This is a genomic window from Pseudomonas kuykendallii (assembly GCF_900106975.1).
Taxonomy (GTDB): Bacteria; Pseudomonadota; Gammaproteobacteria; order Pseudomonadales; family Pseudomonadaceae; genus Pseudomonas_O; species Pseudomonas_O kuykendallii.
Window position 1 is genome coordinate 57,672 of sequence record NZ_FNNU01000001.1, and the last position, 230,686, is coordinate 288,357.

Genomic DNA, 230,686 nt, shown 5'->3' on the forward strand with positions numbered 1-230,686 from the left:
ATCCCTTGAAGCCGCCTGGAATTGCCCGGCGGCAGACTGTCCAGCTAGCAAAAAGCCCCTGAAAAGGGGCTTCGCTACTACTGGTTGCGGGGGCTGGATTTGAACCAACGACCTTCGGGTTATGAGCCCGACGAGCTACCAAACTGCTCCACCCCGCGACAAAGCTGGGGCGAAAGTATACGGTTATTTACCCTTTCAGGTCAACCGAACCTCCGCTAACAGCAAAGCCCGCTATTGCGGGCTTTGCTGAGTATTGGTACCGAGGAGGGGACTCGAACCCCTACAGCCTATGGCCACTACCACCTCAAGGTAGCGTGTCTACCAATTCCACCACCTCGGCAAAACTTGCCTTCTACTTCTGCTCTGGAGCCTGAGGTACGTCAGCGCCATCGTTGGCCGCTGGCTTTTGCTCTTCGAGCACCGGCACATCACTTGCTGCCGATTCTTTCTTCTGCACTTCCATGACCGCCGGATCAGGCAGGCCGATGTTAGTCAGCGCTTCAGCCTTTTCCTTAGCAAAGTAACCTAAGCCCAAGCTGGTCAAGAAAAAAACGGTGGCCAGTATAGCAGTAACTCGACTCAGAAAGGTAGAGGAACCTTGGCCGCCAAATACAGTTGCGGAAGCACCGGAACCAAAAGAGGCACCCGCATCCGCACCCTTCCCCTGCTGCAGAAGCACCAGAGCGATAACACTCAGAGCCCCCAGCAGGTGAACAACGATTACGACAGTTTGCAGCATTTCATCAGCATCCCGCGGCGCGACAGATCGCACCGAATTCATCCGCATTCAAGGAGGCACCACCAATCAGCCCCCCATCGATATCCGCCATGCCAAACAGCTCGGCGGCATTGGTGGCCTTGACGCTGCCGCCGTAAAGAATCCTCATACCCTGCGCCACTTCTGCGCTCTCGCCCGCCAACTGCGCGCGAATCGCCGCATGGACCGCTTGCGCCTGGGCCGGCGTCGCAGTCAGTCCGGTACCAATGGCCCAGACCGGCTCATAGGCGATCACCGCATTGAAGAAGGCACCGATGCCCAATTCATGGATGATGCTGCCCAATTGCTCGGACACCACTTCGAGCGTCCGCCCCGCCTGACGCTGCTCCAGCGTCTCGCCGACACAGAGGATGGGCACCAACCCATGCGACTGCGCCGCGATGAACTTGCGGCTGAGCAACTCGTCACTCTCGCCGAACAGCTGGCGGCGCTCGGAATGTCCGATCAACACCAGCTTGCAACCTGCATCAGCCAACTGAGCCGCGGAAACCTCTCCCGTCAGCGCACCTTGCCAAGGCTCTTTCGCGCAGTTTTGCGCACCGACCGCTATGGGCGAATCGGCGAGAACCTCGAGCACGCGCTCTACATGGAGAAAAGGCGGCAGTACGGCGACTTCGACCGAATCCGGTATCGCCAGTTGGCGAACACCTTGGGCGAGCGCATCAGCGCTGGCGCGGGTACCGTGCATTTTCCAGTTACCAGCAACCATCGGGCGACGCATGCTCAACCTCGTCGATCAAAGTGGGCGCAGATGTTAACCAAGAGCTTGCGGACTGGCAAGCGAATCAAGCACATACCTCTGTCACGACCTTCGCCAGCTCATCGGCGTAGCCGCGCACCTGGGCTTCATCGTCACCTTCGACCATCACCCGCACCAGCGGCTCGGTGCCCGACTTGCGCAACAGCACGCGGCCGCGCCCCGCCATGCGCTCCTGAACACGCTCGCAGGCGTCCCGGACAGCCGGGTGCTCGACCGGATCCAGGTCGCCGGAAAAACGCACGTTGACCAGAACCTGCGGGCACTTGCGCAGCGCCTGGCGCGCCTCGGCCAGAGTCTGCCCGCGACGCTTGAGCGCCATCAGCACCTGCAGTGCGGCGATGATCGCGTCGCCGGTGGTGGTGTACTGACAGCACACGATGTGCCCGGAGTTCTCGCCACCCAGCTGCCAGCCACGCGACAGCAGCTCGCTCATCACGTACCGGTCACCCACCTTGGCGCGCACGAACGGAATGTCCAGCTCCTTGAATGCAAGTTCGAGCCCCAGGTTGCTCATCAGGGTGCCAACTACACCACCCTGCAACCGACCCTGCTCGTGCAGATCGCGAGCGATCACGTAGAGCAGCTCGTCACCGTCGACGATGGCGCCGGTGTGATCGACCATCAGCACGCGATCGCCGTCGCCATCGAAGGCGATGCCGATGTCCGCGTGCTGCTCGATGACGGTCGCCTGCAACGACTCCACATGGGTCGAACCGCACTGGTCGTTTATGTTCAGGCCATTGGGCTGGGCGGCAAGGACGCTGACCTCGGCACCCAACTCGCGGAACACGTTCGGCGCCACCTTGTAGGTCGCCCCGTGGGCGCAGTCGACGACGATCTTCAGCCCGGCGAAATCGGTACTGGTCGGCACGCTGCTCTTGCAGAACTCGATGTAGCGTCCGGCGGCGTCGTTGATCCGCGAGACCTTGCCCAGCTTGGCGGAATCCACCACCACCATCGGCGTATCAAGCAGTTCCTCGATCATCAGTTCTACCTCGTCGGGCAACTTGGTGCCGTGGCCGGAGAAGAACTTGATGCCGTTGTCGTAGTGCGGATTGTGCGAGGCGCTGATGACGATACCCGCCTCGGCGTGGAAGGTGCGGGTCAGGTAGGCAATGGCAGGCGTCGGCATGGGCCCGAGCAGCAAGACGTCGGCACCGGCCGCGGACAACCCCGCCTCCAGCGCGGACTCGAACATGTACCCGGAGATGCGCGTGTCCTTGCCCACCAGAATCCGGCAGGCGCCCTGGCGACGGAACGCCATTCCAGCGGCCCAGCCGAGCTTGAGCATGAAGTCCGGCGTAATGGGAAATTGCCCGACCAGTCCGCGAATACCGTCGGTGCCGAAATACTTTCTGCTCATAACCGCTCCATCAAATTCATTCCGCCGCTTCCACCGCAGCGATCATTCGAACCACATCGACCGTCTCGGCCACGTCATGCACCCGCAGGATATGCGCGCCCTTGGCCACCGCGAGGGCCGCCAGGGCCAAGCCACCATACAGGCGGTCTTCGACGCCACATCCAAGCGCCTGGCCGATCATGCTCTTGCGCGAGACGCCCACCAGCAGCGGCAGGCCGAACCGCAACAGGGCGTCGAGGTGCTTGAACAGGCTCAAATTATGCGCCAGGTTCTTGGCAAAGCCGAACCCAGGATCGAGGAGCAGCTTTTCGCGGCCGATTCCCGCGGCCTCGCACAGCGCGACGCGCGCCCCCAGATAGTCACAGACCTCTTCGACGACATCCCCATAAGCCGGACGGTCCTGCATGGTCGCCGGCTCGCCACGCATGTGCATCAGGCAGACCGCCAGGCCGCTGTCGGCAGCCGCCTGCAGGGCGCCCTCTCGACTCAGCGAACGCACATCGTTGATCAGGCCCGCACCCTGCTGGGCGCTTTCGCGCATCACCTGGGGGGTGGAGGTATCCACCGAGATGATCACGTCGAGTTCGGCCGCGATCGCCTGGACGACCGGAATGACGCGGTCGAGCTCTTCGTCGACGGATACGACGGCAGCGCCCGGGCGGGTCGACTCGCCACCGACATCGATCAACGTCGCCCCCGCCACAACCATGGCTTCGGCGTGCCGCAACGCATCGTCGAGCGCATTGAAGCGGCCGCCATCGGAAAAGGAATCGGGGGTAACGTTGAGAATGCCCATGACATGCGGGCGGCTTAAATCAAGAACCCGGTTGCCGCAAGGCAACCGGGTCTGGTTTTGCTGAACGATCATGACTGTCTTAGTGTTCGCCGGCCGGACCACCGATCGGGGTTTCCGGGCGATCACCCTCGGGGCGCGTCACGGTCGGACCCGAGGCGCCGCCCGTACCGTCCTGCCAATCACGCGGCTCGCGCGGTATACGACCGGCCATGATGTCGTCGATCTGGTCGGCATCGATGGTTTCGTACTTCATCAGCGCTTCGGCCATGCGGTCGAGCTTGTCGCGGTTCTCCACCAGAAGCTGCTTGGCGGTGCCGTAGCAGCTGTCAATGATGCTACGGATTTCCAGATCGATCAGCTTGGCGGTATCCGCTGACATGCTGGCGTTCTGGCTGCTACCGCCACGACCGAGGTAACCCTCGTTCTCGTCCTCGGCATACATCAGCGGGCCGAGCTTCTCGGACAGGCCCCACTTGGTGACCATGTTCTTCGCCAACTGGGTGGCGCGCATGATGTCGTTCGAGGCACCGGTGGTGACGCCGTCGAAGCCCAGCGTCATCTCTTCGGCGATACGGCCGCCGAACAGCGAGCAGATCTGGCCGATCAGCGCACGCTTGGAAAGGCTGTAGCGGTCTTCCTCGGGGAGGAACATGGTCACGCCCAGAGCGCGGCCACGCGGGATGATCGAGACCTTGTAGACCGGATCATGCTCGGGAACCAGGCGCCCTACGATGGCATGGCCGGCTTCGTGGTAGGCCGTATTGAGCTTTTCCTTGTCCGACATGACCATGGTCTTGCGCTCGGCACCCATCATGATCTTGTCTTTGGCCAGCTCGAATTCCTTCATGTCGACGACACGCTTGCCGGAGCGCGCGGCGAACAGCGACGCCTCGTTGACCAGGTTGGCCAGGTCGGCGCCGGAGAAGCCCGGCGTACCGCGCGCGATGACCGCTGCCTTGACGTTCTCGCCCATCGGCACCTTGCGCATGTGCACGTTGAGGATCTGCTCGCGGCCACGGATGTCCGGCAGGCCGACCACCACCTGGCGGTCGAAACGGCCCGGACGCAACAGCGCGGGGTCGAGCACGTCGGGACGGTTGGTCGCCGCGATCACGATAATGCCGTCGTTCATCTCGAAGCCGTCCATCTCAACCAGCAACTGGTTGAGGGTCTGCTCGCGCTCGTCGTGACCGCCGCCCATGCCGGCGCCACGGTGGCGGCCGACGGCGTCGATCTCGTCGATGAAGATGATGCAGGGCGCGTGTTTCTTCGCCTGGTCGAACATGTCACGAACGCGGGATGCACCCACGCCGACGAACATCTCGACGAAATCGGAACCGGAAATGGTGAAAAACGGCACCTTGGCCTCGCCGGCAACGGCCTTGGCCAGCAGCGTCTTACCGGTACCCGGCGAGCCGACCATCAGCACGCCGCGCGGAATACGCCCGCCCAGGCGCTGGAACTTGCCCGGATCGCGCAGGAACTCGACCAGCTCGCTGACCTCCTCCTTGGCCTCGTCACAACCGGCGACGTCGGCGAAGGTGGTCTTCACCTGGTCTTCAGAAAGCAGGCGCGCCTTGGACTTGCCGAAGCTCATCGGCCCACCCTTGCCGCCGGCGCCGCCCTGCATCTGGCGCATGAAGAACATGAACACCGCGATGATCACCAGGATCGGGAAGCTCGCCACCAGCAGTTGAGTCCAGATGCTCTGCTGCTCGGGCTGCTTGCCCTCGATGACCACGTTGTTGTCGATCAGGTCACCGATCAGACCCCCGTCCTGAATCGCCGGGCGGATGGTCTTGAAGGTGTCGCCGTCGGCACGCTTGCCGGTGATGACGTAGCCATCCACGGTGACGCGCTCGACCTTGCCGTCCTTGACCTGCCCGATGAAGTCCGAGTAGTTCAGCGTCTGCGGCTCGGTGGGGCTGGAGAAGTTGTTCATCACGGTCACCAGGACGGCCGCGATGATCAACCACAGAATCAGATTCTTTGCCATGTCGTTCAATTCTCTAACCCTCTGGAGCAGGCCAATTCGACCTCGTACCCGCATGACGGCTGGTTGGTAACCCGCCTAACTTACTATACAACCCCACCCCGGGCGGGAGGTGTCTGTAACCCTTTATATCGTTGAGACTGCCAGAAAAGCGCTTTAGTGCAATCACTCTCCGCGGAAACCGCGAGCCAGCAGGTACTGCTCACGGGATCGATCGCGGGAGGACAGCGGCTTGCGCATCTGCACCTTGTCGAACTGCTCGCGGACCTGCTTGTGGTAAAGATCGAAACCTTCGCCCTGGAAAATCTTGATCAGGAAATCGCCCCCCGGACGCAATACCCGGCCGGCGAGATCCAGTGCCAGCTCGCACAGATACATCGCGCGAGGCTGATCCGAAGCCCTCACTCCACTCATATTGGGGGCCATGTCGGAAATCACAAGGTCCACCGGGTTTTCGCCAATGGCTTCGAGGATACGGGCGAACACCGCATCGTCGGTGAAGTCGCCCTGAATGAAGGTCACGTCGGGAATGCTGTCCATCTCCAGGATGTCGGAGGCGATCAGCCGGCCACGGTCGCCAATGACCCGGCTGGTGACCTGCGACCAGCCTCCCGGCGCCGCGCCGAGGTCGACGACGGTGATGCCGGGGCGCAGGATGCGGTCCTTCTCCTGGATTTCCAGCAGCTTGTAGCTGGCGCGCGAACGGTAGCCGTCCTTCTGCGCCATCTTCACGTAGGGGTCGTCGAAATGTTCTTTCAGCCAACGAGGGCTAGTCTTGGAACGGGCCACGAGGCACCTCGGGTAACGAATGTGATTGGCTGAGCGCGGCCCGAATCGCTCGGGTAAACTACGCCACTTTTTTGCAAAACGAATCGAACAGGGGTCGGATTATGGCGCTCACTCAAGAGCAGAAGAAGCAATACAAATCTATCGGCCACCACCTGAAACCGGTATTGATCGTCGCCGAGAACGGCCTCAGCGAAGGCGTCGCTGCCGAGCTCGACCGTGCGCTGAACGATCATGAGCTGATCAAGGTGCAGTTCCGCATCACCGAACGCGAAGAGCGTATTGCCCTGATCGAAGCGGTGTGCAAGAGCGGCAGGGCCCAGCTGGTGCAGATGATCGGCAAGATGGCGCTCATCTATCGCAAGAACCCGCAGCCGAACAAGAACCTCTCCAACCTGCACCGCCACCAGGCCTGACACCGCCAGGCGGAGCCTTCAGCTCCGCGACTGGCCCGGCACCGGCTGCAACACCAGCAGCGCACCGCAAAAACCCAACAGCAGGTAGACGAAGCGCGGGGCGAACTCCGCGCCGGGCAGGCCTGCGCGCAGCAGCGGGTAGGTTGCCGAGATCAGCAGGATACCCAGCAGCAGCCGACCGCGCGCTTGTTGCCACAGGCTCGGGAAACCCTCGGCCTGCGCCAGGATCAAGCCCTGCAGCACCACGCAGAACGCCGCGAAGGCTACCAGCAGCGCACGCAATCCGGCGCCGACCTCCTCGACCAGCAAGGGCGCCAGGCCGATTCGCTGCAGCGCGGGCACCACCACGAAGTGCAGCAGCCACAGACCGCCGACCCAGAAGGTCTGCGCCAACCGCCAGGCGGCGGCACCGGCCCGCAGGCGCAGGCGCAGGTCAGATATGGCGAACCTCGACGATCTCGTACTCGACCAGACCGCTGGGCGTCTTCACGCCCACGGCGTCGCCTTCCAGCTTGCCGATCAGCGCGCGGGCGATCGGTGAACTGACCGACAGCTTGCCCTGCTTCACGTCGGCCTCGTCCTCGCCGACGATCTGGTAGGTGACGCTCTCGTCGGTCTCGACATTGGCGATCTCCACGGTGCTGCCGAAGATCACCTTGCCGGTGTGCTCGATGGTCGTCACATCGATCACCACCGAGTTCTGCAGGCGGCCTTCGATGTCGCGGATGCGCGCCTCGACCATGCCCTGCTGCTCGCGGGCGGCGTGGTACTCGGCGTTTTCCTTGAGGTCACCCAGCTCGCGAGCGGTGCCGATGTCCTGGCTCAGCTTCGGGCGGACGACCTTGGTCAGGTGGGCGAGTTCTTCTTCCAGGGCGCGGGCGCCCTGCACGGTCATGGGGTACTTGGTCATGCGTTGATTCCTGCGTGAAGGTCCTGCAGACGGCGCACGGTCTTTTCCGGACCGAATTTGAGCGCTTCACAGATCGCCTGGCCACCGGCGATGGTGGTGGTGATGCAGATCTTGTGCTGCAGAGCGTTACGACGGATGGAGTAGGAGTCGGCGATGGATTGGCGACCCTCGGTGGTGTTGATGATCAGGGTGACTTCGTCGTTCTTGATCATGTCGACCACATGAGGACGGCCCTCGGTCACCTTGTTGACGCGCCGCACCGGCAGGCCGGCAGCCTCGATGATACGCGCCGTGCCGGCGGTGGCGACCACTTCGAAGCCGAGGCCGACCAGGTCGCGGGCAACCTGCTCGACGAACGGTTTGTCGTCGTCGCGCACGCTGATGAAGGCGCAGCCGGCGTTCGGCAGGATTTCGCTGGCGCCCAGCTGGGCCTTGGCGAAGGCCTCGGCGAAGTTGTCGCCGACGCCCATCACCTCCCCGGTGGATTTCATCTCGGGGCCGAGGATCGGGTCGACGCCGGGGAACTTGGCGAAGGGGAACACGGCTTCCTTGACGCTGAAGAACGGCGGGATGATTTCCGTGGTGAAGCCGATCTCCTTGAGCGACTTGCCGGCCATGACCCGCGCGGCGATCTTCGCGAGCGAAGTGCCGATGCACTTGGAGACGAACGGCACGGTGCGCGAGGCGCGTGGGTTCACTTCCAGCACGTAGATGTCTTCGCCCTGGACGGCCATCTGCACGTTCATCAGGCCGATCACGCCCAGCTCCAGCGCCATCTTCTTGACCTGGCTGCGGATCTCGTCCTGGATCGCCATCGGCAGCGAATACGGCGGCAGCGAGCACGCCGAGTCGCCGGAGTGAACGCCGGCCTGCTCGATGTGCTGCATGATCGCGCCGATCACCACGTCTTCGCCGTCGCACACCGCGTCGATGTCGACCTCGATGGCGCAGTTGAGGAAGTGGTCGAGCAGCACCGGGCTGTCGTTGGATACCTGCACCGCCTCACGCATGTAGCGCTTGAGTTCGTCCTCTTCGTAGACGATCTCCATCGCGCGGCCGCCCAGCACGTAGGACGGACGGACCACCAGCGGATAACCGATGCGCTTGGACGCGGCGATCGCCTCGTCTTCGCTGCGCGCGGTGGCGTTCGGCGGCTGGCGCAGGTTCAGGCGCTCGACCATCTGCTGGAAGCGCTCGCGGTCTTCGGCGCGGTCGATGGCGTCCGGGCTGGTGCCGATGATCGGCACGCCGGCTTCTTCCAGCGCGCGGCAGATCTTCAGCGGGGTCTGCCCGCCGTACTGCACGATCACGCCTTTCGGCTGCTCGACGCGGACGATTTCCAGCACGTCCTCCAGGGTCACCGGCTCGAAGTACAGGCGGTCCGAGGTGTCGTAGTCGGTGGAAACGGTTTCCGGGTTGCAGTTGACCATGATGGTCTCGTACCCGTCTTCGCGCATCGCCAGCGCGGCGTGCACGCAGCAGTAGTCGAACTCGATGCCCTGGCCGATACGGTTCGGCCCGCCGCCGATCACCATGATCTTGTCGCGGGTCGACGGATTGGCCTCGCACTCTTCCTCGTAGGTCGAGTAGAGGTAGGCGGTATCGGTGGCGAACTCGGCGGCGCAGGTATCGACGCGCTTGTACACCGGCAGCACCTTCAGCTTGTGACGGTGGCTACGCAGGTTCTTCTCGGTAACACCGAGCAGCTTGGCCAGGCGGGCGTCGGAGAAGCCCTTGCGCTTGAGCCGGCGCATCAGCTCGTAGTCGATGCTGGAAAGGCCGAGGGTCTTGACCTTCTCCTCTTCCTTGACCAGATCCTCGATCTGCACGAGGAACCACGGATCGATCTTGGTCAGGCCGAAGATCTTCTCCATCGAGTAGCCGGCGCGGAAGGCATCGGCGAGGTACCAGACGCGATCGGCGCTGGGCACGGTCAGTTCGCGCTTGAGGATGCTGTCGGCTTCCGGATTGCTCAGGTCGAGTTTCGGATCGAAGCCGGCGGCACCGACCTCGAGGCCGCGCAGCGCCTTGTGCATGGACTCCTGGAAGGTGCGGCCGATGGCCATCACCTCACCGACGGACTTCATCTGGGTGGTCAGGCGGGCGTCGGCCTTGGGGAATTTCTCGAAGGCAAAACGCGGGATCTTGGTGACGACGTAGTCGATGGCCGGCTCGAAGGACGCCGGGGTGCGACCGCCGGTGATGTCGTTCTGCAGTTCGTCGAGGGTGTAACCGACGGCCAGCTTGGCGGCGATCTTGGCGATCGGGAAGCCGGTGGCCTTGGAAGCCAGTGCCGAGGAGCGCGACACGCGCGGGTTCATCTCGATGACGACCATGCGGCCGGTGTCCGGGCAGATGCCGAACTGCACGTTGGAGCCGCCGGTTTCCACGCCGATCTCGCGCAGCACCGCCAGGGAGGCGTTACGCAGGATCTGGTATTCCTTGTCGGTCAGGGTCTGCGCCGGTGCCACGGTGATCGAGTCGCCGGTGTGCACGCCCATCGGGTCGAAGTTCTCGATGGAGCAGACGATGATGCAGTTGTCCTTCTTGTCGCGGACCACCTCCATCTCGTACTCCTTCCAGCCGATCAGCGATTCGTCGATCAACAGTTCGGAAGTCGGCGACAGGTCGAGGCCGCGGGCGCAGATTTCCTCGAACTCCTCGCGGTTGTAGGCGATGCCGCCACCGGTGCCGCCCATGGTGAAGGACGGCCGGATGATGCACGGGAAGCCGACCTTGTCGAGGACGCCGTAGGCTTCTTCCATGTTGTGGGCGATGCCGGAAACCGGGCAGGCCAGGCCGATGTCCTTCATCGCCTTGTCGAAGCGCGAGCGGTCTTCGGCCTTGTCGATGGTGTCGGCGTTGGCACCGATCATCTCGACGCCGAACTTCTCCAGGACGCCGTGCTTTTCCAGGTCGAGCGCGCAGTTCAGCGCGGTCTGCCCGCCCATGGTCGGCAGCAACGCGTCGGGGCGCTCCTTCTCGATGATCTTGGCCACGGTGGCCCACTTGATCGGCTCGATGTAGGTGGCGTCGGCCATCGCCGGGTCGGTCATGATGGTGGCCGGGTTGGAGTTCACCAGGATGACGCGGAAACCCTCTTCCTTAAGCGCCTTGCACGCCTGCGCGCCGGAGTAGTCGAACTCGCAGGCCTGGCCGATGACGATGGGGCCGGCGCCGAGGATCAGGATGCTTTTGATGTCTGTACGCTTGGGCATGGGACTCTCGTGCTCTACAAATCAGGTCAGGGTTGCGCCGGCCAGCTTGATGCCGAAACCGACGAACATGGCGCCCACGCCGGAGGTGGCTCCGGCAGACAGGCGTTGGCGCTGGCGGAACCACTCGGCCAGACGCACACCGCAAAAAATCAGGAAACTCAGGTACAGGAAGCTGATCGCTTCGAGGATGGTTCCCAGCACCAGGAACGACAGACCGGGGTAGGCATAGGCCGGGTCGACGAACTGGATGAAGAAGGAGATGAAAAACAGGATCGCCTTCGGGTTGGACAGGCTGAGGAACAGTGCACGACCGAACGGGTTGTTCACCGGCTCATGGCTCTCCAGCGCCTGCGACGGCACTTCCGGCGCATGCAGCTTGCGCCAGGCGCCGCGCAGCATGCCGATGCCGAGATAGAACAGATAGGCCGCGCCCAGGTACTTGAGCACCACGAACAGCATCGGCACGGTCTTCAGCAACGAAGCGATACCCAGCGCCGAGAGCAGCATCAGGATCGCGTCACCGAGGAACACCGCACTGGCCGCCCTGTAGCCGCGCGCAACGCCATGCTGCGCCGAGGTGGCGAGCACGAACAGCGAGTTCGGCCCCGGCAGCAGGACGACGAACAACGCACCCAGCACGTAGGTCCAGAGGTCGGTGATTCCCAGGCTTGGCAGCATCTCGTCTACCTCAGCGGCGCTCGGCCATGGCCGCGATGAAACGGTCGAACAGCGGCGCCACGTCATGCGGGCCGGGGCTCGCTTCCGGGTGACCCTGGAAGCTGAAGGCGACCTTGTCGGTACGCTCGATGCCCTGCAGGGTGCCGTCGAACAGCGACTTGTGGGTCGCCCGCACGTTGGCCGGCAGGCTCGCCTCGTCCACCGCGAAACCGTGGTTCTGGCTGGTGATCATCACCACGCCGGTCTTCAGATCCTGCACCGGATGGTTGGCGCCGTGGTGGCCGTTGGGCATCTTCACGGTCTTCGCGCCGGAGGCCAGCGCCAGCAGTTGGTGACCCAGGCAAATGCCGAACACCGGGATCTCGGTCTGCAGGACTTCCTGGATGGCCGAGATCGCGTAGTCGCACGGCTCCGGATCGCCCGGCCCGTTGGCCAGGAACACGCCGTCCGGGTTCAGCGCCAGGGCTTCGCTGGCGGGCGTTTGCGCCGGCAGCACGGTGATCCGGCAGCCACGCGCCACCAGCATGCGCAGGATGTTGGTCTTCACCCCGAAATCATAGGCGACCACGTGGTAAGGCAACTCGCCGGCGGGAATCTCGGCATGATCGTCGGTGCCCAGGCTCCACACGCTGGAACGCCACTCGTAACGCTGCTTGACCGACACCTCCTTCGCCAGGTCCATGCCCTTGAGGCCAGGGAAGCTGCGTGCCAGCTCGAGCGCGCGCTCTTCGGTGGCGTCTTCGCCGGCGAGAATGCAGCCGTTCTGTGCGCCTTTCTCACGCAGGATGCGGGTCAGGCGGCGGGTATCGATACCGGCGATCGCCACGGTGCCGTTGGCCTCGAGGTAGTCGGGCAGCGACTGCTTGTTGCGCCAGTTGCTGGCCAGCAGCGGCAGGTCGCGGATCACCAGACCGGCGGCCCAGACCTGACCCGATTCGGCGTCTTGCGGCGTAGTGCCGGTGTTGCCGATGTGCGGATAGGTCAGGGTGACGATCTGCTGGGCGTAGGATGGATCGGTGAGGATTTCCTGATAGCCGGTCATGGCGGTGTTGAACACCACTTCGCCGACGGTTTGCCCGTTGGCGCCAATGGATTCGCCGCGAAAAATGCTGCCGTCGGCAAGGGCCAGAATGGCAGGTTTAGGGGCAGGCATAGTCAGAAGACCTCCGGTAGATCAGGGCTGGAGCAAAACGCAGGTTGTAAAAAAGCGGGATGACGTGTGAAGGTCATCCCGCTTTTTGTTAATAGCCATCTGCGTAACTTTTAGTGGGCACACTAAAGCGGGCAGCTTACAGAAAAAGCCTTTCCCGGTCCAGCCGAAACCCGGGAAGAGCTCCAGGCGAGGGCGAAAAACGCGGCGCCTGGCGGACCAGGGCGTAGACGCCACTCAGGCCAGGCCGAGCACATCCTGCATGTCGTACAGCCCCGCTTCGCGCCCTTCGAGCCACAGCGCCGCACGCACCGCGCCCTTGGCGAAGGTCATCCGGCTGGACGCCTTGTGGGTGATCTCGACGCGCTCACCGTCCGCCGCGAACAGCACGGTATGGTCGCCGACGATGTCGCCCGCGCGCACCGTGGCGAAACCGATGGTCTGCCGGTCGCGTGCGCCGGTCTGCCCTTCACGCCCGTACACCGCCACTTCGCGCAGATCGCGACCAAGCGCCTCTGCGACCACTTCACCCATGCGCAAGGCGGTGCCCGAAGGCGCATCGACCTTGTGCCGGTGGTGCGCCTCGACGATCTCGATGTCCACCTCGTCGCCCAGCACCCGCGCGGCGGTGTCGAGCAGCTTCAGGCAGAGGTTCACGCCGACACTGAAGTTGGCGGCGAACACCAGCGGAACGTCTTTCGCCGCCGCGACCAGTTGCTGCTTCTCTTCCTGGCTCAGCCCGGTGGTGCCGATGACCATGGCCTTGCCGGCACGCCGGCAGATTTCCAGATTCTTCAGCGTCACCGAGGGGTGAGTGAAGTCGATCAGCACGTCGAACTCGTCGACGACCCGGCTCAGGTCGCCGGACAGCGGCACGCCGATGCGACCGATTCCGGCCAGCTCACCGGCGTCGGCGCCGACCAGGGTGCTGTCGGGGCGATCCACCGCCGCGGTCAGCCCGGCGGCGCCCGCGGTCTGCTGCACCGCCTCGATGAGGATCTTGCCCATGCGCCCGGCGGCGCCCATTACTGCAATACGTCGCATACATCAGCTCCAGCTGAGCGCGTCGGCCCGCGGCGTTCACACCACGACCCGACGCGAAGATTTACAGGTCGCCGAAGAAACGCTTCATGCCTTCGAACCAGCCACTGGCCTTGGGCGAGTGCGAGCTGTCGCTCTGCAAGCTGCCGCGGAACTCTTCGAGCAGTTCGCGCTGGCGCTTGCTCAGGTTCACCGGGGTTTCCACCTGCACCTTGCACATCAGGTCGCCGGCACCGCCACCGCGAACCGGCGCCACGCCCTTGCCGCGCAGGCGGAACAGCTTGCCGGTCTGGGTGCTTTCCGGAATCTTCAGCTTCACGCGACCATCCAGGGTCGGCACTTCCAGTTCGCCACCCAACGCGGCGTCGGCGAAGCTGATCGGCACCTCGCAATAGAGGTGCTTGCCGTCACGCTGGAAGATCGGGTGCTCGCGCACGTTGACCACCACGTAGAGGTCGCCCGCGGGACCGCCCATCGCGCCGGCCTCGCCTTCGCCCGACAAACGAATGCGGTCGCCGGTATCCACGCCCGGCGGCACCTTGACCGACAGGGTCTTGTGTTCCTCGACGCGGCCCTGGCCATGACAAGCCTCGCACGGGTCGGGAATGATCTTGCCGGCGCCATGGCAGCGCGGGCAGGTCTGCTGCACGGAGAAGAAGCCCTGCTGCATGCGCACCTGGCCGATACCGCCGCAGGTCGGGCAACCGACTGGCGTCGAGCCCTTCTTCGCGCCGCTGCCTTCGCAGACCTTGCAGTTGACCAGCGTCGGCACGCGGATGGTCACCGTGGTGCCGCGCACCGCTTCTTCCAGGTCCAGCTCGAGGGTGTAGCGCAGGTCGTTGCCCCGCGCCGGGCCACCGCGCGAACCGCCGCGGGCACCGCCGAAGAAGTCGCTGAACACGTCACCGAAAATGTCGGAGAAGCTGGCGTTGTTGCCGAAACCGCCACCACCGCCCATCTGCGGGTCGACCCCGGCATGGCCGTACTGGTCGTAGGCCGCGCGCTTGCTGGCATCGGAAAGCACTTCGTAGGCCTCGCTGGCCTCCTTGAACTTCTCTTCCGCCGCCTTATCGTCCGGGTTGCGGTCGGGGTGGTGCTTCATCGCCAGACGCCGGTAGGCCTTCTTCAACTCGGCTTCGCCGACACCGCGCTCGACACCCAGAATCTCGTAATAATCTCGTTTAGCCATAACCCTCAAATTCCTCCAGCAGCCTGTTCATTGGCGCAACAGACTTGTCGCTCCACCAGATACGCCAACGCGGGAGCAAGCTCCCGCGCGGCGTGTCTGGACGCGCGAGGCTAGAACCCCGCGCCGTGGAGCCGAAGCAAGCGATGCTTACTTGTTGTCCTTGACCTCTTCGAACTCGGCGTCGACCACGTCGTCGCCGCTCTTCGCCTCGGCCCCGTCCTGGGCAGGCTCACCGGCCTGCGGCTGCTCGGCATACATTTTCTGCGCCAGCGGAGCGGAGGCCTGGGACAGTGCGGTCATCTTCGCTTCGATTTCCGCCTTGTCGTCGCCTTTCACCGCCACTTCGAGGTCGCCGATGGCTTTCTCGATGCTGGCTTTCTCGTCGGCGCTGACCTTGTCGCCCGCCTCGACGATCATCTTGCGGGTGGCATGCGCCAGTTGGTCGCCCTGGTTGCGTGCACCGGCCAGCTCTTCGAACTTGCGGTCTTCCTCGGCATTCGCCTCGGCGTCGCGGACCATCTTCTCGATCTCGTCATCGGACAGGCCGGAGTTGGCCTTGATCACGATCGACTGGGTCTTGCCGGTGGCCTTGTCCTTGGCGCCCACGTGCAGGATGCCGTTGGCGTCGATGTCGAAGGTCACCTCGATCTGCGGCACGCCACGCGGAGCCGGCGGAATCTCGGCCAGGTCGAACTTTCCGAGAGACTTGTTCTGCGCGGCCTGCTTGCGCTCGCCCTGCAGCACGTGAATGGTCACGGCGCTCTGGTTGTCGTCGGCAGTCGAGAACACCTGCGACTTCTTGGTCGGGATGGTGGTGTTCTTCTCGATCAGCGGGGTCATCACGCCGCCCATGGTCTCGATACCCAGGGTCAGCGGCGAAACGTCGAGCAGCAGCACGTCCTTGACGTCGCCGGCCAGCACGGCGCCCTGAATGGCGGCGCCCATGGCCACGGCTTCGTCCGGGTTGACGTCCTTGCGGGCTTCCTTGCCGAAGAAATCGGCCACGCGCTTCTGCACCAGCGGCATGCGGGTCTGGCCGCCGACCAGGATCACGTCGTCGATGCTACCCACGTCGATGCCGGCGTCCTTCAGCGCCAGACGGCACGGCTCGATGGTGCGCTCGACCAGGTCCTCGACCAGCGACTCCAGCTTGGCACGGGAGATCTTCACGTTGAGGTGCTTCGGACCGGTCGAATCGGCGGTGATGTACGGCAGGTTGACGTCGGTCTGGGAGCTCGACGACAACTCGATCTTGGCCTTCTCGGCAGCCTCTTTCAGGCGCTGCATGGCCAGCGGATCGCCCTTCAGGTTCATCCCGGTTTCTTTCTTGAACTCGTCGACGAGGTAGTCGATCAGGCGGATGTCGAAATCCTCGCCACCGAGGAAGGTGTCGCCGTTGGTGGCCAGCACTTCGAACTGGTGCTCGCCGTCGACTTCGGCGATCTCGATCACCGACACGTCGAAGGTACCGCCGCCCAGGTCATAGACGATTACGGTGTGGTCGCCCTTGGCCTTGTCCATGCCATAGGCCAGAGCCGCCGCGGTCGGCTCGTTGATGATGCGTTTGACGTCGAGACCGGCGATGCGGCCGGCGTCCTTGGTGGCCTGGCGCTGGCTGTCGTTGAAGTAGGCCGGAACGGTGATCACCGCTTCGGTGACCGGCTCGCCGAGGTAGTCTTCGGCGGTCTTCTTCATTTTCTTCAGCACTTCCGCGGAAATCTGCGGCGGCGCCATCTTCTGGCCCTTCACTTCGACCCAGGCGTCGCCGTTGTCGGCCTTGGCGACCTTGTACGGGACCATCTGGATGTCTTTCTGCACGACGTCTTCTTCGAAGCGACGGCCGATCAGGCGCTTCACCGCGTACAGGGTGTTTTGCGGGTTGGTCACCGCCTGGCGCTTGGCCGACTGGCCAACCAGCGTCTCGCCGTCGTTGGTGTAGGCGATGATCGACGGCGTGGTGCGCGCACCCTCGGCGTTCTCGATGACCTTGACGTTGCCGTTTTCCAGAATTGCGACGCAGGAGTTGGTGGTCCCCAGGTCGATACCGATGATTTTGCCCATGTCTTCTCTCTCCGAAACTTGGTTTTAGCGCGCCCCGCAGCGGGTCGCGGTAGCTCTATTCGCTTGACTAAACAGATGGGGGCCAGCCGGCCGATTTCAAGCCTTCTCGTTGATCGAAGGCGGCGCTTCGCTTGGCGCCTTGCTGACCACCACCATCGCCGGGCGCAGCAGGCGCCCGTTGAGCAGGTAACCCTTCTGGAACACCTTGAGCACGCTGCCCGGCTCGGCATGGGTGCTTTCTTCCATGGCCATCGCCTGGTGGTGTTCGGGGTTGAACGGCGCGCCGTGCGGATCGACCGCCTCCAGCTGATAGCGCTTGAGGGTGTCGTGGAACAGCTTGAGGGTCAGCTCCATGCCTTCACGCACGGCCTTGATCGACTCGTCGTCGGGGCTGGACAGCTCCAGGCCTCGTTCGAGACTGTCGACGACCGGCAGCAGGTCGCTGGCGAATTTTTCCAGCGCGAACTTGTGCGCCTTCTCTACGTCCTGCTCGGCGCGGCGGCGCACGTTCTGCAGATCGGCAGCGACACGCAGGGACTGGTCCTGCGCCGCCGCCAGTTGTTCTTCGAGCGCCTGCACGCGGGCGCCCAGGTCCTCCGAAGACTCTACCGGCGCGTCCGCGCCCGTGTCCGGGGATTGGGGGTCCAGATTATGTTCGTCAGCCATGCATTCCTCCTCTTGATCGGTCGCCGGTCGTGCCGGGCGCTTCTGTCCGCCTATATGGGGCCGCATTCGCCCGCTTCAAGGGCGCCGACCCGGCATCCCGGCCAACAAGCCCCCCAACCGACGGAACGGATTGTCAGGCGCCACACAACCACTGTATAAATACCCAGCCATCACGTCGGGAGTATTCATCATGCTGGTGCACCTGTCCGTTCATAACTACGCCATTGTCGAACACCTCGATCTCGAGCTGGACCGCGGCATGAGCGTGATTACCGGCGAAACCGGCGCCGGCAAGTCGATCATGCTCGACGCCCTCGGCCTGACCCTCGGCGACCGTGCCGACAGCGGCGCCGTCAGGCCGGGCGCCGACAAGGCGGACATCCTCGCCAGCTTCGACCTCGGCGACATCCCCGAGGCGCGCGTCTGGCTCGCCGAGCGCGACCTGGACAACGATGGCCCGTGCATCCTGCGCCGGGTGATCACCGCCGAAGGCCGTTCGCGCGCCTACATCAACGGGGCGCCCTGCCCGCAGGCCGACCTGAAAAGCCTCGGCGAGCTGCTGATCGACATCCACAGCCAGCACGAGCATCAGTCGCTGCTGAAGGCCGACACCCACCGCCGCCTGCTCGACGAATTCGTCGGTGCCAGCGAGCTGGCACGCCAGGTCCAGCTCGCCGCCCAGCGCTGGCGCCAGACCCGCCAGGAGCTCGAGCGCATCTCCAGCAGTGGCGACGAACAGCGCGCCCGCCACCAACTGCTCAGCTATCAGATGGAAGAGCTGGAAAACCTCGCCCTCGGCGAACACGAGCTGGAGGAACTGGAACAGGAACACAAGAGCCTGACCAACGCCGAAAGCCTCCTCGGCGCCTGCCGCCACGTCATCGAACTCTGCGCCGAGAGCGACTCCGGCAACGTGCTCTCCGCCCTCACCGCCAGCCTGCAGCGCCTGGGCAACCGTTCCAGCCAGCCCGGCGCGCTCAACGAGGCCGCCGAACTGCTGTCCAGCGCGCAGATCCAGGTCGAGGAAGCCGTCGGCGAACTGAACCGCTTCCTCGATCATTTCGACGCCGACCCGGCACGCCTGCAGACGCTCGAGGAACGCCTCGACGCCATCTATACCCTGGCCCGCAAGCATCGGGTGCAGCCGGCGGAACTCGCGGCGCTGCAGCAACGCCTGCTCGACGAACTGGAAACCCTCAATGCCGATGACGAAGCCCTGGAGCGGCTGGCTCAGGAGCTGGCCTCCTACGCGCGTCACTACCAGGAGAAAGCCACCGAACTCAGCGGCCTGCGCAACGAAGGCGCGCCACGCCTGGCCAGCGCGGTCGAAGCCGAGATGCAGCGCCTGGGCATGCCCGGCGGACGCTTCGCCATCGAACTGCGCGAGATTGCTGCGACGGACCCGCACCCGACCGGACTGGAGCAGGTCGAGTTCCTGGTCAGCGCGAACCCCGGCCAGCCACTCAAGGGCCTGGCCAAGGTGGCATCCGGCGGCGAACTCTCACGAATCAGCCTGGCGGTGCAGGTCATCACCGCACAGACCTCGAGGGTCCCGACGCTGGTGTTCGACGAAGTGGACGTGGGTATCGGCGGACCGACCGCGGAAGTGGTCGGTCAGCTGCTGCGCCGCCTCGGCGAGCGAGGCCAGGTGCTCACGGTGACCCACCTGCCGCAGGTTGCCGCGCAGGGCCATCAGCATCTCTTCGTGCACAAGGCGCGCGGCAGCGATGAAACCCGCACCGCGGTGGCCAAACTGGATGCGCCGGGCCGCGTGGAAGAGATCGCGCGGATGCTCGGCGGCGTCGACCTCACGGAGGAATCCCTGGCCCACGCGCGGAAAATGGTCGAAACGGCGAACGGCTGAGCATCAGGAACGATGACGCAGACACGAAAAAGGCGACCCTCGGGTCGCCTTTTTCACAACGGATTGATCACTTCTTGTTGGTGCGCACGTAGAGCACCAGATTGTGATCGACCAGCTCGAAACCGTGTTCGAGCACGATTTCCTTCTGCCGCCGCTCGATCTCGGCATCCATGAATTCGATGACTTCCCCGGTATCCACGCAGACCATGTGATCGTGGTGGCCGCTGTCCGCCAGTTCGAACACGGCGTGGCCGCCGTCGAAGTTGTGCCGAGTGACCAGACCGGCCGCCTCGAACTGGGTGAGCACGCGATAGACGGTAGCCAGGCCGACGTCCTCGCCCGCCTCCATCAGTGCTTTGTAGACGTCTTCAGCGCTCATGTGGCGCTGATCGGTCGAGTCCAGCATCTGCAGAATCTTGACCCGCGGAAGGGTTACCTTCAGGCCAACTTTGCGAAGTTCGTTATTTTCAACCATGGTCAGCTTTCTCGTGGCTGCTGCTTCGCAGCACCTTCCAATGCAAGTATGATCGGGGTTTTCGTGGCCCAGCCAAGATAGTGGAAGTAACCCACCGATGCAAAACACCAAGCTCCTGATTACCAGCTTTAGCCTAGTGGGGCTGTTGGCTCTCGCCGGCTGCTCGTTCCCCGGCGTTTACAAGATCGACATCCAGCAGGGCAATGTCGTAACTCAGGACATGATAGACCAGTTGAAGCCTGGAATGACCCGTCGCCAGGTGCGGTTTATCATGGGCAACCCGCTGCTCACCGACACTTTCCACACCAATCGCTGGGATTATCTGTACAGCATCCAGCCTGGCGGACGTCAGCGCCTGCAGGAGCGCGTCAGCCTGACTTTCGACCAGAACGACCTGCTGGTCGGCCTGAACGGCGACTTCATGCCGGGCGTCAGCCGCGACGAAGCGATCCTCGGCACCGACGGCAGCACCCAGCCGCAAGCGCCGAGCCAGCAACCGCAGAAGAGCGAAGAGAAGCCGGCACCCGGCTCGCTGCTCGAGCAGATTCAGCGCGACGTCGACGATGTCAAGTCGGTCCCGGTACCGACGCCCACGCCGCTGGAAACCTCGCCGCAGTAAATCAGGCATGAAAAAGCCCGGCTCGCCGGGCTTTTTCATGCCTGGGATTCGCCCCGCTCGCGTAGACGGGCCTTTTCCGCGCGCTGCTTGCGCACTTCCTTGGGGTCGGCGACCAGCGCCCGGTAGATTTCGACCCGGTCGCCGTCCTCCAACACGCGTCGCTGCGGATCGGCCAGCACCTTGCCGAAGATCCCCAGCGGGCTGCCCTGCAGGTCCAGCCCGGGAAATTCCGCGTCCATGCCACTGGCGACGACCACCGCTCGAGCATCGCTTCCCGGCGGCACCTCGCGCGTCAGCAACACCTGCCGATCCGCCTCCGCGTAGACCACCTCGACGCGAATCATGGGGTCAGCCGTAGAGCTGCTTGGCGCGCTGGCAGAACGCATCGACAAGCGTATTCGCCGCCTGGTTGAACAGCGGGCCGAGCGTTGCCTTGACCAGCGGACCGGCATAATCGAAGGTCAGGTCGAGGCTGATCTTGCAGGCCTTGTCGGTCAGCACCTTGAACTGCCAGACCCCGTGCAGCTGGCTGAACGGACCCTCTTCCAGGTCCATCACGATGGTCTGCCCGGGCGTCAGCGTGTTGCGCGTGATGAACTGCTGACTGAGCCCGGCCTTGGCCACGCTGAGGCTGGCGCGCATGGAGGTGGGGTCGGCATCCAGCACCGCGCTGGCGGAGCACCAGGGCAGGAACTCCGGGTAGCGCGCCACGTCGTTGACCAGGTCGTAGAGCGCCTGGGCCGGGTACGGCAGCAAGGCCGAACGTTGAATATGGGTACTCATTTTCTACCTGTTCAGTTCCACAACTGGGCGGTGAAGACGACCAGAATGCCGAATGGTGCCACATATCGCATGAGGAGGAACGCCAGCGCGAACAGCCGCGGGCTGCGCATCGCCAACTCGTCGCGCACCGCATCGCGCCCCATGATCCAGCCGGCGAAGACCACGAAACACAGCCCACCGAGCGGCAACATGATCCGCGAGGTGAAGAAGTCGATCACGCCGAAGAAGTCCAGCCCGCTCGCCGCGCCCCATTGATAAAGCGAGAAGCCGCCGTTTTCGCGGACGAAGAATTTCGCCTGCTTCCAGATATTGAAGGAGAACACCGTGCCGAGACCGACGAACCAGCAGACGAACGCCAGCACGCTGGTGATCCACAGTCGCGAACGGCGGCTGCGCTCCACCAGGTAGGCGACCATCGGTTCGAGCATGGAGATCGCCGAGGTCCAGGCGGCGATCAGCACCAGGATGAAGAACACCACACCCATCACCTGGCCGAAGCCGACGTTGCCGAATGCCAGCGGCAGGGTGACGAACATCAGCCCCGGCCCTTCGCCCGGGTTCAGCCCGGCGGAAAACACGATGGGGAACAAGGCCACGCCGGCCAGCAGCGAGACGAAGGTATCCATCAGCGCCACGGCGATGACGGTGGCGCCGATGGAGGTGTGCTTCGGCATGTAGGCGCCGTAGATCATGATCGAACCGACCCCCACGCTCAGCGAGAAGAACGCGTGGCCCATGGCGGGCAGCGTTCCCTCGAGCAGCCGCGAGGTATCGAAATTGAACATGAAATGCAGGCCCTGCATGAAATGCCCGGTGGTCATGCTATAGCCGAGCAGGATCAGCAGCAGGACGAACAGCAGCGGCATCATGATTCGCAGGCTTTTCTCGAGCCCGGCGACCACGCCCTTGGCGATCACCCAGGCCGACAACGCCATGAACACCGTGTGCCAGAGGATCATCCGCCAGGGATCGTCCACCAGCGCGCCGAACAGCGCCGCGCCACGCTCGGCGGTGGCGCCCTGGAAGTCGCCGCGCCCGACTCCGAGGATGTAATCCAGCGACCAGCCGCCGACCACGCTGTAGAACGAAAGGATCAGCAGCGCGGTGATCATCCCGGCGAAGGCCGCCCAGGACCAGACGGGCGTATGCCCGGCGGCGACCGCCAGCTCACGCAGCGCGTTCGCCGGACTCTGCCGCGCGCGCCGGCCGATCAGGGTTTCGGCGAGCATCACCGGCAGACCGATCAGCGCGATGCAGGCAAGGAACACCAACACGAAGGCGCCGCCGCCGTAGACGCCGGTCATGTAGGGAAATTTCCAGATGCTGCCCAGACCGACCGCGGAACCGGTAGCCGCGAGGATGAACACCCAGCGACTGGTCCAGCCGCCGTGCACTGAAACCTTGTCCATCGATTGCTGCCCACCCGGTCAAAAAAGAGCGCGCATTGTCCGGGTTTCACCCAACCCCCTCAAGCGCACGTCTGCGGCATAGCCGCGCCGTTGTCGACTCCCTATAATGCCGCCCCTATGGCCAAGCAAAAGAAAACATCTCCGGGTTCCATCGCGCAGAACAAGAAGGCACTGCACGACTTTTTCATCGAGCAACGCTTCGAAGCGGGCCTCGCTCTCGCGGGCTGGGAAGTGAAAAGCCTGCGCGCCGGCAAGGCGCAGTTGGTCGACAGCTACGTGCTGCTCAAGGACGGCGAGGCGTGGCTGATGGGTTGCCACATCACGCCGCTCACCACCGCCAGCACCCACGTCATCGCCGACCCCACCCGCACGCGCAAGCTGCTCCTGCACAAGCGCGAACTGGGCAAGCTGTTCGGCGCCGTGCAGCAGAAGGGCTACGCCTGCGTGGCGCTGTCGCTGCACTGGAAGAAGCACCTGATCAAGTGCGACATCGCCCTGGCGAAGGGCAAGAAGGAGTTCGACAAGCGCCACACCGAGAAGGAGCGCGACGCCGATCGCGAGGTGCAGCGCGCGATGCGCACCAAGGGCAAGGACGAGTAATCGCCGCCCGCCTTCGGACGGCTCCGCGGGTTTCCAGCCCGCGCCGTCCGAACCTCATCTAACCGCTACAAGCCCTGACGACGCTGCGCCCGCGCCACGCGCTGGGCTTCCTGCTGGGCTTCGGCGAGCACTTCCTGAACGTAGTGGATGTGCCGGTTGGAGATATCCCGGGCGTCTTCGGCCCGTCGCTCGATGATCGCGTCGAACAGCTCGCGGTGCTGCTTCATCAGCATGTCGCGGGTCTCGCTGCGGCGTTCGTACATTCCGCCGATGTTGGTCACCACGTTGCGCTTGAGCAGGTCGAACAGCGCGCGGATGGTGTGCAGCAGCATGCCGTTGTGGCTGGCCTCGGCGATCGCCAGGTGGAAGGAGGCGTCGGCCGCGCCCTCTTCGACGCTGACCTGCGGGTTGCGCAGGTAGCACTGCTGCAGCGTGTCGAATGCCGCGCGCAGGCGCTGGTGATCCAGCTCCGTGGCGCGAATGGCCGCGTAGTACGCGCAGGAGCCTTCCAGCGTGTGGCGAAACTCCAGCAGATCGCGCTGCGCTTCGTCGCTGCTTTCCAGCAGGTGCATGAGCGGGTCGCTGAACGCCGAGCCCAGGGTATCGACGACGAAGGTTCCGCCGCCGTGCCGACTCATTAGCAGGCCACGCGCGGTGAGCTTCTGAATCGCTTCGCGCAGCGAGGGCCGTGACACGCCGAAACGTTCCGCCAGGGCTCTTTCGGCGGGCAATCGTTCACCGGCACGCAAGGTGCCTTCGAGGATCATCGTCTCGAGTTGCGCAACGATAGTGTCCGACAAACGACGCTGACGAACCTGACCAAACTCCAATGACACCGTTCTCACCTCGAAATGGTCGCCGCTGTGGCGATCGTCAGGCAGCGGGCGCTACCCGCTGGGAAGACTAGACAGCCCGTTTACAGCCCACAAGAGACGCGGCATCCAGCGGTCTTCGACCAAAGTATGAGCCGCTCAAATTGACACCCACATAGCCCGCTTTTAATCTGGGCGCGTGACGCTGTAAATTGGTATTACCACTTTATCTGCACGCACCGGGACCCGCAACACCCTGCGAACCGGGCAGCTACAACCACAATAAACAGGGGAGTCCCCATGCAGACTTGGCAACAGATCTACACCCCGCTTGGCAGCCTGTGGCTGTCCGCGGCGGTCGCACTGATACCGATCGTGTTCTTCTTCCTCGGCCTCGCGGTATTCCGCATGAAGGGCTACGTCGCCGGGACCATCACCCTGGCCCTCTCCATGCTGATCGCCATCTTCGCCTTCGACATGCCCGTCGAGAAGGCGCTGGCCTCGGCCGGCTACGGCTTCGCCTATGGTCTCTGGCCGATCGCCTGGATCATCGTCGCGGCGGTATTCCTCTACAAACTGACGGTCAAGAGCGGCCAGTTCGAGATCATCCGCAGCTCGGTGCTGTCGATCACCGACGACCAGCGTCTGCAGATGCTGCTGATCGGCTTCTCCTTCGGCGCGTTCCTCGAAGGCGCCGCCGGCTTCGGCGCACCGGTGGCGATCACCGCGGCCCTGCTCGTCGGCCTCGGCTTCAACCCGCTGTATGCCGCCGGCCTGTGCCTGATTGCCAACACCGCGCCAGTGGCGTTCGGCGCGCTGGGTATCCCGATCATCGTCGCAGGCCAGGTCACCGGCATCGACGCGTTCAAGATCGGCGCCATGACCGGTCGCCAACTGCCGCTGCTGTCGCTGATCGTGCCGTTCTGGCTGGTGGCGATGATGGACGGCCTGCGCGGCATCAAGGAAACCTGGCCCGCCGCACTGGTTGCCGGTGCCAGCTTCGCCGTTGCGCAGTTCTTCACCTCCAACTTCATCGGCCCGGAACTGCCGGACATCACCTCCGCGCTGTTCAGCCTGATTTCCCTGACCCTGTTCCTCAAGGTCTGGCAGCCCAAGCGCAGTGGCGCCGCGGCCAAGGAAGCCGAAGTGGTCGGCATCACCGCGGGCGGCGCTGCCGTGGTCGGCGGTTTCGGCGGAGCCCGCTCCACGGTCGCCTCGCCCTACAGCTTCGGCCAGATCCTCAAGGCCTGGTCGCCGTTCCTGATCCTCACCGTGGTCGTCACCATCTGGACGCTGAAGCCGTTCAAGGCGATGTTCGCCGCGGGCGGTGCGCTGTACAGCAGCGTGTTCACCTTCGCCGTGCCCTACCTCGACCAACTGGTGATCAAGGTGGCCCCGATCGTCGCCAACCCGACGCCAATGCCGGCCGTGTTCAAGCTCGACCCGATCTCCGCCACCGGCTCCGCGATCTTCCTCTCCGCGGTCCTGTCGATGTTCATCCTGCGGATCACCCCACGAATTGGTCTGACCACATTCAAGGAGACCCTGGTCGAGCTGAAGTTCCCGATCATGTCGATCGGCATGGTGCTGGCCTTCGCCTTCGTCACCAACTACTCCGGCATGTCCACCACCATGGCGCTGGTTCTCGCCGGCACCGGCGCGGCCTTCCCGTTCTTCTCGCCGTTTCTCGGCTGGCTGGGCGTGTTCCTGACCGGCTCGGACACCTCGTCCAATGCCCTGTTCGGCTCGCTGCAGGCGACCACCGCGCACCAGATCGGCGTGAACGACACGCTGCTGGTGGCCGCCAACAGCAGCGGCGGCGTGACCGGCAAGATGATCTCGCCACAGTCCATCGCCGTAGCCTGCGCTGCGACCGGCCTGGTGGGCAAGGAATCCGACCTGTTCCGCTTCACCCTCAAGCACAGCCTGATCTTCGCCACCTTCGTCGGCATCATCACCGTGCTGCAGGCCTACGTGTTCACCGGCATGCTGGTGCACTGAGGCACTGACCGCGGTTGACTACGCTGTCAGAGCCACGCGGGACGGATGCCAGTCGGCATTCCGTTCCGCAGGCGTTTACAGCCACCTGGAGCGGGACATCCAGGCCCGTCGGCAGCGCCGCGACTCGCCGCGCATCTGCGCCGCAGGTGCACCGACATCCAGTTTCCCTGTCGAGGACGACGCCCACCTGGCGCCCGCCTCGCTTTCCCAAACGGTGTGAACACATGATCATCTCCGCCTCTACCGATTACCGCGCCGCGGCCAAACGCAAGCTGCCGCCCTTCCTGTTCCACTATGTCGACGGCGGCGCCTACGCCGAGTACACCCTGCGCCGCAACGTCGACGACCTGGCCAGCATCGCCCTGCGCCAGCGCGTACTGCGCAACATGTCCGAGCTGAGCCTGGAGACCCAGCTGTTCGGCGAGACCCTGTCGATGCCGGTTGCCCTGGCGCCCGTCGGGCTGACCGGCATGCTCGCCCGCCGCGGCGAAGTGCAGGCCGCACGCGCCGCCGACGCCAAGGGCATTCCCTTCACCCTGTCCACCGTGTCGGTCTGCCCGATCGAGGAAGTCGCGCCGGCGATCAAGCGGCCGATGTGGTTCCAGCTCTACGTGCTGAAAGACCGCGGCTTCATGAAGAACGCCCTCGAGCGCGCCAAGGCCGCCGGCGTGACCACCCTGGTGTTCACCGTCGACATGCCCACTCCCGGCGCACGCTACCGCGACGCCCACTCAGGCATGAGCGGCCCGAACGCCGCCCTGCGCCGCGTGGTACAGGCCATGACCCACCCGCTGTGGGCCTGGGACGTGGGCCTGAACGGCAAGCCGCACGACCTCGGCAACATTTCCACCTACCGCGGCCATCCCACCGGGCTGGAGGACTACATCGGCTGGCTGGCGACCAACTTCGATCCGTCGATCTCCTGGCAGGACCTGCAGTGGATTCGCGATTTCTGGGACGGCCCGATGGTCATCAAAGGCATCCTCGACCCCGAGGACGCCCGCGATGCGGTCAAGTTCGGCGCGGACGGCATCATCGTCTCCAACCATGGCGGCCGTCAGCTCGACGGCGTGCTCTCCAGCGCGCGGGCGATGCCGGCGATCGCCGATGCGGTCAAGGGCGACCTCAAGATCCTCGCCGACTCGGGCATCCGCAATGGCCTCGACGTGGTGCGCATGATCGCCCTGGGCGCCGATACCGTACTGCTCGGGCGTGCCTTCGCCTACGCACTGGCGGTGGACGGCGAAGCCGGCGTGACCAACCTGCTCAACCTGATCGAGAAGGAAATGCGCGTGGCGATGGTGCTCACCGGCGCCAAATCCATCAGCGAAATCAGCGCGGATTCGCTGGTCCGCGAACTGGGCGAATACCAGACCACCCGCCACGTCGACTAAACCGATGAGGCCGCGCGGCGCCCTCGCCGACGCGGCCCGCCACAACCGAACCTGGAGCCTGAATGAACACGTCCGTCGCCCTGCCGGCCGACTTCGTCGCCGCCGTCGAGCAGTTGATCCCGCGTGAGCGGCGTTTCGACGATCCGCTATCGACCCTTGCCTACGGCACGGACGCGAGCTTCTATCGCCTGATTCCGAAGCTGGTAGTGCGCGTCGAGTCGGAGCACGAAGTGGTCGCGCTGTTGCGTCAGGCGCAGGCATCCAAGGTCCCCGTGACCTTTCGCGCGGCCGGCACCAGCCTCTCCGGGCAATCGGTCAGCGACTCGGTACTGATCGTCCTCGGCGATCACTGGAACGCCCGCGAAATACGCGGCGAAGGCACGCAGATCCGCCTGCAGCCGGGCGTGATCGGCGCCCAGGCCAACGCCTGGCTGGCCCCGTTCGGACGCAAGATCGGGCCGGACCCGGCCTCGATCAACGCGGCCAAGATCGGCGGCATCGTCGCCAACAACTCCAGCGGCATGTGCTGCGGTACGGCGCAGAACACCTACCACACGCTGGCCGGCCTGCGCCTGGTGCTGGCCGACGGCACGGTGCTGGACAGCGAAGACCCGGCCAGCGTCGCTGCCTTCGAGCAATCCCATGCAGCGCTGCTCGAACAGCTGGCCGAACTCGGCCGGCAGACCCGCGCCAACACCGGGCTGGCGGCAAAAATCCGTCACAAGTACCGATTGAAGAACACCACCGGGCTGTCGCTCAATGCGCTGGTGGACTACGACCAGCCGCTGGACATCCTCAACCACCTGCTGGTCGGCTCCGAAGGCACGCTGGGGTTCATCAGCGCGGTGACCTACGACACCGTGCCGGAGTACCCGCACAAGGCCACCGCCTTCATCGTCTTCCCCGATGTGGAAACCTGCTGCCGCGCGGTGCCGGTGCTCAAGCAGCAACCGGTTTCCGCGGTGGAACTGCTCGACCGTCGCAGCATGCGTTCGGTGCAGGACAAGCCGGGCATGCCGGCCTTCGTGCAGACACTGTCCGAAGGGGCCTGCGCGCTGCTGATCGAGTCGCGCGCGGCCAGCCACAGCCTGCTTCACGAACAGCTCGGGCAGATCATGGCCTCGCTGGCCCCCTTCCCCACCGAGGCGCGAGTCGACTTCACCGAGGACCCGGTGGAATACGGACGGCTGTGGGCGATCCGCAAGGACACCTTCCCGGCCGTCGGCGCGGTGCGCGAGACCGGTACCACGGTGATCATCGAGGACGTGACCTTCCCGGTCGAACAGCTGGCCGAGGGCGTCAACCGTCTGATCGAACTGCTGGAAAAGCATCACTACGACGAGGCGATCCTGTTCGGCCACGCGCTGGAGGGCAACCTGCACTTCGTCTTCACCCAGAGCTTCGAGACGCCGGAACAGATCCAGCGCTACTCGGCGTTCATGGAAGACGTCGCGCAGCTGGTGGCGGTGGAGTTCGGCGGTTCACTGAAGGCCGAGCACGGTACCGGCCGCAACATGGCGCCCTTCGTCGAACTGGAATGGGGCAACGAGGCCTACCAGCTGATGTGGTCACTCAAACGGCTGCTCGACCCCAACGGCATCCTGAACCCCGGTGTGGTGCTCTCCGAAGACCCGGACATCCACCTGAAGAACCTCAAGCCGCTGCCGGCCGCCGACACCCTGGTCGACAAGTGCATCGAGTGCGGCTTCTGCGAGCCGGTCTGCCCGTCCAACGGGCTGACCCTGACCCCGCGCCAGCGCATCGTCATGTGGCGCGACATCCAGGCCAGGCAGCGCGCGGGCGTCGACACCGCCGAGCTGGAAGCCGACTACGCCTACCGTGGGGTGGACACCTGCGCCGCCACCGGCCTCTGCGCCCAGCGCTGCCCGGTGGGCATCAACACCGGCGAACTGGTGCGCAAGCTGCGCAGCGTGCACGCGCACCACGCCAAGGCCGCCACCTGGACGGCCGAACACTTCCGTACCGCCATGCTTGGCGCCCGCTTCATGCTGCACGTGGCCAATGGCGCGCGGCTGCTGCTCGGCGCGCCGCTGCTGGGCCGGACCTCCGCCGCGCTGAGCAAGGCCAGCAAAGGCCGCGTCCCGCTGTGGACGCCGGCCATGCCGCAGCCGATCCAGAAGCTCAACCTGCCGGAATCGAATGCCGACCAGCGCCCGCGCGTGGTCTATCTGGCGGCTTGCATTTCGCGTGCGATGGGCCCCGCGTCCGGCGACAAGGAACAGCTGCCGCTGCTCGACAAGACCCGCGCGCTGCTGGAGAAGGCCGGCTACCAAGTGGTCTTCCCGAAGAACCTCGACAACCTCTGCTGCGGCCAGCCATTCGCCTCCAAGGGCTACTTCGAGCAGGCCAACCGCAAGCGCCAGGAAACCCTCGACGCATTGCTCGAAGCCAGCCGCGGCGGGCTCGACCCGATCTACTGCGACACCAGCCCCTGCACCCTGCGGCTGGTCCAGGAGCTCGCCGACGAACGCCTCGACGTGCACGACCCGGTGCGCTTCATCCGCACCCACCTGCTCGACCGTCTGGACATCGTCCCGCAGGAAGCGCCGATCGCCGTCCACGTCACCTGCAGTACCCAGCACCTGGGCGAAGGCCCGGCGCTGATCGAAATCGCCAAGCGCTGCGCGAAGACCGTGGTGATTCCCGAAGGCATCCATTGCTGCGGCTTCGCCGGCGACAAGGGCTTCACCACCCCGGAGCTGAACGGCCACTCGCTGCGTTCGCTCAAGGACGCGGTGCAGCACTGCGACGAAGGCATCTCCACCAGTCGCACCTGCGAAATCGGCCTGACCCAACACGGCGGCATCGACTACCACGGCCTGGTGTATCTCGTCGACCGCGTCTCCCGCCCCCGAGCCACACCTCTAACTGTTTGATTGCACAAGTCTTTAGCCCCGTCACGTACGGGGCTTTTTTTCGCCGAAACAAACCTCAGCCAAGCGGCGCGAGAAAAAAATGAACCCCTGGCAATTCGCCGGAGTCCATTTTTGCAAGTCCGGTAATAAAAAGGACTTGTTCGAAACGGCCAGCCAAGGAAGCGAAAAACCTCTATCCAGAGCGCTTCCACGGTGAGTCAAACGGGTAAGCCAAAGGCGCCTGTGCCGAATCTTTGACCGAGGAGAAACACATGAAACGTACCGCGCTTGTTTTTGCTGCCGCACTGATGACATCGCCGGTTTTCGCCGCGAGCGACCTTTGTGATGTGAACCTGCAGAAGATCGACGACGGCATGACCACCGCCCCGACCCTGGGCGAACCGATGAAATCCGAAGTGGCCGAACTGAAGGCGGAAGCCATGAAGGCGCGCGACGCCGGCGACGAGAAAGCCTGCATCGCGGCCAGCGGCAAAGCTCTGCAGATGATGAAGGCCCCTGGTGACGGCGGCGGCAGCGGCAGCGGCCAGTAATCGGACCGTTCTGCTCACGCGGCCAGGAAGCCGGCTACGTGCCGGCTTCCTGGCGTAGCGGTCGACGCCGAAGGCCCGTTGCCGTAGACTACGCCGCTGCAACACCGTTACACCGTTCAGATTTTGGGGCCGATTAGGATTCGACGCCGGTAACAAAACTTGAGGGGCATGCCGAGTTGGTAACAGAACTCGTAAATCCACTGTTGCAAATTCATAGTTGCCAACGACGACAACTACGCTCTAGCCGCCTAAGTGCCGCTAGCTGTCCATAGGGGATGCCTGTAAACCCGAAGATTCTGGACAGTCAGATAGAACAGGATCGCCGCCAAGTTCGCTGTAGACGTAACGGCTAAAACTCATACAGCTCGCTCCAAGCGCCCTGCCACTCGGGCCGCGCGGAGTTAACTCAGTAGAGATGGCTAAGCATGTAGAACCGATAGTGGAGAGCTGGCGGACGGGGGTTCAAATCCCCCCGGCTCCACCAAATAAGCCCCTGATTTTCCTAGAGAAAATCAGGGGCTTTTCTTTGAGTATCGAAAAAGCTCTCGGTGCAGGCTCATGCAGTCGACGGCCCGAGTCATACCGCATCCTACAAGTCGCTGAGCCTGATTCAGATGAGTCCATGCAGCGAGGCAAGAGATGCTTTGGGTGGCCGTCGTGACCACGCATTCAAGAGGTTTGGGATGGGAGGACATCGGTCAGCCTATCCGACGTCCGCCGATCCCGTCAGATGTATCAGTTGACTTCCAGGGAGTAGGTCGGCCCCCAAGCTGACTGACCGGAAACTTTCCGGGCCTGCACCGTGATGGGTCGATAGGTCAATTGCTTGAGCACTCCCGCCATCTTCGGAAATCCGTAGTCTGCAGGATCTTGGGCGTGCAGGACCTGATCGACCTCCCCAAGTATCTTGACCATTCTGACTTGCTCTAACTCGCAGCGCATTTGGCGTTGCTGTGTTTGCTTACAACTCTCGGGGTCGTAGTTAATACTTGGCGGATCGGCAAAGAAACCGTCGATCAGCACCACCTCACCTGCCGCCACATCGAATGCAGCAAACTCCTTGGACAAATGAGCGGTCACCGTCCTGCCCTCGACTTCCCGCTGCGAGATAGTCTGCCGCCAGCCAGCAGCGCCCGTTTGCCGTTTTACGTCGTAAGTCTGCGTATCGACATAAGTGCACTCGCCGCTTACAACGCGAACTTGCGTGCAAACCTTTTGCTCGACCGTTTCCGTTCTATAAGTGGCATCCTCCCACTTCTGCCCACGGTCATACTCCGTGAAACTCTTGGGCTCGAACGTCGCGTATCCCATGGGTGAGGGTCTGCCACCCCGGTCGCCGGGAGTCGCAAAGGCCGGTGTCCTTGGCAAATCATAACCCAGGCTTGAAATCGAATAGCGCCCGGGATTTATCAGGTAGATCTTGTACAGCGTATGACCAAAAACCACCTGAAAATATGAGCCATGTTCCGTGCCTATATCGGTAGTTTTGGTGTCGTAGCCCACCTTGAACGAGGAAGAGGGATCGCGTGTATTCGTCCACTCCGTAACCGCCGAACGCAACTTCAAAAACTCCATCGTCGAGTCATTGTTTTGAAAGTCTACGTTCAAGCTGTCCAGGCTGGCGGTGGGCACCACCAGAATGACCTTTCCTGCTGATTTTGCGTTAGCGAAAAGATCATCTTCGACCTTGCGGCGCTCGGCTGTTTCGGTATCCAGGCCCGAGCCCTGGTCTGCACTGGCTTGCTGGACGGGTTTTATCGGTACACATCCCTGCAACGAGCTGAAACAGGCTGCCATGAAGGCAGCCGGAATCAATCCACACGCTGTACGAAGCATTTCAGCAACGGCCCGCGGCTTTGGTCAACGCATTGCACTGGGTGGAGTTCGTACTGGAATCCTGCACGCTTTCACCGTCGACCGGCCCCGAACACAGAGTGTCAGAATCCACAGCGCCATAGACCGACGTGTAATAGCAGTTATAAATACCTTTGCTGCTCTGCACTTTGAAGTTGACGGAGTCGAGGGTGGTGCTGCGATCCAGAATCTTCAATCGGTCTGGCGAAGTATTTAGAGCCACACCTGCTTTTTCCTGCAATTTGCTATCAGTCGCCATCGACGATGCGATACTTCCACACCCTGCCACCAGCGAAACGATAAAGCCGGCAAGTGCAACTTTCAAGAATCGTTTGTTTGACACGATGCAGACTCCATTATCAAAGTTCAAATAGCTCCTGCGGTCAGCAACCTTGCTGAAAACAGACTTTTCTTCACTGCCAAGCCCTGGATTTCATCAACATTCCCAGCAGCTGATCGAGGCTATTTCATGGAAACTGTAATAGCACTTTTATATCACTGGCGAGAGCAAAACCGTCGCCTTCGCGAGTGTCGCATACGACGTTGGCGGCGGCCAGTGCGCGACCACGGCCGCGGGCCTCTTGCCTGCCTGTAGTAGCGAGCCCCGATTCTGCGCCTCTCTTTTGGCCGGCCAAACATCCGTTCGATGATGTTCCGCTGGCGTACTTTGGACGATCAAGTTACCGAAGAGCGACATCCAGGAATGCCCCGGCCACTTTGCCCGGGAGTGCAGCTGAAGCTTCATGGACACGCCAGCGGAACATCGGTTCGCCACTGGCGCCGACTCTTAAAGTCCAGGCGGGTGAATGAATACGCCTGGCTTGCCGGGCCGAAGTCGGCACGCGCCAAGGATGATCGACGTCTAGCTGGAGTGATCAGCCACGCGTGACTGGAACGCAGGCGTCTACGGATAAATCCATGACGTTCTACGCGAGCTGGGCGAGCACGGCGGTAGATACGAGTTGCTCGGCGGCAGGTCGCGTCATCGATTCCGTCAGTCACTGCGTGGGTAGCGGAATGCGCTGCAGCACGTCGTCGTAGGCCGGCAGGTCCAGGTAGGCCGACACCTCGAAGGCCCTGCCGTCACGCATGTGGAAAATCCACGCGTAGCTGTTGCGATAGGGCCGACCGTCGCGGGCTACGCCGGCACCGTCCCACTGGATGATCACGTGGTCACCATCGGCCCATATCTGCCTGCTCACCGGACGCACCGGCGTGGACAGACGTGCAGCGAAGGGCTGCACCGCCTCGGACACGAAGGCGTCCAGGCCGTGATGAACGCCGGCGCTGGGGCCTGAGCCGTTGATGGTCCACACCACGTCGGGCGTCAGGATGTCGCGAAAGAAGGTATTGCCACCAGCCGCCCAGCGATCGAAGGCCTCGGTGACCGCCTGCCTGTTGCGGGCCTCGACGTCGCTGCTGGCATTGGCCGGTCCCGGTAGCAGAGCACCTAGTAACAGCACGCCGCCCAGGGCCGCGGCACGGGTGTTACGCAACGTTGGAATACGCATGGCTGAAATCCTCTTGTGGTTTTTCTGATCGGCCGCGCGCACGCCGGCCCTCCATAGAGAAGCCTGCCCTTGCGGTACGCCGTGGCCGTAGCAGGATCGTCCCGGTTTATTGCCCGATCCTCCTGTCGAAAAGCGTTGCAACACTTCGCTGGCCGCCGGCGTATCCGGGGAACCGCAGGCATGACCGGTGCAGATCGCCGCGCTTTACCTGCCAGGGCCGTCACTGAGAGGCGGCGATGCGCGAAGATGCCGTCAGGGCACTGAAGGGCCGGAGCTGGAGTCCCCGGTGCGATCGGTACGCGTGGTCCCACGCCTTGCATCGTGGCGATGACCACGCGCAGGCGATCCGCCCCGAGCGCACAGGGGCATCACCGAACCGGCGTCGAGCGCCTGCTCAACGCGTCGGCCTGCCTGCCCAGGTACCAGCCAAGCGCGCCCCAGGCCAGGGCGCAGGTGGCACCGACCAGCGCCACCGGCACCACGCCCTGGCCGAGCATGTCCAGGCCACTCTTCACCCAGCCGCTCAGGGCGTCGCCCGCCCGGTAGACGACCGTATCGATGAACCCCTTGGCCTTGTACTTGCTCTCGGCATCCAGCGGCGCGAAGAGCATCTCCCGGCCCGGTCGGACGAAGGCGTACTCACCGATGCGCCTGACGATCATCAGCGCCGCCAACAGGACGAACGTGGGCGCCAGGGCGAGACCGATAAAGCCCACGCAGACCAACACCGGCACGATCGCCAGCAGCATGCGCACCCCCAGCGTCCGAGCGATGCGCCCGATGATGAACAACTGCGCCAGCAAGGCTCCGGTCTGGACGATCACATCGATGATGCCGAACACCCTGATCTGCGAAGCGCGGTCCGGAAAGCGCTCGGCCACCAGGCGTGCCTGCTCGAAATACAGAAAGGTCGTCACCGTGGCGAGCAGGACGACGAAGACGGCGATGGCGAACAGATAAGGCGACTGCATGACCCGCGTCAGACCGCTGAACGGGTTGCCCGTCACTGGCTTGCGCGGGCTCTCCGTGACGGGCGCACCGGGTCTGCCGGCGCCACCGATTTCCCGCCAGCGCATCAGCGGCACTTTCAGTGCCAGCGCGACGCCCAGCAGCACGGCGGCCAGCAACACCAGCCCGGATTGGCCAACGGCTCCAACAAGCAGCGCGCTCGTCGCCGGCCCGACCAGGCCACCGACGCTCGCGCCCGCCGCAATGAAGGCGAACAGGCGCTTGGCCTGAAGCCCGTCGAACACATCGGCCATCAGGCTCCAGGCCACCGAGACCACGAACAGGTTGTAGACCGAAATCCATACGTAGAACACCCGGGCCAGCCAGACGTTGTCAGCGCTGAGCTGGAACAGTCCGGCGAAGGCCAGCAGGTTCAGACAGAAGAACCCGTAGACCCAATCGACGAAGTGAATACGCGGCACACGGGAGCTGAGCCAGGCGAACGACGGCACCGCCACCAGCATGACCACGAAGGTGACGGTGAATAGCCATTGCAGGTTCTCGATGCCGGCCATGATGCCCATCGACTCGCGAATCGGGCGCAGCATGAAATAGCCGGAGAACAGGCAGAAAAACAGCGCGAACCCCGCCATCGCAGGTTTCAGCTCGTGACGCTCGGCGTCGATGGCGGCGCCGAGGCGCTGTACCAGAGTGGCTGACAGCATGATGACTCTCCTCGCCTGGCGCCTGGCTTAGCGGTAGCTGACACCGGTCAGCTGTTCACTAACCGTCCATAGACGAGTGGCCGCCGCCGCGTCTTTCGCGGCGGCCGGTACGCTGGCCAGCCCCAGAGGACCGCGCTTTTCTCCCTCGCCCGTGGGGCCGTAGTAGGCACCTGGTTGCGCTTCGACGGCGGTGACTGCGTACAGCGTCGGCAGCGCACCCTGAGCGGCGGAGTGATAGCGCTCGCGCTCCTTGGCCCAGTTGCGTCCGAACGCGCTGTCCAGGCCCGGACCGCGCTCGATCAGCTCCGTCACGGCCACGCCAGGGTGAGCGGCGATGCTCCGAATCCCCCAGCCTTGCGCCTCGCTGCGGCGCTGCAGTTCGAGGGCGAACATCAGACCGGCCAGCTTGGACTGGGCATAGGACGCGTAGGGGTCGTAGGACCGCTCGGATTGCAGGTCATCGAAATCGAGGGTGCCGCGCGCGGCAGCGATGCTGGACAGGGTCACGACCCGCGCGTCATCGCTCTTGCGCAGCAGCGGCAGCAGATGGGCGGTCAGGGCGAAGTGGCCCAGATAGTTGGTGGCCAGTTGCAACTCGTAGCCATCGGTCGAGGCGACACGCTGCGGGGGAGCCATGATCGCGGCGTTATTGATCAACCCATCGAGGCGCGGCAGGGTCGCGCTGAGGCGTTCGCCGAGCGCCTGGACCGATGCCAGGTTGGCCAGGTCCACCGCCTCGAAGTGTACCTGGGCGTCGGCTACCTCCTGCTTGATACGGGCAATGGCCTCGTCGCCCCGTTGTGGGGTGCGTGCAGCAATCACTACCCGGGCGCCAGCGGCAGCGAGGGCCTTGGCGTCTTCGTAGCCCATGCCGCTGGTGCCGCCCGTGACGAGGAAAATACGGCCACTCTGCGAGGGCATGTCCGCCAGGCTCCAATCCGGTTTTGGCCGGCTCTGGGCGCTGGCGATGCCGACGTCCAGCAGGCAGCCCAGGACCAGACCGACGGTTGCAAGGCCTCTACGCCACGCGGCGCCGGCGATACGGATGGGATCCATCTGCAGGGTTGCACTTCTCATTGTTCGATCCTCACGTAGGGAATGACCTGACGAACCGCTACAAGGCGGTGCCGTCGACGTGAGGCATTGTTAACCCGTGGATTATCGCCGATAAGCCGCACCGAAATGGACGCTATGTACGCTCAACCGTACAATCCGCTCTTCCTTTTAGGAGAGCCGCCATGCGCCAGCCCAACCTGACCGATGTCGCCCTCTTCGCCGCGGTGGTGGAGGCGGGCGGGTTCCGGGTGGCAGCCCAGAAACGTGGCATGTCGGCCTCCTCCATCAGCGACGGTGTGCGCCGGCTGGAAAGCGATCTGGGCATCAGGCTGCTCAACCGCACGACCCGCAGCGTGGTCCCGACGGAAGTCGGTGCACGCCTGCTGGAGCGGCTACGCCCGGCTCTCGAGCAAATGAGCGCGGCCTTCGGCGACCTTCACGAAGATGCGCAGCGTCCTGTGGGGACCCTGCGCCTTAATGTACCGGTGCCCGTCGCGCGTTTCGTATTGCCCAAGCTGGTCCCTGCGTTTCTCGCACGCTACCCGGGGGTGAGCATCGAAGTGACGATGGATAACACCTTCATCGATGTCATCGCCGCCGGCTACGACGCCGGCGTGCGTTACGAGGAAAGCCTGGCCAAGGACATGATCGCCGTGCCCATCGGCCCGCGTCGCCAGCGCTTCGTAGCCGCCGCAGCGCCCGCCTATCTGGAGCAGAACGGCACGCCGCTGCATCCCCGCGACCTGCTCAATCACCGCCTGATCGGTCACCGCTTCGAGAGCGGCAAGCTGGGTGTATGGGAGTTCGAAAAAGACGCCGCGAGAATCCGCGTCCCGCCCCAGGGACCGTTGATCAGCTCATCCCAGGATCTGGAGGTGGGCGCTGCGCTAGGCGGCGTCGGGATCATCTACACCTTCGAGGAGTACCTGGGGCCGCTGATCGAGCAGGGCACGCTGTTACCGGTACTGGAGGACTGGTGGCAGGCATTCGACGGCCCCTACCTGTACTACAACGACCGCAGGCACGTGCCTTCGCCCCTTCGCGCATTCATAGATTTTCTGAAAACCGAAACCTGGGCGGGCTGAGTCGCCCGCGCCGGGCAGTCGCGGCGTGAACGTTACAGGCCGATGCTGTCGTCGCCCCCGCCCCCACATCCTCCACAGACCGCGCGTCAGTCTCGACGAAGGGCGCGATCCGTCGCGTCCTGCTCCCGGACACCGTACCGACTTGGCGAGCCAAACGCGGACTCCAGCGCCCCCTCAGCGGCAGGATTAGGCAAGACAGCCAGCGGATCGTGCTAACCAGCGACCTTCCCGTGCGTGGATGATGGTCGTAAGGCTATTGGCCGGGCGACGGGGTGCCAGGCCCTGCGCCGTAGCCGCTGCTACTTTTCCAGCATGACCTACCGGCACTCGAATGCCGGAGTCCCAATAACATCATCGTGACCAGCAGGTGAGCCATGGAATTGCGAATTAACCAGAAAACCTATCAGGTCGACGCCGAAGCGGACACGCCGCTGCTGTGGGTCATCCGCGATGACCTGGGGCTGACCGGCACCAAGTACGGCTGCGGCCTGGCGCAATGTGGCGCCTGCTCGGTGCTGGTGGATGGCAATGTGGTGCGCTCCTGCGTTACGCCGGTGGCCGGGGTGGTGGGGCGCGAGGTCACCACCATCGAGGCGATCGAGGCCGACGAAGTGGGCAAGCGCGTGGTCGCCGTCTGGGTCGAGCATCAGGTCGCCCAGTGCGGTTACTGCCAGTCCGGCCAGGTGGTCGCCGCCACCGCCCTGCTGAAGAACAATCCGAAGCCCGATGACGGGCAGATCGCCGCCGCGATGGTGAACCTGTGCCGCTGCGGCACCTACAACGCCATCCAGGCCGCCGTTCACGACCTGGCCGCGAACCTGGCCACGCCCGCTGCGCCTGCCGGGGGGAACGCCTGATGAGCGCCCGTATCGATAGAGAAGCTTCGCCGCTGGGTGAACCCATCAACCTTTCGCGCCGGCGTTTCCTGCTGGCCTCGGGCACGGTGACGGGCGCCCTGGTGCTGGGTTTCGCGCTGCCTTCGGGGTCTGCGCGGATGCAGGCGATGGCCGCCGAAAGCAAGGCGGCCGGCACCCAGGTGGGCGCCTTCCTGGAAATACGCCCGGACAGCACCGTTCGGCTTCTGTGCCCCTTCATCGAAGGCGGACAGGGCACCTACACCGCCATGGCGCAGATCGTCGGCGAGGAGCTGGACGCCGATCCCTCGACCTTCCTGGTCGAGAGCGCGCCGCCCGGCGAAGCCTATGTGGTGATGGAAAATGGCATGCGCATCACCGGCGGCAGCATGTCGGTGCGCATGAGCTACCCGACCATGCGCCGCCTCGGCGCGCTGGCGCGGGCCATGCTTTTGCAGGCCGCCAGCGCGCGGCTGAACGTCCCCGTGGCGGCGTTGACCACCGAGCCCGGCCGCGTGCTGCACCCGGTTTCGGGGCGCTCGCTGACCTACGGCGAGATGGCTGCGGATGCCCTCGACCTGCCCGTGCCGGATGTCGACAGCGTCACCCTGCGCGATCCCTCCCAGTTCCGCTGGATCGGCAAGCCGGTGCGCCGCCTGGACGCCTACGACAAATCCACCGGCAAGGCCCTGTACTCCATCGACATGCAGGTGGACGGCATGCTGCACGCCGCGGTGCAGCACGCGCCACGCCTGGGAATGACGGTGGGCGAGCTGCGCAACGAGGCGCAGGTCAAGGCGATGGAGGGTGTGCATTCGGTCCACCGCCTGCCCGGCGCCGTGGCGGTGGTCGCCGAGCGCTGGTGGCACGCCAAGCGCGCGGTCGAAGCCATCCAGGTGGACTGGCAGGAGGCCGCCGCCGATGCGACCGGGCGGGTGATGCCGGCGGACTTCTCCACCGTGGCCTACCGTGAGCGCCTGGCCAACGAACCCGGTCCGGGACGTGAAGCCGAGAAGGAAGGCGACTTCGCCGGCACCCTGGCCAAGGCGACCACCAGGGTCGAGGCCACCTACCACAACCAGTACCTCAATCACGCGCAACTCGAGCCACCGTCGGCCCTGGCCCGTTTCAATCCGGACGGCACGCTGGATATCTGGCTGCCCAACCAGGCGCAGGACATGTTCCTGGCCGATATCGCCAAATGCGCCGCCATCGACCCCTCCAGGATCAATCTGCATAGCCCGTTGCTGGGCGGTTTCTTCGGCCGGCACTTTCTCTACGAGACCGCCAACCCGTACCCGCAGGCCATCGAGCTGGCCAAGGCGGTCGGCCGGCCGATCAAGCTGATCTGGAGCCGCGAGGAGGAGTTCCTGCGCGACGCGTTGCGACCGATGGCGGTGGTGAAATTCCGCGCCGCGCTGGACGACAAGGGCCTGCCCGTCGCACTGGAGGCGGTCAGCGCCACGGAGGGGCCGACCGAGTCGCTCGCCGGCAAACCGGGCGACCAGCCCGACCCGACGGCGCTCGAAGGGCTGGCTGGCAAGTCCTATGCGATCCCGCACCGGCGCATCGCGCAGAACTATGTCAAAGGCCCGGTGGTGCTCGGCTACTGGCGCTCGGTGGGCAACTCGCTCAACGACTTCTTCTACGAGGCGTTTCTCGATGAACTGGCCGACAAAGGCGGGCAGGACCCGTTCGAGCTGCGCCTGCACCTGCTGCGAGACAACCCGCGCCTGACCCACTTGCTGCAGAGCGTCGTCGAGCTGTCCGGCGGCTGGAAGCGCGGCCCCTTCACCGCCGAGGATGGCTCGCGGCGCGCGCGGGGAGTGGCCATGGCCTCGCCGTTCGGCACGGAAACAGCGGTGGTCGCCGAGGTGTCCATCGAGAACGGGCAGGTGAAGGTGCATGACATCTGGCAGGCCATCGATCCGGGCAGCATCGTCAACCCGGCCATCGTCGAGGCGCAGGTGAATGGCGCGGTGTCGCTGGGCTTGTCCCAGGCGCTGGTGGAGGAAGCGGTGTACGTCGACGGCAAGCCACGCGGACGCAATTTCGATCTGTACCCGATCCTGCCGCCCGCGCGCATGGCACGCGTGCACGTCAAGGTGATCGAAAGCGGCGCCAAGATGGGCGGGATCGGCGAACCGCCGTTGCCGGCCGTGGCGCCCGCGGTGGCCAATGCGGTGGCGCGGCTGACCGGCCAGCGCATTCGCAGCATGCCCTTCTCGAGCTACACCTTCAGCCAACCCGCCTGACGGAAAGACCTGCCCATGAGCACACGGCCCTACACCAAAATCGCCGGCGCAGTCGTCCTGGCCGGCCTGGTTCTGCTGGCGTTGCTGGTCTGGTACGGCACGCGCGTGCCGACCTCGACGCTCGCCGACGAGGGAAGCGACACGCCGGACGCCGCCCTCATCCAGCGCGGCGAGTACGTGGCGCGCGCCAGCGACTGCGTGGCATGCCACAGCCTGCCGGACGCGGCACCCTTCGCCGGCGGGCTGAAAATGGCCACGCCCCTGGGGGCCATCTACGCCACCAACATCACCCCGGACGGGGCGACCGGCATCGGTGGCTACAGCCTGGCCGACTTCGACCGCGCGGTGCGCCACGGCGTGGCCCCGGAGGGTCGCCGTCTGTATCCGGCCATGCCGTATCCGTCGTACTCCAAGCTCAGCGATGACGATGTGCGTGCGCTCTACGCCTTCTTCATGCATGGCGTCTCGCCGGTGGCGCAGGCGAACAAGCCCAGCGAAATCCCCTGGCCGCTGAACATGCGCTGGCCCATCGCCCTGTGGAACCAGCTGTTCACCGAACCCGGCAGCTTCGCCGAACGCCCCGGGCAGAACGCGCAATGGAACCGCGGTGCCTACCTGGTCCAGGGCGCCGGCCACTGCGGCAGCTGCCATACCCCGCGCGGGCTGGCGTTCAACGAGAAGGCCCTGAGCGAATCAGGCGAGCAGTACCTGGCCGGCGCGCTGCTGGATGGCTGGTACGCCCCCAGCCTGCGCAACGACCCCAATACCGGGCTGGGTCGCTGGAGCGAGGCGGATATCGCGCAGTTCCTGAAGACCGGGCGCAACACGCATGCCGTGGTGTTCGGCTCGATGACCGAGGCGTTCAACAACTCCACGCAGTACCTGGGTGACGACGACCTCGCCGCCATCGCCCATTACCTCAAATCCCTGCCGGGCGACCCGCAGCGCGACGGGCCGGCCTGGCAGTACGAAGTCGCGGACGCCTCGGCATTTTCCGGCCCAGGCGGGCACCTGTACCTGACGCAGTGCGCCGCCTGCCACGGCCGGGACGGCAAGGGACAGGTACCCTGGATACCGCCGCTGGCAGGCGCGACCTCGGCGCTGACCACGGCGCCGGATTCGGCCATCAACATCAGCCTCAACGGCTCGCTGCGGGTGGTCAGCGCCGGCGTGCCGGACGCGTATCGAATGCCGGCGTTGCGCGGGCAGCTGTCGGATCAGCAGATCGCCGACGTGCTGTCGTTCGTGCGCACCACCTGGGGCAACCGGGGCGGCAAGGTCGACCCGCAAGCCGTGGCCAAGCTGCGCGCGCACACCGATCCGGCCAGCCCCACGCCGATCGTTCTGCACATGCGCTGAACGACGGGAGGCCCGATGGAAAGTATCGATCTGTTGGTGCTGCGCACCGCCCGCGACTGGCTGCGCGCGGGCGAGCGCGTGGTGCTGGTCACCGTCGCCCGCACCTGGGGTTCCTCGCCGCGGCCGGTGGGCTCGATGATGGCGCTGCGCAACGACGGGCGCGTGGTGGGCAGCGTGTCCGGCGGCTGTATCGAAGACGACCTGATCCAGCGCTACACCACGGCCAACGGCGCGGCGGGGTTGCCGCAGCAGCTCCCCGAGCGGGTTCGCTACGGCGTCAGCGCCGATGAGGCGCATCGTTTCGGCCTGCCATGCGGCGGCACGCTGGAACTGGTGATGGAGTTCATGCCGGCCGTGGAGCCCCTCGAGGACCTGCTCGCCCGGCTGGAGGCGGGCCAGCTGGTGCGTCGCCAGCTGGACCTGGGCACCGGGCAGGTCAGCCTGGAAAACACCGCGACGCCCGAGCAGTTCAGCTTCGATGGCCAAAGCATGAGCAGCACCCTGGGGCCGGGCTATCGCATGCTGCTGATCGGTGCCGGCGCGCTGGCCGAGTACCTGGCCGTAATGGCGCAGTTCAACGGCTTTCAGGTGACCCTCTGCGATCCACGCCCGCAGCACCTCGAGGGCTGGAGCGTGCCTGGCGTGGAGCGTATCCGCGCCATGCCGGACGACGTGGTCCGGGCGTTTGCCGCCGACGTGCGCAGTTGCATCATCGCCCTCACCCACGACCCCAGGCTGGACGACCTGGCGCTGCTGGAGGCTCTGCAAAGGCCGGCGTTCTACATCGGCGCCATCGGCTCGCGGCGCAACAGCCAGGAGCGGCGGCGGCGCCTGATCGAGCACTTCGGCGAGACCGAGCAATCGCTGCGACGCTTGCGCGGGCCGATCGGCCTGTACATCGGCAGCAAGACGCCACCGGAGATCGCCGTTAGCGTGATGGCCGAGGTACTGGCCGCGAAGAATGCCGTGGCACTGCCGGACGAGCTTTCCATCAGCCAGGCAAAGGCCCGCGACGACGTGCAACGCTGCGCCTGACCGGAGGCCTTGCGGCAAGTCCGTCACAGCCGCCCAAGGGAATTTCCCCGGCGTTCGTAGCTGACGCCGACAGTGAAGGCAAAGGGGAGAACAATTTCAGTAACAAAAAAACATCATTGACCAATTATGAACAATGATGCTCAATTTATTCCTCCCAATAAGAGGAATACCCAATGCCCCGGCCGCTCGTTGCGCTTCTATCGGTGGTCGCTGTTTCGATCCTCGGATTTCTGGCCCATGCCTATTGGCCAACGACTCACGCGGCGACGGCTCCCGAGGCCATCCACCGCGGCTCGCTGCTCATCGAGAATGCGACCCTCGTCGACCCGAGGACGGGCTCGAAAACGGCCGGCCAGTGGATCGCGATCCGCGAGGGGCGCATCGAGGACATCGGCCCCGCGTCGATGCGCCAGCGTTATCCGGCCTACCGGCGGGTGAACGCGGGAGGTCAGTTCGCGGTGCCGGGATTCAACAACATGCACTCCCATGCGCTTCAGTCAGAGAACGCTCCGGGCGTGCTCACGCTGATGCTCGCCGAGGGCGTGACCGGCTTTCGGCAGATGGCGGGGACGCCCGAGCTGCTCGCTCAACGGGCGGCGGGGCAGCTTCCCCTCACCGAGAAAGCCCCTGCCCTGCTGGCGATGCCCGCCGAGCCGCTGGTTCCCACCAGCGCCGGAACGGTGGACGAACTCGCCGACGTGTTGCGCCAGCAACGCGACGAGGGCGCGGACTTCATCAAGGTCGGCTGGGTGACCCCGCCGATGTTCTATGCCGCGATAGCGCAAGCCCGTGCGCTGGGCATCCCGATTGCCGGGCATGTGCCGGAAGGTGTCGACCCGTCGCGCGCCGAGCTGGCCGGCTTCCGGTCGATCGAGCACCTGGGCCCCGGCGACGTCATATGGATCGCCTGCTCCACGGAAAAGCCGGCCCTGCTCAGCGAGTCCATCGAGCACCCGACGCGCAGCATGCCGAGCTTCAAGCTTCCCAACTTCGCCGCGCCCATCGTCCAGGCCGCCATCGCGGGCAAGATGAAGCGCTACCTGATCAATCCCATCGTCGCGGACAGCCCGGCGCGGGTGGCACGCCTGCACGAGGCGATGACGAGTTTCGACCGGGCGAAATGCGACACGCTGGCGGAGCAGTTCGCCCGCAACGAGACCTGGATGGTGCCGACCCTGGTCAGGCTGCGCACGCAATACATGCAGGACGACCCGGCGTATCGGGAAGACCCGGCGATTCCCTTCATTCCGCCGGCTTCATACCAGCTATGGCTGGAGGTCCTGGGCGACTTCAACCGGCTGCCAGGCCAAACGAAGCAGATATACAAGGACGCCTATGCCAAGCAGAAGACCCTGACGAAGCTGCTCGCCGATGCCGGAGTGCCGATGATGACGGGAACCGACGGCAGCGGTCAGGCGCCGGGGCTTTCCTTGCAGCAGGAGTTCAAGGAGCTTGCCGCCGCCGGGTTGTCGCCGCTGCAGGTGTTGCAGATGACCACGACGCTCCCGGCACGCTTCATGAAGCGAACCGACAGCATGGGGCTGATCGCCAAAGACATGAACGCCGACCTGGTGCTCCTGGCCGCCGACCCTACCAGCAGCGTGGATAACCTGGACCGCATATCGGGCGTGGTTCGGGCCGGAAACTACTACTCCAGGGACGAGCTGGAGGCTTTCAAGAAGGCTATCGCCGACAACCCGGAGAGAACCCTGCCGGTGACGACGAGCGACGTCCACGCCGCCAACGGCGAGTGACGGCGCAGGCGGGATTCATCGCCCGTAGCGCTCCAACGCTTGCAGCCGGGGATCGCCAGGAGCCACCCGGCGCATCCTGCCGAGGTACGCCTGAGCCTCGGCCCTCTCGCCCTGCTTCGTGTGCAGGTAGATCAGCGCATAGAGCAGGTCGGGGTCGTCCGGGGAAATCTCCAGGCCGTCCCGCAGCACCTTCACCGCCTCATCGTGGCGCTGCAGGCGGGCCAGCAGCAGCCCGTCGTTGTAGCGGATGCGCGAAGAGCCGGGGATCGCGGCCAGGGCCTTATCCATCCAGACCAGCGCTTCGGCTTCCTGGCCGTTTTCCACCAGCAGCAAGGCAAGCATGTAGGCGAGATTGCCCTGGTCGGTGGTCGGCATCTTCCCGAGGTCCACACCTTCGCGCAGCAGTCGCTCGGCCTGGTCCGGATGGCCGAGGCTGTTCGCCAGGGTCACCAGGTTGATCCGGGCCGGGGAAAAGTAAGGGTCCAGCGTCAAGGCGCGGCGGTATTCCTCCATCGCCACGTCGGCGTTGCCCTGACGGGCCAGTAGCTCCGCCAGCTCGAAGCGCCCGCCGGGGAGGTCGGCGTTGCTCCGCAAGCGACGCTCGTAGTCCGCCAGTGCGGCGCTGAACCGGTCGCGCCGGGCTTCGGGTATCCGTTCGATCGGGACGTCCGCCAGCGCGCGCACGGCCTGATCACGCACCGCCAATGCGGGGTCCTCGATCAGTGGCAGCAGCGGCTTCACACGCTCCTGCGCCGGCATGCCGATGAAACCCGAAGCGGCATAGGCCCGAACCAGTGCGCTTTCGTCCCGAACGGCCCTGCTCAGCTCGGGAACGGCGACAGGCCCGAGCGCGGCGAGCCGCTCGACGCCGGTTGCGCGGACGATGGCCGGGTTGCTCTTGTCGTCGATCACCTGAACGAGCGGCCCCAGCGCGCTGCCCTCCCCGCGGCGTGAGGCCTGGAATGCCGCCGCGAATCCGGCGGGCCGAGGGCGCGGGCCAAACCAGCCCTCGATGGCTTCGGCGGCCCAGGCGGGCGACTTGTCCTGATGGCAGCGCGTACAGGCATCGGGGCTGGCCGTGTCGGGGGCGGCATCGGGACGCGGAATCCGTATCGAATGATCGCGGCGCGGATCGACCTGCATATAGGTCGTTTGCGGCATGTGGCAGTTGACGCACTGCGCGCCCGCCGTGCCGGCTAGGTGCCGGTGGTGGGATTCGCTGTCGTAATCCCGGGCCTTGAGCGCCGGGAACCGGTCCAGCGGAGGCTGGGTGTTGTGGCACTGCAGGCAGAGCCCGTTGCCCTGCATCCGCAGCTTGGTGGTGTGGGCATCGTGACAGTCGGTGCAGGCCACGCCGGCGGCGTACATCCGGCTCTGGGTGAAGGAACCGAACTCGTAGACTTCGCCCTTGATCTGCCCATCGGCGTGGTACATGTCTTCGCTCAGGATCGCCGGCAGGCTCTGATCCAGTTGCGGGTGGCCGGGTAGCTGCCCGACGCCCAGCGTCTGCCGCCGGCTGTGGCAGAACGCGCACTGCTCGACCTGCTGCCGGTTGTTCATCGAGCGCAGGTCCACCTGCAGTCCGTTGCCTTCGCCAGCGGCGCGCGGCGCCTCGGAACTGACCTTGCCACGAGCCCAGTCCACATGTGCCTGACCAGGTCCGTGACAGCCCTGGCAACCAACATTCTTCTCCTGCCAGGTGGTGGCGAAGCTGTCGTCCCGGTCATCGTAGCCCTTGAGTAGCCGGGTCGAATGACAGTCGGCGCACATGGCATTCCAGTTCTGGTAGCGACCGGTCCAGTGCAAGGGATCGTCGGGAGCGAAGCGCTGCCCGGGGTAGAGGGAGAACCAGCGCTGTCCGCCCTCCTCTCGCGGGCGGCTGTCCCAGGCGAGGGTCAGCGCCTGCAGGCGGCCGCGGGGAAAGCCCACCAGGTATTGCTGCAACGGGTAGTGACCGAAGGTGTAGCGGATGGGGAAGTCCGCCGGCTGGCCGTCTTCTCCCTCGAGGTTGACGAAGAAGTCCTGGCCCTTGCGAAAAAAGCGGGCCTTGACGCCCGCGTCCTCGAACAGCGTTCCATCGAACCTACCCAGCACGTTGTCCGGCGTCGCATCGCGCATCGCCCAGGCGTGGTCCGAATCCTTCCACGCGTTCGCCTGCGCCGAGTGACAGCCCAGGCAGCTGCCGGCGTCCGCGTAACCTTCACGCGCCGTCGCGAGTGCGGGAGGCTGGCCGGCGCCCTGGGCGATCCCCGCGCAGGCGCAGGCGATCACCAGCAGCATCAAGCCGATGCAGCGCATCCGCGGCAGGCCGCTTATCCAGGCGTCTCGCATTCCCGTCCTCATGTTCCGAACTCGGCTTCGATGGCTGCACCCGGTTTCCCGGGCAACGGGCCGCCCGGGAAGTCCCGGCGCGCAAACGGTAGTCGGGCCGTGCCACCCGCGCTACTACGCAGCGGGATCATCTTCGCCAAAAAAAGGCCGCCCGAAGGCGGCAAAGGCATCCAACCGATAGCGCCGGCGGTTCGCGTTCCTAGCGGATACCGACCTTGCGCAAGGCGGACGGCGTGTACTCCGAAGACGACACCACCGAGCCGAAATCGACCTTCGAACGCTCTTCGTTACGCAGGCCGGAGACGATGTAGCGGCCATTCTGCAGGTCATACAGCGTCGAAACGCTCAGCCAGGGAATCTGTTTGTCGTACATCTGGATCGTAAAACCCTCGCCGACTCGCCACAGCGCGCCCCTATTGTCGTAGAGGTCCGCAATCGAGATCTGCCAGCTGTCCTCGTCGACATAGAACTTGCGCTTGGCGTAGATGTGTCGCTGCCCCTCTTTCAACGTGGCCTCGACGACCCACACGCGATGCAGTTCGTAACGGGTCAGGTCCGAGTTGATATGACCGGGCTTGACGATCTCGCTGTACTTCAACGACGGCAACTGCAGGGTGTACGCGTTGTAAGGAATGTACAGCTCCTGCTTGCCCAGGAGTTTCCAGTCGTAGCGATCCGGCGAGCCGTTGTACATGTCGACGTTGTCCGCCACATTCTGGCCCTCGGAGCCCGGCGACGGGCCGTCGTAGGCCACCTGGGGCGCCCGGCGCACCCGACGCTGACCGGCGGTGTAGATCCACGCCTTGCGCGGCTCCTTCACCTGGTCGAGCGTTTCGTGCACCAGCAGCACGTTGCCGGACAGCCGCGCCGGAGAGGTGATGGTCTGCATGAAGTAGAACAGGATGTTGCCGGGATCGGCCGGGTCGTATTCCTTCACGTGGTCGCGGTAGGTGAACCACTGCGTCAGCGTGATCGGAACGTACTGCCCGTCAGCTTGCGGCGCCGTCTGCATGATCGTTCCGCGAATGCTGCCGCCGCGGTAGCGCCCGATGTGGTTCCAGATCACTTCGAGGCCGTTCTGCGGGATGGGGAACGGAATCGCCGTCGAGAATCCCTTCAGGCCGTTGCCCCCCTCCACCAGGCTGGCGGTGGTGGCGTTCTGCCTGATTTCCCGGCCGACCGAATCCGGAATGCCGGCGGTGCGGTGGGTGGTGTAGACCTTCATCTTGAAGGAGCTCGGGTAGCGCTTGAACATCGCCAGCTGCCCCTCGCTCAGCTTGTCCCGATACTTCTCGACGTTTTCCGCGGTGATGGTGAACAGCGGAGACTCCGCTGCGAACGGATCGGTGAGATGCCCGGAGCCATCCACGCTCCCGGCGTCGGCCTTGAGGCCGCCCGTCCAGGCCGGAATGCTTCCGTCGTGGTTCGCCGGGCGCTCGGCGCCCATCGGGGTGAGGCTGTCCCCCAGCTTCGCGGCCTGCTCCGCGGACACCGCGGCATGCAGATTCAGCGCGACCAGCGCCATGGCCATACCCGAGAGGGTGGTGAAAGAACGTTTCATGGGAAAACCTCAGAAGGTCACGCCAAAGCTAAGGGCGACGAAGTCACGATCGGCGTTCATGTTGTACGTGCCGCCGAAGTAGTTGGTATAGGAGAGGCTGGCGTTGTAGGTGCTCAGGTACGTGGCATCCAGGCCCACGCTGACCGCCTTCGCGCCCTCGCTGAAACCCGGCTCCGGTCCGTAGCCATCGACGTCATGGGACCAGACCAGGCTGGGACGGAACTGGACGCCCGGGACGAGGTTGTCGTACTCCCACCCCGCCCGGACGCGATAGCCCCAGGAGGTCGTCGTGACGAAGCCGGAGTTGTTGCAGTACTCGCCACCGCACAGGCTGTTGTCGGGATAGAGTTCGCCCTGGCCGAACACCGAGGCCCGGCCGTAGCGCAGGCCGCCCCGGCCTTCGAGCCCGCCGACGTGGGTTACCCCGACTTCCCCCACCAGCGTCATCCGGCTCGCGCCCATGACGTTCTCGAACAGGTGCAGCGCGGTGACCTGCGCCTGGGCGACTTCCTTGCGCTGATAACCGTTGCTGCGCCCGCCATCGAGCAGCGGGTACGCACCCGACGAATAGACCGGCGTGAGGGCGGGGTTGCCCACGGCGGCGGTCGTCATGTCCGGGGAATTGATCTGCAGCGGCAGGTTGGGCCGGTAGCTGACTTCTCCCGAAAGGGTCGTGCCGGTCTGCAGCATGGTGCTGAAGCTCAGCCCGTAGAGGCGGATGTCCTCGGGGAAATCGACGTAATACTGGGAAGTCCCCAGACGATACGCCGCCACCAGCTGCTGCCCGGACGCACTCGAGAGAAAGCCGGCGCAACCCGGCGCCGGGATGCCCAGGTTGGAACACAGCTGCGGGGCGAACGCCAGGTTGGTCAGGTTGGGGCTGGAAATGGAACTGACGTAGGCCTGGCGGCTGTGATAGTTGGCGGCGTAGGCGCCGAACTCGGTATCGAGCCTGGCCGAAAACCAGCGGAACGCGACGCCCCACTGACCGTCGTCGCGGGGCTCGTTGTTCGCCGCCCGCTTGATCTCGACACCCTCGCTGGTCAGGTTGACGCCGAAGGGCGCGAGCGCCTGCTGCGCCAGTGCGTTCTGATCGAGCTTGGGCCCGACCGTGGCGCCGCCACAGCCATCCGCGACGAAGTCGTTCTGGGAAAAGAACGTACCGCAGTTCTCCATCACGGACTTTTCCCAACCCAACTGGTAGAACATGTCCACGCTGAGCTCTTCGGTCAGGGTCTGCGACACGTACAGCATGTTGACGGGAATCAGGCCTTCCTTGACCTCGGAACCGGGTTGGCGGAGGGCGGACACATCGATGACGTTCATCGAGTTGATGCCGCCCCGGATGAAGGTGCTTTCGCCCCAGTTGACGACCTGCTTGCCGAGGCGGACGGTGCCGGACAAGTCGTCCATCAACGTGTAGTTGTGGTAGAGGAACGCGTCGAGAAACTGCGCACCCGAAGCCTTGGCCAATGGCTCGCGACCGCTGTCGTCGATGTCCTTGAAGGGACGGCTTTCGTCCTTCAACTCGAAGTCGTACCAGTAGCGTCCCCGCACGAACAGGCCGCTGTCGCGATACTTGAGTTCCAGGTCGTGAATGCCCTTGAACACCTTCGAGAAGGTCTCGCCGGAGTCGAAATTTCGACGTCCGTCATCCCCACTGCTGCCCCACAGGTCCTTGTCGGGAGACTGGACCGACCAGCTTGCGCCCACGGAAAGCGTGGAATCGAACTGGCCTTCGATATCGCCCATCTGGAAGGTCGCCGCGGGCGCATGGCTGGGCACGAAGGCGTACATGCCCAGGACTATCGGTAAGCGAACGGAACATTTTTTGATCATTGTTATTATCTCTTGGCAAGCAAGTGGTCACTACGGGTCAGGCTTCAGGGCATCTCCCCAGGCAACACCTCCATCGAACGCTGGAACTCACTGAACCCATTCGATGGGGAAGGTGAATTTTCCAAGCCGCTCCTCCAGCCGCGGCCGAAAGTCTCCCGCACGGATATGGGCGACGAGCCCCCGGCGGCTGTCCTGCTGCATGTCGATCGACACCCCGGAAATACCGGCCAGCTCGGACTCCTGCTGGATCACCCAGGTGATTTCTCGCTGCTGCAGGGCGGGTTTGAAGATCTTCCCGACCGGGGTTACCGGCAGGGCCTCGAGAATCTCGATGCGCTTGGGCAGCGCGGCGCGCTCGCTGATGGTCCTGGCGGCGAACGCGATGAGTTCCTCGCGAGTGCAGTGCATCCCCGGGTTCAGCTGCACGTAGGCCACCGGCACCTCACCCGCATGGGCGTCCGGGCAGCCCACGGCCGCCGAAAGGGCCACCGCCGGATGAGCCTGCAACGCCTCCTCGATCTGCTTCGGATCGATGTTGTGGCCGCCGCGGATGATCAGTTCCTTCTTCCGCCCGGTCAGCCAGAAGTAACCCTGCGCGTCCTGCCGGCCGAGGTCGCCGGTGTTCAGCCAGGTCTGCCCGCCGATGGCGAGCCAGACGCCCTTGTTGTGCACGGCCTCCAGGTAACCGGCGAACACGTTCGGCCCCTGGATGACGATGACGCCCACTTCGTCGACCTCGGCGTCGCACTGGTACTGACCCTCCTCGTCGAGGATCACCGCGCGCATCCGCTGGTACGGCAGCCGCAAGCCGATGGAGCCCACGCGGCGCTCGCCGTCCGCCGGATTCACCGACGACACGCACGCGGCCTCGGTCAGGCCGTAGCCCTCCAGAATCCGTACGCCGACCAGCGCCTCGAACTCGCGGAACAGCTCCACCGGCATCGGTGCCGCGCCGCACAGGGCGTACTGCAGGCTGGACAGGTCGCGGCCTTCGACCGGCTGCTGGAGAAGCGCCGAATAGACCGTGGGAACGCCGGAGAAGAAGTTGACGCGAAAATGCTCGACCAGCGCCCAGAAGTTGCCGATGACACCCTCGCCCCGGTATCCCTGCGGCGTGCCGATGACGACCCGGTCGCCGTGGGTCCAGGGCATCAGTCCGGTCACCAGCTGGCCGTTCACATGGAACAGCGGCAGGCCGCAGAAGATCACCTGGCCACTGGCCCTGGGCTGCAGGTTGGTGGCCATGGCCCAGGCGTTGAAGACTTCCGAACCGTGGGTCCGCACGGCGATCTTCGGCAGGCCGGTGGTACCTCCCGTACAGAAATAGGACGACGGCTCATCCGCGCGAATCTGCCGGCCGCTCTTCAGGTAATCGCCGGGCTGCTTGCGCATCAGCGTGCGCAGGTCGTGAATCCGCACGCCCGGATGGCGATGTCGCTCACGCAGCGCCATCCAGCGCAGGACCCCTCCGGGAACGACCCCCACGTAGGATTGCATGCCGACCCAGACGACCTGTTCGACACACGGCAGGGCGGGCAGCTGGCTGGAGAGCTTTTGCCAGAGATCCGCTCCGGGCGTCGGGGCCAGCGTCACCACCACCTTCGCATCGGCCGCCCGCAGCAACTCGGCGATCTGAGCCGCTTCAAGCAACGGGTTGATGGCCAGGACGATGCCGGCGGCTTCGCCGCCCCAGATGGTGAAGTGGGTTTCCGGCAAGTTAGGCAACAGAAACGCGACGACATCCCGAGGCCCGATACCCAACTGGTGAAACGCGTTCGCCGCGCGGGTGATGTCGGCGAACAGCTCGGCGTAGGTCCAGTCGTGGGTACGCTGGTAAGCCTTGGCATCGAGGATGAAGCTGAGCGCCGGTGCCGAACCGTTGGCCAGCACGCAACGCTGCAAGGCCGCGTAGGTGCTGGGCGGCAGCTGCCGTTCAGCGAGGGGAGTCCGCTCCAGCGACTCGATATCGGCCAGGGTTCTGACGGCCATCAGACCTCTCCCACCACGACGTTGCGCTGGGTGCCGAGGTCGATCACGCCGTCCGCGCTGCGAATCGTGGCCTGCACCACGTCGCCGTTCTTCAGGTAGAAATCACTGCGCGCCTCCTGGGCCTTGAGGAACGCCTTCCACTTCACCGCCTCGGGCAGCAGCGCGGCGGCCAGGCGTTGCTTGGCGGGCGACGGAATGGCGAGCGCGCAGCCGGAGGGCGTGCCCGTCGCGATCAGGTCGCCCACGCAGAAGTCATGCACGGCGGAGAGTTCACTCAGCGTCTCGGCCGGCCCATGCACCAGATTCGCGGTGCTATCGGACTGCCGCGGGCGATCATTCACCGTCAGGCGCAGCTGCAGTTGCTGGAGGTATCGCATGTCCGTCGCGTCGAGCAGGCACAGGTGCGGGCCGACCGGGCCGAACGTGCGGAAGCTCTTGCCCTTGTAGAACTGCATCTGCGGAATCTGGATATCGCGCGCGGAATAGTCGTTGACGATGACCAGCCCGGCCACGAACTCGTGCAGGTTGTGCGCATCGACCTTCACCGGGCCGGTGATATCGCGGGCGAGGACGAGCCCCAGCTCGATTTCGTAATCGAGGAAGCGAACCTGCCGTGGCTTCACCAGGTCGCTGTCGGCCGCGACGATGCAGCTCGAGGCCTTGGTGAAGATCATGTTGTAGTGCTTGGCATCCGGGTCCATGCCCGACTCGATCATGTGCTGCCGGTAGTTCGCGCCCTGGCAGACGAACTGCTGGTTGCGCGTCACCGGCGACAGCAGCCGTACCTGGCTCATCTCCAGCGCGTCGCCCTCCAGGCGGGCGAGCTGTTCGCGCGAAACCTGGCGGATCAGCTCGCCCGTGGTTTCATAACGCCCGGAAATCGGCACGATGCGCCCCTGGCGCACCACCCCCCAGCGATTCTCGTTCTGATACTCGAAGCGGACTACGTTGACGGACATCGATGTAACTCCTGGCACAGCGAGGCGCCGCGAGCAGGCGGCAGTTTTCGAATGGGGTGTTGCCATGGTCGCGTGCAGCGACAGCGGGCTCAGGCTTCCCAGGACGGCAGCCGCCCTGAGCAGGCCTCGACGGCTGAGAGGACGCATGGGCGCGCTCAGCCGAATAGCCGTTTCAAGGCCATGAGTTTGCGCAGGGTCAGGTCCGGGCTGGAGCGAAGGTTGCGCACCAGCGTCCGGAGATTCCTCAGGTTCATCGCCGGCTTGGTGAAGCTCTTCGGCATCCGCTGGCCCCACTGCGACATCGCCTCGGCACTGACCGCGTGCAACCCCACGGGTTGGTCCGCGGTGAAGAGGTCGCCGTCGCAGTAGTGCTCGTGCTTCTGTCCCCAGGGGTCTTGCCAGTAATCGAAGATCTGGCTGCCGAGGATGTGCCGGCCGATGCCCCAGGCATGCTTCCAGCCGCGCTCGCGCAGGATGCGTTGCCCGACGCCCACCGCATCGGCGTCCACCACTTCGAACGCGCTATGGCTGTACGCCGCCATGAAGCCCTGGGCGAGCGCCAGGGTGTGGTGGTCGGCGGGCTCGTCACCCAGGTCGAGGCGCATGAACGCCACCACCGGATAGCCGTCCTCGAGCACTTGGACATCGCTGGGAATGAAGCCGAAGTGGCGGGTGTACCAGGCGCAGGTGGCCTGGAAGTCAGCGAGTTCGAGCACCACGTGGCCGAGCTTGACCACTTCGGGAGGCGCGATCGGCGGCCGCTGCGTCGCATTGATACGCGGGGATTCGTCCACCAGGTTCAGGGGCAACGCCGGGCGGCGCGCGGCGGGCTCGCAGGGCTGGCGGCCATGGACCGCTTCGACGAGGAATCCGGACGGGTCGGTCAGGCGAACCCGGCGCCCGCCACCCGGCCCTTCCAGCGGCTCGATGGCCGAAGCGCCGGGCAGTCGCGCCAGCGTTTCAAGATCGTCGTACGACGCCAGTTCCAGCGCGAAGCCCAGGAAGCTCGCCTGCGCCGCACGTTCTATCCGGTAGCAGTAAGGCACCGTCCCGGTGCCTCGCAGGTAGAGCCGGTCCGCCTCTCGATGCGCCGTTTGCAAGCCGAAATCGAGCAGGAAGCGCTCGGCGAGATCCAGGTCGGGACGGGCGAAGATCAGGTAGCCCAGGGCCCGCGCCTTCACCGTTGGCGAGGGATGGCGGGCGGGCTGCTGGGTCAGCAGGCGGAGTGAATCGATGTCCTGTTTCATTATTGTTGTTCTCCACAGCTGTTTTCAGGTGACGCCGCTACTCACCCCACGCAAGGCCTCGGCGAGGCGCCGGACCTCACCCTCCTCCGGCTTACACGTCGCACGACATGCCTGCCGATCGACACCCGCAAGGAACTCTCGACGCATCAATTGAACAGTAATGTTCAAATATGGTCAACGAGTATTTTCTTTTTATTGATTTGCAGCATAATTACTCAGGTGAACACTAGTGTTCATTTTTGATGCGACAGTCGTCCGCCAGATAACAACAACCAGGGCCCCGCCGCGGGCTACCCACAACAAGGACCGGCATGAACCTTCCACTCCCTCACCTCCTTCCCGATTCGGTCGATGTCCTCGTCATCGGCAACGGCCCGGTCGGCGCTTCGCTCGTGGCCTTGCTCGGGCGGCACGGCATCAACACACTGGTAGTCGACAAGGTGCATGACGTGCTGCTGCTACCGCGCGCCATCGCCCTGGACAACGAAGCGCTGCGGATCCTGCAGCTCGCAGGCCTCGAGGAAGGCGCCTTCGAGAAAATCGTGATTCCGGAAGTGCGCATGCATTGCCCGATCGTCGGCCAGTTCGGCCGGGCTAACACCCGTGGCAGCCTCGACGGCCACCCCAAGCTGGTGACCTTCTACCAGCCGGATCTGGAGCGCACCTTGCGCGACCAGTGCCGGCACCTCGACAGCGTGACCAGCCTGGGCGGTTTCGAGCTGCTGAATCTGACCCAGGACGCGGAAGGCGTGGACGCCGAACTGCGCGCCGAGGATGGCAGCACCCGGCGCATCAGGGCGCGCTACCTGGTCGGTGCCGACGGCGCCAGCTCGAAGGCCCGCAGCCTGATCGGCCAGGACTTTCGCGGTCGCAGCTACGCCGAGGACTGGCTGATCGTCGATGCCCGCGGCCGGGAGCAGGCGGCGATCGACCATGTCGAATTCCTCTGTGACCATCGCCGGCCGACGCCCCACATGCCCGCGCCAGGGGGCCGGGAACGCTGGGAGTTCATGCTCAAGGGCGGGGAAACGCGCGAGCAGATGGAAGATGCGGAGCACATCGCCAAGCTGCTGGAAAAATGGGTCAAGCCGGATCAACTGGAGATCGAGCGCAAAGCGGTCTATCGCTTCCACGCGCGGTGCTGCGAACGCTTCCAGAACGGGCGGGTGTTCCTGGTCGGCGATGCCGCACACATCACGCCGCCCTTCGTCGGCCAGGGGCTGGTCGCCGGCCTGCGCGACGCGGCCAACCTGGCCTGGAAGCTGGCATGGGTACTCAAGGGGCGCGCCGCGCCGGGCATCCTCGACAGCTACGACCAGGAGCGCCGCCCCCACGCCCGGGAAATGATCGCCCTCGCCAAGCTGATGGGACGCATGGTGATGCCGGGCAACGCGCCCACCGCAATGCTGGTGCACGGCCTGATGCGCCTGACGCACCTGATCCCGCCCCTGCGCCGCCACTTCGAGGAGCTGGACATCAAGCCGAAGAACATCTTCAAGCGCGGGCTGTTCATGCCTGCCGGCCGCGGTCGCCGCCTGCGCCGTGGCGGGCTGTTCCCCCAGGGGCTGGTACGCCAGGAAAGCGGCTCGATCGTCCTCAGCGACGCGGCATTGGGCGACAACCTGGTACTGGTGGGATTGGGTATCGATCCCCGCGCCAGCCTGACAGCGGAGCTTTGCCAACAGTGGGAAAGGCACGGTGGAAGCTACCTTCAGGTCGGCCTGCACGGCCAGAAGCGCCGCGACACGACGCCGTTCGTCGAGGACATCGGCCAGACGCTGCTGACCAGCGCGCCCGCGGGCTCGCTGGCGGTGGTTCGACCGGATCGCATCGTGATGCACGAAGGCGACCCGGCGAAGGCCCGGCAACTGGTGCAGGAAAGCCTGCGCCTGCTCGGGTCCTGAGCCGCCGGTGGATGCCGGGACGCGGTCCCGGCGTCCGCACCGCCGGCATCAGCGGGGTTGGCCCGCCTCAATCAGCGCTGGCGATCCATTTGCGGTAGCGGCTCGACTGCCGGCGGGCCTTCAACTGACTGCCCAGCAGCGCCAACAAGGGCGAGGCACCGGGGTGGGTGGGCCGTCCGCTGGCGAGCAGCACCAGCTGTTTCTTGACGATGGCCTGAATGGCAGCGGACGCGAATGCCTTGTTCTTCCAGGATACGGTGAGTGGCGCCACGTCATGCTCGCCGCCCTGCCGCCAGCGGTTCGGCAGGGCCGGCTCGATGGCCAGCGCGGTGGCCATGCCCACCATCGAGACCTGCCCGGACAGCACCCGCTGCGCCACTTCGCGGCGGCGAATGCCGCCGGTCACCATCAGCGGCATCGTCGCCTTCGCGGCGATCCGCTCGGCGAACTCCAGGAAGTAGGCCTCGCGCGCCAGGGAAGCGCCGTCCCGCGTCCGCCCCTGCATGGCCGGGCTTTCGTAGCTGCCGCCGGACAGCTCGACCAGATCGACGCCCATGCCCTCGAGCATGCCCACCACCTGAACGGCGTCCCCGGTGTCGAAACCACCCTTCTGAAAATCCGCGGAGTTGAGCTTGACCGCTACGCAGAACGACGGCCGGACCTTCGCGCGCACGGCCTCGACGGTGCGCAGCAGGATTCGCGCGCGATTCTCCAGGCTGCCGCCCCAGCGATCCGTGCGGCGATTGGAGAGCGGCGAGAGGAACTGGCTGAACAGGTAGCCGTGGGCGGCGTGAATCTGCACCCCGCTGAACCCGGCCTGCTCGGCCAGTTCGGCGGCGCGCACGTAACGCTGGATCAGCGCGTCGATTTCGCCCTCTTCGAGCGCCCGCGGCCTGGCGAACAGCTTGTCCAGGCCAGGCATGTCGAGCGCCACCTCCGAGGGTGCGACGGCGACTTGCCCCAGCGCCGCCATCAGTTGGCGGCCGGGATGATTGATCTGCATCCAGGCCTGGGCGCCGTTGCTGCGACAGGCGTCGGCCCAGCGGCGAAAGCGATCCAGGTGGCGATCGTCTTCCAGGACGACGCCGCAGGGTCCGGTCAGCGCGCGCCGATCCACCATCACGTTGCCGGTGATGATCAATCCGGCTCCGCCCTCGGCCCAGGTGCGATACAGGCGAATCAGGCGTTCGCTGGGCGCGTGGTCGGCATCGGCGAGGTTCTCTTCCATCGCCGCCTTGGCGATCCGGTTGGCGATCTCCACGCCATTGGGCAGGCGTAGCGGTTCGAAAAGCAGGCTCATGCGGGTCAATCCTTGAGCCGCTGCGCGGCGGCCGAAAGGGGTTTGATGGCGGTGCGCCGCAGCCATTGCAGGGTGTTTTCCGAGGCGTGCACGGGGGCGGCAACGACCGTCTCGTCGGCGCGCGCATAGCGCGAAAACAGCCGCAATGAATTGCCGCGGGCGATGGCCGAGTAGTCGGCCTGCGACCACAACGGGGAAGTCGCCAGCGCCTGGAGTTCGCGCTGCACGGAGGCGTGCGCGAGCATGGGAAGGCCGCTGCCGAACAGCACCTGCGACGGCGCTACGAGTTCCCTGAGCACGGCCATCGACGGAGCGCCCGCGGCGAGCGTGGTGTCGAAATAGAAGCGCTGCAGGTAGGTCATGACGCCCAGCGGAACCTTGTCCTGGAACTCCGGCAGGGCGTTGGCCAGCGAGACCCGCCAAGCGGCGTAGGGCAGGAATCCGCCGCCATTGGCGAGAATCCAGCGGATACGCGGGTAGCGCTCCAGGGTGCCAGCCAGGATCAGGTTGACCGCCGCCCGGGTGATGTCGCAGACGAGTTCGAGCATGACGCCTGGCACCTCCAGCGCCAGCGACTGGCTGCCCGGATGCAGGTTCGCCTGCACGAACACCGTGGCCTGGCGCGCGTCCAGCTCGGCCATCAGTTCATCGAACCGGGGGTCGCCGAGAAAGCGCCCGTCATTGCTGGCGAGCAGCATCACGCCATCCGACTTCAGCGTATCCAGGGCATGTATCGCCTCGGCGCAGGCCTGCTCGGTCGCCGGCAGCGGCAACGCGGCGAAACTTCCGTAGCGCCCGGGGTGACGCTGGCCCAGCTCGGCGACGAATTCGTTCGCGCGGCGGGCCTGTTGCGCGGCCGCCTGCGGTTCTCCGCGCCATACCCCGGGCGCGGGCAACGAGAGGATCGCCGTGGCGATGCCGCACTGATCCATCGCCGCGAGGGAATCCGCTTCCGACCATCGAACCGGGCGCCCGCCCGGGCTTGCGGTAGCCAATGAGTCTTCGAGAAATGCAGGCACCACCTGGTGATGCACATCGACGAGATCACCCGCCCTCTCGCGCTTCGCCGCCACTGGAGTCGCCAACTGAACACTCCTCGCCGCCTCATCGCTGGACGGCCCCCGCCCGCCGAGGGCCAGGCAGGATGCGCCCGCGAGAACCCCGGTTCCGATCACAAAGTTTCGACGCTTCATTCGTTCTTCTCCCCGTCGTCTCAGCGACTTCTCATGCGCTCGACGATGGCGCCAACGGGACCGGACAACGTCCGCTTGATCCGATTCGAGAACGGCTCGTCGACATAGAGAGCCTCCGGCTCCGCCCGCTCGTTTGCCTGGCGGCAGCGGGGAAACAGATCCAGCGCGTTCCCCCGATGGATGCCATAGAGCTCCTGTGCCGACCACAGCGGATTCTCTTCCAGGGTCTGGCATTGCAGGGTGGTGATCGGGGCCGGGGCGAAGGGGAAATCGCTGCCGAACAGGATGCGCGACGGATCGACGAGCGTCTTCAGGGCTGCCATGGAGTAGCGCGACGGCGACAGGGCGGTGTCGAAGTGAAAGCGCCTGACACCCGCCAGTACGTCCTGCGGGCGGCCCTGTAACGCCGCCAGTTGCTCCAGCCGCCAGGCGACGTAGGGCAGAAAACCGCCGCCGTGGGCCAGAATCCAGCGTATCCGCGGGTACTTTTCCAGCGTGCCGGTGAAGATGAGGTTCACCGCCGCGCGCGTGGTGTCGCAGAGGAATTCGACCAGAAACCCGGGTGCCTGCATGTCCAGCGCCTCACTGGTCTTGTGCAGGTTGGGATGGACGAAGACCACCGCGTCGCGCGCGTTCAGCTCGGCCATCAGTTCGTCGAAGCGCGCATCGCCGAGGAACACGCCATCCGAACTGCCGAAGACCACGACCCCATCGGCGCCGAGCGTGTCCAGTGCATGGACCGCCTCGGCGCAGGAGGCCTCGGTGAACGGCAGCGGCAACAGGGCGAAGCTGCCGTAACGGTCCGGGTGGAGCGCGGTGAGTTCGGCCGCGTACTCATTGCAGGCACGCGCCAGCGCAGCGGCCTGGCCGACCCCGCCGCCCAGGTGTGCCCCGGGCGTGGTCAGCGAGGTGATGCCCCACTGGATGCCGTTGACATCCATGACGTCCAGCGACTTCTGCGCGGACCACCGGGGCAGTTGGGCGCCAGCGTGCGCTTCGAGCCCGTAGCGGTAGATGGCCTCGGAATAGACCGGGGGAATGATGTGGTGATGAACGTCGATACGGCCCTGCTGGATTGTCATTGTTATTGTTCCTGACGTAGGCGGTCGTGGGGTTCAGGTCTTCAGGTCGGGTGGAACGAAAGGCGGCGCGAGCCCCGCCGCGGAAGTCGGACGCTCACCGTGCCCGGAGTCGGCGGCGGCGGCGGCGGTTGCGCCACCAGCGAAGGCCCAGAACCAGAATCAGCACCCCGACCAGCAGCAACGCCAGGCGGGGCAGATAGAAGAACACCAGCGAGTTGATCTGGACCTGGCGCTTGTAGTCGTAGCCCTCCGGCACGGGCAGTACGCCGACCCGTTCGGCGTACTGGCGGTACTCGTCCTGCAACCGGGCGTAGAGCTCCGGCAGTTGCTCGCGCACATCCGTCGTCTCGCCCGGGTCGCGGCTCAGGTCGTAGAGGTGCCATTGGTTGTCGCCGGCGGGCGGCAGATTGCGCAGCAACTTGTAGTCGCCCTGGAACACCGCCGAGTTGCCGGCGAGCTCGTAGCCAATCGCCTCGCCCGCGGCGTGGACCGACGCGCTTTCCCCGCGCACCAGAGGCAACAGACTGCCGCCGCGCATGGCCTCGACCTCTCGACCGGCGTAGCTGCCGGCCGGCGGCTTGACGCCCGCGATCTCGAGGAGCGTGGGGGCGATGTCCGCGATATGGACGAAGGCCGGCGTCGTTTGCGGGCGGATATGCAGCCCGGGCCCGCTGATGATCATCGGCACGCGGGTACCGCCCTCGCTCGCCATGAACTTGTGGCCCGCCAGGGGCGCATTGGCGACGCTGGCCCAGTGGGGGCCGATGGCCGTCCAGGTGCCCTTCTCACCCAGGCGCTCGAAGCTCTGGTCGTACGTCCAGTCCAGCCATTTCCGGAACAGCGCACTGGTCGTGGGATCGGTGGCGGAACCACCGTTGTCAGATAGGAAAACGAAAAGGGTGTTGTCGAACTGCCCGGTGCGCTGGAGGTAGTCGACGAGCCGGCCGATTTCCTGATCCATCGCCGTCGCCATGCCGGCATAGACCTCCATCTTGCGCGCCTCATAGGCGCGCTGCCGATCGCTCAGGCTTTCCCAGGACGCGAGGTCCCCGCCGCCGGCCTTGCTGTCTTCCGGCAGCAGCCCCTGCTCGATCACCCGTTGGCGCCGTTCGTTGCGCAGCACCTCCCAGCCCCGGTCGTAACTGCCCTGATAGCGGTCGCGGAACGGCCTGGGCACCTGGACGGGCGTGTGGTTGGCCTGGAACGCCACGTAGGCGAAGAACGGCTTGCCGCTCTGCCGGTTCTGTTGAAGGTAATCGATGGTCTTGTCGACGAAGAAGCGGGACGAATAGAAGTCCTCCGGCAACGCGCTCAGTTCCCGGCCATCCTCGAACCATTCGGCCTGGGATTTCGTTGGCAGATAAGAGCGCATCTCGAAGTTGTCCGAACCGCTGTCGGCCTGGATGACGGAACGGTCGAAGCCGCGGGCCGGCGGCAGGTTCTGCGGCGTGTCGCCCAGGTGCCATTTGCCCGCCACCGAAGTTCGGTAGCCGGCATCGCGCAACAGCTGGGCGATGGTCACCACCCGCTCGCCCAGCACGCCCTGGTAACGGGGGCTCAGCTTCTGTGACAGCGGCGTGGTATCCACCATGTTGCCCACACCCGCGAGGTGGTGATCCACGCCCGTCAGCAAGGTGGCGCGAGTCGGTGCACAGGCGGCCGTCGCGTGAAAGTTGCTGAAGCGCACGCCCTGGGAGGCGAGCGAATCGATGGCCGGCGTTTGGATTTCCGAACCGAACGCGCCGATGTCGGAATACCCCATGTCGTCGGCCACCAGCAGGACGATGTTGGGCGGGCGCGGCGAGGAAGCATCGGCGTGAGCCGCGCCTATCAGGGAAAGGCAGCAGGCGAGCAGGCGCAGCGAGGTGCGGGTGAAGGAGGGCATGTTTTCTGACCGGCAGTCGATTTGCGAACTGCCGAAGTAAACACCAGGCAATAAATGAACACAAGTGTTCATTTATTGCTTTTAATACACTATTCAGCCCAGGGTATGGACAGCATCAGGCGGGAGCAAGCGGCGGCAGTTCGACGGTCGCCAACTGCTTGGCCTCGTCCTTCGAAAGCCCGAGCGCGCGCAAGGCCAGCTCGGCGATGTCGCTACCGGCATCGCGCCAGGTCCGGTGGCCGTCCTGCACCAGGGTGATCGCGGTCAGCACCGAACCGCCGATCATTGCCAGCACCGATACCAACTGTTCCTGGCGGACGTCGTAGCGCTTCTGGCCCAGCCCCGCCACCAGGTCCGCCAGCGGCTGGCCCGCCCACATCCCACGCAGCGACTGCGAGCTCACCGAGTAGCGCACGATGAACTTGCCCCAGCTCGGCTCCTCGTGGGCACGGCGGATGTAGTAGCGAATGCCGTTGGCCAGACGCAGCGCCGGATCGACATCTTCCGGCGAGCTGCGGGCCACGCGCTGATCCATCTCTTCGCTGAGCTGGGAGGCGACATTGCGGAACAGCCCTTCGACGCTGTCCAGGTGCTTGTAGATCGTCCCTCTCGCGACACCCGCCGCTTCGGCCAGCTCACTGATGCTGATCTCGCCCGCGCCCCTCTCGGCGAACAGGCGCATGGCGGCTTCGTGTATACGACGTTGTGCAGCAGTCATAGGTGTTGGCTTCTGTCTGAAATCGAAGCGGAATTGGACATTCATGTTCAGAAAAAATCAAGCCGCGCTTCCCGTGGAACGGCGCCCTTGCCCCATCGGTCAGGCGTACTCGCGCAGGAACATCTTCAGTCCCAGGTCGGTTCCCATGAGCCACAGCACCGTCAACACCAGCAGCAACACCAGCGCCAGGCCGAGGCGCCAGCCCCGTCGCGGGCTGCGGAATGCCATCGCCATGTCCAGCACGCTCATGCACATCAAGGCCAGCAGCGCCGGATTACGCCAGACCGTGAAGACCAGCCCGAGCAGCACGAGCTTGCTCAGGACGTAAAAGCCAGACGCCATCAGGCTCGCCCTGCCACTCCTCCGGCCTTTGAGGGCGACGAGCGATTGCCCGGCCACCAGGACGAACGCGAACAGCACCAGCCCCTTGAACAGGACGATGGCCACGCCAATGCCACCCGGCGGGCTGTAGATGACGCCATGGGCCTGCTCATAGGCCGCCTGGTCTTTCCGCAATGCCTCCAGCCGCTCGGGGTATTGCCCCGCGAGATCGCGGGTTTCGCCCGGATCGGTGCGAAGATCGAACAACTGCCACATCCCCGAGCCAAGCGGCATCGGCGTCAGCACCGCCTTCCAGTCGCCGTCGATGTAGGCGCGCGAACCATGCACTTCGTAGCCCACGTCCTTCAGCGGCTGCATCTCGTCTGGCCGGCCACGCAGCAGCGGCAGCCATGAGCGGCCTTCGGGAGCGGCCAGCGCCAGGTTGCGCTGCGCCGGGTGCTCGATCCCCACCAGCGCCAGTACCGTGGGCACCACATCGCGGATATGGGTGAAGGTCGAGATGATCTGCCCCGTACCAGGCTCACCCACGGGCTTGACGATGGCGGGCGTGCGGATGCCGCCTTCGTAGACGAAGAACTTGAACAGGTTGAACGCCGCGGTGCTGGCCGTTGCCCAGCCGGCGCCCTGGGAGATGAACGACCCTCTCGCGCCCCGGTTCTGCAGTGAATTGTCGAAGGTATCGTGATAGCGCTGCGTGTGGGTCGAGTACACCTTGGCGGGCGCGCCGTTGGCGCCGTTGTCGCTCATGAACAGGACCAGCGTGTTGCCCAGCTCGCCCTGCCGCTCGAGCAGATCCAGCACCCGGCCGATCTGTTCATCCATGAAGTCGATCATCGCGGCATAGACCTCCATGTCCCTGCGGCTGTTGGCCCGCTCGCCGTCGCTGAGGGAATCCCAGCGCGCGATCACGTCGGGCCAGGCCGCCAGCGTCTGCTCCTTGTCGATCAAGCCGAGCGCCTGCAGCTGGCTGAAGCGTTTCTGCCGCAACGCCTCGTAGCCGGCGTCGTACACGCCCCGGTACTTGGCGATGTAGTCGGCCGGGGCCTGCAATGGGTCGTGGGGCGCCGTGTAGGCCAGGTAGGCGAAGAACGGCTTGTCGCTGCCCCGATCCCGCTCCAGCCATTGCACCAGCCAGTTCGTGTAGTCGCGGGTCGAATAGAAGTCGTCCGGCAGCGTGTCGACCACCTTGCCGTCATGCACGTAGAGGGTCGGCTCGGCGGGGTGCAGCGGCCGGGCATCCGCGTAATGGCTGGCGCCGCCAGGCATCAGCGCGAAGGACTCCTGGAAGCCCCGCTGCGAAGGGCCATAGCGTGGCTCGTCGCCCAGGTGCCATTTCCCCGCATGGTAGGTGCGGTAGCCGTGCTGGGCGAGAATCTCGGCGAGTGTCACCACCCGTTCGTTCAGATGCCCTTCGTAGCCGGGCTGCCCGACCTGGTCGCCCGAAATCACTTGGGAACCGATGCCGGAGACATGATTGTCGACGCCGGTCAGAAGCACGGAACGCGCCGGGGCGCAGGTGGGCAGCGTGTGGAAGTTGCTCAGCCGCACACCCGAAGACGCCAGGCGGTCGATGTTGGGCGTATGGATGTCGCTGCCGCCGAAGGCCCCGATGTCCGTGTAGCCCATGTCGTCGGCGACGATGATCAGGACGTTGGGCGGCTTGGCGCCGCCCTCGGCGGCATACGAGACATTGACCAGCGAAGCGAGAGCGGTGCAGAGCACCAGCAGATACGGCGTCACGCGACTTCGGGCGATGAACATCGAAAAGACCTTCTTGGAGTTATTTTTCTCAGCCTTCGGCGCGGCATTCAGCCACACTCGATCAGGCGTCAATCAAACCACAAAACTGAACAATCGTGTTCATTTTTAACGACGGATAGCAAAACCTGGCTGACTGAAGTTCAACCATCCAGGACGCACCAGTCAGCCCGCTGCGCGGTTTTCGCCTCGCAGCAGGCATCCGGCATTCCACTCATTGCCATTCCCAGGCGAGCACCAGGCCCCTCAATGCCCCCCGCAGCCACATCCCGACGGGTGCCGGGCGGGCGGCGGCAGGCGCTCGGTGCGTTCGGAGCGGTGGGTGAGCAGGGTCGGCAGGAAGTTCACCTGGCGCGTGGCCGGCCCCTGACAGTGCACACAGCGCGCCTCGGCGTCGCGGTCGGCCACCGCGCGGCGCTCCTCGAAGAGGCCGCAGCGTTCGCAGCGGTACTCGTAGATCGGCATCGCGGCCTCCCCCTTACCAGTATTTGCCCAGTTCGCCGCGCGGGACGTAGCGACCCTGGCCGGTCTTGCCGACCCACTGGCCGTCGTCGACCAGCAGCTCGCCGCGCAGCAGCACCTTCTTCACCTTGCCGTGCACGTGGTGGCCCTCGAACAGGGTGAAGTCGCAGTCGCTGTGCTGGGTGGCGGCGCTGATGGTGTGCGCCTCGTTGGGGTCGAAGATGACGATGTCGGCGTCGCTGCCGACGGCGATGGTGCCCTTGCGCGGGAACAGCCCGAAGAGCTTGGCCGGCGCGGTGGACATCAGCTCGACGAAGCGATTGAGCGAGATCCGTCCATTGCGCACGCCGCCGTCGTAGACCACGGTCATGCGCGTTTCCACACCCGGCACGCCGTTGGGGATCCTGGAGAAATCGTCGCGGCCCAGCGGCTTCTGGTTGACCTTGCCCAGATGCCCTTCCTTCAGGCAGTACGGGCAGTGGTCGGTGGAGACCAGTTGCAGGTCGTCGGTCTTCAGCGCGGTCCACAGCGCATTCTGCGAATCCTTCGAGCGCAGCGGCGGGCTCATGACGAAGCGTGCGTGTTCGTAGGTGTCCTCGGCGTCGCTCGCGGCATAGGCCGAGTCGTCGAAGAACAGGTAGTGCGGGCAGGTCTCGGCGAACACCGGGATGCCCAGGTCGCGGGCCTCGACGACGTGCTTGAGCGCCTCCTTGGCCGACAGGTGAACGAAATACACCGGCGCCTCGGCCAGTTCGGCGAGCTTGATGCCGCGATGGGTCGCCTCGCCTTCGAGGATCGCCGGACGGGTCAGCGCGTGGTGGCGCGGCGACGTGTGCCCCTGGGCCAGCGCCTCGCGGATCAGCAGGTCGACCACGGTGCCGTTTTCCGCGTGCAGGGCGATCATCCCGCCGTGCTGGCCGACCATGCGCATGGCTTGGAAGATCGCCGCGTCGTCGGACATCACGGTGCCGGGATAGGCCATGAACATCTTGAAGCTCGACACCCCCTCGTGACGGATGGCGTGGCGCATGTCGGCCAGTACCTGCTCGTCGACCTGGGTGACGATGACGTGGAAGCCGTAGTCGATGCTGGCGGTGGAGGCGGCCTTGGACTGCGCGCGCTCGATCGCCTGCAGCGGGCTTGTGCCGGGAATCTGCAGGGCGAAGTCGATGATCGTGGTGGTGCCGCCGTGGGCCGCCGAACGCGTGCCGGATGCGAAGTTGTCGGCGGTCACCGAGGGGCCGAAGGTGTTTTCCATGTGCGTGTGGCAGTCCACGCCACCGGGGAACACCAGCATGCCGGCCGCGTCGATCACCCGCGTGTCGCTGCCGGCCGGCAACTGGCGGCCGATGGCGACGATCTGCTCGCCGTCCACCAGGATGTCGGCCGTGTAGTCGTCGACGGCGGTGACGATGCGGCCACCACGGATAAGGGTCAGAGACATGCTTCACTCCGGTCTGCTTGGGCGTTGTTGGCGAAGGCGCGGGCATGCTCGAGGGCAGCTTGCAGGCGCTGGTACTGGAGGCTGTCGATCAGCGGCACCGGCGGGCGCATGGCCGCGCTGGGGAAGTGCCCGAGCATGTGCAGGCAGGCCTTGAGACGCGCGTTGGCGTGGGTGCCGGGGGCGGTGCCGTAGATCGCCCTGGCCAGCGGATAGACGTGTTCGTGCAGGCGCTGCGCCTCGCCGAGGTCCTTCGCCGCCACCGCGCGGTAGAGCGCGACGACCAGTTCGGGAACCACGGCCGCGAGGCTGACCAGGCTGCCTTCGGTGCCGAGGGCGAAACAGGTGAACAGGTGCTCGTCACCCGAGGCCATCACCGCCACGTGCGGCGCGACCTCCTTCACCAGCCGGCGGTTGGCGTCGTAGGCGGCGGTTTCCCAGCTGCCCTCCTTCACCGCCACCACCTCCGGCAGCGCCACCAGCGCGGCGAGGATCTGCGCGGTGTAGGCCATGCCGCCGGTGCCCACACCGGCCTGGTAGAGCATCAGCGGCAACTGCGCGTTGGCATTGGCGATGCGGTGGTGATTGACCACCGTGGCGAGGTCGGTGGACAGCGTCCAGGAGTACGGCGGGAACAGCAGGATCGAATCGGCGCCAGCCTGTTTGGCATCGTCGGCCTGGGCCTGGGCGTCGTAGCTGTCCTCGGAGTTGACCCCGGCGACGATGATCGAGTCGGCTGGGCAGACCGCGCGGGCGATCTCCACCACGCGGCGTTTGTCCTTGCGCGAGAGGGCGAAATTTTCCCCGGCGTGACCGTTGATCAGCAGCCCGCGGATGCCGTCGACCCGGGCGATCTCGCCCATGTGCCGCGCCAGGCTGTCTTCGTCGAGCAGGCGTCCGTCGTTGTCCATCGGGCACAGCGTGGCCGCGTAGATGCCGTGGAAGGGATGTGGCTGGAGTGGGCTCATGCGCATCGTCTCAGTGGGTCTGTGCGGGGACGCCCGGCGTTGCAAGCAGCCGGGCCGGATCGAAAAGGGGCATTTCCGGCGTCTCGCCGAGGATGCGCTGGGCCAGCAACTTGCCCATGTAGGGGCCGCTGGTGTAGCCGGAATGCACGCAGCCGATGACGTAGGCCTCGTCGAGCCCGGGCAACGCGCCGAGCATCGGCATGGCGTCAGCGGTTTCCGATTCCAGGCCCAGCCAGATGCGCGCCACGCGAGCGTCGGCGAGCGCCGGGATGACGTGCTGGGCCAGGCGCAGGTTGCCGATCAGGTTCGCCGGAATGGTCTCCACGCCGCCGCGCTCGCGGTCGCCGAGGCCCTGCCAGCCGCCACCGATGAGCACGCTGCCGTTGGCGAACTGCTTCATCGAGAGCAGCCCGCTGGCGATGCTCAGCACCGTGCGCATCACCGGCGGCATGCGCTCGGTGACGATCAGCTGGTTGATCAGGGTCTTCACCGGGATGTGTACGTCGAGCAGCGCCAGCAGCGGCTCCAGCCAGACGCCGCCGGCGAGTACCAGGCGCGTGGCGTCGAAGCTCACGGCGCCGTCCAGGCCGTGCACGCGGTAGCCGCCGGCGAGGCGCTCGACGCGCGTCACCGGCGTCTGCTCGACGATGCGCACGCCGGCCGCGCTGAGCGCGGCGTGGTAGGCGCGGCCGGTCAGGTAGGCACTGGCGAAACCGTCGGTGGTGCAGTGCGCGGCTTCGAGCACGGCCGGATTGAGGCCGGGCTCGATGGCGCAGGCGGCGGTCGGATCGAGCAGGTCGATCTGCGCGCCGTATTCGCGGCGGGCCGCGGCGCGGGCGGCGAGAATCTCCCGCTCGTTGTCGGTGAAGGCCAGCGACAGGCCCGGCGCGGCGGTGGCCAGCACGCCCTGGCCGAGCCAGGTTTCGGGGTGCATCCACATGCTCCACGCCTGGATCGCGTAAGGCACCAGCGCGGCGCGGGTCATGTGCAGGGTCAGGGTTCCGGCATTCACCCCGGAGGCGCTGCGGCACAGCGCGTCGCGCTCCACCAGCACCACGCGCATGCCGGCGCGGGCGAGGAACAGCGCGGTGGTGCAGCCCATCACGCCGCCGCCGACCACGCAGACGTCGAAGCCCTGGGAAGTGTTGGAGGAAGTCATCACAGCGGCGCCGCCTTGGGGATCGGAATGTCGGCGTAGACGAACGCGCCGGTCAGCGCGCCGACGGTCATCGGCCGCAACGGCGTGCGCGCGGAGAAGATGCCGACGGCCTCGCGCGGCACGTCCAGCCGGGTCGCCAGCAGTTCGGCGGCGACGTCGCCGCAGGTGCGGCCCTGGCACGGGCCCATGCCGCAGCGCGTCCAGGCCTTGAGCTGGTTGACGTCACGCGCGCCGGCGTCGCAGGCGGCGTCGATTTCGCCACGGGTGACGTCTTCGCAGCGGCAGATGATGGTGTCGGCCGCGATGCCTTGCACATGGCCCTCGCGCAGCGCCATCAGGCGCGCCATCGCATGGCCGAAACGTGCGGCGCGGGCGTGGCGCCGCTGCGCCTGGCCCAGCGCCGGGTCGAGCGACCCGGCCGCCGCGCCCAGCTCGCGTGCACAGGCGAGGCCCGCCAGCGTGCCGTGTTCCGCGGCGGCCGCGGCACCGGCGATGCCGGCGGCGTCGCCGACGACATAGAGACGCTCGCGGGAAGTCCGCCCGCAATCATCGGTGATCGCGACCCAGCCACCGGCCTTGCGCGAATAACGGTGCCGGGCATGCAGCAGGCGGGTGATTTCGGTGGCCGGCGTGAGCCCGTGACCGACCGCCACGCAATCCACCAGCACCTGCTTGCGCTCGCCGGGCAAGGCACGCCCGGCGCGGTCGCAGGGCGCCAGCTCGGCGCGCAGGCGCTCGCCCTCGGGAATGACCCGCACCAGCGTGTGCCGCGCATACAGCGGCGTTCGCGAACGGCGAATCGCCCAGGCCCAGGCCAGGCCCTGGCGCAGGATGTCCGGGCGCGCCAGCATCGCCGGCAGCGCGCGCAGCCAGTCGCCGAAACCGGCCACGTCGACGATCCCGCGCAGTTCGCCACCGGCCTTCAGGGTGCCGGCCGCGACCGCCGCCAGCAGCGGCCCGCAGCCGGCCACCAGGGTGGTCTTGCCGGGCAGGACTTTCTGCGACTTGAGCAGGATGGTGGCGGCGGCCAGGCCGATCACGCCCGGCGTGGTCCAGCCCTCGAACGGCACGACGCGCTCGGTGGTGCCGGAGGCCACCACCAGTGCCCGCGACGTACAGCTCAGCGAACCCTGCGGGCCGACCGCATCGACCTGGAAGTCGGCAGTCACCGCCCACACCTGATGACCGAGGAAGGCGCTCACCCGGCTCTTCGCCAGGGCCTCGCGCAAGGCGTCGCCGGCCTGGCGCTCGGCGCTGTCATCGGTCGTCCCGGCGAACGCCGGCGCTCGGTAGACCTGCCCGCCCGCCGCGCGATTCTCGTCGAACAGGGCGACGCGCAGCCCCGCGGCGGACGCCGCCAGCGCGGCATTGACGCCGGCCGGACCGGCGCCGAGAACGATGAGGTCGTAGTCAGTCATGCAGGCCGACCTCAGCTACGCGGCTCACCGAAAGGCCTTCGCTGACTTCGGTCTGGCAGGCCAGCACGCGGCGGCCGTCGACCATCACCAGGCACTCCTGGCACGAGCCCATCAGGCAGAACATGCCGCGCGGCTGCTGCTCGCGCGGGCTTTCGCGCAGGCCGCGCACGCCTTCGGCGAAGAGTGCCGCGGCGACGCTCTGGCCGGCGCGGGCAGAGTAGCGGCGGCCCTCGAAGTGGAAATCGACGACGACCCCACGGTTTGCATCTTGCATGGCGTATCCCGGTACTGGCGGGCCCTGGAACCGGCCCCGCTTGACAAGTCTTACGCCATGCTATCGTATATGTTCCGTATACGCAAAATACGCGAACGATAGATTCCAGCGAACGAAGCGCCTCTTCCGCCCTGGCCCAGCCGATCCCTCCAAGGAGTTAGCACATGAAGCGACCCCAAGCCCTTAGCCATTTATTGACTGCAGGGCTCATCGCCTGCGCAGTGTTCGGCTCGATGAACGCCAGCGCCCGCTCGCTCGACGAGATCATGCAATCGAAGACGCTCATCGTCGGGGTCAACCCGAACCTGCCGCCGCTGGGCGTTTACGACGAGAAGAACGAGATCTCCGGCTTCGATGTCTCGGTCGCACGCAAGATCGCCGACTCGATGGGCGTGAAACTGGAGCTGGTGCCGATCGGCTCGAACGACCGCGTGCCCTTCATCCTCTCGGACAAGATCGACGCGGTGATGGGCGGCATGACGCGCAACGCCGACCGTCTCAAGGTGGTCGACTTCACCGACCCGGTGAACACCGAAGTGCTGGGCATCCTCACCACCGAGGAAAAACCCTACAAGAGCTGGGAAGAGCTCAACGATCCGGCGGTGCGCCTGGTGCAGGTGCGCGGCACCACGCCGGTCAAGCTGATCCAGGAGAAGATTCCGAAGGCCCAGCTGCTGATCCTCGACAACTACCCGGATGCCGTGCGCGCCATCGCCCAGGGCCGTGCCGACGCGCTGATCGACGTGCTCGACTTCATGCTCAGCTACACCAAGAACTACTCGACCAAATGGCGCGTGGTGGATGCACCGATCGAGGTCGACTACGACTGCATCGGCGTGCAGAAAGGCAACACCGAACTCACCGCGCGGCTGAACAGCGAGATCGCTACGCTGCACAAGTCCGGCTTCATCGCCGAAAGCTGGAAGAAGTGGTTCGGCAGCGCGATGCTGCATGATCCGACCGCCGCGCCCGCTGCCGCCCAGTAGCGCTTCCTGAAACAGACGACGACGCCCGCCATCCGCAGCGGGCGTCGTCTCATCCGTCGAGTAAACCCTTGCGATGACCCTGAATTTCCAACCCCTGCTCGAGCAGTGGCCCTATCTGCTCGGCGGCGCCTGGATCAGCCTGCAGATCGCCGTGCTGGCGTTCGCCTTCGGCATGCTCATCGGCCTGCTCTGCGCGGCCGTGCTGCGCTATGGCCCGCGCTTCGCCCGCAGGATCGTCAGCGCCTACGTGATCTTCGCCACCAACACCCCGCAACTGGTGCAGATCTACTTCCTGTTCTTCGCCCTGCCGGAGGTCGGCGTAACGCTCTCGCCGTTCACCGCGGTGCTGATCGGCGCGACCTTCAACGCCGGCGCCTACCTCTGCGAGATCCAGCGCGCCGGCTTCGACTCGGTTCGCCAGATGGAGATCGAGGCGGCCGAGGTGCTGGGCTTCTCGACGCCGCAGATCATTCGCCACGTGATCCTCCCGCACGTGCTGAAGGTGATGTTCCCGCCCCTGTCCAACCAGTTCATCGTGATGACCCTGGGCACCTCGATGGCCTCGATCTTCGGCGTCGAGGAACTCACCGGGCGCACCTACAACCTGAGCTCGCAGACCTACCTGTCGGTGGAGGCGTTCTCCATCGCCGCGGTGCTCTACATCGCCATCACGCTGATCGCCACGCTGGTCCTGGCGAGCGCCGGGCGCTACCTGTTCCGCGCCAAGATAAAGGCCTTCTGATGTCCGACTTCCACCTGGCCGAGCTGTTTTCCTATTACAACGTCGTGCTGCTGCTCAAGGGGCTCGCGGCGACCTTCCTGCTCTCGGTGATCGGCTGCTTCGCCGGTTTCGTCGCCGGCTTCGTCATCGCCATCCTGCGTATGACCCGGTCGCTGGCCCTCGCACCGCTGCGCGCGGCGGCGTTCACCTACTGTTTCCTGTTCCGGAGGATTCCGTTCCTGGTCACGCTGATGCTGGTGTTCTTCGCCAGCCAGTCGTCGAAGCTCGAGCTGTCGACCTTCTCCGTGGCGCTGGTCAGCGTCTGCCTGATCGCCGCCGCCTACCTCGGCGAGATCATCCGCAGCGGCCTGGAATCGGTGCACAAGAACCAGTGGGAAGCCGCGCAGACGCTCAACTTCAGCTACCTGGAAAGCCTGCGCCACGTGATCGTCCCGCAGGCCTGGCCGATCATCGTGCCGCCGACCTTCAGCTTCTTCGTGATGTTCATCAAGGACACCGCGCTGGCCTCGCAGATCGGCGTGATGGAGCTGACCTCGGCGAGCAAGGTGCTCACCAACAAGGGCTTTTCGGCCGCGCTGGTCTACGGGACGGTACTGGTCCTGTATTTCCTGATCTCTTACCCGCTGTCGCGCTTAGGTAAGCGCCTGGAGAACTCTCTTGCCGCAACTCGAAATCGTCGACCTTAAGGCTTCCTACGGGTCGCAGAAGGTACTCGAACACATCAACCTGTCCGTCGAGAAAGGCGAGATCGTCAGCCTGATCGGGCCTTCCGGCTCGGGCAAGAGCACCCTGCTGCGGGTTCTCATGGGCCTGCTGCCGCCCGAACAGGGCACGGTGCGCCTCGACGGCAAGTCGGTGAACTACGCCAACAAGGCCGAGGTGCGCGAACTGCGCTCGTCCATCGCCATCGTCTTCCAGCAGTACAACCTGTTCCAGAACATGACCGTGCTGGAAAACGTGATGATCACCCCGACCCGCATCAAGGGCTGGCCGAAGGCGCAGGTGGAGGCCGACGCCATCCGCCTGCTGACCCGCGTCGGCCTGGCACACCGCCTCAAGGCCTACCCGGACGAACTCTCCGGCGGCCAGCAGCAGCGCGTCGCCATCGCCCGCGCGCTGGCGCTGAAACCCGAGGTGCTGCTGCTCGACGAGGTCACCGCCGCGCTCGATCCGGAGCTGGTCACCGAGGTGCTCGACACCATTCGCGAACTCGCCTCCGAAGGCATCACGATGTTCATCGTCTCCCATGAAATGAGCTTCGTCCGCGAGGTCTCGTCCAAGGTGGTGTTCATGGCCGATGGCCTGGTCGTGGAAAGCGGCTCACCGCAGCAGATATTCGATAACCCGCAGGAGCCGCGTGCGCGCGACTTCGTCGGCAAGATCCTTCGCCACTGATCCCTCTTTCAGGTAGCCCCGCGTGAATCAGAGTCCCCTCGTCACCCAACTGCGCAACAGCGTCGACCAGCACTTCCAGGCCGAGGTCGAGTTCCTCGCCGACCTGGTGAGACGCCCCTCCGACAACCCCGCCGGCGACTGCGCCGAGCATGCCGAACTCACCGCCCAAGCCCTAGAAGCGCTCGGCTTCGAGGTCGAGCGGCACGCGGTTCCGCAGGCCGAGGTGCACGCCGCCGGCATGCTCAGCGTGACCAATCTGGTGATCCGCCAGCGCTTCGGCGACGGCCCGGTGATCGCCCTCAACGCCCACGGCGACGTGGTCCCGCCCGGCGATGGCTGGAGCTGCGACCCGTATGGCGCGCAGATCCGCGACGGCATGATGTACGGGCGCGGCGCCGCGGTATCCAAGTCGGATTTCGCCACCTACGCCTTCGCCCTGAAGGCGCTGATCGAATCCGGCGCCCCGCTGGCCGGCAGCGTCGAGCTGCACCTGACCTACGACGAGGAAGCCGGCGGCCTGGTCGGCCCGGCGTGGTTGCTGCAGCAGGGCATCGTCAAACCCGATTTCGCCATCTGCGCCGGCTTCACCCACTCGATCACCACCGCTCACAACGGCGCGGTGCACCTGGAAGTGACCGTGCGCGGCAAGTCCGCCCATGCTGCCCGCCCGGACACCGGCCACGACGCCCTGGAAGCGGCGAACAAGGTACTCACGGCGCTCTACGCCTACCGCGATACCCTGAGCCAGACCCGCTCGCAGACCCGCGGTATCGAGCACCCGACGCTGGTGGTCGGCCTGATCGAGGGCGGGATCAACACCAACGTGGTGCCCGACCGGGTCACCCTGCGCCTGGACCGCCGGGTGATTCCCGAGGAAACCCCGCAGGCCGTGCTCGCCGAGGTGAAGGCGCTGATCGCCGCCAGCGTGGCCGGGCTGCCGGGCATCGGCGTCGAGATGAAGGAAATCCTGGTGACCACGCCGCTGTACCAGATCGACGGTGCCGGGCGCCTCGCCGAAGCCCTGCAGCAGGCCTCCGAGCTGACCCTCGGCCACTCGATTCCCACCGAAGGCGTGCCGCTCTATACCGACGCGCGGCTGTACTGCGAGGCGGGCATTCCCACGGTGATCTACGGCGCCGGCCCGCGCACGCTGCTGGACGCCAACGGCCACCGGGCGGACGAGCGGGTCTCGCTGGAAGACCTGCGCATCGCCACCCAGACGCTCGCCATCGCTCTCAGCCAGCTGCTCAAGCCGGCAAGCTGAGTGGCCCTGGGGGCGACACCAAGACAGTTGGAGGACGGCGGGCCGAGGCCCGCCAGCGGAGCGGCTACTAAGCGCCTTCGCTGATGCGGTCGAGGACGAACAGCCGCAGGTTCTGCAGGTGGGTGCGCACGGCGGCGCGGGCGGCGTCGGCGTCGCCGGAAAGGTAGGCCTCGAGGATCGCCAAGTGCTCGGCGCGGTCCTCCTCGATGCGGTTGAACGGGCTGACCAGTTCGAACAGCCGGCTATGGGTACGCACCTGCTCGATCAGCCTGGCCAGCACCGGGTTGCCCGACGCCTGCGCGTACATCGTGTGGACCTGGTCGTCGATCTGCCAGTGCGCCGGCTCCTGCTGGCCCTTGCCGAGGGACTTGAGCTTCTTGATCAGTTGCTCGATGACGCGCTTGTCGATCTTGCCGATGGACAGGCCGATGGCCTCGGTCTCCAGCAGTTCGCGCACCTTCATGGTCTGGAAATATTCCTGCGCGCTGACGAAGCGCACCGAATACGACCGTGCCCCGGCTCGCACCAGCAGGCCTTCCCCTTCCAGCCGCAGCAACGCTTCGCGCAGTGGCGTGCGCGAGATGTTCAGCTCTTCGATGAGGCGGCCTTCGACCACCGGCCCGCCGCTGCGCAGGGCCTTTTCCAGGATCATCCGGCGCAACGTCTGATAGGCCAGTTCACCGAGTTTTTCCGGGGCGTTCGTGGGTACTGAAGTCACGGCATTTCCGCTCTGCGATTTGCCGCAAAGTATATGTTATGTATGCGCTCGGAGGAACGCCGGAGGCGGCCCTGCAACACGCCTGAAACCAGCGACCGCGATACTGGCGGCGGGCGCGGTGCGACGCCGCCGCCCTCAATACCGGCATCGATGCGACATCTGGACGCTGACGCTCGCCCGCCCGTACACTCGCCCTCTGGATCCAACGGGCCGGAACAGACGTCAACACCCATGAACGCACCCGAACGCCCGACGAGCATCCCGGTCAGCCGATCGACACGCTCGATTCCTGCCGAGCTTCGCCCCGCCTTCGACGACTACGTCCGCCAGCACTGCCGTTCGTTCCTCATCGCGATCAACCTGATCGCCGCCGCGGCCTATCTCTCCTACGCAGCCGTCGACGCCGTCATCATCCCGGACGTCGCCCTGCTCTCGCTGCTGATGCGCGTGGTCCTCGTCGCCATCGGCCTGTGCAACATCTACCTGCTGTTCCGCTTCGGCCAGAGCACCCTGCTGATGGACCTGCTGCTGCCGCTGCACACGCTGATCTGCACCGCGGCGTGGTTCGAGTTGCTCAAGCACAGCCAGTCGCCGGACATCCCGACGTTCATCTATGCCTCGATCGCCTTCATCGTGCTGTGCAACATGGGCGCGCGGGTATCCTTCGGCGGCGCGCTGGCCTGTTCGCTGGCGATCAGTGCGGTGATCCTGGCCAGCGTCGTGCAGTTGAGCCCCGACGATTCCCGTGCGGCGCTGGTGTTCCTCCTGGTCTATCTGCCGGTGCTCTGCCTGAGTCTGTTCATCAGTTGGACCAGTACGCGCAACGTGCGCCAGGCGTTTCTCGCCGATGTCGAGGTGCGTCGCCACCAGGCGGAACTGTCCACCCTCAACCAGTGCCTGGAACAACTCGCCGCCACCGACGCCCTCACCTGCGTCGGCAACCGCCGCGCCTTCGACCAGCGCCTGGCGGAAAGCTGGACGATGCTGCAGGCGCACGGCCGGGGCTTCGCCCTGTTGCTGGTCGACATCGACTACTTCAAGGCTTTCAACGACCATTTCGGCCACCAAGCCGGCGATCAGTGCCTGCAGGAAGTCGCGCGCAGCATGGTCGAGACCCTGCGCCACGGGCAGGCGCAGACCTTCCGCTACGGCGGCGAGGAGTTCGCCATCCTGTTGCAGGTGAGCAATGCCGATGAGCTGCGCAGCATCGCCGAACGGCTGGTCGATCAGGTCGCCGAGCTGGACATCCCCCACCCACATCGCCCCGACGCCCAGGAGCGCCTGACCATCAGCGTCGGCGTGGCGCTGTCGCACGACGAGGGCGTGCAGAGCCCCGACGATCTGGTGGCCCGCTGCGACCGCCTGCTCTACCTCGCCAAGCAGCTGGGCCGCAACCAGGTGTGCCCGGCCCAGGCCTGAGCCCTGGGCGGCGCTCCGGCCTTCAACCCAGATCCAGTCGTTTCAGGCGCGAGGCCAGCGTGGTCGGCTTGAGGCCGAGCAGCTCGGCGGCACCGTTCTTGCCGAACAGCCGTCCGCCGGCCGCCTGCAGCGCCGCCTTCAGGTTGTCGCGTTCGAGCTGGCGCAGCTGGGCATCGGTGAGGATGCCGGCCGGTGCCGCCGGGCTTTCCGGCTCGGCCGCCACCACCGCGCGCGCCGCCGCGCCGGTCGGCAGGTCGATGCGCAGGTCGAGGCCTTCGCTGGTGATCAGCGCCCGCTCGATGACGTTCTGCAACTCGCGGATGTTGCCCGGCCAGGCGTAGGCCTGGAGCCGCTCGATGTCGGACTTGCGCAGGCGCCGGCCGGGCATGTTCAGGCGCTGGCCGACCTGCTTGAGGAAGTGCGCGGCCAGTTGCGGAATGTCCATGGGCCGCTCGCGCAATGCCGGCGAATGAATCGGGAACACGTTGAGGCGGAAGTACAGGTCCTCGCGAAAGCGCTTGGCCTCGGCCTCCGCGCGCAGGTCGCGGTTGGTGGCGGCGACGATGCGCACGTCCACGCGCCGCGTGCGCTCCTCGCCGACCCGCTCGAACTGCCCTTCCTGCAACACGCGCAGCAGCTTGCTCTGCAGCTCCAGCGGAATCTCGCCGATCTCGTCGAGGAACAGCGTGCCGCCGTCGGCCAGCTCGAAGCGCCCGACGCGGTCGCGCAGCGCGCCGGTGAAGGCACCGCGCACGTGGCCGAAGAACTCGCTTTCGAACAGCTCGGCCGGAATCGCCGCGCAGTTCACCCGGATCAGCGGGTTCTGCGCGCGGCGGCTGGCCTGGTGGATGGCCCGCGCGATCAGCTCCTTGCCGGTGCCGGACTCGCCGTGGATCAGCACGCTGGCGTCGGTCGGCGCGACCACATCGATCTGCTTGACGATCTTCAGGATCGGCTCGCTCTGGCCGACGATCTCCCGGTAGTTGTGCTCGATGTGGATCTCTTCCTGGAGGTAGGCGTTCTGCTGCTCCAGGCGCTGCTTGAGCTCCTGCAACTCGGTCAGCGCGGTGTGCAGCTGCGCCTCGGTGCTGCGCCGCTCGGTGATGTCGCGGAACACCACCACCGAGCCGACGATGCGCCCGTCGGCGATCACCGGGGTGCTGGTGAATTCCACCGGGAACATGCTGCCGTCGCGGCGCCAGAAGACTTCCTGGCGGCCTTCGTGGATCAGCCCGTCGTGCACCGCCTTGTAGATCGGGCAGTCCTCCACCGGGTAGTGGCTGCCGTCGGCGTGGCTGTGGTGATGGATGCGGTGGATGTTCTTGCCGATCATCTCGCTCGGCTCCCAACCGAGCATCCGCGCTGCCGCCGGGTTGACGAAAGTGGCCAGGCCTTCGCTGTCGATGCTGTAGATGCCGTCGCCCACCGCGCTGAGCAGCAGCTGGTTGTCGCGCTCGGTTTCCTGGAACAGGTTGAGGATGTTGCGCCACTCGATCAGCCCGCCGCGCATGGTCCGCTCGGTCTGCGCCTGGTCGAGGAAATAGCGCTGCGCACTGCGTTCGCGCAGCACCAGGATCAGGTACTGGGTGCCCTTGAGCCTGAGGCAGGTGGCGGACACCTCCACTTCGATGCGTTCGCCGCTCTTGCAGGCGCAGCTCAGCTCGTCGCTCCAGCCCTTGCCCTCCTCGATCACCGCCTGGGTGAAGACGATCAGGTCGGCGAGCTGATGGCCGAACAGCCGGGTCACGGTCAGTTCGAGCATTTCCTGGCGCGGATAGCCGAACAGCTTGCAGGCGGCGATGTTGAGGTCGACGAAGCGGTTGGCCACCGGATCGAACTGGACGATGGCTTCCGGACAATGCTCGAAGACCATGTGCCGCGAGGCGTAGGCCATGTCGGCCCAGCCGGAGAGGTAATCGGGTTCCGCTGCGTTCATCGCTACGAGTCCTCGTGGTCAACGCCTACGAATTCTCGTAGTTATACGAGATTGCGTACCGCAGGGACAGCATCAGAAAGGCCGCAGAAAACCGTATCAGATTGACAAGTTATTGATAAATAAACATTAGTTTTTATTTGAAAAAAGCTGGCACGCGCTTCGCTCTGTTCCGTTGCAGCCGCAGTCATCACTGTCGAGCCCACCCATAACGGAGAAACGGACCATGCCAAGCGTAGACATTGCCCAGTATCAGGACGGCGACTTCCTGGTGAATTACGAAGAAAAGGTCTTCGAGGACGTCAAGGCCGAACCGGGCGAGAAGGCCCTGCTGACCTTCCACACCATCGCCTTCGAAGGCTCCATCGGCCTGGTCAACATGCTCCAGGCCAAGCGCCTGCTGCGCAAGGGCTTCGAGACCAAGGTGCTGCTCTACGGACCGGGCGTGCAGCTCGGCGTGCAGCGCGGCTTCCCGACCCTCGGCGCCGAAGCCTTCCCCGGCCACCTTGCGGTGAACAACCAGATCAAGGCGTTCATGGCCGAGGGCGGCGAGGTCTACGCCTGCCGCTTCGCCCTGCAGGCGCTCTACGGGCAGACCGAGAAGGCGCTGATCGAGGGCATCCGCCCGATCAACCCGCTGGACGTGATGGACCTGCGCCTGCTGATGCGCCGCGAGGGCGCGCTGATCATCGACACCTGGACGGCGTGATCACTATCTCCCCTCTCCCGTTCACGGGAGAGGGATGTTCCAGCGACACCTTCGCTCGCCCCCCTCTCCCGTTCACGGGAGAGGGGCCGGGGGAGAGGGCCAGGGCCGCGCCGGAGCCACAGGCAAAGCCCCTCTCCCTATCCCTCCTCCAAGAATGGAAGAGCGGACTGTCCAGTGTTCGAGCCACTTCATCAGGAGTTCCGCCCATGCCCACCCTCCGCGCCGCCGCCGTGCAGCTTTCGCCGGTGCTCTACAGCCGCGAAGGCACCGTCGACAAGGTCTGCCGGCAGATCGAGGCCCTCGGCCGGGAAGGCGTGCAGTTCGCCGTGTTCCCGGAAACGGTGGTGCCCTACTACCCCTATTTTTCCTTCGTCCAGCCGCCTTTCGCGATGGGCAAGCAGCACCTGAAACTGCTCGACGAATCGGTGCAGGTGCCCTCCGCCGCGACGCTCGCCATCGGCGAGGCCTGCCGCGCGGCCAACATGGTGGTGTCGATCGGCGTCAACGAGCGCGACGGCGGCACGATCTACAACGCACAGCTGCTGTTCGACGCCGACGGCACCCTGATCCAGCACCGCCGCAAGATCACCCCGACCTACCACGAGCGCATGGTCTGGGGACAGGGCGACGGCTCCGGCCTACGCGCGGTGGACAGCGCCGCCGGGCGCATCGGCTCGCTGGCCTGCTGGGAGCACTACAACCCGCTGGCGCGCTACGCGCTGATGGCCGACGGCGAACAGATCCACGCGGCGATGTTCCCCGGTTGCCTGGTCGGCGAGATCTTCGCCGAGCAGATCGAGGTGACCATCCGCCACCACGCGCTGGAGTCCGGCTGCTTCGTGGTCAACGCCACCGCCTGGCTGGAGCCGGAACAGCAGCAACGGATCATGGCCGACACCGGCTGCGAACTGGGGCCGATCTCCGGCGGCTGCTTCACCGCCATCGTCTCGCCGGAAGGCCGCCTGCTCGGCGAACCGCTGCGCAGCGGCGAGGGCGTGGTGATCGCCGACCTCGACCTGGCGCTGATCGACAAGCGCAAGCGGATGATGGATTCGGTCGGCCACTACAGCCGCCCGGAACTGCTCAGCCTGCTGATCGACCGCACCCCCACCGCGCACCTGCACGAACGCCCGGCGGCGCTGCCGGCCCGCGCGCTCGAGGAGTTCGACCATGCCAGCCTCTGACCTGATCGCCAGCGACCTCCTCAGCGAACTGCAATGCCACGGCGTGCGCTGGCTCGACGGCAACGCCGGGCTGTCGCGCAAGGGCGGAGCCGGGCCTTCCGACCACAAGGCGCTGAGCCTCGGCAGCCACACCGCGATGGTGCCGATGCTCAACCAGGCGTCGCTGGATTCACCCTACTCGGCGCGCCCCAGCGGCGAACTGGCGCTGATCTTCCGCGACGGCCTGCAGGTCGGCGAAGTGAAGATCCCCGGCGTGCCGAACTTCTATTCGCGCAGCACCGCCGACGGCATCCCCTACTGGAAGATCGCCACCCTGCACAGCCGCGACGTGCTCGCCACCACGGTGCTGCAGCACTGCATCCGCATGAACGAAGCGGCCAGCGCCTGCCAGTTCTGCGCCATCGGCCAGTCGCTGGCGAACGGCAAGACCATCGCCCGCAAGCGCCCAGCGCAGCTCGCCGAGGTGGCGAAGGCGGCGGTCGAGCTGGACGGCGTCAAGCACATGGTGATGACCACCGGCACGCCGCAGACGCCCGATCGCGGCGCGGCGATCCTCTGCGAGTCGGCGGCCGCGGTCAGCGCCGCGGTGGACCTGCCGATCCAGGCGCAGTGCGAGCCGCCGGACGACGACGCCTGGTTCGTCCGCCTCAAGGACAGCGGCGTGGTATCCCTCGGCATGCACCTGGAAGCGGTCACCGACGCGGTGCGCGCACGGATCATGCCGGGCAAGGCCGAGGTGCCGCTGAGCCGCTACTTCTCGGCCTTCGAGGCGGCGCTCAAGGTGTTCGGCCACGGCCAGGTGAGCACCTACATCCTCGCCGGGCTGGGCGACTCCGAAGACGAGATCGCCGCCATCTCCGAGCGCCTCGCCGCGCTCGGCGTGTACCCCTTCGTGGTGCCCTTCGTGCCCATCGACGGCACGCCGCTGGCGCAGCACCCGAAACCGGACAACGCCATGCTCCAGCGGCTCTACCCGCGCATCGGCGCCAGCCTGCGCCGCCACGGGCTGCACTCCGAGAAGATCAACGCCGGCTGCGCCAAGTGCGGCGCCTGCTCGGCCCTGAAGAAACACGAGTGAGGAGCACGCCGATGAACGCCTTCGCCCTGGTCGACGATCAGTTCGCCCCATTCCGCGCCGACGACCTGCTGGTCAAGCCGGCCAGCGAGGCCTGGGAGCGCCGCGCCTACTTCGCCCTGCGCCGCGCGGTGTTTTCCGAAGAGCAGCAACTGCTCGCCCAGGACCGCGACGCCCACGACTTCCAGGCCATCGCCATCGTCGCCCTGGCGAACAACTGCGCGGTGGCCGACCGGGTGATCGGCGCGGTGCGCATCTACCAGCCCGAGCCGGGCCTCTGGTACGGCGGCCGGCTGTGCGTCGAGCGCGCCTATCGCCGCCACGGGCTGATCGGCACGGCGCTGGTCAACGAGGCGGTGTCGCGCGCCATCGAACTGGGCTGCACGCGCTTCCTCGCCACCGTGCAACAGGCCAACGAGACGTACTTCCACGGCCTCCATTGGCACACCCTGGAACACCTGGAACTACTCGGCCAGCCGCATGCGTTGATGCAGGCGGACCTCGGCCGCTACCCGTTCATGCCGCGCCAGGTGTCGCTGCTGCCGCTGAAGGCGCGCCGCCATGACTAACGCCCTGCGCCTGCCGCTGAGCACACCGCTCGAAGCGCTGCTCGACACCCTGCGCGATACCCCGGCGATGCGTGCCAAGCTGGCCATCCAGCGCCCGGCCCGGCAACTGGATGCCCCGCTCGCGGCGAGCCGCGACGCACTCTACGCCCTGCCCGGCGACGACACCGCGGCGATCCGCGTCGGCGACCGTTACCAGTTGCTGGCCATCGAGGGCATGCTGCCGGCCTTCGTCGAGGCCGCGCCCTGGTTCGCCGGCTGGTCGGCGGTGATGGCCAACGTCAGCGACATCACCGCCATGGGCGGGCGCGCCTGCGCGGTGGTCAACGCCTACTGGCATCACGATGCCGACGCCGCCGGCCAGGTGCTCGCCGGCATCCGCGCCGCCTGCGAGGCCTACGGGCTGATCCTCGCCGGCGGCCACACCAGCCAGGCCGGCGGCAACCCGGCGGCGCTGGCGGTGGCGATCACCGGCATCGCGAAGAAGCTGCTCTCGACCCTCCACGTCGCCCCCGGCCAGGTGCTGGCCATGGCGGTCGACCTCGACGGCCGCTGGCACGCCGACGCGCCCTACTGGAAAGCCTTCGAGAACGTCCCCGGCGAACGCCTGCGCGAGCAGTTGGAAGTCATCCCGCGGCTGGCCGAGGCCGGCCTGCTGCTGGCCGCCAAGGACATCAGCAACGCCGGGCTGCTGGGCACCCTGCTGATGCTGCTGGAACCCACCGGCTGCGGTGCCGAGCTGGACCTCGACGCGCTGCCGCGCCCGGCCGACGGCGACCTGCCGCGCTGGCTGCAGGCGTTCCCCAGCTACGGCTACCTGCTCAGCCTCGATGAAGCCGCGTTCCCGGAAGTGCAGGCCGCCTTCGCCTTCCACGGCCTGACCTGCGCGCGCATCGGCCGGATCGACGCCAGCGCGCGCCTGGTCGTGCGCCAGGACGCCGAGCGCAGCGAATTCTGGAACCTCGCGCAGAGGCCCTTCACCGGCCTGCGCTATCCCACCCACACCCCCGCCCAGGAGCACTGACATGCCCGCCGTCAACTTTCGCGTGCGCTGGCCCGATGGCCAGGAAAGCCCCGGTTACTCACCGTCCACGGTGATCTACGAACACCTGCACAGCGGCGTGCCCTACGCCCGAGAGGATTTCCTGCAACGCCTGGAAACCGCGCTGAACGCAGCGTCCGAGCGGGTCAGGGAGGTGAAGGGCTTCTACTGCAGCTCGGCGATGGACACCCTCGCCTCGCTCAAGTACCAGGCCGACCGTCATGGCGAAGGCGCCGTGCAGGTGCTGGAGATGAGCACCGACAGCGAAGGCCGCGTGCTCGGCGGCTGGGGCTCGTTCCCGACCTAACGTTGCCGGCCCCACGCTCGGGGCGAACAGGACCCTGGGTGGATCGGGGCGCGTAGCCGACGCTCTTTCATCCACCGCCGCGTCGATCGGTGGATCGATGAAGCGCGATCCACCCTACAGAAGCCATTCCGGGCGAAAGCCTCACCGGCACACCCATCGACCGACTCATATTCGGAGAAGTACCATGAAAAGCGCCCCTCAACCCCAGCACCACAGCGTCATCATCGTCGGCGGTGGCCAGGCCGGTCTTTCCGCCAGCTACTACCTGCAGCAGCAGGGCATCGATCACCTGCTGCTGGAGAAGCACAGCCTGACCCACGCCTGGCGCACGCAGCGCTGGGACGCCTTCTGCCTGGTCACGCCGAACTGGCAGTGCGCGCTGCCCGGCTACCCGTACCAGGGCGACGACCCGCACGGTTTCATGAAGCGCGAGGAAATCATCGCCTACCTCGACGGCTTCATCGCCTCGGTGAACGCGCCGGTACGCGAGGGCGTCGCGGTGCAGAAGGTCAGCCCGCGGCCGCAGGGCGGCTACAGCGTGCAGACCTCGACCGGCGAGTTCAGCGCCGACGAGGTGATCATCGCCTCGGGTGGCTACCACACGCCGATCATTCCGCGCCTGGCCGAGCGCCTGCCGCCGAGCATCACCCAGATCCACTCCGAGCAGTATCGCAACCCGGCGCAGTTGCCGGCCGGCAAGGTGCTGGTGGTCGGCTCCGGGCAGTCCGGCGCGCAGATCGCCGAGGACCTGCACCTGGCCGGCCGCGAGGTGTTCCTCGCGGTCGGCGATGCGCCGCGCTGCGCCCGCTTCCACCGCGGCCGCGACGTGGTCGACTGGCTGGCGGAGATGGGCTACTACGACATCGGCGTCGACCGCCATCCGTTGCGCGAGGGTGTGCGCGACAACACCAACCACTACGTCACCGGCCGCGACGGCGGGCGCGACATCGACCTGCGCCGCTTCGCCCTCGAAGGCATGCAGCTGTTCGGCGTGCTGCGCGAGCTGGACGGCGACACCCTGCGTTTCTCCACCGACCTCGCGGCCAAGCTGGACGCGGCGGACGCGGTGTACAACCGGATCAATGCCAGCATCGACCAGTACATCGCCGAGAACGCCATCGACGCGCCGCCCGGCGAGGTCTACCAGCCGCTCTGGCAACCGCCCGTGGAGCGCGAAACACTGAACCTGACGGAAGCCGGCATCAGCTGCATCGTCTGGTGCATCGGCTTCGCCCCGGACTTCGCCTACGTCGACGCCGGCGTGTTCAACGGTCGCGGCCATCCGGTCCACGCGCGTGGCGTCAGCGCCCAGCCGGGGCTGTATTTCCTCGGCCTGCCGTGGCTCTACACCTGGGGTTCGGGACGCTTCTCCGGGGTCGCCCGGGATGCCGAGTACCTGGTGGAGCGCATCGCCGAACGGATCGCGCCGCGCAGCCGCGTGGTCAATGCATAGGGTCTGCTGACGTTTCATTGACGGCCGCGCTAGGCCCTGCGGGTTGCGCGAGAAATGTCCCCCGCTGTCGTTGCAGGACTTGGCAAGGGACATCCATTGCCGGCGTCCTGCGCCTAACCAGGGAACATTTCTCGCGGCAACGCGACTCGCCAATCAAACGTCCACAGACCCTATCTGCCCTGGAGCCGACAATGTCCACACAACGCCCGCCGCTGCCGCCGTTCACCCGCGAGAGCGCCCTCGAGAAGGTGCGCCTCGCCGAGGACGGCTGGAACAGCCGCGACCCCGAACGCGTCTCGCTGGCCTACAGCCTCGACACCCGGTGGCGCAACCGCGCCGAATTCGTCCATGACCGCGCCGGGGCGAAAGCCTTCCTCGAGCGCAAATGGGCGAAGGAGCTGGACTACCGGCTGATCAAGGAGCTCTGGGCCTTCGACGGCAACCGTATCGCCGTGCGCTACGCCTACGAATGGCACGACGACTCCGGCAACTGGTTCCGCTCCTACGGCAACGAGAACTGGGAGTTCGACGCCGACGGGCTGATGACGCGGCGTTTCGCCTGCATCAACGACCTGCCGATCCGCGAGGAGCAGCGCCTGTATCGCTGGCCGCTGGGGCGCCGGCCGGACGAGCATCCCGGCCTGTCCGACCTGGGGCTCTGAGCGCGGGCGCGGCCGCCCACTCCGACAGCGCGCGTCGTTCGCGGTGATACTGCCGCTCTGGCCCTGCAGACCCTGCGGCCTTTCGCCACGGGGCCTGCAGCCACCGCGCCGGATCATCTGATCCGCTTTTTTTAGATTTAGCTGAGTCTGTTACCGGCACAGTTCGCCGCCGATCATGGTCGGGCCTGATAAAAAGCCTGATGGGGCGACACCATGACCGACCGTATTCCCGCCCGGATCATCGACAGCATCGATCCGAGCCAGCCAATCCGCCTCACCCCCGCGCAAGCCGGCGGGCCGATCCACACCCGCAGTTTCACCGGCCTGTTCCGCAACCTGCGCCGCTATGGCGCCGGGGCGCTGTTCCTGCTGTTCTTCGGCACCGCCTGGCTCGACTGGGGCGGCCGCCAGGCCGTGCTCTGGGACCTCTCCGGGCGCAAGTTCTACATCTTCGGCGCGACCTTCTGGCCGCAGGACCTGGTGCTGCTCTCGGCGATCCTGATCATCGCCGCCTTCGGCCTGTTCGCCATCACCGTGTTCGCCGGCCGCGTGTGGTGCGGCTACACCTGCCCGCAAAGCGTCTGGACCTGGGTGTTCATGTGGGCGGAGAAGGTCACCGAGGGTGACCGCGGCCAGCGTCTCAAGCTGGATGCCGCGCCCTGGTCGGCGACCAAGCTGCTGCGGCGTGGCGCCAAGCACGCGCTCTGGCTCGCCATCAGCCTGGCCACCGCGCTGGCGTTCGTCGGCTACTTCACGCCAATCCGCGACCTGGTGCGTGAGCTGTTCAGCCTGCAACTGGACCTGACCACCGCCTTCTGGGTCGCCTGCTTCGCCACCGCCACCTATCTCAATGCCGGCTGGCTGCGCGAACAGGTGTGCCTGCACATGTGCCCCTACTCGCGCTTCCAGAGCGTGATGTTCGACGCCGACACCCTGGTGGTGACCTACGACGCCGCCCGTGGCGAGAATCGCGGCCCGCGGCGCAAGGACGTCGACCCGCGCAGCGCCGGGCTGGGCGACTGCATCGACTGCACCATCTGCGTCCAGGTCTGCCCCACCGGCATCGACATCCGTGACGGCCTGCAGCTCGACTGCTTGAGCTGTGGCGCCTGCATCGACGCCTGCGACTCGGTGATGGACAAGATGGGCTATGCCCGCGGCCTGGTGCGCTACAGCTCGGAACGCGCGATGGCGGGCGGCAAGACCCGCCTGCTGCGGCCGCGCCTGATCGGCTACGCGGCGCTGCTGGTGGCGATGATCGGCGCCTTCGTCTGGGCTCTGCAGGTTCGCCCGCTGGTATCGCTGGACGTGACCAAGGACCGCGGCCTGTACCGCGAGAACAGCCTCGGCCAGATCGAGAACATCTACACCCTGAAGCTGATCAACAAGACCCAGCAGGCGCGCCACTACGTCATCGAACTGGCCGAGGAAGGCGACTTCCACTACAGCGGCCAGCGCGAGGTGCTCCTGCAACCGGGGGAGATCGTCGATCTGCCGGTGAGCGTGGCGCTGACCGCGGACACCGCGAACAGCTCGCAGCCACTGACCTTCGCCGTGCAGGACCTCGACGAACCGACGACCCGGATCAGCGCCGCCAGCACCTTCGTCGCGCCGGTCAATCGCTGACCGGTGGCGACAGCCGCGAGGCCGCCGCTCCGACATCCCCGAAGCACCGACAGGTTGAAGTACAGTGTCCAGCACCAGCCCAGCCGCGATGACCCTGTCCACGATGAAGCGCTACGAGAAGTTCGCCGACGAGATCGCCGAATCGATCCGCAACGGCGTGCTCGCCCCCGGCGAGCGCGTCCCCTCGGTGCGACACGCCAGCCGCACCTACGGGGTCAGCCCGTCCACGGTGTTCCAGGCCTACTACCTGCTGGAGGACCGCGGGCTGATCCAGGCGCGGGCGCGTTCCGGCTACTTCGTCCGCGAGCACGCCAAGCACCCGCTGCACGAGCCTGAATCGCCGGTGGAGCGCGGCCCGCGCCAGGCGCAGACCACCGAGGTGGACGTCAGCGAACTGGTGTTCTCGGTGCTCGGCTCGCTGAAGAACCCGGCCACCGTGCCCTTCGGTTCGGCCTTCCCGAGCCCCTACCTGTTCCCCCTCGCGCGGCTGGCCCGATCGATGGCGCAGAGCGTGCGCGACATGCCCCCGCAAGCGGTGATCGCCGACATGACCGCCGGCAATCCCGACCTGCGCCGGCAGATCGCCCTGCGCTACATGGTCGCCGGCGTGCGCCTGCCAATGGACGAACTGGTGATCACCAACGGCGCGATGGAGGCGCTCAACCTCTGCCTGCAGAGCGTGACCCGTCCCGGCGACCTGGTGGCCATCGAGGCGCCGGCGTTCTACGCCACCCTGCAGGTGCTCGAGCGACTCAAGCTCAAGGCGGTGGAGATTCCCGTGCACCCGCGCGAGGGCATCGACCTGGAAAGCCTCGCCGACAGCCTGCAACGCCTGCCGATCAAGGCCTGCTGGTTCATGAGCAGCCTGCAGAACCCGCTCGGCGCGAGCATGAGCGAGGACAAGAAGCGCGCCCTCTACGAACTGCTGCACGGCCATCAGGTGCCGCTGATCGAGGACGACGTCTACGCCGAGCTGTACTACGGCACGCAGCCGCCAAAACCGGTGAAGAGCTTCGACCGCGACGGCCTGGTGATGCACTGCGGCTCGTTCTCCAAGAGCCTGGCGCCGGGCTACCGGGTCGGCTGGGTGGCGGGTGGGCGCTACGCCGAACAGATCAGCCGGCTCAAGCTGATGACCACCATCTCGCCCTCGGTGCCGGCCCAGGCGGCGATCGCCGACTACCTGCAACACGGCGGCTACGACCGTCACCTGCGCAAGCTGCGCCATGCACTGGAAATGCAGCAGGGCGCGATGCTCGCCTCCGCCGCCCGGCATTTCCCTGCGAGCACGAGGGTGACGCGGCCCACCGGCGGCTACTTCCTGTGGTTTGAGTTTCCCGAGCGGGTCGACTCGCTGCAGCTGTTCCAGCTGGCCCTCGCCCAGGGCATCAGCCTGGCGCCGGGGCCGATCTTTTCCGCCACCCGCCGCTTCGGCAACTGCGCCCGCCTCAACCACGGCCACCCGTGGGACGCCGGCAGCGAACGGGCGATGGAAACCCTCGGGCTGATCCTGGCGACCTTCTGAGTGACGCCAGGGCTTCAGCTTCACCAAACGCCTGGCGCAAACCCGCTCCCGTAGGGTGCGCCGCGCGCACCGAGCCGCAACGCCAGGGCTTCGGCTTCACCGAGGGGAAGGTGCGCATGGCGCACCCTACAGGAGCAGGCCCAGCCAGGCGGAAACCAGCAGCAACAGCCCCATCGCCTGGTTGAAGCGGCGCAGTGCGGTGGACGAGCGCAGCAGCCGCGCGCTGCCGACGCCCAGACAGGCCCAGGCGGCCAGGCAGGGCAGCGAGACGACGAAGAAGATCGCCGCCAGTTGCAGCGTGCGCAGCCCCTGGTCCGGGCCGTGGCCGGCGAACACGCCGAGCACCGCCAGGGCCATCATCCAGGTCTTCGGGTTGACCAGTTGCAGGCTCGCCGCGGCAAACAGGCCGAAGCGCCCCGGCATGGCGCCCGGCGCGCCGAGGTCCGGGGGCGGGCTGCGGAAGATCTTCCAGGCCAGGTAGCTGAGCCAGGCGATGCCCGCCGCGTTCATCGCCAGTTGCACCTGCGGCAGGCGCGCCAGCAGGTCGCCGAACCCGCTGCCCACCAGCAGCACGATGGCCGCCGCGGCGGCGCAGGCGCCGAACACCGCCGGCAGGCTGGCGAGCAGGCCGTGGCGCGCGCCGTTGTTCAACACCAGCAGGTTGGTCGGGCCGGGCGTGATCGAGGCGACCAGTGCAAACAGCACGAAGGGCAAGAAGGACGCGGACATGGGCAGCTCCTGAAGAAGGGCAGCCCAGCATGTCGCGGCTGGATTCAGCGGTCTGGACGATTCGTGCAGCGTGTGCGGTAGTCCGCCGGGGTCAGCGCGTAGGCGCGGCGGAACCAGCGGCCGAGGTGGCTCTGGTCGGCGAAGCCCAGCGTCGCGGCGACCAGCGCCGGCGTCTCGCCCCGCGCCAGCAGGCGGCGCGCGCGGGTCAGGCGCAGCTGGATCAGGTAGGCGTGCGGCGGCAGGCCATAAGCGGCCTTGAAGGCGCGGGTCAGGCGATAGCGGTCGACCCCGGCGATCTGCGCCAGCTGGTCCATGCCCAGGTCCTGCTCCAGGTGCGCGTGCAGGTAATCGCGCGCCCGCTGCGCCGCGCGCGGCAGGCGTGGGTCGCAGGCCGGCATCCGCGTGCGCCAGGTGAGATGGCGGGTCAGGCGCTCCAGCAGCAGGTCCAGCGCCGCCTGGCGGGCAATGCGGATGTCCCGGCCGTGGAGCATGGCGAAGGCGCTGGCGGTGGCGCCGGCCAGCTGCGGGTCCTCGGCGAGAACCTGGGCGAAACTCAGCTGGGCATGTTCCGGCGCCTGCTCGAACAGCCCGCACAACTCGCGCTCCAGCCAGTGCGGGTCGAGGTAGAGCATGCGGTAGGTGAACCCTTCAGCCGTCGGCGCATGGCCGTCATGGATGTCGCCGGGTTCGAGCAGGAACACCTGCCCCGGCGTGCTCGAACGCCGCGCGCCACGGCAATGGAACTGCTGCACGCCCTGCTCGGTGAAACCGACCAGGTAGCTGTCGTGCCAGTGCGGATCGTAGGCATGGCCCTCGAAATGCGCCCGGATGGTCTCGATGCCGGTGTCACCGTCCTGCAGCAGTTCCACCCAATTGTTGTTCATGCCTGCCTCCCGCGTCGCCACTCATTATCGGCAGCGACGCGGTGCCAGGCTATCGCTGCGCGAACCGATGGTCTGGAAGATTTGTGCAGCGTCTCAGCCGAAACGCGTGCTCACCTCGATCAGCATCGGCTCGCCGGCCTCCAGCGCCGCGCGCAACGCATCGCGCAGGCCGGCGGCATCGCTGGCCTTCAGCGCGCGCATGCCATAGCCGGCCGCCAGGGCACAGAAGTCGATGCCCGGCACATCGAGGCCCGGCACCTGTTCGGCGCGCAATTGCCCGGCGAACCAGCGCAGCGCGCCGTAGGTGCCGTTGTTGAGGATCACGAAGATCGCCGGAATCCGGTACTGCACGGCGGTCCACAGTCCGGTGATGGCGTAGTTCGCCGAGCCGTCGCCGATCAGGCCGATCACCTGGCGCTGCGGCAGCGCCAGCTGCGCGCCGATCGCCGCGGCGATGCCGAAGCCTAGCCCGCCCGCGGCGGGGAAGAAGTAGCTGCGCGGGTGGCGCATCGGCAGTCGCTGCCAGAGCGCGGCGGTGGTCGAGGTGGACTCGTTGACGTACACCGCATCGGCCGGCGCCAGCTCGGCGACGATGTCGAAGACCTGCTCCGGCGCCATGCCGCCGGGCGCATCGCCGGTCAACGCCGGCGGCGCGGGCAAGGCCTGCGGGGCGGGCCGCGAACTGGCCGGGAGCAGCGCGAGCAGCGCTTCCAGGCTCAGTTGCGGATCACCGAGGATCGCCTCGCCCATCAGCGGCCGGCTGGCCTCCAGCGGATCGTCGAGGATCGCCACCAGCGCGGCACCGGCCGGCAGGCAGGCGCCGGGATCGAACTGGTGGTAACGGAACACCGGGGCGCCGATCACCAGGATCAGGTCGTGGCCTTCGAGCAGCCGGGCGATGCTGGCCATGCCGGCCGGCAGCAGACCGCGGAAGCCCGGATGGGTGGTGGGGAACGGGCAGCGCGGGATCGACGGCGCAGCCCACACCGGCAGCCGCTGGCGGTCCGCCAGCGCCACCGCGGCGGCGTAGGCGCCGGGCGTATCGACCTCGGCGCCGAGAATCAACACCGGATTGCGCGCGCCATGCAGGCGCTCGGCGAGTTCGGCGATCAGTGCCGCCGGCGGCTGGGCGCGGCCATGCACGCGGCGCTCGACCAGGTGCGCGGCCTGCTCGGCGGCGGGACGGTCCCAGTCGTCGTAGGGAATCGACAGGTACACCGGGCCGGCCGGCGGCAGCGCGGCGAGGTGGATCGCCTGGGAGAAGGCGCGCGGCACGTCGCCGGCGCTGGCCGGCTCGTGGCTCCACTTGACCAGCGGACGCGGCAGCAACGCCGCGTCGACGTTGGTCAACAGCGGCTCGACGCCGATGCTCTCGCGCACCTGCTGGCCGGCGGTGACCACCAGCGGCGAGTGCGCGCTCAGCGCGTTGGTCAGCGCGCCCATGGCGTTGCCGGTGCCGGCGGCCGCGTGCAGGTTGACCAGCGCCGGCTGGCCGCTGGCCTGCGCGTAACCGTCGGCGATGCCGAGCACCACCGCTTCCTGCAGCGCCAGGATGTAGCGGAAGTCCTCTGGAAAATTCTTCAGGAACGGCAGCTCGTTGGAGCCGGGATTGCCGAACACCGTGGTCAGACCGTGGTGACGGAGCAGGTCGTAGGTGGCGGAATGAACGCTGGGCATGGAGCGAAAACCTGGAAAGCGAAAAAAGCAGCCGGGCCGGCCTTGACCGGCACCGGGCGTTGAGAAAAGGCGTGGATCAGGCCGGCTGTGCCGCCGGTTGCTGGCGACGGTTGCGCACCCAGGCGACGATGATCGCGGCCATCAGCACGAAACCCAGGTAACCCATCGCCGGGTAGACGATGCCGACCAGCTTGACGAAGCCGAACAGGCTGCCGGCGAAGGCCAGCGCCACGCTGACCGCCACCGAGGTCTTGAACGGCAGTCCGTAGGCCTCGGCGCGGGCGGCCAGGGCGTAGGTCAGACCGACCGTGGTGCAGTACAGCTTGACCAGCAGCAGCACCAGCATCACGTCGCCGAACCAGGACGACAGCAGGTTGCTGAGGAACAGCGTGGGAATCGCGCTGCCGGCGACCACGTCGATCTTCGCCATCATCACCACGGTCATCACCATGATCAGCGCGCCGATGCCGACGCCACCGAGAATCCCGCCGATGCCGGCCTTGCGCGTGTCGCCGACGCTGCTGCCGATCACCACCAGCACCGCAGCGGTGCCGGCGATGTTGTAGGAGACGTAGAGCAGCGCGCTGAGCAGCCAGTGGCCGGCCGCCTGCGGCTGGGCCAGGGCGATCGGTTCCAGTTCGCCGAACGGCTTGTCCATGCTGGTCAGCGCGTACACCGCGATGATCGCCACGATTACCATCAGCACCGGAGTGATCAGGCTCATCAGGGTGATGACCTTCTTCAGCCCGAGGCACACGGTGACCACCGTCAGCACGCTGAGGATCGCGCCGCCGATGTAGTGGGACACACCGAGCTGCTGCTCGAACGAGGAGCCGGCGCCAGCGAGCATCACCACCACGCTGCCGAACAGGAAGAAGGTCAGCATCACGTCGACCACCTTGCCCAGGTGGCGCCCGCAGATGTACTCGATGGCTTCCTTGTGCGAGCCGGTGCGCAGGCGACTGCCGATCTGGTAGAGGTTCATCACCAGGAAGGCCAGCAGTGCGGTGGCGACCACCCCGCCGAGCAGGCCGGCCCAGCCGAAGCTGGTGAAGAACTGCAGGATTTCCTGGCCGGAGGCGAAGCCGACACCGACCATCAGGCCGATGAAGGCCCCGCCGAGTTTGAGACTGGTGTTCATGTGAGTTCCCCGAAAGCGAAAGTGTTGGAGGCAGCACGGCCCGCCGCGAGAGGCCGCGGGCAGCGTTGCGGGCGGTGGCGGCAGATCAGGCGGCGGGCGTGTCCAGCAGGCCTTCGTCGGCGAGCCGGTCGAGCACGCGGTCGAAGGTCTCGACCAATTGCTCGATGTGGCCCTCGTCGTGCTGGAAGGAGAGGAACACCGATCCCCGTCCGCCGATGTCCACGCCTTCGAGGATCAACGCCATGCGCATGGCGGCGATCATCTTCGGCGAGGGTCTGGCGAACTCGCCGCGGGTGATCCGCGACGGATCGCTCTCATGGGGTGACGCGCCGGGCATCAGGTGGAAGCCGGAAAAACGTCCGTAGGCCAGCCAGTCGAGGCCCTTGCGCGCGAACAGCGCGTTCATCGATTGCCGGGCGTGCTCGCCGAGCGCATTGATGCGCGCGCAAACGTCCCGTTCGACGATTTCGTCGATGGTGGCGATGGCCGCGGCGGCGGTCACCGGGTTGCCGGTGAAGGTGCCCTGGTGCAGCACCTTGTGCGCCGAATCCCGCGCCAGCACCGCCATCACCTCCTCGCGGCCGCCGACCATGCCGCCGGGCAGACCGCCGGCGGCGGCCTTGGCCAGGCAGGTGAGGTCCGGCTTCAGGCCGAGCAGGCCCTGCATGCCGTGGTTGCCGACGCGGAAGCCGGAAATCACCTCGTCGAGGATGAACAGCGCGCCCTGGCGGCGAGCCAGCTCGGCGCCGGCCTGGAGGAACTCGTCGGAAACCGGGGTGACGCCGAAGTGCGAGCCGACCGGCTCGGCGATCATCGCGGCGATGTCGGCGCCGTGCGCTTCGAAGGCGGCGGCGAGGCCGGCGAAGTCGTCCGGGCGGATCAGCAGCGTGTGACTGGCGATCTCCTCCAGCACGCCGGGCGCCGGCTGGCCGTCGAAGTGGCTGTTGTAGCCGGAGGCGGAGAAGTCGTGCCAGCCGTGGTAGTGGGTGGCGATGCGCAGGATCTTGCGGCGCCCGGTGTAGGCCCGCGCCATGCGCAACGCCAGCAGGGTCGCCTCGGTGCCGCTGCCGGCGAAGCGAACCTTCTCGACACCGGGAATCTGCCGGACGATACGTTCGGCCCAACGCACTTCCATCGGGTGGCTGGCGGCGTACTGCACGCCGTGGGACAACGCCTCGGCGATCGCTGCGTTGACCTTGGGGTAGCCATGGCCGAGGACCAGCGAGCCGTGGCCGCCGAAGAAATCCAGGTAGGCGTTACCGTCGACATCGGTCTTGTAGGTGCCCTGGGCGTGGCTGATGTACAGGCCATGCGGTTCGAACACGCGGGTGTCGGCGGTCACGCCGTCCGGCATCACGGCACGGGCGCGCTCCGCCCAGCGGGCGGAACCGACGGTTTTGCGTTTATAGTCATCGAAAATAGACATGCGGACTCCCCAGGCGGACAGCAGGTAAATAAGGTCTAGGGCAGTCGAAACGAAAAGGCGAAGCTTGAATTCCGTGGGGTCTGCGCCCCTTGGTTGATACGAATCTTAGGTAGACCGCGGGCCTCGAACAATGCCCCCAAAAGCGGATTACCGTTGCCATCTGGTCAACGAAAGGAGAACCCCTCGTGGAGCAACAAGGTTTCCAGCGCATCCGCTATCTCGCCGCTGCACTGCGCCACGGCTCGATGCGCGCCGCCGCCGACAGCCTGGACATCGCACCCTCGGTGGTCAGCCGGCAGATCGCCCTGCTGGAGAAGGAGCTGGGCCTGACCCTGCTGGAGAAGAACGGGCGCAAGGGCGTGAGCGGCTCGGAGGCGGCGCAGGTGCTGCTGGAATGCCACGAGGAACAGCAGGCCAGCGTCGACCATGCGCTGACCCGCCTGGACAACCTGCGCACGCGCATGGACGACTCGCTGCGGGTGGTCGCCAGCGAGGGCTTCCTGCCGGCGCTGAGCGGTGCGCTGGGCTCGCTGCTGGCGCGTGCGCAGTCGCCACTGACGCTGGATTTCATGAGCGTGCCGGAGCTGACCCGCGAACTGCTGGAAGAACGCGCGCACTTCGCCCTGGTGTTCGCGCCGATGACCAATCCGGAACTGGAAGTGATCGCCCACGCGCACCAGCCGCTGCACCTGATCGTTCCCGCCGGGCACGAACTGGCGCTGCGCGGCGAGCCGGTGGACTTCCCCACCATCGCCCGCTATCCGCTGGCGCTGACCTCGCCAAGCATCGGCATCCGCCAACTGGTGCGGCGCGTGGAAACCTACGAGAAGGTCAGCCTGCGCCCGGAGCTGACCACCACCTCGCTGGAAATCATCAAGACCTACGTACTCTCCGGATGCGGCATCAGCCTGCTGCCGCGGTTCGCCGTCGCCGAGGAAGTGCGCGCCGGGCAGGTCGTCGCGCTGCCGGTGGCGAACGCCACCTTCCTTTCCTCCGAGGCCTGCATCCTGATGCGCCGCGGCCAGCGCCTGTCCAGGGCCGGGCGCGAAATGCTCGAGCACCTGCGCCGTTCGCTGACGATCTTCGAGGCGAGCTGAGCGAGTACCACTTCAGCCCGGCACCTGCTCGCGGAACACACCCGTCAGCCAGTCGACGAACACCCGCACACGCGGTGACATGTGGCGGTTCTGCGGGTAGAGCAGCGAGACCGGCATCGGCGGCGGAGGGAATTGCGGCAGCACCTCGCACATCAGGCCCTGCTCGAGCTGCGCGGCGAAGCGGTAGCGCGGCGCCTGCACCAGGCCGAGGCCGGCGAGCGCCGAGGCGGCGTAGATCTCCACGCCGAACACGGTCAGCGCGCCCTGGATCTCCACCTCGCGCACCTCGCCGTCGACGCTGAACTCGAACGGGAAGAAGCGTCCGCTGCACTTCGACACGTAGTTCACCGCGCGGTGTTCGGCGAGGTCTTCCAGGCGCTGCGGCGTGCCATAGCGGCTCAGGTACGCCGGGCTGGCGGCGGTGATTTGCGCCAGGTTCGCCACGCGCCGGCCGATCAGCGAGGAATCTCCCAGGGTGCCGGAGCGCAGCACGCAGTCGACCCCCTCCTCGATCAGGTCGACGAAGCGGTCGGCCTCGCTCAGCGACAGCTCGATCTCCGGGTAGCGGGCGAGGAACTCGGGCAGCGCCGGGACCACGAAATGCCGCGCCAGGGTGCCGTTCAGATCGACGCGCAAGCGTCCCTTGGGCGCCACGCTGCGAAAGGCGTGCTCGGCCTCCTCCAGTTGCGCGAGCAGGTGCACGCAACGTTCGTGGTAGGCCTCGCCATCCAGCGTCGGCCGCACCCGCCGCGTGCTGCGCTCCAGCAACCGGGTGCCGAGGCGCGCTTCCAGTTGGTTGATCACGTGGGTCAGCGTGGCGCGGGGCATCTGCAGGTCTTCGGCGGCCAGCGTGAAGCTGTTGCGTTCGAAGACCCTCACGAAGACCTTCATGGCCCTGACCTGATCCATGGAGCAGCCCCTCGATTGTTGGCGATCGTTGAATGGTAACGCCAATTCCCGCGTATTTATCCCCGGCAGTGAGCATGTGAACCTGTGCCTTACGCAAACGGCCCCTCACTTTCTTCGGAGATTGCCCATGAACCGCCAGACCCCATCACCCGTCGCCATCGTCACCGGCGCCTCCCGCGGCATCGGTGCCGAGATCGCCCGGCGCCTTGCCGCCGATGGCTACGCGGTCGCCGTGAACTACGCCAGCAGCGCCAGCGAGGCGGACCTCGTGGTGGCGCAGATCGTCGCCGATGGCGGCCGCGCCGTCGCGGTCAAGGCCGACGTCGCCAGCGCCGGGGACGTGCGCCGGCTGTTCGAAGAAACCGAGGCCAGCCTCGGCCGCGTCGACGTATTGGTGAACAACGCCGGCATCCTCAAGACCGCGCCGCTGGCCGAACACGACGACGAACTCTTCGAGCGGACCTTCGCAATCAACACCCGCGGCACCTTCAATACCCTGCGCGAGGCCGCGGCGCGGATGAACGACGGCAGCCGCATCGTCAACTTCTCGAGCACCGCGCTGGCCCTGAAACTGCCGGGCTACGCCATCTACAACGCCAGCAAGGCCGCTGTGGAAGCCTTCACCGCGGTGTTCGCCAAGGAGCTGCGCGGGCGCAACATCCGCGTCAATGCGGTCGCCCCGGGGCCGGTCGCCACCGAGCTGTTCCTCGACGGCAAGAGCGAGGAACAGATCCGCCAGTTCGCCCGGATGCCGCCGCTGGAGCGCCTCGGCGAGCCGCACGACATCGCCGCCGTGGTGGCCTTCCTCGCAGGCACGCAGTCGGGCTGGATCAATGGGCAAGTCCTGCGCGCCAACGGCGGACTGGCCTGAGTCGCAGCGCTGCGTGTGGGCGGCAGCGCCTCGCCGGGGCGGAACCGCCCTCCCCGGCGGTCAGGCGCCGGTGGCGTTCAGGATCGCCATGTCTTCCCCGTCCAGCGTCAGGCTGACCGCCTTGACCAGGCTGTCCAGCTGGCTGCGCCTGGTCGCGCTGGCGATCGGCGCGGTAACCCCGGGCGTGGCGATGAGCCAGGCCAGGGCGACCTCGGCCGGCGTCGCCCGGTGCTTGTCGGCAACCCCGTCGAGCGCGGAAAGAATGCGCTGGCCGCGAGCGTCGAGGTACTTCTCGATGTCCTCGCCGCGCGGGCTCTTGTCGAGGTCGGCCGTGGAGCGGTACTTGCCGGAGAGGAAGCCGGAGGCGAGGCTGTAATAGGTGATGACGCCAAGGTCTTCCTCGATCGCCAGGTCGCGCAGGGCGCCCTCGTAGCCGCTGCGGTCATAGAGGTTGTACTCCGGCTGCAACGTGGCGTAGCGCGGCAGGCCGCTGGCCGCGCTGACGTCGAGGGCCTGGCGCAACTGGCCGGCGTCGTGGTTGGAAGCGCCGATGGCGCGCACCTTGCCCTGCTCGATGAGGCGCTGGTAGACGCCGAGGGTTTCCTCCAGCGGCACCTCGGGATCGAACAGGTGCGACTGGTACAGGTCGATGGTTTCCACCTGCAGCCGCCGCAGCGAATCCTCCACCGCCCGCTCGATCCAGCGCTTGGAAAGCCCCTTGCGGTCGGCGCCCAGTTCCATGCCCACCTTGGTCAGGATCAGCACCTTGTCGCGCTTGCCCGGATTGGCCTTGAGCCAGTTGCCGATGATGGTTTCCGACTCGCCGCCCTGGTTGCCGTCGGCCCACACCGAGTACATGTCGGCGGTATCGATGGCGTTGAGGCCGGCGTCGACGAAGGCGTCGAGCAGCTCGAAGCTGGTCTTCTCGTCGATGGTCCAGCCGAACACGTTGCCGCCGAACACCAGCGGGGCGATTTCCAGGCTGGAATGGCCGAGAGGACGTTTGTTCATCGTTGGACTCCTTGGAAGAAAGGAAGGAACCGCGCACGGCCGGCGGGTCTCTGAACTAGGTTCGAGCCGAGGATAGCGCAAAGATTCTCTCGCCCGGCCGAAGGACGCCTTCGGCCATCCCGGCACTTTCCACGGCGAGGCGCCGGGCATGTTCTGCCGCCGCGGCTCCGCGCCCAGCCATGAGGAGAAGCAGCATGCACATCGATCTTTCGGGCAAACAGGCGGTGGTCAGTGGGTCCACCGGTGGCATCGGGCTGGCCATCGTCGAGGGCCTGGCTGCCGCCGGCGCCCGCGTGGTGGTCAACGGCCGCCATGCGGACAAGGTGGAACAGGCGATCGCCAGGGTCCGCGAGAAATACCCGCAGGCCGACCTGCTCGGTTTCGTCGGCGACCTCGGCAGCGCGGAGGGCTGCGCGGCCCTGCTGGAGAAGCATCCGCACTGCGACATCCTTGTGAACAACCTGGGCGTCTACGGCCCGCAGGACTTCTTCGAGATTCCCGATGACGAATGGACGCGCTTCTTCGAGACCAACGTGATGTCCGGCGTGCGCCTGGCCCGCAGCTACGTTCCGGGCATGGCCGAGCGCGGCTGGGGCCGGGTGGTGTTCCTGTCCTCGGAATCGGCGCAGAACATCCCGGCGGACATGATCCACTACGGCTTCAGCAAGACCGCGCTGCTGTCGATTTCCCGCGGGCTGGCCAAGCGCATGGCCGGCAGCGGGGTGACGGTGAACGCGGTGCTGCCGGGGCCGACGCTGTCCGAGGGGGTGGGCGAGATGCTCGCCGAGCAGGTCGAGGAGACCGGCAAGTCGCTGGAGGAAGTCGGCGCCGAGTTCGTCCGCACCCAGCGGCCGTCGTCGATCATCCAGCGCCTGGCGACGGTGGAGGAAGTCGCCAACCTGGTCGTCTACACCTGCTCCACCCAGGCCTCGGCCACCAGCGGCGCGGCGCTGCGCGTGGATGGCGGCGTGATCGACGCGCTGGTCTGAGGCGGGTTGCCGATGAACGATCGCCCGCAGCCACCACCGGCGCTGGCCGTGGCTGACGTAGGGTGCGCCGCGCGCACCGATGGGATTACCCTGAACGACACACCCGCCCCGGTGCGCATGGCACGCCTACGAGAACCTTCGCTGACACATTTCAGCCGTGGAAGCGGCTGATTTCGTGGCGCAGCTCGTCGGCCAGGCGGTTCAGTTCCTGCGCGGTTTCCGCCAGGTGGGCGACCACTTCGCGCTGTTCGCTGTTGGCCTGGGCGATGCCCTGCAGGTTGGAGCTCAGCGCCGTGGCGGTGCTGCTCTGCTCTTGGGTGGCGGTGGTGATGGCGGCGAACTGCTCGCCCGCCGCCTCGCTCTGCCCGGCGATCTGCGACAGCGCGGCGCCCACCTTGGCGTTGAGTTCCAGGCCGCCCTGCATCAACTGGCGACCGTGTTCCATGGTGCTGATGGCGCTGCTGGTCTCGCTCTGGATGCTGCCGATCATCCCGGAAATCTGCTCGGTGGCCTCGCGGGTCCGCGCGGCGAGGTTGCGCACCTCGTCGGCGACCACGGCGAAACCGCGGCCGGCCTCGCCGGCGCGCGCGGCCTCGATGGCGGCGTTGAGCGCCAGCAGGTTGGTCTGCTCGGCGATGGAGGTGATCACCCCGACGATGCCGCCGATTTCCTGCGAGCGCTGACCGAGCGTGTCGATCACCGTCGCCGTGCCGTTCAGCGCGCTGGCGATCTGCTCCAGCGACCGCGAGGCCTCGTCCATGCTGCGCAGGCCGATGCGCGTCTGCTGCGCGTTGTCGCTGGCCATGCGCTCCGTCTCGCGCATGTTGTCGGCGATGTTCAGCGAGGTGGCGCTGAATTCCTCCACCGCGCCGGCCATGCTGGCGATCTCGCCGGACTGCTGCTCCATGCCCTCGTAGGCGCCGCTGGACAGCCCGGACAGCGCGTGGGCGCGGCTGCTCACCTGCAGCGAGGCGCTGCGGATGTGCTCGACCATGTCCGCCAGCGCGCTGCCCATGTGGTTGAAGCTGCTCGCCAGTTCGCCGATCTCGTCGTGGCTGCTGACCGTCATCCGCGCGCTGAGATCGCCGCCGCCGAGGGCGCGGGCCTGCCGGACCAGCTCGCCGAGCGGACGCAGTTTGCGCCGCAGCAGGCCGATCACCAGCGCCGCGGCGATCAGCATCGCCAGCAGGCTGCCGAGGGCCAGCTGGCTACCGACGTGCCAGGTCACTTCGCGGATTTCCTTCTTCGGCAGGCTGGCGATGACCTGCCAGGGCCCTTCGCTGAAGGGCGCGGCGACGCCGTAGAAGTCCTCGCGGCCGTCGTTGAAGAACTGCCCGCGGCCCGGCTCGCGGGCCAGCTCGGCGGCGCGCGGTGCCAGCGCGGCGGGATCGTTGGCGCCGGCCGGCGGCACCAGCCATTTGCCCTGCTCGTCGAGCAGCGCCAGCGAGCCGGTCTGGCCGATGCGGAAGCGCACCAGGTTGGCGAACTGCGCGTTCTGCGCGTCGGTGTAGTCGAAGCCGACGAAGAGCACCGCGATGACCTGGCCGCTGGCGTCGCGCACCGGGGTGTACTGGGTCATGTAGAGCCGCTCGAACAGCGACGCGCGGCCGACGTAGCCCTGCCCGGCGAGCAGGCGCTGGTAGGCCGGGTGCGCGTGGTCGAGCACGGTGCCGATGGCGCGGCTGCCGTCCTGCTTGCTCAACGAGGTGGTGACACGGACGAACTCCGCCCCGTCGCGGACGAACACCGTGGCGGCGCCGGCGGTGAGCTGGCGAAACTCGTCGACCAGGTCGAAGTCGTTGTTCAGCACCTGACCGTTCAGATAGAGCGTCGGCGGGGTCAGCGAGCCGACCGCGCCCCGCTCGTCCGCGTGCAGGCTCAGGCCGCTGGCGAAGCGCTTCTCGAACAGGCTGGCGAGGCGCTGCGTGCTCTCGCGCAGGCTGCCGTGGAAGGTCGCCAGTTGATCGGCGAGCAGGCGCGCCTCGCTGGCCAGGTGCTGCTCACGGGTGGCGAAGTTGGCGCTATCCAGCGAACGCAGTGCGAACAGCGTGCTGGCACCGATCATCACCACGAGAATGAGGGCCAATGCCACGGCGAGCTGCCAGGCTATGCGGGACTTGGGTTGCGACATGTGATCTCTCGCTGCGAATGACGGGCGCCGGAGGGTGCCAGGCACCCTGTTATTCGGCGGGCGGCGAGATTACTTGAGTCCACCACTGCGGTATAGCGACGCACAGGAGCCCGGCAAGAAGAGCTCGCAACGCCGGTCCGCCGGGCCACGGCGACAATGGAGGAGCTCGTCCTGCGATCCTCGGCAGAACGCGTCGATCAGCCGATCACCCGAATCGGCGCGTCCGCGGCCCAGGCCTGGATGTCTTCGATCATCTGGCCGTAGAACACCCGGTAGTTGGCCTCGCTGACGTAGCCGACGTGCGGCGTGGCGAGGACGTTGTCGAGGTGGCGGAACGGGTGATCGGCGGGCAGCGGCTCCTGGTCGAAGACATCCAGCGCGGCGCCGGCCAGACGTTTTTCCTGCAGCGCGGCGATCAACGCCGCTTCGTCGACGATCGGCCCGCGGGCGGTGTTCACCAGGTACGCCGTGGGCTTCATCCAGCCCAGCGCCTGCGCGTCGACCAGGCCCCTGCTGCGCGGGCCAAGCACCAGGTGCACGGTGAGCACGTCGGCCTGCTCGAACAGGGTGCGCTTGTCGACGTACTCGACGCCCAGAGCCGCCGCACGTTCGGCGGTGAGGTTCTCGCTCCAGGCGATGACGCGCATGCCGAACGCCTGGCCGTAGCCGACGATGCGCTGGCCGATGGCGCCCAGGCCGAGGATGCCGAGGGTCTTGCCGTACAGGTCGCGGCCCAGCCCGACCTGCCAGCCGCCGTTGCGCAACGAGGCAGCCTCGGCCAGCAGGTTGCGTCCCAGCGCCATGATCAGCGCCCAGGTCAGTTCCGGCGCCGCCTGCTTGTAGCTGTCGGTGCCGCAGACCTGGATGCCGCGGCGCGTGGCGCTGGCAAGGTCGATGGCGGCATTGCGCATCGCCCCGGTGACCAGCAGCCTGAGGCGCGGCAGGCCGGCCAGCAGGGCGTCGTCGAAACGGGTGCGTTCGCGCATCACGCAGATCACCTCGAACGGGGCGAACCGCTCGATCAGCGTGGCGGTATCCGCCGGATAGTCGTGCAGAAAGCTCACCTCGCCGATGCCCTCGAGCACCGACCAGTCCACCACGTCGCGGGCCACGTCCTGCCAGTCGTCGATCACCGCGATGCGCACCTTTGCCGAACTCATTGCTCACCTCTCGCTCAGGGAAAAATTACCGCCCGCTGGCGGCCGTCAGGCTGATCCGGGTGATCTCCGACGGCGCGCCGAAACGCAGCGGCGGCCCCCAGTATCCCGTGCCCCGGCTGATATAGACCTGCAGCGTGCCGAGCCGGTGCAGGCCGGCGACCCACGGCTGCTGCAGCCGAACGAAGTGCATCCACGGCCAGAACTGGCCGCCGTGGGTATGCCCGGAGAGCTGCAGGTCGAAGCCGGCATCCAGCGCCGCCGGCGCCGAGCGCGGCTGGTGCGCCAGCAGCAGGCGGACGACACCCTCGGGCGCGCCCTCCAGCGCGGCGAGCGGATCGCTGCGGTGGCTCGGTTCGTACATGCCCGCCGAATAGTCGGCGATGCCGGCGAGCAGCAGTTCGGCATCGTTCTGGCGGATCAGCACATGCTCGTTGAGCAGCACCGTCAGGCCCAGGCGGCGCAGTTCGGCGATCCAGGCCGGCGCGCCGGCGTAGTACTCGTGATTGCCGGTGACGACGAACGTACCGTGCCGCGCGCGCAGCTCGGCCAGCGGCGCGATGTGTTCGCGCAGCTGCGCCACGCTGCCGTCGACCAGGTCGCCGGTGATGGCGATCAGGTCCGGCTTCAAGCCGTTGGCGCGCTTCACCATCGCCTCGATGTAGCCACGGCGAATGGTCGGGCCGACGTGGATGTCGCTGAGCTGGACGATGGAGAAACCCTCCAGCCCGGCGGGCAGGTTGGGCACCGCGATACTAACTTCGCGCACCGCCGCTGTGCGCCGCGCGTTGAACAGGCCGATCAGCGTGACCAGCGCCACGCCGAGCAGCACCGCCTCGGCGGAGTGCTCGGCGAAGCCCGCCGGGTCGTGGCCGATCAGCACCAGCACCGCCACCACCAGCGCGCGCAGCAGCGAGAACACCGCCAGGCTGGAGAAGATTCCCATCAGCATCAGCCCGGTCCAGCCGAGCCAGCGCCAGCGCAGCCCGGAGGCGCGAAAGCCCAGCGGCAGCAACGCACAGGACGCCGCCAGCAAGCCCCAGGCGAGAAGGCGGCCCGGCAGTTCCAGCGGCAGGTAGGGGATCAGCGAGGCGCCAACCAGCAGGTGCAGCACGAACAGGATGGAGAACATGGTCAGACGCGAACGCAGCATGGGCGCGAATACCTCGACGCAGACGGAATGGGCCATAGAGTCGCACGTCGCGAGCCGCGGCGGCAGCGCAAATCGCCGCCGCGCGCACCCGGTTAGGCGGCAAGCGCCGAAGGATGCCACCATGTGCGCCTCCATCGCCGGCTCGGGCCCGCCATGAAAGTCCATTCCGAAGAACTGCAGCACTTCGTCGCCGTTGTCGAAAGCGGCTCCCTCAGCGCCGCCGCCCAGCTTCTCGGCCTGACGCCCTCGGCCCTCAGCCGCTCGCTGTCGCGCCTCGAGCAGAAGCTCTCCACCACCCTGCTCAACCGCACCACGCGGCGTATGGAGCTGACCGAGGAAGGTCGCTTCTACCTGGAAAACGCCAAGGCCATCCTGCAGCAGATGGAAGCGCTGGAAGAACGCCTGACGCTACGCCGGCAGACGCCCTCGGGCCGCCTGCGCATCGACGCCGCCTCGCCATTCATGCTGCACGCGGTGGTCCCGCACATTGGCGAGTTCCGTCGCCTGTACCCGGACATCCAGCTGGAATTGAGCAGCAACGACCTCAATATCGACCTGATCGAGCAGCGCACCGACGTGGCCATCCGCATCGGCACGCTGAGCGACTCGACCCTGCACGCCCGCCCCCTCGGTGCCGCGCCGCTGAATCTGGTGGCGAGCCCCGACTACCTCGCCCGCCATCCGGCCCCCACCCGCGTCGACGCGCTGCGCGAGCATTCGCTGATCGGCTTCACCCAGCCGGAAAGCCTCAACCTCTGGCCGCTGCTGCACGACGGCGGCAACCAGTGGCCGATCACCCCGGACATCGCCGCCTCCAGCGGCGAAACCGTGCGCCACCTGGCGCTCGCCGGCCAGGGCATCGCCTGCATCGCCAGCTTCATGAGCGACGCCGACATCGCCGCCGGCCGCCTGATCCGCCTGCTCCCCGAGCACATGAGCGACTACCGCCAGCCAATCCACGCGGTGTACTACCGCAACTCGCAACTGGCGCTGCGCATCCAGTGCTTCCTGGATTTCATTCAGGAGCGCCTGCAACCGGCGCGACCCTGACGGTGGAGGATTCGTCGGCCGCGCTGACGCGCCACCGACCTTCTGAAGCGCATCGCCCTCGGCTACGCGGCGAACGCGTCCCTCAGGTAATCGACGAACGCCTTCACCACCAGCGACGACTGCCGGTGCTGCGGGTAGACCGCGTAGACCTTGCTCTGCGGCGGGCCGAAGCGTTGCAGCAGCGGCACCAGCCGGCCGTCGGCGAGGGCTTCGCCGATGATGAAGGTCGGCAGGCAGGCGATGCCCAGGCCGGCGATGGCGGCGTCGCGGATCAGCTCGCCGTTGTTCACCCGCAAACGGCCGCTCAACGGAAAGCCCTGCGCCTTGCCGGCGATCTGGTAACTCCATTCGACGTTCTTGCCGTGCCCGTAGAGCAGGCATTCGTGGTCGCGCAGGTCGGCGGGGGTCTGAGGCGCACCGCGCTCGGCGAGGTAGCCCGGGCTGCAGCAGGTGACGATTTCCAGCGGCGCGATCTGCCGGGCGATCAGCGAGGAGTCCGCCAGTACGCCGATGCGCACGGCCATGTCGTAGCCCTCGCCGAGCAGGTCGACGGCACGGTCGTTCAGGTCCATCTCGATGCTGACTTGCGGGTAGCGGCGCAGGAACTCGGGGATCAGCGTGCTCAGGTGCAGGGTGCCGAAGGACATAGGCGCGCTCAGGCGCAACGAGCCGCGCGGCGCGGCGCTCTGCTGGGCGATGGCCTGCTCGACGTCGTCGACGTCGCTGAGGATGCGCTTGGCCCGCTCGTAATAGGCGTGGCCAAGGGTGGTGACGTCCAGCTTGCGCGTGGAGCGGTTCAGCAGACGCACGCCCAGGCGTTCCTCCAGCGCCGCCACCCGCCGGCTGACAAACTGCTTGGACAGGCCGAGGGCGTCGGCTGCCGCGGTGAAGCTGCGGTTGTCGAGCACGCCGACGAAAATGCGCATGTCTTCGAGCTGGCTCATTGTCCCCTCCAGGTGGACGATTTTGCGCAGTTCAGGTGATTTTTGCGCGGGCGGCAGCACAGTAACCTATCTTCAAGGTGCTGAACACGGCGCCACTCACTCAGGAGCATTCACCATGAACACCTCTTCCCAAGCCGTTTCCTCCCTGGTCGGTCGCGTGCTGCTCAGCGGCCTGTTCCTCTTCAGCGGCTTCGGCAAACTCGCCGCACCCGCCGCGACCAAGAGCTACATCGTCGCCGCCGGCCTGCCGCTGCCCGACCTCGCCTACCTTGGCGCGCTGCTGGTGGAAATCGGCTTCGCCCTGGCCCTGCTGGTCGGCCTGCGCGCCCGCCTGGTGGCCCTGGCGATGGCCGTGTTCAGCGTGGCGACCGCGCTGGTCTTCCACAGCCAACTTGCCGACCAGAACCAGCTGATCCACTTCCTGAAGAACTTCGCCATCGCCGGCGGGTTGTTGCAGGTCGCCGCCTTCGGTGCTGGCGCCTTCAGCCTGGATGCCCGGCTGCAGAAGCGCCCTGCCCTGGCCTGATCCGACGCGCACAAAAAAGCCGGCTGATGCCGGCTTTTTCGCGTGCGTGGTTGCGGATCACTCCGCGCCCGCCGGGATGGGGTCGCGTTTGAGTCGTTCCAAACGCTCCTGTTCCTCGGGCGTGCTGTGCGCCGGGATGCCTTCGGCCGGGTCTTTTTCGTCAAGCTGTTCGTCGTCGTTCATGGTGCCTCCAAAGGTTTCAGGGATGCAGACAGGTCGATCGAGGCGGCAGGCCGGGATTGGGGGCAATCCTGATCAACCCTTGCTGTGCTCCGGTGAGCTGGGGGCTTCGGTGACGCCGCGCGGTCCGGCCACGCCCCAGGCGATCAGGCCCAGCACCGGGAAGACGGCGATCGCCAGCGTCCAGAGAAACTTCGCGCCGGTACTGGAGGGGCTCTTGAACACGCTGACGATGGCCCACAGGTCGAGCGCGATGATCACCACCGCGGCGAGGATGAAGACGAGCATGTTGGCTTCGATCATGGTTAAGGTCCTCGAATGGGTCTCCTGATTGGGGCCGCGCCCCGTCGCCATCGGTTCCGGCGCGGCGCCGAGCGGTCATTTCAGGATCTGCTTGGCGCTCTGCTTGATCATCGCCCAGCGATCCGGATCGCTGCGTAGCGCGCCGAGGAAGTGCCTGGCCTGCTCGAACTCGATGTGTGGCGGCAACGGCGGCACATTGGGATCGGCGACGAACTCGATGAGCACCGGCCGGTCCGCGGCGAAGGCTTCGCGCCAGGCATCGGCGACGGCCTCCGGGGAGTCGACGCGAATGCCCCTGAAACCGAGCATCTCGGCGTAGCGCGCGTAGGGGAAGTCGATCACGTCCTGCGCCGGGGCGAACTTCGGATCGCCGCCAATGGCGCGCTGCTCCCAGGTCACCTGGTTGAGGTCGCCGTTGTTCAGTACCAGCACGATAAAGGTCGGGTTGCTCCAGCGCTTCCAGTACTGCTGCACGGTCACCAGCTCGGCGTTGCCGTTCATCTGCATCGCGCCGTCGCCGACCATGGCGATCACCGGGCGCTGGGGGTGCGCCATCTTCGCCGCGATGGCATAGGGCACGCCGCTGCCCATGCTGGCCAGCTTGCCGGACAGCGAGCCCATCATGTCGCCGCGCAGACGCACGTCACGGGCGTACCAGTTGGTGTGCGAGCCGCTGTCGCCGCAGAGAATGGCGTCGTCCGGCAGCTGCGCGGACATCTCCCAGAACACCCGCTGCGGGTTCAGCGGCTCGGCATCAAGCATCGCCTTGTCCTCCAGCTCCGCCCAGGACTCGGCGACGCTGCGCTCGACGCTCTCTCGCCACGCGCCGTGTGCCTTGGGCTGCAGCAGCGGTAGCAGGCGCGCCAGGGTTTCCGCCGAGTCGCCGAGCAGCGCCTGCTCGATCGGGTAGCGCATGCTGATATTGCGCGCGTGCAGGTCGATCTGCACCGCGCGCGCCTGGCCTTCCCTGGGCAGGAATTCGGCGTAGGGGAAGGTCGAGCCGACGATCAGCAGGGTGTCGCACTCCTTCATCAACTGGTAGCTGGCGCGGGTGCCGAGCAGGCCGATGGAGCCGGTGACCCAGGGCAGGTCGTCGGGCAGCGCCGCCTTGCCCAGCAGCGCCTTGGCGACACCGGCGGACAGCGCCTGGGCGACCGCGATGAGTTCGTCGCGCGCACCCAGCGCACCGGCCCCGGCGAGGATCGCGACCTTCTCCCCGGCATTGAGGATGTCCGCCGCCGCCTGCAGATCGGCGTCGCGCGCATAGGGCCGCGGCTCGATGAAGCCGACGCCGGAGAGCACGTTGGCATGCTTGTGCGGCGGCGACTCCACCGCCGGCATCTGTTGCACGTCGTTGGGAATGATCACCGTGGCGACGGACTTCTCGGCCATCGCCACGCGCAATGCGCGGTCCAGCACATGGCGCAGCTGCGCCGGGGTGACCACGGTCTCGACGTAGGCGGACACGTCCTTGAACAGCGTGTGCAGGTCGGTTTCCTGCTGGTAGTCGCTGCCCAGCGAGGTGGACGCCTGTTGGCCGACGATGGCGAGCACCGGCATGTGATCGAGCTTGGCGTCGTACAGGCCGTTGAGCAGGTGGATGGCGCCGGGGCCGGAGGTGGCGAGGCAGACACCCACCTGGCCGGTGAACTTGGCGTGGGCGCCCGCCATGAAGGCGGACATTTCCTCGTGGCGCACGCGCACGTAGTCGAAGTCCTCGGCATGCCGGCCCATGGCCCCCATGATTCCGTTGATGCCGTCTCCGGGGTAACCGAAGATCCGCTCGATGCCCCATTCGCTCAGGCGTTCCAGCAGGTGATCGCCGACCGTCTTGCTCATGATGCCTCCTCGACAGGATGGAACCGCCGCGCCGGGTAAGGCGCGGACGAAAAAAAGCTCCTGTCAGGAGTGACTGGCGGGGCGCGCCATTAGTTGCAGCGGATGCCGCGAGTGGAAGGCGCCGCTCAGCGGCGGTGGCGCCATGCGGCGGCCAGCCCGCTGAGGCAGATCACCAGGATGCCGAGCATCGCCCCGGAATCCGGGGTGTGGCCGAAGAACAGCATGCCGATCAACCCGGCGAAAACGATCTGCAGGTAGCTGAACGGCGCCAGCATCGCCGGCGCGGCGTGGCGAAACGCCTGGGTCATCAGCAGGTGGCCGCCCATCCCGCAGGCGCCGAGCGCGATCATCAGCAGCGCGTGGCTGAGCTGCGGGGTCTGCCAGAAGAACGGCAGCGCCGCGCTCATCAGCAGGCTGTTGAGCAGGCCGGTGAGGAAGTTGCTGGTGGTCGGGCTGTCGGTTTCCGAGAGGCGCCGGGTGATCAACTGATAGAAGCCGAAGCAGAACGCCGAGCCCAGCGGAAACAGCACCGCGGGCGTGAACAGCGCGCCGCCGGGGCGGATGATGATCAGCACGCCGACGAAGCCGCAGATCACCGCCGCCCATTGCCCGCGGCTGACCTGTTCCTTGAGCAGCGGCACCGACAGCGCGGTGACCAGCAACGGCGCGAGGAAGTTGACCGCCGTCGCCTCGGCCAGCGGCAGGTAGTGCAGCCCGGCGGTGAACAGCAGCGAGCAGCCGATCAGGCACAGCGCACGCGCCGCCTGTAGCCCCGGCCGCTTGGTGCGGATCACCAGCAACCCGCTGCGCGGCACGAACACCGCCAGCATCAGCAGCGTGTGCACCACATAGCGCGCCCAGACCACCATGACGATCGGGTAGAAACCGGCCAGGTATTTGGAAACGGCGTCGTGGCTGGAGAACAGCATCACCGCGAAGCAGATCAGCAGGATGCCGCGAACCGGCTGGTTCATGCCGGGGAAGCGGGTGGTGGAACTCATCGGAAAGACCAGGCGGTTGAAGGCGAAGCGATGGGCGCGAACCTCGCGCAAGAGTGTGACGACACTATAGAGCAGGCCGACACCTGTGTTCCTCCCCTGCCGAGTGAACCGTTGCGGTGCCTTGGTCGCGCCGTCTGCACACTGCGGCGCCCCAAGGCTGCCGCCTCGGCCGCGCGGCCGCCCCAAATTAAAGCAGAACTTGTCCTCCTGGTCAGAAAACTATCCACGCGGCGGTTCGGCCGCCTGCCGGCAGTGCCACACCGGAATGCTGGCTATCCGCCGGTTATCCTTGGAAAATAGGCACTTAAAAAAAGAAAAGACTGTTCCGTAAGGATTCTTTGGCGGACGGGCGGGCATCAGGGACAGCTCTTGGCTTCGTTCTTGCTAAATCGCCTCAAGCCTGACTGAACGGACAGGTTATTAGATCGATAATTTTTGCACCGGGAGCCAACACCGATGAAACGTACCCTTACCTCTCTGATCGTTGCAGGCGGACTTCTCGCCGCAGGCCAAGCCATGGCCGACGGCCCGCTGCTCTGGCAGGGAAACAGCCTCACCTATCTGAACGGCCACGACTACAAGGTCAACCCGGGCATTCAGCAGACGGTGACTTTCGAACACGCCAGCGGTTGGACCTGGGGCGACATGTTCATGTTCGTCGACTGGATCAACTACAACGGTGAGGCGGACAGCGGTCAGGGCAATAGCACCTACTACGGCGAATTCTCGCCGCGTCTCTCCTACAGCAAGCTGAGCGGCAATACCTTCTCCTTCGGCCCGGTCACCGACGTACTGCTGGCCGCCACCTACGAGCGCGGCGAGGACCGTAACCGCAACTACCTGCTCGGCCCAGGCTTCGACCTGGCCATCCCCGGCTTCGACTACTTCCAGCTGAACTTCTACTACCGCAAACCCGACGGCATCACCGGGGTTCCGTCTGGCCAGTGGCAGATCACCCCGGCCTGGTCCTACACCCTGCCGGTCGGCGATTCGGACGTCCTGATCGACGGCTTCATCGACTGGGTAGTGAACTCCAAGGGCTCGGAATCCAAAGGCGATTACGTGTCCAAGAACCTGCACATCAACCCGCAGATCAAGTACGACCTGGGCAAGGCCCTCAACATGGGCGAGAAGAAAGTCTATGTCGGTATCGAATACGACTACTGGAGCAACAAGTACGGTATTCGCGATGGTGGTCCTGTCAGCGAGTTCGTCGGCAAGACCGACCAGAACACCTTCAGCGTGATCGCCAAGGTGAACTTCTAAGCACCAAACGCTTCCACCCGCCCTGCGGGTGGCCGTATCCGGACTGCCCGCGCGATTCGCATCGCGCGGGCAGTTTTCGTTTCAGGGGTTGCTGCGCAGGGCCTCGCGGAACGCCTCCGCCACCATCGGCCGGCCCAGATAGAAGCCTTGCGCCTCCTCGCATTCCACCTGCAACAGAAGGCTCAACTGATCGGCCGTCTCCACGCCCTCGGCCGTCACCGTCAGGGTCAGCGCCTTGCCCAGGCCGACGATCGCCTGAATGATCGCCAGGCTGTCCTCCGAGTCGGAGAGGTCGCTCATGAAGCTGCGGTCGATCTTCAGCCCGTCGAAGGGGAACGCGCGCAGGTAGCTGAGCGACGAATAACCGGTACCGAAGTCGTCCATCGACAGCCGCACGCCCAATGCCTTGAGCTGCAGCATGGTCTGCAGCGCGCCCTCGGCATCGTCGAGCATCACGCTTTCGGTCAGCTCGAGCTCCAGTTGCCCGGGCGGGAAGCCGGTTTCCTCGAGGACTGCGCGGACCCGCTCGACCACCTCGCCGCGCTTGAACTCGATGGGCGACAGGTTGACCGACACGAAGGCCGTGCTCGGCCAGGAGCGCGCCTCCAGGCATGCGGTGCGCAACACCCAGTCGCTGAGCGGAACGATCAGCCCGGTCTCCTCGGCGAGCGGGATGAACACGTCGGGCGCCAGCCGCCCGCGCTGCGGATGCTGCCAGCGCACCAGCGCCTCGGCGCCGGCGATGCGCTGCCCATCCACCCGGTAGCGCGGCTGAAACTCCAGCCGCAGCTCGCCATCGCGCAGCGCGTGGCGCAGGTCCTGCTCCAGCAAGCGGCGCTCGACGACCCGCTCGTTCATGCCGCTGGCATAGAAGCGCCAGGTGTCGCGCCCGGCCTCCTTGGCCTCGTAGAGGGCGATGTCGGCGTAACGCAGCAGCTCCTCGGCCTGGGTGCCGTCGGCGGGCGCCAGCGCGATGCCGATGCTGGCGCCGATGAATACCTCATTGTCGTCGATCATGAAGGGTTGCTGGATGCGCGCGAGCAGCCGCCGGCACAGCCGTTCGACCTCGTACTGGGAAGAGATGCCGGTGACGATCAGGGTGAACTCGTCGCCGCCCAGGCGGGCGACCAGATCGCCCTCGCGCAGGCACTGGCGCAGGCGGGCCGAGACCTCGTTGAGCACGCGGTCGCCGGCAGCGTGGCCGAGCGCATCGTTGACCGGCTTGAAGCGGTCCAGGTCGACGCTGAGCATCACCAGCGGATGATCGCGGGTCGGCGAGGCCTGCAACTTGCCATCGAGGAATTCCTGCATGCGGCGGCGGTTCGGCAGGCCGGTCAGCGCGTCGTGCTGCGACAGATGCTCGATGCGCGCCCGCGCCTGGATCTCCTCGGTGATGTCGGCGGCGGTGCCGCGATAGCCGGCGCTTCCGGAAATCCGCCGCAGCGAGAGGGAACACGCGCGCTCCAGTCCGTCGCCGGCGACGTATTCGCATTGCAGGACGCTGCGGCTGCCCGGACGCGGTGTGTGACCGTCGAGCCAGGCGGAAACCGAACCGGCCGCGCTGGTCAGCAACTCGTCGATCGGGCGCCCGAGCCAGGCTTCGCGGGAATGCCCGCTGACCTCTTCGAAACGCTCGGACAGGTAGGTCAGGCGATGCTCGCCGTCGATTTCCCAGATCCAGTCGGAGGCCGCTTCGGCGACCTGGCGGAAGCGCTCCTCGCTGTCGGCCAGCGCCGCGCGCCCGGCCTGCAGGCTGGCGTAGTTCAGTTCCATCGCCCGCGCCGCGACCAGTGACCTGCGCAATGCAAACACGGTCAGGCCGACGATCATCAGGCCGGCACTGACCAGCAGCGGCAGCACCAGCGAAAGAAGGTAATGGCCCGGCTCGGTAGCCTCCCAGCGCAGGTGCAGCGCGACGTCCTGCACCGGTAGCGCCAGGTTCGGCTGGGCCTGTGCATCGGCGGCGTCCCGGGCCAGGCGCAGCCCGTGGATGCCGTAGTCGTCGCCCAGCGCCTGCAATTCGCCGTCGCTGAGGGTGTCGACGAACAGCAACACCGAGGCCGGCCCCGGCACTTCGGCGACCTCCGGGTCGCCACCGGTGGTCAGGGCCGCCGCGGCGACCAGCGTCGGGCGTCCGTCGAGGCTGAGGTAACGGCTGACGCTTTCGCCGAGCTCGGCGCTTTCGCGCGCGGCCGCCAGCAGGCTGGACAGGTCCTGCTGCAACCACTGGCCGGCGTCCACCGACCGTTGCAGCTTGCCGTCGATCACCGCGTAAGAGGTTCCGCCATGGGCGTCGACGACGAACAGCGCTTCGTAGCCCTGGTCGTCGAACAGCGTCGGGCCGAGGTTCTGCCGGGCGTAGGCCCAGTCCAGATCGAGTTTCGCGTGGAGGTTGCGATAGGCCTCGCCCCAGAAGGCATAGTCCATCACCGATGCCTGTAGGCGCTTGCTGCGATTATCCAGCGCCTTCTTCACATAGAAGAGGCTCTGCTCGTTCGCCGCCCGGTTCTGGCTGCGTGCGATAGTGATCAGGGCAATACTGGCCGCGACGAACAGAGCCAGCAGCAGGGCGGAAATCCAAAGCAGCGATCGTCGCACGCGAAGCGAATTTGCAGTGGAAAAAGCGGACTCGCCTGGCGAGGAAGAAGCGGTCGACATCGGAAAACCCACGGCACTCTATTAATTGGCGCCAGCATCCTGTCATACGATCACCCGGAGGAGAACATTCAATCTCCGAAACCTCCTCCCGGTCGTCTCCCGCCGGTATCAGGCCGCGCAGCGCTGGGCCGCTTCCTGCGCGGCGAAAGTGCCTTCCAGCGTGCGCAATTCCAGCTCGCGCGCACTGCAATTGTCGATGATCACCGAGAACACCTGCGCCTGCGGCGAGCCGAGGTAGCTCATCAGCGCATCGCGCGATGACCACACGGCGTGCACCAGCCAGAGGTCCGCGTCCCCGGCGTCGCGCTGCACCGCGCAGTGCAGGCAACCCGGCGCCGCATGCGCGGGCTGGAGCAGCGTCGAGAGCTGGGCGCCTAGCTCATCCGAGCGTCCGCGCCGGGAACGAATGAGGGCCAACTGGGTAACGGTCTGGTCGAACATGCTGCGGTCCTCCCGATGGGGGCGATGGGGCTTTGTTGTCGATAGGCCGGGCGCGACGCCTGGGCGGCGTCGCTGGAACGAAGGGAGAGGAAGGCCGGCAGCGACTCGATAGCCTATGAACCGAACCGGAGACAGCCTTGATGTGAAGCCTAGGGCCCGGCAAGCGCCAGCGGGTAGTCGATTCCTGCTGGTTTATTGCCTGAAACTGTCGGCGCGCCCGTCTAGCACTCAAAAACCAAGGAGGACATCGGAGCTGTGCCTGGCCACCCATGATTGCCTGATCCTGCTCATTGGTTGTCCGTTTCTGCTGTCCGAGCGGCGTCGGGCAGACGCGCGCGAAGGCGCGGGATAAGCTTGCGAAAAGCCCTTCGGGAGGTCCGAACATGTCGCTGCCCTACTCCTCCAATTCGCCCTTGCCGCTGGAGATCGAAACCCGCCGCACCGAGCTGGCCGACCTGGTGATGCGCCATGTACCCGGCGAAGGCGTGCACACCACCACGATTTCCAAGCTCGACCTGATCCGTGGCGACCAGCCGACCGAGCATTCCACGCCGGCCCTCTATGAACCCTGTCTTTGCCTGATCGCCCAGGGCCGCAAGCAGGCCTGCCTGGGGGAGGAGATCTATTTCTACGACCCGCTGCATTACCTGATCGCGTCCGTTTCCCTGCCGATTTCCGGACGGGTGATCGAGGCGTCGCCCCAGGAGCCCTACCTCTGCGTGCGACTTTCGCTGGACCTGGCGCAGATCACCGAGCTGATCGCCGAAACCGGCATTCCGCAGCCGCCCCGTTCGCAAAGCAGCCGCGGGTTGTTCGTCGAGCGTGTCGACTCGTCGCTGCTGGATGCGATGTCGCGTCTGCTGCGCCTGCTGGAAACACCGGCGGACGCGCCGACGCTGGCGCCGCTGATCATCCGCGAGATCTACTACCGCCTGCTGCGCAGCCCGCAGGGTGCGCGCCTGCAGGAAATCGCCATCGTCGATAGCCAGGCCCACCGCATCGCCCGCGCCATCGAGTGGCTCAACCAGCACTATCACAAGCCGCTGCGCATCGACGACCTGGCACAGGTGGTCAACCTCAGCTCATCGACGCTGCACCACCGTTTCAAATCGGTCACCGCGATGAGCCCGCTGCAGTACCAGAAGCAGCTGCGCCTGCAAGAAGCCCGGCGCCTGATGATCACCGAAGGGCTGGACGCCTCGGCCGCCGGCTACCGCGTGGGCTACGAGAGCGCCTCGCAGTTCAGCCGCGAATACAGCCGCCAGTTCGGCGCCCCGCCGCTGCGCGACCTGGCGCGCCTGCGCACCTCGGCCTGACGAATCGCAGGCGAAAAAAAGCCGCCACGGAAGGCTTCCGTGGCGGCCTTTTCGTTACCGCAGCGAGACGGGCTCAAACCAGCGTGAGGGTGACGTCGATGTTGCCGCGGGTCGCGTTCGAGTACGGGCAGACGATGTGCGCCTTCTGCACCAGTTCCTCGGCCTCCGCACGTTCCAGCCCCGGCAGGGTGATCTTCAACTCGACCTCGATGCCGAAGCCGGTGGGAATCGCACCGATGCCGACCACCCCTTCGATCCAGGTGTCGGGCGACAGCACGTGCTTGTCGCGGGCAGCGACGAACTTCAGCGCCCCCAGGAAGCAGGCCGAGTAGCCGGCAGCGAACAGTTGCTCGGGGTTGGTGCCCTGGCCGCCGGCGCCGCCAAGTTCCTTGGGCGTGGCCAGGCTGACGTCGAGCACGCCATCGGAAGAGACGGCGCGGCCATCACGGCCACCGGTGGCATCGGCATAGGCACGGTAGAGAACGTTTTCGATCGACATGGTGTATTTCCTTTTCAAGAGTGGGGTCAGGTGCAGGCGCCCGTTGGCGGCGCGGTAGATCGGACGGGCGCGAGCAACCGGGGGTACTCCTGCTCTGTAGCGCAAATCAGATCCGTGGATTTAAGTTAGCTCGCATTTATTTTGCGCGCAAGTTATTTGTCGAAAAAAATTATCCAGCCAGAAAAAACCCGCCAGCGGCGGGTCAGAGGGCGTTTCGGAAATTGCTTCGCAAGGTGACCAGTTGATCCTTCAGCGCGAGCAGTTCCTCCACGCTTTGGCCGCTGGCCTCGACGATGCAGAGCGGGAACGCCTCGGCCTGCTTGCGCAGCGCCCAACCGGCTTCCGTGACATGCAGCTCGACCACGCGCTCGTCGCTGCTGCTGCGGGTACGCGTGATCAGTCCGATGCCTTCCAGGCGCTTGAGCAAGGGCGTTACCGAGCCGGGGTCGGTCAGCAGTCGACCGCTGAGATCGCCGACGGTGATTCCATCGCCCTCCCACAGCACCAGCATCGCCAGGTATTGCGGGTAGGTCAGCCCTACCGCCTGCAGCAGCGGCTTGTAGATCTTGGTCATCAACAGCGAGGTGGAATAGAGCGCGAAGCACAGCTGGTTATCCAGCTTCAGTTCCTCGCAGGCATCGGTCCTGGACATGGCGGAGTCCTCCGTTCGATGGCGATAACGTTAACGCGCAAAATGATTCTGCGCCAGTTATTGCGATCAAAGTACACCTATTCGGGAGCCTCTAGTGCAGGCATTCAAACGAAGCGGCGTATCGAAAATACACTCGAAAGTTGCGTCGAAGTTACAACGCGGCGCGAACAATTGTGCATTCTGTTTCATCGTCGAAACATCTAACACGCAACGTGCGCGCCAACAGGTAATCGCAAAAAGCCACCCCTGATTAATTCATGGAAAACCATTCGTCAGTGATCCATGGATATGCGACTGAATGCCGAACTAGTTGGCGAAAGTGGTCTCAGAAAAAGTGCAAGCCGATGGTAATGATTCTTGAATCAGCGTTCTAGCGACGGAGGAAAACCCTTTATGGCTACCCCGCACAGCAACCCCGGAAACTTCGCCAACAACCGTGAGAAGGCCGCCGAAGCGGGCCGCAAGGGAGGCCGCAACAGCGGCGGCAACTTCGCCAACGACCGGGAACGCGCCTCCCGGGCCGGTCGCAAGGGCGGTTCGCACTAGGCGGACGGAATCACCGGAAACCCATCAATCGATGAAGGAGTGCAGCATGGCTCATTCGAATCCTGGCAACTTCGCCAATGACCGCGAAAAAGCGGCAGCCGCCGGACGCAAGGGCGGACAGAACAGTGGCGGCAACTTCGCCAACAACCGTGACCGGGCGTCGGAAGCCGGTCGCAAGGGCGGCTCCAAGTAACTTCGGAGCGTCGCAGCGCTTATCGTCCAACTATTGAATCTAGGCGATAAGCGCATTGCACTAAATCGCATCCACAGATGCAGAAACGGGAAAGTTGCCTGAGCGACTTTCCCGTTTTCATATAGCAAGAATTTTCCGTTAGCCGACGGCACTCAACGGCGGCGCATCCAGATACTGCACCAGCCCCACCCTCGCCCGCCCCTGCAGCGCCTGGCGAACCTGTTCGGCGTCCCGCATATCGAAGCCGCCGGACAGCTCGATCACCTGCACGTGCCGGGTGAGCAGCTCCTGGGCAACCATGACCGCCTCCTCGACGGTGCGCACCGCGCACACGGCGATTTCGAATTGCTCCGATTTCAGGCGCCCCTGATGGGCGAGGAAGTCCATGTCGGGCGTCTTGACGATGAATCCATAGCGTTGTTGCAGCATGCTGTTCCTCCAGGTATTCGCTCAGCTGGCCCGCTCGTGCAGCCGGCCGCGCTGGTGGTCGATGAAGATCGAGGCCAGCGCGCAGGAGGCCAGGCGCGCCTCCAGCGGGTCGGCGCGCGAGGTGATCATGATCGGCACCCGCGCACCGAGCACCAGCCCGGCCGCCGTGGCGCCCATGAAGTACACCATCTGCTTGAAGAGGAAATTGCCGGCCTCGAGGTTCGGCACCAGCAGGATGTCCGCGTTGCCCGCCACTTCGCCGGTGATGCCCTTGATCTGCGCGGCTTCCACCGACACGGCGTTGTCGAACGCCAGCGGTCCCTCGATGTGCGCGCCGCCGAGGGCGCCGATCGCTGCGAGCTTGACCAGTTCGGCGGCGTCGACGCTGGACGGCATGGCGGCGGTGACCTCCTCGGTGCCGGAGAGGATCGCCATGCGCGGCTTGGCGTAGCCCAGCGCGTGCATCAGCTCTATGGCATTGCGCGCGATGTGCAGCTTGTCGATCAGCGTCGGCTGCACGTTGATCACCGCATCGGTGATGCACAGCGCGCGGTCGTTGCCCGGCAGCGTCATGTGGAAGACGTGGCTCAAGCGACTCTGGGTGCGCAGCCCGGCCTCGCGCTTGAGCACCGCGCGCAGCAATACGTCGGTGTGCAGGTGGCCTTTCATCAGCGCATCGGCTTCGCCGCGACTGGCGAGCATCGCGCAGGCCTGCGCGCTTTGCGCGTCGTCGTCGGCCTGCAGCAGACGGATGCCGTGCAGGTCCCAGCCGATACGCTCGGCCAGCGCGCGAAGGGCCGTCTCGTCGCCGACCAGGATCGGCTCGATCAGACCTTCGTCACACGCCTGGCGCGCACTGGCCAGGCTCAATTCGTTGACCGGATTGACCACCGCGGTGACGACCCTGGGCAGGCGCTTGGCGCGCTCGAGCAGGAACGGCGGGCATTCACGGGTAAGGGTGCTGAGCATAGTTGTCCCTCGAGGGCCACCGCCGCAACGGTGGCGCTCGTTTGAAGTGGACCTCGTTCAAGGCAGGCGTCAGGCCCAGCGAGCTAGAGCGAGACAAGGCGGAGACAACCGGGGGCGTCCCGGGTTGTCTCCAAGCGCCGACGCTCAGCAGGCCGAAGCCCCACTCGATCAGCAGTAGTCCTTGTACTTGTCGAGGTAGCGCACCGGCTTGGACAGCGCATCGCGACGGAACGGATCGCCCAGCTCGCGGGTACACATGATCTCGATCACCGTGGTCTTGCCGTCCTTCTGCGCGGCGCAGGCGGCCTTCAGCGCCGGGCCGACGTCCTCCAGCCGGTCGACGGTGACGCCTTCGGCGCCCATCGCCCGGGCGATCTCGGCGAAGCTCTGGTTTTCCAGGTCGCCGGCGACGAAGCGGCGGTTGTAGAAGTCCACCTGGTTCTTCTTCTCCGCGCCCCACTGACGGTTGTGGAAGACGATCGAGGTGACCGGGATGTTCTCCCGCACGCAGGTCATGATTTCCATCATCGACATGCCCCAGGCACCGTCGCCGGCGTAGGAAATGGCGGTGCGGTGCGGTGCGGCGACCTTGGCGCCGATGATGGTCGGCAGCGCGTAGCCGCAGTTGCCGAAGCTCATCGCGGCGAAGAACGAACGCGGCTTCTCGAAGCGCAGGTAGCTGTTGGAGACCGAGTTGATGTTGCCGATGTCGGTGGAGACCATGGCATCGGCCGGCATCGCCTTCTCCAGCTCGCGCAGGACCTGACGCGGGTGCAGGTAGCTGCCCTCCTCGCCTTCCTGCTCCTTGATCATGTCCAGCGAGTATTCGTCCTTCTCGTGGACCCATTCGTCGAGTTCCGCTTCCCAGGCGGATTTCTCCGCGGCGATTTCTTCGGCACGCGCGCCCTTGGTCTGCAGGCAGGCCACGTCCAGCGCCTTGAGGCGTTCGTGCAGGCTGACGGCGGCGGCCTTGGCATCACCGCAGATGCCCACGGAAATCTTCTTCACCAGGCCGAGCATGGTCGGGTCGCAGTCGATCTGAATGATCTTGGCGTTCTTCGGCCAGTAATCCATGCCGTGTTGCGGCAGCGTGCCGAACGGGCCGAGACGGGTGCCCAGCGCGACCACCACGTCGGCGCGGGAAATCAGCTTCATCCCGGCCTTGGAGCCCTGGTAGCCGAGCGGGCCGCACCACAACGGGTGGCTGGCCGGGAACGAGTCGTTGTGCAGGTAGCTGTTCACCACCGGCGCACCGAGGAATTCGGCCAGCGCCTTGCACTCCTCCACCGCGTCGCCCATCACCACGCCGCCGCCGGAGATGATCACCGGGTTCTTCGCCTGCGCCAGCATCGCCGCGGCTTCGGCCAGGCTCTGCTCGCCGCCGGCGCTGCGCTCGATGCGGATCGGCTTGGGAATCTCGACGTTGATGTCGCCGTAGAAGAAGTCGCGCGGGATGTTCAGCTGGGTCGGGCCGTTTTCCAGCATCGCGCGGTCGAAGCAGCGCGCGGTCAGTTCGGCCATCCGCGCCGGGTTGGCGACATGGCCCTGGTACTTGGTGATGGTCTCGAAGAACGGCAGTTGCTGGGCTTCCTGGAAGCCGCCGAGGCCCTGGCTCATCGAGCCGGTTTCCGGGGTGATCACCACCACCGGGCTATGCGCCCAGTAGGCGGCGGCGATGGCGGTGACGAAGTTGGTGATACCCGGCCCGTTCTGCGCGATGCACACGCCATGACGGCCGCTGACCCGCGAATAGCCGTCGGCCATGTGCCCGGCGCCCTGCTCGTGGACCACCGGAATGAAGCGGATACCGGCTGGCGCGAAGATGTCCATCGCGTCCATGAAGGCCGAACCCATGATGCCGAAGATGTCGGTGACGCCATTGGCGACCATCGTTTCGACGAGCGCCTCGCTGGGAGTCATGCGTGCCATGTGCTGTTCCTTATCGGTTGGTTGCGTGCAGCGACTTGCGCGCCGCGGGAAGGGAGAGCGGGGACGACGACGCCATCCGCGCGGGTCGCGCGACGGCCTGGCGGAGGTGATGGGTGTTCACGGAAGTGGATTTCGCCGGCATGTGCGCCTCGCCCCTTGTTGTTCTTGTGGCTGACATCCGTCGCGGCCGCCTCGTGGGCGAGGCCGCGCGAACCTGGACCAAGACTAGGAGCTGCGCGCCCCGCCGCCATAGGGCCAGTTCCCCGCCATCCGTTGCGCCAGCCGCTCTGCCGCGGCCTGCGGCGATGGGACCAGTCGGCAGGAAATCGTCGTACCAGGGCGTCATGGGCACAGCCCCTGGATCAGTTCGGCGAGAATCTCGATGCCCGGCCGGATGCGCTCCACCGGAATCGACGAATAGCCGAGCCGGAAGAAATTCTGCGGCGCGTTCTCGCTGTGGAAATGGATGTCGCCGGGCTCGATCAGCACGCCGCGCTCGGCGGCGAGCTGGCGCAGCACGCGGGCATCCAGGTTGTCCGGCCCCTTAACCCAGTAGCAGGAACCGCCGAAGGCGGGCTGCTGCGACGACTCGGGAAGGAACTCGTCGAGCGCCGCGTGCATCGCCTGCGAGCGCTCCTCGTAGGCCTGCATGAGCGTCATCATCAGCGCGTCGTGGTAGCCGCGCTCGAGGAACAGCGCCACCGAGCGCTGATTGTTCGCCGCCGGGTGCCGCACCATCAGCCGGCGCAGCGCGCGGGCCTCGCGAATCAGCGGTTCCGGGCCGACCAGGTAACCGACGCGCAGCCCCGGCGCGAGGGTCTTCGACAGGCTGCCGGTGTAGATCACCCGCTCGTTGCGGTCGAGGCTCTTGAGCGCCGGCGTCGGGTTGCTGCGGTAGTTGGTCTCGCTTTCGTAGTCGTCCTCGATGATCAGGAAATCGTGCCGGTGCGCCCGTTCCAGCAGTTCGTAGCGCCGCTCCAGCGGCATGGTCACGGTGGTCGGGCACTGGTGGCTGGGCGTCACGTACACGCAATCGCAGGCGGCCAGGCGGTCGTCGATGATCAGCCCGTGCTCGTCCACCGGCAGCGGCAGCACGCGCGAGGGGTTGAGCAGCGCGATGTTGCGCACGTCCATGTATCCGGGGTCCTCGATGCCGAGGCAGCGGTCCTTGTCCAGCAGCAGGCGGGCGAGGATGTACAGCGCCTGCTGCGCGCCGACGGTCACCAGAATCTGCTCGGGCCGCGCCCAGACGCCGCGCCGCGGAAGCAGACGGGTGCGGATCTGCTCCATCAGCAGCGGGTCGTCGTTGTCGAGGCGGTCGCTGGCCCAGTCGCGGATCGCCGGCACGCTGACGGCGTCGCGGCAGCACTCGCGCCAGTTGGCAGTGGGAAACAGCGCCGGGTCGAACTGCCCGTAGATGAACGGGTAGGGAAAGTTCTGCCAGTCGCGCGGCTTGATCTTGTTGCGCTGGGCGGACGGATTGAGCACGAAATGCCGCGACCAGTCCGGCGCATCCTGCGTGCGCGGCGCCGGCTCGACGCGCGGCGCGGCGGGCTTGCGCGAGAGGATCGCCGGGTTGACATAGTAGCCGCTGCGCTCGCGCGCCAGCAGGTAGCCGTCGTCGAGCAGGTGCTCGTAGGTCAGCACCACCGTGTTGCGCGCGATGTTTAGTTGCTTGGCCAGCTTGCGACTGGAAGGCAGCGGTTTTTCCAACGGCATGTTGCCGTTGAGGATCGCCCGGGCGATCTGCTCGCGCAGCTGCTGCTGCAGGCTGGCGGCCTTTTCCGGGGACAAATGGAACAGTTGCAGCATCACAACCTCGCGTTCTAATTGTTGTTGTCGGACCGGCGGATCGACGCGTGCACGTCTCCGCGATGACGCCGCCGCGCTGGCACCAACGAGAGCGAATCGTTGGCCCTGCATGGCGCCGCGAGCGGCCGGGCAAGCTGGTGGCGGACACAACCGACCGGCCAGGCCGCATGATCGAGCTTCATATAAACGGCGAGGCGCACCGCCTGCCCCAGCCCTGCACCCTCGGCGAACTGCTGCAACGGCTCGACCTGCAGCAGCGCCGGGTGGCGGCGGAACTCAATGGCTGGGTGATCCCGCGCAGCCAGCACGGGGCATGCGTACTCGCCGACGGCGATCGCCTGGAACTGGTCCACGCCATCGGCGGCGGCTGACTCCGGTCGCGCCACGCCGCCGCACAAGGAGCTGCCATGAACGTCGCCACATCCCCACCGGACTGCCTGATCGTCCACGGTCACATCTTCACTTCGCGCCTGCTGGTCGGCACCGGGCATTACGCCGACCTGGAGCAGACCCGCGCCGCCATCGAGGCCAGCGGCGCCGAGGTGGTCACCTTCGCGGTGCGCCGCAGCAACCTCGGCCAGGACGCCGCGCAGCCGAACCTGCTCGAGGTGATCCCGCCCGAGCGCTATACCCTGTTGCCGAACACCGCCGGCTGCTACACCGCCGAGGACGCGGTGCGCACCTGCCTGCTCGCCCGCGAGCTGCTGGACGGCCACGACCTGGTCAAGCTGGAAGTGCTCGGCGACCCGAGGACGCTCTACCCGGACATCGGCGAAACCCTCAAGGCTGCCGAAAGGCTGGTTCGTGAGGGGTTCCAGGTGATGGTCTACACCAGCGACGACCCGCTCGCCGCGCGCAAGCTCGAAGACCTCGGCTGCGTCGCGATCATGCCGCTGGGCGCGCCCATCGGCTCCGGGCTGGGAATCCGCAACCCGTACAACATCGGCCTGATCGTGGAGAACGCCCGGGTTCCAGTGATCGTCGACGCCGGCGTCGGCACGCCCTCGGATGCCACCTTCGCCATGGAACTGGGCTGCGCCGGCGTGCTGATGAACACCGCCATCGCCAAGGCCCGCGATCCGCTGCTGATGGCCGCAGCAATGCGCAAGGCGGTGCAGGCCGGGCGCGAGGGTTACCTGGCCGGGCGCATGCCCCGGCGTTCGCTGGGCGACGCCTCGTCGCCACTGGGCGGTCTGTTCTACTGAGATAGTCGCCTCCTCGCTCCACCGGGCTTCACGCCCGGCGGGGCTCGTCGTTGTCCACGCTGATCCACCACACGAAGCAAAGCCAGCGTCTCCTCGCGAAGACGCTGGCCGGGCCGTTTCGAGTGGTTACGGCATGGCGCGCGCCGGGTTCGCGCTACCCGCCGAGGCCTGCTTTTCCTTGCCCTGCTTCTTCGCGTAGCGGCCGATCCACCAGGCCGAGTAGGCACTGATCACACCGACGCCAAGCACGTACCAGCAGGTGGTCCAGGGTTGCCCGCCACTGCTGCGCATCAGTGCGGTGGCGATCATCGGGGTCAGGCCGCTGGCGAAGATGCCGGAGAACTGATAGACGAAGGAGATCCCGGTGTAGCGCACCTTGGCGTCGAACAGTTCGCAGAACATCGCCGCTTCAGGCCCATAGACCGAGGCGTAGAAGATGCCGAACGGGATAACGATGGCCAGCCAGATGGTGAACATGTCGCCGCCGCTGGTGGTCATCATCCAGAACGCCGGGAAGGCCGAGATGCCGGTGATCAGCGAGCCCCACAGGTACACCCGGGTTCGTCCGATGCGGTCGGACAGCGCGCCGAACAGCGGGATGGTGAAGCACATCACCACCGCCGCCACCATCACCCCGATCAGCGCCTGGGCGCGCGGCAGGTTGAGCGTCTGCGTCAGGTAGCTGAGGGAGAACACGCCGAACACGTTGAAGAACACGCCGTCGATGTAGCGCGCGCCCATGCCGGCCAGCACGTTCTTCGGATAGCGCTTGATCATGTCGATGAAGGGAATGCTGGCCTCGGCGTTCTCCTGCTTGACCTTGGCGAACTCCGGCGTCTCCATCACGTTCAGGCGAATCCAGGTGCCGAGGAACACCAGCACCGCGCTGAGCAGGAAGGCCGCACGCCAGCCCCAGTCGAGGAACTGCTGGTCGCTCAGGGCGTAGGAAAGGATGCCGACCACCCCCGAAGCCAGGCACAGCCCGATGGCCAGGCCGACCTGCGGCAGGCTGGCGTAGAAGCCGCGCTTCTTCTCCGGCGCGTACTCGAACGCCATCAGCACCGCGCCGCCCCACTCGCCGCCCAGGCCGATGCCCTGGAACACGCGCAGCAACAGCAGCAGGATCGGCGCCCAGACGCCAATGGTGTCGTAGGTCGGCACCAGGCCGATGAGGAAGGTGGCGATGCCCATGATCATCATGGTCATCACCAGCATGCTCTTGCGCCCGATCTTGTCGCCGAAGTGGCCGAAGATCACCCCGCCCAGCGGCCGGGTGACGAAGCCGACGGCGAAGGTGCCGTAGGCGAGCATGGTCGAGACCAGCGGATCGTCCGAGGGGAAATACAGCTTGTTGAAGACGATGCCGGCGACCACGCCGTAGAGGAAAAAGTCGTACCACTCGATGGTGGCGCCGATGACGCTGGCGGTTACGACCTTGCGTAACGAGTTTTGCGATGACATGGCAGTGCTCCTATTTTTGTTTTGCTAAGCGACAGGCTCCGCTGACGCCCCGCAGGGCGCCGTTGGCAGGTCCGTCACGTGGAGTTCGGTCAGGATGCCTGGGCTTCTAGTTCTGCACGCGTCGAAGTCAATGGGACTCGCTGGCTGAGCGAGGGCTGGTTCGCCTCTTCGAGGATCATCTCCGAGGCCTTTTCCGCGATCATGACAACCGGCACGTTGGTGTTGCCGGAAACCAGGGTCGGCATGATCGAACAGTCCACCACCCGCAGCCCCTGCACACCATGAACACGCAGGCGCTGATCCACCACCGCCAGCGGGTCGTTGCCCATCTTGCAGGTGCCGGACGGATGGAAGATCGAGGCGCCGTATTCACGGCAGAATTCGAGAATCTCGGCGTCGCTCTCGCACGCCGGACCGGGCCGGTACTCGCGGCGGATCAGGCTCTTCAGCGGCTCGGTTTCGGCCAGCTTGCGGGTGTAGCGGACGCCGGCGATGGCGGTCTGCCGGTCCAGTTCGGCGGACAGGTAGTTGGGCTGCATGGACGGCGCGTCCATCGGGTCGGCGGACTTGATCCGCACGTAGCCGCGGCTCTGCGGACGCAACTGGCAGACCGACATGGTGAACCCCGAGAACGGGTGCACGCTGCCTCCGGCGGAGTCCGCGCTGAGTGTGCCGAAGTGGTACTGGATATCCGGCAACCCGTCGGGCGAATGGACATTGGTGAACAGCCCGCCCTGATTGATGCCGATCGCCAGCGGGCCGGTGCGGGTCAGCAACCATTGCATGCCCATGCGCATCTTGCGCACGAGCGAGTTGAGGTCATCGTTGGTGGTGATCGGCTGGGTACACTCGTACATCAGGCGGATCTGCAGGTGATCCTGCAGGTTTTCGCCGACGCCCGGCAGCGCATGCACCAGCGGTATACCGAACTGCTGCAGCAATTCGCGCGGGCCGACGCCCGACAGTTGCAGCAACTGCGGCGACTGCAGCGCGCCGGCGCTGAGAATCACCTCGCGGTTGGCGCGCACGCTCAGCGAGCGTCCACCCTGGCGGTACTGCACGCCCACCGCGCGGGTGCCTTCGAACAGCACCTTCTCGGCGTGCGCGTTGGACTCCACCGTCAGGTTCGGCCGACCCATGGCCGGACGCAAGTAGGCCACCGAGGTGCTGCAACGCAGGCCGTTGCGGGTGGTCAGCTGGTAGTAGCCGACGCCCTCCTGGTCGCCACTGTTGAAATCGTCGACTCGTGGCACGCCGAGCCTGTTGGCGGCCCCGATGAAGGCTTCGGTGAGCGGATGGCGGGCCTTGATGCTGGAGGCCCAGAGCGGGCCCTCGGTGCCACGGGTAGGCCCGGCGCCGAGGTCGTTGTGTTCGGCGCGGCGGAAGTACGGCAGCACCTGGTCCCAGCTCCAGCCCTCGTTGCCGGCGGCGGCCCAGGCGTCGTAGTCGGCCTTCTGTCCGCGGATGTAGATCAGCCCGTTGACCGAGCTGCAGCCGCCGAAGCCGCGACCGCGCGGCCAGTAGATCTTGCGGTCGTGCATGCCCGGGTCGGGGTCGGTGTAGAAACCCCAGTTGTACACGGGGTGGAACATCGTCTTGGCATAACCGATGGGAATGTGGATCCACAGGTAGCGGTCCGGCGGCCCGGCCTCCAGGAGGCAGACGCTGTATCGACCGTTCTCGCTCAACCGGTTCGCCAGTACACAACCGGCGGAACCGGCGCCGACAACGACATAGTCGTAGGCGCGTGACATTCGGGAATCCTCTTGTTTTTATATTTCATAAATCCGAACAACGCTTGAAAATTAAAACATTACGGACCACTTTCATGGAACCAGAAGTCTTTCTCCCATGAGGCCACCGCCGGCAGAATTTCCAAATACCGCAGAAAGCCTTTATAAATCAGTAATGAAGATAAATAAGACCATTTGCCGGCCGGAACAGGTAACCAGAAAATGGAACGAAAAGATTCAAAAAAGAATGTAGAGGCGATGGATAGCGAAGCCCTGGGCAACGGTGACCGCAGCCTGCGCGCCCTGCTCGCGCTCGAGGCCGTGGTCTGCGCCAGCGAGCCGGTGACCCTGGCGCAACTCAGCGACCGCCTGCAGGCGCCCAAGGCGACCCTGCTGCGCATGCTCGCCGCGCTGGAGCGGCACGGTTACCTGATCCGCGAACTGGACGAAAAGACCTACCTGCCCGGACCCCACGCCCGGCAGCTGGGCCTGCATGCGCTGCGCAACCAGGCGGTGCTGCAGCGTCACCGGCTGATCCTCGAGGAACTGGTCGCCGAGCTGGGCGAAACCTGCAACCTGACCGCGCTGGACGGCAACCAGGTGCTCTACATCGACCGCGTGGAAACCCGCGAGCCCCTTCGCCTGCACGTCGAGCCCGGCACCCACGTGCCGCTGCATTGCACCGCCAGCGGCAAGCTGTACCTGGCGAGCATGAGCGCCAGCCAACGCCAGCGGATGCTCGCGCACCTGCCGCTGACTCGGCAGACCGACCGCACCCTCACCGACGCGGCCCTTCTGGAGACCGAGCTGGAACGGATCAAGGCGCGCGGCGTGGGCATCGACAGCGAGGAGTTCGTCCGCGGCATGGCCGCCGTGGCGGTGCCCATTACCGACGCCGCCGGTCACTGCGTCGCGGCACTGGCCTGCCATGCGCCCACCGCGCGCAAGAGCCTCAACGACCTGCTCGACTGCGTGCCGCGCCTGCGCGAGGCCGCCGCGCTGCTGGCCGAATCGATGACCGTTCGCGAGGCCAGCCCGGTGAAGGCCGCCAGTTGATCGCGACAGGCAAACGTGGAAAACCCGCGACAGCACAAAAAACGCACAGTTCCCTGAAAGCCGCGTCCCCAGGCTGGTCGCGGCGTCCTTCCCCGCCTTATTCACAAGACTATCCACAGCTCCTGGGGACAACTCGCCGACGCCTCACCGAGCGCCAAGGTCTTCAATAACTGACTGTTTTCCCTTGGAATTCAACCATCCGGTCAAATTCCGATCAAACCTCCGGAAGCCGCGCAGACAGCCGCCCGCAGCGCTCTGCCACCACGTTATTCACAGCTCGCTCCACAGTTTCCCTGAACAACTCCGGCGGCGCTTTCGATCGCACGAATACAGCGTAGGGGTACGCATGCACCAACCCTCTCACACTCAAGGGCGCTCTCCGCACGCAGTCCGGAAAACCTGCGCCCAATAAAAAGCCCGGGGTGGGTGGCAAGCCAGGCTCGCCACCCACCCCGGGCGCAGAGGTGTCGCTCAGTGACCGCCGAGATAGGCTTCGCGCACTTCCGGGTTAGTCAGCAGTTCCTGCCCGGTGCCGGACATGCGGATCTGCCCGGTGACCATCACGTAGGCGCGGTCGGAGAGGCGCAGCGCGTGGTTGGCGTTCTGCTCCACCAGGAAGATGGTCATGCCGGTTTGCGCCAGTTCGCGCAGGGTCGAGAAGATCTGCTTCACCACGATCGGTGCCAGACCGAGCGACGGCTCGTCGAGCAGCAGCAACTTGGGTCGGCTCATCAGTGCACGGGCGATGGCGAGCATCTGCTGCTCGCCGCCGGACATGGTCATGGCGCGCTGGTTGCGGCGCTCCTTGAGGCGCGGAAACAGCTCGAACATGCGCTGCATGTCCTCGTCGGCGAACTTCGCGCCGATGGGGATGGTGCCCATCAGCAGGTTCTCTTCCACGCTCATGTCGGGGAATACGCGGCGCCCTTCCGGCGACTGCGCGATGCCGTTGGAGGCCACGTAGTGCGCCGACTTCTTGCTGATATCGGTGCCCTGATAGAGGATCTGCCCGCTCTTCGCCCGCGGCTGGCCGAAGATCGACATCAGCAGGGTCGACTTGCCGGCGCCGTTGGCGCCGATCAGGCTGACCGTCTCGCCCTCGTTGATGTGCATGCTCACGCCCTTGAGGGCATGGATCTGCCCGTAGAAGACGTTGACGTCCTTGAACTCCAGCATCGGCGAACTCATGCCACTTCCTCCTCTTCCGCGCCGAGGTAGGCGGCAATCACCTTCGGATCGTTCTTGATGTCGTCAGGCCCGCCCTGGGCGATGACCAGCCCGTGGTCGAGCACCACGATGTGGTCGGAGATGCTCATGACCATGCCCATGTCGTGCTCGATCAGCAGCACGGTGATGCCGTGCTCGTCGCGCAGCAGGCGGATCATCCCGGCCAGCGCCTCGGTTTCCGCGGGGTTGAGGCCGGCGGCCGGTTCGTCCAGGCAGATCAGTTCCGGCGCCGTGCACATCGCCCGGGCGATTTCCAGGCGGCGCTGCTGGCCATAGGAAAGCTCGCCGGCGAGGCGATTGGCGTGCTCCACCAGGTCGACCACTTCCAGCCAGTAGAACGCGGTGTCGAGCAGCGTGCTTTCGGCCTTGCGGTAGCCGGGCGTGTTGAAGATGCCGGCGAACATGTTGCGGTTGGCGAGCATGTGCTGCGCCACCAGCAGGTTTTCCAGGACGGTCATTTCCTTGAACAGGCGAATGTTCTGGAAGGTCCGCGCCAGGCCGGCGCGGTTCACCAGGTGGGTGCCGCCGAACATCTTGTACCAGACCCGCGAACCGAACTGCGCCGGCTTGACGAAGTCGTCCGCCGCGAAGGGCTCGCCGAGCACCTTGATCACGTCGGTCTGCTTGCCCTGGGCGTTGAGCAGGATCTTCCCGCCGGTGGCCGAGTAGAAGCCGGTGAGGCAGTTGAACACGGTGGTCTTGCCGGCGCCGTTGGGGCCGATCAGCGCGGAAATCGAATGCCGCTTGACGGAGAAATTCACGTCGTTCAGCGCCTTGATGCCACCGAAGTGCATCATCAGCGAGTCGACGGAGAGAATGACGTCGCTCATGGCGCCACTCCTTTGCGTGGGGCTATGCCGATGCGGTTGATGCGAATCAGGCCGCGTGGTTTCCAGATCATCATCACCACCATGAGGATGCCGAACAGCAGCACGCGGTAGTCCGCGAAGCTGCGCAGCAACTCGGGGGCGACGGTCAGCACGAAGGCGGCGATCACCACCCCGATGGTCGATCCCATGCCGCCGAGGACGACGATGGCGAGGATCAGCGCCGACTCGAAGAAGGTGAACGAAGCCGGGTTGACGAAGCCCTGGTAGGTGGCGAAGAACACCCCGGCGATACCGGCGGTGGAGGCGCCGAGCATGAACGCCGAGAGCTTCACCAGCACGTGGTTGAGGCCCATCGCGCGGCAGGCGATCTCGTCTTCACGCAGCGCTTCCCAGGCACGCCCGACCGGCATGCGGGTGAGGCGATGCTTGATGTAGAGCACCAGCAGCACGACCAGGAACAGCACGGCGTAGGTGAACAGGAACTTCAGGTTCGGATCGTAGGAGATGCCGAAGAACTCGTGGAACGGCGTGCCGCCATCCTTCGCACGGCGGGCGAACTCGAGACCGAAGAAGGTCGGCGCCGGAGCGCTCATGCCGTTCGGACCGCCGGTCACCGCCAGCCAGTTGTTGAGGATCAGGCGGATGATCTCGCCGAAGCCGAGGGTGACGATCGCCAGGTAGTCGCCGTGCATCCGCAACACCGGGAAGCCGAGCAACATGCCGGCGAACGCGGCGAGGATCGCCGACAGCGGCAGCATGCTCCAGAAACCCAGCCCGAGGTACTCGTAGCCCATCGCCAGGCCATAGGCGCCGATGGCGTAGAAGCCGACGAAGCCCAGGTCGAGCAGGCCGGCCAGGCCGACCACGATGTTCAGGCCGAGGCCGAGCAGCACGTAGATCAGGCCGAGGATGACCACGGTGAGCAGGTACTTGTTGGCGAAGAACGGGAACGCCACCGCCAGCAGCACCAGCACCGGGAGAATCCAGCGCAGCCGCGACTTGTAGTCCGGCGGCAGTACGCCGACACCGCCCGCCGGGCTCTCGAAGCTCTGCAGCACCACGGCGCCGCGCGAGGTCTGCAGGAACAGGCTGAGGGCGAAGCGGCCGACCATGACCACCAGCACCATCCAGCCGACACGGTCGAACTGCAGGTTGAAATCGTAGCCCTGAAGGACCACCCCGACGATCGGACCGAACACGATGAGGGCGATCAGCCCGGCCATCACGCTGTCGATCAGGCTTTTCTTGATATCGATGGAAGAAGTGCTCACGGGCATCACACCTTAGTCACCTGGGGACGACCCAGGAGCCCTTGCGGTCGGAAGATCAGGATCAGTACCAGCAGCGAGAAGCTGAACACGTCCTTGTAGTCGGTGTTGACCATGCCGGAGAACTGCGCCTCGGCCACGCCGAGGATCAGCCCGCCGAGCATCGCACCGGGCAGCGAGCCGATGCCGCCGAGCACCGCGGCGGTGAACGCCTTGATGCCGATGATGAAGCCGGCATAGAAGTCAAAGGTGCCGTAGTTCAGGGTGATCAGCACACCGGCCAGGGCACCCATGGACGCGCCGATGACGAATACGTAGGAGATCACCCGGTCGGTGTTGATGCCGAGGATCTGCGCCATCTTGCGGTCCTGCTGGGTCGCCCGGCACATGCGTCCGAGGCGCGTGCGCTGGATGATGAAGGTCAGCGCCAGCATGCCGGCAATGGCGGCGGCGATGATGAACAGTTTGGTGTAGGTGATCATCACGAACCCTTCGCCGACGTGCAGCCGCAGGCTGCCTTCGAGCATGGTCGGGATGCCTTGCTGACGCGCGCCCTGGCTGAGCTGCACGTAGTTCTGCAGGATCAGCGACATGCCGATCGCCGAGATCAGCGGTGCTAGGCGGGTCGAGTTGCGCAGCGGTTTGTAGGCGATGCGCTCGATGGCGAACCCGTAAACGCCGGTCACCACGATGGTGAAGATGAGGGTCCCGAGAATCACCAGCGGGAAGGAGTGCACGCCGAAGAAGCCGAGTACCGCGATGGCGATGGCGGCGAGGTAGGCAGAGACCATGTACACCTCGCCGTGGGCGAAGTTGATCATGCCGATGATGCCGTAAACCATGGTGTAGCCGATGGCGATCAGACCATAGACCGAGCCGAGGGTCAGGCCGTTGATCATTTGCTGCAGGAAAATACCGTCCATAAATCAACTCTCAAGTCATGACGGGAAGAGGAGTCTTGCGAGGGGCCTGGGAGGTGCATCCGGTTGCCTGGGTAAAGCAGGGCGGCGACTCCCCCTTGAAAAGAAGGGCCGGGCGACCGAAGCCGCGCCGCCCTTCCGAGGCTCGACGCAAATACCCGAAGCCCCCGCGCGGGATCACCGCACGGGGGCTTCGACTGACATCAGAGTTGCTTGTACTTGCCAGCGTCGTCCCACTCGTACATCACGTAGTCGGAGACTTTCAGGTCGCCCTTGGCATCGAATTCCTTCTTGCCCATGACGGTGGAGACCGGGTTGGCTTTCAGCCAGGCCGAAGCCTTGGCGCCTTCGGTGCTCTTGGCGCCGGCGAAGGCGGCGGCGATGGTCTGGATCGAGGCGTAGGAGTACAGGGTGTAGCCTTCCGGCTCATAGCCGTTGGCGCGGAATTTCTCGATGACGGCCTTGCCATCCGGGATCTGACGCGGGTCGGCGCCGAAGGTCATCAGCACGCCCTTGGCGTATTGCGCGCCACCCGCGGTGCCGACGAATTCGTCGGTGACGATGCCGTCGCCGGAAACGAACTTGGCGGTGACGCCCTGCTCGCGCATCTGGCGGACCAGCGGACCGGCTTCGGCGTGCAGACCACCGAAGTAGACGACTTCGGCGCCGGTGGAACGGATCTTGGTGACCAGGGCGTTGAAGTCTTTCTCGCCGCGGGTCAGACCTTCGTAGAGTACTTCCTTAACGCCGCGCTTGTTCAGCTCCATCTTGGTGGCGTCGGCCAGGCCCTGGCCGTAGGTGTCCTTGTCGTGGATGACCGCGACTTTCTTGGCTTTCAGGGTATCGACGATGTAGTCGCCGGCAACCACGCCCTGCTGGTCGTCACGACCGCACATGCGGAATTCGCCGGTCAGGCCGCGCTCGGTGACCTGCGGGTTGGTCGACGCCGGGGTAATCGAAATGATGCCTGCTTCGTCATAGACCTCGGAGGCCGGCATGGTCGAGGAGGAGCAGAAGTGACCGACCACGGCGACGGCCTTGTCGGAGTCGACCAGACGGTTGGCGACCGCTACGGCCTGTTTCGGCTCGCAAGCGTCGTCCGCCTTGACCAGCTTGATCTTCTCGCCGTTGATGCCACCGGCAGCGTTGATGTCGGCGACGGCTTGTTCAGCGCCACGCCACAGCTGCTCGCCGAACGCGGCGTTACCCCCGGTCATCGGACCGGCTACACCAATGACTACGTCTGCGTATGCAAAAGAGGAGAGGCTCATCGCGCTTGCAACAGCGAAAGCCAGAACACCTTTGTTGAAAGACTTGTGAGGCATGGAGTTGCTCCCTGAGGGGTTTGGATTGGCAGCTTGCAAGAGCAAGCCTTGTGCCATCCAGAAGAAACTCCGGCCGAACGGGAAGAAACAGAGGGTCTTGTCAAAAAATCAGAGGATTCGAAAAAAAAATTTAGTGGCCCTCTATTTCAATGCGCCTTTTTCGGGCAGATATGCGACAGGCTGCCCGGAAGGCTATTTTTACTTTCGGTAACGGCCACTTAGCGACGGGGAATCGCCCACCGCTGGTGCACCGAAAATACCCACCCGCACCATCGCTGGTCAGCCCTCCGAACACACTTAGATCACCACGCGCAGGCACTGCCCGGCGTGGTAGAGCGAAAATCCCAGTTCGTACATCCCGCTGCGCAACCGCGGCGCACTGACGGCGGGCGTGGAGCGGAACGGCATCGGCAACGCGGCGGCGTTCCCCGTGCACAGGTAATCGGCGAAGGCCTTGCCGACCACGCTGCCCGTGGTGACGCCACGACCGTTGTAGCCGGCCACCGCGAGCAGCCCCGGCGCCGGCTCGAAGAGGCGCATCAGGTGATCCGGGGTGAAGTCGATGCAACCGGTCCAGGTGTATTCCCAATCGACCGCCGGCAGGTAGGGAAAGTAGTGCTTCTGGATGCGCCGGGCCCAGGCGCGCAGGAACCACGCCGGCTTGCGCGTGCCGTTGCCGAGGCTACCGAGCAACAGGCGACCGTCGGCGTCGCGGCGGATGCTGCTGAGCACCTGGCGGGTGTCCCAGGAGCCCTGGCCGCCCGGCAGGATGCGCGCCGCTTCCTCACCGTGCAGCGGCGTCGAAGCGACCTGGTAGTAGAAGCCGGGAAAGAAATGCCGCTGCACCTCGCTCCATTCGCCTTCGGTGTAGGCGCTAGACGCGATCACGACCTGCTCGGCGAGCACCGCCCCGGCCTCGCTGCGCACCACCCACTGCGCGCCCTGGCGTTCCAGCCGGGCCACTGGAGAATGCTCGAACAGCTCGCCGCCCAGTTGCTGCACCGCATTCGCCAGCCCGACCGTGTAGGCCATCGGATTGAGCGTGCCGGCGCGACGATCAAGCAGCGCGCCGGCGATCCGCTCGGTACCGGTGGCGCGTACGCAGACCTGCCCGGTGAGCAGCTCGACCGGCGCGCCACGGCGCTGCCACTGCTCGCAGCGACTGCGCAGGTTGGCCAGCCCGGCGGCGTTGTGCGCCATGTGTAGGGTGCCCTCGCGGCGCAGCTGGCAATCGATGGCGTAGCGATCGACCAGCGAGAACACCAGCGCGGGCGCCGCGCCCAGCGTCTGGTTCAGTTGCTGGCCGACGGCGAGGCCGAGGCCGGCTTCGATCTCGTCCGGGGCGATCCACATGCCCGCGTTGACCAGCCCGACGTTGCGCCCCGAACCGCCATGACCCACTTCATGGGCCTCGAGGATGCACACCCGCTTGCCGCGCTCGAGCAGGTGCAGCGCCGCCGACAGCCCGGTGATACCGGCGCCGATCACGCACACGTCGGCCTTGTGTTCCCCCGCCAGCGCCGCCGCACGCGGCCGCTTCGGGGTCAGCGCTTCCCACAGACATTCCTGGCGCAGCATGGTCATGTCCGACACTCCTTTCCTTAGGCTCCCCAGCGAGCCGATGCCCGGCAGATCCTGAAACGCCGCCTGTTCAGTCGAAGGTAATGCCCTGCGCCAGCGGCAGTTCGCGCGAGTAGTTCACCGTATTGGTCTGCCGACGCATGTAGGCGCGCCAGGCATCGGAGCCGGACTCGCGGCCGCCGCCGGTTTCCTTCTCGCCGCCGAAGGCGCCGCCGATCTCCGCGCCACTCGGGCCGATGTTGACGTTGGCGATGCCGCAATCGCTGCCGGTCGCGGACATGAACTGCTCCGCCTCGCGCACGTCGTTGGTGAACACGCAGGAGGAGAGCCCCTGCGGCACCGAATTGTTTAGCTGCAGCGCCTGCTCGAAGTCGCTGTAGCCGATGACGTAGAGGATCGGCGCGAAGGTCTCGCCGCGCACCACGTCGCTCTGCTCGGGCATCTCGACGATGGCTGGCGACACGTAGAACGCCTCGGGGAACTGCTCGGCCAGTTGGCGCTCGCCGCCAAACACCTTGCCGCCCTCGCCGCGCGCCTGGCTCAGCGCGCCCTGCATCGCCTCGAAGGCCTGCCGGTCGATCAGCGGACCGACCAGATTGCCCTGCAGCGGATGGCCGATGCGCACCTTGGCGTAGGCTGCCTTCAGCCGGGCGACGATCTCCTCCTTCACCGATTCGTGGGCAATCAGCCGGCGCAGCGTGGTGCAACGCTGCCCGGCGGTGCCCACGGCGCTGAACAGGATCGCCCGCACGGCCAGGTCGAGGTCGGCGCTGGGCGCGAGGATCATCGCGTTGTTGCCGCCCAGCTCGAGGATGCTGCGGGCGAAACGGGCGGCGACCCTGGGCGCCACGTCGCGCCCCATGCGCGTGCTGCCGGTCGCGCTGACCAGCGCCACGCGCGGGTCCTCGACCAGCGCTTCGCCGGCGCTGCGATCGCCGATCAGCACCTGGTTGAGGTACTCGGGCGCGCCGTCGAAACCGGCGACCACCTTGTCGAACAGCGCCTGGCAGGCCAGCGCGGTGAGCGGGGTCTTCTCCGACGGCTTCCAGATCACCGGGTTGCCGCAGACCAGCGCCAGTGCGGCATTCCACGCCCACACCGCGACCGGGAAGTTGAAGGCGCTGATCACCGCGACCACCCCCAGCGGCTGCCAGCTCTCGCGCATGTGATGGCCGGGACGTTCCGAGGCGATGGTCAGGCCATACAGCTGACGCGACAGGCCGACGGCGAAGTCGCAGATGTCGATCATTTCCTGCACTTCGCCCAGCCCTTCCTGGGTGATCTTGCCGGCCTCCCAGGACACCAGTTCGCCGAGGTCGGCCTTGTGCGCCCGCAGCGCCTCGCCAAACTGCCGCACCAGCTCGCCGCGACGCGGCGCCGGCACCGAGCGCCACGCCTGGAACGCCCGCTCGGCGCGCCCGACCGCCTGCTCGACATCGGCGGCGCCCTGCAGCGCGACGCTGCCGATACGGCTGCCGTCGATGGGCGTGTGCACGGCGAGATCGCCCTGCTGGATCAGCTGCGGGGAAAGCCCCAGACGGTCGAACAATGGGCCGAGCATGCGAACTCCTGAAAATCGGTGACGAGGGATGCCTTATTAATAGCGGCTACCAGGCGTGCCAACAAACGAGCATTGTTCCAGTTATCATTCCATTCGCTCATGCAAAGACCCCTCCACCCGAGGCCGCCATGCTCAACAAACGCAACCTGCCCTCGCTCACCGCGCTGCAATGCTTCGAGGCGGCGGCGCGGCACCTGTCCTTCACCCGCGCCGCCGAGGAACTGAGCCTGACGCAGAGCGCGGTGAGCAAGCAGGTCGCCCAGCTCGAGGAGCAGATCCAGCATCTGCTGCTGCGCCGCGTGCGCCGTCGCCTGCAACTGACCCCGGCGGGCTCGCTGTACCTGGACGAGGTACGCAAGATCCTCACCCAGATCGAAATGTCGACCCATTACCTGCGCTCCTACGGCGGCGAGACCGAGGTGCTGCGCGTTTGCGCGCCGCCGACCTTCGCCGCGCGCTGGCTGATTCCGCGACTCAAGGGCTGGCGCCTGGAATACCCGCAGATCCACCTCGACCTGCGCCAGGAGCGCGAGCCGGACGACCTGATCCAGGGCCGCAGCGACCTGGCGTTCTATTTCGGCCAGGGTGCACGGCCGGGCGCCGAATGCGTGCGTCTGTTCGACGAGGAGATGCTGCCGGTATGCGCGCCGAGGCTGCTGCCCGAACAGCCGCTGGAAGACCCGACCCAGCTCGCCGACTTCGTCCTGCTGCAGAACACCGGCCGCCCCGAAGCCTGGCACGACTGGTTCCTCGGCCAGGGCCTGCATACCGAACACAGTTATCACGGGCCGCGCTTCGACAGCTTCTACATGTGCATCCGCGCCGCCCAGGTCGGCTGCGGCGTGGCCCTGCTGCCGCGCTTCCTGGTCGAGGAGGAGCTCGCCGAAGGCAAGCTTGTGGTCGCCTGGGACCACGCGATGAGCAGCCACAACGCCTACTACCTGGCCTACGCGGAGCAGGTGGCCGAAGTGCCGAAGGTGCGCGACTTCGTGCGCTGGATGCTCGCGCGGCTCTGAACTCAGCAGGAAAAAAGGGAATGACCGCCCTCCCGGCGCCCACTCGGACGAAACGCCGGGCATGAAAAAGGCCGCTCGGAAGCGGCCTTCTTTCGATCGATGGACGACTCAGTCGACCAGGGTGACCGTGCCCTTCATCATCGCGACGTGGCCCGGGAACGAGCAGAAGAACGCGTAGTCGGTGCCGGCAGCCAGCTTGGAGACATCGAAGGTCACGGAGTCGCTTTCGCCACCGCCGATCACTTTGGTGTGGGCGATGACGCGGTCGTCGCCTTCCTTGATGTAGTTCTTGTCGAGGCCGGCGGACATGCCGTCGGTGGCGACCGGCTGCTCGTTGGCGGCGGAGGTCAGCACCCAGTTGTGGCCCATCACGTTCTTCGGCAGCTTGCCGACGTGTTTCAGGTTCACCGTGAACTGCTTGCAGCTCTTGCTGATCTGAACGGCCTTGGTGTTGAAGGTCATCTGGTCGGTGGCCTCGATATCGACTTTGCATTCGGCGGCAAAGACCGGGGCGCTGGCGACGGCGAGCAGGGTTGCGATTGCGAGTTTGCGGATCATCTTGCCTCCTGGGCAGTAGGGCATTGGCAGTGAGTCATCCCGTCAAGACTGCCAGAGCAGTGGCTTCTTACACAGCACCTGCGGCGCCGTGTCGCAAAGACGCCGTGCCGCAGCATGACGTCGAGGCCGGCGATGGTCCTGGCTTCGTGGGCCGGGATATCGCTGACACCGCGCACCCGGAATCCGCATGTCGGACTATCGGGTTGATACAGATTCTCAACGAGTGGGGCATACCCTGACCTTATAGGATGAGACCGTCAACGCCACTTTAGGAGAGCAATGATGTATCTCAACGAATTACTGCGCGCGGTACTGGCGGCCTATGCCTGTGGTGCCAGCGGCATCAGCCCCGACACCGAACGACTCGTCTGAAAGCATGGCCGCGCCCGGCGCGGGCCGTTACTCTGTGTGCCTGAATGACCACGGAGTAGATGATGTCGTTGCGTTCCGTTTGCGTGTTCTGCGGTGCCAGCACGGGCCGGGATCCTGTTTACCGCGAGGCCGCCGAGCGCCTCGGCGAAGAGATCGCCCGACGCGGCATGACGCTGGTGTACGGCGGTGGCGCGGTGGGCCTGATGGGTATCGTCGCCGATGCCACGCTCAGGGCCGGCGGCGAAGTCATCGGCATCATTCCGCAAAGCCTGCGTGACGCGGAGATCGGCCATCCCGGCCTCACCCGCCTGGAAGTGGTCGACGGCATGCACGCGCGCAAGGCGCGCATGGCCGAACTCTCCGACGCCTTCATCGCCCTGCCGGGCGGGCTCGGCACCCTGGAGGAACTCTTCGAGGTGTGGACCTGGGGCCAGCTCGGCTATCACGCCAAACCCCTCGGCCTGTTCGAGGTGATGGGGTTCTACGGCAAGCTCGGCGCATTTCTCGATCACCTGATGAACGAAGGCTTCGTCCGTCCGCCGCATCGCGAGATGCTGCAGCTGAGCGACTCCGCCTCCGGCCTGCTCGATCTGCTGGACGCCTGGCGGCCCACCGTGGTGCCCAAGTGGGAAGACCGCGAGCCACGCTGACGGCCTACGCCCATACCTGAACGCCCCCATTCACGGCTCCGAGAACCGCATGTCCGTCTGGAAAAACCGAATCGCGCGCCTGGTCGGCCTGGTCACCGAACTGTTGCGACGCTACCCGCGTGCAATCGCGGTGTTCGGCTTCGTCTCCGGCCTGGCCAGCTTCCTGCTGGTCGACCGACAAGCCAGCCTGGCCAAGCTGATCGCCGTGACCATGCTGGTCAGCTGGCTCTGGCTGGTGCTCGAAAGCACGCTGCGCCGCTGCACCGCGCGCTGGTTCGGCTTCGACCTGCCGCCGCCGCTGCTGCGCTATGCGACGCAGATGATCCACCAGGAGAGCCTGTTCTTCGTCCTGCCGTTCTTCTTCATCACCACGACCTGGAACAGCGGCCAGGCGCTGTTCACCGGCCTGCTCGGCGCCGCGGCGCTGGCCTCGATCACCGACCCGCTGTACTACAAGGGGCTGGCCGCGCGGCGCTGGGTATTCATGTCGTTCCACAGCCTGACGCTGTTCGCCGTGCTGCTCACCGCGCTGCCGATCATCCTTCACCTGAGCACGCCGCAGGCCTACGTCTGGTCGCTCGGGGTGGCCGCGGTGCTGTCGTTCCCGAGCCTGATCGGCAGCCTCAAGCTGGCCGGCTGGCGGCGTTGGCTGATCTCGCTGGCGCTGATGCTGGTGCTCGGCGCGGTGGGCTGGCAAGCGCGGCTGTGGGTGCCGCCGTCGACCCTCTGGCTGGGCGAAGTGGCGGTCACCGAGCAGTTCGACGACCTTTCCCGCAAGCCCGGCGTCAGCGTGGAAAGCATCAGCGCCGCGCAACTCAAGAGCCAGGGTCTCTACGCCTTCACCCGGATCAACGCGCCGCGCGGACTGAAGGAGCGCATCTATCACGTCTGGCAGCACGACGGACAGATCGTCGACCGCATCGCCCTCGACATCCACGGCGGCGGCAAGGAAGGCTACCGCTCGTGGACGCACAAGCAGAACTTCCCCGACGACGTGGTCGGCGACTGGCAGGTGCAGGTCGTCACCGAGGCCGGGCAGATGATCGGCGTGCTGCGCTTCGAGGTCACGCCCTAGGCCCTGCCCGCGCGTTCGATGCGCGGATAAAACCCTCGCAGCGCGGCGAGGTCAAAACTGCCGAGGCGCGAACGGGCGCATGACGGCGGGAGCGGTGCATGGAGTGGTGGCAGATCATCAGCGCGACGGTCGCCGAAGAGTTTTCCGACCTGCCGGACCTTGCCGAAACCACGCGCCTGGTGCTGCGCCTGGGCCTCGCCGCCCTGCTCGGCGGTGCGCTGGGCTATGAGCGCGCCGCCAAGGGCAAGGCCGCCGGCGTGCGCACGCACATGCTGGTGTCGCTCGGCGCCGCGCTGTTCGTGCTCGCCCCGCACATGTCCGGGGCCGAGCAGGATGCCCTGAGTCGGGTCATCCAGGGCATCGCCGCGGGCGTCGGCTTCCTCGGCGCGGGCACCATCATCAAGGGCAACAGCGTCCACGAAGTGCACGGCCTGACCACCGCAGCCGGCATCTGGCTGACCGCCGCCATCGGCATCGCCGTGGGTATGGGCCGCGAAGCCACGGCGGTGCTCAGCACCCTGCTCGCCCTGGTCATCTTCTTCGTCATTCCCAAGGTTTCACCGAACGACTCGGACGACGAGACCCACCCACGAGAACGACTCCCCTGAACCCCGGAGATGCGATGAACCGCCTACCCACCCTGCCGCTCACCCTTGCCCTCTGCGTCGCGCTGGTCGGCTGCGAGAAGGCCACGCTGCCGATCGCCGACAGCTACGGCCCGCAGCCCCGGCTGCCCGAGCCCGCTTCCAGCCTCCTGCCGACGGTGAACATCGCCAAGGCGCGTGGCTGGGCCGAGGGCCAGACGCCGGTCGCCGCCCAGGGCCTGCAGGTGCAGGCGTTCGCCCAGGGCCTGGAGCACCCGCGCACGCTGCTGGTGCTGCCCAACGGCGACATCCTGGTCGCGGAAACCGACGCGCCGCCGAAACCGGACGACGGCAGCGGCGTGAAGGCCTGGCTGACCAAGAAGGCCATGCAGCGCGCCGGCTCTGGGCTGGGCAGCGCCAACCGCATCACCCTGCTGCGCGATGCCGACGGCGACGGCGTCGCCGAAGTCAAAAGCGCCTACATCGAGGGCCTCAATTCGCCGTTCGGCATGGCGCTGGTGGGCAACACCCTGTACGTCGCCAATACCGACGCCGTGCTGAGCTTCCCCTACCGCGAGGGCGCGCTGCGCATCGACGAGCCGGGGAAAAAGATCGTCGACCTGCCGGCCGGCAGCATCAACCACCACTGGACCAAGGACCTGGTCGCCAGCCGCGATGGTTCGCTGCTCTACGTCAGCGTCGGCTCCAACAGCAACGTCGCCGAGAACGGCATCGACGCCGAGCGCGACCGCGCCGGCATCCTCGAGGTCGACCCGGTCCGCGGCACCTCGCGGCTGTTCGCCGCCGGGCTGCGCAACCCGAACGGCCTGGCCTGGCAGCCGGAAAGCGGCGAGCTGTGGGTGGCGGTGAACGAGCGCGACGAGATCGGCAGCGACCTGGTGCCCGACTACATGACCTCGGTGAAGAGCGGCGGTTTCTACGGCTGGCCCTACAGCTACTACGGCCAGCACGTGGACAGCCGTGTCCAGCCCCCGCGCCCCGACCTGGTGGCCAAGGCCATCGTTCCCGACTACGCGCTGGGCGCCCACACCGCCTCGCTGGGCCTGACCTTCTATCAGGGCGACCTGCTCAAGCGCTACAGCGGTGGCGCCTTCGTCGGCCAGCACGGCTCCTGGAACCGCGAGCCACGCAGTGGCTACAAGGTGGTCTACGTGCCCTTCGCCAACGGTCGCCCGGCCGGCCCACCGGAAGACGTGCTGAGCGGATTCCTCAGTGACGACGGCGAAGCCCTCGGCCGCCCGGTGGGCGTGGCGACGGACAAGCGGGGCGCGCTGCTGGTGGCCGACGACGTCGGCGATACGGTGTGGCGGGTGACGCCACAGACGCCGCAGTGAGGCGACGCTCCCGGGCGCTACTCGCGCTCGGGAGCCACGGCCACCTCGCCGGCCGGGGTGACGGTGACCTGCACGTCGGGGTCGTGGCTGCCGCCACCGAGGATCACCCCGCGCAGCGGCGACACGTCGGAGAAGTCGCGCCCCCAGGCCAGGGTGATGTGCTCCAGGCCCGGTTGCACGTTGTTGGTCGGGTCGAAATCCACCCAGCCCTGTCGCGGGCAGTACACCGACACCCAGGCATGCGAGGCATCGGCGCCGATCAGCCGTGGCTGGCCGGGCGGCGGCTGGGTCAGCAGGTAACCGCTGACATAGCGCGCCGCCAGGCCGCGCGAGCGCAGGCAGGCGATCATCAGGTGGGCGAAGTCCTGGCAGACCCCGCGGCGCTTCTCCAGCACCTCAAGCAGCGGCGTCGCCACCTGGGTGGCGGTGGCATCGAAGGTGAACTCGCGGAAGATCTTCTGCATCAGCGCCTGGACGCCCTGCAGCAGCGGGCGGCCCGGGGTGAAACAGTCCTCGGCGTAATCGACGAAGGAATACTTGAGGCGAACCGCCGGCGACTCGAAGCGGAAGCGGCTGGCTTCCAGCACCTCGGCCGACAGCGGCGCGCCGCTGTAGGAGAGCGCGGCGCTGGCGTCCTCCCAGGGCGGCGACTGCAGGGGATCGAGCAGCGGCCGGGCGAGAATCTCCACGTCCAGGCGCGCCTCGACGCGCAGCGCCTCGTGGGGCCGCTCGAAGGCCAGGCGGGTCAGCGGGTTGCCGAAGATGTCCAGCTCGTCGCGGCGCTGCGTCGGCGCCGGCTCGACGTTCAGTTCGCGGACGATGCAGCGCTGCCAGGCGCAGTCGCGCGGCCACAGGTGCGCCAGCTGTTTGGCCAGCGACACCGCGGTGGCGTATTGGTAATGGGTGTCGTGGATGACCTGGTAGCGCGCACTCATGAGGACACCGTCTGCTGGCTGGCGTCGACGTGGGCGAAGAAGCGCAACGCCAGGCGATCCGAAAGCTGTCCGGCGGCCTCGCCGACCGCGCGCAGCAACTGGCTCAGGCCGTTGAGCACGGCGCGCTTGCCGGCCTCACCGAACAGCGCGTTTTCCAGGGTGCCGAGGTCGACCAGGCGCAGTCGGTCGGTGAGCAGCGCCAGGGTCAGCTCGTTCTGGCTGCCGAACTGCTCGCCGAGGTGGTCCAGCGCCTTCTCCAGTTCGAGCAGCTGGAACAGCGCGGCGTGCGGGTTCTGCTCGTCCAGCAGCAGCAGGTCGAGCACCGGGATCAGCTGCGGCGCGGCCTGGTAGCGCGAGCGGTAGGTGATGGTGCTGTTGCCCAGCTCGAGGAGCCACTCCAGCGCCGCCTGGTCCTGCACGGCCTCGCCGTCGAGGAACCCGGCGATGGCTTCGGCGAGGAACTGCAGGCGTTCGATGCGCCGGCCGATCATCAGGAAACGCCAGCCGTCGTCGCGGGTCATGTCGTCGAGGGCGAAGCCGGACAGCGCCGACAGCGACATCAGCAGGCGGTTGAGGAAGTCCAGCAGCTCGCCGAGATCGGCCTCCTCGCGCTCCAGGGTCTGCGCCTCGCGCTGGATTTCCATCAGCGCCAGCCAGTTCTCCCGCGACAGCCGCCCGCGCACCTGTGACGCGGTCCAGTTCAGCCGCTGCAGGTTGGCGCGCAGGCTGTAGATCCAGTCCTCGCCGAGCAGGGCGACGAACAGCCGTTCTTCCAGCGTGCCCTCCTCCTCGTCCGGCAGCACGCCGAGGTCCTCCGCCAGTTGCAGCGCGGTCGCCAGCGCCATGGGCTCGTCGTCGTCACCGACATAGCGCGACAGCACCACGCGCAGCAGGCGGGTCAGGTCGTCGCAGCGCTCGGCGTAACGGCCGAACCAGAACAGGTTCTCGACGATCCGCGAGGGCAGGTGCGGGTCGCGGCGGACCACGTCGTGCACGCCCAGCGGACGCGGGCGTGGCGCCTCGCCCAGCGCGGCGTGGCCGGCCAGCACCCAGGTATCCTTGCTGCCACCGCCGCTCTGCATGGCCACCACCTGGGCGCCGGATTCGGCGGAAACGCGGGTCAGCCCGCCCGGCATCACCCGGTAGCCGTCGGCGCTGGCGACCGCGTAGACGCGCATGCCGATCGCCCGCGACTGCATATGCTCGTCCTGCCAGACCGGCGCCTGCGACAGCTGTGCGACCTCCTGCGCCACGTAGGCGTAGGGCCGCGCGCGGATGCGCCGGGTCAGGTTGGCCAGCCCGGCGGCGTCGAGGTCGTGACCGAACTGCGGGACGAAGCTCTGCGAGGGGAAGGCCGGCATCACCAGCAGGTCGGCGAGTTTCTCCAGCGCCTGCTCCAGCACCGGCGCCTCGCCGCACCACCAAGTGGCGATGGACGGTAGCAGCAGTTCCTCGCCGAACAGCTTCTCCTGGATCTTCGGCAGGAAGCCGAGCAGCCCGGGCGACTCCAGCACACCGCTGCCCAGTGCGTTGGCCACCAGCACGCGGCCCTGGCGCACCGCTTCGAGCAGGCCGGGCACGCCGAGCGCGGAGTCGGTCCGCAGTTCCAGCGGGTCGCAGAAGTCGTCGTCCAGGCGCCGCAACACGGCGTGCACGCGCTGCAGGCCGCCCAGGGTCTTCAGGTACAGGGTGGCGTTGCGCACCGTCAGGTCGCTGCCCTCCACCAGCGGAAAGCCCAGGTGGCGCGCCAGGTAGAGGTGCTCGAAATAGGTTTCGTTGAAACGGCCCGGGGTCAGCAGCACCACCATCGGCGTTTCGTTGTCCTCGCGCGGCGCCTGCTGGACCAGCGTTTCACGCAGGGTACGAAAGTAGCTGCTCAGGTGCTGCACGCGCAGTTCGCGGAACAGGTCCGGGAAGGTGCGCGAGATGATCTGCCGGTTCTCCAGCGCGTAGCCGGCGCCGGAGGGCGTCTGCGTGCGGTCGGCGATCACCCACCAGCGCCCGTCCGGCGCGCGGCGCAGGTCCACGGCATAGCTGTGCAGGTAGGTGCCGCCCGGCGGACGGATGCCCTGGCACGGCCACAGGAAGTTGTTGTGGCCGAACACCAACTCGGTCGGCAGCAGGCCGTCGGCGAGCAGTTGCTGGGGGCCGTAGATGTCGGCGAGCACGCTGTCGAGCAGGCGCGCGCGCTGGGCGACGCCGGCGGCGATGCCCTGCCACTCCTCGGCGCTGATCAGGTTCGGCAGCAGGTCCAGCGCCCAGGGCCGATCGGTGCCCTTGGGGTCGGCATAGACGTTGTAGGTGACGCCGTTCTCGAGAATCTGCCGATCGAGCAGTGCCTGGCGCTGTTCCAGCTGCGCCGGGCTGCTGCGCTCGAGGTGCTGGTAGAGCTTGTCCCAGTGCGGGCGAACCCGGCCGCTCGCATCGAGCATTTCGTGATAGGCCCGCGGGGTGGGCGGGCAATCGGCAAGCAAGTCGGGCATCAGTGGCTCGATAGACAGTTAATCAGGGCCGATCATGGCCGCGCTCGAATCCCGCAGGCTGAACCTGCGCGGCGCGGCTCTGGTTCACACGCGGCGCAGGTCCAGGGTCATCGGCAACTCGTCCGAGACAACCGGGCGCGGCGGCGCCAGCTTGCCTGGGGTGTGGCCGAAGCGGAAGAAACGCGCCAGGCGCCGGCTCTCGGCTTCATTGGAATTGACCGGCAGGGTCTCGTAATTGCGCCCGCCAGGATGGGCGACATGATACTGGCAACCGCCCAGCGAGCGCTGCATCCAGGTATCGAAGAGGTCGAAAACCAGCGGCGCGTGCACCGGGATGTTCGGCTGCAGGCTGTTCGCCGGCTGCCAGGCGCGATAGCGCACGCCGCCGACGAACTCGCCGACCTTGCCGGTGGCGCGCAACGGCACGCTGGCGCCGTTGCAGGTGAGGATGTAGCGGTCCGGCGGCAGGCCGCTGAGCTTGACCTGCATGCGCTCCAGTGACGAATCCACGTAGCGCACCGTGCCGCCCACTGCGCCCTCTTCGCCCAGCACGTGCCAGGGTTCGAGCGCCTGGCGCAGCTCCAGGTCGATGCCCTGCACCACGTAGTCGCCGTAGCGCGGGAAGCGGAACTCGAAGTGCGCGGCGAACCATTCGCTGCGCAGCGGGTAGCCGGCCTGGTTGAGCTCGGCGATCACGTCGGCGAAATCCTGCTCGACGAAATGCGGCAGCAGGAAACGGTCGTGCAGCTCGGTGCCCCAGCGCGCCAGGCGCAGGGGCGCATAGGGTTCGTTCCAGAACCGCGCCACCAGCGCACGCAGCAGCAACTGCTGGGTCAGGCTCATGCGCGCATGCGGCGGCATCTCGAAGGCGCGCAGTTCGAGCAGGCCGAGGCGCCCGGTGGCGCCGTCCGGCGAGTACAGCTTGTCGATGCAGAATTCGGAGCGGTGGGTGTTGCCGGTGACATCCACCAGCAGGTTGCGCAGCAGGCGGTCGACCAGCCACGGCGGGCATTCCGCGCCCGGCTCGGGCATCTGCGCGAAGGCGATTTCCAGCTCGTACAGCGAGTCGTTGCGCGCCTCGTCAACGCGCGGCGCCTGCGACGTCGGGCCGATGAACAGCCCGGAGAACAGGTACGACAGCGACGGGTGGTTGTGCCAGTAGCTGATCAGGCTGCGCAGCAGGTCCGGGCGCCGGAGAAACGGCGAATCCGCCGGGGTCGCGCCGCCGAGGACGAAGTGGTTGCCACCGCCGGTGCCGGTGTGGCGACCGTCGACCATGAATTTCTCGCTGGTCAGGCGCGTCTGCCGTGCCGCTTCGTAGAGGAACTCGGTGCGTTCGGCCAGCTCTTCCCAGTTCGCCGACGGCTGGATGTTCACCTCGATCACGCCCGGATCGGGGGTGACGCGGAAGTTGGTCAGGCGCGGATCGCTGGGCGGCTCGTAGCCTTCCATGAGGATCGGGCAACGCAGCTCGCGGGCGGTGGTCTCGATCGCCGCGACCAGTTCGAGGTAATCCTCGAGACGCTCCAGCGGCGGCATGAACAGGTACAGGCGGCCGTCACGCGGCTCGGCGCACAGCGCGGTGCGGACGATCTGGTGGGCGGACTCGTTGAGCTTCGGCGGCGGCGTCGGGTCCTCGGCCTTGGCGGCTTTCTGCGGGAACAGCGGCGTCTTCACCCGGCCCTGGATTTCCAGGCGCGGCGGCAGCTCGGCGAAGAACTGGTTGGGATCGCGCGGACGCACGAAGGGGTAGTCGGCCTCGCGCACCCAGGGCTGCGAATCCAGCGGCAGGCGATAGCCCATAGCCGAGTCGCCGGGAATCAGCCGGCAGTGTTCGTCGCGCAGGAACCAGGAGCCGGTAATCCACTCCTCGCCTTTCTCGCTGCGCGCCAGCGGCAGGACGTGGCCGACGACTTCGCCGACACCGCGGCAGAACACCTTGCGCAGGCGTTCGCGCTCCTGGGCATCCGCCAGGCGCGAGTCTTCCGGGGTGACGTTGAGCGGCAGCTTGCGCTCGCGCCAGAGGTAGTAGAGCCAATCCTCGAAGGCCGGGAACGCGTGCTCGCCGGACAACCCCAGGTGCCCGGCCAGGGTGGAGAGAAAACGCGCGGCAAGGCGCGCATCGGCGCCGTAGTAGCGGGTTTCATCGGCGTAGAGCGCCGGGTCCTGCCAGATCGGCTCGCCGTCGCGGCGCCAGAAGCAGTTCAGCGACCAGCGCGGCAGTTGCTCGCCCGGATACCACTTGCCCTGGCCGAAGTGCACCAGCGCGTCCGGCGCGTAGTGCTCGCGCAGGCGATGGAACAGTTCGGCCGCCAGCCGGCGCTTGTTCGGGCCGAGCGCGGCGGTGTTCCATTCGGCATCGTCGGGGTAATCGAGAGCGACGAAGGTCGGCTCGCCGCCCATGGTCAGGCGCACGTCGTCGCGCTTGAGGTCGACGTCGATCTTCCGCCCGAGGCGGTCGATGGCCGTCCACTGCTCGTCGCTGTAGGGCTTGGTGACGCGCGGCGCTTCCCAGATGCGCTCGATGCGCATGTCGTGGCTGAACTCGACCTCGGACTTCTCCACCGCGCCGCTGATCGGCGCCGCGGACGATGGCTCGGGGCTGCAGGCCAGCGGGATGTGGCCTTCGCCGGCGAACAGGCCGCTGGTGGCGTCCAGGCCGATCCAGCCGGCGCCCGGCAGGTAGACCTCGCACCAGGCGTGCAGGTCGGTGAAGTCGACATCGGTGCCGCTCGGGCCGTCGAGGGATTTGACGTCGGCGGTGAGCTGGATCAGATAACCCGAGACGAAGCGCGCGGCGAGGCCCAGGTGACGCAACAGCTGCACCAGCAGCCAGGCCGAGTCGCGGCAGGAACCGGCGGCGCTGACCAGGGTTTCCTCGGGCGTCTGCACGCCGGGCTCCATGCGGATCAGGTAGCGGATGTCCTTCGACAGGCGCTGGTTGAGCGCGACGAGGAAGTCCACGCTGGGCGTCGCGGTGCGGTCGATGCCGGCGAGGTAGGCCTCGAACTTCGGCGTCAGCGGCAGTTGCACCAGGTAGGGCGCCAGCTCGCGTTTCTCCTCGCCGGTGTACGCGAAGGGAATCTTCTCGGCGTAGGGCTCGAGGAAGAAATCGAAGGGGTTGAACACCGCCATCTCGGCGACCAGGTCGACCTCGACCTTGAATTCGCGGGTTTTCTCGGGGAACACCAGGCGTGCCAGGTAGTTGCCCTGAGGGTCCTGCTGCCAGTTGATGAAATGGGTTTCCGGCAGGACTTTGAGCGAGTAGGAGAGAATGCGTGTACGGCTGTGGGGCGCCGGGCGCAAACGCACGATCTGGGCGCCGAGCTCGACCAGGCGGTCGTAGCGATAGTGGGTTACGTGGTGCAAAGCGACATGGATCGACACGACGAGCCTCCTGCGGGCCTGGGCGATGACTTGCGACGCGCAAGACCCATGCCAGCCAATCGGGCCCGTGCAGGGAGCGGTCTACGCCCGCCGGCACCATGAGGGAGCACGGGCCGCCGGCGCATGCGCGACACGGTCAAGGATGGGGCATCGACCGCCCTGCGGCAAGCTGACCCGGCGGCGGAGGCGGTTGCTGCAAGGAAAACAGGCCCGGGACGTCTCGGTAAAGCGGGGGATACACCGAGGACCGCTGCTGGAAGGATTCACCAAGAGGTAGATCCCGGAACAAGCGCCACGCGGCGCTCACCGGGACGCAACACCCGTCAGCGCGGTGCCACCGGGCGCGCCGGCTTCTTGCCCTTGCCCCGGGGTGGCGCACCGCTGGCGCGATCCGCCTGACGCCGCGCCTGGGCGGCCGCCTTGGCCTCCTCGCGCTTGTCCCACGGCTTGCTGCCGTCGCTGCCGCGCGGCGGCAGGCCGGTATGCTGGGTGAGGATCTTCTGTTCCTTGGCGACCTTGTGGCTACCGGCCGGCGTCGAGTTCTTGCGCCGCGCACTCTGGTAGCCGTCGGTCGCCGGCTGGTGCAGGGGAATCAACTGATGCTTGCCCGGCCCGATCAGATCGGCGCGGCCCATGCGCGTCAGCGCTTCACGCAGCATCGGCCAGCCCTTCGGGTCGTGATAGCGCAGGAAGGCCTTGTGCAGGCGGCGCTGCTCCTCGCTCTTGACGATGGTGACCCCCTCGCTCTTGTAGGTCACCTTGCGCAGCGGGTTCTTGCCCGAGTGGTACATCGCGGTGGCCGATGCCATCGGCGATGGATAGAACGCCTGCACCTGGTCGGCACGGAAGCCGTTGCCCTTGAGCCACAGGGCCAGGTTCATCATGTCTTCGTCGGTAGTGCCCGGGTGCGCCGCGATGAAGTACGGGATCAGGTACTGCTCCTTGCCCGCCTCCTTGGAGTACTTCTCGAACATGCGCTTGAAGCGGTCGTAGCTGCCGATGCCCGGCTTCATCATCTGATTGAGCGGACCTTCCTCGGTGTGCTCCGGGGCGATCTTCAGGTAGCCACCGACGTGGTGGGTGACCAGCTCCTTGACGTACTCCGGCGACTCGACCGCCAGGTCGTAACGCAGGCCGGAAGCGATGAGGATCTTCTTCACGCCGGGCAACGCGCGGGCGCTGCGGTACAGCTGGATCAGCGAGGAATGGTCGGTGTTCAGGTTCGGGCAGATGCCGGGGAACACGCAGGACGGCTTGCGGCACGCGGATTCGATCTCCGGGCTCTTGCAGGCGATGCGGTACATGTTCGCGGTCGGTCCGCCGAGGTCGGAAATCACCCCGGTGAAGCCCGGCACCTTGTCGCGGATCTCCTCGATCTCGCGAATGATCGACTCCTCGGAACGGTTCTGGATGATCCGGCCTTCGTGCTCGGTGATCGAGCAGAAGGTGCAGCCGCCGAAGCAGCCCCGCATGATGTTCACCGAGAAACGGATCATCTCGTAGGCCGGGATCTTCTCCTTGCCATACGCAGGGTGCGGCACGCGCTGGTAGGGCATGCCGAACACGTAGTCCATTTCCTCGGTGCTCATCGGAATGGGCGGCGGGTTGAACCAGACGTCGACCTCACCATGCTTCTGCACCAGCGCACGGGCGTTGCCCGGGTTGGTTTCCAGATGCAGCACGCGGTTGGCGTGGGCGTAGAGCACGGCGTCGCTGCGCACCTTCTCGAAGGACGGCAGGCGGATCACGGTCTTGTCGCGGGTCAGCTTCGGGCTCGGCAGCAACTGCACGACCTTGGCTTCGTTGGGGTCCTCGAGCCGCCCTGAGCCGGCCGCACCTAAGCCGGCCGCACCTTTCTCCTGCTCGATGGCGCAGGCGGCGGTATCCTGGGTGTTGACGTACGGGTTGATGATCTTGTCGATCTTGCCCGGACGGTCGATGCGCGTGGAATCGATCTCGTACCAGCCGGCGGGCGTGTCGCGGCGGACGAAGGCGGTGCCGCGGATGTCGGTGATGTCCTCGATCTTCTGCCCGAACGACAGGCGCTGGGCGATCTCCACCACCGCGCGCTCGGCGTTGCCGTAGAGCAGGATATCGGCGCAGGCATCGATCAGGATCGAATGACGAACCCGGTCCTGCCAGTAGTCGTAATGCGCGATGCGACGCAGCGAGGCCTCGATACCGCCGAGCACGATCGGTACGTGCTTGTAGGCCTCCTTGCAGCGCTGGCTGTAGACCAGGCTGGCGCGGTCCGGGCGCTTGCCGGCCAGGCCGCCCGGCGTGTAGGCGTCGTCGGAGCGGATTTTCTTGTCGGCGGTGTAGCGGTTGATCATCGAATCCATGTTGCCGGCGGCGACGCCGAAGAACAGGTTCGGCTCGCCGAGCTTCATGAAATCGTCTTTCGACTGCCAGTCCGGCTGCGCGATGATGCCGACGCGGAAGCCTTGCGACTCCAGCAGGCGTCCGATGATGGCCATGCCGAAGGACGGGTGATCGACATAGGCATCGCCGGTGACGATGATGATGTCGCAACTGTCCCAGCCGAGCTGATCCATTTCCTGGCGACTCATCGGCAGGAAGGGCGCGGGGCCGAAACACTCGGCCCAGTACTTGGGATAGTCGAACAACGGCTTGGCGGCTTGCATCGTCAGGGGACCGGCTGAATTTCACGGCCGCGGAATATAGCACAAAAAATGAACAAGTCCGACCGTGCAGCAGGGTCTTTCCCGACCGGGTCTTTCCCGACCGGACGCCTGCCATCGGACGATGGGCTGTGCTTATATTCAGCCGACAGGGACGCACCAGACGTCCAATCCACCAGGGAGCGCTTGGATGCGTGCAATGATCTTCCTCGCCGTACTGTTCGCGCTGGGCGCGGTGCAGGCGGCACCGGTACTGATCAATCAGGATGACAGTGGACGAACGCTCAACGGGCAGATCGAACTGCTCGAAGATGTCGGCGGCCGATTGAGTATCGCCGACCTCGCCGACCCGGCCGTGCAGGCGCGCTTCCAGCCCGCCGACGGCAAGGCCAGCGTCGGCCAGAGCCGCAATCCCTGGTGGATCAAGGTCAGCCTGCAGCGCGGTGCCGATGCCCCGGCGCAGTGGTGGCTGGAGGTCGGCTCGGTGACGCTGCTCGACCTGCGGCTGTACCTGCCGGGCGAGGACGGCGGCTGGCACACGCGCCAGTCCGGCGAACGGGTCAGCTTCGCCGAAGGCCGCGACCATCCCTACCGGCGCATGCTGTTCGCCCTGCCGGCGCTGGGCGAGCAGCCGCTGACGTTCTACCTGCGCAGCTTCGACCCGGCCGGCAACTCCTTCCCCCTGAAAATCTGGCAACTGGGCGACCTCGACCAGTTCGCCGCCCAGGAAAACCTCTACCTCGGGGTGATCTACGGAATCATCCTGGCGCTGCTGCTGTACAACCTGTTCATCTTCCTCAGCCTGCGCGACGCCGCCTATTTCTGGTACGTGACGACCACCGCCGGCGCGCTGCTGATGATCCTCGGCATGAGCGGGCACGGCTTCCAGTACCTCTGGCCGGATTCGCCGGTGCCCTTCTGGCTGGATCGCATCAGCATTCCGGCGCTCTGGGGCTTCGGCGCCTGCCGCTTCACCCAGAACCTGCTGCAGACCCGCCAGCACGTGCGCTGGGCCCATCGTCTGCTGGATCTGTCCTGCGCGCTCTACGTGATCGCCGTGATCCTCGACGGCCTCGGCTGGCGCGGCTTCGGCGCCTGGCTGTTCGTCGTGCTGGCGCTGACCAGCATCCCCGGCGCGCTCTGGTCAGCGCTGGTGCGCGGCCGCCAGGGCTACTTCCCGGCGTACCTCTACCTGTGCGGCTACGGCGTGATCCTCGCCAGCGTCGGCCTGTTGCTACTACGCGCCACCGGCGTGGTGCAGCCCTCGGCGTGGAACGCCTACGTGTTCCCCCTGGCGGTGGCGGCCGAATCGATCCTGTTTTCCTTCGCCCTGGCTTACCGCATCCAGATGCTCAAGCAGGACAAGGCGCTCGCCCTGGAGCAGGCCGACCGCGAGAAGACCGCGCGCCTGGCGCAGATCCAGGCCAGCGCCGCCGAGCTGCAGCGGGCGGTGAAGCAGCGCACCGCGGAACTGGCGGCGAGCAACCAGCGCCTCTCGCAACGCGAGCAGGAACTGGAGCTGGCGGCCTTCCACGATCCGCTCACCGAGCTGCCGAATCGCCGCCATCTGATCGAGCGGGTTGACAACGCCATGGCCAACGCCATCCGTCGCGGCGAAAGCTTCGCCTTGATGCTGATCGACCTCGATCACTTCAAGCCGATCAACGACCGCCACGGCCACGACGCCGGCGACATGATGCTGCGCACCATCGCCGCCCGTCTTCGCGAGAGCGTGCGCGGCCTCGACAGCGTGGCGCGGCTGGGCGGCGACGAATTCGCCGTGCTGATCTGCGGACCGGATGCGGAAAGCCACGCGAAGATGATCGCCGACCGCCTGCTGAAGAAGCTCTCGCAGCCGGTGGCCTACGCCAGCTATCACCTGTGGGTGACGGTGAGCATCGGCGTGGCGTTCTATCCGCGCCACGCCACCCACTTCGCCAGCCTTTACCAGGCGGCCGACTCGGCGCTCTACGAAGTCAAACGCGGTGGCCGCTCGGCGGCGGCCGTCAGTGGCGGCGAGGAGTGGCCGGCCGGCCCGGCGGACGCCGGAGCCTAGGAACGGTAGCGGCGCGGCACGCGGGCGGTGACCTTGGTCAGCAGCTCGTAGCCGACCGTGCCGCAGGCCAGCGCGATCTCGTCCACCGGCAATTGCGCGCCCCACAGTTCGACGGCATCGCCGACGCCGGCCTCCGGCAGGTCCGTCAGGTCGACCATCAGCAGGTCCATGCACACGCGTCCCGCCAGCGGCGCGCGCTGGCCGCGGATGATCGCCGGCGTGCCGGCCGGTGCGTTGCGCGGATAGCCATCGGCGTATCCGCAGCTCACCGTGCCGATGCGCGAGGGCCGCGCAGCCACCCAGCCAGCGCCGTAGCCGACACTTTCACCGGCCGCCACGTCGCGCACCGCGATCAGCTGCGCATTCAGGCTCATCGCTGGCTTGAGCCCCAGCTCGGCGGCGGAAAGCTCGGCGAACGGCGTGGCGCCGTAGAGCATGATCCCGGGGCGAATCCAGTCCATGTGCGCGGCCGGCAGGGTCATCACGGCCGCCGAGTTGGCCAGACTGCGCTGGGCGAAATCCAGGTCGAGCAGCCCGAGGAACTGCTCCAGCTGCGCCTCGGTGAGCGGATGGTTGCGCTCGTCGGAACAGGCGAAGTGGCTCATCAGGTTGAGTTCGGCGACCTGATCGGCCTGGGCCAGGCGCGGATGCCAGGCGCGCAGCGCATCGGCGTCGAAACCCAGGCGGTGCATGCCCGAATCCAGCTTCAGCCAGACGTTGAGCGGCGCCGGCAGGCGACTGGCGAGCAGCGCCTCGGCCTGCTCGACGCCCTGCACCACCACGTCGATGCGCAGCCGTGCGGCAACGGCGTACTCGCCCGCCTCGAAGCAGCCCTCGAGCAACAGGATGCGCGCGCCGTCGTGCATCGCGCGGACCTCGGCGCCTTCCTCCAGGCTGGCCACGGCGAAACCGTCGGCCTCGTCGTGCAGCGCGGTGACCACCTCACGCACGCCGTGTCCGTAGGCATTCGCCTTGACCACCGCGAACACCTGGCGACCGGGCGCGCAGCGCTTGGCGAAGGCGTGGTTGTGGCGAACGGCGGCCAGGTCGATCTGGGCGAACAGCGGACGCATGCTGGATATCCTGGAAGGAAAACGGGAGCGCCATGGTAGCGCCACGGCGCAGGTTTTCATTGATCGGCGGCGATGGCCGCCGCGACGGACGCGAACTTACTCGTCGTCGAACTGGTAGCTGCCCGGCGCGAGGTTCTCGAAGCGCGAGTACTTACCGAGGAAGGCCAGCCGCGTGGTGCCGATCGGACCGTTACGCTGCTTGCCGATGATGATTTCGGCGACGCCCTTGAACTCGGTTTCCGGGTGATACACCTCGTCCCGGTAGACGAACATGATGATGTCGGCATCCTGCTCGATGGCGCCGGATTCACGCAGGTCGGAGTTGATCGGGCGCTTGTTCGGGCGTTGCTCCAGGCCACGGTTGAGCTGCGACAGGGCGACCACCGGGCAGTTGAATTCCTTGGCCAGGGCCTTCAGCGAGCGCGAGATTTCGGATATCTCGTTGACCCGGCTGTCGCCGCTGGAACCGGGAATCTGCATGAGCTGCAGGTAGTCGACCATGATCAGGCCGATCTCGCCATGCTCGCGCGCCAGGCGCCGGCTGCGCGCGCGCATCTCCGACGGGCTGATGCCGGCGGTGTCGTCGATGAACAGCTTGCGGTCGTTGAGCAGGTTGACCGCCGAGGTCAAGCGCGGCCAGTCGTCGTCATCCAGCCGGCCTGCACGCACCTTGGTCTGGTCGATGCGGCCGAGGGAAGCCAGCATACGAATCACGATGGACTCGGAAGGCATCTCCAGGGAGAACACCAGGATCGCCTTGTCGCTGCGCATCAGCGCGTTTTCCACCAGGTTCATCGCGAAGGTGGTCTTGCCCATCGACGGACGGCCGGCAACGATGATCAGGTCGGCCGGCTGCAGGCCGCTGGTCTGTGCATCCAGATCGTTGAAGCCGGTGGACAGGCCGGTGATCGCGTCGCCGTTGTTGAACAGCGAGTCGATGCGATCGATGGCCTTGACCAGGATGTCGTTGATCCCGACCGGCCCGCCGGTCTTCGGCCGCGCCTCGGCGATCTGGAAGATCAGCCGCTCGGCCTCGTCGAGAATCTCCTCGCCCGTGCGTCCCTGGGGGGCGTAGGCGCTGTCGGCGATTTCGGAGCTGATGCCGATCAGCTGACGCAGCGTGGCGCGTTCGCGAATGATCTGCGCGTAGGCCTTGATGTTGGCCACCGACGGCGTGTTCTTCGCCAACTCGCCAAGATAGGCCAGGCCGCCGACCTGGCTGAGCTGGCCTTCCTTGTCCAGCTGCTCGGAAAGGGTCACCACGTCGAACGGCGAGTTGCGCTCCGCCAGCTTGAAGATCGCCCGGAAGATCAGCCGGTGGTCATGCCGGTAGAAGTCGCCATCGGAGACCTGATCGAGCACGCGCTCCCACGCATTGTTGTCTAGCATCAGACCGCCAAGCACGGCCTGTTCGGCCTCGATGGAATGGGGCGGCACCTTGAGTGCGGCGGTTTCCAGGTCGTATTGCTGCGGGATGCTGATGTCGTTCATAGGAGTCGGCGGCGATTCGAGACGAGCGATGGATTTAGCGGCGCGATCGATGATCACGCAAAAATTTCGGACAGGATACGGCGTTAACGCCGCCTGAAAAACAACGGGCACGGCATCGCTTGCGCAATGTCGTGCCCGATTGTCAGCAGACCCGCTGAATGCAGGGCCTGCGGTCGCCCGACTTAGGCGGCCACCACGATCAGTTTGACGGTGGCTTCGACGTCGCTGTGCAGGTGCACGGCCACGTCGTATTCACCGATCTGACGGATGGTGCCGTTCGGCAGACGGACTTCGCTCTTCGCCACTTCGACGCCGGAGGCGGTCAGTGCATCGGCGATGTCGTGGGTACCGATGGAACCGAACAGTTTGCCCTCATCGCCCGCGGTCGCGGTGATGGTGACTTCCAGCTCGGCCAGCTGAGCAGCACGCGTTTCGGCGGAAGCCTTACGGTCGGCAGCAGCTTTTTCCAGCTCGGCGCGGCGCTCTTCGAACGCAGCGACGTTGGCGGCGGTGGCAGCAGTGGCCTTGCCTTGCGGCAGCAGGTAGTTGCGACCGTAACCGGCCTTGACGTTCACCTTGTCGCCCAGGTTGCCCAGGTTGGCGATTTTTTCCAGCAGGATGATTTCCATTTGGGTCTTACCTCTTGAACTTTTAACCTTCACCGTCCGCGGAATCCGGACCGCTCTTGCGCCCCGTGCGTCCGCGAAAATCAAACAAGCTGTCGACGATGGCCAGGACCACCAGCAACGGATAGATCAGCTGCATGAACACCAGCAGCGTTATGTACAGGCCAACCAGCCAGAACCGGCTCAACGCGCCACCGGCCACCAGGCCGTGCATCAGGCCGATGCCGGCGAACGCCAGCGGCACACTGCACAACGGCGTCAGCATGGCCATCTGCGGCCCCAGATTGGGGCCCAGCAGCATGCCGGCGATCAGCATCAGCGTGACCGGCACCGGCAGCCTCAGCGCGCGAAACTCGCTACCGAAACCGCCCGGGTTGTACAGCGCCGCCTGCCAGTAGCGCCCGAGCATCAGGCTGAGCAGGCTGAGGGTCTGCAACAACGCAGCCATCAGTCCGGTCAGCACTGGCGCCAACAGGCTCTCCAGGCGAACTCGCTCGTCTGCCGACATCTGCTGGTAGACGCCATCGAGCACCTGCGGCATGAGCTTCTGCAGCTCACCCGCCATGGCCGCGATCGGCTCGCCGAAAACCGCACCCAGAACCAGGCCGTAGACCAAGCCCAGCGGCACGCTGGCCAGCAACACACGCGTCCATGAAACAGCGCCACGCAGCACCAGTGCCAGCCCCAGCGAACCGAGCAACACCATCAGGGTGCGCGGCTCGCCGAAGTACCACCAGACCAGCGCCGGCAACAGTGCCCAGGCGACGATGCCCACGGCATCGCTCAACCCGCGCCGCAGCAGTACCAGACTGCCCGCGGCCGCACTCAGCCAGAACAACAGCGGCAACGCCGCGGCCCCAACCACCACCAGGGTGGCCTGCATGCGGCCGCGCATGACGAAATCAGCGAATGCGCGCATGCCTACTCATCTATCCCTTGCTTGCGTCGACTGCCCGTCTCAACGGCCGTGGCTGTCGGTGTAGGGCAGCAGGGCCAGGTAGCGAGCGCGTTTGATAGCGGTTGCCAGCTGACGCTGATACTTGGCCTTGGTGCCGGTGATACGGCTAGGAACGATCTTGCCGGTTTCAGAAACGTAGGCTTTCAGGGTGTTGAGATCCTTGAAATCGATCTCTTTAACGCCTTCAGCGGTGAAACGGCAGAATTTACGACGACGGAAGAAACGTGCCATGAAAGTGGCTCCTCAATAGATCCGGTGATTACTCGTCAGCGTTGTCGCTGTCGTCGCCATCGGCGCCGTCAGGGCTTTCAACGCGATCGCGGCGCTCACGGCGCTCGCTGCGGTTCTCTTCGGCCTTGAGCATCTCGGACTGGCCGGTAACGGCTTCGTCGCGACGGATGACCAGGTTACGGATCACGGCATCGTTGTAACGGAAGTTGTCTTCCAGTTCGGACAGGACTTTGCCGCTGCACTCTACGTTGAGCATGATGTAGTGCGCTTTGTGCACGTTGTTGATGGCATAAGCCAGCTGACGACGGCCCCAATCTTCCAGACGATGGATCTTGCCGCCGTCTTCTTCGATGAGCTTGGTATAGCGCTCGACCATGCCGCCGACCTGCTCGCTCTGATCCGGGTGGACCAGGAAGATGATTTCGTAATGACGCATGAATGCTCCTTACGGGTTGTAGCCTGCCGGGAGAACCGGTCAGGCAAGGAGTGAAATTTCTCGTTTTGGCCTTGCCCGGAAGGAGGCGCGCGAACGCCTGCCCACTCGGCAAGGGGCGCCATTCTAGTGAAGGGTGATGGGCCGCGCAAGGCGAACTGGCGAATATTTAACCAGCCTGCCTTGCCTGGTCGACTAGCCCACCAGCGAGGCCAGCAGCTCGCGCACCTGCTGCAGGTCGTAGGGCTTGAGCAGGACCTGCGCCGCCGGCACGCCTTCCTCGCGCGCATCCACCGGATAGCCGGAAGCGATCACCAGCTTGAGCTGCGGATGGTTCGGGGCAACCGCGCGCAGCAGCTCCAGCCCGGACATCCCGCCCAGCCCGATGTCGGTGAGCAACACGTCGAAGCGCTCGCCCTGCAGAACCTGCAGCGCCTCTTCGGCGGACTCGCAGGCACGCACGCGATGGCCCAGTTCCTCGATCACCTCGCCGGTGAGCATGCGCAGGGTGAAATCGTCCTCGACGAAAAGGATGCTCAGGCCGGACACCGGGGCCGCCTCGGCTTGCGGCGCCTCCTCGGCGGGCGCGGCAGGCTGCACCGTCGTCGACTCGTCGTTCAGGCTCGCGTCATCGGCCTTGCCTTCCTCAAGGAAACGCGGCAAATAGATGACCACGGCGGTGCCGCCGTCCTCTTCGCTGGCCAGGGTGATGTGCCCGCCGCTCTGCTTGACGAAACCGTAGGCCATGCTCAGGCCGAGCCCGCTGCCACCGCGCCCGCCCTTGGTGGTGAAGAACGGCTCGAAGGCGCGCTCCAGCACCTCGGGGCTCATGCCGCAGCCTTCGTCGACCACGCTGAGCTGCACGTAGTCGCCACTGAGCACGTCGCCATGGCTGTCCGCATACTGCTGATCGAGCGTGACGTTGCGCACCTGCAGGCGCAGGACGCCGCCGTTGCCCTGCATCGCATCGCGCGCGTTGATCACCAGATTGAGCAGCACCGCCTCGAGATTCCCGACGTCGGCGAACGTCGACCAGAGCCCGTCGTCGATTTCGAGCTGGATGGACGTGCCCTCGCCCAGCGAGCGCTGCAGCAGCTCGTTCATGCGCTGCAACAGGTCGCCCACATCCAGCGTCTTGGGCATCAAGGGTTGGCGACGGGCGAACGCCAACAGTTGCGAGGCCAGGCGCGCGCCCTTCTCCACGCCGGCGACCGCCGATTCGAGGCGGCGCAGGCTGGTGGCGTCGTCCCCAAGCGAGCGGCGCAGCAGTTGCAGGTTGCCGCCGATGACCTGCAGCACGTTATTGAAGTCATGGGCGATACCGCCGGTGAGCTGGCCTATGGCCTCCAGCTTGCGCACCTGCAGCAGTTCCTCTTCGGTCTGCCGGCGCTCGGCTTCGCTCTTCTCCAGCTCGGCGGTACGCGCCGCCACCAGCTCCTCGAGGTGCTGGCGATAGCCGGCCAGCTCGTCCTCGCTACGCTTCTGTTCGCTGACGTCGCTGCCCTGGACGAAAATCCCGGACACCGTGCCGTCCGACTCGGTGATCGGCTGCAGGATGAAGTCGACGTACAACTCGTCCAGCACGCCAGGCTGGCGCTGCAGCTGCACGCGGCTCTTCTTGCCAACGTACGCCTGACCGCTCTGGTAGACGTGATCGAGTAGCTCGAAGAACCCCTGTTCATGCAGCTCGGGAAGCGCCTCGCGCAGCGGTCGACCCATCAGTGCGCGCTCGCCGACCAGCCGCTCGTAGGCCGGATTGGTCAGCTCGAAGACGTGTTGCTCGCCGCGCAGAAAGCAGATGAATCCCGGCGCCTGCTCGAACAGCTGCCGCAATTGGTAGCCCTCGGCCTGCATCGCCCGCGCGCGCGACAGTACGCCTTCTTCGCGCTGTGCCTGCGGCTGGGCACCGGCGGACTCGCGCAACGCGAGCTTCATCGCCTGCAGGTCGGTGACGTCGACGGTGTGCTGCAGAATCATCTGCACGTCGCCGGCGGCGTCGAGGATCGGCGTGTGGGTCGCGCTCCAGAACCTGTCCTCGAAAACCACGCCCTTGGCGCCCTCGCGCGCGATGGCGTAGCGGATCAGCGGCAGGGTATCGAGCGCCTTGCGGCTTAGGACGCGCTGGAACGAAGCCATCAGATCGGCGACGGCGGTGCTGTCCGGCTGCAGTGGGTCGGGCGGGAACGCCTCGTCGATACGCTTTCCCAGCAATTCGGCGCGACTGCGCCCGGTGGTCCGCAGGTAGGCATGGCTGGCATCGAGGATGATCAGCTCGGGGCTCAACAACAGGTAGGCATTGGGCGAAAGCCTGAACAGGCTTTCGAAATCAGGACACTGCATTACTGACCTCCGATAGGCCTCTGGGCTCCCTCACCCACGCTTCGAATGTCGTTCGCAGGGAAAGGTTCGGCGCCTCGGGAGGCTGCCCGCCGGGCACGACGCGACGGGGCAGAACGTTCTTGGGGCTCAGCCCGGGAGTTTGCTGCGGCGCTGGCGTACGGCCTCGAACAGGCAGACGCCGGTCGCCACCGACACATTGAGGCTGCTGACACTGCCGGACATCGGCAGGCGCGCCAGGTAGTCGCAGTGCTCGCGCGTCAGGCGACGCATGCCCTTGCCTTCCGCCCCCATGATCAGCACCGTCGGGCCACTCATGTCGAGCGCATAGATGTCTTGATCCGCCTCGCCGGCAGTACCGACGATCCACAGGCCGCGCTGCTGCAACTTCTCCAGCGTGCGCGCGAGGTTGGTCACCGCCACCAGCGGGATCACCTCGGCGGCGCCGCAGGCCACCTTGCGCACCGTGGCGTTGAGCGTCGCGGACTTGTCCTTGGGCACGATCACCGCCAGCACTCCGGCGGCATCCGCGGTACGCAGACAGGCACCCAGGTTGTGCGGATCGGTGACGCCGTCCAGTACCAGCAACAGCGGCGGGCCTTCGGCGCGCTCGAGCAACTCCTCGAGCATGTTCTCACCCCAGACCTGGCTGGGGCTGACCTCGGCGACGACGCCCTGGTGCACGCCCTCGGCCCACTCGTCCAGTTCGCGACGATCACGGGTCCCGGTGCTTACGCGCGCCTGCCTGGCCAGCTCGACCAGTGTCTGCACGCGCGGGTCCTGGCGCCCCTCGGCCAACCAGAGCTGCTTGACCCGCTTGGGATGGTGGCGCAGCAGGGCCTCTACGGCGTGCACGCCGTAGACTTTTTCCAGCTCGCTCATGACTTGGCCTTACGCTTGCGCGGCGCGTCTCCCGCCGCGGCCTTGGGCGGCCCCTTGCGATGACGCGTGGACTTGCCTGCTGCCTGGCCGCCGGAGCCGGCCGACTTGCCCGACTTGCCACTCTTGGCCTCGGAGAGCAGTGCCTGCTTGAGGGCGCGACTCTTGTTCACGTCTGTGTTGCCAAAGGCGTCGTCGCCCCCGGCCGCGTCGGCGCCCTTCGAGCTGCGTCGCGGCGCGGACGTACCGGAAGCCGAAGACGACTTCGTCGCGTCACCCGACTTGCCGCGTCCACCGCCAGTGGAAGGCTTCTCGCCCGTGCGGTTCTTGCGTCCGATCGGCTTTTCCAGCTGCTTCTCGGCCAGCTCGAAATCGATCTTGCGCTCGTCCAGGTCGACACGCATCACCCGCACCTCGACGCTGTCGCCGAGGCGGAAGCTGCGCCCGGTCTTCTCACCGGCCAGCCGATGGTGCACGGCATCGAAGTGGTAGTAATCGCCGGGCAGCGCGGTCACGTGTACCAGGCCTTCGACGTAGATATCCTTCAGCTCGACGAAGATGCCGAAACCGGTCACCGCGGTGATCACCCCGGCGAAGCTCTCGCCGACGCGATCCTTCATGAACTCGCACTTGAGCCAGTTCACCACGTCGCGGGTCGCCTCGTCGGCGCGCCGCTCGGTCAGCGAGCACTGCTCGCCAAGCTGCTCCAGCGCCGGCTCGTCGTAGGGATAGATGCGTGCCTTCGGCATCACGGCCGCGCCGACGCGCTTGACGTGCGGCGTATCGCGCTTGGAGCGGATCACGCTGCGGATCGCGCGGTGGGTGAGCAGGTCCGGATAGCGACGGATCGGCGAGGTGAAGTGTGTGTAGGCCTCGTAATTCAGGCCGAAGTGTCCGTGGTTGTCGGCGCTGTACACCGCCTGGCTCAACGATCGCAGCATCACGGTCTGGATCAGGTGGAAGTCCGGGCGATCCTGGATCGTCTGCAGCAGCGCCTGGTAATCCTTCGGCGACGGGCCTTCCTTGCCGCGATGCAGGGTCAACCCCAGCTCGCCGAGGAATGCACGAAGCTTCTCCAGGCGCTCCGGCGGCGGGCCGTCGTGCACCCGATAGAGGGCCGGGATCTCGTGCTTCTTGAGGAACTCGGCGGTGGCGACGTTGGCCGCCAGCATGCATTCCTCGATCAGCTTGTGCGCATCGTTACGCTGGGTCGGACGGATTTCGGCGATCTTCCGCCCGGAGCCGAAGATGATCCGCGTCTCCTGGGTTTCGAAATCGATAGCGCCGCGACTGTGACGGGCCTCGAGAAGAACCTGGTAGAGCGAATACAGCTGCTTGAGGTGCGGCAGCACTTCGCTGTACTCGCTGCGCAGGGCCTTGCCCTCGCTGCTCTTGGGCTGCTCGAGCATGGCGCTGACCTTGTTGTAGGTCAGCCGTGCATGGGAGTGGATAACCGCCTCGCAGAACTGGTAGTCGGTCAGCTTGCCGGTCTTGGAGATGGTCATCTCGCACACCAGCGCCAGGCGGTCGACATGCGGATTCAGCGAGCAGAGGCCGTTGGACAGCGCCTCCGGAAGCATCGGCACCACGCGCTCGGGGAAGTACACCGAGTTGCCGCGATTGGTCGCCTCCTCATCCAGCGCCGAGCCGACCTTGACGTAGTGCGACACGTCGGCGATCGCCACGTAGAGCTTCCAGCCACCGGAGAACAGCCGCCAGTTGCTGCCGTTCTTCTCGCAGTACACTGCGTCATCGAAATCGCGTGCGTCCTCGCCGTCGATGGTGACGAAGGGCAGGTGGCGCAGGTCGACGCGCTTCTCCTTGTCCTTCTCCTCCACTTCCGGCTTCAGCCGCGCAGCTTCCTTCTCGACGGCTGCCGGCCACACATGGGGAATGTCGTAGCTGCGCAGCGCCACGTCGATCTCCATGCCCGGCGCCATGTAGTTGCCTACCACTTCGACGATATCGCCCTGCGGCTGGAAGCGCGGCGTCGGCCAGTGGGTGATTTCCACCTCGACGAACTGGCCGATCTTCGCGCCGGAGGTGCGCCCGGGACTGATCAGCACTTCCTGCTGGATCTTCGGGTTATCCGGAATCACGAAGCCGATGCCGCTCTCTTCGTAGTAACGCCCGACGATCCGCTCGTGACCGCGGGAGATCACCTCGACGATCGCACCTTCGCGGCGACCACGCCGATCCAGCCCGGAGACGCGTGCCAGGGCGCGATCGCCGTCGAACACCAGGCGCATCTGCGCCGGACTGAGGAACAGGTCGTCACTGCCATCGTCGGGAACCAGGAAGCCGAAGCCGTCGCGGTGCCCGCTGACGCGGCCGCAGATCAGGTCGAGCTTGTCCACCGGGGCATAGGTCCCCCGGCGCGTATAGATAAGCTGCCCATCGCGCTCCATCGCGCGCAAGCGGCGACGCAGGGCTTCGAGTTGATCGTCGGTGGTCAGCCCGAACTCCTCGACCAGCTGCTCGCGGCTGGCGGGAGCGCCACGCTCGTCGAGGCGCTTGAGGATCAGCTCACGGCTTGGAATGGGGTTTTCGTATTTTTCCGCCTCGCGGGCGGCCTCGGGATCGAGGGATTGCCAGTCGGCCATCAGGGAAAGGTCACCTTGTCTGTTGATTCTGTTGTCTCGGTCATATGCCTATTGAAGCGCGAATTCCACCCGGCGCGCAGCTTTGGGCGGACAATTATTTTTTTCGCCGTCAGGGGTTTACAAGGGAAAACATCGTCCGTATATTTCGCGCCCACAACGTCGCACAGACGTTGTAACACGGAAGCCGATGAGTAATCATCGCATCCAGTGCCCAGGTGGCGGAATTGGTAGACGCACTAGGTTCAGGTCCTAGCGGTGGCAACACCGTGGAAGTTCGAGTCTTCTCCTGGGCACCACTCTTCAGATAAACCGAGCCGCGAGGCTCGGTTTGTCGTTTAAGCGGAAGGCAATATCCGGTCGGTTCGCCGACGAAAGTTGCCAAAAAGCCGGCGAGCGATCGTCGCAATGTGCCCAGGTGGCGGAATTGGTAGACGCACTAGGTTCAGGTCCTAGCGATGGCAACATCGTGGAAGTTCGAGTCTTCTCCTGGGCACCACTCTTCAGACGAACCGAGCCGAATGGCTCGGTTTTTCGTTTGTGCGATAAAAATCCGACACGCGGCGACATGAAAAAGCCGGGCGCGTGGCCCGGATTCTTCCAGCCTGCTGAACGCTACGCCTTGAATTGCCCGAGGCTCGCCTTGAGCTGCGCCGCCAGACCGTCGAGCACCCGGCCGCTTTGTGCGGTCTCCGCCACCGCATCGGCGGACAGGCGTGCTTCGGCGTGGATCACGTCGACCCTGCCGCGAACGGTGTTCGCCCCCTCCGCCTGATGTTTCGCGGCCTGGGCCGCCGCCTCCACGGCGCCGTGCACGCTGGCCACCGCGCGCTGGACTTCTTCCTGCAACCGTTCGCTGTCGCGCAGAGCCTGCAAGCCTTCGCTGGCACGCTCCTGGGCCTGGGAAATCGCCGCGACCGCTTCCTTTGCGCCTTTCTGCAGCGCGCCGATGTGCGCCTGGATATCGCCTGTCGACTGCTGGGTCTTGCTCGCCAGCGCGCGCACCTCGTCGGCGACCACCGCGAAACCGCGTCCGCTCTCCCCGGCGCGGGCCGCCTCGATGGCCGCGTTCAGCGCCAGGAGGTTGGTCTGCTCGGCGATCCCGTGAATCACCGACAGCACCACTTCGATCTGCTCGCTCTGCAGCGCCAGCCGCTGGATCACTTCGGAGCCGTTCTGCACGCGCTCTTCCAGCGCGCCGATGAGCCCGCCGACGCGCTTGGCGATCGCCTCGTTGTCCTCCGTCGCGCGTCGGATATCGCCGACCCGCTGCAAGGCCTCCTGCATGGTGCGGCTCTCAGCCTGGGCTTCGGCGGTCATGCTGGCGAGCGCCTCGAGACTGCCGGCCACCTCGTTCATCTGCCGCCCGGCCGCGGCTTCCGCCGCATGGCTGCGCGAGGCCAACGCCTGGATTTCCGTACCGGTCTGCACAGCCACGTCGCCGGCCTTGCGAATGATCGGCTGCAGCTTGTCGATGAACCGGTTGACCGCATCGGCCATTTCGCCGAGCTCGTCGCGACTGTCCAGCTTCACGCGGCGAGTGAGGTCGCCCTCGCCTGCCGCCAGGTCGTTGAGCGCCGCCACCAGCAGCCGCAACCGGTTGACCACGCGACGACCCAGGACCACGGCAAGCACCAGCAATACACCGAGGCCAACCAGCACCAGCGCGAGGCCGATGCGCCAGCGCAGCTCGCCGGCCGCCTCGTCGACGGTCTTGCGCGTACCCGCACTCATGTTGTCCGCCGCCGCGCGGGCCGACTGCAGGCGAGCCGTCAGCGCCGCGGTGCTGTCGGTGGCGGCACCGGCCAGGCTTTCGCCCACCAGCTGGCCGCCGCTGGCGATCAGCGCAGTGAAGCGCTGATCGAGCGCCTGCAGCTGGGCTTCGATGGACGCCGTGGAGACGCCGAGGCGGACCTTGCCGATCTCCACGCCATTGGGATTGATCGATGCTTCGACCAGGTGCACCGAGGGGTCGTTGGCGGCCGCGTCCAGAACCTTGTCCAGCGCGCGCTCGCCGGTGCCGCGCTCCAGCAGCGCCATGATCAAGGGATTCTGCCGGTTCAGGTAACGCGTCAGGTGCTCACCCTTGGCGTCGTCGTAGACCACGAACAGCACGTTCGGATTGCGCTGCGCGCGGCGAGCGAACTCGGACAGCGCCGGCCCGTCGTTGTCCCACATCGCCTTGGGGGCGACGGCGGCAAGCAACTGGGCGAGATCGTTGGCGGAATCCTTGAGGTTCGCCTCCAGGCTGCCGCGCAGCTGGGCCTGCTCCTGCTTGAGCCGCTCGCTGAGCGACACAGACAGGCGCTGACGGGTTTGCTCGGACAAACCGCTGAGCCCGGAAGAAACCTCCTGCCCCGCTTGCTCCAGTTCGGCGGACAGCTTCTGCGTGTCCTCGCCCAAGCGTGAAGCGAGTTTTTCCGTCAGGGCACTTACCGTGCCCCGAGTCAGGGCAACGGCCACCAGCACCTGCACCAGCAGCGCAATGCCCAAGGCGATGAACGCGGGCCGCAATAGACGGCTTCGCAGCAGAGACAGGATGGCTGACACGACGACACTCCTTAACGACCGTTACCCGTTAACGGCGACTACCAGGATTTGTTTAACCCTTCAGCAATCGGCATGCCGCGAAATGCGACATTTCGTTCACCAACGAAAAGGGCCGCTCCAGGCGGCCCTTCGTACGCTCAACGGACTCAGGAGTACGGGTGACGAAGAACGATGGTTTCGTTGCGATCCGGACCGGTGGAGATGATGTCGATCGGTGCGCCGACCAGCTCCTCGATGCGCTTGATGTAGGCGCGCGCATTGGCCGGAAGCTCGTCGAGACTCTTCGCGCCCACTGTGGATTCGCTCCAGCCAGGCATGTCCTCGTACACCGGCTGCAGGCCGATGTAGCTGTCCGCGTCGGTCGGAGCATCGACCAGCACGTCGCCGTTCTCGTCCTTGTAGCCCACGCAAATGCGGATGGTTTCCAGGCCGTCGAGCACGTCGAGCTTGGTCAGGCAGAGGCCGGAAATGCTGTTGATCTCGATGGCGCGACGCAGGATCACCGCATCGAACCAGCCGCAGCGGCGCGCCCGACCGGTGGTGGAACCGAATTCGTGACCACGCTTGGCTAGAAACGCGCCGGTTTCGTCGAACAGTTCGGTTGGGAACGGCCCGGAGCCAACACGGGTGGTGTAGGCCTTGGTGATGCCGAGGATGTAGTCCAGGTACAGCGGACCGAAACCCGAACCCGTGGCGGTGCCGCCGGCGGTGGTGCTGGAGCTGGTGACGAACGGATAGGTGCCGTGGTCGATGTCGAGCAGCGAACCCTGCGCGCCTTCGAACATGATGTGCGCGTTCTCGCGACGCAGCTCGTGCAGGCGCGCGGCGACGTCGGTAATCATCGGCTTGAGCACGTCGGCGTAGCCCAGCGCCTCGTCCAGGGTCTTCTGGAAATCGACCGCCGGCTCCTTGTAGTAGTGCTGCAGGACGAAGTTGTGGAAGTCCAGCAGCTCGCCGAGCTTGGCGGCGAAACGTTCACGGTGGAACAGGTCGCCGATGCGCAGGCCGCGACGCGCCACCTTGTCTTCATAGGCCGGACCGATGCCACGCCCGGTGGTACCGATCTTGGCATCGCCACGGGCCTTCTCGCGGGCCTGATCCAGCGCCACGTGGTAGGGCAGGATCAGCGTACAGGACGGGCTGATGCGCAGGCGCTCGCGCACCGGCACGCCCTTCTCTTCGAGCTTGATGATCTCGCGCATCAGCGCATCGGGCGCGACGACCACGCCATTGCCGATCAGGCACTGCACGTTCTCGCGCAGGATGCCCGAGGGAATCAGGTGCAGAACGGTTTTCTCACCGTCGATCACCAGGGTATGGCCGGCATTGTGGCCGCCCTGGTAACGCACTACGGCGGCCGCTTCGTCGGTCAGCAGATCGACGATCTTGCCTTTGCCCTCATCACCCCACTGGGTGCCCAGGACGACGACATTCTTACCCATAACAGTTGTCCTCTTTGCGGAAGCTCGGTGCCGGCACGGCCGGCGGGAAAACTCAGGAATTCAGTGCCACGACCTGCCAGCGACCTTCGCGCAGCAGCAGTTGGCGATCGCAGCTCGCCTCCCGCGCCGCGCCATCGGCCTGCCCCGGCAACGCCTGGACGACGCGCTGGCCCTCCTGGCGCAGGCGCCGGATGGCGTGCCACAAGGGCAGGTCATGGCTGTCCGGCGCCCAGATACCGGACAGCGGCTCGCCCAGCCGCATGTTACCGAGGGTGACCAGGCTCTTCAGGTCGGTGGAGAAGCCGGTGGCCGGACGCGCGCGCCCGAAATCGGCGCCGATGTCGTCGTAGCGGCCACCCTGGGCGATCGAATGACCGAGCCCGGGGACGAAGGCGGCGAACACCACGCCGGTGTGATAGTGGTAACCGCGCAGCTCGCCCAGATCGAAATACAGGGGCAGCTCCGGGTAGCGCAGGCTCAGGCTGTCGGCGATGGCGATCAGCTCGTCCAGCGCCAGGTGGACGTCATCCGGCGCCTCGACCAGACAGGCCTGGGCCAGGTCCAGCACCTCACGACCGCCGCACAGATCGACCAGCGAACGCAGCATGCCGGCCAGCGTGGGCGACAGCGTTGCCGTGAGTTCGGCGACCTCGTCGACCGCCTTGCGCTGCAGCGCATCGAACAGGCACTGCTCGGCCTCGCCGGACAGGCCGGCGGCGCTGGCCAGCCCACGGTAGATACCGACGTGGCCGAGGTCCATGTGTACGTCGGGCACCTCGGCCAGCGCCAGGGTGTCGAGCATCAGGCTGATGACTTCCACGTCGCTCGCCGGACTGGCGTCGCCGTATAGCTCGGCGCCGAGCTGGATCGGGCTGCGCGAGGTCGTCAGCGCACGCGGCTTGGCATGCAGCACGCTGCCGGCGTAGCAGAGGCGGCTCGGCCCTTCGCGGCGCAGGCTGTGCGCATCCATCCGCGCGACCTGCGGCGTGATGTCGGCGCGAAAGCCCATCAGCCGACCGGAGAGCGGATCGGTGACCTTGAAGGTACGCAGATCGAGGTCCTGAGCGGCTCCCGTGAGCAGCGAGTCGAGATATTCGATGTGCGGCGTCACCACGAATTCGTAGCCCCAGCACTGGAACAGGTCCAGCACCCGGCGGCGCGCCGTTTCGATGAGCGCCGCTTCCGGCGGCAGTACTTCTTCGATGCCATCTGGCAGCAGCCAGCGGTCTACCGTTGCCATTTCGCCTTTCCCCTTGTTCAACCGGGCGGCAGCCTACAGTGGAGCGAATAAATGGGCGCTCGCCAGCAAAGGCTGGCCGACCCGACGGGATGCGCGATGCGGAAAAGACAGGCATTTACCGCGGCGCATCGGCCTGGCGCGGGACAGAAAAAGACGCTCCGATTCATCGCATGATGGACGATTCGGATCGCCGCTCGACTGACATGTGTCCGCTGCAGACGCAAAAAAGCCGGGAATTTCCCGGCTGACTCATGATAACACGTTTTCCCCGAGGATCATCCGGCGGGCGACTGACGCCCGCCGGAAGGGCTCACGGCTTGGACTTTTCCAGGTAGCGGAAGAAGTCGCTGCTCGGGTCGAGAACCAGCACGTCGCTCTTGTTGGCGAAGCTCTCGCGGTAGGCACGCAGGCTACGGTAGAAGCCGTAGAACTCCTGATCCTGGGCGTAGGCTTCCGAGTAGATCGCCGCGGCCTTGGCATCGCCGTCACCGCGCGTTTCTTCAGCCTCGCGATAGGCTTCGGCCAACAGCACACGCTGCTGGCGGTCGGCGTCGGCACGGATGCCTTCGGCCAGCTCGCGACCCTTGGCGCGGTGCTCGCGCGCTTCCCGCTCACGCTCGGTGCTCATCCGCTCGAACACGCTGCGGTTGACTTCACGCGGCAGATCGATGGCCTTGACGCGCACGTCGAGCACCTCGATACCCAGCTCCTTGCGCGCCATGCGATCCAGCGAAGCGGTGATATCCGCCATCAGCGCATCGCGCTCACCGGACACCACTTCGTGCAGGGTGCGCTTGCCGAACTGGTCACGCAGACCGGACTCCAGCCGGCGCGACAGGCGCTCGTCGGCGATCTGCTTCAATCCGGAAGTCGCGGTGTAGAAACGCTCGGCATCGGCCACACGCCATTTGGCGTAGGCGTCGACCATCACCGCTTTCTTTTCCAGGGTGAGGAAGCGCGAGGTGGACGAGTCCAGGGTCAGCAGGCGTGCATCGAATTTGCGGACCTTGTTCACCAGCGGAATCTTCACGTGCAGGCCGGGTTGCAGGTCGGCCTCGACCACACGGCCGAACTGCAGCAGTACCGCCCTTTCCGTCTGCGAAACGATGTACAGGCTGTTCCAGGCGACGACCACGACGATCACGCCGAAAATCAGGGCGATCAGCGATTTATTGTTCATCAACGAGTCTCCCTCGAACGCAGGTCACGCTGCCCCAGATCGATGCTGGCAGGCGCATCGGCCTGACCGGCATTGGAAGCCGAAGTGCCTGCGGCGGCGGAACCGCTGCGCTGCTTCTCCATCATCTTGTCCAGCGGCAGGTAGAGCAGGTTGTTCTGCCCTTTCTGGCCGGTCACCAGCACCTTGCTGGTGTTGCTGAAGACTTCCTGCATGGTGTCCAGGTACAGACGCTCACGGGTGACCTCGGGCGCCTTGCGGTACTCGGCGACCAGCTTGGTGAAGCGCTGTGCCTCACCCTGGGCGCGCGCCACCACTTCGTCGCGATAACCGTTGGCTTCCTCGAGCAGGCGCTGGGCCTGACCGCGCGCTTCCGGAATCACACCGTTGGCATAGGCCTCGGCCTGGTTCTTCTCGCGCTGTTCGTCTTCGCGGGCGCGGATCACGTCATCGAAGGCTTCCTGAACTTCGCGCGGCGCCGCCGCACTCTGCACGTTGACCTGGGTGACGGTGATGCCGACCTTGTAGGTGTCGAGGAAACGCTGCAGACGCTCGCGAATCTCGCTGGCCATCAGCTCGCGACCCTCGGTGAGCACCTGGTCCATCGCGGTGGAACCGACGACGTGGCGCAGGGCGCTATCGGTGGCGTGCTGCAGGCTGATTTCAGGCTGATCGACGTTGAGTACGAAGTCCTGCAGGTTGGTGATCTTGTACTGCACGGTCAGCGGCACCTCGACGATGTTCTCGTCCTCGGTGAGCATCTGTCCCTGCTTGGAGTACGCCCGCTCGCGGGTCACGTTTTCCTGGAACTTGCGATCGAACGGTGGGAAATAGATGTTCAGGCCCGGCCCGACCGTTTCGTAGTACTTGCCGAAGCGCAGCACCACGGCCTGCTCCTGCTCGTCGACGACGTAAATCGCGCTGTACAGCCAGATCGCCGCGAGAACGGCAACGAACACGGCAATCATGCCGAAGCCCATGCCCTTGCCGGAATCACCGCCGGAAGAGTCGCCCCCCCCGCCACTGCGTTTCTTGCCGCCGAACATGCCATTCAGGCTGTCCTGCAGTTTGCGGAAGGCTTCGTCGAGATCCGGCGGACCTTTGCGGTCGCCGCCCCGGCGCTTGTTGCCCCAGGGGTCTTGATTGTTCGAATTGCCACCCGGCTCATTCCAAGCCATAGCGCTCTCCATCTGATAAAGCAAAGACGCACCGTTGTGCGCCCGCCATGCTAACCAATGCCTGCGAAGAACGGCAAAGCCACCCCTCCAGGGTTTATTGCAAAGTGTGTTGCTCGATGAATTCCACAGGCTGCATGCCGGCGCGACTCACCAGACGGTTCAGTTCGGCACGCGGCAGACGCACGGCCAGAAGGCTTCCGCCCTGCTCGTCGTGCCCTTCACTCTGAACCGCACCCAACTCGAAGAACTGGGCGCGCAAACGCGCCAACTTCTGCGGCAGACACAGGGTGCCGACGAACAGGTCGTCACCCAACAATTCCGCGATAGCTTGTTTTACCAACTCGAGACCGAGGCCATCGCGCGCTGAAACCCAGACGCGCTGGGGCTTCCCTTCGGCATCGCGCTGAATCTGAGGTTCAATCCCCTCGAGAAGGTCGAGCTTGTTGTAAACCTCCAGCATCGGCAACTCGCGCGCGCCGATCTCATCGAGAACGGCGATCACTTGTTCGATCTGCGCATCGCGCTCGGGCTCGTGGGCGTCGATGACGTGCAGCAGGAGGTCGGAGTTGCTCGACTCCTCCAGCGTCGCGCGGAACGCTTCCACCAGCTTGTGCGGCAAATGGCGAATGAAGCCCACCGTATCGGCCAGCACCACCGGCCCCAGGTCATCCAGCTCGAGCCGGCGCAGCGTGGGGTCGAGCGTGGCGAACAGCTGGTCGGCCGCATACACGTCGGAAGTGGTCAGTGCGTTGAACAGCGTGGACTTGCCGGCGTTGGTGTAGCCGACCAGGGAAACGGTGGGGATGTTCGCCCGCGTGCGTCCGCGGCGAGCCTGCTCGCGCTGGCTGCGCACCTTGTCCAGGCGTTGCCTGATCTGGCGAATGCGCACGCGCAGCAGGCGACGGTCGGTCTCGAGCTGGGTTTCACCCGGACCACGCAAACCGATACCGCCTTTCTGTCGTTCGAGGTGAGTCCAGCCGCGAACCAGCCGCGTGCTCATGTGCTCGAGCTGGGCGAGTTCGACCTGCAGCTTCCCTTCGTGGGTTCGTGCACGCTGGGCGAAGATATCGAGGATCAACCCGGTACGATCGAGCACGCGGCACTCGAAGGCGCGCTCGAGGTTGCGTTCCTGACTGGGCGTAAGGGTGTGATTGAAGATCACCAGTTCCACCTGCTCGGCCCTGACACGGTCATGCAGCTCGCTGACCTTGCCACTGCCGATCAGGTACTTGGCCGTGAACTGATGGCGCGGGACGCTGACGAAAGCCACCGTTTCCGCACCCGCAGAACGGGCAAGCTCCTGGAATTCCTGAGGATCCTCACGCGCTTCCGGATCCTGACCATCCAGGTGAACCAGAATGGCCCGCTCACCGCCTCCGGGGCGCTCAAAGAACAAGGCGGCCCCCTATCAGGCGTTGCCCGCTTCGGCCTGCTCCGACTCACTGGCGCTTGGCAACCGAACCGGACGGCTGGGCACGACGGTGGAGATCGCGTGCTTGTAGACCATTTGGCTGACGGTGTTCTTCAGCAGAATGACGAACTGGTCGAAGGATTCGATCTGGCCCTGCAGCTTGATGCCGTTGACCAGGTAGATGGAAACCGGAACGCGTTCCTTCCGTAAGATGTTCAAGTAAGGGTCTTGTAGCGAATGCCCTTTTGACATGTGCCGCACTCCTTTAAGGATCAATAGGTCTTTGGTAATTCTAACAATGGCTGGTGCCATCCCACCCCAAGGATAGTCGGCATTCGCAGGACTCAGGCCAATATGGAGACCGACTCCAGGTATTTCAAGGTTTGCGAAAGATTGTCCGGGGCCAGACTGTCCATCCAGTGTAAATCGGCCCAGCTACGCAACCAGGTGAACTGTCGCTTGGCCAACTGACGCGTCGCGATGATGCCGCGTTCGGTCATCTCATCGCGGGTCAGTTCGCCGTCCAGATGTTCCCATGCCTGGCGATAACCCACCGCTCGTATAGACGGTAACCCGGCATGCAAGTCACTTCGTCGATGCAGAACTTCGACCTCCTCGACAAAACCCTGTTCCAGCATGCCGAGAAAACGTCGGGCAATGCGCTCGTGCAGCACGTGCCGCTGAGCCGGAGCTATCGCCAGATGCGCCACAGTATAAGGCAATTGTGCCGTTCCCGACGCGTCTAGAACGGGATTTTGCGCAGCCTGTCGGCGACGGTGCTCGGTCATGCTCACGCCGCTCGCCAGGTACACCTCCAGCGCGCGCGTCACGCGCTGCGGGTCATTGCGGTGGATGCGCGCCGCCGATACCGGATCGACCTCGGCCAACTGCCGGTGCAGTGCCTCCAGCCCCTCGCTCGCCGCGCGCGCCTCCAGTTCGGCGCGTATCGCGGCATCGGCGGCGGGCATGTCGGCCAAGCCCTCGAGCAACGCCTTGTAATACAGCATGGTGCCGCCGACCAGCAGCGGAATCTTGCCGCGCCCACTGATTTCTGCCATCGCCGCCAGGGCATCTGCGCGGAAATCGGCTGCCGAGTAGGCCTCGGCGGGGTCGCGGATGTCGATCAGGCGATGGGGAAATTCGGCCAGCAGCGCCTTCGAAGGCTTGGCGGTGCCGATGTCCATGCCGCGATAGACTAGCGCGGAATCGACGCTGATCAGCTCGCAAGGCAGCGCGCGGGCGAGTTCCAGCGCCAGGTCGGTCTTGCCGGAGGCGGTCGGCCCCATGAGAAAGATGGCGGGTGGAAAGGAAGGCATGGCGGGCTCGGAAATGATCGCGGCGCCGGGTCAGCGGCCGCGCAGGAACAGCTTGTCGAGGTCGTCCATGCCCATCTGCGTCCAGGTGGGCCGGCCGTGGTTGCACTGCCCGCTGCGCTCGGTGTGCTCCATGTCGCGCAGCAAGCCGTTCATCTCGGGCAGCGTGAGGCGACGATTGGCGCGGATCGCGCCGTGGCAGGCCATGGTGCCGAGCAACTCGTTGAGGTGCGCCTGGATGCGATCGCTGCTGCCGTACTCCAGCAGATCGGCGAGCACGTCTCGCACCAGTTGTGACGACTCGGCCTGCTTGAGCAGCACCGGAATCTGGCGGATCGCCAGGCTTTCCGGGCCGAAACGCTGCAGTTCGAAGCCCAGCCGCTCGAACCAGGCCTCGTGCTCCTCGGCGCAATCGGCCTCGCGCTGGCTCACCGCGATGCTTTCCGGCACCAGCAGCGGCTGGCCGCGCAGACCCTCGCTGGCCATCGCGGTCTTCAGGCGCTCGTAGGTGATCCGCTCATGCGCGGCGTGCATGTCCACCACCACCAGCCCCTGGGCGTTCTCGGCGAGGATGTAGATGCCCTTGAGCTGGGCGATGGCGTAGCCCAGCGGCGGAATGTCGCCCTGGCTTTCCGGCAGCGCCACCGCCGGCACCTCGGCGAGCGGGGCGAAGTATTCGCGATAGGCGCCCTGCGCCTCCGCGGTCGGCAATGACGAATCCCCGCGCGGCGCCTGATAGCCACCGCTGTAGCCGCTTCCCGCCGAAGAACGCCAGGCAGGGTCGGCGGCGCTGCGCTCCAGCACGCTGGCGGCCAGGCTCATCTCGCCCTGCGGGCCGAACTCGCCGGCCTGCGTCCCGCTCGGTGCCGGCATCGCAACGGTTATGGCGCCGGCCAGCTGGTCTTCCGGGCGCACGTCGCCGAGCGCGCGATGCAGCGTGCCGTAGAGAAAATCGTGAACCATGCGGCCGTCGCGAAAGCGCACTTCATGCTTGGTCGGGTGCACGTTGACGTCGACCACCGCCGGGTCGACCTCCAGGAACAGCACGAAGGTCGGATGCCGACCGTTGAACAGCACATCGCGGTACGCCTGGCGCACGGCGTGGGCGACCAGCTTGTCGCGCACCATGCGCCCGTTGACGTAGAAATACTGCAAGTCCGCCTGACTGCGCGAGAACGTCGGCAGGCCGACCCAACCCCACAGGTGCAGGCCGTTGCGCTCGACCTCGATCGGCAGCGCCTGCTTGAGGAACGCCGGCCCGCAGACCGAGGCGACACGGCGCGCGCGGGTGATCTCGTCCGGCGCTTCGTGCAGGGCGAACACGGTCTTGCCGTTGTGCCGCAGGTGAAAGGCGACATCGAAACGCGCCAGCGCCAGGCGCTTGATGACTTCCTGCAGATGGTCGAATTCGGTCTTTTCCGCGCGCAGGAACTTGCGCCGCGCCGGGGTATTGAAGAACAGGTCGCGCACTTCCACCGAGGTGCCCACCGGATGCGCCGCGGGCTGCACCAGAGCCTCCATGTCGCGGCCTTCGGTTTCCACCTGCCACGCCTGCTCGGCATCGGCGGTGCGCGAGGTCATGGTCAGTCGCGCCACCGAGCTGATCGATGCCAGCGCCTCGCCGCGGAAGCCCAGGCTCATGACCCGTTCCAGGTCCTCGAGATCGCGAATCTTGCTGGTGGCGTGCCGCGCCAGAGCCAGCGGCAGGTCGTCGGCCGGGATGCCACCGCCGTCGTCGCGCACCCGCAGCAGCTTGATGCCGCCCTGCTCGACGTCGACGTCGATGCGCCGCGCGCCGGCGTCGAGGCTGTTTTCCAGCAGCTCCTTGATCACCGAAGCCGGTCGTTCGACCACTTCGCCGGCGGCGATCTGGTTCGCCAGCCGCGGGCTGAGCAGCTGGATGCGCTGGGCCTGGCTCATTGCTGCGAGGCCAGCGTCGTTGCGGGAATCTGCAGGGTCTGGCCGACCTTGATGGTGTCGTTCTTCAGGTCGTTGGCATTACGCAGGGCGCTCAGGCCAACCTCGTAGCGCTGGGCGATCAGCGCCAGGCTTTCGCCGGAGCTGACCACGTGCTCGCGCGGGCCAGCCGCGATCTTGCCGGCATCACGCAACCAGGCAACGTAGGTGCCCGGCGGCGGATTCTGCTGGAAGAACTGCCGCACGCCGGAATGGATCGAGCGCGCCAGCGCCTGCTGATGGCTGCGCGACTGCAGCTTGTTGGCTTCGTTGGGGTTGGAGATGAAGCCCGTCTCCACCAGGATCGACGGGATGTCCGGCGACTTCAGCACCATGAAGCCGGCCTGCTCGACACGGCGCTTGTGCAGCGGGGTGATGCGCCCCATGTTGCTCAGCACCTTCTGCCCGACGTTGAGGCTGGAGGACAGCGATGCGGTCATCGACAGGTCCAGCAGCACGCCGGCGAGCATCCGGTCCTTGTCGTCCAGGGCGACGCTGCCGGCGCCGCCGATGAGGTCCGAACGGTTCTCCGTGTCGGCCAGCCAGCGCGCGGTTTCCGAGGTGGCGCCACGGTCGGACAGGGCGAACACCGAGGCGCCGAACGCCGCCGACTTGGGCGCCGCGTCGGCGTGGATGGAAACGAACAGGTCGGCGCCTTTCTTGCGGGCGATCTCGGTGCGTTTGCGCAGCGGGATGAAGTAGTCGCCGGTACGCGTCAGCTCGGCGCGGTAGCCCTTCTCGGCGTTGATCTGGCGCTGCAGCTCCTTGGCGATCTCCAGCACCACGTCCTTCTCGTGAACGCCTTTCGGACCGATGGCGCCGGGGTCGTCGCCGCCGTGGCCGGCGTCGATGGCGATAATGATGTCACGCTTGCCGCCCGGCACCGGCGGCAGCTTGGCGTTCGGCTTGGCCGGCGTGACGGGCGCGACCGGCTCGCTGGCGATGGTGGTCGGCGGCAGCTCGGGCGCGGTGGAGGCGCCTTCGTCGTAGAGGTCGACCACCAGGCGATCGCCGTACTGCTGGTTGGGCGGCAGGGTGAAACTCTTCGGCGTGACCGGCGCCGACAGGTCGATGACCAGGCGCAGGTCGGTGGGCGAGCGTTGCGCGGCGCGCACGCCCTTGATCGGCGTATTGGCCAGGGCCAGCTTGTCCAGCGAGGTGGTCATCTGCGCGCCGCTGATATCGACCACGATGCGATCCGGGGCGCTGAGGGTGAACACGCTGTGCTGCACCGGCCCGCTGAGATCGAAGACCAGGCGGGTGTTGTCCGGCGCGCGCCAGAGACGGACGCTGCGCACATCCGAGGCCGCCAGCACATCGCCAGCCAAGACGATCAGCAGCACTCCGATTCCCGCGAACAGCGCGCGCATGCGCATGGATATCCCCTTTCTGTTGTTCATACGTCCCCAGCCAGGGTCGCGCACCAGGCATTTCCACGTGCGCCCTGTGACACCAGACGCAGGGATCGGCCTCCGTCTTGGGGGCTAATGGTAATGTCCAGGTCCGCCCTTGGCAAAATGCCGCGGCCTCGCTGCGGCCATTCCACCAGACAAAGTGCATCGTCCGCGAAGTAATCGCGAATGCCAAGGAATTCAAGCTCTTCGGGATCACTCAAGCGATAAAGGTCGAAGTGGAAAACCCGCTTTTCGCCGAGCTCGTACGGCTCGACCAGAGTAAAGGTCGGGCTCTTGACCGCGCCCGCGTGGCCCAGGCCCCGGATGATCCCGCGCGACAGGGTGGTCTTGCCGGCGCCCAGGTCACCGTGCAGGTAGATCACGCCCCGGCCTTCGCTGACCTCCGCGAGGCGCGCGCCCAGGGCGTACATCGCATCCTCGTCGGCGGCGAACAGGGTCACTTCACGCATGGCGATTGCTCCTCGAGAAGCGTGCGGATGACCGGTATCAGGTCGCTGGCCGCCAGCCCGCGCCCCTCCGGCCCCAGCCGCTCGCCCGCCGCCGCATGCAGCCAGACGCCCAGGCAGGCTGCCTCGAATGCGGGCAGACCCTGCGCGTACAAGGCGCCGACCAGGCCGGCGAGCACATCGCCAAGGCCGGCCGTAGCCATCGCCGGATGGCCACGGTCGCACAGCGCCAGCCGCCCGTCCGGCGCGGCGACCAGGCTGCCGGCGCCCTTGAGCACCACCACCGCCTGGTAGCGTTCCGCCAACGCCTTCGCCGCGGCGGGACGGTCGGCCTGTACGTCGGCGATGGAACAGCCGAGCAGGCGCGCCGCCTCGCCCGGATGCGGCGTGATCACCGCCTGGGCCGGCAGGGAAACCGCGCCGGCGGCCAGCAGGTTCAGCGCATCGGCGTCCCATACCTGCGGCTTCTCGCTGCCGGCGGCGACCGAGAGCAGGCTGCGGCCCCAGGCGCCCTGCCCGAGGCCCGGGCCGGCCACCAGCAGATCGGCCTTGTCGACCAGCGCCAGCAGCTGATTGGCCGACTCCACGCCCGCGCTCATGATTTCCGGGCAGCGTGCCTGCGCCGCCGCCAGGTTGGCGCCGCGGGTCGCCAGGGAGACCATGCCGGCGCCGCTGCGCAGCGCGCTCTGTGCCGTGAGCAGGCCGGCGCCGCCGGTGCCGCGGTCGCCGGCAATCGCCAGCAGGTGGCCGAACTGGCCCTTGTGCGCGGTGGCGCGACGCGCCGGCAGGAGCGGCAACGTCCCAGGCGCCAGGCGCTCGGCGGCCCGTTCGGTGTGCGCCACCTGTAGCGGATCGGCCTGCAGATCGTCGAACACCAGCTCGCCGACCCGATCCGGCGCGCTGCCGGTGAACAGGCCGAGCTTGAGGCCGATGAAGGTCACGGTGAGGTCGGCGCGAATCGCCACGCCCAGTTCGCGCCCGGTATCGGCGCAGAGGCCGGAAGGGATGTCCACCGCCAGCACCGGCAGCCCGCTGGCGTTGACCAGGCGAATCAGCTGCGCGTAAGGCTCGCGCACGGCATCGCGGGCACCGGTGCCGAGCAGAGCATCGACCAGCACACCGTCGAACAGCGGGCAGTCGCTACAGGCCTGGACGCCCACGCCGGCCGCCCTTGCCTCCTCGAACGCGAGCGCGGCGTCGCCACGCAATGCCGAAGGCTCGCCGAGGGCCAACACCTGCGCGCGCCAGCCGGCGCGTTGCGCCAGGGCGGCGACCAGATAGCCGTCGCCGGCGTTGTTGCCGGCACCGGCCAGCACGGTGAGCGCGCCCGCCTCCGGCCAGCGGCGGCGCAGGGCGCGCCAGGCCGCGTGGGCGGCGCGCTGCATCAGCTCGAAACCGGGCGTGCCGGCGGCAATCAGGCGGGCATCGAGGTCGCGGACCTGAGCGGCGCGGTACAGGGCGGTGGGCAGATCGTCGCGTGGATGCGGCATGTGCAACTCCAATGTCTGGCAGAATTATACCTACCTCGCCCCTCGGTTTCTCCGCTCGCCATGCCCAGCTCGCCGCCCGATCTCGTCCTGCTCGCGCAGTCCATCAAGGACTGGGGCCGCGAGCTCGGCTTCCAGCAGGTCGGCATCGCCGGGCTCGACCTGCGCGAGCACGAGGCGCACCTGCAGCGCTGGCTCGACGCCGGCTACCAGGGCGAGATGGACTATATGGCCGCGCACGGCACGAAACGTTCGCGCCCCGACGAGCTGGTGCCGGGCACGCTGCGGGTGGTTTCGCTGCGCATGGATTACCTGCCCGGCGACACGCGCATGAGCCAGCGCCTGGCCGAGGCGCAGAGCGCCTACGTCTCGCGCTATGCGCTGGGCCGCGACTACCACAAGCTGATCCGCAAACGCCTGCAACAACTGGCCGAACGCATCCAGACGGTGATCGGGCCATTCGGCCATCGCGCCTTCGTCGACAGCGCCCCGGTGCTGGAGAAGGCCATCGCCGAGCAGGCCGGGCTGGGCTGGATCGGCAAGAACACCCTGGTGCTCAACCGCAAGGCCGGCAGCTGGTTCTTCCTCGGCGAGCTGTTCGTCGACCTGCCGCTGCCGGTCGATGCGCCGCACGCCAGCGAGCACTGCGGCCGCTGCAGCGCCTGCCTGGAGATCTGCCCCACCGGCGCCTTCGTCGGCCCCTACGTGCTGGACGCGCGACGCTGCATTTCCTACCTGACCATCGAGCTGAAGGGCGCGATTCCCGAAGACCTGCGCGGACTGATCGGCAACCGCGTGTTCGGCTGCGACGACTGCCAGATCGTCTGCCCGTGGAACCGCTTCGCCCGACCCACCGAGCAGGCCGACTTCCAACCGCGCCACGGCCTGGACAACGCCGAGCTGGCCGAGCTGTTTCGTTGGAGCGAAGAGGAATTTCTCAGCCGCACCGAAGGCTCGCCGCTGCGCCGCGCCGGCTACGAGCGCTGGCTGCGCAATCTGGCGGTGGGGCTGGGCAACGCGCCCTCCACCATAGCGGTGATCGAGGCATTGCAGGCGCGCCGCGACTATCCATCCGAGCTGGTTCGCGAGCACGTCAGCTGGGCCCTGCAGCGCCACGGTCAGGCTTGAGAAACCCTGTTCCCTGATAGCGCGATGCTGCGGAAATGCCAGGCTCGCTCGCCCCGCCGTAGGGTATGCCGTGCGCACCAAGACCGCCGATTCGCCGCGGTGCGCAGGGCGCACCCTGCAAAAGCCGATCACGCCGTGTGCTGCAAACGCGGATACAGGCATGAAAAGGCCCGCATCGAGCGGGCCTTTTTGCGTTTCAGACCTTGAGGAAATGCTCACGGTAGTAGCGCAGCTCGGCGATCGATTCGCGGATGTCGTCCAGCGCCTGGTGCGTGCCCTGCTTCTGGAAGCCGTCCTTGAGCTGCGGCGCCCAGAGCCCGGCGAGAATCTTCAGGGTCGACACGTCCAGGTTGCGGTAATGGAAGTAACCCTCGAGGTTGCGCATGTAGCGCGCGAGGAAGCGCCGGTCCTGGCCGATGCTGTTGCCGCAGATCGGCGATTTGCCCTTCGGCACCCATTGCTCGAGGAAGGCGATGGTCTGCGCCTCCGCCTCGGCCACGCCGATCGTGCTCTCGCGCACGCGCTGCGTCAGGCCGCTCTGGCCGTGGGTGCGGGTGTTCCACTCGTCCATGCCGGCGAGGAGCTCGTCGCTCTGGTGCACGGCGATCACCGGACCTTCGGCGAGCACATTGAGGTCGCTGTCGGTGACGATGGTGGCCATCTCGATGATGACATCGGTCTCCGGTTCGAGGCCGGTCATTTCCAGGTCGATCCAGATCAGGTTTTGCGGGTTCTGCATGATGGTTTCCTCTGCACAGGCCGCCAGTCTAACCAAAGCGCCGGGGTCGCGCGCCGTCAGCGATTCGGCCGCCACACCAGCAGGCGCGAGGCGCGCCAGTCGTCCAGCGGGATGACCTGCTCGGCCGGCACGCCGGGGATCTCGAAGCTGTTGCTGACCAGCCGCGCACCACGGCGCATCTGCGTGCGCGCCTTCTCCCACAGCCGCGGCATCGGCGCTGGCGAGAGGAAACAGTAGACCAGGTCGAAGTCGCCCAGCTCGGCCTTCCACAGGCTGCCGTAGCGAATCCGGCAGTTGCGCCGCGGCAGGCAGCGCAGCCAGGACATCAGGAAGCTCAGCGGCGCGCTCTCGACCCCGACGAAGCGCGCCTGCGGGTAGTCGCGCGCCAGCCGGCAGAGGGTGCCGCCGAGGCCGCTGCCGAGGTCGATGAAGGCGAAATCCGCAGGCAATTCGCGCAGCAGATCGCTCAGCGCGCGCTCGCCGCGACGACCGGTGAGATACAGCGGCACGCGCTCGCCCAGGCTGTTCCAGTTCAACAGCAGCAGGCCCAGGAAGCCGGCCAGCGGCACCCAGCGCGGCAGATCGCCCGCGTTCAGCGCGAGCAGCGCCGGAACGAATGCCAGGTTGATCGGCAGCCACCACGGCGAGAGCCCCAGCCAGCGTCCCAGCGAGGCGGCCAGCGCCCCCTGCAGGAGCGCCGCACCGAGCAGCGGCGGTCGCCAGTGCAGCGCCTTGACCGCCAGCAGCACCAGCGCCATCACCAGCGCCGAGGCGACCAGTTGCAGCAGCAGCGCGAGCAGCAGCGGGACGCGCCGACCCAGCTCGTTCAATTCGCGTATCAGCATTCCAGGGCCCGTTTCCGTCTCGTTCGCCAGGCGGCGCAGTGTAATGGAGCCGCCGCGCGGCGCCAGTGATGCAGTGCCCGCATGCTAGACTCGCCGGCCGAATCATCCAGCAGTCACCGCACACCATGGCCAAACGCCAACTCAACCGCCGGCAAAGCTGGCGCATCGAGAAAGTCCAGGAAGAACGCGCCGCCCGTGCGGCCAAGCGCGAGTCGCGCGCGCTCGACGAACTCGAGGGCGGCGACCTGGGGCCGGAGCAGACCGGCCTGGTGATCGCGCACTTCGGCGTGCAGGTCGAGGTGGAAGCCGAGGACGGCGAAATCCGCGGCCAGGTATTCCGCTGCCACCTGCGCGCCAACCTGCCGGCGCTGGTCACTGGCGACCGCGTCGTCTGGCGCGCCGGCAACCAGGGCAATGGCGTGATCGTCGCCCAGCTGCCGCGCAATTCCGAGCTGTGCCGCCCGGACAGCCGCGGGCAGCTCAAGCCGGTGGCGGCCAACGTCGATCTGATCGTGATCGTCTTCGCCCCGCTGCCCGAGCCCCACGCCAACCTGATCGACCGCTACCTGATCGCCGCCGAACACGCCGGCATCCGGCCGTTGCTGCTGTTGAACAAGGCCGACCTGGTGGATGAACAGAACGGTCCGCGGCTGAACGCGCTGCTGGCCGTGTATCGCCAGCTCGGCTACCCGCTGATGGAGGTTTCCGCCCACGAAGGCGGTGGCATGGAGGCGCTGCAGGCGCGGCTGGACGGCCACGTCAGCGTGTTCGTCGGGCAGTCCGGGGTCGGCAAGTCATCCCTGGTGAACAGCCTGCTGCCGGGCGTCGACACCCGCGTCGGCGGGCTTTCGGAAGTCACCGGCAAGGGCACGCACACCACCACGACCGCCCGGCTGTTCCACTTCCCCGGTGGCGGCGAGCTGATCGATTCCCCCGGCATCCGCGAATTCGGCCTCGGCCATGTGAGCCGCGACGATGTGGAAGCCGGTTTCATCGAGTTCGCCGACCTGCTCGGCACCTGCCGCTTCCGCGACTGCAAGCACGACCGCGAACCCGGTTGCGCACTGCTCAAGGCGCTCGAGGAAGGGCGCATCCAGCCACAACGGATAGCCAGTTACCGGCACATCATCGCCAGCCTGCCGGACGCGGACTTCTAGGAAAGTCGGCGCCCCCCCGATCGAGGGACGCGGGCGGTTTACCGATCGGCGCGGCGCTCCACGCGCAATCCACCCTGTTCGAAGACGTTCTGCCGCGTAGCGACACCCGGCGACGGCGCCGCATTCGAAGCACCGGGCGCTCCGCCCGACGCGGGGGCGGGAACCGGCATGCCCGGCTCGTGAGTGGGAGCGGCCTCAGGCTCGGCAGGCTTTTGCTTATCCGCCGGCGGCTGGCCGCCGGGGCTCTGGCTGCCTTCGATGGCGCGCTCGGCCTTCTTCGTCAGCACCGTGATGTCGATCCGACGGTTGACCGGATTCAGCGGATTTTCGCGATCGAAAGGCACCGACGAGGCATAGCCGACCACCCGAGCCACCTGCTCCTCCGGATAGCCGCCGGTCACCAGCGCGCGGCGCGCGGCGTTCGCGCGCCCGGCGGAAAGCTCCCAGTTGCCCATCCCGCCCGCGCCACCGACGAAGGGCGTGGCATCGGTATGCCCGCTGATGCTGATCTTGTTCGGCACCGCCTTGATGGTGTCGGACATGCTCAGCAGGATGTCCTCGAAATACGGCTGCAACTGTGCACTGCCCAAGGCGAACATCGGCCGGTTGGCGGCGTCCTGGATCTGGATGCGCAACCCGTTGGGGGTGATCTCGAACAGGATCTGGTCCTTGAAGCGCTTCAGCTCGGGGCTTTCGTCGACCTTGTTCTGCAGCTCCTGCAGCAGTAGTTCGAGGCGCTCGTTTTCCACCTGTTCGGCGAGTTTTTCCGCCTTCTGCGCCTCGATCGTCTCCGCATCGAGCTTGCTCGGGTCCTTGGTCTGCTCGCCCTGCAGCTTGAGGTCTTCGCTGTCCGGGCTGATGCGGGTCTCGTCGCCGTCGGGCTGGGCCTGGATTTCCGGGTTGAGGGTGCGATCCGGCGCCGGCGTCGGCGTACCGCCAAGATCGATCACGTAGGGGCTGGCGCTTTCGGTGAAGCCGATCGGGTCCTGGAAGTAGCCGGCGATGGCCTTCTTCTGCTCGGGGGTGGCCGAGGACATCAGCCAGAGCACCAGGAAGAACGCCATCATGGCGGTCGCGAAGTCGGCGAAGGCGATCTTCCAGGCACCGCCGTGGTGCCCGCCGGCGATCTTCTTGACCCGCTTTACGATGATCGGCTGGTTGTTTTCCATGGTTCAGGCCTCAGCTGCCGCGCATCGCCTGTTCGAGCTCGGTGAAACTCGGCCGGTGCGCCGGGAACAGCACCTTGCGCCCGAACTCCACCGCAAGGGTCGGCGGCATGCCGGATGCTGAGGAAACCAGCGTTGCCTTGATCGCCTCGTATACGTTCAGCTCTTCCTTGGCATCGTGTTCCAGCGAGACCGAGAGCGGGCCGAAGAAGCCGTAGGCCGCGAGAATACCGAGAAAGGTGCCGACCAGCGCCGCGCCGACGTGGGTGCCAAGCTCGGCCTGAGCCACTTCGCCGAGCAGCGCCATGGTGACCACGATGCCCAGCACCGCGGCGACGATACCGAAACCCGGCAGGCCGTCCGCGACACGGTTGACCGCGTGGGCCGGATGCTCCAGTTCCTCCTTGATGCTGGCGAGCTCCATGTCGAAGAGCCCCTCCAACTCGTGCGGCGCCATGTTGCCGGACGACATGATGCGCAGGTAGTCGCAGATGTAGGCGGTCATTCCGGCGTCCTTGAGGATGCCGGGGTACTTGCTGAAGATCGGGCTGGCGGCGGGGTCCTCGACATCGGCCTCGATGGCCATCATCCCCTCGCGGCGACTCTTGTTGAGGATCTCGTAGAGCAGCTTGAGGATTTCCAGGTAGTAGGCGTGGTTGAAGCGCGAACCGAACATCTTCAGCGACTTCTTGAACACATGCATGAAGGTGCTGCCGGGGTTGGCCTGGAGGAAGGCCCCCAGCGCCGCGCCGCCGATGATCATGACTTCGAACGGCTGGATGAGCGCGCCGATCTTGCCGTGGGAAAGCACGTATCCGCCGAGCACGCTGGCGAATACGACGATGATGCCGATGATTTTTGCCATAAAAAGGGACGCTTGAGAGGAATAGAAAGGGGAGCTGCCAAAACAGCCCTTCTATTTATCGGAAAATTTGCGCCAGACTATAGGCCCTCCCGGGTAAAAGCCAGCCGACCCCGCCATGCCGACCGAATTGCCCGTACCCCGCACGCTAGAAGGTTGGCTCAAGCAACTCGATGACATTCGCCTGCCGATACCGGCGGGCCATCATCGCCAGGTGAGTCTGGCACTCTCCGACAACCAGCGATCACTGCGTGAGATCGCCGACCTGATTGAAGATAGCCCAGCCTTGGCACTTGCGGTGCTGCGCGAAGCGAATCGTCGGACCGGGGCATTGGGCGAGCCGGCGGAAAGCCTCGAGCAGGCCCTCACCCGACTGGGCCTCAAGCGTGCCGAGGAGCTGTTGCAGCGCCTGCCGGCCGTCGACGAACGGCAGATTCCCCAATCGCTGCGCCAGATGCAGCTGATAGGCCAGCATGCCAGCCAGCAAGCCAGCGGGTTGTTCGGCGCGCGCCTGGCGCGGCTCTGGCAGGAAATCCATTGGGGCAGCCTGTTGTTCCTCTCGCCGCTGTGGCCGCTGCTGGTGGCGCACCCGACACTCTTCGCCACCTGGGAGCGGCGTGTGCTCGGCCAGCACGAACCGGCGAGCAAGGTCGAACGCGACCTGCTCGGCGTGCCTGCTGTGCGCCTGTGCCAGGCGCTGGCCGAACACTGGCGGCTGCCGGCGTGGATCGTCCAGGGCTATCGCCTGCTGGGCAACGACCGCCGACTGCTGGTCAAGGCACTGCATATCGCCAGGGAGAACGCCCATCCGCTGCACCAGCAACAGTTGCTCGATGCCGACCCGCCGCTGCGCCGCTGGCTGACCCAGCCCTCCAACACGGTGCTGCTGGCCAACGGCCTGGCGCTGTCCGCGCACGACGCCTGGGACAGCCCGCACAGCCTGCGCTGGCAGCGCTGGGCCGGGCTCTACCTGCAGATGCCGCTGGATGAGCTGCAGCAGGCGATTCATCAGCAGGCCGCGACCAGCGCACGCCTGCACCGCTGCGACGCCGATCTCTGGCACCCGGCGCAGGCGCTGATCTGGCCCTGGCAGGCGCGCCGTCTGCAGCAGGCGCCCGCACAGGCCGCCCCACCCAAGGCCGAGCAACTCGCGGAGTGGCGCAAGCGATGCGGCGAACTGCTGGCCGAGCCGAGCGGCTTCGCCAACCTCCAGCAACTATTGGTCGCCGCCAGCGCCGCCCTGAAAGCCTGTGGCATGCGCCGCGGGATGCTGCTGCTCGTCGATCGCAGCCACCAGCGCCTGTCGGTCCAGCAGACCTTCGGCCTGCCGAAGGACGCCGCGCAGCTGAACCTCGCCCCGGCGAACAGCCAGGTGCTGCAGCGCCTGGTGAGCGCGCCAGGGCAACTGCGCCTGAATCCGCAGAACCGCGCCCAGTATGCGGCGCTGATTCCGGACGGTCTGAAAGCCCTGTTCCCCGGCGAGCACCTGTTGCTGCGCTCGATCGCGCACAAGGGCAAGGTCACCCTGCTGCTGGCGCTCGATCAGGACGGGCTGCCGTTCGCCGATGTCAGCCTGCAGGCGTTCGGCAAAACCGTGCAATGCATCGAGCGCGCGCTGGCCAGCTTCGCCCGGCGCGGGCACTGAGCTTTCCGCTACAATCGGCCCTCTTCCTTTTCCGAAGGGTCCGCAATGTCCACGTTCTCCACCCTGCCCCTGGTGATAGAGCCCAGCGATCTGGCCAGCCGCCTGAAAGCTCCCGAGCTGATCCTGGTCGATCTGACCAGCACCGCGCGCTATGCCGAAGGGCACCTGCCCGGCGCCCGCTTCGTCGACCCCAAACGCACCCAGTCGGGCCAGGCTTCGGCGCCTGGCCTGGTGCCGCCGCAGGCCGACCTCGAGCGTCTGTTCGGCGAACTCGGGCACCGAGAGGAAGCCGTCTACGTGGTCTACGACGACGAGGGCGGCGGCTGGGCCGGCCGCTTCATCTGGCTGCTCGACGTGATCGGACACCGGCATTACCACTACCTCAACGGCGGATTGCCGGCCTGGCTGGGCGAGGGCCTGCCGCTGAGCACCGAGGTTCCGGCTGTGGTCGGCGGCCCGCTGCCGCTGGCGCTGCATGAGGAGCCCACCGCCAGCCGCGACTACCTGCAGAGCCGCCTCGGCACCGACGACCTGGTCGTCTGGGACGCCCGCGGCCCGCTGGAGTACAGCGGCGAGAAGGTCCTCGCGGCCAAGGGCGGGCACGTGCCCGGCGCGATCAACTTCGAATGGACCGCGGGCATGGACCCGGCGCGCGCGTTGCGCATCCGCGAGGATATCGGCGAGCGCATCGCCGCGCTGGGGATCACCCCCGACAAGGAAATCATCACCCACTGCCAGACCCACCATCGCTCCGGCTTCACCTATCTGGTGGCCAAGGCGCTGGGCTACCCGCGGGTCAAGGGTTACGCCGGCTCCTGGTCGGAATGGGGCAACCACCCCGACACCCCCGTCGAGCGCTAAGGACAATTCAATGAAAGATCGCCTGTTCATCTTCATCCAGTACATCACCCCGCATCACCTGCTCTCGCGGCTCGCCGGCTGCCTGGCCGAGTGCCGGGTCGGCTGGTTGAAGAACGCCTTCATCACTGCGTTCGTGCGTCACTTCCAGGTCGACATGAGCCAGGCGCGGGTCGAAGACCCCACCACCTACGAGAACTTCAACGCCTTCTTCACCCGCGCCCTGAAAGACGGAGCGCGTCCGCTCGACCCGACGCCGAACGCGGTCATCTGCCCGGTCGACGGGGCGATCAGCCAGCTCGGTCCGATCGAAAGCGGGCGCATCTTCCAGGCCAAGGGCCACAACTACAGCGTACTCGAACTGCTCGGCGGCGACGCCGAGCGCGCGGCGCCCTTCATGGGCGGCGAGTTCGCCACCATCTATCTGTCGCCCAAGGACTACCACCGCATTCACATGCCGCTGGCCGGCACCCTGCGCGAGATGGTTCACGTTCCCGGCAGGATCTTCTCGGTGAACACCGTCACCGCGCAGAACGTGCCGGAACTCTTCGCCCGCAACGAGCGGGTGGTCTGCCTGTTCGATACCGAGCGGGGGCCAATGGCGATGGTGCTGGTCGGCGCGATGATCGTCGCGAGCATCGAAACCGTCTGGGCCGGGCTGGTCACGCCGCCGAAGCGAACCCTGCGCAGCTGGCGCTACGACGAGACCGCGCGCGCACCGATCCATCTGGAGAAAGGCGCCGAGATGGGCCGCTTCAAGCTGGGCTCCACCGTGATCCTGCTGTTCGGGCCGGAACAGGTGAGCTGGGCGGAACAGCTCGCCGCACTGACGCCGGTATGCATGGGCCAGTCGTTGGCGCAGGCGAAAACCGCTCCGGCGCTGGACGCAGCCCCCGGCGACCCGCTGCCGCCGCTCTGAAAGGTGCCGCGAATCAATGCGCCGGGGCGAAAGCACCGGCGCAGGCGCCGCAGTGATGTCAGAATGGCTGCGGACGCCTCGTGATGCTGCTAAAGTTCTGGAAATTCACTAATTTTTACCCGCGCAGCGTCGGAGTACTGGTTTTACATGGATAAACAGAGTCCCCACCTGTTATTACGTGTTCCGACGCCCAGTCAGCAAAGCCTGACCTTTTGCGACGCCTCCCCCAAGGACCTCAAGCGCTGGATCGCCGGGCTGCCGAAAGCCAACATCGGTGAAACCGCGCGGCAGCTCTATCAGTGTCTGGTCGAGCTCAATCAGTTGGTCACTCCGGTGGAAAACCGCCTGCAGCTGCTCGAACTGCTGCGTCCGGAGATCTACTTCGTCTGCCAACACCTGGAACGCCACTTCCTCAATCAGGCGATCGTCCTCGACGAGCGGCCGCGCAAGGTCGCCAACCTCTGCCAGGCGCTGCAGAACCATCTGGCGATCGGCTACAAGCTGATCATCGCGCGCGTCGTGCCGCGCTACTCCAAGGACCGTTCGCAACTGCTCGCCGCCTGCCTGCAACGCGCGATCCACGCGCTCTGCGGCCCGCTGATCCGCGCCAGCCAGCTGTATTGTCCGGTGCCGGAAGGCCTCTGGCTGGAGCTGCACCAGATCTACCAGATCGCCCGCGACCATAATCTGCAGAAAACCACCGTACGCGACCCCCTGGCTCGCCACACACAGACCCTGAGCGTCGAGCAGTCGTACCTCGTCGGATTGCTGATCGGCTGTGCCCGCGCCAACCAGATGCGTCAGAGCGGCATCGCGCGCCTGGCCGAAGTGCTCGAGCCCTGGAGCCAACTGGTCAAGCTGCAGCCCGCCGACCTGCCGAGCAGCCTGTTCGCGGTGGCGCCGCAGCTGGATGGGCCGCCCCGCTACAAGACGCTGTTCAGCGCCCAGGAACAGCAGCGCCTGCTGGGGATCGACCCGACGCCGCTGGTGGACGCCATCAAGGATTACCTGGCCCTTCCCCCGGAGAAGCGCAATCAGTCGCCCCTCCTGGTGCCCGACGGCGTCAGCACCGACCTGCTGCAACACCTGGGCTCGGCCTGGGGCGACATTTCCGAGCGCACCTTCCAGCGCATTCCGGGCCAGGGCGCACTGACGCTCTGCCTCGGGATGAGCGCCGTGCACTACTTCCTCTCGGGAAAGCGTGCCTTCGCCGAAGTCCTGAAAAGCCCGAAATCCGTGACCGTCGCCACCTTCAAGCCGACCACCGGCGGCCCGGACGTGTGGTCCAACGCCTTCGATGCGCAGCCGATGCAGGACTGGGAGAACGGCATGCCGTTCGAGGAAATCCAGTACCAGCCGGTGCACGGAGAAGAGGGTTCACACAACAACACCACCGCCGACGAAAGCTTCCCGACCTTCGCCCTGCAGATCGTCAACCACAGCCCCGGCGGGTATTGCCTGGCGTGGCCCAAGGAGGTTCCGCAGCAGTTGCAGGCCGGCGAGTTGCTGGGCGTGCAGGATTCCCCTGAACAAGGCTGGAGCGTGGGCGTGGTGCGCTGGATTCGCCAGGTTCGCGGGGGCGGCACGCAGATGGGCATCGAGCTGGTCGCGCCGCACGCACAGACCTGCGGGCTGCAACTGGTGCGCAAGGCCGCCGAGCAGAGCAGCCACTATCTGCGCGCCCTGCTGCTGCCGGAAATCAGCGCGATTTCCCGCCCCGCGACCCTGATCACCCCGCGCCTGCCGTTCCAGGAAGGCAGCAAGGTGCAGATCAACCTGAATGGCAAGGAACACAAGGCGGTGCTGGGTCTGCGCCAGACCAGCACAGGCAGTTTCAGCCAGTTCGAATACCGCAGCGTCGAGCAGCCCGGCGAAGACCAGAACAAGCCGACGATACCCGGCGAAGGCCAGACCAGGCCGGCCGAGGAAGATTTCGACTCGCTCTGGAAGTCGTTGTAAATGCCCGTGCCTGCACCTTCGTCGCCATCTCGCGCCCTTGCGGCACGGTTCTAAGAACAGCTCATGGCTACCGAAAAGAAAACCATCCGCCTGTTGATCCTCGAAGACTCGCAGAACGAAGCCGAGCGACTGGTCAGCCTGTTCCGCAATTCCGGCCGGGCGACGCGGGTGCATCGGCTCACCTCCAGCGACGATCTCGCCGAGGCGCTGCAACAGAGCTGGGACCTGCTGATCAGTGCGCCGCACAGCGAGAACCTCGACCCCAACGAAGCACTCGGCGCGATCCGCCGCCAGGCCAAGGACATCCCGGTCATCCAGTTGCTCGAGGGCAATGACCTCGACGACATCACCGAGGCCCTCGCGCTCGGGGCGCAGGACGCGCTGCCCCAGGGCCAGGACGAACGCCTGATCCTGATCGCCAACCGCGAGCTGGCCAACCTCGAGGAACGCCGCGCGCGCCGCCGCGCCGAGATTTCCCTGCGCGAGATCGAGAAGCGCTGTCAGCTGCTGCTGGAAAGCTCGGTCGATGCCATCGCCTACGTCCACGAAGGCATGCACATCTACGCCAACCGCAGCTACTTGCAGCTGTTCGGCTACGACGATGCCGAAGACCTCGAAGGCATGCCGATGATCGACCTGATCGCCGGCTGCGATCAGACCAGCTTCAAGGACTTCCTGAAGAACTATCACAGCGCCGAGACCCAGGATCACCTGACCTGCCAGGGCGTGAAGACCGACGGCCTGCAGTTCAAGGCGCGCATGGAGCTGTCACCCGCCACCTATGACGGCGAACCCTGCATCCAGGTGGTGATCCGCACCGAGACCGGCAACGCCGAACTGGAAGAGCGACTGCGCGAGATCAGCAGCCAGGACCTGGTGACCGGCCTGTACAACCGCACCTACTTCCTCGAGCTGATGGACAGCGCCGCCGAGCGCGCGGTCACCGTCGGCCAGCCGACCAGCCTGGCCTACCTGAAGATCGACCAGTACGCCGCGCAGCTCGCCGACCTGGGTATCGCCGAGCTCGACATGCTCTTCGCCGACGTCGCCAACCTGCTGCGCGGGCATTTCCCGGCGGATGCGCAACTGGCGCGCTTCGGCGACGACGTATTCAGCGTGCTGCAGCCGGGCGTCACCCCGGAGCAGGCCCAGCCGCTGCTCGCCGACCTGCTCAGGAAGGTCGAGAGCCACCTGTTCGAGGTCAACGGCCGCACGGTGCAGATCACCCTGTCGATCGGCGTCGCCGGCCTCAACGAGAAGACCCCGAAAGCCCAGGAAGTCATCGACCGCGCGCACCGCTGCGCCGACGAGCTGAGCGCCGGCAACGCCATCGCGCTGTACAACCCGGCGCAGGAACTGGCGGCGGCGGCGAACCGCGGCAACATCGTCGCCATGCTCAGGCAGGCGCTGGAAAACAACAGTTTCCGTCTGCTGTTCCAGCCGATCATCAGCCTGCGCGGGGACAATCACGAGCACTACGAGGTGCTGTTGCGCCTGCTCAACCCGCAGGGCGAGGAAATCCCGCCCTCGGAGTTCCTCAACGCCGCACGGGAAGCCGGGTTGGCCGAGAAGGTCGATCGCTGGGTATTCCTGCATTCGATCAAGCTGCTCGCCGAGCACCGCAGCAAGGGCCACAGCACGCGGCTGTTCGTGCACCTGTCCCTCGCCAGCCTGCAGGACCAGACACTGCTGCCCTGGCTCAGCGTGGCACTGCAGGCCGCGCGCCTGCCGGCCGACACCCTGGTGTTCCAGATCGCCGAGCCGGATGCGATCAACTACCTCAAGCAAGCCAAGGCGCTCACCCAGGGGCTCGCCGAACTGCATTGCCGGGTCGCGCTGAGCCAGTTCGGCTGCGCGGTGAATCCGTTCAACACGCTCAAACACCTGAACGTCGATTTCGTGAAGGTGGACGGCTCCTACGCCCAGGACCTGAGCAAGGCGGAAAACCAGGAAGCGCTGAAGACCCTGCTCGCGAGCCTGCACTCCCAGGCCAAGCTGACCATCGTGCCCTTCGTCGAAACCGCCAGCGTGCTGGCGACGCTGTGGCAGGCCGGGGTCAACTACATCCAGGGCTACTACCTGCAGGGCCCGAGCCAGTCGATGGACTACGAGTTCTCGGCGGACGAGTAAGCCGGGGCCCCGCGCGGGCACGACAGGCTTCGGGCCAGCGCCGGCTGGCCCGAAACCTCCCGATCAGCGTTCCTTCACCACCAGGCTCGACGGCGTCGCACCCTGCGCGCGCCAGCTCGGGCGGTACATCGACTCGACCTGCGGCGGCGGCACGCGATAGGTGCCGGGGGTGACCGCGCGGGCCAGGTAGAGCAGGTGCGTCGGCCCGTAGCTGTTCACGTCCAGCGCCGCGACGTAGCGGTCGTCGCGGAATTCCTGGTGACGGATCGTGCCGTTCTGCATGTCCTGCTGCCATTCCTTCAACGCCCCGCCGGCGTCTTCCAGGCTGGCCGAGCTTTGCGCCAGGTTCTGGTTTTCCAGTTCCAGGCCGGCCGGCAGCAGGTCGACCACCAGCGCGTCGGGTACGCGCTCCTTGGCGCGGATCGAGAGGTGCACCAGCACCAGGTCACCGCTGCGCAGGTCGGCCAGGTCCAGCGCCCGGCCACGGGTGTCGTAGAAATCGCGCTCGATGCTGAGGTTCTCGCTGCTCGGCGCCGGCTCGCTGGCCGGATAGCCCGAGACGCTCAACTGCTGATACAGCGTGACGCCGTCGGTGCCGGTCAGGCTCAGCGGCTCGGCCAGTGCCTCGCCGTCCAGTTTCAGCCCCGGCTGCGCGGCACTGAGCGCGTGGCTCTGGCCGGCCACCTGCAACTGCGCGCTCCAGTCCGGCTCGGGCTTGCCGAGCACGCCGCGGCCGGCGAGGAACAGCGCGTTGCGCTCCTGGGTCGACAGCCAGCGCGTGCTGCGCAGTTCCTCGGCCACGGCGAACAGGCGCTCGTCGCGCTGCGCCGGGACCAGGTCCTGCTCCTCCAGCAGCGCATAGATCAACGCCTGGTCGCGCAGCGGGCTGCCGTAGTCGGAGAGCCAGGCATTGCGGTCGCGGCCGATGCTCAGCCCGGCATGCAGCGCCTGCTCGGCGCGCGGCGCATCGCCCATCTGCCTGAGGGCGATGGACAGTTGCACCAGCGGCAGTCCGGAGCGCGCCTCGTCGCGTCGGTCGAACAGTGCACGCAGGGCGCCCAGCGGCGCCTGCTGGCTGCGTGCGAGCACGTAGCCGGCGTAGGCCTGAACGGCGAAACGGCTGGCGTCCAGGTTGTCGCTGTAGCCGGTCTCGATCAGCGTGCGCTCCTGCAGGTAGCGCAGCAACCGCTGGGAGGCCCTGGTCAGCGCATCCGGCGGCACGCCGAAGCCCTGGTCGCGAGCGCGCAGGAGGAAGTCGGTGACGTAGGCGGTGAGCCAGTATTCCTCCTCGCTGTCCGCGCCCCAGAGGCCGAAGCTGCCGTTGTGTCGCTGCATGCCGAGCAGGCGCTCGATGCCCAGCTCGATGGCGCGGCGACGCACCGCCTCCGGCTCGCCGGCGATGCCCAGGCGCGCCAGCGTGCCGGCGTCGGCATACAGCGAGGGATACAGGCCGCTGGTGGTCTGCTCCAGGCAGCCGTAGGGATAGGCGTGCAGCTCGCGGATCTGCTCGGCGAGGTTGAGCGGCGGCCGGCTCGACACGCTGAGCAGCGCCTCGCGCCCGGCCGGATCGAACTGCGCCAGGGTGCCCGCCGGCAGTTGCCAGCCCTCGCCCTTGAGCAGCGTCTGGAAGCGGACGGTCTGCGCCGGCCAGGCCGGGCGCACGCCGAGGGTCCAGCTTCGGATCAGCGGTGGCAGGTTCTCGCCGGGCAGATCGAGCCCGTCCACGGTGACCGTGACGCTGCCCTGGCCGTAGCCGCCGAGGGCGCGCACCGGGATGCGCAGGGTGCTGCGCTGGCCTTCGTCCAGTTTCACCTGCAGCGTCGACTCGCCGCCCTCCAGCGTCAGTTGGCCTTCGCTGCGCAGCTTCACTTGCAGCGTCTGCGCCTTGCCCGAGAGGTTGCTGAGGTCCAGCGCCAGGCGGGTTTCGTCGCCGCCGGCGAGGAAGCGCGGCGCCGACAGCTCAGCCACCAGCGGCGCGGCGACCAGCGTCTTCGCCTCGGCCATGCCGAAGCGCTCGTCGGTCCAGGCCTGCGCCATCAGCCGCAGCTCGCCGTTGAAATCGGGAATATCGAGGCTGATCTCGCCCTCGCCCTGGTCATCCAGGGTCACCGGCTGGCTCTGCAGGGCGACGATGTTGACGCTGGTCTGCGGCGGCTTGCCACCCTTGCTCAAGGCTGCGGCGTCACCGCCGAAAGCCAGGCTGGCCAGGCGTCCGCCGCCCTCGATCAGTTGCCCGTAGACGTCCAGCTGGTCGGCACCGTAGGCCTTGCGACCGAACATCGCGACGAAGGGATCGGGGGTCTGGTAATCGGTGATGTTGAGGATGCCGGCGTCCACCGCGGCAAGCAGCACGCGTACCTGCCGCGGCGCGCTGCCGTCGGCGTCGTGCGCCTGCACGCGGACCTTAAGCGGCTGGTTGGGGCGCATCTTGTCCGGCGCCGTCAGGCTCAGCGCCAGTTTGCGCGGGGCGCGCTCCAGCGGCAGGTGCAGCAGGCCGACGGCGCGCTTCGGCGTGGCGTTGCTCTTCCGCTCGCCCGGGCGAATCACCAGCGCGCTGACGTACAGGTCATGCCGCGCCCACTCTTTGGCGATCGGCACCTCGAAGGTCTTGCCTTCGACCGGCACCTGGATTTCCTGCCACCACAGCGGGCCGTCGGCGGACTCCACCAGCAGGTAGCCGCTGCCGGCGGCCGGCGGCGTCACGCTGACCTTCGCCGTGTTGCCCTCGGCATAGGCCGGCTTGTCCAGCGCCAGCTTGACCTGGTCCGGACGTACAGCGCCGCCCTCGGCGTTGTCCTGCCAGCGGTAGCCGGCCCAGAAGCGCAGGCTGCTGACCATCCCGGTCTGCGGGTCTTCAACCTCGACGCGATACGGGCCCCACTCCACCGGGAAGGCGATTTTCGCGGTGCCGTCGGCGGCCACCGAGACGCTCTCCTCGGCGAGGTTCAGGTACTTCTCGTTGTAGTGATAACTCCAGCCGTCGTCGGCGGAGAAGTTCCAGTAGTAGTCGCGGCGCTCGCGCACCAGGCGCACCTTGAGGTCGTCGGCGGCCAGCTTGTGGCCGCTCGGGTCGGCCACAAGCACCTCGAATTCGGCCTGGCTGTCGCTGTCCACTTCCTCGCCGTCGAACAGCCCGCGCAGCCCCGGCAGGCGCTCGGCCGGCCACACCGGCTGCTCCAGGCGACGGGTGATCGGCCGCCCACCGGACTCCTGCAGGCTGGCCTGCAACGTCAGCTGCAACGGCGAGCGCGCCTCGGCCCAGCGGCTGTCGAGGCTCAGCGTCGCCTTGCCCTCGGCATCCAGGGCGGTTTCGTCGAGGTCCAGGTCCTGGCTCAGTTCTTCCTCGGTGACCGAGCCGAACTGGTAGCCGGGCAACGCCGGCACGGCTTCGCGCAGCGGCCGGACGTAGAGCTGGCCGCCCAGCTTGTTGCCGGACGCCGGCGCACCGTAGAGGTAGCGGCCCTCGACCTCGAACTGCGCGGTATCGCCCGGCGCCAGCGGCGTGTCGCTGCCTTGCAGGTGCAGCGCCAGGCGTTCGGGGAGGAAATCCTCGACGAGGAACTCATAGAGCTGCGGCTTGCCATCGCCCAGGTCGAGCAGCAACTGCCAGCGCCCGGTCGGTGCATCGGCGGCCAGCGCCAGCGGGTACTGGTAGAAACCACCCTCGCCCGGCGTCCAGACGAACTTGCGGCTGAGTTGCTGATCGGGCTTGCGTACCTCGACGTTCACCGGTTGCGCCGCCACCGGCTTGCCATCGGCGTCGCGCAGCAGGGCGTTGAGCAGGACCGTCTCGCCGGGGCGGTAGAGGTCACGCGGGCCGAAGACGAAGAATTGCAGCGGGTGCGCGGCGGGGCCGGCGATGTCGAACTCGGCCAGGTCCAGCGCCGGGGCGCCGATGCGCAGCAGGCTGGTCTGCGCGCCGTCGCGGGCGATCAGCACCTGCGCCTTGTCCTTGAGCGGCAGTTCGGCGTGGCCACCCTTCTCGGTCTTGCCGCTGGCCAGCAGCGTGCCCTTGTCGTCGAGCAGTTCCAGGGTGATGCCGTCCAGCGCCTTGCCGCCTTCCAGCGCCTGGGTGAACACGTCCAGACGGTTGGCGTAGCGGTGCGCGGAAAGGCCGATGTCGCTCAGGGTGAACAAGGTGGCCGGCTGCGTGTAGCTGTATTCGCCGGCCTGGCGCATCACCGCCAGGTAGACGCCCGGCTGCTTGAACGGCTCGAGCCCGGCGATCGGCAGCAGCAGGTTCTCGCGGGTGTTGCGCGCCGGATTCAGATCGAAGCGCCCGCCATAGACCAGATCGGCCATCGGCAGCAGTTCGCTGGCCTCCCAGCTGCCCAGCGCGGAGCGGCGGCCCCAGCGTTCGAGGAACGCCGGCAGACTGTCCGGCTTGATGCGGAAGAACTCGACGTTGACCTTGTCGACATTCAGCGCGATCACCGGCAGGCCTTCCACCAGCCGCGTCGGCAGCAGCGAACCGGCGCTGGCGAAGCCGACGCTGGGCTGCAGGTCACGGGTTTCCAGGCGCGCGACGTACTCGGTGGCGAGGCTGGAGCCGCCCAGCCCGCGCAGGCCGGCATCCACCGTCAGCACCAGCTTGCGCTGCGGCTCGAGGTGGCGCAGACGCAGCTCCATGAGGTTGTCCGAGAGCTCCCAGGCGCCGTCGACCTTGCCGTCCTTGCTGTCGACCAGATGCAGTTTGTCGGCGAAGGCCTGATCGGGGTCCAGCGGTACGCTGAAGCTCACCGACAGTGCGGAAGCGCCCTCGACCTGGATTTCCGAGACATCGGCGACACTCAGCTCGCGCCCGGCATAGCGCTGCGCCAGGGCCGCGCGATCCTGCTGCGCGGCGGCGGGCTGCTGCGCCGGGGCGGCCGCCGGTGGCGCGCTGGCGGCCTTCTCCGGCGCCGACGAATCGCAGGCGCTCAACAGCATCAGGGCAAAGGCCAGGAAGAGTCCTTTCTTCTGCATCACAGTCTCCAGGGAGGGGCAGGCGGATCGGCGCAGGGTACGTGTATCGCCGCGGTAAGCAATGGATAGAGACCAGAATACGAAGGAATTGTTAGACGCCATCACATCTGCCGATGCGCCACCGGGCACCCTGCGCCCGGACGAAGCAAGCGGCGACGTGACCGGGCAAGCGCGCCCGTCTGTGCCTTGCCCGGTGAACCACGAAGGCTACGAACGACGAGGCGCCGGTATACTGCGCGGCCCATCAGGAGGCTTCGCATGAGCGTGAAACAGGCCTGGCGCGACATGCCCACCCACCGGCGGGTATGGGCACTGGCGGCACCGATGATCCTTTCCAACCTGTCCGTACCGCTGGTGGCGCTGGTCGACAGTGCCGTGGTCGGCCACCTGCCGCACGCGCATCAGCTCGGCGCCGCGGCGGTGGGCAGCGCGCTGTACCTGCTGATCGTCGGGGTGCTCGGTTTCCTGCGCATGGGCACCACCGGTTTCGCCGCGCAGGCCGCCGGGCGGGGCGATGGCGGCGGCCTGCGCCAGGTGCTGCTGCAGGGGTTGCTGCTCGGCCTGCTGCTGGCGACGCTGCTCGGCGCGCTGGCGATTCCGTTCGGCGATGCCGCGCTGGAGCTGATGAACCCTTCCGCCGAGCTCGACGGGCAGACCCGCGCCTTCCTCCACACGCGCCTGCTCGGGCTGCCGGCGGCACTGGCCAACTACGCGCTGGTCGGCTGGTTCCTCGGCACGCAGAACGCCCGCGCGCCGCTGGCGATCCTGCTGCTGACCAACCTGAGCAATGCGGCGCTGTCGCTGTGGTTCGTCCTCGGCCTGGATTGGGGCGTGGTCGGCGCGGCGCGGGCCGCCGTGCTCGCCGAATGGAGCGGCGCGCTGCTGGGCCTGGCACTGACCCGCGGTGCGCTGCGCGCTCATCCCGGACTGCTCGACTGGCCGGCGCTGCGCCGCTGGGCCAATTGGCGACCGCTGCTGGCGGTCAATCGCGACATCTTCATCCGCTCGCTGGCGCTGCAGGCGGTGTTCTTCCTGGTCACCGTGCAGGGTGCGCGCCTGGGCGACGCCACCGTGGCGGCGAACGCCCTGCTGCTCAACGGGCTGCTGCTCACCGCCTACGCGCTGGACGGCCTGGCACACGCGCTGGAGGCACTGTGCGGGCACGCCATCGGCCGCGCCGATCGCCCGGCGCTGCAACGCTCGCTGGTGGTCGCCGGTGGCTGGTCGCTGCTCGCCAGCCTGCTCTTCGCGCTGTTCTTCCTGCTCGGCGGCAGGCTGTTCGTCGACCTGCAAACGGACATCCCGGAGGTGCGCGAGGTCGCCCTGCAGTACCTGCCCTACCTCGCCGTGCTGCCGCTGGTAGCGGTCTGGAGCTACCTGCTCGACGGTCTGTTCATCGGCGCCACCCGCGCGCGGGAGATGCGCGACGCCATGCTCATCGCCTTCGCCATCAGCCTGCCGCTCGGGCTGCTGCTGCAGGGCTACGCGAACCACGGCCTGTGGCTGACCTTCCTGGGCTTCATGCTCATCCGCGGGATCAGCCTGGGCATCTACGCCCGCCGCCTGAACCGCGCGGGCGCCTGGTTCGCCCGGGCGACGGCCTAGCCGGCGGGACACCATGGCCAGGCATGGGCGCCACCGAATGGAAGGGGCACAATGACGACGACACCGCCGCGACCGGCAGACATCCCTCAGGAAGGACTCGCATGAGCATGACGAACACCTCGCCGTCCCCTCGCCTCGAAGGCCCGCAGCCATGAGCCAGGCCATCGCCGCCTACCTGCATTACCTGTCGATCTTCGTGCTGTTCTCGCTGCTCAGCCTGGAGCACATCCTCTTCAAGCTGCCGATGGACAGTGCACGGGCGCGCAGCCTGATACGCACCGACATCGCCTTCGGCATCACCGCCGGCGTGGTGCTGCTCACCGGCCTGGCGCGGGTGATCTGGTTCGGCAAGGGCTGGAGCTACTACCTGCACAACGGCGTATTCCACGCCAAGGTCGGCCTGTTCGTGCTGGTCGGGCTGCTCTCGATCATTCCGACGCTGACCTTCTTCGACTGGCGCAACGCCCTCAAGGCCGGGCGCGAACCGCAGACCAGCGAAGCCCGCGCACGCCTGACGATCGGCGTGATCCGCGCCGAGCTGGCCCTGCTGATGGCGATCCCGCTGCTGGCCACGCTGATGGCGCGTGGCTTCGGCTACAGCGGCTAGGGGTTGCGCCCTTGGCGGCGCGCTTCACTGGCGCATGCCGACGCCCAACCGGTTGAAGGCGTTCATCAGGGCCACGGCGAAGCTCAGGTCGGCGATTTCGACATCGTTGAAGTGTGCCTTCAGGGCATCGAAGACCCCGTCGGGTGCGCCGCTGCGCGCCACCTCGGTCAGCGACTCCGCCCAGTCCGGTGCCGCCCGCTCGCGGGCGTCGAAGCGGCCGCTGACGCGCCAACCGGCCAGGGCGTCCAGCTTGGCATCCTCGGTGCCGCCGGCGCGCAGGGCCCTGGCGTGCATCTCGGTGCAGAACGAGCAGCCGTTGATCTGCGAGACGCGCAGGTTGACCAGCTCGATCAGGCGCTTGCCCAGCGGGCTGCGGTCGAGGGCCTTCTTGGCGGCGAGAAAGCCCTGATAGGCGTCCGGCGAGAGGTCGTAATAGGGCAGGCGCAGGTTACTCATGCCGACAGTCCTTCTTCGTGGGGAAACTTGGCGGCCCATTGGGCGGCGATCCGTTCCAGCTGCCAGCGCGCACGCGCCAGGCCGGCGGCGCGCGCCGCAGGGTCGGAGAACGGCCGTAGCTGGGCGTCGACGAACTGTGGCGAGGCGACGCCCGCCGCGCGCAACGTTCGGGTCAGCACCTCCCGGTGCGCGTCGCCCGGGCCGGGATCGGCGCCGCGGGTGGTCAGCAACAGGATCTTCTGGCGGACGAGCCGGCCGAGCGGGTTGCCCTGCTCGTCCGCCACACCGGTCATTCCGGCGCGGACGAGGGCGCCTATCAAGGCCTTGAAATTCGACGGCATGCTCCCGTGGCACATCGGCACGGCGAACAGCACGGCGTCCGCGTCCAGCAGGCGGCGGCCCAGCGCATCCGCATCGGCCAGGGTGGCGTCCAGCGCCGCGGCCGGGGAGTGGACGGCGCGGGCGTAGGGCTGTGCCGGCAGCGTCAGGTCGAGGTAATCGACCTGCAGGCCATCGAGCCGCCCGCGCAACAGGTCGACGAAATACTTCGCCAACGCCTGCGAGTTCGACGTCTCGCGTCTGGCACTGCAATCCACATGCATGAGTTTCACGGCAAGCTCCGCTATCGGCCTGGACATTCACTGCCTGCAACTCTAGGCGCGACATGCCATAGTCGACAGAGCCAAGAATAGATGGAATGACCAGGACATGCGCAACGACCTTCCCGACCTGCGACCGGACCGTGCCGAGGGCACGCCGATCTACCTGCAGCTCTACGCACGCTTTCGCCGGGCCATCGCCCAGGGCCAGTTGCGCCCGGGCGACCGTGTGCCGGCGGTACGCGCGCTCGCCAGCGAGCTGAACCTGGCGCGGGGCACGGTGGAGGCCGCCTACCAGTTGCTGGTCAGCGAGGGCTACCTGATGCCGCGCGGCCCCGCCGGCACCGTGGTTTCGCCGCAGCTGGCGACCCACGCCTATTCCGCGGTCGCCCCGGAGGTCGTGCCGCAGACCAGCTTCCACGCCGATGTCGGAAGCGCCGAACGCCCGCTGCAACTCGGCCTGCCGGCGCTCGACGCCTTCCCCCGCGCGCTGTGGACACGCCTGGCCGCGCGGCGCCTGCGCAGCCAGTCCGGCAACGACCTGGCCTACCCGAATGCCCGTGGCGACGCGGGCCTGCGCGAAGCGATCGCCGCCTATCTCGGGGTGTCCCGCGGCATCGCCTGCAGCGCGCAGCAGGTGTTCATCACCGCCGGCCACCGCGGCTCGCTGGACCTGATCTGCCGCACGCTGCTGGAACCCGGTGACGCCTGCTGGTTCGAGGACCCCGGCTACCCGCACGCGCGGCTGCTGCTCGAGGGCGCGGGCGCGCGGCTGGTGCCGTTGCCGGTGGATGGCGAAGGCCTGCGCGTGGATGTCGGCCTGCAACGCGCGGCGAACGCGCGCTTCGCCGTGGTCACGCCGTCGCACCAGAGCCCGCTCGGGGTTTCCCTGTCGCTGCCGCGGCGCCTGGCGCTGCTGGACTGGGCCAACGCCGCCGGCGCCTGGGTCATCGAGGACGACTACGACAGCGAATACCGCTACCAGGGTCGCCCCCTGCCGGCGTTGAAGAGCCTCGACCGCCAGGGCCGCGTGCTCTATGCCGGCACCTTCAGCAAGGTGCTGTTCCCCGGCCTGCGCCTGGCCTACCTGGTGGTGCCGGAAAGCCAGGTCGCGCGTTTCGTGCGCAGCGCCGAAGTCTTCCAGCAGCATTGCCCGGCGCTGTCGCAGGCCACAGTGGCCGACTTCCTCACCCAGGGCCATTTCGCCCGTCATCTGCGCAGGATGCGCAACCTCTACGCGCTGCGCCGCGGCTACCTGACCGACGCGCTGCACGCCGCCTTCGGCGATCGCCTGCGCATCGACCTGCAGGCGGGCGGCATCCAGTTGCTCGCCCAGCTGGATGCCGGCGAGGACGACCGCGCGCTGGCCGAACGGATCAACGCCTGTGGCATCGGCGTCCATGCGCTGTCCAACTGGACGCTGCAGGAGCGCCATCCGCCGGGCCTGCTGATGGGCTTCACCAACCTCGCCAGCGCCGAACAGGCACGCGACGTGGTGGCGCGGATGAAGGCGGCGATGCAGTCACCCACGCTCCCGTAGAACAACGTGGGGCGAATCGGTGCGCAACCGCAAGCGATCCCCTTCAAACGCCGAGGCGGTCGTAGGGTGGATCGCGCTTCATCGATCCACCGGACGGTGCGACGGTGGACGAAAAGAACGTCGGGAAGTGCCCGGCGCGTCCGGCGGATCGCTGCGCGGCCGCGAGCGGCGCCTCGCTAATACCGAGGCGGTTGCCACCCAAAACGAAAAAGCCCGCTCGAAAGCGGGCTTTTGCGCACATCGGGCGATCAGCTCGACAGGTACGAGGAGCGTGTCAGGCCCAGGCGCAGGGCGTCCAGGTACTGGGTGCGCTCACGCGCACTGAGGCGCGCGCCGGCGACCTTGTCGCGGTAGTAGTTCATCAGGCCCTCGGGCGACAGGTGCACGTAGCGCAGCATGTCCTCGATGGTGTCGTGGGTCTCGATGCCGCCATGGCGCACGCTGCCGTCGGCGTCCTGGTAGACGTTCACCGAATCGGTGTCGCCGAACAGGTTGTGCATGTCGCCGAGGATTTCCTGGTAGGCACCGACCAGGAACACGCCGAGCAGGTAATCCTCGCCCTCGCGCACTTCGTGCACCGGCAGGCTGGTCTCGATGCTCTGCTCGTCGATGTACTGCTTGATCTTGCCGTCGGAGTCGCACGTCAGGTCCTGCAGCACCGCGCGGCGCAGCGGCTCCTCGGTCAGCCGCTGCAACGGCATGATCGGCAGGATCTGCCCGATCGCCCAGGTGTCCGGCAGGCTCTGGAACACCGAGAAGTTGCAGATGTACTTGTCGGCGAGCTTGTCGTTGAGATCGTCCAGCACCTGCCGGTGCGAGCGCTGGCGCGCCTTGAGCTGGTTGTACAGGCGCCGGCAGATGGCGTAGTAGCTCTGCTCGGCGAGGGCCTTCTGCGCCAGGTTGAGCTTGCCCACCGAGTACTGCGCGGACACTTCGCCAATGTAGTGGGTGGCACGCCAGTAGGTCTCGGCGACCATCTCCGGATCGGTCGGGCCGAGCAGATCGAGCAGGTCCTGCACCGCTTCGGGCTGTTCCTGCTCGGGGTCGATGTCCGGGATGTCGTCGTTGTGTTGCTCGACGTCGGTCACCTGCACCACCAGCACCGCGTGGTGCGCGGTCATCGCCCGGCCGCTCTCGGAGAAGATGTGCGGATGGGGGATTTCCTGGCGGTCGCAGAACTCCTTGAGCATGCCGACCACGCTGGCGGCGTAGTCGTCGATGTCGTAGTTGATCGAGCTGGCGTTGCGCGAATGGGTACCGTCGTAGTCCACGCCCAGGCCGCCGCCGACGTCGATGTGGTCCACCGGCAGGCCCAGCGCGCGCAGCTCGCCGTAGTAGCGAATGGCCTCGCGGAAGCCCTTGCGGTAATCCGCCAGGTTGGCGATCTGCGAGCCCATGTGGAAGTGCAGCAGGCGCACGCCCTGGTCCAGCCCGGCCTGCTTGAAGCGCTCGACCACCGACAGCAGCTGCGCCGCGGAAAGGCCGAACTTGGATTTCTCGCCACCAGTGTCCGCCCACTTGGACGACGCCAGCGAAGACAGCCGCACGCGCAGGCCGACCTGCGGCAGCAGCTTCAGCTCGGCGGCCTCCTCGATCACCAGCTGGACCTCGGATTCCTTCTCGATGACGATGAACACGTTGTGGCCGAGCTTCTGCCCCATCAGCGCCAGGCGAATGAACTCGCGGTCCTTGTAGCCGTTGCAGACGATGGTGCCGCCCTTGGGCGCCAGCGCCAGCACGGCCATCAGCTCGGGCTTGGAGCCGGCTTCCAGGCCGATGGACACATCGCGCGTGGCGATGATGTTCTCCACCACCGCTTCCTGCTGGTTGACCTTGATCGGGTACAGCGCGGTGTACTGCGCGTTGTACTCCAGCCGCTCGATGTTCGCGTCGAAGGCGCCGGTGAGCTTGCGCACGCGGTCCTGCAGGATGTCCGGGAAACGCACCAGCAAGGGCAGCGACAAGCCCGACTCGCGCAGTTGCTCGACCAGCGCCTGCATGTCGATGGGCGCATCGTCGCGACCGCCGCGCGGGCGCACTTCCACCTCGCCGCCGTCACCGACGGAGAAGTAACCGGCGCCCCAATGGCGAATACCGTAGACACTGCGGCTGTCCGCCACCGTCCAGCTGCTGCCATCGTCCTTGCGCGTACGTCGTGCGGCCATTGTTCCCCCTCGGAAATGGGCTGGGCCTGCCCGCTTTGCTCGGGGACAGGTTATGCATGGATAGTTACAAACGATCAGGTATCGACCGGCGGCCGACTACCGAAGTTTAGTTATTCGTCCCGGCGCACTGCCGGGCAGGATGGAGGGCGGCTCAGCCGCCGGACTTCTTGGCCTTGAAGCCGCGCTTGATCAGCTCGTCGATGAGCAACTGGACGTGATCGCCCTGGATCTCGATCACCCCGTCCTTCAACCCGCCGCCGCAGCCGCAGCGTTTCTTCAGCGCGCTGGCCAGTTCCTTGAGCGGCTCATCGGCCAGCGGCACCCCGGCGATGGTGGTCACCGTCTTGCCGCCGCGGCCCTTGGTTTCGCGGCGCACGCGGGCGATGCCGTCTCCGGCGGGAACGACGCTTTGCTTGCAGATGCAGGCCTCCACGGGCTGGCTGCAATCCGGGCAGTGCCGGCCGCTGTCGGTGGAGTACACCAGGCCGCCGAGGGCGGCCAATGACGAAGCTTTCTTGACCACCGGCTGTTCCTCGTAGGGGTCAGGATAGCGACAGGCTGCCGGCGAAAGACACGTGCGGGCAACCGCGAGGCCCCACTCAGGCAGGGGCAGCGCAGACCCACGCGGCGCGCGGGCGGGAAAGGCCGCGCAATTTAGCAGCAATGGGCGCAAATGCTAATAGGAAATTGCAGCCGGATTCACCGGCCGCGGCACAGTTCGAAGGCTTCCAGCGAGTCAGGGCAGTAGGGTTTTTCGCGCAGTTCGACGAACACCTGCTGCTGGCTGATGAAGCGCGCCTCGATCACTTCCTCCGGCTGCAGGCGCAGCGCACCGTCCCACACGGCGGAAAACACCGCCGCCCAGATGCGGTTGTCGGGGTGATCGAAGAAGAACCGCCCGTGATCGCGCAACGCCACGCCAGCCACGCCCAGCTCTTCCTCCAGCTCGCGCGCGGCGCCCTCGGCGTAGTCCTCGCCGGCCGCCAGCATGCCGCCCGCGGCGACATCCCAGTAGCCCGGATACAGCGCCTTGCTCAGGCTGCGGCGGTGCACGCAGAGGTCGCCGGCGGCGTTGAACAGCAGCACGAAGCAGGCCCGGCCGATCAGCCCGCGGGCGCGCAGCTCGGCGCGGGTCAGGCTACCGAGCAGGCGGTCCGACTCGTCGACCCAGGCCACCTGCTCGGCATCCGATGCCGCGCGATGCGCCTGCTCCGCGCTGAGCCACATCGATCAGCCCTGCTCCAGCAAGTTGCGCAGATCGATCACCGCGGCGTTGGCGCGCGAGATGTAGTTGGCCATCACCAGCGAATGGTTGGCGAGAATCCCGTAGCCGCTGCCGTTCAGCACCATCGGGCTCCACAGCGGCTCCTGCGCGGCTTCCAGCTCGCGGATGATCTGCCGCACGCTGATGGTGGCGTTCTTCTTCGCCAGCACGTCGGCGAAATCCACCTCGATGGCGCGCAGCAGGTGCGACAATGCCCAGGCCTGGCCACGGGCCTCGTAGAACACGTTGTCGATCTGCAGCCAGGGCGTCTCGACGGTTTCCTCGCTGACCTTCGGCACCTCGCCAGGACGCACTTCGGCGGGATTCACATCGGCGTTCAGGCGCACCCGGCCGACGCTGGCGGACAACCGCTGCGACAACGAGCCGAGCCGCGTGGCGACGTCGCCCATCCAGTTGTTCAGGTTGTCGGCGCGGGTATAGAACTGCGCATTGCCCTGGTTCGGGTCGGACAGCCGGGCCAGGTAGCGGTCCAGCGACTTGATGCCCTCGCGGTACTCGCTCTCGGAGGCCGGCAGCGCCCAGCTCCGGTTGTCGAAGTTGAAGCGCGGCTCGGCCTTCGCCAGGTCGCCATCCTCGGTGGATTGCGACTGCGAGCGGGCGAAATCCTTGCGCAGCGCGCGTGACAGGTCGCGGACCTGCACCAGCACGCCGTATTCCCAGCTCGGCATGTTGTCCAGCCAGAGGCCGGGCGGCAGCTTGTCGTTGGAGAGGTAGCCACCCGGCTTGTCGAGCAGCGTGCTGGCCACCTGCTTCAGGGTTTCCACCGTGGTGTAGCCGATCACCATCTGCCGCTGGGCACTCTGCGCCGCCGCCTGGGCATGCTGCTGCACGGGGAACAGCTCAGGCTCCCGGCTCCAGTACCAGCCGACCACCAGGGCCACCAGCAGGTAGATGACCAGCAATGCTCCCAGGCCGCGTACCAGCAGCCCACCCGGCGCCGAGCGCTTGCCGGGGGTCTCTTCGCGTGGCGCGCTATCGCCGGTGCGTGTCTTCCAATCCAACATGGCGTATTCCTTGCTGTTCGAATGCATGTCTTCGACCGCAGCCTGTCTCCAGGGTTGCGCATCACGGACTCACTATAAGGCATCGTCGACGCATCGCCGGCTACGCCTTGAACCAGAGCGGTCGGCAGGCAGCCGGTCGGCGTAAAAATGTGGCGCCAGAGGATCGGCGGTGATGTAAGCGGAATGCAGAGAGTGGTAGCATCGAGCCATCACGCTGAACGGATACGTCAGCGCTAAAACCCTCAAGATGTGGGCCATGAGCGAATACGAAGATCCCAACCGCGACCGACTGAAGAACCACTTCGCCCAACGCGTGATCCATCAGGCTCGCCAGGTGCTGGAAGTCTGGCAGCGCCTGCAGGCAAGCGAGTGGAACGCCGGCGACATGAGCGAACTGGTGGAAGCGAACACGCGTCTGCTGCGCTACGCCGAACGCTTCGAGCAGGAGGAACACGCCCAGCTGGCGCGGCGCATCGCCACCAGCCTGGAAAGCGTCGAAGCCAATCGCGGCCGCCTGAACAGCCCGCTGATCAGCGAAATCCACCAGCTCATGCAGCGTCTCTCGCGCACCGGCCTGCGCCATGGCGACCTTGCCGAGTCCTTTCTTCCGCCGCTGCGCAAGCCGGTCTATCTGGGATTGCAGGACCAGGAACGTAGCGAACGCCTGGCCCAGCAGCTCGAATTCTTCGGCCTCGCGGCGCAGGCGCTGCACAGCGCCGCCGAGTTCCGCGCAGCGATGAGCGAACGCCACCCGGCCGCGATCGTCATGGAAGTGGACTTCGGCGGACGCGCCGCCGGCCTCGCCCTCGCCGAGGAATCGCAGCAGGGACTCGAGCAGAAAATCCCCGTGCTGTTCTTCAGCCACGACGAAACCGACGCCCCGACGCGCCTCGCCGCGGTGCGTGCCGGCGGTCAGGAGTTCTTTACCGGTGCCATCGACGCCTCCAGCCTGCTGGAAAAGATCGAGATCCTCACCCGCACCGCGCACTACGAGCCCTACAGGGTGCTGGTGGTGGACGACTCGCGCGCCCAGGCGACGCACACCGAACGCGTGCTCAACAGCGCCGGCATCGTCACCCGCACCCTCACCGAGCCGATCAAGGCGATGGCCGAACTGGCCGAGTTCCAGCCCGACCTGATCATCCTCGACATGTACATGCCCGACTGCACCGGCACCGAGCTGGCCAAGGTGATCCGCCAGCACGAACGCTACGTCAGCGTGCCGATCATCTACCTGTCCGCCGAGGACGATCTCGACAAGCAGCTCGACGCCATGAGCGAAGGCGGCGACGACTTCCTCACCAAACCGATCAAGCCGCGCCACCTGATCGCCACGGTGCGCACCCGCGCTACCCGCGCGCGCAGCCTCAAGGCACGCATGGTCCGCGACAGCCTGACCGGCCTATACAACCACACACACACGCTGCAACTGCTCGAAGACGCCCGTGCCCGCGCCCGCCGCGACGGCAAGCCGCTGACCTTCGCGATGCTCGACATCGACCATTTCAAGAAGGTCAACGACACCTACGGCCACCCCATGGGCGACCGCGTGATCAAGAGCCTCGCGCTGTTCCTCAAGCAGCGCCTGCGCAAGACCGACCACATCGGCCGCTACGGCGGCGAAGAGTTCGCCGTGGTCCTGCCGGACACCAACGCCGAGGCCGCCTTCAAGGTGCTCGACGACATCCGCCAGCGTTTCGCCGAAATCCGCTACCCGGCGCAACCGCAAGACCTTTCCTGCACCTTCAGCTGCGGCATCGCCGAGCTCAGCCCGGACATGGAAATCAAACGCCTCTCCAGCCAGGCCGACCAGGCGCTCTACATCGCCAAGAACGGCGGACGCAACCGCGCGGCGGTCTTCCAGGAATGAGTGCCGGGGCCGAGCGCCCCGGCTGTCATCAGGCTGAAACCGAACCGCAATAACCTTCGGGCTCCCCTCACGTCGTGTGTCGAGGTCCGGATGCGCCTGAAGCTGCTCACCACCATCAATACCCTGCTGCTGATCACCGCCTGTCTCGCGCTGGGCGCCACGCTGTGGTGGTCGCAGCGCGCGCTGGAACGGCCCTATCAGCTGATGGAACGCTATCAGGCGCTGTCCCGGGAGTTTCGCGAGCGGGTGGCCGACAACGTGCAGCGCTACCTCGCCAGCGGCGATGCGCTGCACCACGCCGACGCCAGTGGCGCGCTGGAAGACCTGAGTATCGCGCTGGGGGCGCTGCCCGAGGATTTTGCCGAACGCCTGCGCCCCAGCCTCGACGAACTGCGCCAGTTCGCCGCCGGCGAATTGCTCGCCGCCGGCAAGCTCGCCGGCGATCCGCAGGGCCTGCTGCTGCAGGCGGAGCGCGAGATGAGCGGCGCGCTGGAGGCGCTATCGGCCTATGCCGCGCAAAGCGATGCCGACGCTGCCCACGATTACGCCGAGCCGCTGTTCGAGGCTTCGCACCATCTGCTGCGCCTGAGCCATGCACGCGGGCGCCTGGTCGACAGCTCGCGCGCGGAACTGGCCGAAGACGTCGAGCGCGAACTCGCCGCGCTCGGCGCCCAGGCGAAACGCATCGACGCGCTGCCGCTGCTCGGTGTCGCCGCGCAGGAGGAGTCCGCCGGCTCGAGCTTCGCCGCGCTGATGGGGCTGGACGCCGAGGCCGGCCAGGCGCCAGCGGAAGACCGCGGCATCGCACTCAAGCGCGAACTCACCGGCCTGCTGCAGCGCTACCCGGCAGAACTCGGGCGCACCCGCGCCCTGATCCAGCGCCGTGGCGAACTGGCCGCCGAAACCCAGGAGAAGGTCCTCGCCCTGCAGAACGCCCTCGCCACGCTCGAACCGGTGGTGCGCGGCGAACACGCGCGCATCCAGTTCGAGGTACGCCTGATCCAGGGTCTGATGATCGGCCTGATCCTACTCATCGCGCTGGTGGTCGACCGCATCCAGCGCCACCTGACCCGCGCACTCGGCCGGCTGGTGGAGGCACTTTCGTCCTGGGCCGGTGGCGATTTCGGCGAACCCATCGCGCTGCGCACCCGGACCCGGACCCGCGAGTTGCGCGACATCGAGGAGTCGCTGAACCGCCTGCGCAGCTATCTGGTGAACCTCGTCGGCACCATCCGCGAGCACGCCCAGCAGGTCGCCGGCAGCAGCCACGCGCTGGCCGAACTGAGCAGCGGCCTGCACAGCGGCGCCGAGCGCCAAGTGGGCGACACCGCGCAGATCCGCGATGCGCTCGGGGAGCTGGAGTCCACCATCCAGCGCGTCGCCGTCGACGCCAGCCAGGCCGCCGGGGCCAGCCGCGCCGCCGGCGAGGCGGTGGAACTGGGCCAGCGGGTGATCCTCGACAGCCTCGCCGGCATGCACGGGCTGGTCGGCGAAGTGCAGGGCAATGCGCTGGCCATCGAACGGCTGGCCGAGGAAACCGCCACCATCGGCAAGGTGCTCACGGTGATCCGCGGCATCGCCGAGCAGACCAACCTGCTGGCGCTTAACGCCGCCATCGAGGCCGCCCGCGCCGGTGAACTGGGCCGTGGCTTCGCGGTGGTCGCCGAGGAAGTACGCTCGCTGGCCCAGCGCACCGCCGGCGCCACCGAGGAAATCCAGCAACTGATCGGCAACCTCCAGCGCGCCGCGCGGCAGTCGGTGGACACCATGCGCGTGCAGGTGGAACACGCCGAAACCACCGCGCAGCAGGCGGCCGCCGCCGATGGCGCACTGGATCAGGTGGTCGCCTCGATTCGCGGTATCGCCGGCATGGCCGAACGCATCGCCGACGCCACCGCGCAACAGAGCGGCGCGGTCAGCGAAATCCGCAATCACAGCGAGCGCATCCACCACCTTGGTGGCAGCAACCTGGAACGCATCGGCGCCGGCCGCAACCAGGGCGAACGCCTGCAGACGCTCGGCAGCCAGCTGAACACCGCGGTTCAGGCGTTTCGCGTGTGACGACCAGGGTTCACGCGCCACGAGCTCCCCCCGCCGCGCTTGACCTGGCCCCTGCACGCACCGGCCCCCTCGGCTATCATGCGCGCTTCCGATTTCGCGAGACCGCCATGCGCCGCCTGCTGCCTGTCCTGCTGTTGCTGATCGCCCTGCCGGCCGCCGCCGGGCTTTTCGACAAGCGTCCGAGCGCCGAACTGGGCGCCCCGCTGAACAACAGCAGCGACTTCCTGCCCGTGCGCGAAGCCTTCCGCCTGGACCTGATCGGCAGCGATGCCGGCACGATCAAGCTGCGCTTCACCAACGCGCCCGGCTACTACCTCTACCGCCATCGCTTCGCCTTCCGCAGCGAGCCGGCGGACATCGCCCTCGGCCAGCCGCAACTGCCGGCCGGCGAGCACAAGACCGACGAGTTCTTCGGCGACGTCGAGGTGTACCACGAGGGCCTGGACATCGACCTGCCGGTCGACAACCCCGACAAGCGCCCCTTCACCCTGCTGGTGACCTATCAGGGCTGCGCCGACAAGGGCCTGTGCTATCCGCCGGAAACCCAGCGTTTCACCTTCGGCGATGCACCGGCCGCCAGCACTGCGATCACGCCCGCCGCACGCGGCTGGAAATGGAGCGAACTGGCGCTGTTCTTCCTCGCCGGGCTCGGCCTGACCTTCACTCCCTGCGTGTTGCCGATGCTGCCGATCCTCTCCGGCGTAGTGCTGCGCGGGCGCATCGGCGGCTGGCGCAGCCTGAGCCTGTCGCTGGCCTATGTGATGTCGATGGCCGTCTGCTTCGCCGTGCTCGGCGCGCTGATGGGCGTGTTCGGTGCCAGCCTCAACCTGCAGGCGCGGTTGCAGTCGCCCTTCGTGCTGGTGCCGTTCGCCGCCTTCTTCGCGGCCTTCGCCCTGGCCATGTTCGGCGTCTACGAGTTGCGCCTGCCGCGCCTGATCAGCGAACCGCTGAACCGCCTCGCCGACGACACCCGCGGCGGCTCGCTGTGGGGCGCGGCGCTGCTTGGCGTGCTTTCCAGCCTGTTGGTCAGCCCCTGCGTATCGGCGCCGCTGGCCGGCGCGCTGCTCTATATCAGTAGCAGTGGCGACGCGCTGGGCGGCGGCCTGAAGCTGTTCGCCCTCGGCGTCGGCATGGGTGCGCCGCTGGTGCTGTTCGCCGTCGGCGGCGGCAGCCTGCTGCCGAAATCCGGCGACTGGATGATCGGCGTGCGCAATGCCTTCGGCGTGCTCCTGCTGGCGGTATCGGTATGGATGCTCGAGCGCGTGCTGCCCGGCGCGCTGTCGCTGGCGCTCTGGGGGCTGCTCGCCGCCGGCGTGGCGCTGTGGCTCGGCGCCCTCGAATTCGTGCCGAAAACCCAGCGCCAGCGCCTGGCGCAACTCGTCGGTCTGGCACTGCTGGTCTACGCGGCGAGCGCCTGGGTCGGCGCGCTGCAGGGCGAAAGCGACCCGCTGCGCCCGCTCGGCCGCGGCCAGCTGGCGGCCGGCGTGAACGCCGCGCCCGACGCCGGCCAATGGACGACCCTGAGCAGCCCCGCCGAACTGGGCGCCGCCCTGGCCGCCGCGAAAGCCGCCGGCCAGCCGCTGCTGCTCGACTGGTACGCCGACTGGTGCATCAGCTGCAAGGTGATCGAACGCGAGGTGTTCAGCGCCCCGGCGGTGACCGCCCAGCTCGGCGGGTTTCGCCTGATCCGCTTCGACATGACCGCCAGCACGCCGGAGCAACGCGCGCTGCTGGATCGCTACCAGCTGTTCGGCCCGCCGGCGATCCTGTTCTTCGATGCAAAAGGCACCGAATCGGCCGCGCTGCGGGTGGTCGGCGAGATCGACGCCGAGGCGTTCGCCGCCCGCGTTTCCCAGGCCCGCGCGGCGCGCTGAGCGACATTTGGGAAAACGCAGGCGAACGCCGGACATCGTGCGGCCATTTGCCGGTTTCTGGACAGACTTCTAGGCTTTCGGCATAGTCCGCGGGCATCCGCAGGCTCAACTAGGATATTTGCATGGCCACCCTACTGGTGCTTCACGGCCCCAACCTGAACCTTCTCGGCACGCGCGAGCCGGGCATCTACGGCGCCCTGACGCTGCCGCAGATCGACGAGGACCTGGTCCGTCGTGCCCGCGAAGGCGGGCACCATCTGCTGCATCTGCAGAGCAATGCCGAGTACGAGCTGATCGAACGCATCCACGCCGCGCGCGGCGAGGGCGTGGACTTCATCATCATCAATCCGGCCGCGTTCACGCACACCAGCGTCGCATTACGTGACGCATTGCTGGCGGTGAGCATCCCATTCATCGAAGTGCACTTGTCGAACGTGCACAAGCGCGAACCTTTCCGGCATCACTCCTACTTTTCCGACGTGGCGGTGGGTGTGATTTGCGGCCTGGGTGCCAGCGGTTACCGGCTGGCTCTGGAAGCCGCTCTAGAACAACTTGAACGACCCTGAACTTACTGGGAGTTGCCCTTCTGATGGATATTCGCAAAGTCAAGAAGCTGATCGAGCTGCTGGAAGAATCCGGCATCGACGAACTGGAAATTCACGAAGGTGAAGAATCGGTACGCATCAGCCGCCACAGCAAGCAACAAGCTTTCGCTCAACCGATGTATGCCGCCGCTCCGGCACCGGCCGCCGCCCCCGTGGCCGCACCAGCCGCACCGGCAGCGGACGCCGCTCCGGCCGCCGCCAAGCTGAACGGCACCGTGGTCGGCTCGCCGATGGTCGGCACCTTCTACCGCGCCTCCTCGCCGACCTCGGCCAACTTCGTCGAAGTCGGCACCGCGGTGAAGAAAGGCCAGATCCTCTGCATCGTCGAAGCGATGAAGATGATGAACCACATCGAGGCCGAAACCAGCGGCGTCATCGAATCCATCCTGGTGGAAAACGGTCAGCCGGTGGAATACGACCAGCCGCTGTTCACCATCGTTTGAACCGCCAGGAGTCTTCGATGTTGAAAGCTGCGACGCTGGAAAAAGTCCTGATCGCCAACCGCGGCGAGATCGCCCTGCGCATCCTGCGCGCCTGCAAGGAACTGGGCATCAAGACCGTGGCGGTTTACTCCACCGCGGATCGGGAACTGATGCACCTGTCGCTGGCCGACGAAACCGTCTGCATCGGCGCGGCCCCGGCAGCCAAATCCTACCTGCACATCCCGGCGATCATCGCGGCCGCCGAAGTCACCGGCGCCACGGCGATCCACCCGGGCTACGGCTTCCTCGCGGAAAACGCCGACTTCGCCGAACAGGTCGAACGCTCCGGCTTCGCCTTCATCGGCCCGAAAGCCGACACCATTCGCCTGATGGGCGACAAGGTCTCGGCCAAGGACGCGATGAAGAAGGCCGGCGTGCCCACCGTTCCCGGTTCCGACGGCCCGCTGCCGGAAGACGAGGAAACCGCGCTGCGCATCGGCCGTGAAGTCGGCTACCCGGTGATCATCAAGGCCGCCGGCGGCGGCGGTGGTCGCGGCATGCGCGTGGTGTACAACGAGGAAGACCTGATCCAGTCGGCCAAGCTGACCCGCACCGAAGCCGGCGCAGCCTTCGGCAACCCGATGGTCTACCTCGAGAAGTTCCTGACCAACCCGCGCCACGTGGAAGTCCAGGTGCTCTCCGACGGCCAGGGCAACGCGATCCACCTCGGCGACCGCGACTGCTCGCTGCAGCGCCGCCACCAGAAGGTCATCGAGGAAGCGCCCGCTCCGGACATCGACGAAACCGCGCGCCAGGAAGTCTTCGCCCGCTGCGTCAAGGCCTGCATCGACATCGGCTACCGCGGCGCCGGCACCTTCGAGTTCCTCTACGAGAACGGCGCCTTCTACTTCATCGAGATGAACACCCGCGTACAGGTGGAGCATCCGGTGTCGGAGATGGTCACCGGGGTCGACATCGTCAAGGAGATGCTCAGCATCGCCGCCGGCAACAAGCTGTCGCTGACCCAGGACGACATCGTCATCCGCGGCCACGCGCTGGAGTGCCGGATCAACGCCGAAGACCCGGCCACCTTCATGCCCAGCCCGGGCAAGGTGAAGCACTTCCATGCCCCGGGCGGCAACGGCGTACGCGTCGATTCGCACCTGTACAGCGGCTACTCGGTTCCGCCGAACTACGACTCGCTGATCGGCAAGCTGATCACCTACGGGGGCGACCGTGACGAGGCGATGGCGCGCATGCGCAATGCCTTGGACGAAATCGTCGTCGACGGGATCAAGACCAACGTGCCGCTGCACCGCGACCTGACCCGCGACCCCGGCTTCTGCAAGGGCGGCGTGAACATCCACTACCTGGAAAAGAAACTGGGTATGGATAAGCACTGAGCCGCACGCGGTATCATGTAGCACCGGGAGGGAGTGGCGCAGGCCGCTCCCTCTTTTTTTGTGGTTCGCCCGCTCCGGCGATCACCCTGACTCCCGGCCGTTTTTACCCCAACCACCCGCGCCACCGCGAAGGAAACTCCCATGCCCTGGTTACAAGCCCGCCTCGCCATCACTCCCGAGCAGGCCGAGGTCTACGAAGACGCGCTGCTCGAAGCCGGCGCGGTCTCGGTGACCTTCATGGACGCCGAGGACCAGCCGATCTTCGAGCCGGACCTGGGCACCACGCCGCTGTGGAAGCACACCCACCTGCTGGCGCTGTTCGAGGCGGACACCGACGAGGCCGACCTGATCGGCCGGTTGATGCTGCTCACCGGCGGTGCGCTGCCGGAGTATCACTTCGAGCGCATCGAAGACCAGGACTGGGAGCGCAGCTGGATGGACAACTTCCAGCCGATGCGTTTCGGCCGTCGCCTGTGGATCGTGCCGAGCTGGCACGCCGCGCCGGAGCCGGACGCCGTCAACCTGCTGCTCGATCCGGGCCTGGCCTTCGGCACCGGCACCCACCCGACCACCGCCCTGTGCCTCGAATGGCTCGATGGCGAAGACCTCGCCGGGCGCAGCGTGCTCGACTTCGGCTGCGGCTCGGGCATCCTCGCCATCGCCGCCCTGCTGCTCGGCGCCGGCCGCGCGGTGGGCACCGACATCGACCCGCAGGCGCTGGAAGCCTCACGCGACAACGCCGGACGCAACGGCATCGCCGCCGAACGGCTGCCGCTGTACCTGCCAGAAGCACTGCCGCGCGAGCCCGCCGAAGTGGTGGTGGCGAACATCCTCGCCGGCCCGCTGGTGGCCCTCGCGCCGCAGATCATCGCGCTGGTGCAGCCCGGCGGGCGCCTGGCGCTGTCCGGCATCCTCGCCGAACAGGCCGAGGACGTCCGCGCCGCCTACGCCGCCGATTTCGACCTGGAGCCGACCGCCGACAAGGACGGCTGGGTGCGCATCAGCGGCACCCGTCGATAGGTCTCGCGCCCCTCTGCCGCAGCGCCGGGCGCTTGCGGTAGACTGCGCGCCTCGTTTCGCCACCCGCCCACCGGCGGGAACAGTGGCCACCGGATAGCCGCATGACCGACAGTTTCGTCACGCAATGCCCGCATTGCAGCACCCGTTTCCGCGTCAAACGCAGCCAGCTGGGCATCGCCCAGGGCGCGGTGCGTTGTGGCGCCTGCATGCAGGTGTTCAACGCGGCGCAGCAGTTGCAGGATGCCGGCGAAACACGGCCGACAGCGCCCCCCGCGCCGGTCAGCGAGACGTCCAGGCCGGCGGTGCGGCCACAGCTGCCGCCGCCGGGCAAGAACCCGGGCGATACCCTGTGGATTCACGACGACCTCGACCTGGACAGCCTCGATCTCGATGAGGAACTGGCCAAGCTCGAACTGCAGGAGCGCCTGGTTTCCGAGCGTTTTCGCACGCGCGCCGAACCCTTCGAGCCGAGCGAAGGCCTGTCCGCGATCGATCCGCGCGAGTCCGACGAGGAGGCCTGGGCGCAGAAGCTGCTCATCGATGCTGCGCCGGAACCGGAACCGGAACCGCCGGAGCCGCTGCCCGAACTGCCAGCGCCCGAGCCGCTCACCGCGATCGAGCACGCGCCGCTGCACGACCCCGTGCCGCCGCCGGCCCGCAGCGAACCTACGCTTTCCCTGCGCCTGCCGGAAGAGCCGGACGACGCGCGCGACGACGAGGACGAGCCGGACTTCCGCCTGTCCGCCGAACGCGATGACGTGCCGGTCACCGCGCTGCTGCTGGTCGACCCGCGGCGCGACGATGAGGATGACGAAGCGCAGCCGAACGCGCGACACAAGCCCGCACGCAGCGAGCCGGCGTTGCGCAGCACGGCGCTGCTCGACCTCGAAGACGAGCCGCTGCAGCTGGAATGGCAGGCGCCGCGCAGGCGCTGGGGCCGGATCTTCGGCTGGCTGCTGCTCAACCTGCTGGCGCTCGCCGCGCTGGCCGGCCAGTACCTCTGGTATCACTACGACGAACTGGCCCGGCGCGACGAATATCGCCCCTGGTTCGAGCAGTTGTGCCCGACGCTGGGCTGCACACTGCCGTCGAAGGTCGACATCGCCCTGATCAAGAGCAGCAACCTGGTGGTACGCAGCCACCCGGAATTTACCGGCGCGCTGGTGGTGGACGCGATCCTCTACAACCGTGCGCCCTTTTCGCAGCCGTTCCCGCTGCTGGAACTGCGCTTCGCCGACCTCAACGGGCAACTGCTCGCCAGTCGTCGCTTCAAGCCCAGCGAGTACCTCGCCGGCGAGCTCGCCGGACAGAGCGAAATGCCCCCGCAGACGCCGATCCACATCTCCCTGGACATCCTCGACCCGGGCGCCAAGGCGGTGAATTACAGCCTGAGTTTCCATTCGCCCGAGTGAGTGAAACGGCTCATCTAACCGCTGGCGATAAGTCGACGACTGTTCAGAATTTGTGCAAATCGATCTTTATCCGGTCACCGCTAGCGGGTATCATGCCCACCCTTTTTCGAACTGCCCCGATCAACTAAAAGCAGGCCCCATTACAGGGAAGACCTATGTCGGCGGTACGCATCGGCCCTTATACATTGCCCAACCCCGTGATCCTGGCGCCCATGGCCGGCGTCACCGATCGTCCGTTCCGCCAGCTCTGCCGCCAACTCGGTGCCGGGCTGGTGGTGTCGGAAATGGTGACCAGCGATGTGCGCCTGTGGAACACCCGCAAGTCGAGCCTGCGCCTGCCGCACGTCGGCGACCCGGAGCCACGCTCGGTGCAGATCGCCGGCGGCGATGCGCAGATGCTCGCGGCGGCGGCGCGGGCCAATGTCGAGCTCGGCGCGCAGATCATCGACATCAACATGGGCTGTCCGGCGAAGAAGGTCTGCAACAAGGCCGCCGGTTCGGCGCTGATGAAGGACGAACTGCTGGTGGCGGAGATCCTCGAGGCGGTGGTCGCGGCGGTCGACGTGCCGGTGACGCTGAAGATCCGCACCGGCTGGGATCGGGAGAACAGGAACGGGATTACGGTGGCGAAGATCGCCGAACAATCCGGGATCGCCGCGCTGGCCGTGCATGGCCGCACGCGCGCCGACCTGTACACCGGCGAGGCCGAGTACGAGACCATCGCCGCGATCAGGCAGGCAATCTCGATTCCGCTGTTCGCCAATGGCGACATCGATTCGCCGCACAAGGCCCGCGCGGTGCTCGACGCCACCGGTGCCGATGCGCTGCTGATCGGCCGCGCCGCCCAGGGCCGGCCATGGATATTCCGCGAGATCGCCCATTATCTGGCGACCGGGGAACTGCTGCCGGCGCCGACCCTGAGCGAAGTGGAATGCATTCTGCTAGAGCACCTGGCGGCACTGCATGCCTTCTACGGCGAGGTGATGGGCGTGCGCATCGCACGCAAGCACGTGGGCTGGTACCTGGCCACGCTCCCCGGCGCCCGGGAGTTCCGCGCCGGGTTCAATCGTCTGGAGACGACGGACGCACAGTACGCCACCGTTCGGCAGTTCTTCGCCGAACGGCACAATGATGGAGAGGGGTTGGCGGCATGACGACGATGGCTGAGCTGGTTTTTGATGGATCGACATTTGATGGGGCAACACCCGTGAGCGACAACCTTAACCTCAAGCAGCACCTCAACACGCCGAGCGAAGAGGGCCAGACCCTGCGCGGCAACGTGGAGAAGGCGCTGCGCAACTACTTCGCCCATCTCGAAGGCGCGTCCGTCACCGACGTCTACAACCTGGTGCTCTCCGAAGTCGAAGCGCCCTTGCTGGAAACCGTGATGAACTACGTCAAGGGCAACCAGACCAAGGCCTCCGAGCTGCTCGGCCTGAACCGTGGCACCCTGCGCAAGAAGCTCAAGCAGTACGACCTGCTGTAAGCACGCATTCGAAAAAGGGCGGCCCGCGAGCCGCCCTTTTTGCTGATTCATCTGCCCTCATGGACACCGACATGACCGACCAGACCACCCGCCTTCCCGTTCGCCGCGCGCTGATCAGCGTTTCGGACAAGACCGGCATCCTCGAATTCGCGCGCGAGCTCGTCGCCCAGGGCGTGGAAATCCTCTCCACCGGCGGCACCTACAAGCTGCTCAGGGACAACGGCGTGGCCGCGGTGGAAGTCGCCGACTACACGGGCTTCCCGGAAATGATGGACGGTCGAGTGAAGACCCTGCATCCGAAGATCCACGGCGGCATCCTCGGTCGCCGGGCCCTCGACGGCGCGGTGATGGCCGAGCACGGCATCAAGCCGATCGACCTGGTCGCGGTCAACCTGTACCCCTTCGAGGCCACCGTCGCCAAGCCCGACTGCGACCTCGCCGATGCCATCGAGAACATCGATATCGGCGGCCCGACCATGGTCCGCAGCGCGGCGAAGAACCACAAGGACGTCGCCATCGTGGTCAACGTCGGCGACTACGCCGGCATCCTCGAGGCGCTCAAAGCGGGCGGCCTGACCTACGCCCAGCGCTTCGACCTGGCGCTCAAGGCCTTCGAGCACACCGCCGCCTACGACGGCATGATCGCCAACTACCTGGGCGGCATCGACCAGACCCGCGACAGCCTCTCCACCGAAGGCCGCAGCGCCTTCCCGCGTACCTTCAACAGCCAGTTCGTCAAGGCGCAGGAAATGCGCTACGGCGAGAACCCGCACCAGCAGGCGGCGTTCTACGTCGAGGCGAAGAAGGGCGAAGCCAGCATCGCCAGCGCCGTGCAGTTGCAGGGCAAGGAGCTGTCGTACAACAACGTCGCCGACACCGACGCCGCGCTGGAATGCGTGAAGAGCTTCGTCAAGCCGGCCTGCGTGATCGTCAAGCACGCCAACCCCTGCGGCGTCGCCGTGGCCCTGGACAGCGAAGGCGGCATCCGCCAGGCCTATGAACTGGCCTACGCCACCGACAGCGAGTCGGCCTTCGGCGGCATCATCGCCTTCAACCGCGAGCTGGACGGCGCGACCGCCCAGGCCATCGTCGAGCGCCAGTTCGTCGAAGTGATCATCGCGCCGAAAATCAGCGCCGCCGCCCGCGAGGTGGTCGCCGCCAAGGCCAACGTGCGCCTGCTCGAGTGCGGCGAGTGGCCGGCCGAGCGCAGTGCCGGCTGGGACTTCAAGCGGGTCAACGGCGGCCTGCTGGTGCAGAGCCGCGACATCGGCATGATCACCGCGGACGACCTCAAGGTCGTGACCCGGCGCGCGCCCACCGAACAGGAAGTCCACGACCTGGTGTTCGCCTGGAAAGTGGCCAAGTTCGTCAAGTCCAACGCCATCGTCTACGCGCGTAACCGCCAGACCATCGGGGTCGGCGCCGGGCAGATGAGCCGCGTCAACTCCGCGCGCATCGCCGCGATCAAAGCCGAGCACGCCGGCCTGCAGGTCGCCGGCTCGGTGATGGCCTCGGACGCCTTCTTCCCGTTCCGCGACGGCCTGGACAACGCCGCCGCCAATGGCATCACCGCGGTGATCCAGCCGGGTGGTTCGATGCGCGACAACGAGGTGATTGCCGCCGCTGATGAAGCCGGTATCGCCATGGTCTTCACCGGAATGCGCCACTTCCGTCACTGACCGTGGCATGGCCGCGCTGAAGCGCTCGTCTGCGTTGTTGGAGGCCACTTCGCCGATGCTCATTGCCAGGCGGCAACTGCGCTCGTCGAAGCGATCTCTGCCTAGCAGCCAAACGCTCCATCACGGCCCGATAGAACGCTAAATGCTAGAAGCACGATTTTCGTAGGGTGGATAGCGCTTTTCCTATCCACCAAACGGGCCGCAGGCCCGCCTCCTAAAGGAGAACCCCATGAACGTACTGATCATCGGCAGCGGCGGGCGCGAACATGCGCTGGCCTGGAAGGTTGCGCAGGACCCGCGCATCCAGACAGTCTTCGTCGCCCCGGGCAACGCCGGCACCGCCACCGAGGCCAAGTGCGAGAACGTGCCCATCGACGTGCTGGCCCTTGAGCAACTGGCCGACTTCGCCGAGAAGAACGTGCAACTGACCATCGTCGGCCCGGAAGCGCCGCTGGTGAAGGGCGTGGTCGACCTGTTCCGCGCCCGCGGCCTGGACTGCTTCGGCCCCACCGCTGGCGCCGCGCAACTGGAGGGCTCGAAGGCCTTCACCAAGGACTTCCTCGCCCGCCACCGGATTCCCACCGCCGACTACCAGAACTTCACCGAAGTCGAACCGGCACTGGCCTACCTGCGCGAGAAGGGTGCGCCGATCGTGATCAAGGCCGACGGCCTGGCCGCCGGCAAGGGCGTGATCGTCGCCATGACCCTCGGCGAAGCCGAGGATGCGGTGCGCGACATGCTCGCCGGCAACGCCTTCGGCGAGGCGGGTTCGCGGGTGGTGATCGAGGAGTTCCTCGATGGCGAGGAAGCCAGCTTCATCGTCATGGTCGACGGCAAGAACGTGCTGCCGATGGCCACCAGCCAGGACCACAAGCGCGTCGGCGACGCCGATAGCGGGCCGAACACCGGCGGCATGGGCGCCTACTCGCCGGCCCCGGTGGTCACCGCCGACGTGCACCGGCGCGTCATGGACGAGGTGATCTACCCGACCGTGCGCGGCATGGCCGAGGAAGGCAACGTCTACACCGGCTTTCTCTATGCAGGGCTGATGATCGACAAGGCCGGTCAGCCCAAGGTCATCGAGTTCAACTGCCGCTTCGGCGACCCGGAAACCCAGCCGATCATGGTGCGCCTGGAAAGCTCCCTGGTGCTGCTGGTCGAGGCCGCGCTGGCCAGGGCGCTGGACAAGGTCGAAGCGCAGTGGGACCCACGCCCGACGGTCGGCGTGGTGCTCGCCGCCGGCGGCTACCCGGGCGACTACGCCAAGGGCGACGTGATCGAGGGCCTGGATGCCGCGGCCGCGATGGAGGGCAAGGTCTTCCACGCCGGCACCGCGCTGAACGCCGCGGGCGAGGTGGTCACCGCCGGTGGCCGCGTGCTCTGCGCCACGGCGATCGGGCACAGCGTGGCGGATGCCCAGCAGCAGGCCTATCGCCTGGCGAAGCAGATCAGCTGGAACGGCTGCTTCTACCGCAGCGACATCGGCTACCGTGCCATCGCACGCGAACAGGCTGACGAATAGCAGCGATCTGCAACGAAAAAGGCGGCCCGGTGGCCGCCTTTTTTCGTAGTGGCGTGGTCAACTACCTGACTATAATCGCGGCAATATCTGAAAGGACCTCGACCGTGACGCGGCTCTGGATCGCCATCGCCTTCATCTGCAGCCTGCTGCCCTGGTATGCCGGTACGGCGTCGGCGCAGGTGGTGGAAACCCCGGCAGCGGCGCTGGCGTCGGACTGGCAGATCCTGATCGACGATTCGGAGCAGCTCAAGCTCGAGGAAGTCATCGCCCAGCGCAGCCAGTTCAAGTCGCTGGGCCGGGAATCCTTCAGCATGCCCGCCGGCGAGCGCGCCATCTGGCTGCGCATCGAAACCCCCGCGCTGACCGACGTCCACTGGCTCTGGCTGTACGCCCCGCGGGTCAAGTACCTCGACTTCTATCGCCTGCGCGACGGCCAGCTGGAGCGCCACGAGCACACCGGCGAATCCATGCCGATGGCGGCCAGCACGCTGTCGTCTAACAGCTACCTGTTCGTCCTGCCGAATGACGGCAGCGTGCGCGAAACCTATATCCGCATGACTTCCAGCCACCCGCTGATGGTGTGGCTGAAGACCCTCGACAGCAGCGGCGTGGTCGACCTGGAACGTCCCGCCTACCTGTTCGGCACGCTGTTCGGCGCGCTCGGCCTGCTGATGCTCTACAACCTCTTCCGCCTGGCCAACAACCGCGGCTTCGGCAACCTCTGGCTCAGCGGCTTCCACGCCTTGCTGCTGCTCAATGCGCTGGCCGAGTTCGGCGTGCTCGGCTACTGGCTGCCGAAAACCGGCAGCGGCTACAGCCTGGCGCTCTGCGCGGACATGGCGACGCTGGCCGCCGCCATCTGCCTGCTCGGCTTCATCCATTCGTTCTTCCGCAATACCCGTGTCGGCGAGGGCCTGAACTGGCTACCGATGGCCGGGATCATCGTCATCAGCGGCGTCGCCGCGGTGATCCTGCTTACCCGCGAGCTGTGGTACAGCGGCCTGATCAACCTGCTGATCCTGCTCGCCGCCGCCTGCGCGCTGATCACCGCCGCCTATCACCTGCGCCGTGGCTATCGCCCGGCGCGGCTGGTGGTACTGGCGGCCGGGACCTTCACCCTGGTGTTCCTGGCGCTGACGCCGATGCTCTTCGGCTTCGTGCAGATGAGCCCCGGCTGGCTGGAAATCATCCTGTTCGGCAGCGCCGCGTTCTGCGGCCTGCTGCTCAGCCTGTCGCTCAGCGATCGCCAGCGCCAGTTGAGGGCCGACCGCCTGACCGAGCACACCGCGCTGGCGGTGAGCGGCGCCGAGCTGCGCGCCAAGGCCGAGTTCCTGGCGAAAATCAGCCACGAGATCCGCACACCGATGAATGGCGTGCTGGGCATGACCGAACTGCTGCTCGGCACCCCGCTGTCGGCGAAGCAGCGCGACTACGTGCAGACCATCCACAGCGCCGGCAACGAGCTGCTCGGCCTGATCAACGAGATTCTCGACATCTCGCGCCTGGAGTCCGGGCAGATCGAACTGGACGACGTGCAGTTCGACCTCAACGCCCTGCTCGACGATTGCCTGGACATCTTCCGCGCCAAGGCCGAGCAGCAGCAGGTCGAGCTGATCAGCTTCATCCAGCCGCAGGTGCCGAGGGTGATCAGCGGAGACCCGACGCGCCTGCGCCAGACCCTGCTGAGCCTGCTGGACAACGCCTTCAAACAGACCGACGAGGGCGAAATCCTTCTCGTCGTCGCGCTCGATACCAGCGGCGAGCAGACCCGCCTGCGCATCGCCGTGCAGGACAGCGGCCGGCCGCTGCAGAGCGAAGACCGCGAGGCATTGCTCAACGCGGAACTGCACAGCCGCGACTTCCTGGCCGCGACCCGCGTCGGCGGGCGCCTCGGGTTGATCATTTCGCGCCAGCTGGTGCGCCTGATGCAGGGCGAGTTCGGCGTGCAGAGCGGCGGCCAGCAGGGCAACACCCTGTGGCTGACGCTGCCGCTAGATCCCGAGCGCCTGGAGCAGCCGCCCGCCGACCTGGAAAGCCCGCTGCTCGGCGCACGCCTGCTGGTGGTCGACGACAACGACACCTGCCGCAAGGTGCTGATGCAGCAATGCACCGTGTGGGGCCTGCAGGTCAGCGCGGTGGCCTCGGGCAAGGAGGCGCTGGCGCTGCTGCGCACCAAGGCGCACCTGCGCGACTACTTCGACGTGGTCCTGCTCGATCAGGACATGCCCGGAATGACCGGCCTGCAACTGGCGACCAAGATCAAGGAAGACCCCAGCCTCAACCACGACATCCTGCTGATCATGCTCACCGGCATCAGCAACGCGCCGAGCAAGATCATCGCGCGCAACGCCGGGATCAAACGCATCCTCGCCAAGCCGGTCGCCGGCTATGCGCTGAAGACCACCCTCGCCGACGAACTCGCGCAACGCGGCAAGAGCGCGGCCCCGAGCGAGGCGCCTGACGTGCCGGCGCTGGACGTGCCGAGCGACTTCCGCATCCTCGTCGCGGAAGACAACAGCATTTCCACCAAGGTCATCCGCGGCATGCTGAACAAGCTCAACCTGGAGCCGGACACCGCCAGCAACGGCGAGGAAGCGCTCAGCGCGATGAAGACCAGGCACTACGACCTGGTGCTGATGGACTGCGAGATGCCGGTCCTCGACGGCTTCTCCGCCACCGAGCAACTGCGCGAATGGGAGACCCGGGAGGGCCGCCGGCGCACGCCGATCGTCGCCCTCACCGCGCACATCCTGGTCGAGCACAAGGAACGCGCGCGCAAGGTCGGCATGGACGGCCACATGGCCAAGCCGGTGGAGCTGTCGCAACTGCGCGAGATGATCCAGCAATGGGTCGGCGCCAGGCAGAGCAGCCATGCCGAAGGCAGCGCGCTGATCGAGTAAGCGTTCCGCGCCGCCAACCCCGCCTTTTTATACTCCTGCCGAGAACCCGCATGTCTGCCGCGCTGTTCAGTCTCTACCTCAAGTTGCTGGTGCTCTACAGCCCGTTCTTCGTGCTGTCCTGCTTCATCGGCATGACCCGCGGCTACACGCTGAAAGAGCGCAAGCGGCTCGCCTGGCGCGTCGCCAGCGGGGTGTTCGTCGCCAGCATGCTGCTCTATCTGTTCGGCACGCACATCTTCGTGCTGTTCGGCATCACCATCGACGCCTTCCGCATCGGCGCCGGCAGCGTGCTGTTCATCTCGGCGCTGGGCATGGCCCAGGGCAAATCCGTGGTGCAGAGCGACAACCTGCAGCAGGACGTGACCATCGTGCCGCTGACCATCCCGATCACCGTCGGCCCCGGCACCATCGGCGCGCTGCTGGTGATGGGCGCCAGCCAGCCGCACTGGAACGACAAGCTGCTGGCGGTGGGCGGCATCTTCCTCGCCAGCGTCACCGTCGGCATGGTGCTGTTCCTCTCCGGACGCTTCGAGCGCCTGCTCGGCGAGCAGGGGCTGCAGATCGTCAGCCGCCTGATGGGGCTTTTTGTCTGCGCGCTGGCGGCGCAGATCATCTTCACCGGCGTGAAGAACTACCTTTCGCTCTGATTTGGTGCAATCCGGCACCCATGCGTTTTTCACGGTCGCGCGCGCGCACCACGACGGACCGCTGAAAATCGACTACCGCCTGCCTGCCGGAATGACCAAGCCGCTTCAAATCAAGGGTTTGCACGCCTTGGCACGGATGCTGCGATTGCTGCGTTGACGAATTGACGCAGGCGCGAGCCGGGAGCGTCGTTTCGCGAACAACGATGCGCATGGACCCAGCCACGGAGTCGCACCCTAATGAAACGCCGTCCCTTTCTGAAATCCACACTCGCTGCCAGTGCCCTTGTGCTCAGCGGGCTGTTTCCGTTCACCGCACACGCCGCCGACACCATCAAGGTCGGCATCCTGCATTCCCTTTCCGGCACCATGGCGATCTCCGAGACCTCGCTGAAAGACATGGCGCTGATGACCATCGACGAGATCAACGCCAAAGGCGGCGTGCTCGGCAAGAAACTCGAGCCGGTGGTCGTCGACCCGGCGTCCAACTGGCCGCTGTTCGCCGAGAAGGGCCGCCAGTTGCTGACGCAGGACAAGGTGGCCGTGACCTTCGGCTGCTGGACCTCGGTGTCGCGCAAATCGGTACTGCCGGTCTATGAAGAACTCAACGGCCTGCTGTTCTACCCCGTGCAGTACGAAGGCGAAGAGATGTCGCCGAACGTGTTCTACACCGGTGCGGCGCCGAACCAGCAGGCGATCCCGGCCGTCGAGTACCTGATGAGCGAGGATGGCGGCGCTGCCAAGCGTTTCTTCCTGCTCGGCACCGACTACGTCTACCCGCGCACCACCAACAAGATTCTGCGCAGCTTCCTGCACAGCAAGGGCGTCGCCGACAAGGACATCGAAGAGGTCTACACCCCGTTCGGCCACAGCGATTACCAGACCATCGTCGCCAACATCAAGAAGTTCGCCGCCGGCGGCAAGACCGCCGTGGTCTCCACCGTCAACGGCGACTCCAACGTGCCGTTCTACAAGGAACTGGCCAACCAGGGCATCGAAGCCACCGACATCCCGGTGGTCGCCTTCTCGGTCGGCGAGGAAGAACTGCGCGGCATCGACACCAAGCCGCTGGTGGGGCAACTGGCCGCCTGGAACTACTTCCAGTCCGTGGATAACCCGGTGAACGAGAAATTCGTCGCCGCCTGGAAGGCCTACGCCAAGGCCAAGAAACTGCCGAACGCCGACACCGTGGTCACCAACGACCCGATGGAAGCCACCTACGTCGGCATCCACATGTGGGCGCAGGCGGTCGAGAAGGCCGGCACCACCGACGTCGACAAGGTGCGCGACGCCATGGCCGGGCAGACCTTCGCCGCGCCGGACGGCTACACCATCAAGATGGACGAGAAGAACCACCACCTGCACAAGCCGGTGATGATCGGCGAAGTCCAGGAAGACGGGCAGTTCTCGGTGGTCTGGCAGACCGAAGGCCCGGTGCGCGCCGAGCCCTGGAGCCCCTACATCGAAGGCAACGACAAGAAGCCTGACCACCCGATGAAGAGCAACTGATCCAGGCGCACCCTCTGCAGGAGCGAGCGCGCTCGCCGGCGCCCGTTCCTGCAGCGTCCGTGTTCATTCCGCCCGGCCCACGCTCCCGTGGCCGGGCAGGATGACCGTGATCCGAAGGACACCGATATGCCCTCTGCCGTCCACCGCCTAATCCTGGCCTGCCTGCTCCTGCTCCCCGCAGCGGCGCATGCCGGAGATGCCACCGATTTCGTCGCCGCCAATCCGTCCGCGCAGGCCAGCCTGCTGGAACGATGGGCCGCGCAACCCGATCCGGCCCGCCTGCCGCTGATCGAGGCGCTGCAGGATGGCCGCCTGGCCGCCGACAGCGCGAAAGTCCCGTTCATCGAGGAGAACGGCGCCTTCCGGGCCGCCGAAGGCAATGCCGTACCGGCCGACGCGCCACGCAAGCTGCGCCTGAACAACCGCCTGCGCGGCCTCGCCAACACCGCCCTGGCCAGCCACCGGCTGCTCGCCGAGGACGCCGGCCTGCGCCTGGCCGCCGCCGAGCAACTGCAGAAGAGCGCTCGCCCGGAGCAACTCGGCCTGCTCAACCAGCGCGTCGCCGCGGAACAGGACGACGCCGTGCGCGATGCCCTGAGCCTGGCGCTGGCCAACCTGCAACTGGTCGACCCGGACCCTGCCGTGCGCCTGGCCGCCGTGCGCCTGCTTGGCGAAACCGGCCAGCCGCTGGCGCGCACGCGCCTCGAAACGCTGCTCGACCCGGCCGTGGAACAGGACGCCGGCGTGCGCACCGCGGCGCAAACCAGCCTGTCGCAGGTCAAACGCAAACTGCTGATCGGCGAACTCATCGGCCAGGCGTTCTCCGGCATGAGCCTGGGCTCGATCCTGCTGCTCGCCGCCCTCGGCCTGGCGATCACTTTCGGGCTGCTCGGGGTGATCAACATGGCCCACGGCGAGATGCTGATGCTCGGCGCCTACTCCACCTACGTGGTCCAGCTGCTGTTCCAGCGCCTGGCCCCCGACGCCCTGGCGTTCTACCCGCTGGCAGCGCTGCCGGTGGCGTTCTTCGTCACCGCGGCGATCGGCATGGCGCTGGAACGCACGGTGATCCGCCACCTCTACGGCCGCCCGCTGGAAACCCTGCTGGCCACCTGGGGCATCAGCCTGATGCTGATCCAGCTGGTGCGCATCGTCTTCGGCGCGCAGAACGTCGAGGTCGCCAACCCGTCCTGGTTGTCCGGCGGCGTGCAGGTGCTGCCCAACCTGGTGCTGCCGTACAACCGCATCGTGATCATCGGTTTCGCCCTGTTCGTGGTGGCGCTGACCTGGCTGCTGCTGAACAAGACCCGCCTGGGGCTGAACGTCCGCGCGG

186 protein-coding genes, 4 tRNA genes, 1 other RNA gene and 5 pseudogenes (1 of these 196 running past the window's edge) are annotated in these 230,686 nt (G+C 66.5%); 78 read left to right on the forward strand and 118 right to left on the reverse strand.

Going from position 1 to position 230,686, the window contains the following annotated elements:
• Positions 1-81: 81 nt before the first annotated feature.
• The 8 genes from BLV15_RS00255 to rlmE form a co-directional block, all read right to left on the reverse strand.
• Positions 82-158: transfer RNA gene (locus tag BLV15_RS00255), tRNA-Met, on the reverse strand.
• 96 nt (positions 159-254) lie between these two features.
• Positions 255-340 (reverse strand) — tRNA-Leu (locus BLV15_RS00260).
• Between the two features lie 12 nt (positions 341-352).
• Positions 353-739, reverse strand: a complete 387-nt coding sequence (gene secG, locus BLV15_RS00265) for a preprotein translocase subunit SecG (protein WP_090223615.1) — start codon at positions 737-739, stop codon at positions 353-355.
• Between the two features lie 4 nt (positions 740-743).
• Positions 744-1,499 (reverse strand): triose-phosphate isomerase, encoded by a 756-nt coding sequence (tpiA, locus tag BLV15_RS00270; protein WP_090223617.1) that lies wholly within the window; start codon positions 1,497-1,499, stop codon positions 744-746.
• A 64-nt stretch (positions 1,500-1,563) separates the two neighbouring features.
• On the reverse strand, positions 1,564-2,901 hold the full coding sequence (gene glmM, locus BLV15_RS00275) for a phosphoglucosamine mutase (RefSeq protein ID WP_090223619.1): 1,338 nt from the start codon (positions 2,899-2,901) through the stop codon (positions 1,564-1,566).
• Between the two features lie 16 nt (positions 2,902-2,917).
• Positions 2,918-3,769: a dihydropteroate synthase gene (gene folP / locus BLV15_RS00280; protein ID WP_090223621.1), complete on the reverse strand. Its 852-nt coding sequence runs from the start codon at positions 3,767-3,769 to the stop codon at positions 2,918-2,920.
• A gap of 7 nt (positions 3,770-3,776) precedes the next feature.
• Positions 3,777-5,693: an ATP-dependent zinc metalloprotease FtsH gene (ftsH, locus tag BLV15_RS00285; protein WP_090223623.1), complete on the reverse strand. Its 1,917-nt coding sequence runs from the start codon at positions 5,691-5,693 to the stop codon at positions 3,777-3,779.
• Between the two features lie 162 nt (positions 5,694-5,855).
• Positions 5,856-6,479: a 23S rRNA (uridine(2552)-2'-O)-methyltransferase RlmE gene (gene rlmE / locus BLV15_RS00290; protein ID WP_090223625.1), complete on the reverse strand. Its 624-nt coding sequence runs from the start codon at positions 6,477-6,479 to the stop codon at positions 5,856-5,858.
• A gap of 101 nt (positions 6,480-6,580) precedes the next feature.
• Between rlmE and yhbY the strand changes: the two genes are divergently transcribed.
• Complete coding sequence (yhbY, locus tag BLV15_RS00295) at positions 6,581-6,892, forward strand: ribosome assembly RNA-binding protein YhbY (RefSeq protein WP_090223626.1); 312 nt, start codon at positions 6,581-6,583, stop codon at positions 6,890-6,892.
• An 18-nt stretch (positions 6,893-6,910) separates the two neighbouring features.
• On the opposite strand, the gene BLV15_RS00300 is transcribed toward yhbY, so the two are convergent.
• From BLV15_RS00300 to grpE, 9 genes are all read right to left on the reverse strand, one after another.
• Positions 6,911-7,312, reverse strand: coding sequence for a DUF4149 domain-containing protein (locus tag BLV15_RS00300; protein WP_090223628.1), 402 nt, complete (start codon positions 7,310-7,312; stop codon positions 6,911-6,913).
• A 13-nt stretch (positions 7,313-7,325) separates the two neighbouring features.
• Positions 7,326-7,802 (reverse strand): transcription elongation factor GreA, encoded by a 477-nt coding sequence (gene greA / locus BLV15_RS00305; protein WP_090223630.1) that lies wholly within the window; start codon positions 7,800-7,802, stop codon positions 7,326-7,328.
• Positions 7,799-11,020, reverse strand: coding sequence for a carbamoyl-phosphate synthase large subunit (carB, locus tag BLV15_RS00310; protein WP_090223632.1), 3,222 nt, complete (start codon positions 11,018-11,020; stop codon positions 7,799-7,801). The genes greA and carB overlap by 4 nt, the downstream gene beginning before the upstream one ends.
• A gap of 21 nt (positions 11,021-11,041) precedes the next feature.
• A complete protein-coding gene (leuE, locus tag BLV15_RS00315) occupies positions 11,042-11,695 on the reverse strand; it encodes a leucine efflux protein LeuE (protein ID WP_090225141.1) in 654 nt (217 codons plus the stop codon).
• Positions 11,696-11,708: 13 nt separating this feature from the next.
• Positions 11,709-12,851 carry a glutamine-hydrolyzing carbamoyl-phosphate synthase small subunit gene (gene carA, locus BLV15_RS00320; protein WP_090223633.1) on the reverse strand — a complete coding sequence of 381 codons (1,143 nt, stop codon included), beginning with the start codon at positions 12,849-12,851 and terminating at the stop codon, positions 11,709-11,711.
• Positions 12,852-13,085: 234 nt separating this feature from the next.
• Complete coding sequence (gene dapB / locus BLV15_RS00325) at positions 13,086-13,892, reverse strand: 4-hydroxy-tetrahydrodipicolinate reductase (protein ID WP_090223635.1); 807 nt, start codon at positions 13,890-13,892, stop codon at positions 13,086-13,088.
• Between the two features lie 61 nt (positions 13,893-13,953).
• The gene (gene dnaJ, locus BLV15_RS00330) at positions 13,954-15,078 is read right to left on the reverse strand and encodes a molecular chaperone DnaJ (RefSeq protein WP_090223637.1); all 1,125 of its coding nucleotides are present in this window, start codon (positions 15,076-15,078) and stop codon (positions 13,954-13,956) included.
• A 147-nt stretch (positions 15,079-15,225) separates the two neighbouring features.
• On the reverse strand, positions 15,226-17,139 hold the full coding sequence (dnaK, locus tag BLV15_RS00335; RefSeq protein WP_090223639.1) for a molecular chaperone DnaK: 1,914 nt from the start codon (positions 17,137-17,139) through the stop codon (positions 15,226-15,228).
• A gap of 96 nt (positions 17,140-17,235) precedes the next feature.
• Complete coding sequence (gene grpE / locus BLV15_RS00340) at positions 17,236-17,871, reverse strand: nucleotide exchange factor GrpE (protein WP_090223640.1); 636 nt, start codon at positions 17,869-17,871, stop codon at positions 17,236-17,238.
• Positions 17,872-17,995: 124 nt separating this feature from the next.
• Here grpE and recN point away from each other — a divergent pair, with 124 nt between their 5' ends.
• Positions 17,996-19,669: a DNA repair protein RecN gene (gene recN, locus BLV15_RS00345; protein WP_090223642.1), complete on the forward strand. Its 1,674-nt coding sequence runs from the start codon at positions 17,996-17,998 to the stop codon at positions 19,667-19,669.
• 67 nt (positions 19,670-19,736) lie between these two features.
• On the opposite strand, the gene fur is transcribed toward recN, so the two are convergent.
• Positions 19,737-20,144: a ferric iron uptake transcriptional regulator gene (fur, locus tag BLV15_RS00350; protein ID WP_090223643.1), complete on the reverse strand. Its 408-nt coding sequence runs from the start codon at positions 20,142-20,144 to the stop codon at positions 19,737-19,739.
• A gap of 97 nt (positions 20,145-20,241) precedes the next feature.
• On the opposite strand from fur, the gene BLV15_RS00355 reads away from it, so the two are divergent.
• Positions 20,242-20,763, forward strand: coding sequence for an outer membrane protein assembly factor BamE (locus tag BLV15_RS00355; protein WP_090223645.1), 522 nt, complete (start codon positions 20,242-20,244; stop codon positions 20,761-20,763).
• 35 nt (positions 20,764-20,798) lie between these two features.
• On the opposite strand, the gene BLV15_RS00360 is transcribed toward BLV15_RS00355, so the two are convergent.
• From BLV15_RS00360 to BLV15_RS00370, 3 genes are read right to left on the reverse strand one after another with little or no spacing between them, the layout of a single operon-like run.
• On the reverse strand, positions 20,799-21,107 hold the full coding sequence (locus tag BLV15_RS00360) for an RnfH family protein (protein ID WP_245728108.1): 309 nt from the start codon (positions 21,105-21,107) through the stop codon (positions 20,799-20,801).
• A gap of 4 nt (positions 21,108-21,111) precedes the next feature.
• Complete coding sequence (locus BLV15_RS00365) at positions 21,112-21,546, reverse strand: type II toxin-antitoxin system RatA family toxin (RefSeq protein ID WP_090223648.1); 435 nt, start codon at positions 21,544-21,546, stop codon at positions 21,112-21,114.
• A gap of 11 nt (positions 21,547-21,557) precedes the next feature.
• Positions 21,558-22,955 (reverse strand): sodium-dependent transporter, encoded by a 1,398-nt coding sequence (locus BLV15_RS00370; RefSeq protein ID WP_090223650.1) that lies wholly within the window; start codon positions 22,953-22,955, stop codon positions 21,558-21,560.
• A 117-nt stretch (positions 22,956-23,072) separates the two neighbouring features.
• On the opposite strand from BLV15_RS00370, the gene smpB reads away from it, so the two are divergent.
• Positions 23,073-23,555 carry an SsrA-binding protein SmpB gene (gene smpB, locus BLV15_RS00375; protein ID WP_090223652.1) on the forward strand — a complete coding sequence of 161 codons (483 nt, stop codon included), beginning with the start codon at positions 23,073-23,075 and terminating at the stop codon, positions 23,553-23,555.
• Between the two features lie 65 nt (positions 23,556-23,620).
• Here the strand turns inward: smpB and BLV15_RS00380 are convergent, their stop codons facing one another.
• Positions 23,621-24,385, reverse strand: coding sequence for a GntR family transcriptional regulator (locus BLV15_RS00380; RefSeq protein ID WP_090223653.1), 765 nt, complete (start codon positions 24,383-24,385; stop codon positions 23,621-23,623).
• A 282-nt stretch (positions 24,386-24,667) separates the two neighbouring features.
• Between BLV15_RS00380 and BLV15_RS00385 the strand changes: the two genes are divergently transcribed.
• The 5 genes from BLV15_RS00385 to ssrA all read left to right on the forward strand — a co-directional run bounded on the left by BLV15_RS00385 (position 24,668) and on the right by ssrA (position 31,673).
• A complete protein-coding gene (locus BLV15_RS00385) occupies positions 24,668-26,368 on the forward strand; it encodes a lactate permease LctP family transporter (protein WP_090223655.1) in 1,701 nt (566 codons plus the stop codon).
• A 224-nt stretch (positions 26,369-26,592) separates the two neighbouring features.
• Complete coding sequence (lldD, locus tag BLV15_RS00390) at positions 26,593-27,762, forward strand: FMN-dependent L-lactate dehydrogenase LldD (RefSeq protein WP_090223657.1); 1,170 nt, start codon at positions 26,593-26,595, stop codon at positions 27,760-27,762.
• 62 nt (positions 27,763-27,824) lie between these two features.
• The gene (locus tag BLV15_RS00395) at positions 27,825-30,659 is read left to right on the forward strand and encodes an FAD-binding and (Fe-S)-binding domain-containing protein (RefSeq protein WP_090223658.1); all 2,835 of its coding nucleotides are present in this window, start codon (positions 27,825-27,827) and stop codon (positions 30,657-30,659) included.
• Between the two features lie 251 nt (positions 30,660-30,910).
• On the forward strand, positions 30,911-31,189 hold the full coding sequence (locus tag BLV15_RS00400; protein WP_090223660.1) for a hypothetical protein: 279 nt from the start codon (positions 30,911-30,913) through the stop codon (positions 31,187-31,189).
• 125 nt (positions 31,190-31,314) lie between these two features.
• Positions 31,315-31,673, forward strand: a transfer-messenger RNA (tmRNA) gene (gene ssrA, locus BLV15_RS00405).
• A gap of 251 nt (positions 31,674-31,924) precedes the next feature.
• Here the strand turns inward: ssrA and BLV15_RS00410 are convergent.
• From BLV15_RS00410 to BLV15_RS00430, 6 genes and pseudogenes are all read right to left on the reverse strand, one after another.
• Positions 31,925-32,986, reverse strand: a complete 1,062-nt coding sequence (locus BLV15_RS00410) for a hypothetical protein (protein WP_245728109.1) — start codon at positions 32,984-32,986, stop codon at positions 31,925-31,927.
• 40 nt (positions 32,987-33,026) lie between these two features.
• A complete protein-coding gene (locus BLV15_RS00415; protein WP_245728110.1) occupies positions 33,027-33,386 on the reverse strand; it encodes a hypothetical protein in 360 nt (119 codons plus the stop codon).
• Positions 33,387-33,622: 236 nt separating this feature from the next.
• Positions 33,623-33,712 (reverse strand): annotated as a pseudogene (locus BLV15_RS21790) (IS5/IS1182 family transposase); the annotation flags it as partial.
• A gap of 329 nt (positions 33,713-34,041) precedes the next feature.
• Positions 34,042-34,554 (reverse strand): nuclear transport factor 2 family protein, encoded by a 513-nt coding sequence (locus tag BLV15_RS00420; RefSeq protein WP_090223661.1) that lies wholly within the window; start codon positions 34,552-34,554, stop codon positions 34,042-34,044.
• Positions 34,555-34,922: 368 nt separating this feature from the next.
• Entirely contained in the window at positions 34,923-36,227 is a 1,305-nt protein-coding gene (locus BLV15_RS00425; RefSeq protein WP_090223663.1) for an NTP/NDP exchange transporter, read from the reverse strand.
• Positions 36,228-36,254: 27 nt separating this feature from the next.
• Complete coding sequence (locus BLV15_RS00430) at positions 36,255-37,304, reverse strand: SDR family oxidoreductase (protein ID WP_090223664.1); 1,050 nt, start codon at positions 37,302-37,304, stop codon at positions 36,255-36,257.
• A 161-nt stretch (positions 37,305-37,465) separates the two neighbouring features.
• Here BLV15_RS00430 and BLV15_RS00435 point away from each other — a divergent pair, with 161 nt between their 5' ends.
• The 6 genes from BLV15_RS00435 (at position 37,466) to BLV15_RS00460 (ending at position 45,625) form a co-directional block, all read left to right on the forward strand.
• Complete coding sequence (locus BLV15_RS00435) at positions 37,466-38,368, forward strand: LysR family transcriptional regulator (protein ID WP_090223666.1); 903 nt, start codon at positions 37,466-37,468, stop codon at positions 38,366-38,368.
• A gap of 374 nt (positions 38,369-38,742) precedes the next feature.
• Complete coding sequence (locus BLV15_RS00440) at positions 38,743-39,225, forward strand: (2Fe-2S)-binding protein (protein ID WP_090223668.1); 483 nt, start codon at positions 38,743-38,745, stop codon at positions 39,223-39,225.
• On the forward strand, positions 39,225-41,477 hold the full coding sequence (locus BLV15_RS00445) for a xanthine dehydrogenase family protein molybdopterin-binding subunit (RefSeq protein ID WP_090223670.1): 2,253 nt from the start codon (positions 39,225-39,227) through the stop codon (positions 41,475-41,477). The genes BLV15_RS00440 and BLV15_RS00445 overlap by 1 nt, the downstream gene beginning before the upstream one ends.
• 15 nt (positions 41,478-41,492) lie before the next feature.
• Positions 41,493-42,836, forward strand: a complete 1,344-nt coding sequence (locus BLV15_RS00450) for a c-type cytochrome (RefSeq protein ID WP_090223671.1) — start codon at positions 41,493-41,495, stop codon at positions 42,834-42,836.
• A 15-nt stretch (positions 42,837-42,851) separates the two neighbouring features.
• The gene (locus BLV15_RS00455) at positions 42,852-43,871 is read left to right on the forward strand and encodes an XdhC family protein (protein WP_090223673.1); all 1,020 of its coding nucleotides are present in this window, start codon (positions 42,852-42,854) and stop codon (positions 43,869-43,871) included.
• A 173-nt stretch (positions 43,872-44,044) separates the two neighbouring features.
• Complete coding sequence (locus BLV15_RS00460; RefSeq protein ID WP_090223675.1) at positions 44,045-45,625, forward strand: amidohydrolase family protein; 1,581 nt, start codon at positions 44,045-44,047, stop codon at positions 45,623-45,625.
• A 15-nt stretch (positions 45,626-45,640) separates the two neighbouring features.
• Here the strand turns inward: BLV15_RS00460 and BLV15_RS00465 are convergent, their stop codons facing one another.
• The 6 genes from BLV15_RS00465 to BLV15_RS00490 all read right to left on the reverse strand — a co-directional run bounded on the left by BLV15_RS00465 (position 45,641) and on the right by BLV15_RS00490 (position 55,551).
• Positions 45,641-47,956 carry an ammonia-forming cytochrome c nitrite reductase subunit c552 gene (locus tag BLV15_RS00465; protein ID WP_245728111.1) on the reverse strand — a complete coding sequence of 772 codons (2,316 nt, stop codon included), beginning with the start codon at positions 47,954-47,956 and terminating at the stop codon, positions 45,641-45,643.
• A gap of 199 nt (positions 47,957-48,155) precedes the next feature.
• The gene (locus tag BLV15_RS00470) at positions 48,156-49,517 is read right to left on the reverse strand and encodes a DUF1329 domain-containing protein (protein WP_090223677.1); all 1,362 of its coding nucleotides are present in this window, start codon (positions 49,515-49,517) and stop codon (positions 48,156-48,158) included.
• A gap of 9 nt (positions 49,518-49,526) precedes the next feature.
• On the reverse strand, positions 49,527-51,314 hold the full coding sequence (locus BLV15_RS00475; protein WP_245728112.1) for a DUF1302 domain-containing protein: 1,788 nt from the start codon (positions 51,312-51,314) through the stop codon (positions 49,527-49,529).
• Between the two features lie 129 nt (positions 51,315-51,443).
• A complete protein-coding gene (locus tag BLV15_RS00480; protein ID WP_090223680.1) occupies positions 51,444-53,345 on the reverse strand; it encodes an acyl-CoA synthetase in 1,902 nt (633 codons plus the stop codon).
• Complete coding sequence (locus BLV15_RS00485; RefSeq protein ID WP_090223682.1) at positions 53,345-54,304, reverse strand: fumarylacetoacetate hydrolase family protein; 960 nt, start codon at positions 54,302-54,304, stop codon at positions 53,345-53,347. The genes BLV15_RS00480 and BLV15_RS00485 overlap by 1 nt, the downstream gene beginning before the upstream one ends.
• A gap of 155 nt (positions 54,305-54,459) precedes the next feature.
• The gene (locus BLV15_RS00490) at positions 54,460-55,551 is read right to left on the reverse strand and encodes a VOC family protein (RefSeq protein ID WP_090223683.1); all 1,092 of its coding nucleotides are present in this window, start codon (positions 55,549-55,551) and stop codon (positions 54,460-54,462) included.
• A 311-nt stretch (positions 55,552-55,862) separates the two neighbouring features.
• Between BLV15_RS00490 and BLV15_RS00495 the strand changes: the two genes are divergently transcribed.
• Positions 55,863-57,455, forward strand: a complete 1,593-nt coding sequence (locus tag BLV15_RS00495) for a bifunctional 3-(3-hydroxy-phenyl)propionate/3-hydroxycinnamic acid hydroxylase (protein WP_090223685.1) — start codon at positions 55,863-55,865, stop codon at positions 57,453-57,455.
• Positions 57,456-57,522: 67 nt separating this feature from the next.
• Here BLV15_RS00495 and BLV15_RS00500 read toward each other — a convergent pair whose 3' ends face one another.
• The 12 genes from BLV15_RS00500 to BLV15_RS00555 form a co-directional block, all read right to left on the reverse strand.
• Positions 57,523-58,755 (reverse strand): NADH:flavin oxidoreductase/NADH oxidase family protein, encoded by a 1,233-nt coding sequence (locus tag BLV15_RS00500; protein ID WP_090223687.1) that lies wholly within the window; start codon positions 58,753-58,755, stop codon positions 57,523-57,525.
• 5 nt (positions 58,756-58,760) lie between these two features.
• A complete protein-coding gene (locus BLV15_RS00505) occupies positions 58,761-59,948 on the reverse strand; it encodes an amidohydrolase family protein (protein ID WP_090223689.1) in 1,188 nt (395 codons plus the stop codon).
• Positions 59,949-59,968: 20 nt separating this feature from the next.
• Positions 59,969-61,030 (reverse strand): amidohydrolase family protein, encoded by a 1,062-nt coding sequence (locus BLV15_RS00510; protein ID WP_090223690.1) that lies wholly within the window; start codon positions 61,028-61,030, stop codon positions 59,969-59,971.
• Positions 61,031-61,124: 94 nt separating this feature from the next.
• A complete protein-coding gene (locus tag BLV15_RS00515; RefSeq protein ID WP_175534264.1) occupies positions 61,125-62,915 on the reverse strand; it encodes an arylsulfatase in 1,791 nt (596 codons plus the stop codon).
• Positions 62,916-63,030: 115 nt separating this feature from the next.
• Positions 63,031-63,597, reverse strand: a complete 567-nt coding sequence (locus tag BLV15_RS00520) for a TetR/AcrR family transcriptional regulator (RefSeq protein ID WP_245728113.1) — start codon at positions 63,595-63,597, stop codon at positions 63,031-63,033.
• Between the two features lie 135 nt (positions 63,598-63,732).
• Positions 63,733-65,736, reverse strand: a complete 2,004-nt coding sequence (locus BLV15_RS00525; protein WP_090223694.1) for an arylsulfatase — start codon at positions 65,734-65,736, stop codon at positions 63,733-63,735.
• A 243-nt stretch (positions 65,737-65,979) separates the two neighbouring features.
• Complete coding sequence (locus tag BLV15_RS00530) at positions 65,980-66,198, reverse strand: FmdB family zinc ribbon protein (RefSeq protein ID WP_090223696.1); 219 nt, start codon at positions 66,196-66,198, stop codon at positions 65,980-65,982.
• 13 nt (positions 66,199-66,211) lie between these two features.
• Positions 66,212-67,639 carry a dihydropyrimidinase gene (hydA, locus tag BLV15_RS00535; protein WP_090223697.1) on the reverse strand — a complete coding sequence of 476 codons (1,428 nt, stop codon included), beginning with the start codon at positions 67,637-67,639 and terminating at the stop codon, positions 66,212-66,214.
• Positions 67,630-68,604: a dihydrodipicolinate synthase family protein gene (locus BLV15_RS00540; protein WP_090223699.1), complete on the reverse strand. Its 975-nt coding sequence runs from the start codon at positions 68,602-68,604 to the stop codon at positions 67,630-67,632. The genes hydA and BLV15_RS00540 overlap by 10 nt, the downstream gene beginning before the upstream one ends.
• A 10-nt stretch (positions 68,605-68,614) precedes the next feature.
• Complete coding sequence (locus tag BLV15_RS00545) at positions 68,615-69,763, reverse strand: NAD(P)/FAD-dependent oxidoreductase (RefSeq protein ID WP_090223700.1); 1,149 nt, start codon at positions 69,761-69,763, stop codon at positions 68,615-68,617.
• Positions 69,763-71,181 carry an FAD/NAD(P)-dependent oxidoreductase gene (locus BLV15_RS00550; protein ID WP_090223702.1) on the reverse strand — a complete coding sequence of 473 codons (1,419 nt, stop codon included), beginning with the start codon at positions 71,179-71,181 and terminating at the stop codon, positions 69,763-69,765. The genes BLV15_RS00545 and BLV15_RS00550 overlap by 1 nt, the downstream gene beginning before the upstream one ends.
• On the reverse strand, positions 71,174-71,455 hold the full coding sequence (locus BLV15_RS00555; protein WP_090223703.1) for a (2Fe-2S)-binding protein: 282 nt from the start codon (positions 71,453-71,455) through the stop codon (positions 71,174-71,176). Before BLV15_RS00555 ends, BLV15_RS00550 begins: the two co-directional genes overlap by 8 nt.
• Positions 71,456-71,619: 164 nt before the next feature.
• Here BLV15_RS00555 and BLV15_RS00560 point away from each other — a divergent pair, with 164 nt between their 5' ends.
• From BLV15_RS00560 to BLV15_RS00580, 5 genes are all read left to right on the forward strand, one after another.
• Positions 71,620-72,441 carry a transporter substrate-binding domain-containing protein gene (locus tag BLV15_RS00560; RefSeq protein ID WP_090223705.1) on the forward strand — a complete coding sequence of 274 codons (822 nt, stop codon included), beginning with the start codon at positions 71,620-71,622 and terminating at the stop codon, positions 72,439-72,441.
• Positions 72,442-72,514: 73 nt separating this feature from the next.
• Complete coding sequence (locus tag BLV15_RS00565; RefSeq protein WP_090223707.1) at positions 72,515-73,183, forward strand: amino acid ABC transporter permease; 669 nt, start codon at positions 72,515-72,517, stop codon at positions 73,181-73,183.
• A complete protein-coding gene (locus BLV15_RS00570; protein WP_090223709.1) occupies positions 73,183-73,869 on the forward strand; it encodes an amino acid ABC transporter permease in 687 nt (228 codons plus the stop codon). The genes BLV15_RS00565 and BLV15_RS00570 overlap by 1 nt, the downstream gene beginning before the upstream one ends.
• Positions 73,841-74,578, forward strand: coding sequence for an amino acid ABC transporter ATP-binding protein (locus BLV15_RS00575; protein WP_090223711.1), 738 nt, complete (start codon positions 73,841-73,843; stop codon positions 74,576-74,578). Before BLV15_RS00570 ends, BLV15_RS00575 begins: the two co-directional genes overlap by 29 nt.
• Positions 74,579-74,600: 22 nt before the next feature.
• On the forward strand, positions 74,601-75,842 hold the full coding sequence (locus BLV15_RS00580; protein WP_090223713.1) for an ArgE/DapE family deacylase: 1,242 nt from the start codon (positions 74,601-74,603) through the stop codon (positions 75,840-75,842).
• A gap of 67 nt (positions 75,843-75,909) precedes the next feature.
• Here BLV15_RS00580 and BLV15_RS00585 read toward each other — a convergent pair whose 3' ends face one another.
• Entirely contained in the window at positions 75,910-76,560 is a 651-nt protein-coding gene (locus BLV15_RS00585) for a GntR family transcriptional regulator (protein WP_090223714.1), read from the reverse strand.
• Between the two features lie 231 nt (positions 76,561-76,791).
• Here BLV15_RS00585 and BLV15_RS00590 point away from each other — a divergent pair, with 231 nt between their 5' ends.
• On the forward strand, positions 76,792-77,979 hold the full coding sequence (locus tag BLV15_RS00590) for a GGDEF domain-containing protein (RefSeq protein WP_090223716.1): 1,188 nt from the start codon (positions 76,792-76,794) through the stop codon (positions 77,977-77,979).
• A gap of 22 nt (positions 77,980-78,001) precedes the next feature.
• Here the strand turns inward: BLV15_RS00590 and BLV15_RS00595 are convergent, their stop codons facing one another.
• Positions 78,002-79,915, reverse strand: a complete 1,914-nt coding sequence (locus BLV15_RS00595; RefSeq protein ID WP_090223718.1) for a sigma 54-interacting transcriptional regulator — start codon at positions 79,913-79,915, stop codon at positions 78,002-78,004.
• A gap of 223 nt (positions 79,916-80,138) precedes the next feature.
• Here BLV15_RS00595 and BLV15_RS00600 point away from each other — a divergent pair, with 223 nt between their 5' ends.
• The 10 genes from BLV15_RS00600 (at position 80,139) to mapR (ending at position 90,061) form a co-directional block, all read left to right on the forward strand.
• Positions 80,139-80,621 (forward strand): MSMEG_0572/Sll0783 family nitrogen starvation response protein, encoded by a 483-nt coding sequence (locus tag BLV15_RS00600; RefSeq protein ID WP_090223720.1) that lies wholly within the window; start codon positions 80,139-80,141, stop codon positions 80,619-80,621.
• A 206-nt stretch (positions 80,622-80,827) separates the two neighbouring features.
• The gene (locus tag BLV15_RS00605) at positions 80,828-81,805 is read left to right on the forward strand and encodes a Nit6803 family nitrilase (protein ID WP_090223721.1); all 978 of its coding nucleotides are present in this window, start codon (positions 80,828-80,830) and stop codon (positions 81,803-81,805) included.
• Positions 81,792-82,883 (forward strand): MSMEG_0568 family radical SAM protein, encoded by a 1,092-nt coding sequence (locus BLV15_RS00610; RefSeq protein WP_245728114.1) that lies wholly within the window; start codon positions 81,792-81,794, stop codon positions 82,881-82,883. Before BLV15_RS00605 ends, BLV15_RS00610 begins: the two co-directional genes overlap by 14 nt.
• 11 nt (positions 82,884-82,894) lie before the next feature.
• Positions 82,895-83,449 (forward strand): MSMEG_0567/Sll0786 family nitrogen starvation N-acetyltransferase, encoded by a 555-nt coding sequence (locus tag BLV15_RS00615; RefSeq protein WP_090223723.1) that lies wholly within the window; start codon positions 82,895-82,897, stop codon positions 83,447-83,449.
• On the forward strand, positions 83,442-84,470 hold the full coding sequence (locus BLV15_RS00620; protein ID WP_090223725.1) for a sll0787 family AIR synthase-like protein: 1,029 nt from the start codon (positions 83,442-83,444) through the stop codon (positions 84,468-84,470). Before BLV15_RS00615 ends, BLV15_RS00620 begins: the two co-directional genes overlap by 8 nt.
• A gap of 1 nt (position 84,471) precedes the next feature.
• The gene (locus tag BLV15_RS00625) at positions 84,472-84,795 is read left to right on the forward strand and encodes an MSMEG_0570 family nitrogen starvation response protein (RefSeq protein WP_090223726.1); all 324 of its coding nucleotides are present in this window, start codon (positions 84,472-84,474) and stop codon (positions 84,793-84,795) included.
• 184 nt (positions 84,796-84,979) lie between these two features.
• The gene (locus tag BLV15_RS00630; protein WP_090223728.1) at positions 84,980-86,248 is read left to right on the forward strand and encodes an MSMEG_0569 family flavin-dependent oxidoreductase; all 1,269 of its coding nucleotides are present in this window, start codon (positions 84,980-84,982) and stop codon (positions 86,246-86,248) included.
• A 191-nt stretch (positions 86,249-86,439) separates the two neighbouring features.
• Positions 86,440-86,910, forward strand: a complete 471-nt coding sequence (locus BLV15_RS00635) for a nuclear transport factor 2 family protein (RefSeq protein WP_090223729.1) — start codon at positions 86,440-86,442, stop codon at positions 86,908-86,910.
• 213 nt (positions 86,911-87,123) lie between these two features.
• Positions 87,124-88,536, forward strand: coding sequence for a cytochrome c oxidase accessory protein CcoG (gene ccoG / locus BLV15_RS00640; protein ID WP_090223731.1), 1,413 nt, complete (start codon positions 87,124-87,126; stop codon positions 88,534-88,536).
• A 103-nt stretch (positions 88,537-88,639) separates the two neighbouring features.
• Positions 88,640-90,061, forward strand: a complete 1,422-nt coding sequence (mapR, locus tag BLV15_RS00645; RefSeq protein ID WP_090225150.1) for a GntR family transcriptional regulator MpaR — start codon at positions 88,640-88,642, stop codon at positions 90,059-90,061.
• Between the two features lie 126 nt (positions 90,062-90,187).
• On the opposite strand, the gene BLV15_RS00650 is transcribed toward mapR, so the two are convergent.
• From BLV15_RS00650 to BLV15_RS00670, 5 genes are all read right to left on the reverse strand, one after another.
• Positions 90,188-90,790: a LysE family translocator gene (locus BLV15_RS00650; protein WP_090223733.1), complete on the reverse strand. Its 603-nt coding sequence runs from the start codon at positions 90,788-90,790 to the stop codon at positions 90,188-90,190.
• 44 nt (positions 90,791-90,834) lie between these two features.
• Complete coding sequence (locus tag BLV15_RS00655) at positions 90,835-91,674, reverse strand: AraC family transcriptional regulator (protein ID WP_090223735.1); 840 nt, start codon at positions 91,672-91,674, stop codon at positions 90,835-90,837.
• A gap of 93 nt (positions 91,675-91,767) precedes the next feature.
• On the reverse strand, positions 91,768-93,351 hold the full coding sequence (mdlC, locus tag BLV15_RS00660; protein ID WP_090223737.1) for a benzoylformate decarboxylase: 1,584 nt from the start codon (positions 93,349-93,351) through the stop codon (positions 91,768-91,770).
• Positions 93,352-93,427: 76 nt separating this feature from the next.
• Entirely contained in the window at positions 93,428-94,492 is a 1,065-nt protein-coding gene (locus BLV15_RS00665) for a YkvI family membrane protein (protein ID WP_090223739.1), read from the reverse strand.
• A gap of 85 nt (positions 94,493-94,577) precedes the next feature.
• Complete coding sequence (locus BLV15_RS00670; protein WP_090223740.1) at positions 94,578-95,918, reverse strand: aspartate aminotransferase family protein; 1,341 nt, start codon at positions 95,916-95,918, stop codon at positions 94,578-94,580.
• A gap of 185 nt (positions 95,919-96,103) precedes the next feature.
• On the opposite strand from BLV15_RS00670, the gene BLV15_RS00675 reads away from it, so the two are divergent.
• Entirely contained in the window at positions 96,104-97,015 is a 912-nt protein-coding gene (locus BLV15_RS00675; protein ID WP_090223742.1) for a LysR family transcriptional regulator, read from the forward strand.
• Positions 97,016-97,027: 12 nt separating this feature from the next.
• Here the strand turns inward: BLV15_RS00675 and BLV15_RS00680 are convergent, their stop codons facing one another.
• A complete protein-coding gene (locus BLV15_RS00680) occupies positions 97,028-97,924 on the reverse strand; it encodes a LysR family transcriptional regulator (RefSeq protein WP_090223744.1) in 897 nt (298 codons plus the stop codon).
• Positions 97,925-98,051: 127 nt separating this feature from the next.
• Here BLV15_RS00680 and BLV15_RS00685 point away from each other — a divergent pair, with 127 nt between their 5' ends.
• The gene (locus tag BLV15_RS00685; protein WP_090223746.1) at positions 98,052-98,795 is read left to right on the forward strand and encodes an SDR family oxidoreductase; all 744 of its coding nucleotides are present in this window, start codon (positions 98,052-98,054) and stop codon (positions 98,793-98,795) included.
• Positions 98,796-98,855: 60 nt separating this feature from the next.
• On the opposite strand, the gene BLV15_RS00690 is transcribed toward BLV15_RS00685, so the two are convergent.
• Positions 98,856-99,806: an aldo/keto reductase gene (locus BLV15_RS00690; protein WP_090223748.1), complete on the reverse strand. Its 951-nt coding sequence runs from the start codon at positions 99,804-99,806 to the stop codon at positions 98,856-98,858.
• Positions 99,807-100,000: 194 nt separating this feature from the next.
• Between BLV15_RS00690 and BLV15_RS00695 the strand changes: the two genes are divergently transcribed.
• The gene (locus tag BLV15_RS00695; RefSeq protein WP_090223749.1) at positions 100,001-100,795 is read left to right on the forward strand and encodes an SDR family NAD(P)-dependent oxidoreductase; all 795 of its coding nucleotides are present in this window, start codon (positions 100,001-100,003) and stop codon (positions 100,793-100,795) included.
• Positions 100,796-100,946: 151 nt separating this feature from the next.
• Here BLV15_RS00695 and BLV15_RS22435 read toward each other — a convergent pair whose 3' ends face one another.
• From BLV15_RS22435 to BLV15_RS00710, 4 genes and pseudogenes are all read right to left on the reverse strand, one after another.
• Positions 100,947-101,810 (reverse strand): methyl-accepting chemotaxis protein, encoded by an 864-nt coding sequence (locus BLV15_RS22435; protein ID WP_425438508.1) that lies wholly within the window; start codon positions 101,808-101,810, stop codon positions 100,947-100,949.
• Positions 101,808-102,926 (reverse strand): annotated as a pseudogene (locus tag BLV15_RS22440) (Cache 3/Cache 2 fusion domain-containing protein); the annotation flags it as partial. The pseudogene BLV15_RS22440 and the gene BLV15_RS22435, both read right to left, overlap by 3 nt.
• Positions 102,927-103,123: 197 nt before the next feature.
• Entirely contained in the window at positions 103,124-104,086 is a 963-nt protein-coding gene (locus tag BLV15_RS00705) for a D-2-hydroxyacid dehydrogenase family protein (RefSeq protein ID WP_090223753.1), read from the reverse strand.
• Between the two features lie 25 nt (positions 104,087-104,111).
• Positions 104,112-105,236, reverse strand: a complete 1,125-nt coding sequence (locus BLV15_RS00710; protein WP_090225151.1) for a metallophosphoesterase — start codon at positions 105,234-105,236, stop codon at positions 104,112-104,114.
• 153 nt (positions 105,237-105,389) lie between these two features.
• Between BLV15_RS00710 and BLV15_RS00715 the strand changes: the two genes are divergently transcribed.
• Positions 105,390-106,286 (forward strand): LysR family transcriptional regulator, encoded by an 897-nt coding sequence (locus BLV15_RS00715; protein WP_090225153.1) that lies wholly within the window; start codon positions 105,390-105,392, stop codon positions 106,284-106,286.
• 62 nt (positions 106,287-106,348) lie between these two features.
• Here the strand turns inward: BLV15_RS00715 and BLV15_RS00720 are convergent, their stop codons facing one another.
• Positions 106,349-107,230: a LysR family transcriptional regulator gene (locus BLV15_RS00720; RefSeq protein WP_090223754.1), complete on the reverse strand. Its 882-nt coding sequence runs from the start codon at positions 107,228-107,230 to the stop codon at positions 106,349-106,351.
• Between the two features lie 115 nt (positions 107,231-107,345).
• Between BLV15_RS00720 and BLV15_RS00725 the strand changes: the two genes are divergently transcribed.
• Entirely contained in the window at positions 107,346-107,756 is a 411-nt protein-coding gene (locus BLV15_RS00725; protein ID WP_090223756.1) for a DoxX family protein, read from the forward strand.
• A gap of 57 nt (positions 107,757-107,813) precedes the next feature.
• Here BLV15_RS00725 and BLV15_RS22370 read toward each other — a convergent pair whose 3' ends face one another.
• The 4 genes from BLV15_RS22370 to BLV15_RS00740 form a co-directional block, all read right to left on the reverse strand.
• Positions 107,814-107,939 (reverse strand): hypothetical protein, encoded by a 126-nt coding sequence (locus BLV15_RS22370; RefSeq protein ID WP_255964534.1) that lies wholly within the window; start codon positions 107,937-107,939, stop codon positions 107,814-107,816.
• 72 nt (positions 107,940-108,011) lie between these two features.
• On the reverse strand, positions 108,012-108,239 hold the full coding sequence (locus BLV15_RS00730) for a PLD nuclease N-terminal domain-containing protein (RefSeq protein WP_090223758.1): 228 nt from the start codon (positions 108,237-108,239) through the stop codon (positions 108,012-108,014).
• 75 nt (positions 108,240-108,314) lie between these two features.
• Positions 108,315-110,078 carry a thiamine pyrophosphate-requiring protein gene (locus BLV15_RS00735; protein ID WP_090223760.1) on the reverse strand — a complete coding sequence of 588 codons (1,764 nt, stop codon included), beginning with the start codon at positions 110,076-110,078 and terminating at the stop codon, positions 108,315-108,317.
• Between the two features lie 125 nt (positions 110,079-110,203).
• On the reverse strand, positions 110,204-111,079 hold the full coding sequence (locus BLV15_RS00740) for a DMT family transporter (RefSeq protein ID WP_090225154.1): 876 nt from the start codon (positions 111,077-111,079) through the stop codon (positions 110,204-110,206).
• A gap of 456 nt (positions 111,080-111,535) precedes the next feature.
• Here BLV15_RS00740 and BLV15_RS00745 point away from each other — a divergent pair, with 456 nt between their 5' ends.
• Positions 111,536-112,345, forward strand: a complete 810-nt coding sequence (locus tag BLV15_RS00745) for an outer membrane protein OmpK (RefSeq protein ID WP_090223761.1) — start codon at positions 111,536-111,538, stop codon at positions 112,343-112,345.
• A gap of 81 nt (positions 112,346-112,426) precedes the next feature.
• Here BLV15_RS00745 and BLV15_RS00750 read toward each other — a convergent pair whose 3' ends face one another.
• Both BLV15_RS00750 and BLV15_RS00755 read right to left on the reverse strand, forming a co-directional pair.
• Positions 112,427-114,943 (reverse strand): bifunctional diguanylate cyclase/phosphodiesterase, encoded by a 2,517-nt coding sequence (locus BLV15_RS00750; RefSeq protein ID WP_245728115.1) that lies wholly within the window; start codon positions 114,941-114,943, stop codon positions 112,427-112,429.
• Positions 114,944-115,111: 168 nt separating this feature from the next.
• The gene (locus BLV15_RS00755) at positions 115,112-115,444 is read right to left on the reverse strand and encodes a putative quinol monooxygenase (RefSeq protein ID WP_090223765.1); all 333 of its coding nucleotides are present in this window, start codon (positions 115,442-115,444) and stop codon (positions 115,112-115,114) included.
• A gap of 383 nt (positions 115,445-115,827) precedes the next feature.
• Here BLV15_RS00755 and BLV15_RS00760 point away from each other — a divergent pair, with 383 nt between their 5' ends.
• Complete coding sequence (locus BLV15_RS00760) at positions 115,828-116,760, forward strand: AraC family transcriptional regulator (protein WP_090223767.1); 933 nt, start codon at positions 115,828-115,830, stop codon at positions 116,758-116,760.
• 73 nt (positions 116,761-116,833) lie between these two features.
• Here the strand turns inward: BLV15_RS00760 and BLV15_RS00765 are convergent, their stop codons facing one another.
• Positions 116,834-117,259 (reverse strand): organic hydroperoxide resistance protein, encoded by a 426-nt coding sequence (locus BLV15_RS00765; protein WP_090223768.1) that lies wholly within the window; start codon positions 117,257-117,259, stop codon positions 116,834-116,836.
• Positions 117,260-117,461: 202 nt separating this feature from the next.
• Entirely contained in the window at positions 117,462-117,911 is a 450-nt protein-coding gene (locus BLV15_RS00770) for a MarR family winged helix-turn-helix transcriptional regulator (RefSeq protein WP_090223770.1), read from the reverse strand.
• A gap of 414 nt (positions 117,912-118,325) precedes the next feature.
• Here BLV15_RS00770 and BLV15_RS00775 point away from each other — a divergent pair.
• Together BLV15_RS00775 and BLV15_RS00780 are read left to right on the forward strand one after the other, a co-directional pair.
• A pseudogene (locus tag BLV15_RS00775) lies at positions 118,326-118,457 on the forward strand (con-10 family general stress protein); the annotation flags it as partial.
• Positions 118,458-118,521: 64 nt separating this feature from the next.
• Positions 118,522-118,650: pseudogene (locus tag BLV15_RS00780) on the forward strand (con-10 family general stress protein); the annotation flags it as partial.
• Between the two features lie 138 nt (positions 118,651-118,788).
• Here the strand turns inward: BLV15_RS00780 and BLV15_RS00785 are convergent.
• The 4 genes from BLV15_RS00785 to pdxR (BLV15_RS00800) form a co-directional block, all read right to left on the reverse strand.
• The gene (locus BLV15_RS00785; RefSeq protein ID WP_090223775.1) at positions 118,789-119,079 is read right to left on the reverse strand and encodes a DUF6506 family protein; all 291 of its coding nucleotides are present in this window, start codon (positions 119,077-119,079) and stop codon (positions 118,789-118,791) included.
• Positions 119,080-119,100: 21 nt separating this feature from the next.
• Positions 119,101-120,048 carry a bifunctional enoyl-CoA hydratase/phosphate acetyltransferase gene (locus BLV15_RS00790; protein WP_090223777.1) on the reverse strand — a complete coding sequence of 316 codons (948 nt, stop codon included), beginning with the start codon at positions 120,046-120,048 and terminating at the stop codon, positions 119,101-119,103.
• A gap of 168 nt (positions 120,049-120,216) precedes the next feature.
• Positions 120,217-121,977, reverse strand: a complete 1,761-nt coding sequence (xsc, locus tag BLV15_RS00795) for a sulfoacetaldehyde acetyltransferase (protein ID WP_090223778.1) — start codon at positions 121,975-121,977, stop codon at positions 120,217-120,219.
• A gap of 342 nt (positions 121,978-122,319) precedes the next feature.
• The gene (pdxR, locus tag BLV15_RS00800) at positions 122,320-123,789 is read right to left on the reverse strand and encodes a MocR-like pyridoxine biosynthesis transcription factor PdxR (RefSeq protein ID WP_090223779.1); all 1,470 of its coding nucleotides are present in this window, start codon (positions 123,787-123,789) and stop codon (positions 122,320-122,322) included.
• A gap of 167 nt (positions 123,790-123,956) precedes the next feature.
• Here pdxR (BLV15_RS00800) and thiS point away from each other — a divergent pair, with 167 nt between their 5' ends.
• Together thiS and BLV15_RS00810 are read left to right on the forward strand one after the other, a co-directional pair.
• The gene (gene thiS / locus BLV15_RS00805; protein WP_090223780.1) at positions 123,957-124,160 is read left to right on the forward strand and encodes a sulfur carrier protein ThiS; all 204 of its coding nucleotides are present in this window, start codon (positions 123,957-123,959) and stop codon (positions 124,158-124,160) included.
• Between the two features lie 36 nt (positions 124,161-124,196).
• Entirely contained in the window at positions 124,197-124,994 is a 798-nt protein-coding gene (locus BLV15_RS00810; RefSeq protein WP_090223782.1) for a thiazole synthase, read from the forward strand.
• 126 nt (positions 124,995-125,120) lie between these two features.
• Here the strand turns inward: BLV15_RS00810 and BLV15_RS00815 are convergent, their stop codons facing one another.
• Positions 125,121-126,455 carry an MFS transporter gene (locus BLV15_RS00815; RefSeq protein ID WP_090223784.1) on the reverse strand — a complete coding sequence of 445 codons (1,335 nt, stop codon included), beginning with the start codon at positions 126,453-126,455 and terminating at the stop codon, positions 125,121-125,123.
• An 89-nt stretch (positions 126,456-126,544) separates the two neighbouring features.
• Complete coding sequence (locus BLV15_RS00820) at positions 126,545-128,209, reverse strand: GMC family oxidoreductase (RefSeq protein ID WP_090223785.1); 1,665 nt, start codon at positions 128,207-128,209, stop codon at positions 126,545-126,547.
• 237 nt (positions 128,210-128,446) lie between these two features.
• Here BLV15_RS00820 and BLV15_RS00825 point away from each other — a divergent pair, with 237 nt between their 5' ends.
• Entirely contained in the window at positions 128,447-129,244 is a 798-nt protein-coding gene (locus tag BLV15_RS00825) for an IclR family transcriptional regulator (protein WP_245728116.1), read from the forward strand.
• 471 nt (positions 129,245-129,715) lie between these two features.
• Here the strand turns inward: BLV15_RS00825 and BLV15_RS00830 are convergent, their stop codons facing one another.
• The 7 genes from BLV15_RS00830 to amaB form a co-directional block, all read right to left on the reverse strand.
• A complete protein-coding gene (locus BLV15_RS00830) occupies positions 129,716-130,432 on the reverse strand; it encodes an ABC transporter ATP-binding protein (protein WP_090223789.1) in 717 nt (238 codons plus the stop codon).
• Positions 130,429-131,301: an ABC transporter ATP-binding protein gene (locus BLV15_RS00835; protein WP_090223790.1), complete on the reverse strand. Its 873-nt coding sequence runs from the start codon at positions 131,299-131,301 to the stop codon at positions 130,429-130,431. Before BLV15_RS00835 ends, BLV15_RS00830 begins: the two co-directional genes overlap by 4 nt.
• On the reverse strand, positions 131,298-132,572 hold the full coding sequence (gene livM / locus BLV15_RS00840; RefSeq protein WP_425438507.1) for a high-affinity branched-chain amino acid ABC transporter permease LivM: 1,275 nt from the start codon (positions 132,570-132,572) through the stop codon (positions 131,298-131,300). The genes BLV15_RS00835 and livM overlap by 4 nt, the downstream gene beginning before the upstream one ends.
• Positions 132,573-132,577: 5 nt before the next feature.
• Positions 132,578-133,492: an ABC transporter permease subunit gene (locus tag BLV15_RS00845; protein ID WP_090223793.1), complete on the reverse strand. Its 915-nt coding sequence runs from the start codon at positions 133,490-133,492 to the stop codon at positions 132,578-132,580.
• 200 nt (positions 133,493-133,692) lie between these two features.
• Positions 133,693-134,814, reverse strand: a complete 1,122-nt coding sequence (locus BLV15_RS00850; protein ID WP_090223795.1) for a branched-chain amino acid ABC transporter substrate-binding protein — start codon at positions 134,812-134,814, stop codon at positions 133,693-133,695.
• Positions 134,815-135,111: 297 nt separating this feature from the next.
• Positions 135,112-136,398 (reverse strand): L-pipecolate oxidase, encoded by a 1,287-nt coding sequence (amaA, locus tag BLV15_RS00855; protein ID WP_090223796.1) that lies wholly within the window; start codon positions 136,396-136,398, stop codon positions 135,112-135,114.
• Between the two features lie 67 nt (positions 136,399-136,465).
• A complete protein-coding gene (gene amaB, locus BLV15_RS00860) occupies positions 136,466-137,956 on the reverse strand; it encodes an L-piperidine-6-carboxylate dehydrogenase (protein WP_090223798.1) in 1,491 nt (496 codons plus the stop codon).
• Between the two features lie 128 nt (positions 137,957-138,084).
• Here amaB and gcvA point away from each other — a divergent pair, with 128 nt between their 5' ends.
• Positions 138,085-138,972: a transcriptional regulator GcvA gene (gene gcvA, locus BLV15_RS00865; protein WP_090223799.1), complete on the forward strand. Its 888-nt coding sequence runs from the start codon at positions 138,085-138,087 to the stop codon at positions 138,970-138,972.
• Positions 138,973-139,080: 108 nt separating this feature from the next.
• Here the strand turns inward: gcvA and azu are convergent, their stop codons facing one another.
• On the reverse strand, positions 139,081-139,530 hold the full coding sequence (gene azu / locus BLV15_RS00870) for an azurin (protein ID WP_090223801.1): 450 nt from the start codon (positions 139,528-139,530) through the stop codon (positions 139,081-139,083).
• A 434-nt stretch (positions 139,531-139,964) separates the two neighbouring features.
• Here azu and BLV15_RS00875 point away from each other — a divergent pair, with 434 nt between their 5' ends.
• The 4 genes from BLV15_RS00875 to BLV15_RS00890 all read left to right on the forward strand — a co-directional run bounded on the left by BLV15_RS00875 (position 139,965) and on the right by BLV15_RS00890 (position 143,566).
• On the forward strand, positions 139,965-140,552 hold the full coding sequence (locus BLV15_RS00875; protein ID WP_090223803.1) for a cytokinin riboside 5'-monophosphate phosphoribohydrolase: 588 nt from the start codon (positions 139,965-139,967) through the stop codon (positions 140,550-140,552).
• Positions 140,553-140,601: 49 nt separating this feature from the next.
• Positions 140,602-141,627, forward strand: coding sequence for a DUF5924 family protein (locus BLV15_RS00880; RefSeq protein ID WP_090223804.1), 1,026 nt, complete (start codon positions 140,602-140,604; stop codon positions 141,625-141,627).
• A gap of 98 nt (positions 141,628-141,725) precedes the next feature.
• The gene (locus tag BLV15_RS00885; RefSeq protein WP_090223806.1) at positions 141,726-142,235 is read left to right on the forward strand and encodes an MgtC/SapB family protein; all 510 of its coding nucleotides are present in this window, start codon (positions 141,726-141,728) and stop codon (positions 142,233-142,235) included.
• 14 nt (positions 142,236-142,249) lie between these two features.
• Positions 142,250-143,566 (forward strand): PQQ-dependent sugar dehydrogenase, encoded by a 1,317-nt coding sequence (locus BLV15_RS00890; protein WP_090223807.1) that lies wholly within the window; start codon positions 142,250-142,252, stop codon positions 143,564-143,566.
• Between the two features lie 17 nt (positions 143,567-143,583).
• On the opposite strand, the gene BLV15_RS00895 is transcribed toward BLV15_RS00890, so the two are convergent.
• The 4 genes from BLV15_RS00895 to BLV15_RS00910 form a co-directional block, all read right to left on the reverse strand.
• The gene (locus BLV15_RS00895; RefSeq protein ID WP_090223809.1) at positions 143,584-144,501 is read right to left on the reverse strand and encodes a transglutaminase family protein; all 918 of its coding nucleotides are present in this window, start codon (positions 144,499-144,501) and stop codon (positions 143,584-143,586) included.
• Positions 144,498-146,984, reverse strand: a complete 2,487-nt coding sequence (locus tag BLV15_RS00900) for a circularly permuted type 2 ATP-grasp protein (RefSeq protein WP_090223811.1) — start codon at positions 146,982-146,984, stop codon at positions 144,498-144,500. Before BLV15_RS00900 ends, BLV15_RS00895 begins: the two co-directional genes overlap by 4 nt.
• An 84-nt stretch (positions 146,985-147,068) precedes the next feature.
• The gene (locus BLV15_RS00905; protein ID WP_090223812.1) at positions 147,069-150,371 is read right to left on the reverse strand and encodes a transglutaminase family protein; all 3,303 of its coding nucleotides are present in this window, start codon (positions 150,369-150,371) and stop codon (positions 147,069-147,071) included.
• Positions 150,372-150,694: 323 nt separating this feature from the next.
• The gene (locus BLV15_RS00910) at positions 150,695-153,016 is read right to left on the reverse strand and encodes a YgiQ family radical SAM protein (RefSeq protein ID WP_090223814.1); all 2,322 of its coding nucleotides are present in this window, start codon (positions 153,014-153,016) and stop codon (positions 150,695-150,697) included.
• Positions 153,017-153,203: 187 nt separating this feature from the next.
• On the opposite strand from BLV15_RS00910, the gene BLV15_RS00915 reads away from it, so the two are divergent.
• The gene (locus tag BLV15_RS00915; RefSeq protein WP_090223815.1) at positions 153,204-155,069 is read left to right on the forward strand and encodes a diguanylate cyclase; all 1,866 of its coding nucleotides are present in this window, start codon (positions 153,204-153,206) and stop codon (positions 155,067-155,069) included.
• Here BLV15_RS00915 and alr read toward each other — a convergent pair.
• From alr to rnr, 9 genes are all read right to left on the reverse strand, one after another.
• Positions 155,066-156,142, reverse strand: a complete 1,077-nt coding sequence (gene alr / locus BLV15_RS00920) for an alanine racemase (RefSeq protein ID WP_090223817.1) — start codon at positions 156,140-156,142, stop codon at positions 155,066-155,068. The two genes, BLV15_RS00915 and alr, sit on opposite strands and share 4 nt — an antisense overlap.
• 96 nt (positions 156,143-156,238) lie before the next feature.
• On the reverse strand, positions 156,239-157,633 hold the full coding sequence (gene dnaB / locus BLV15_RS00925) for a replicative DNA helicase (protein WP_090223819.1): 1,395 nt from the start codon (positions 157,631-157,633) through the stop codon (positions 156,239-156,241).
• A 182-nt stretch (positions 157,634-157,815) separates the two neighbouring features.
• On the reverse strand, positions 157,816-158,262 hold the full coding sequence (gene rplI / locus BLV15_RS00930; RefSeq protein WP_090223821.1) for a 50S ribosomal protein L9: 447 nt from the start codon (positions 158,260-158,262) through the stop codon (positions 157,816-157,818).
• A gap of 22 nt (positions 158,263-158,284) precedes the next feature.
• Complete coding sequence (locus BLV15_RS00935; RefSeq protein WP_090223822.1) at positions 158,285-159,178, reverse strand: hypothetical protein; 894 nt, start codon at positions 159,176-159,178, stop codon at positions 158,285-158,287.
• A gap of 39 nt (positions 159,179-159,217) precedes the next feature.
• A complete protein-coding gene (rpsR, locus tag BLV15_RS00940; RefSeq protein WP_016495030.1) occupies positions 159,218-159,448 on the reverse strand; it encodes a 30S ribosomal protein S18 in 231 nt (76 codons plus the stop codon).
• A 28-nt stretch (positions 159,449-159,476) separates the two neighbouring features.
• Entirely contained in the window at positions 159,477-159,884 is a 408-nt protein-coding gene (gene rpsF / locus BLV15_RS00945; RefSeq protein WP_090223824.1) for a 30S ribosomal protein S6, read from the reverse strand.
• Positions 159,885-160,076: 192 nt separating this feature from the next.
• The gene (locus BLV15_RS00950; RefSeq protein WP_090223825.1) at positions 160,077-162,221 is read right to left on the reverse strand and encodes an ATP-binding protein; all 2,145 of its coding nucleotides are present in this window, start codon (positions 162,219-162,221) and stop codon (positions 160,077-160,079) included.
• 126 nt (positions 162,222-162,347) lie between these two features.
• Positions 162,348-163,100: a 23S rRNA (guanosine(2251)-2'-O)-methyltransferase RlmB gene (rlmB, locus tag BLV15_RS00955; protein ID WP_090223827.1), complete on the reverse strand. Its 753-nt coding sequence runs from the start codon at positions 163,098-163,100 to the stop codon at positions 162,348-162,350.
• The gene (gene rnr, locus BLV15_RS00960; protein WP_090223829.1) at positions 163,097-165,700 is read right to left on the reverse strand and encodes a ribonuclease R; all 2,604 of its coding nucleotides are present in this window, start codon (positions 165,698-165,700) and stop codon (positions 163,097-163,099) included. The genes rlmB and rnr overlap by 4 nt, the downstream gene beginning before the upstream one ends.
• A 209-nt stretch (positions 165,701-165,909) precedes the next feature.
• Here rnr and BLV15_RS00965 point away from each other — a divergent pair.
• Both BLV15_RS00965 and BLV15_RS00970 read left to right on the forward strand, forming a co-directional pair.
• A tRNA-Leu gene (locus BLV15_RS00965) sits at positions 165,910-165,996 on the forward strand.
• 113 nt (positions 165,997-166,109) lie between these two features.
• A tRNA-Leu gene (locus BLV15_RS00970) sits at positions 166,110-166,196 on the forward strand.
• Positions 166,197-166,312: 116 nt separating this feature from the next.
• Here BLV15_RS00970 and BLV15_RS00975 read toward each other — a convergent pair.
• The 12 genes from BLV15_RS00975 to BLV15_RS01030 all read right to left on the reverse strand — a co-directional run bounded on the left by BLV15_RS00975 (position 166,313) and on the right by BLV15_RS01030 (position 181,315).
• Positions 166,313-168,247 carry a methyl-accepting chemotaxis protein gene (locus tag BLV15_RS00975; protein WP_090223831.1) on the reverse strand — a complete coding sequence of 645 codons (1,935 nt, stop codon included), beginning with the start codon at positions 168,245-168,247 and terminating at the stop codon, positions 166,313-166,315.
• Positions 168,248-168,393: 146 nt separating this feature from the next.
• Positions 168,394-169,689 carry an adenylosuccinate synthase gene (locus BLV15_RS00980; RefSeq protein WP_090223833.1) on the reverse strand — a complete coding sequence of 432 codons (1,296 nt, stop codon included), beginning with the start codon at positions 169,687-169,689 and terminating at the stop codon, positions 168,394-168,396.
• A 52-nt stretch (positions 169,690-169,741) separates the two neighbouring features.
• Positions 169,742-170,929 carry an ATP phosphoribosyltransferase regulatory subunit gene (locus BLV15_RS00985; protein ID WP_090223834.1) on the reverse strand — a complete coding sequence of 396 codons (1,188 nt, stop codon included), beginning with the start codon at positions 170,927-170,929 and terminating at the stop codon, positions 169,742-169,744.
• Between the two features lie 310 nt (positions 170,930-171,239).
• Positions 171,240-172,109: a protease modulator HflC gene (gene hflC, locus BLV15_RS00990; RefSeq protein ID WP_090223836.1), complete on the reverse strand. Its 870-nt coding sequence runs from the start codon at positions 172,107-172,109 to the stop codon at positions 171,240-171,242.
• Positions 172,109-173,284, reverse strand: coding sequence for an FtsH protease activity modulator HflK (gene hflK / locus BLV15_RS00995; RefSeq protein ID WP_090223838.1), 1,176 nt, complete (start codon positions 173,282-173,284; stop codon positions 172,109-172,111). Before hflK ends, hflC begins: the two co-directional genes overlap by 1 nt.
• A 94-nt stretch (positions 173,285-173,378) precedes the next feature.
• Complete coding sequence (hflX, locus tag BLV15_RS01000; RefSeq protein WP_090223839.1) at positions 173,379-174,680, reverse strand: ribosome rescue GTPase HflX; 1,302 nt, start codon at positions 174,678-174,680, stop codon at positions 173,379-173,381.
• Between the two features lie 12 nt (positions 174,681-174,692).
• Positions 174,693-174,947, reverse strand: a complete 255-nt coding sequence (gene hfq / locus BLV15_RS01005; protein WP_090223841.1) for an RNA chaperone Hfq — start codon at positions 174,945-174,947, stop codon at positions 174,693-174,695.
• A 92-nt stretch (positions 174,948-175,039) separates the two neighbouring features.
• A complete protein-coding gene (gene miaA / locus BLV15_RS01010) occupies positions 175,040-176,011 on the reverse strand; it encodes a tRNA (adenosine(37)-N6)-dimethylallyltransferase MiaA (RefSeq protein WP_090223842.1) in 972 nt (323 codons plus the stop codon).
• Positions 176,012-176,041: 30 nt separating this feature from the next.
• Entirely contained in the window at positions 176,042-177,928 is a 1,887-nt protein-coding gene (gene mutL, locus BLV15_RS01015; RefSeq protein WP_090223843.1) for a DNA mismatch repair endonuclease MutL, read from the reverse strand.
• Positions 177,925-179,340 (reverse strand): N-acetylmuramoyl-L-alanine amidase, encoded by a 1,416-nt coding sequence (locus tag BLV15_RS01020; RefSeq protein ID WP_090223845.1) that lies wholly within the window; start codon positions 179,338-179,340, stop codon positions 177,925-177,927. Before BLV15_RS01020 ends, mutL begins: the two co-directional genes overlap by 4 nt.
• Before the next feature lie 20 nt (positions 179,341-179,360).
• Positions 179,361-179,828 carry a tRNA (adenosine(37)-N6)-threonylcarbamoyltransferase complex ATPase subunit type 1 TsaE gene (tsaE, locus tag BLV15_RS01025; RefSeq protein WP_090223846.1) on the reverse strand — a complete coding sequence of 156 codons (468 nt, stop codon included), beginning with the start codon at positions 179,826-179,828 and terminating at the stop codon, positions 179,361-179,363.
• Complete coding sequence (locus tag BLV15_RS01030) at positions 179,816-181,315, reverse strand: NAD(P)H-hydrate dehydratase (RefSeq protein ID WP_090223848.1); 1,500 nt, start codon at positions 181,313-181,315, stop codon at positions 179,816-179,818. The genes tsaE and BLV15_RS01030 overlap by 13 nt, the downstream gene beginning before the upstream one ends.
• A 60-nt stretch (positions 181,316-181,375) precedes the next feature.
• On the opposite strand from BLV15_RS01030, the gene queG reads away from it, so the two are divergent.
• Complete coding sequence (gene queG, locus BLV15_RS01035; protein WP_090223850.1) at positions 181,376-182,440, forward strand: tRNA epoxyqueuosine(34) reductase QueG; 1,065 nt, start codon at positions 181,376-181,378, stop codon at positions 182,438-182,440.
• 196 nt (positions 182,441-182,636) lie between these two features.
• Here the strand turns inward: queG and orn are convergent, their stop codons facing one another.
• Positions 182,637-183,179, reverse strand: coding sequence for an oligoribonuclease (gene orn, locus BLV15_RS01040; protein ID WP_090223851.1), 543 nt, complete (start codon positions 183,177-183,179; stop codon positions 182,637-182,639).
• 56 nt (positions 183,180-183,235) lie between these two features.
• The gene (locus tag BLV15_RS01045; RefSeq protein ID WP_090223853.1) at positions 183,236-184,024 is read right to left on the reverse strand and encodes a class I SAM-dependent methyltransferase; all 789 of its coding nucleotides are present in this window, start codon (positions 184,022-184,024) and stop codon (positions 183,236-183,238) included.
• A gap of 125 nt (positions 184,025-184,149) precedes the next feature.
• Here BLV15_RS01045 and rsgA point away from each other — a divergent pair, with 125 nt between their 5' ends.
• Positions 184,150-185,181 (forward strand): small ribosomal subunit biogenesis GTPase RsgA, encoded by a 1,032-nt coding sequence (gene rsgA, locus BLV15_RS01050; RefSeq protein WP_090223855.1) that lies wholly within the window; start codon positions 184,150-184,152, stop codon positions 185,179-185,181.
• 38 nt (positions 185,182-185,219) lie between these two features.
• On the opposite strand, the gene motB is transcribed toward rsgA, so the two are convergent.
• Positions 185,220-186,350 (reverse strand): flagellar motor protein MotB, encoded by a 1,131-nt coding sequence (gene motB / locus BLV15_RS01055; protein ID WP_090223857.1) that lies wholly within the window; start codon positions 186,348-186,350, stop codon positions 185,220-185,222.
• 10 nt (positions 186,351-186,360) lie between these two features.
• Positions 186,361-187,212, reverse strand: a complete 852-nt coding sequence (gene motA, locus BLV15_RS01060) for a flagellar motor stator protein MotA (protein ID WP_090223859.1) — start codon at positions 187,210-187,212, stop codon at positions 186,361-186,363.
• Between the two features lie 115 nt (positions 187,213-187,327).
• Between motA and BLV15_RS01065 the strand changes: the two genes are divergently transcribed.
• From BLV15_RS01065 to BLV15_RS01085, 5 genes are all read left to right on the forward strand, one after another.
• On the forward strand, positions 187,328-188,854 hold the full coding sequence (locus BLV15_RS01065; RefSeq protein ID WP_090223861.1) for an HDOD domain-containing protein: 1,527 nt from the start codon (positions 187,328-187,330) through the stop codon (positions 188,852-188,854).
• 45 nt (positions 188,855-188,899) lie between these two features.
• On the forward strand, positions 188,900-189,715 hold the full coding sequence (gene rhdA, locus BLV15_RS01070; RefSeq protein ID WP_090223863.1) for a thiosulfate sulfurtransferase: 816 nt from the start codon (positions 188,900-188,902) through the stop codon (positions 189,713-189,715).
• A 10-nt stretch (positions 189,716-189,725) separates the two neighbouring features.
• On the forward strand, positions 189,726-190,631 hold the full coding sequence (asd, locus tag BLV15_RS01075) for an archaetidylserine decarboxylase (protein ID WP_090223864.1): 906 nt from the start codon (positions 189,726-189,728) through the stop codon (positions 190,629-190,631).
• A 147-nt stretch (positions 190,632-190,778) separates the two neighbouring features.
• A complete protein-coding gene (locus BLV15_RS01080) occupies positions 190,779-192,590 on the forward strand; it encodes a molecular chaperone (RefSeq protein WP_090223866.1) in 1,812 nt (603 codons plus the stop codon).
• 63 nt (positions 192,591-192,653) lie between these two features.
• Entirely contained in the window at positions 192,654-194,720 is a 2,067-nt protein-coding gene (locus BLV15_RS01085; protein WP_090223868.1) for an EAL domain-containing response regulator, read from the forward strand.
• Positions 194,721-194,783: 63 nt separating this feature from the next.
• Here the strand turns inward: BLV15_RS01085 and BLV15_RS01090 are convergent, their stop codons facing one another.
• Positions 194,784-199,685, reverse strand: coding sequence for an alpha-2-macroglobulin family protein (locus BLV15_RS01090; RefSeq protein WP_090223869.1), 4,902 nt, complete (start codon positions 199,683-199,685; stop codon positions 194,784-194,786).
• Positions 199,686-199,943: 258 nt separating this feature from the next.
• Between BLV15_RS01090 and BLV15_RS01095 the strand changes: the two genes are divergently transcribed.
• Together BLV15_RS01095 and BLV15_RS01100 are read left to right on the forward strand one after the other, a co-directional pair.
• Positions 199,944-201,290 carry an MATE family efflux transporter gene (locus tag BLV15_RS01095; RefSeq protein ID WP_090223871.1) on the forward strand — a complete coding sequence of 449 codons (1,347 nt, stop codon included), beginning with the start codon at positions 199,944-199,946 and terminating at the stop codon, positions 201,288-201,290.
• Between the two features lie 151 nt (positions 201,291-201,441).
• Positions 201,442-201,897, forward strand: coding sequence for a DUF2214 family protein (locus tag BLV15_RS01100; protein WP_090223873.1), 456 nt, complete (start codon positions 201,442-201,444; stop codon positions 201,895-201,897).
• A 24-nt stretch (positions 201,898-201,921) separates the two neighbouring features.
• Here BLV15_RS01100 and BLV15_RS01105 read toward each other — a convergent pair whose 3' ends face one another.
• Both BLV15_RS01105 and BLV15_RS01110 read right to left on the reverse strand, forming a co-directional pair.
• Positions 201,922-202,353, reverse strand: a complete 432-nt coding sequence (locus BLV15_RS01105; protein ID WP_090223874.1) for a carboxymuconolactone decarboxylase family protein — start codon at positions 202,351-202,353, stop codon at positions 201,922-201,924.
• Positions 202,350-202,955 carry an NAD(P)H-dependent oxidoreductase gene (locus BLV15_RS01110; protein ID WP_245728132.1) on the reverse strand — a complete coding sequence of 202 codons (606 nt, stop codon included), beginning with the start codon at positions 202,953-202,955 and terminating at the stop codon, positions 202,350-202,352. The genes BLV15_RS01105 and BLV15_RS01110 overlap by 4 nt, the downstream gene beginning before the upstream one ends.
• Positions 202,956-203,061: 106 nt before the next feature.
• On the opposite strand from BLV15_RS01110, the gene pdxR (BLV15_RS01115) reads away from it, so the two are divergent.
• Complete coding sequence (gene pdxR / locus BLV15_RS01115; RefSeq protein ID WP_090223877.1) at positions 203,062-204,492, forward strand: MocR-like pyridoxine biosynthesis transcription factor PdxR; 1,431 nt, start codon at positions 203,062-203,064, stop codon at positions 204,490-204,492.
• A gap of 248 nt (positions 204,493-204,740) precedes the next feature.
• On the opposite strand, the gene speA is transcribed toward pdxR (BLV15_RS01115), so the two are convergent.
• From speA to BLV15_RS01135, 4 genes are all read right to left on the reverse strand, one after another.
• Positions 204,741-206,657 carry an arginine decarboxylase gene (gene speA / locus BLV15_RS01120; protein ID WP_090223879.1) on the reverse strand — a complete coding sequence of 639 codons (1,917 nt, stop codon included), beginning with the start codon at positions 206,655-206,657 and terminating at the stop codon, positions 204,741-204,743.
• 151 nt (positions 206,658-206,808) lie between these two features.
• A complete protein-coding gene (locus BLV15_RS01125; RefSeq protein ID WP_090223880.1) occupies positions 206,809-207,180 on the reverse strand; it encodes a translation initiation factor Sui1 in 372 nt (123 codons plus the stop codon).
• 176 nt (positions 207,181-207,356) lie between these two features.
• The gene (locus BLV15_RS01130; RefSeq protein WP_090223882.1) at positions 207,357-207,884 is read right to left on the reverse strand and encodes an NUDIX hydrolase; all 528 of its coding nucleotides are present in this window, start codon (positions 207,882-207,884) and stop codon (positions 207,357-207,359) included.
• Between the two features lie 3 nt (positions 207,885-207,887).
• Positions 207,888-208,946, reverse strand: coding sequence for a DUF2333 family protein (locus tag BLV15_RS01135; protein ID WP_090225155.1), 1,059 nt, complete (start codon positions 208,944-208,946; stop codon positions 207,888-207,890).
• 256 nt (positions 208,947-209,202) lie between these two features.
• Between BLV15_RS01135 and BLV15_RS01140 the strand changes: the two genes are divergently transcribed.
• The 16 genes and pseudogenes from BLV15_RS01140 to urtB all read left to right on the forward strand — a co-directional run.
• Entirely contained in the window at positions 209,203-210,816 is a 1,614-nt protein-coding gene (locus tag BLV15_RS01140) for a response regulator (protein WP_090223884.1), read from the forward strand.
• Positions 210,817-212,358: 1,542 nt separating this feature from the next.
• Positions 212,359-212,877 (forward strand): annotated as a pseudogene (locus BLV15_RS22445) (methyl-accepting chemotaxis protein); the annotation flags it as partial.
• A 107-nt stretch (positions 212,878-212,984) separates the two neighbouring features.
• A complete protein-coding gene (locus BLV15_RS01150; protein ID WP_090223888.1) occupies positions 212,985-214,751 on the forward strand; it encodes a protein-disulfide reductase DsbD in 1,767 nt (588 codons plus the stop codon).
• Positions 214,752-214,873: 122 nt separating this feature from the next.
• Positions 214,874-215,317, forward strand: a complete 444-nt coding sequence (aroQ, locus tag BLV15_RS01155; RefSeq protein ID WP_090223889.1) for a type II 3-dehydroquinate dehydratase — start codon at positions 214,874-214,876, stop codon at positions 215,315-215,317.
• Between the two features lie 23 nt (positions 215,318-215,340).
• Positions 215,341-215,799, forward strand: a complete 459-nt coding sequence (gene accB, locus BLV15_RS01160; RefSeq protein WP_090223891.1) for an acetyl-CoA carboxylase biotin carboxyl carrier protein — start codon at positions 215,341-215,343, stop codon at positions 215,797-215,799.
• Positions 215,800-215,816: 17 nt separating this feature from the next.
• Positions 215,817-217,181 carry an acetyl-CoA carboxylase biotin carboxylase subunit gene (accC, locus tag BLV15_RS01165; RefSeq protein ID WP_090223893.1) on the forward strand — a complete coding sequence of 455 codons (1,365 nt, stop codon included), beginning with the start codon at positions 215,817-215,819 and terminating at the stop codon, positions 217,179-217,181.
• Between the two features lie 141 nt (positions 217,182-217,322).
• Positions 217,323-218,201, forward strand: a complete 879-nt coding sequence (gene prmA, locus BLV15_RS01170) for a 50S ribosomal protein L11 methyltransferase (protein WP_090223895.1) — start codon at positions 217,323-217,325, stop codon at positions 218,199-218,201.
• 101 nt (positions 218,202-218,302) lie between these two features.
• Entirely contained in the window at positions 218,303-219,613 is a 1,311-nt protein-coding gene (locus BLV15_RS01175) for a DUF3426 domain-containing protein (RefSeq protein ID WP_090223897.1), read from the forward strand.
• A gap of 155 nt (positions 219,614-219,768) precedes the next feature.
• Entirely contained in the window at positions 219,769-220,767 is a 999-nt protein-coding gene (dusB, locus tag BLV15_RS01180) for a tRNA dihydrouridine synthase DusB (RefSeq protein WP_090223898.1), read from the forward strand.
• Between the two features lie 5 nt (positions 220,768-220,772).
• On the forward strand, positions 220,773-221,099 hold the full coding sequence (fis, locus tag BLV15_RS01185) for a DNA-binding transcriptional regulator Fis (RefSeq protein ID WP_376747793.1): 327 nt from the start codon (positions 220,773-220,775) through the stop codon (positions 221,097-221,099).
• 71 nt (positions 221,100-221,170) lie between these two features.
• Positions 221,171-222,778: a bifunctional phosphoribosylaminoimidazolecarboxamide formyltransferase/IMP cyclohydrolase gene (gene purH / locus BLV15_RS01190; RefSeq protein ID WP_090225157.1), complete on the forward strand. Its 1,608-nt coding sequence runs from the start codon at positions 221,171-221,173 to the stop codon at positions 222,776-222,778.
• A gap of 229 nt (positions 222,779-223,007) precedes the next feature.
• Positions 223,008-224,300 carry a phosphoribosylamine--glycine ligase gene (gene purD / locus BLV15_RS01195; protein WP_090223902.1) on the forward strand — a complete coding sequence of 431 codons (1,293 nt, stop codon included), beginning with the start codon at positions 223,008-223,010 and terminating at the stop codon, positions 224,298-224,300.
• A gap of 104 nt (positions 224,301-224,404) precedes the next feature.
• Entirely contained in the window at positions 224,405-227,200 is a 2,796-nt protein-coding gene (locus BLV15_RS01200; RefSeq protein ID WP_090223903.1) for a hybrid sensor histidine kinase/response regulator, read from the forward strand.
• A 50-nt stretch (positions 227,201-227,250) separates the two neighbouring features.
• Entirely contained in the window at positions 227,251-227,847 is a 597-nt protein-coding gene (locus tag BLV15_RS01205) for a MarC family protein (protein WP_090223905.1), read from the forward strand.
• A 237-nt stretch (positions 227,848-228,084) separates the two neighbouring features.
• Positions 228,085-229,353, forward strand: a complete 1,269-nt coding sequence (urtA, locus tag BLV15_RS01210) for an urea ABC transporter substrate-binding protein (protein ID WP_090223907.1) — start codon at positions 228,085-228,087, stop codon at positions 229,351-229,353.
• A gap of 126 nt (positions 229,354-229,479) precedes the next feature.
• On the forward strand, positions 229,480-230,686 hold the 5' portion of the coding sequence (gene urtB / locus BLV15_RS01215) for an urea ABC transporter permease subunit UrtB (RefSeq protein ID WP_090223909.1). It continues 365 nt past the right edge of the window; only the first 1,207 of its 1,572 coding nucleotides appear in the window; it begins with the start codon at positions 229,480-229,482; its stop codon lies off the right edge, out of view.

What these genes read in the sequence shown, in the direction of transcription:
- secG (WP_090223615.1), bottom strand. Translation starts at nt 739, where the DNA reads ATGCTGCAAACTGTCGTAATCGTTGTTCACCTGCTGGGGGCTCTGAGT.
- tpiA (WP_090223617.1), bottom strand. Translation starts at nt 1,499, where the DNA reads ATGCGTCGCCCGATGGTTGCTGGTAACTGGAAAATGCACGGTACCCGC.
- glmM (WP_090223619.1), bottom strand. Translation starts at nt 2,901, where the DNA reads ATGAGCAGAAAGTATTTCGGCACCGACGGTATTCGCGGACTGGTCGGG.
- folP (WP_090223621.1), bottom strand. Translation starts at nt 3,769, where the DNA reads ATGATCGTTCAGCAAAACCAGACCCGGTTGCCTTGCGGCAACCGGGTT.
- ftsH (WP_090223623.1), bottom strand. Translation starts at nt 5,693, where the DNA reads ATGGCAAAGAATCTGATTCTGTGGTTGATCATCGCGGCCGTCCTGGTG.
- yhbY (WP_090223626.1), top strand. Translation starts at nt 6,581, where the DNA reads ATGGCGCTCACTCAAGAGCAGAAGAAGCAATACAAATCTATCGGCCAC.
- greA (WP_090223630.1), bottom strand. Translation starts at nt 7,802, where the DNA reads ATGACCAAGTACCCCATGACCGTGCAGGGCGCCCGCGCCCTGGAAGAA.
- carB (WP_090223632.1), bottom strand. Translation starts at nt 11,020, where the DNA reads ATGCCCAAGCGTACAGACATCAAAAGCATCCTGATCCTCGGCGCCGGC.
- carA (WP_090223633.1), bottom strand. Translation starts at nt 12,851, where the DNA reads ATGCCTGCCCCTAAACCTGCCATTCTGGCCCTTGCCGACGGCAGCATT.
- dapB (WP_090223635.1), bottom strand. Translation starts at nt 13,892, where the DNA reads ATGCGACGTATTGCAGTAATGGGCGCCGCCGGGCGCATGGGCAAGATC.
- dnaJ (WP_090223637.1), bottom strand. Translation starts at nt 15,078, where the DNA reads ATGGCTAAACGAGATTATTACGAGATTCTGGGTGTCGAGCGCGGTGTC.
- dnaK (WP_090223639.1), bottom strand. Translation starts at nt 17,139, where the DNA reads ATGGGCAAAATCATCGGTATCGACCTGGGGACCACCAACTCCTGCGTC.
- grpE (WP_090223640.1), bottom strand. Translation starts at nt 17,871, where the DNA reads ATGCGGCCCCATATAGGCGGACAGAAGCGCCCGGCACGACCGGCGACC.
- recN (WP_090223642.1), top strand. Translation starts at nt 17,996, where the DNA reads ATGCTGGTGCACCTGTCCGTTCATAACTACGCCATTGTCGAACACCTC.
- fur (WP_090223643.1), bottom strand. Translation starts at nt 20,144, where the DNA reads ATGGTTGAAAATAACGAACTTCGCAAAGTTGGCCTGAAGGTAACCCTT.
- BLV15_RS00355 (WP_090223645.1), top strand. Translation starts at nt 20,242, where the DNA reads ATGCAAAACACCAAGCTCCTGATTACCAGCTTTAGCCTAGTGGGGCTG.
- BLV15_RS00360 (WP_245728108.1), bottom strand. Translation starts at nt 21,107, where the DNA reads ATGATTCGCGTCGAGGTGGTCTACGCGGAGGCGGATCGGCAGGTGTTG.
- BLV15_RS00365 (WP_090223648.1), bottom strand. Translation starts at nt 21,546, where the DNA reads ATGAGTACCCATATTCAACGTTCGGCCTTGCTGCCGTACCCGGCCCAG.
- BLV15_RS00370 (WP_090223650.1), bottom strand. Translation starts at nt 22,955, where the DNA reads ATGGACAAGGTTTCAGTGCACGGCGGCTGGACCAGTCGCTGGGTGTTC.
- smpB (WP_090223652.1), top strand. Translation starts at nt 23,073, where the DNA reads ATGGCCAAGCAAAAGAAAACATCTCCGGGTTCCATCGCGCAGAACAAG.
- BLV15_RS00385 (WP_090223655.1), top strand. Translation starts at nt 24,668, where the DNA reads ATGCAGACTTGGCAACAGATCTACACCCCGCTTGGCAGCCTGTGGCTG.
- lldD (WP_090223657.1), top strand. Translation starts at nt 26,593, where the DNA reads ATGATCATCTCCGCCTCTACCGATTACCGCGCCGCGGCCAAACGCAAG.
- BLV15_RS00395 (WP_090223658.1), top strand. Translation starts at nt 27,825, where the DNA reads ATGAACACGTCCGTCGCCCTGCCGGCCGACTTCGTCGCCGCCGTCGAG.
- BLV15_RS00400 (WP_090223660.1), top strand. Translation starts at nt 30,911, where the DNA reads ATGAAACGTACCGCGCTTGTTTTTGCTGCCGCACTGATGACATCGCCG.
- BLV15_RS00410 (WP_245728109.1), bottom strand. Translation starts at nt 32,986, where the DNA reads ATGGCAGCCTGTTTCAGCTCGTTGCAGGGATGTGTACCGATAAAACCC.
- BLV15_RS00420 (WP_090223661.1), bottom strand. Translation starts at nt 34,554, where the DNA reads ATGCGTATTCCAACGTTGCGTAACACCCGTGCCGCGGCCCTGGGCGGC.
- BLV15_RS00425 (WP_090223663.1), bottom strand. Translation starts at nt 36,227, where the DNA reads ATGCTGTCAGCCACTCTGGTACAGCGCCTCGGCGCCGCCATCGACGCC.
- BLV15_RS00430 (WP_090223664.1), bottom strand. Translation starts at nt 37,304, where the DNA reads ATGAGAAGTGCAACCCTGCAGATGGATCCCATCCGTATCGCCGGCGCC.
- BLV15_RS00435 (WP_090223666.1), top strand. Translation starts at nt 37,466, where the DNA reads ATGCGCCAGCCCAACCTGACCGATGTCGCCCTCTTCGCCGCGGTGGTG.
- BLV15_RS00440 (WP_090223668.1), top strand. Translation starts at nt 38,743, where the DNA reads ATGGAATTGCGAATTAACCAGAAAACCTATCAGGTCGACGCCGAAGCG.
- BLV15_RS00445 (WP_090223670.1), top strand. Translation starts at nt 39,225, where the DNA reads ATGAGCGCCCGTATCGATAGAGAAGCTTCGCCGCTGGGTGAACCCATC.
- BLV15_RS00450 (WP_090223671.1), top strand. Translation starts at nt 41,493, where the DNA reads ATGAGCACACGGCCCTACACCAAAATCGCCGGCGCAGTCGTCCTGGCC.
- BLV15_RS00455 (WP_090223673.1), top strand. Translation starts at nt 42,852, where the DNA reads ATGGAAAGTATCGATCTGTTGGTGCTGCGCACCGCCCGCGACTGGCTG.
- BLV15_RS00460 (WP_090223675.1), top strand. Translation starts at nt 44,045, where the DNA reads ATGCCCCGGCCGCTCGTTGCGCTTCTATCGGTGGTCGCTGTTTCGATC.
- BLV15_RS00465 (WP_245728111.1), bottom strand. Translation starts at nt 47,956, where the DNA reads ATGCGAGACGCCTGGATAAGCGGCCTGCCGCGGATGCGCTGCATCGGC.
- BLV15_RS00470 (WP_090223677.1), bottom strand. Translation starts at nt 49,517, where the DNA reads ATGAAACGTTCTTTCACCACCCTCTCGGGTATGGCCATGGCGCTGGTC.
- BLV15_RS00475 (WP_245728112.1), bottom strand. Translation starts at nt 51,314, where the DNA reads ATGTACGCCTTCGTGCCCAGCCATGCGCCCGCGGCGACCTTCCAGATG.
- BLV15_RS00480 (WP_090223680.1), bottom strand. Translation starts at nt 53,345, where the DNA reads ATGGCCGTCAGAACCCTGGCCGATATCGAGTCGCTGGAGCGGACTCCC.
- BLV15_RS00485 (WP_090223682.1), bottom strand. Translation starts at nt 54,304, where the DNA reads ATGTCCGTCAACGTAGTCCGCTTCGAGTATCAGAACGAGAATCGCTGG.
- BLV15_RS00490 (WP_090223683.1), bottom strand. Translation starts at nt 55,551, where the DNA reads ATGAAACAGGACATCGATTCACTCCGCCTGCTGACCCAGCAGCCCGCC.
- BLV15_RS00495 (WP_090223685.1), top strand. Translation starts at nt 55,863, where the DNA reads ATGAACCTTCCACTCCCTCACCTCCTTCCCGATTCGGTCGATGTCCTC.
- BLV15_RS00500 (WP_090223687.1), bottom strand. Translation starts at nt 58,755, where the DNA reads ATGAGCCTGCTTTTCGAACCGCTACGCCTGCCCAATGGCGTGGAGATC.
- BLV15_RS00505 (WP_090223689.1), bottom strand. Translation starts at nt 59,948, where the DNA reads ATGAAGCGTCGAAACTTTGTGATCGGAACCGGGGTTCTCGCGGGCGCA.
- BLV15_RS00510 (WP_090223690.1), bottom strand. Translation starts at nt 61,030, where the DNA reads ATGACAATCCAGCAGGGCCGTATCGACGTTCATCACCACATCATTCCC.
- BLV15_RS00515 (WP_175534264.1), bottom strand. Translation starts at nt 62,915, where the DNA reads ATGCCCTCCTTCACCCGCACCTCGCTGCGCCTGCTCGCCTGCTGCCTT.
- BLV15_RS00520 (WP_245728113.1), bottom strand. Translation starts at nt 63,597, where the DNA reads ATGCGCCTGTTCGCCGAGAGGGGCGCGGGCGAGATCAGCATCAGTGAG.
- BLV15_RS00525 (WP_090223694.1), bottom strand. Translation starts at nt 65,736, where the DNA reads ATGTTCATCGCCCGAAGTCGCGTGACGCCGTATCTGCTGGTGCTCTGC.
- BLV15_RS00530 (WP_090223696.1), bottom strand. Translation starts at nt 66,198, where the DNA reads ATGCCGATCTACGAGTACCGCTGCGAACGCTGCGGCCTCTTCGAGGAG.
- hydA (WP_090223697.1), bottom strand. Translation starts at nt 67,639, where the DNA reads ATGTCTCTGACCCTTATCCGTGGTGGCCGCATCGTCACCGCCGTCGAC.
- BLV15_RS00540 (WP_090223699.1), bottom strand. Translation starts at nt 68,604, where the DNA reads ATGAGCCCACTCCAGCCACATCCCTTCCACGGCATCTACGCGGCCACG.
- BLV15_RS00545 (WP_090223700.1), bottom strand. Translation starts at nt 69,763, where the DNA reads ATGACTTCCTCCAACACTTCCCAGGGCTTCGACGTCTGCGTGGTCGGC.
- BLV15_RS00550 (WP_090223702.1), bottom strand. Translation starts at nt 71,181, where the DNA reads ATGACTGACTACGACCTCATCGTTCTCGGCGCCGGTCCGGCCGGCGTC.
- BLV15_RS00555 (WP_090223703.1), bottom strand. Translation starts at nt 71,455, where the DNA reads ATGCAAGATGCAAACCGTGGGGTCGTCGTCGATTTCCACTTCGAGGGC.
- BLV15_RS00560 (WP_090223705.1), top strand. Translation starts at nt 71,620, where the DNA reads ATGAAGCGACCCCAAGCCCTTAGCCATTTATTGACTGCAGGGCTCATC.
- BLV15_RS00565 (WP_090223707.1), top strand. Translation starts at nt 72,515, where the DNA reads ATGACCCTGAATTTCCAACCCCTGCTCGAGCAGTGGCCCTATCTGCTC.
- BLV15_RS00570 (WP_090223709.1), top strand. Translation starts at nt 73,183, where the DNA reads ATGTCCGACTTCCACCTGGCCGAGCTGTTTTCCTATTACAACGTCGTG.
- BLV15_RS00590 (WP_090223716.1), top strand. Translation starts at nt 76,792, where the DNA reads ATGAACGCACCCGAACGCCCGACGAGCATCCCGGTCAGCCGATCGACA.
- BLV15_RS00595 (WP_090223718.1), bottom strand. Translation starts at nt 79,915, where the DNA reads ATGAACGCAGCGGAACCCGATTACCTCTCCGGCTGGGCCGACATGGCC.
- BLV15_RS00600 (WP_090223720.1), top strand. Translation starts at nt 80,139, where the DNA reads ATGCCAAGCGTAGACATTGCCCAGTATCAGGACGGCGACTTCCTGGTG.
- BLV15_RS00605 (WP_090223721.1), top strand. Translation starts at nt 80,828, where the DNA reads ATGCCCACCCTCCGCGCCGCCGCCGTGCAGCTTTCGCCGGTGCTCTAC.
- BLV15_RS00610 (WP_245728114.1), top strand. Translation starts at nt 81,792, where the DNA reads ATGCCAGCCTCTGACCTGATCGCCAGCGACCTCCTCAGCGAACTGCAA.
- BLV15_RS00615 (WP_090223723.1), top strand. Translation starts at nt 82,895, where the DNA reads ATGAACGCCTTCGCCCTGGTCGACGATCAGTTCGCCCCATTCCGCGCC.
- BLV15_RS00620 (WP_090223725.1), top strand. Translation starts at nt 83,442, where the DNA reads ATGACTAACGCCCTGCGCCTGCCGCTGAGCACACCGCTCGAAGCGCTG.
- BLV15_RS00625 (WP_090223726.1), top strand. Translation starts at nt 84,472, where the DNA reads ATGCCCGCCGTCAACTTTCGCGTGCGCTGGCCCGATGGCCAGGAAAGC.
- BLV15_RS00630 (WP_090223728.1), top strand. Translation starts at nt 84,980, where the DNA reads ATGAAAAGCGCCCCTCAACCCCAGCACCACAGCGTCATCATCGTCGGC.
- BLV15_RS00635 (WP_090223729.1), top strand. Translation starts at nt 86,440, where the DNA reads ATGTCCACACAACGCCCGCCGCTGCCGCCGTTCACCCGCGAGAGCGCC.
- ccoG (WP_090223731.1), top strand. Translation starts at nt 87,124, where the DNA reads ATGACCGACCGTATTCCCGCCCGGATCATCGACAGCATCGATCCGAGC.
- mapR (WP_090225150.1), top strand. Translation starts at nt 88,640, where the DNA reads ATGAAGCGCTACGAGAAGTTCGCCGACGAGATCGCCGAATCGATCCGC.
- BLV15_RS00650 (WP_090223733.1), bottom strand. Translation starts at nt 90,790, where the DNA reads ATGTCCGCGTCCTTCTTGCCCTTCGTGCTGTTTGCACTGGTCGCCTCG.
- BLV15_RS00655 (WP_090223735.1), bottom strand. Translation starts at nt 91,674, where the DNA reads ATGAACAACAATTGGGTGGAACTGCTGCAGGACGGTGACACCGGCATC.
- mdlC (WP_090223737.1), bottom strand. Translation starts at nt 93,351, where the DNA reads ATGCCCAGCGTTCATTCCGCCACCTACGACCTGCTCCGTCACCACGGT.
- BLV15_RS00665 (WP_090223739.1), bottom strand. Translation starts at nt 94,492, where the DNA reads ATGAACACCAGTCTCAAACTCGGCGGGGCCTTCATCGGCCTGATGGTC.
- BLV15_RS00670 (WP_090223740.1), bottom strand. Translation starts at nt 95,918, where the DNA reads ATGTCTATTTTCGATGACTATAAACGCAAAACCGTCGGTTCCGCCCGC.
- BLV15_RS00680 (WP_090223744.1), bottom strand. Translation starts at nt 97,924, where the DNA reads ATGGATCAGGTCAGGGCCATGAAGGTCTTCGTGAGGGTCTTCGAACGC.
- BLV15_RS00685 (WP_090223746.1), top strand. Translation starts at nt 98,052, where the DNA reads ATGAACCGCCAGACCCCATCACCCGTCGCCATCGTCACCGGCGCCTCC.
- BLV15_RS00690 (WP_090223748.1), bottom strand. Translation starts at nt 99,806, where the DNA reads ATGAACAAACGTCCTCTCGGCCATTCCAGCCTGGAAATCGCCCCGCTG.
- BLV15_RS00695 (WP_090223749.1), top strand. Translation starts at nt 100,001, where the DNA reads ATGCACATCGATCTTTCGGGCAAACAGGCGGTGGTCAGTGGGTCCACC.
- BLV15_RS22435 (WP_425438508.1), bottom strand. Translation starts at nt 101,810, where the DNA reads ATGGGCAGCGCGCTGGCGGACATGGTCGAGCACATCCGCAGCGCCTCG.
- BLV15_RS00705 (WP_090223753.1), bottom strand. Translation starts at nt 104,086, where the DNA reads ATGAGTTCGGCAAAGGTGCGCATCGCGGTGATCGACGACTGGCAGGAC.
- BLV15_RS00710 (WP_090225151.1), bottom strand. Translation starts at nt 105,236, where the DNA reads ATGCTGCGTTCGCGTCTGACCATGTTCTCCATCCTGTTCGTGCTGCAC.
- BLV15_RS00715 (WP_090225153.1), top strand. Translation starts at nt 105,390, where the DNA reads ATGAAAGTCCATTCCGAAGAACTGCAGCACTTCGTCGCCGTTGTCGAA.
- BLV15_RS00720 (WP_090223754.1), bottom strand. Translation starts at nt 107,230, where the DNA reads ATGAGCCAGCTCGAAGACATGCGCATTTTCGTCGGCGTGCTCGACAAC.
- BLV15_RS00725 (WP_090223756.1), top strand. Translation starts at nt 107,346, where the DNA reads ATGAACACCTCTTCCCAAGCCGTTTCCTCCCTGGTCGGTCGCGTGCTG.
- BLV15_RS22370 (WP_255964534.1), bottom strand. Translation starts at nt 107,939, where the DNA reads ATGAACGACGACGAACAGCTTGACGAAAAAGACCCGGCCGAAGGCATC.
- BLV15_RS00730 (WP_090223758.1), bottom strand. Translation starts at nt 108,239, where the DNA reads ATGATCGAAGCCAACATGCTCGTCTTCATCCTCGCCGCGGTGGTGATC.
- BLV15_RS00735 (WP_090223760.1), bottom strand. Translation starts at nt 110,078, where the DNA reads ATGAGCAAGACGGTCGGCGATCACCTGCTGGAACGCCTGAGCGAATGG.
- BLV15_RS00740 (WP_090225154.1), bottom strand. Translation starts at nt 111,079, where the DNA reads ATGAGTTCCACCACCCGCTTCCCCGGCATGAACCAGCCGGTTCGCGGC.
- BLV15_RS00745 (WP_090223761.1), top strand. Translation starts at nt 111,536, where the DNA reads ATGAAACGTACCCTTACCTCTCTGATCGTTGCAGGCGGACTTCTCGCC.
- BLV15_RS00755 (WP_090223765.1), bottom strand. Translation starts at nt 115,444, where the DNA reads ATGTTCGACCAGACCGTTACCCAGTTGGCCCTCATTCGTTCCCGGCGC.
- BLV15_RS00760 (WP_090223767.1), top strand. Translation starts at nt 115,828, where the DNA reads ATGTCGCTGCCCTACTCCTCCAATTCGCCCTTGCCGCTGGAGATCGAA.
- BLV15_RS00765 (WP_090223768.1), bottom strand. Translation starts at nt 117,259, where the DNA reads ATGTCGATCGAAAACGTTCTCTACCGTGCCTATGCCGATGCCACCGGT.
- BLV15_RS00770 (WP_090223770.1), bottom strand. Translation starts at nt 117,911, where the DNA reads ATGTCCAGGACCGATGCCTGCGAGGAACTGAAGCTGGATAACCAGCTG.
- BLV15_RS00785 (WP_090223775.1), bottom strand. Translation starts at nt 119,079, where the DNA reads ATGCTGCAACAACGCTATGGATTCATCGTCAAGACGCCCGACATGGAC.
- BLV15_RS00790 (WP_090223777.1), bottom strand. Translation starts at nt 120,048, where the DNA reads ATGCTCAGCACCCTTACCCGTGAATGCCCGCCGTTCCTGCTCGAGCGC.
- xsc (WP_090223778.1), bottom strand. Translation starts at nt 121,977, where the DNA reads ATGGCACGCATGACTCCCAGCGAGGCGCTCGTCGAAACGATGGTCGCC.
- pdxR (WP_090223779.1), bottom strand. Translation starts at nt 123,789, where the DNA reads ATGCTGCAACTGTTCCATTTGTCCCCGGAAAAGGCCGCCAGCCTGCAG.
- thiS (WP_090223780.1), top strand. Translation starts at nt 123,957, where the DNA reads ATGATCGAGCTTCATATAAACGGCGAGGCGCACCGCCTGCCCCAGCCC.
- BLV15_RS00810 (WP_090223782.1), top strand. Translation starts at nt 124,197, where the DNA reads ATGAACGTCGCCACATCCCCACCGGACTGCCTGATCGTCCACGGTCAC.
- BLV15_RS00815 (WP_090223784.1), bottom strand. Translation starts at nt 126,455, where the DNA reads ATGTCATCGCAAAACTCGTTACGCAAGGTCGTAACCGCCAGCGTCATC.
- BLV15_RS00820 (WP_090223785.1), bottom strand. Translation starts at nt 128,209, where the DNA reads ATGTCACGCGCCTACGACTATGTCGTTGTCGGCGCCGGTTCCGCCGGT.
- BLV15_RS00825 (WP_245728116.1), top strand. Translation starts at nt 128,447, where the DNA reads ATGGATAGCGAAGCCCTGGGCAACGGTGACCGCAGCCTGCGCGCCCTG.
- BLV15_RS00830 (WP_090223789.1), bottom strand. Translation starts at nt 130,432, where the DNA reads ATGAGTTCGCCGATGCTGGAGTTCAAGGACGTCAACGTCTTCTACGGG.
- BLV15_RS00835 (WP_090223790.1), bottom strand. Translation starts at nt 131,301, where the DNA reads ATGAGCGACGTCATTCTCTCCGTCGACTCGCTGATGATGCACTTCGGT.
- BLV15_RS00845 (WP_090223793.1), bottom strand. Translation starts at nt 133,492, where the DNA reads ATGGACGGTATTTTCCTGCAGCAAATGATCAACGGCCTGACCCTCGGC.
- BLV15_RS00850 (WP_090223795.1), bottom strand. Translation starts at nt 134,814, where the DNA reads ATGCCTCACAAGTCTTTCAACAAAGGTGTTCTGGCTTTCGCTGTTGCA.
- amaA (WP_090223796.1), bottom strand. Translation starts at nt 136,398, where the DNA reads ATGACCATGCTGCGCCAGGAATGTCTGTGGGAAGCGCTGACCCCGAAG.
- amaB (WP_090223798.1), bottom strand. Translation starts at nt 137,956, where the DNA reads ATGCTCGGCCCATTGTTCGACCGTCTGGGGCTTTCCCCGCAGCTGATC.
- gcvA (WP_090223799.1), top strand. Translation starts at nt 138,085, where the DNA reads ATGCTCAACAAACGCAACCTGCCCTCGCTCACCGCGCTGCAATGCTTC.
- azu (WP_090223801.1), bottom strand. Translation starts at nt 139,530, where the DNA reads ATGATCCGCAAACTCGCAATCGCAACCCTGCTCGCCGTCGCCAGCGCC.
- BLV15_RS00875 (WP_090223803.1), top strand. Translation starts at nt 139,965, where the DNA reads ATGTCGTTGCGTTCCGTTTGCGTGTTCTGCGGTGCCAGCACGGGCCGG.
- BLV15_RS00880 (WP_090223804.1), top strand. Translation starts at nt 140,602, where the DNA reads ATGTCCGTCTGGAAAAACCGAATCGCGCGCCTGGTCGGCCTGGTCACC.
- BLV15_RS00885 (WP_090223806.1), top strand. Translation starts at nt 141,726, where the DNA reads ATGGAGTGGTGGCAGATCATCAGCGCGACGGTCGCCGAAGAGTTTTCC.
- BLV15_RS00890 (WP_090223807.1), top strand. Translation starts at nt 142,250, where the DNA reads ATGAACCGCCTACCCACCCTGCCGCTCACCCTTGCCCTCTGCGTCGCG.
- BLV15_RS00895 (WP_090223809.1), bottom strand. Translation starts at nt 144,501, where the DNA reads ATGAGTGCGCGCTACCAGGTCATCCACGACACCCATTACCAATACGCC.
- BLV15_RS00900 (WP_090223811.1), bottom strand. Translation starts at nt 146,984, where the DNA reads ATGCCCGACTTGCTTGCCGATTGCCCGCCCACCCCGCGGGCCTATCAC.
- BLV15_RS00910 (WP_090223814.1), bottom strand. Translation starts at nt 153,016, where the DNA reads ATGCAAGCCGCCAAGCCGTTGTTCGACTATCCCAAGTACTGGGCCGAG.
- BLV15_RS00915 (WP_090223815.1), top strand. Translation starts at nt 153,204, where the DNA reads ATGCGTGCAATGATCTTCCTCGCCGTACTGTTCGCGCTGGGCGCGGTG.
- alr (WP_090223817.1), bottom strand. Translation starts at nt 156,142, where the DNA reads ATGCGTCCGCTGTTCGCCCAGATCGACCTGGCCGCCGTTCGCCACAAC.
- dnaB (WP_090223819.1), bottom strand. Translation starts at nt 157,633, where the DNA reads ATGAACGACATCAGCATCCCGCAGCAATACGACCTGGAAACCGCCGCA.
- rplI (WP_090223821.1), bottom strand. Translation starts at nt 158,262, where the DNA reads ATGGAAATCATCCTGCTGGAAAAAATCGCCAACCTGGGCAACCTGGGC.
- BLV15_RS00935 (WP_090223822.1), bottom strand. Translation starts at nt 159,178, where the DNA reads ATGCGCGCATTCGCTGATTTCGTCATGCGCGGCCGCATGCAGGCCACC.
- rpsR (WP_016495030.1), bottom strand. Translation starts at nt 159,448, where the DNA reads ATGGCACGTTTCTTCCGTCGTCGTAAATTCTGCCGTTTCACCGCTGAA.
- rpsF (WP_090223824.1), bottom strand. Translation starts at nt 159,884, where the DNA reads ATGCGTCATTACGAAATCATCTTCCTGGTCCACCCGGATCAGAGCGAG.
- BLV15_RS00950 (WP_090223825.1), bottom strand. Translation starts at nt 162,221, where the DNA reads ATGCAGTGTCCTGATTTCGAAAGCCTGTTCAGGCTTTCGCCCAATGCC.
- rlmB (WP_090223827.1), bottom strand. Translation starts at nt 163,100, where the DNA reads ATGAGCGAGCTGGAAAAAGTCTACGGCGTGCACGCCGTAGAGGCCCTG.
- rnr (WP_090223829.1), bottom strand. Translation starts at nt 165,700, where the DNA reads ATGGCCGACTGGCAATCCCTCGATCCCGAGGCCGCCCGCGAGGCGGAA.
- BLV15_RS00980 (WP_090223833.1), bottom strand. Translation starts at nt 169,689, where the DNA reads ATGGGTAAGAATGTCGTCGTCCTGGGCACCCAGTGGGGTGATGAGGGC.
- BLV15_RS00985 (WP_090223834.1), bottom strand. Translation starts at nt 170,929, where the DNA reads ATGGCAACGGTAGACCGCTGGCTGCTGCCAGATGGCATCGAAGAAGTA.
- hflC (WP_090223836.1), bottom strand. Translation starts at nt 172,109, where the DNA reads ATGAACAATAAATCGCTGATCGCCCTGATTTTCGGCGTGATCGTCGTG.
- hflK (WP_090223838.1), bottom strand. Translation starts at nt 173,284, where the DNA reads ATGGCTTGGAATGAGCCGGGTGGCAATTCGAACAATCAAGACCCCTGG.
- hfq (WP_090223841.1), bottom strand. Translation starts at nt 174,947, where the DNA reads ATGTCAAAAGGGCATTCGCTACAAGACCCTTACTTGAACATCTTACGG.
- miaA (WP_090223842.1), bottom strand. Translation starts at nt 176,011, where the DNA reads ATGCCTTCCTTTCCACCCGCCATCTTTCTCATGGGGCCGACCGCCTCC.
- mutL (WP_090223843.1), bottom strand. Translation starts at nt 177,928, where the DNA reads ATGAGCCAGGCCCAGCGCATCCAGCTGCTCAGCCCGCGGCTGGCGAAC.
- BLV15_RS01020 (WP_090223845.1), bottom strand. Translation starts at nt 179,340, where the DNA reads ATGCGCATGCGCGCGCTGTTCGCGGGAATCGGAGTGCTGCTGATCGTC.
- tsaE (WP_090223846.1), bottom strand. Translation starts at nt 179,828, where the DNA reads ATGCGTGAAGTGACCCTGTTCGCCGCCGACGAGGATGCGATGTACGCC.
- BLV15_RS01030 (WP_090223848.1), bottom strand. Translation starts at nt 181,315, where the DNA reads ATGCCGCATCCACGCGACGATCTGCCCACCGCCCTGTACCGCGCCGCT.
- queG (WP_090223850.1), top strand. Translation starts at nt 181,376, where the DNA reads ATGCCCAGCTCGCCGCCCGATCTCGTCCTGCTCGCGCAGTCCATCAAG.
- orn (WP_090223851.1), bottom strand. Translation starts at nt 183,179, where the DNA reads ATGCAGAACCCGCAAAACCTGATCTGGATCGACCTGGAAATGACCGGC.
- BLV15_RS01045 (WP_090223853.1), bottom strand. Translation starts at nt 184,024, where the DNA reads ATGCTGATACGCGAATTGAACGAGCTGGGTCGGCGCGTCCCGCTGCTG.
- rsgA (WP_090223855.1), top strand. Translation starts at nt 184,150, where the DNA reads ATGGCCAAACGCCAACTCAACCGCCGGCAAAGCTGGCGCATCGAGAAA.
- motB (WP_090223857.1), bottom strand. Translation starts at nt 186,350, where the DNA reads ATGGAAAACAACCAGCCGATCATCGTAAAGCGGGTCAAGAAGATCGCC.
- motA (WP_090223859.1), bottom strand. Translation starts at nt 187,212, where the DNA reads ATGGCAAAAATCATCGGCATCATCGTCGTATTCGCCAGCGTGCTCGGC.
- BLV15_RS01065 (WP_090223861.1), top strand. Translation starts at nt 187,328, where the DNA reads ATGCCGACCGAATTGCCCGTACCCCGCACGCTAGAAGGTTGGCTCAAG.
- rhdA (WP_090223863.1), top strand. Translation starts at nt 188,900, where the DNA reads ATGTCCACGTTCTCCACCCTGCCCCTGGTGATAGAGCCCAGCGATCTG.
- asd (WP_090223864.1), top strand. Translation starts at nt 189,726, where the DNA reads ATGAAAGATCGCCTGTTCATCTTCATCCAGTACATCACCCCGCATCAC.
- BLV15_RS01080 (WP_090223866.1), top strand. Translation starts at nt 190,779, where the DNA reads ATGGATAAACAGAGTCCCCACCTGTTATTACGTGTTCCGACGCCCAGT.
- BLV15_RS01085 (WP_090223868.1), top strand. Translation starts at nt 192,654, where the DNA reads ATGGCTACCGAAAAGAAAACCATCCGCCTGTTGATCCTCGAAGACTCG.
- BLV15_RS01090 (WP_090223869.1), bottom strand. Translation starts at nt 199,685, where the DNA reads ATGCAGAAGAAAGGACTCTTCCTGGCCTTTGCCCTGATGCTGTTGAGC.
- BLV15_RS01095 (WP_090223871.1), top strand. Translation starts at nt 199,944, where the DNA reads ATGAGCGTGAAACAGGCCTGGCGCGACATGCCCACCCACCGGCGGGTA.
- BLV15_RS01100 (WP_090223873.1), top strand. Translation starts at nt 201,442, where the DNA reads ATGAGCCAGGCCATCGCCGCCTACCTGCATTACCTGTCGATCTTCGTG.
- BLV15_RS01105 (WP_090223874.1), bottom strand. Translation starts at nt 202,353, where the DNA reads ATGAGTAACCTGCGCCTGCCCTATTACGACCTCTCGCCGGACGCCTAT.
- BLV15_RS01110 (WP_245728132.1), bottom strand. Translation starts at nt 202,955, where the DNA reads ATGCATGTGGATTGCAGTGCCAGACGCGAGACGTCGAACTCGCAGGCG.
- pdxR (WP_090223877.1), top strand. Translation starts at nt 203,062, where the DNA reads ATGCGCAACGACCTTCCCGACCTGCGACCGGACCGTGCCGAGGGCACG.
- speA (WP_090223879.1), bottom strand. Translation starts at nt 206,657, where the DNA reads ATGGCCGCACGACGTACGCGCAAGGACGATGGCAGCAGCTGGACGGTG.
- BLV15_RS01130 (WP_090223882.1), bottom strand. Translation starts at nt 207,884, where the DNA reads ATGTGGCTCAGCGCGGAGCAGGCGCATCGCGCGGCATCGGATGCCGAG.
- BLV15_RS01135 (WP_090225155.1), bottom strand. Translation starts at nt 208,946, where the DNA reads ATGTTGGATTGGAAGACACGCACCGGCGATAGCGCGCCACGCGAAGAG.
- BLV15_RS01140 (WP_090223884.1), top strand. Translation starts at nt 209,203, where the DNA reads ATGAGCGAATACGAAGATCCCAACCGCGACCGACTGAAGAACCACTTC.
- BLV15_RS01150 (WP_090223888.1), top strand. Translation starts at nt 212,985, where the DNA reads ATGCGCCGCCTGCTGCCTGTCCTGCTGTTGCTGATCGCCCTGCCGGCC.
- aroQ (WP_090223889.1), top strand. Translation starts at nt 214,874, where the DNA reads ATGGCCACCCTACTGGTGCTTCACGGCCCCAACCTGAACCTTCTCGGC.
- accB (WP_090223891.1), top strand. Translation starts at nt 215,341, where the DNA reads ATGGATATTCGCAAAGTCAAGAAGCTGATCGAGCTGCTGGAAGAATCC.
- accC (WP_090223893.1), top strand. Translation starts at nt 215,817, where the DNA reads ATGTTGAAAGCTGCGACGCTGGAAAAAGTCCTGATCGCCAACCGCGGC.
- prmA (WP_090223895.1), top strand. Translation starts at nt 217,323, where the DNA reads ATGCCCTGGTTACAAGCCCGCCTCGCCATCACTCCCGAGCAGGCCGAG.
- BLV15_RS01175 (WP_090223897.1), top strand. Translation starts at nt 218,303, where the DNA reads ATGACCGACAGTTTCGTCACGCAATGCCCGCATTGCAGCACCCGTTTC.
- dusB (WP_090223898.1), top strand. Translation starts at nt 219,769, where the DNA reads ATGTCGGCGGTACGCATCGGCCCTTATACATTGCCCAACCCCGTGATC.
- fis (WP_376747793.1), top strand. Translation starts at nt 220,773, where the DNA reads ATGGCTGAGCTGGTTTTTGATGGATCGACATTTGATGGGGCAACACCC.
- purH (WP_090225157.1), top strand. Translation starts at nt 221,171, where the DNA reads ATGACCGACCAGACCACCCGCCTTCCCGTTCGCCGCGCGCTGATCAGC.
- purD (WP_090223902.1), top strand. Translation starts at nt 223,008, where the DNA reads ATGAACGTACTGATCATCGGCAGCGGCGGGCGCGAACATGCGCTGGCC.
- BLV15_RS01205 (WP_090223905.1), top strand. Translation starts at nt 227,251, where the DNA reads ATGTCTGCCGCGCTGTTCAGTCTCTACCTCAAGTTGCTGGTGCTCTAC.
- urtA (WP_090223907.1), top strand. Translation starts at nt 228,085, where the DNA reads ATGAAACGCCGTCCCTTTCTGAAATCCACACTCGCTGCCAGTGCCCTT.